General features: G+C 45.5%; 220 protein-coding genes, 1 tRNA gene, 2 pseudogenes and 1 other annotated feature (2 of these 224 running past the window's edge). Of the genes and pseudogenes, 37 read left to right on the forward strand and 186 right to left on the reverse strand.

The annotated features are described in order from the left end of the window. The 80 genes from sleB to C0638_RS23345 form a co-directional block, all read right to left on the reverse strand. Window positions 1-24, reverse strand: partial view of a spore cortex-lytic enzyme gene (gene sleB, locus C0638_RS22945; protein WP_040101546.1) — the 5' end (the start) only. Its footprint begins 828 nt before the window's first position; the window shows 24 of its 852 coding nt (coding positions 1-24); it begins with the start codon at window positions 22-24; its stop codon lies off the left edge, out of view. A gap of 224 nt (window positions 25-248) precedes the next feature. Further along, the gene (locus C0638_RS22950) at window positions 249-2,927 is read right to left on the reverse strand and encodes an FtsK/SpoIIIE family DNA translocase (protein WP_058710517.1); all 2,679 of its coding nucleotides are present in this window, start codon (window positions 2,925-2,927) and stop codon (window positions 249-251) included. A 103-nt stretch (window positions 2,928-3,030) separates the two neighbouring features. Then, a complete protein-coding gene (locus C0638_RS22955; RefSeq protein ID WP_013370739.1) occupies window positions 3,031-3,243 on the reverse strand; it encodes a YlzJ-like family protein in 213 nt (70 codons plus the stop codon). Beyond that, window positions 3,240-4,088, reverse strand: a complete 849-nt coding sequence (locus C0638_RS22960) for a ClpP family protease (RefSeq protein ID WP_058710518.1) — start codon at window positions 4,086-4,088, stop codon at window positions 3,240-3,242. The genes C0638_RS22955 and C0638_RS22960 overlap by 4 nt, the downstream gene beginning before the upstream one ends. A 229-nt stretch (window positions 4,089-4,317) precedes the next feature. Beyond that, on the reverse strand, window positions 4,318-5,997 hold the full coding sequence (locus C0638_RS22965; protein WP_013370737.1) for a ribonuclease J: 1,680 nt from the start codon (window positions 5,995-5,997) through the stop codon (window positions 4,318-4,320). Window positions 5,998-6,342: 345 nt separating this feature from the next. After that, window positions 6,343-7,224: a 4-hydroxy-tetrahydrodipicolinate synthase gene (gene dapA / locus C0638_RS22970; protein WP_013370736.1), complete on the reverse strand. Its 882-nt coding sequence runs from the start codon at window positions 7,222-7,224 to the stop codon at window positions 6,343-6,345. A 41-nt stretch (window positions 7,225-7,265) separates the two neighbouring features. After that, entirely contained in the window at window positions 7,266-8,483 is a 1,218-nt protein-coding gene (dapG, locus tag C0638_RS22975) for an aspartate kinase (RefSeq protein ID WP_058710519.1), read from the reverse strand. Window positions 8,484-8,518: 35 nt separating this feature from the next. After that, on the reverse strand, window positions 8,519-9,556 hold the full coding sequence (locus tag C0638_RS22980) for an aspartate-semialdehyde dehydrogenase (RefSeq protein WP_040101549.1): 1,038 nt from the start codon (window positions 9,554-9,556) through the stop codon (window positions 8,519-8,521). Between the two features lie 134 nt (window positions 9,557-9,690). Continuing rightward, the gene (locus C0638_RS22985) at window positions 9,691-10,284 is read right to left on the reverse strand and encodes a dipicolinate synthase subunit B (RefSeq protein WP_013370733.1); all 594 of its coding nucleotides are present in this window, start codon (window positions 10,282-10,284) and stop codon (window positions 9,691-9,693) included. After that, the gene (gene dpsA / locus C0638_RS22990) at window positions 10,281-11,180 is read right to left on the reverse strand and encodes a dipicolinate synthase subunit DpsA (RefSeq protein ID WP_040101550.1); all 900 of its coding nucleotides are present in this window, start codon (window positions 11,178-11,180) and stop codon (window positions 10,281-10,283) included. Before dpsA ends, C0638_RS22985 begins: the two co-directional genes overlap by 4 nt. Before the next feature lie 204 nt (window positions 11,181-11,384). Beyond that, a complete protein-coding gene (gene dut / locus C0638_RS22995) occupies window positions 11,385-11,831 on the reverse strand; it encodes a dUTP diphosphatase (RefSeq protein WP_058710520.1) in 447 nt (148 codons plus the stop codon). Beyond that, the gene (locus C0638_RS23000) at window positions 11,815-13,074 is read right to left on the reverse strand and encodes a M16 family metallopeptidase (RefSeq protein ID WP_058710521.1); all 1,260 of its coding nucleotides are present in this window, start codon (window positions 13,072-13,074) and stop codon (window positions 11,815-11,817) included. The genes dut and C0638_RS23000 overlap by 17 nt, the downstream gene beginning before the upstream one ends. 66 nt (window positions 13,075-13,140) lie before the next feature. After that, window positions 13,141-14,148, reverse strand: a complete 1,008-nt coding sequence (locus C0638_RS23005) for a polysaccharide deacetylase family protein (protein ID WP_058710522.1) — start codon at window positions 14,146-14,148, stop codon at window positions 13,141-13,143. Window positions 14,149-14,365: 217 nt separating this feature from the next. Continuing rightward, window positions 14,366-16,468 carry a polyribonucleotide nucleotidyltransferase gene (pnp, locus tag C0638_RS23010; protein ID WP_016820985.1) on the reverse strand — a complete coding sequence of 701 codons (2,103 nt, stop codon included), beginning with the start codon at window positions 16,466-16,468 and terminating at the stop codon, window positions 14,366-14,368. A 214-nt stretch (window positions 16,469-16,682) separates the two neighbouring features. Next, a complete protein-coding gene (gene rpsO / locus C0638_RS23015) occupies window positions 16,683-16,952 on the reverse strand; it encodes a 30S ribosomal protein S15 (RefSeq protein WP_007430074.1) in 270 nt (89 codons plus the stop codon). Window positions 16,953-17,084: 132 nt separating this feature from the next. Further along, window positions 17,085-18,023, reverse strand: a complete 939-nt coding sequence (locus C0638_RS23020) for a bifunctional riboflavin kinase/FAD synthetase (protein ID WP_058710523.1) — start codon at window positions 18,021-18,023, stop codon at window positions 17,085-17,087. 168 nt (window positions 18,024-18,191) lie between these two features. Then, window positions 18,192-19,130 carry a tRNA pseudouridine(55) synthase TruB gene (gene truB / locus C0638_RS23025; protein ID WP_013370725.1) on the reverse strand — a complete coding sequence of 313 codons (939 nt, stop codon included), beginning with the start codon at window positions 19,128-19,130 and terminating at the stop codon, window positions 18,192-18,194. Continuing rightward, window positions 19,127-20,104 carry a DHH family phosphoesterase gene (locus C0638_RS23030; protein WP_058710524.1) on the reverse strand — a complete coding sequence of 326 codons (978 nt, stop codon included), beginning with the start codon at window positions 20,102-20,104 and terminating at the stop codon, window positions 19,127-19,129. The genes truB and C0638_RS23030 overlap by 4 nt, the downstream gene beginning before the upstream one ends. A gap of 55 nt (window positions 20,105-20,159) precedes the next feature. After that, on the reverse strand, window positions 20,160-20,510 hold the full coding sequence (rbfA, locus tag C0638_RS23035) for a 30S ribosome-binding factor RbfA (protein ID WP_013370723.1): 351 nt from the start codon (window positions 20,508-20,510) through the stop codon (window positions 20,160-20,162). 20 nt (window positions 20,511-20,530) lie between these two features. Further along, window positions 20,531-23,059, reverse strand: a complete 2,529-nt coding sequence (gene infB / locus C0638_RS23040; protein WP_013370722.1) for a translation initiation factor IF-2 — start codon at window positions 23,057-23,059, stop codon at window positions 20,531-20,533. Beyond that, entirely contained in the window at window positions 23,052-23,375 is a 324-nt protein-coding gene (locus C0638_RS23045; RefSeq protein ID WP_007430068.1) for a L7Ae/L30e/S12e/Gadd45 family ribosomal protein, read from the reverse strand. The genes infB and C0638_RS23045 overlap by 8 nt, the downstream gene beginning before the upstream one ends. Beyond that, window positions 23,368-23,676, reverse strand: a complete 309-nt coding sequence (rnpM, locus tag C0638_RS23050) for an RNase P modulator RnpM (protein WP_007430067.1) — start codon at window positions 23,674-23,676, stop codon at window positions 23,368-23,370. The genes C0638_RS23045 and rnpM overlap by 8 nt, the downstream gene beginning before the upstream one ends. A 24-nt stretch (window positions 23,677-23,700) precedes the next feature. Next, window positions 23,701-24,798 (reverse strand): transcription termination factor NusA, encoded by a 1,098-nt coding sequence (nusA, locus tag C0638_RS23055; RefSeq protein ID WP_013370720.1) that lies wholly within the window; start codon window positions 24,796-24,798, stop codon window positions 23,701-23,703. 101 nt (window positions 24,799-24,899) lie between these two features. Next, the gene (gene rimP / locus C0638_RS23060) at window positions 24,900-25,361 is read right to left on the reverse strand and encodes a ribosome maturation factor RimP (RefSeq protein ID WP_013370719.1); all 462 of its coding nucleotides are present in this window, start codon (window positions 25,359-25,361) and stop codon (window positions 24,900-24,902) included. Between the two features lie 315 nt (window positions 25,362-25,676). Continuing rightward, window positions 25,677-29,993 (reverse strand): PolC-type DNA polymerase III, encoded by a 4,317-nt coding sequence (locus C0638_RS23065; protein ID WP_058710525.1) that lies wholly within the window; start codon window positions 29,991-29,993, stop codon window positions 25,677-25,679. A gap of 199 nt (window positions 29,994-30,192) precedes the next feature. After that, window positions 30,193-31,641, reverse strand: a complete 1,449-nt coding sequence (proS, locus tag C0638_RS23070) for a proline--tRNA ligase (RefSeq protein ID WP_013370716.1) — start codon at window positions 31,639-31,641, stop codon at window positions 30,193-30,195. A gap of 50 nt (window positions 31,642-31,691) precedes the next feature. After that, window positions 31,692-32,963, reverse strand: coding sequence for an RIP metalloprotease RseP (gene rseP / locus C0638_RS23075; protein WP_013370715.1), 1,272 nt, complete (start codon window positions 32,961-32,963; stop codon window positions 31,692-31,694). A 107-nt stretch (window positions 32,964-33,070) separates the two neighbouring features. Next, window positions 33,071-34,210 carry a 1-deoxy-D-xylulose-5-phosphate reductoisomerase gene (locus C0638_RS23080; protein ID WP_058710526.1) on the reverse strand — a complete coding sequence of 380 codons (1,140 nt, stop codon included), beginning with the start codon at window positions 34,208-34,210 and terminating at the stop codon, window positions 33,071-33,073. Between the two features lie 145 nt (window positions 34,211-34,355). Continuing rightward, on the reverse strand, window positions 34,356-35,147 hold the full coding sequence (locus tag C0638_RS23085) for a phosphatidate cytidylyltransferase (protein WP_025679732.1): 792 nt from the start codon (window positions 35,145-35,147) through the stop codon (window positions 34,356-34,358). A gap of 17 nt (window positions 35,148-35,164) precedes the next feature. Beyond that, window positions 35,165-35,932, reverse strand: a complete 768-nt coding sequence (locus C0638_RS23090; protein WP_013370712.1) for an undecaprenyl pyrophosphate synthase — start codon at window positions 35,930-35,932, stop codon at window positions 35,165-35,167. Between the two features lie 85 nt (window positions 35,933-36,017). Next, window positions 36,018-36,572, reverse strand: a complete 555-nt coding sequence (gene frr / locus C0638_RS23095; RefSeq protein WP_014599669.1) for a ribosome recycling factor — start codon at window positions 36,570-36,572, stop codon at window positions 36,018-36,020. After that, window positions 36,572-37,300, reverse strand: coding sequence for a UMP kinase (pyrH, locus tag C0638_RS23100; protein ID WP_013309918.1), 729 nt, complete (start codon window positions 37,298-37,300; stop codon window positions 36,572-36,574). Before pyrH ends, frr begins: the two co-directional genes overlap by 1 nt. Window positions 37,301-37,420: 120 nt before the next feature. Beyond that, the gene (gene tsf / locus C0638_RS23105; protein ID WP_013370709.1) at window positions 37,421-38,071 is read right to left on the reverse strand and encodes a translation elongation factor Ts; all 651 of its coding nucleotides are present in this window, start codon (window positions 38,069-38,071) and stop codon (window positions 37,421-37,423) included. 132 nt (window positions 38,072-38,203) lie between these two features. Continuing rightward, window positions 38,204-38,902: a 30S ribosomal protein S2 gene (gene rpsB, locus C0638_RS23110; RefSeq protein ID WP_013309916.1), complete on the reverse strand. Its 699-nt coding sequence runs from the start codon at window positions 38,900-38,902 to the stop codon at window positions 38,204-38,206. Window positions 38,903-39,657: 755 nt separating this feature from the next. Then, window positions 39,658-40,158, reverse strand: coding sequence for a hypothetical protein (locus tag C0638_RS23120; RefSeq protein WP_051507722.1), 501 nt, complete (start codon window positions 40,156-40,158; stop codon window positions 39,658-39,660). A gap of 326 nt (window positions 40,159-40,484) precedes the next feature. Next, complete coding sequence (locus tag C0638_RS23125) at window positions 40,485-41,132, reverse strand: endolytic transglycosylase MltG (protein WP_013370704.1); 648 nt, start codon at window positions 41,130-41,132, stop codon at window positions 40,485-40,487. Continuing rightward, complete coding sequence (locus C0638_RS23130; protein WP_013370703.1) at window positions 41,129-41,653, reverse strand: DUF6115 domain-containing protein; 525 nt, start codon at window positions 41,651-41,653, stop codon at window positions 41,129-41,131. The genes C0638_RS23125 and C0638_RS23130 overlap by 4 nt, the downstream gene beginning before the upstream one ends. Window positions 41,654-41,694: 41 nt before the next feature. Continuing rightward, the gene (locus tag C0638_RS23135; RefSeq protein WP_058710527.1) at window positions 41,695-42,015 is read right to left on the reverse strand and encodes a hypothetical protein; all 321 of its coding nucleotides are present in this window, start codon (window positions 42,013-42,015) and stop codon (window positions 41,695-41,697) included. Window positions 42,016-42,096: 81 nt separating this feature from the next. Beyond that, complete coding sequence (locus C0638_RS23140; protein ID WP_040101559.1) at window positions 42,097-43,506, reverse strand: flagellar assembly protein A; 1,410 nt, start codon at window positions 43,504-43,506, stop codon at window positions 42,097-42,099. 44 nt (window positions 43,507-43,550) lie between these two features. Beyond that, on the reverse strand, window positions 43,551-44,339 hold the full coding sequence (locus C0638_RS23145) for a FliA/WhiG family RNA polymerase sigma factor (protein ID WP_025677638.1): 789 nt from the start codon (window positions 44,337-44,339) through the stop codon (window positions 43,551-43,553). 14 nt (window positions 44,340-44,353) lie between these two features. Next, a complete protein-coding gene (locus C0638_RS23150; RefSeq protein WP_058710528.1) occupies window positions 44,354-44,767 on the reverse strand; it encodes a hypothetical protein in 414 nt (137 codons plus the stop codon). A 2-nt stretch (window positions 44,768-44,769) separates the two neighbouring features. Continuing rightward, window positions 44,770-45,267, reverse strand: a complete 498-nt coding sequence (locus C0638_RS23155) for a chemotaxis protein CheD (protein ID WP_013370698.1) — start codon at window positions 45,265-45,267, stop codon at window positions 44,770-44,772. Beyond that, window positions 45,260-45,886, reverse strand: a complete 627-nt coding sequence (locus C0638_RS23160; protein ID WP_013309909.1) for a chemotaxis protein CheC — start codon at window positions 45,884-45,886, stop codon at window positions 45,260-45,262. The genes C0638_RS23155 and C0638_RS23160 overlap by 8 nt, the downstream gene beginning before the upstream one ends. A gap of 3 nt (window positions 45,887-45,889) precedes the next feature. Next, window positions 45,890-46,351: a chemotaxis protein CheW gene (locus tag C0638_RS23165; protein ID WP_013370696.1), complete on the reverse strand. Its 462-nt coding sequence runs from the start codon at window positions 46,349-46,351 to the stop codon at window positions 45,890-45,892. Between the two features lie 62 nt (window positions 46,352-46,413). Then, complete coding sequence (locus tag C0638_RS23170; RefSeq protein WP_102163805.1) at window positions 46,414-48,510, reverse strand: chemotaxis protein CheA; 2,097 nt, start codon at window positions 48,508-48,510, stop codon at window positions 46,414-46,416. A 33-nt stretch (window positions 48,511-48,543) separates the two neighbouring features. Continuing rightward, a complete protein-coding gene (locus C0638_RS23175; RefSeq protein WP_102163807.1) occupies window positions 48,544-50,088 on the reverse strand; it encodes a chemotaxis protein CheB in 1,545 nt (514 codons plus the stop codon). A 31-nt stretch (window positions 50,089-50,119) separates the two neighbouring features. After that, window positions 50,120-51,007, reverse strand: a complete 888-nt coding sequence (locus C0638_RS23180; protein ID WP_102163810.1) for a MinD/ParA family protein — start codon at window positions 51,005-51,007, stop codon at window positions 50,120-50,122. Beyond that, entirely contained in the window at window positions 51,004-52,449 is a 1,446-nt protein-coding gene (gene flhF, locus C0638_RS23185; RefSeq protein WP_102163812.1) for a flagellar biosynthesis GTPase FlhF, read from the reverse strand. Before flhF ends, C0638_RS23180 begins: the two co-directional genes overlap by 4 nt. Next, complete coding sequence (flhA, locus tag C0638_RS23190) at window positions 52,446-54,479, reverse strand: flagellar biosynthesis protein FlhA (protein WP_040101567.1); 2,034 nt, start codon at window positions 54,477-54,479, stop codon at window positions 52,446-52,448. The genes flhF and flhA overlap by 4 nt, the downstream gene beginning before the upstream one ends. 23 nt (window positions 54,480-54,502) lie before the next feature. After that, window positions 54,503-55,615 carry a flagellar biosynthesis protein FlhB gene (flhB, locus tag C0638_RS23195; protein WP_019686992.1) on the reverse strand — a complete coding sequence of 371 codons (1,113 nt, stop codon included), beginning with the start codon at window positions 55,613-55,615 and terminating at the stop codon, window positions 54,503-54,505. Continuing rightward, entirely contained in the window at window positions 55,615-56,400 is a 786-nt protein-coding gene (fliR, locus tag C0638_RS23200) for a flagellar biosynthetic protein FliR (protein WP_014599665.1), read from the reverse strand. Before fliR ends, flhB begins: the two co-directional genes overlap by 1 nt. Before the next feature lie 10 nt (window positions 56,401-56,410). Further along, window positions 56,411-56,680 (reverse strand): flagellar biosynthesis protein FliQ, encoded by a 270-nt coding sequence (gene fliQ, locus C0638_RS23205; RefSeq protein ID WP_007430038.1) that lies wholly within the window; start codon window positions 56,678-56,680, stop codon window positions 56,411-56,413. 37 nt (window positions 56,681-56,717) lie between these two features. Then, window positions 56,718-57,473 carry a flagellar type III secretion system pore protein FliP gene (gene fliP, locus C0638_RS23210; protein ID WP_013309901.1) on the reverse strand — a complete coding sequence of 252 codons (756 nt, stop codon included), beginning with the start codon at window positions 57,471-57,473 and terminating at the stop codon, window positions 56,718-56,720. Further along, window positions 57,470-58,006, reverse strand: coding sequence for a flagellar biosynthetic protein FliO (locus C0638_RS23215; RefSeq protein ID WP_013370688.1), 537 nt, complete (start codon window positions 58,004-58,006; stop codon window positions 57,470-57,472). Before C0638_RS23215 ends, fliP begins: the two co-directional genes overlap by 4 nt. Window positions 58,007-58,018: 12 nt before the next feature. Then, a complete protein-coding gene (locus tag C0638_RS23220) occupies window positions 58,019-58,384 on the reverse strand; it encodes a response regulator (RefSeq protein ID WP_013370687.1) in 366 nt (121 codons plus the stop codon). 29 nt (window positions 58,385-58,413) lie between these two features. After that, on the reverse strand, window positions 58,414-59,727 hold the full coding sequence (gene fliY, locus C0638_RS23225; protein WP_040101569.1) for a flagellar motor switch phosphatase FliY: 1,314 nt from the start codon (window positions 59,725-59,727) through the stop codon (window positions 58,414-58,416). Further along, entirely contained in the window at window positions 59,717-60,715 is a 999-nt protein-coding gene (fliM, locus tag C0638_RS23230) for a flagellar motor switch protein FliM (protein ID WP_013370685.1), read from the reverse strand. The genes fliY and fliM overlap by 11 nt, the downstream gene beginning before the upstream one ends. A 43-nt stretch (window positions 60,716-60,758) precedes the next feature. Then, window positions 60,759-61,232, reverse strand: coding sequence for a flagellar basal body-associated FliL family protein (locus tag C0638_RS23235; protein WP_013370684.1), 474 nt, complete (start codon window positions 61,230-61,232; stop codon window positions 60,759-60,761). Next, window positions 61,229-61,453, reverse strand: a complete 225-nt coding sequence (locus C0638_RS23240; protein WP_013309896.1) for a flagellar FlbD family protein — start codon at window positions 61,451-61,453, stop codon at window positions 61,229-61,231. The genes C0638_RS23235 and C0638_RS23240 overlap by 4 nt, the downstream gene beginning before the upstream one ends. A gap of 60 nt (window positions 61,454-61,513) precedes the next feature. Further along, complete coding sequence (flgG, locus tag C0638_RS23245) at window positions 61,514-62,323, reverse strand: flagellar basal body rod protein FlgG (protein ID WP_040101570.1); 810 nt, start codon at window positions 62,321-62,323, stop codon at window positions 61,514-61,516. Between the two features lie 103 nt (window positions 62,324-62,426). After that, window positions 62,427-62,807, reverse strand: coding sequence for a TIGR02530 family flagellar biosynthesis protein (locus C0638_RS23250; RefSeq protein WP_025677627.1), 381 nt, complete (start codon window positions 62,805-62,807; stop codon window positions 62,427-62,429). Beyond that, window positions 62,804-63,337, reverse strand: a complete 534-nt coding sequence (locus tag C0638_RS23255; RefSeq protein WP_058710533.1) for a flagellar hook capping FlgD N-terminal domain-containing protein — start codon at window positions 63,335-63,337, stop codon at window positions 62,804-62,806. Before C0638_RS23255 ends, C0638_RS23250 begins: the two co-directional genes overlap by 4 nt. A 19-nt stretch (window positions 63,338-63,356) precedes the next feature. Continuing rightward, window positions 63,357-64,808, reverse strand: a complete 1,452-nt coding sequence (locus tag C0638_RS23260; RefSeq protein ID WP_058710534.1) for a flagellar hook-length control protein FliK — start codon at window positions 64,806-64,808, stop codon at window positions 63,357-63,359. A 27-nt stretch (window positions 64,809-64,835) separates the two neighbouring features. Then, the gene (locus C0638_RS23265) at window positions 64,836-65,837 is read right to left on the reverse strand and encodes a magnesium transporter MgtE N-terminal domain-containing protein (RefSeq protein WP_040101573.1); all 1,002 of its coding nucleotides are present in this window, start codon (window positions 65,835-65,837) and stop codon (window positions 64,836-64,838) included. A 47-nt stretch (window positions 65,838-65,884) separates the two neighbouring features. Beyond that, window positions 65,885-66,328, reverse strand: coding sequence for a flagellar export protein FliJ (fliJ, locus tag C0638_RS23270; RefSeq protein WP_013370677.1), 444 nt, complete (start codon window positions 66,326-66,328; stop codon window positions 65,885-65,887). A 10-nt stretch (window positions 66,329-66,338) separates the two neighbouring features. After that, the gene (fliI, locus tag C0638_RS23275) at window positions 66,339-67,658 is read right to left on the reverse strand and encodes a flagellar protein export ATPase FliI (RefSeq protein ID WP_016820950.1); all 1,320 of its coding nucleotides are present in this window, start codon (window positions 67,656-67,658) and stop codon (window positions 66,339-66,341) included. After that, a complete protein-coding gene (locus C0638_RS23280; RefSeq protein ID WP_058710535.1) occupies window positions 67,645-68,481 on the reverse strand; it encodes a FliH/SctL family protein in 837 nt (278 codons plus the stop codon). Before C0638_RS23280 ends, fliI begins: the two co-directional genes overlap by 14 nt. Then, window positions 68,474-69,427 carry a flagellar motor switch protein FliG gene (gene fliG / locus C0638_RS23285; RefSeq protein WP_080683058.1) on the reverse strand — a complete coding sequence of 318 codons (954 nt, stop codon included), beginning with the start codon at window positions 69,425-69,427 and terminating at the stop codon, window positions 68,474-68,476. The genes C0638_RS23280 and fliG overlap by 8 nt, the downstream gene beginning before the upstream one ends. A gap of 74 nt (window positions 69,428-69,501) precedes the next feature. Beyond that, complete coding sequence (gene fliF / locus C0638_RS23290; RefSeq protein ID WP_013370673.1) at window positions 69,502-71,085, reverse strand: flagellar basal-body MS-ring/collar protein FliF; 1,584 nt, start codon at window positions 71,083-71,085, stop codon at window positions 69,502-69,504. 37 nt (window positions 71,086-71,122) lie between these two features. Further along, window positions 71,123-71,437, reverse strand: coding sequence for a flagellar hook-basal body complex protein FliE (gene fliE, locus C0638_RS23295; protein WP_007430020.1), 315 nt, complete (start codon window positions 71,435-71,437; stop codon window positions 71,123-71,125). Between the two features lie 39 nt (window positions 71,438-71,476). Next, the gene (gene flgC / locus C0638_RS23300; protein ID WP_013370672.1) at window positions 71,477-71,929 is read right to left on the reverse strand and encodes a flagellar basal body rod protein FlgC; all 453 of its coding nucleotides are present in this window, start codon (window positions 71,927-71,929) and stop codon (window positions 71,477-71,479) included. Window positions 71,930-71,935: 6 nt separating this feature from the next. Then, window positions 71,936-72,343: a flagellar basal body rod protein FlgB gene (flgB, locus tag C0638_RS23305; protein WP_013370671.1), complete on the reverse strand. Its 408-nt coding sequence runs from the start codon at window positions 72,341-72,343 to the stop codon at window positions 71,936-71,938. Between the two features lie 407 nt (window positions 72,344-72,750). Beyond that, window positions 72,751-74,151, reverse strand: a complete 1,401-nt coding sequence (gene hslU / locus C0638_RS23310) for an ATP-dependent protease ATPase subunit HslU (RefSeq protein WP_017427922.1) — start codon at window positions 74,149-74,151, stop codon at window positions 72,751-72,753. 36 nt (window positions 74,152-74,187) lie between these two features. Then, window positions 74,188-74,730 carry an ATP-dependent protease subunit HslV gene (hslV, locus tag C0638_RS23315; protein ID WP_013370669.1) on the reverse strand — a complete coding sequence of 181 codons (543 nt, stop codon included), beginning with the start codon at window positions 74,728-74,730 and terminating at the stop codon, window positions 74,188-74,190. A 26-nt stretch (window positions 74,731-74,756) separates the two neighbouring features. Beyond that, on the reverse strand, window positions 74,757-76,097 hold the full coding sequence (gene trmFO, locus C0638_RS23320; protein ID WP_058710536.1) for an FADH(2)-oxidizing methylenetetrahydrofolate--tRNA-(uracil(54)-C(5))-methyltransferase TrmFO: 1,341 nt from the start codon (window positions 76,095-76,097) through the stop codon (window positions 74,757-74,759). A 27-nt stretch (window positions 76,098-76,124) separates the two neighbouring features. Next, on the reverse strand, window positions 76,125-78,227 hold the full coding sequence (gene topA / locus C0638_RS23325; protein WP_013370667.1) for a type I DNA topoisomerase: 2,103 nt from the start codon (window positions 78,225-78,227) through the stop codon (window positions 76,125-76,127). Between the two features lie 214 nt (window positions 78,228-78,441). Beyond that, a complete protein-coding gene (gene dprA, locus C0638_RS23330; RefSeq protein ID WP_058710537.1) occupies window positions 78,442-79,560 on the reverse strand; it encodes a DNA-processing protein DprA in 1,119 nt (372 codons plus the stop codon). 228 nt (window positions 79,561-79,788) lie between these two features. After that, the gene (gene sucD, locus C0638_RS23335) at window positions 79,789-80,718 is read right to left on the reverse strand and encodes a succinate--CoA ligase subunit alpha (RefSeq protein ID WP_013370665.1); all 930 of its coding nucleotides are present in this window, start codon (window positions 80,716-80,718) and stop codon (window positions 79,789-79,791) included. Between the two features lie 49 nt (window positions 80,719-80,767). Beyond that, window positions 80,768-81,928 (reverse strand): ADP-forming succinate--CoA ligase subunit beta, encoded by a 1,161-nt coding sequence (gene sucC, locus C0638_RS23340; RefSeq protein ID WP_025677605.1) that lies wholly within the window; start codon window positions 81,926-81,928, stop codon window positions 80,768-80,770. 338 nt (window positions 81,929-82,266) lie between these two features. Continuing rightward, window positions 82,267-82,737, reverse strand: a complete 471-nt coding sequence (locus C0638_RS23345) for a MarR family winged helix-turn-helix transcriptional regulator (RefSeq protein WP_013370663.1) — start codon at window positions 82,735-82,737, stop codon at window positions 82,267-82,269. A gap of 147 nt (window positions 82,738-82,884) precedes the next feature. On the opposite strand from C0638_RS23345, the gene C0638_RS23350 reads away from it, so the two are divergent. Then, window positions 82,885-83,313, forward strand: a complete 429-nt coding sequence (locus C0638_RS23350; protein ID WP_013370662.1) for an organic hydroperoxide resistance protein — start codon at window positions 82,885-82,887, stop codon at window positions 83,311-83,313. A 278-nt stretch (window positions 83,314-83,591) separates the two neighbouring features. Here C0638_RS23350 and C0638_RS23355 read toward each other — a convergent pair whose 3' ends face one another. The 31 genes and pseudogenes from C0638_RS23355 to C0638_RS23505 form a co-directional block, all read right to left on the reverse strand. Continuing rightward, window positions 83,592-85,211, reverse strand: coding sequence for a YifB family Mg chelatase-like AAA ATPase (locus C0638_RS23355; protein ID WP_058710538.1), 1,620 nt, complete (start codon window positions 85,209-85,211; stop codon window positions 83,592-83,594). 162 nt (window positions 85,212-85,373) lie between these two features. After that, window positions 85,374-85,610, reverse strand: coding sequence for an EscU/YscU/HrcU family type III secretion system export apparatus switch protein (locus tag C0638_RS23360; RefSeq protein ID WP_058710542.1), 237 nt, complete (start codon window positions 85,608-85,610; stop codon window positions 85,374-85,376). Next, on the reverse strand, window positions 85,588-85,701 hold the full coding sequence (locus C0638_RS26250; protein ID WP_155742211.1) for an ATP-binding protein: 114 nt from the start codon (window positions 85,699-85,701) through the stop codon (window positions 85,588-85,590). The genes C0638_RS23360 and C0638_RS26250 overlap by 23 nt, the downstream gene beginning before the upstream one ends. 1,046 nt (window positions 85,702-86,747) lie before the next feature. Further along, window positions 86,748-86,960, reverse strand: a pseudogene (locus C0638_RS26255) (ATP-binding protein); the annotation flags it as partial. Between the two features lie 211 nt (window positions 86,961-87,171). Continuing rightward, window positions 87,172-87,723 carry a nitroreductase family protein gene (locus tag C0638_RS23375; protein ID WP_040101582.1) on the reverse strand — a complete coding sequence of 184 codons (552 nt, stop codon included), beginning with the start codon at window positions 87,721-87,723 and terminating at the stop codon, window positions 87,172-87,174. Window positions 87,724-87,878: 155 nt separating this feature from the next. Then, complete coding sequence (locus tag C0638_RS23380; protein WP_013370656.1) at window positions 87,879-88,262, reverse strand: YraN family protein; 384 nt, start codon at window positions 88,260-88,262, stop codon at window positions 87,879-87,881. Beyond that, window positions 88,262-88,561: an EscU/YscU/HrcU family type III secretion system export apparatus switch protein gene (locus C0638_RS23385; protein WP_013370655.1), complete on the reverse strand. Its 300-nt coding sequence runs from the start codon at window positions 88,559-88,561 to the stop codon at window positions 88,262-88,264. The genes C0638_RS23380 and C0638_RS23385 overlap by 1 nt, the downstream gene beginning before the upstream one ends. Beyond that, window positions 88,558-90,684, reverse strand: coding sequence for a hypothetical protein (locus C0638_RS23390; RefSeq protein WP_058710926.1), 2,127 nt, complete (start codon window positions 90,682-90,684; stop codon window positions 88,558-88,560). Before C0638_RS23390 ends, C0638_RS23385 begins: the two co-directional genes overlap by 4 nt. Before the next feature lie 91 nt (window positions 90,685-90,775). Beyond that, window positions 90,776-91,462 carry a ribonuclease HII gene (locus C0638_RS23395; protein WP_167346968.1) on the reverse strand — a complete coding sequence of 229 codons (687 nt, stop codon included), beginning with the start codon at window positions 91,460-91,462 and terminating at the stop codon, window positions 90,776-90,778. Between the two features lie 168 nt (window positions 91,463-91,630). Next, window positions 91,631-92,491, reverse strand: coding sequence for a ribosome biogenesis GTPase YlqF (gene ylqF / locus C0638_RS23400; protein WP_058710943.1), 861 nt, complete (start codon window positions 92,489-92,491; stop codon window positions 91,631-91,633). An 87-nt stretch (window positions 92,492-92,578) separates the two neighbouring features. After that, window positions 92,579-93,205 (reverse strand): signal peptidase I, encoded by a 627-nt coding sequence (lepB, locus tag C0638_RS23405; protein WP_058710927.1) that lies wholly within the window; start codon window positions 93,203-93,205, stop codon window positions 92,579-92,581. A 101-nt stretch (window positions 93,206-93,306) separates the two neighbouring features. Beyond that, window positions 93,307-93,651 carry a 50S ribosomal protein L19 gene (gene rplS / locus C0638_RS23410; RefSeq protein ID WP_007429998.1) on the reverse strand — a complete coding sequence of 115 codons (345 nt, stop codon included), beginning with the start codon at window positions 93,649-93,651 and terminating at the stop codon, window positions 93,307-93,309. Between the two features lie 224 nt (window positions 93,652-93,875). After that, entirely contained in the window at window positions 93,876-94,694 is an 819-nt protein-coding gene (gene trmD, locus C0638_RS23415; RefSeq protein ID WP_058710928.1) for a tRNA (guanosine(37)-N1)-methyltransferase TrmD, read from the reverse strand. Next, window positions 94,694-95,209, reverse strand: coding sequence for a ribosome maturation factor RimM (rimM, locus tag C0638_RS23420; protein WP_013370649.1), 516 nt, complete (start codon window positions 95,207-95,209; stop codon window positions 94,694-94,696). Before rimM ends, trmD begins: the two co-directional genes overlap by 1 nt. A 97-nt stretch (window positions 95,210-95,306) precedes the next feature. Then, entirely contained in the window at window positions 95,307-95,537 is a 231-nt protein-coding gene (locus C0638_RS23425; RefSeq protein ID WP_013370648.1) for a KH domain-containing protein, read from the reverse strand. A 23-nt stretch (window positions 95,538-95,560) separates the two neighbouring features. Then, window positions 95,561-95,833 carry a 30S ribosomal protein S16 gene (rpsP, locus tag C0638_RS23430; protein WP_013370647.1) on the reverse strand — a complete coding sequence of 91 codons (273 nt, stop codon included), beginning with the start codon at window positions 95,831-95,833 and terminating at the stop codon, window positions 95,561-95,563. 69 nt (window positions 95,834-95,902) lie between these two features. Beyond that, entirely contained in the window at window positions 95,903-97,279 is a 1,377-nt protein-coding gene (ffh, locus tag C0638_RS23435; protein ID WP_025676852.1) for a signal recognition particle protein, read from the reverse strand. 51 nt (window positions 97,280-97,330) lie between these two features. Beyond that, on the reverse strand, window positions 97,331-97,699 hold the full coding sequence (gene ylxM, locus C0638_RS23440; protein ID WP_058710929.1) for a YlxM family DNA-binding protein: 369 nt from the start codon (window positions 97,697-97,699) through the stop codon (window positions 97,331-97,333). Between the two features lie 166 nt (window positions 97,700-97,865). Continuing rightward, window positions 97,866-98,516 (reverse strand): PAQR family membrane homeostasis protein TrhA, encoded by a 651-nt coding sequence (gene trhA / locus C0638_RS23445; protein WP_016819276.1) that lies wholly within the window; start codon window positions 98,514-98,516, stop codon window positions 97,866-97,868. 153 nt (window positions 98,517-98,669) lie between these two features. Beyond that, entirely contained in the window at window positions 98,670-99,677 is a 1,008-nt protein-coding gene (gene ftsY, locus C0638_RS23450) for a signal recognition particle-docking protein FtsY (protein WP_013370643.1), read from the reverse strand. Between the two features lie 38 nt (window positions 99,678-99,715). After that, on the reverse strand, window positions 99,716-103,285 hold the full coding sequence (smc, locus tag C0638_RS23455) for a chromosome segregation protein SMC (RefSeq protein ID WP_058710930.1): 3,570 nt from the start codon (window positions 103,283-103,285) through the stop codon (window positions 99,716-99,718). A gap of 255 nt (window positions 103,286-103,540) precedes the next feature. After that, a complete protein-coding gene (gene rnc / locus C0638_RS23460; protein ID WP_013309856.1) occupies window positions 103,541-104,239 on the reverse strand; it encodes a ribonuclease III in 699 nt (232 codons plus the stop codon). A 12-nt stretch (window positions 104,240-104,251) separates the two neighbouring features. Beyond that, complete coding sequence (fabF, locus tag C0638_RS23465; protein WP_013370641.1) at window positions 104,252-105,490, reverse strand: beta-ketoacyl-ACP synthase II; 1,239 nt, start codon at window positions 105,488-105,490, stop codon at window positions 104,252-104,254. A gap of 228 nt (window positions 105,491-105,718) precedes the next feature. Beyond that, on the reverse strand, window positions 105,719-105,952 hold the full coding sequence (locus C0638_RS23470; RefSeq protein WP_007429985.1) for an acyl carrier protein: 234 nt from the start codon (window positions 105,950-105,952) through the stop codon (window positions 105,719-105,721). A gap of 109 nt (window positions 105,953-106,061) precedes the next feature. Further along, window positions 106,062-106,811 (reverse strand): 3-oxoacyl-[acyl-carrier-protein] reductase, encoded by a 750-nt coding sequence (gene fabG, locus C0638_RS23475; protein ID WP_013370640.1) that lies wholly within the window; start codon window positions 106,809-106,811, stop codon window positions 106,062-106,064. Window positions 106,812-106,862: 51 nt separating this feature from the next. After that, window positions 106,863-107,804 (reverse strand): ACP S-malonyltransferase, encoded by a 942-nt coding sequence (gene fabD / locus C0638_RS23480; protein WP_025676844.1) that lies wholly within the window; start codon window positions 107,802-107,804, stop codon window positions 106,863-106,865. A gap of 81 nt (window positions 107,805-107,885) precedes the next feature. Beyond that, window positions 107,886-108,875 carry a beta-ketoacyl-ACP synthase III gene (locus C0638_RS23485; protein WP_013370638.1) on the reverse strand — a complete coding sequence of 330 codons (990 nt, stop codon included), beginning with the start codon at window positions 108,873-108,875 and terminating at the stop codon, window positions 107,886-107,888. An 8-nt stretch (window positions 108,876-108,883) separates the two neighbouring features. Continuing rightward, window positions 108,884-109,876 carry a phosphate acyltransferase PlsX gene (gene plsX / locus C0638_RS23490; protein WP_058710931.1) on the reverse strand — a complete coding sequence of 331 codons (993 nt, stop codon included), beginning with the start codon at window positions 109,874-109,876 and terminating at the stop codon, window positions 108,884-108,886. Continuing rightward, window positions 109,860-110,456, reverse strand: coding sequence for a transcription factor FapR (gene fapR, locus C0638_RS23495; RefSeq protein ID WP_014599659.1), 597 nt, complete (start codon window positions 110,454-110,456; stop codon window positions 109,860-109,862). Before fapR ends, plsX begins: the two co-directional genes overlap by 17 nt. Window positions 110,457-110,732: 276 nt before the next feature. Beyond that, window positions 110,733-110,906, reverse strand: a complete 174-nt coding sequence (gene rpmF / locus C0638_RS23500; protein ID WP_013370634.1) for a 50S ribosomal protein L32 — start codon at window positions 110,904-110,906, stop codon at window positions 110,733-110,735. A gap of 190 nt (window positions 110,907-111,096) precedes the next feature. Further along, window positions 111,097-111,618: a YceD family protein gene (locus C0638_RS23505; RefSeq protein WP_058710932.1), complete on the reverse strand. Its 522-nt coding sequence runs from the start codon at window positions 111,616-111,618 to the stop codon at window positions 111,097-111,099. A gap of 349 nt (window positions 111,619-111,967) precedes the next feature. Here C0638_RS23505 and C0638_RS23510 point away from each other — a divergent pair, with 349 nt between their 5' ends. After that, window positions 111,968-113,203, forward strand: coding sequence for a nucleotidyltransferase (locus C0638_RS23510; RefSeq protein WP_058710933.1), 1,236 nt, complete (start codon window positions 111,968-111,970; stop codon window positions 113,201-113,203). Here C0638_RS23510 and C0638_RS23515 read toward each other — a convergent pair. Continuing rightward, complete coding sequence (locus C0638_RS23515; RefSeq protein ID WP_058710934.1) at window positions 113,193-114,224, reverse strand: SepM family pheromone-processing serine protease; 1,032 nt, start codon at window positions 114,222-114,224, stop codon at window positions 113,193-113,195. The two genes, C0638_RS23510 and C0638_RS23515, sit on opposite strands and share 11 nt — an antisense overlap. A gap of 197 nt (window positions 114,225-114,421) precedes the next feature. Between C0638_RS23515 and C0638_RS23520 the strand changes: the two genes are divergently transcribed. Next, window positions 114,422-115,705 (forward strand): hypothetical protein, encoded by a 1,284-nt coding sequence (locus tag C0638_RS23520; protein ID WP_058710935.1) that lies wholly within the window; start codon window positions 114,422-114,424, stop codon window positions 115,703-115,705. On the opposite strand, the gene coaD is transcribed toward C0638_RS23520, so the two are convergent. The 8 genes from coaD to C0638_RS23565 form a co-directional block, all read right to left on the reverse strand. Then, a complete protein-coding gene (gene coaD / locus C0638_RS23525; protein ID WP_013370628.1) occupies window positions 115,668-116,189 on the reverse strand; it encodes a pantetheine-phosphate adenylyltransferase in 522 nt (173 codons plus the stop codon). The genes C0638_RS23520 and coaD overlap by 38 nt on opposite strands. Next, on the reverse strand, window positions 116,182-116,823 hold the full coding sequence (gene rsmD / locus C0638_RS23530) for a 16S rRNA (guanine(966)-N(2))-methyltransferase RsmD (protein WP_025679487.1): 642 nt from the start codon (window positions 116,821-116,823) through the stop codon (window positions 116,182-116,184). The genes coaD and rsmD overlap by 8 nt, the downstream gene beginning before the upstream one ends. A gap of 315 nt (window positions 116,824-117,138) precedes the next feature. After that, window positions 117,139-117,261, reverse strand: a complete 123-nt coding sequence (locus tag C0638_RS23540; RefSeq protein WP_013370626.1) for a cyclic lactone autoinducer peptide — start codon at window positions 117,259-117,261, stop codon at window positions 117,139-117,141. 5 nt (window positions 117,262-117,266) lie between these two features. Next, complete coding sequence (locus C0638_RS23545; protein ID WP_058710936.1) at window positions 117,267-117,782, reverse strand: accessory gene regulator ArgB-like protein; 516 nt, start codon at window positions 117,780-117,782, stop codon at window positions 117,267-117,269. After that, a complete protein-coding gene (locus tag C0638_RS23550) occupies window positions 117,775-118,407 on the reverse strand; it encodes a hypothetical protein (RefSeq protein WP_058710937.1) in 633 nt (210 codons plus the stop codon). Before C0638_RS23550 ends, C0638_RS23545 begins: the two co-directional genes overlap by 8 nt. 170 nt (window positions 118,408-118,577) lie before the next feature. Further along, window positions 118,578-119,696 (reverse strand): acyltransferase family protein, encoded by a 1,119-nt coding sequence (locus tag C0638_RS23555; RefSeq protein WP_058710938.1) that lies wholly within the window; start codon window positions 119,694-119,696, stop codon window positions 118,578-118,580. Window positions 119,697-119,856: 160 nt separating this feature from the next. After that, on the reverse strand, window positions 119,857-121,674 hold the full coding sequence (locus tag C0638_RS23560; RefSeq protein WP_013370622.1) for an APC family permease: 1,818 nt from the start codon (window positions 121,672-121,674) through the stop codon (window positions 119,857-119,859). Between the two features lie 193 nt (window positions 121,675-121,867). After that, window positions 121,868-122,704 (reverse strand): AraC family transcriptional regulator, encoded by an 837-nt coding sequence (locus tag C0638_RS23565; protein WP_013370621.1) that lies wholly within the window; start codon window positions 122,702-122,704, stop codon window positions 121,868-121,870. A gap of 137 nt (window positions 122,705-122,841) precedes the next feature. On the opposite strand from C0638_RS23565, the gene C0638_RS23570 reads away from it, so the two are divergent. The 3 genes from C0638_RS23570 to C0638_RS23580 all read left to right on the forward strand — a co-directional run bounded on the left by C0638_RS23570 (window position 122,842) and on the right by C0638_RS23580 (window position 127,001). After that, a complete protein-coding gene (locus C0638_RS23570; protein WP_058710939.1) occupies window positions 122,842-124,869 on the forward strand; it encodes a beta-galactosidase in 2,028 nt (675 codons plus the stop codon). 68 nt (window positions 124,870-124,937) lie between these two features. Further along, on the forward strand, window positions 124,938-126,164 hold the full coding sequence (locus tag C0638_RS23575) for an MFS transporter (protein WP_058710940.1): 1,227 nt from the start codon (window positions 124,938-124,940) through the stop codon (window positions 126,162-126,164). A 210-nt stretch (window positions 126,165-126,374) separates the two neighbouring features. Continuing rightward, on the forward strand, window positions 126,375-127,001 hold the full coding sequence (locus tag C0638_RS23580) for a BclA C-terminal domain-containing protein (RefSeq protein WP_058710941.1): 627 nt from the start codon (window positions 126,375-126,377) through the stop codon (window positions 126,999-127,001). A gap of 74 nt (window positions 127,002-127,075) precedes the next feature. On the opposite strand, the gene C0638_RS23585 is transcribed toward C0638_RS23580, so the two are convergent. After that, entirely contained in the window at window positions 127,076-127,906 is an 831-nt protein-coding gene (locus tag C0638_RS23585) for a DegV family protein (RefSeq protein ID WP_013370617.1), read from the reverse strand. A 430-nt stretch (window positions 127,907-128,336) separates the two neighbouring features. Between C0638_RS23585 and C0638_RS23590 the strand changes: the two genes are divergently transcribed. Continuing rightward, window positions 128,337-128,858 carry a hypothetical protein gene (locus C0638_RS23590; RefSeq protein WP_058710942.1) on the forward strand — a complete coding sequence of 174 codons (522 nt, stop codon included), beginning with the start codon at window positions 128,337-128,339 and terminating at the stop codon, window positions 128,856-128,858. An 88-nt stretch (window positions 128,859-128,946) separates the two neighbouring features. Here C0638_RS23590 and C0638_RS23595 read toward each other — a convergent pair whose 3' ends face one another. Beyond that, complete coding sequence (locus C0638_RS23595; protein ID WP_013370615.1) at window positions 128,947-129,528, reverse strand: NAD(P)H-dependent oxidoreductase; 582 nt, start codon at window positions 129,526-129,528, stop codon at window positions 128,947-128,949. 73 nt (window positions 129,529-129,601) lie between these two features. Further along, window positions 129,602-130,024 (reverse strand): MarR family winged helix-turn-helix transcriptional regulator, encoded by a 423-nt coding sequence (locus C0638_RS23600; RefSeq protein WP_014599652.1) that lies wholly within the window; start codon window positions 130,022-130,024, stop codon window positions 129,602-129,604. Window positions 130,025-130,162: 138 nt separating this feature from the next. Between C0638_RS23600 and C0638_RS23605 the strand changes: the two genes are divergently transcribed. After that, the gene (locus C0638_RS23605) at window positions 130,163-130,456 is read left to right on the forward strand and encodes a MazG-like family protein (RefSeq protein WP_013370613.1); all 294 of its coding nucleotides are present in this window, start codon (window positions 130,163-130,165) and stop codon (window positions 130,454-130,456) included. Window positions 130,457-130,538: 82 nt separating this feature from the next. On the opposite strand, the gene C0638_RS23610 is transcribed toward C0638_RS23605, so the two are convergent. Beyond that, on the reverse strand, window positions 130,539-131,690 hold the full coding sequence (locus C0638_RS23610) for an iron-containing alcohol dehydrogenase (RefSeq protein ID WP_058712531.1): 1,152 nt from the start codon (window positions 131,688-131,690) through the stop codon (window positions 130,539-130,541). Window positions 131,691-131,936: 246 nt separating this feature from the next. On the opposite strand from C0638_RS23610, the gene C0638_RS23615 reads away from it, so the two are divergent. The 4 genes and pseudogenes from C0638_RS23615 (at window position 131,937) to C0638_RS23630 (ending at window position 135,015) form a co-directional block, all read left to right on the forward strand. Then, entirely contained in the window at window positions 131,937-132,971 is a 1,035-nt protein-coding gene (locus C0638_RS23615; RefSeq protein WP_058712530.1) for a stalk domain-containing protein, read from the forward strand. A 267-nt stretch (window positions 132,972-133,238) separates the two neighbouring features. Continuing rightward, a pseudogene (locus tag C0638_RS23620) lies at window positions 133,239-133,765 on the forward strand (GNAT family N-acetyltransferase). 23 nt (window positions 133,766-133,788) lie between these two features. Beyond that, entirely contained in the window at window positions 133,789-134,163 is a 375-nt protein-coding gene (locus tag C0638_RS23625) for an iron chaperone (protein ID WP_058712528.1), read from the forward strand. Window positions 134,164-134,337: 174 nt separating this feature from the next. Then, window positions 134,338-135,015, forward strand: coding sequence for a tetratricopeptide repeat protein (locus tag C0638_RS23630; protein ID WP_013370608.1), 678 nt, complete (start codon window positions 134,338-134,340; stop codon window positions 135,013-135,015). 106 nt (window positions 135,016-135,121) lie between these two features. On the opposite strand, the gene C0638_RS23635 is transcribed toward C0638_RS23630, so the two are convergent. From C0638_RS23635 to C0638_RS23680, 10 genes are all read right to left on the reverse strand, one after another. Beyond that, window positions 135,122-135,760, reverse strand: a complete 639-nt coding sequence (locus tag C0638_RS23635; RefSeq protein ID WP_058712527.1) for an SGNH/GDSL hydrolase family protein — start codon at window positions 135,758-135,760, stop codon at window positions 135,122-135,124. A 68-nt stretch (window positions 135,761-135,828) separates the two neighbouring features. Next, the gene (locus tag C0638_RS23640; RefSeq protein WP_013370606.1) at window positions 135,829-136,251 is read right to left on the reverse strand and encodes a GNAT family N-acetyltransferase; all 423 of its coding nucleotides are present in this window, start codon (window positions 136,249-136,251) and stop codon (window positions 135,829-135,831) included. Window positions 136,252-136,292: 41 nt separating this feature from the next. Then, the gene (locus C0638_RS23645) at window positions 136,293-136,847 is read right to left on the reverse strand and encodes a nucleotidyltransferase family protein (protein ID WP_016819242.1); all 555 of its coding nucleotides are present in this window, start codon (window positions 136,845-136,847) and stop codon (window positions 136,293-136,295) included. Between the two features lie 21 nt (window positions 136,848-136,868). Beyond that, on the reverse strand, window positions 136,869-138,122 hold the full coding sequence (locus C0638_RS23650) for an MDR family MFS transporter (protein WP_058712526.1): 1,254 nt from the start codon (window positions 138,120-138,122) through the stop codon (window positions 136,869-136,871). A gap of 34 nt (window positions 138,123-138,156) precedes the next feature. Then, on the reverse strand, window positions 138,157-139,890 hold the full coding sequence (locus C0638_RS23655) for an ATP-binding protein (protein ID WP_058712525.1): 1,734 nt from the start codon (window positions 139,888-139,890) through the stop codon (window positions 138,157-138,159). A 49-nt stretch (window positions 139,891-139,939) separates the two neighbouring features. Further along, the gene (locus C0638_RS23660) at window positions 139,940-141,004 is read right to left on the reverse strand and encodes a cobalamin B12-binding domain-containing protein (protein WP_013370602.1); all 1,065 of its coding nucleotides are present in this window, start codon (window positions 141,002-141,004) and stop codon (window positions 139,940-139,942) included. 183 nt (window positions 141,005-141,187) lie between these two features. Further along, window positions 141,188-141,649: a MarR family winged helix-turn-helix transcriptional regulator gene (locus C0638_RS23665; protein WP_013309820.1), complete on the reverse strand. Its 462-nt coding sequence runs from the start codon at window positions 141,647-141,649 to the stop codon at window positions 141,188-141,190. A gap of 199 nt (window positions 141,650-141,848) precedes the next feature. Next, entirely contained in the window at window positions 141,849-142,298 is a 450-nt protein-coding gene (locus C0638_RS23670; protein WP_058712209.1) for a VanZ family protein, read from the reverse strand. After that, the gene (gene rpiA / locus C0638_RS23675) at window positions 142,298-142,966 is read right to left on the reverse strand and encodes a ribose-5-phosphate isomerase RpiA (RefSeq protein ID WP_058712210.1); all 669 of its coding nucleotides are present in this window, start codon (window positions 142,964-142,966) and stop codon (window positions 142,298-142,300) included. Before rpiA ends, C0638_RS23670 begins: the two co-directional genes overlap by 1 nt. A 60-nt stretch (window positions 142,967-143,026) precedes the next feature. After that, window positions 143,027-143,497 (reverse strand): GNAT family N-acetyltransferase, encoded by a 471-nt coding sequence (locus C0638_RS23680; RefSeq protein WP_058712211.1) that lies wholly within the window; start codon window positions 143,495-143,497, stop codon window positions 143,027-143,029. A 465-nt stretch (window positions 143,498-143,962) separates the two neighbouring features. Between C0638_RS23680 and C0638_RS23685 the strand changes: the two genes are divergently transcribed. The 3 genes from C0638_RS23685 to C0638_RS23695 all read left to right on the forward strand — a co-directional run bounded on the left by C0638_RS23685 (window position 143,963) and on the right by C0638_RS23695 (window position 150,689). Next, entirely contained in the window at window positions 143,963-145,732 is a 1,770-nt protein-coding gene (locus C0638_RS23685) for a methyl-accepting chemotaxis protein (RefSeq protein ID WP_044785562.1), read from the forward strand. A gap of 144 nt (window positions 145,733-145,876) precedes the next feature. Beyond that, window positions 145,877-149,572: a non-ribosomal peptide synthetase family protein gene (locus tag C0638_RS23690; RefSeq protein WP_058712212.1), complete on the forward strand. Its 3,696-nt coding sequence runs from the start codon at window positions 145,877-145,879 to the stop codon at window positions 149,570-149,572. A 118-nt stretch (window positions 149,573-149,690) separates the two neighbouring features. Continuing rightward, complete coding sequence (locus C0638_RS23695; protein ID WP_013370595.1) at window positions 149,691-150,689, forward strand: polysaccharide deacetylase family protein; 999 nt, start codon at window positions 149,691-149,693, stop codon at window positions 150,687-150,689. An 88-nt stretch (window positions 150,690-150,777) separates the two neighbouring features. On the opposite strand, the gene C0638_RS23700 is transcribed toward C0638_RS23695, so the two are convergent. Both C0638_RS23700 and C0638_RS23705 read right to left on the reverse strand, forming a co-directional pair. After that, window positions 150,778-151,398 (reverse strand): TraX family protein, encoded by a 621-nt coding sequence (locus C0638_RS23700; protein ID WP_013370594.1) that lies wholly within the window; start codon window positions 151,396-151,398, stop codon window positions 150,778-150,780. 22 nt (window positions 151,399-151,420) lie between these two features. Continuing rightward, window positions 151,421-152,131 (reverse strand): CBS domain-containing protein, encoded by a 711-nt coding sequence (locus C0638_RS23705; RefSeq protein ID WP_058712213.1) that lies wholly within the window; start codon window positions 152,129-152,131, stop codon window positions 151,421-151,423. A 184-nt stretch (window positions 152,132-152,315) separates the two neighbouring features. Here C0638_RS23705 and fsa point away from each other — a divergent pair, with 184 nt between their 5' ends. The 3 genes from fsa (at window position 152,316) to C0638_RS23720 (ending at window position 154,784) form a co-directional block, all read left to right on the forward strand. Then, entirely contained in the window at window positions 152,316-152,963 is a 648-nt protein-coding gene (fsa, locus tag C0638_RS23710) for a fructose-6-phosphate aldolase (protein ID WP_013370592.1), read from the forward strand. Window positions 152,964-153,127: 164 nt separating this feature from the next. Continuing rightward, window positions 153,128-153,583, forward strand: coding sequence for a MarR family winged helix-turn-helix transcriptional regulator (locus C0638_RS23715; protein WP_058712214.1), 456 nt, complete (start codon window positions 153,128-153,130; stop codon window positions 153,581-153,583). A gap of 1 nt (window position 153,584) precedes the next feature. After that, window positions 153,585-154,784: an MFS transporter gene (locus tag C0638_RS23720; RefSeq protein ID WP_058712215.1), complete on the forward strand. Its 1,200-nt coding sequence runs from the start codon at window positions 153,585-153,587 to the stop codon at window positions 154,782-154,784. Between the two features lie 104 nt (window positions 154,785-154,888). Here C0638_RS23720 and C0638_RS23725 read toward each other — a convergent pair whose 3' ends face one another. Next, a complete protein-coding gene (locus tag C0638_RS23725) occupies window positions 154,889-156,205 on the reverse strand; it encodes an MFS transporter (RefSeq protein ID WP_058712216.1) in 1,317 nt (438 codons plus the stop codon). Between the two features lie 92 nt (window positions 156,206-156,297). Beyond that, window positions 156,298-158,016, reverse strand: a complete 1,719-nt coding sequence (locus C0638_RS23730; RefSeq protein ID WP_102163813.1) for a methyl-accepting chemotaxis protein — start codon at window positions 158,014-158,016, stop codon at window positions 156,298-156,300. Between the two features lie 276 nt (window positions 158,017-158,292). Between C0638_RS23730 and C0638_RS23735 the strand changes: the two genes are divergently transcribed. Further along, window positions 158,293-159,246, forward strand: coding sequence for a serine hydrolase domain-containing protein (locus tag C0638_RS23735; protein WP_058712218.1), 954 nt, complete (start codon window positions 158,293-158,295; stop codon window positions 159,244-159,246). Between the two features lie 145 nt (window positions 159,247-159,391). On the opposite strand, the gene yicI is transcribed toward C0638_RS23735, so the two are convergent. After that, entirely contained in the window at window positions 159,392-161,716 is a 2,325-nt protein-coding gene (gene yicI / locus C0638_RS23740) for an alpha-xylosidase (protein WP_058712219.1), read from the reverse strand. Between the two features lie 181 nt (window positions 161,717-161,897). Between yicI and C0638_RS23745 the strand changes: the two genes are divergently transcribed. After that, window positions 161,898-162,818, forward strand: a complete 921-nt coding sequence (locus C0638_RS23745; RefSeq protein WP_058712220.1) for an AraC family transcriptional regulator — start codon at window positions 161,898-161,900, stop codon at window positions 162,816-162,818. Window positions 162,819-162,943: 125 nt separating this feature from the next. Here the strand turns inward: C0638_RS23745 and brnQ are convergent, their stop codons facing one another. After that, on the reverse strand, window positions 162,944-164,299 hold the full coding sequence (brnQ, locus tag C0638_RS23750; protein WP_058712221.1) for a branched-chain amino acid transport system II carrier protein: 1,356 nt from the start codon (window positions 164,297-164,299) through the stop codon (window positions 162,944-162,946). 556 nt (window positions 164,300-164,855) lie between these two features. On the opposite strand from brnQ, the gene C0638_RS23755 reads away from it, so the two are divergent. After that, entirely contained in the window at window positions 164,856-166,130 is a 1,275-nt protein-coding gene (locus C0638_RS23755; RefSeq protein WP_058712222.1) for an oligosaccharide MFS transporter, read from the forward strand. A 91-nt stretch (window positions 166,131-166,221) separates the two neighbouring features. On the opposite strand, the gene C0638_RS23760 is transcribed toward C0638_RS23755, so the two are convergent. Next, on the reverse strand, window positions 166,222-167,925 hold the full coding sequence (locus tag C0638_RS23760) for a methyl-accepting chemotaxis protein (protein ID WP_058712223.1): 1,704 nt from the start codon (window positions 167,923-167,925) through the stop codon (window positions 166,222-166,224). A 30-nt stretch (window positions 167,926-167,955) separates the two neighbouring features. Then, the gene (locus tag C0638_RS23765; RefSeq protein WP_058712224.1) at window positions 167,956-169,233 is read right to left on the reverse strand and encodes an ABC transporter substrate-binding protein; all 1,278 of its coding nucleotides are present in this window, start codon (window positions 169,231-169,233) and stop codon (window positions 167,956-167,958) included. A gap of 242 nt (window positions 169,234-169,475) precedes the next feature. Between C0638_RS23765 and C0638_RS23770 the strand changes: the two genes are divergently transcribed. Further along, window positions 169,476-170,324 carry a copper amine oxidase N-terminal domain-containing protein gene (locus C0638_RS23770; protein WP_058712240.1) on the forward strand — a complete coding sequence of 283 codons (849 nt, stop codon included), beginning with the start codon at window positions 169,476-169,478 and terminating at the stop codon, window positions 170,322-170,324. 135 nt (window positions 170,325-170,459) lie between these two features. On the opposite strand, the gene C0638_RS23775 is transcribed toward C0638_RS23770, so the two are convergent. The 5 genes from C0638_RS23775 to C0638_RS23795 form a co-directional block, all read right to left on the reverse strand. Next, the gene (locus C0638_RS23775) at window positions 170,460-170,801 is read right to left on the reverse strand and encodes a darcynin family protein (protein WP_058712225.1); all 342 of its coding nucleotides are present in this window, start codon (window positions 170,799-170,801) and stop codon (window positions 170,460-170,462) included. Window positions 170,802-170,882: 81 nt separating this feature from the next. After that, window positions 170,883-171,464: a Crp/Fnr family transcriptional regulator gene (locus C0638_RS23780; RefSeq protein ID WP_058712226.1), complete on the reverse strand. Its 582-nt coding sequence runs from the start codon at window positions 171,462-171,464 to the stop codon at window positions 170,883-170,885. A gap of 123 nt (window positions 171,465-171,587) precedes the next feature. Further along, the gene (locus tag C0638_RS23785) at window positions 171,588-173,429 is read right to left on the reverse strand and encodes an adenine deaminase (protein ID WP_058712227.1); all 1,842 of its coding nucleotides are present in this window, start codon (window positions 173,427-173,429) and stop codon (window positions 171,588-171,590) included. Window positions 173,430-173,533: 104 nt separating this feature from the next. Further along, window positions 173,534-175,894, reverse strand: a complete 2,361-nt coding sequence (helD, locus tag C0638_RS23790) for an RNA polymerase recycling motor HelD (protein WP_228392896.1) — start codon at window positions 175,892-175,894, stop codon at window positions 173,534-173,536. A 362-nt stretch (window positions 175,895-176,256) separates the two neighbouring features. Beyond that, a complete protein-coding gene (locus C0638_RS23795) occupies window positions 176,257-177,288 on the reverse strand; it encodes an FUSC family protein (protein ID WP_014599646.1) in 1,032 nt (343 codons plus the stop codon). Window positions 177,289-177,643: 355 nt separating this feature from the next. Between C0638_RS23795 and C0638_RS23800 the strand changes: the two genes are divergently transcribed. Next, the gene (locus C0638_RS23800) at window positions 177,644-178,813 is read left to right on the forward strand and encodes a glycosyltransferase family 4 protein (protein WP_025676878.1); all 1,170 of its coding nucleotides are present in this window, start codon (window positions 177,644-177,646) and stop codon (window positions 178,811-178,813) included. Window positions 178,814-178,846: 33 nt separating this feature from the next. Here C0638_RS23800 and C0638_RS23805 read toward each other — a convergent pair whose 3' ends face one another. The 5 genes from C0638_RS23805 to C0638_RS23825 form a co-directional block, all read right to left on the reverse strand. Then, on the reverse strand, window positions 178,847-179,479 hold the full coding sequence (locus C0638_RS23805; RefSeq protein ID WP_058712228.1) for a DUF2238 domain-containing protein: 633 nt from the start codon (window positions 179,477-179,479) through the stop codon (window positions 178,847-178,849). A gap of 27 nt (window positions 179,480-179,506) precedes the next feature. After that, window positions 179,507-179,710: a YwbE family protein gene (locus C0638_RS23810; protein WP_013370570.1), complete on the reverse strand. Its 204-nt coding sequence runs from the start codon at window positions 179,708-179,710 to the stop codon at window positions 179,507-179,509. A 69-nt stretch (window positions 179,711-179,779) separates the two neighbouring features. Further along, entirely contained in the window at window positions 179,780-180,520 is a 741-nt protein-coding gene (locus C0638_RS23815; RefSeq protein WP_058712229.1) for a DUF1361 domain-containing protein, read from the reverse strand. Between the two features lie 416 nt (window positions 180,521-180,936). Then, the gene (locus tag C0638_RS23820) at window positions 180,937-183,489 is read right to left on the reverse strand and encodes a beta-mannosidase (protein WP_014599645.1); all 2,553 of its coding nucleotides are present in this window, start codon (window positions 183,487-183,489) and stop codon (window positions 180,937-180,939) included. Window positions 183,490-183,697: 208 nt separating this feature from the next. Next, window positions 183,698-184,765, reverse strand: a complete 1,068-nt coding sequence (locus C0638_RS23825; protein ID WP_058712231.1) for a LacI family DNA-binding transcriptional regulator — start codon at window positions 184,763-184,765, stop codon at window positions 183,698-183,700. A gap of 279 nt (window positions 184,766-185,044) precedes the next feature. Between C0638_RS23825 and C0638_RS23830 the strand changes: the two genes are divergently transcribed. Next, window positions 185,045-186,736 carry an ABC transporter substrate-binding protein gene (locus C0638_RS23830; protein ID WP_058712232.1) on the forward strand — a complete coding sequence of 564 codons (1,692 nt, stop codon included), beginning with the start codon at window positions 185,045-185,047 and terminating at the stop codon, window positions 186,734-186,736. Between the two features lie 63 nt (window positions 186,737-186,799). On the opposite strand, the gene C0638_RS23835 is transcribed toward C0638_RS23830, so the two are convergent. From C0638_RS23835 to C0638_RS23845, 3 genes are read right to left on the reverse strand one after another with little or no spacing between them, the layout of a single operon-like run. After that, complete coding sequence (locus C0638_RS23835) at window positions 186,800-188,023, reverse strand: MFS transporter (protein WP_058712233.1); 1,224 nt, start codon at window positions 188,021-188,023, stop codon at window positions 186,800-186,802. Window positions 188,024-188,025: 2 nt separating this feature from the next. Next, window positions 188,026-188,586, reverse strand: a complete 561-nt coding sequence (locus tag C0638_RS23840; RefSeq protein ID WP_040101622.1) for a GNAT family N-acetyltransferase — start codon at window positions 188,584-188,586, stop codon at window positions 188,026-188,028. A 59-nt stretch (window positions 188,587-188,645) separates the two neighbouring features. After that, a complete protein-coding gene (locus C0638_RS23845; protein ID WP_233902255.1) occupies window positions 188,646-188,795 on the reverse strand; it encodes a DUF2500 domain-containing protein in 150 nt (49 codons plus the stop codon). A gap of 404 nt (window positions 188,796-189,199) precedes the next feature. Between C0638_RS23845 and nrdI the strand changes: the two genes are divergently transcribed. From nrdI to nrdF, 3 genes are all read left to right on the forward strand, one after another. Next, window positions 189,200-189,559 carry a class Ib ribonucleoside-diphosphate reductase assembly flavoprotein NrdI gene (gene nrdI, locus C0638_RS23850; RefSeq protein WP_013370560.1) on the forward strand — a complete coding sequence of 120 codons (360 nt, stop codon included), beginning with the start codon at window positions 189,200-189,202 and terminating at the stop codon, window positions 189,557-189,559. Beyond that, window positions 189,546-191,630 carry a class 1b ribonucleoside-diphosphate reductase subunit alpha gene (gene nrdE, locus C0638_RS23855; protein WP_058712234.1) on the forward strand — a complete coding sequence of 695 codons (2,085 nt, stop codon included), beginning with the start codon at window positions 189,546-189,548 and terminating at the stop codon, window positions 191,628-191,630. Before nrdI ends, nrdE begins: the two co-directional genes overlap by 14 nt. A gap of 217 nt (window positions 191,631-191,847) precedes the next feature. Then, window positions 191,848-192,813 (forward strand): class 1b ribonucleoside-diphosphate reductase subunit beta, encoded by a 966-nt coding sequence (nrdF, locus tag C0638_RS23860; protein ID WP_013370558.1) that lies wholly within the window; start codon window positions 191,848-191,850, stop codon window positions 192,811-192,813. Between the two features lie 175 nt (window positions 192,814-192,988). Here nrdF and C0638_RS23865 read toward each other — a convergent pair whose 3' ends face one another. The 11 genes from C0638_RS23865 to C0638_RS23915 form a co-directional block, all read right to left on the reverse strand. Then, a complete protein-coding gene (locus tag C0638_RS23865) occupies window positions 192,989-194,224 on the reverse strand; it encodes an MFS transporter (protein WP_058712235.1) in 1,236 nt (411 codons plus the stop codon). A 164-nt stretch (window positions 194,225-194,388) separates the two neighbouring features. Beyond that, the gene (locus tag C0638_RS23870) at window positions 194,389-194,862 is read right to left on the reverse strand and encodes a MarR family transcriptional regulator (RefSeq protein ID WP_013370556.1); all 474 of its coding nucleotides are present in this window, start codon (window positions 194,860-194,862) and stop codon (window positions 194,389-194,391) included. Between the two features lie 228 nt (window positions 194,863-195,090). Continuing rightward, complete coding sequence (locus tag C0638_RS23875) at window positions 195,091-195,516, reverse strand: VOC family protein (protein WP_013370555.1); 426 nt, start codon at window positions 195,514-195,516, stop codon at window positions 195,091-195,093. Between the two features lie 92 nt (window positions 195,517-195,608). Next, on the reverse strand, window positions 195,609-196,262 hold the full coding sequence (locus tag C0638_RS23880; protein ID WP_231124578.1) for a hypothetical protein: 654 nt from the start codon (window positions 196,260-196,262) through the stop codon (window positions 195,609-195,611). Window positions 196,263-196,284: 22 nt separating this feature from the next. After that, complete coding sequence (locus tag C0638_RS23885) at window positions 196,285-196,824, reverse strand: GrpB family protein (protein ID WP_058712237.1); 540 nt, start codon at window positions 196,822-196,824, stop codon at window positions 196,285-196,287. 86 nt (window positions 196,825-196,910) lie between these two features. Continuing rightward, window positions 196,911-199,019, reverse strand: a complete 2,109-nt coding sequence (locus C0638_RS23890; protein ID WP_058712238.1) for a class I SAM-dependent methyltransferase — start codon at window positions 199,017-199,019, stop codon at window positions 196,911-196,913. A 344-nt stretch (window positions 199,020-199,363) separates the two neighbouring features. After that, window positions 199,364-200,335, reverse strand: a complete 972-nt coding sequence (locus tag C0638_RS23895; RefSeq protein ID WP_013370551.1) for a glycoside hydrolase family 43 protein — start codon at window positions 200,333-200,335, stop codon at window positions 199,364-199,366. A 40-nt stretch (window positions 200,336-200,375) separates the two neighbouring features. Next, a complete protein-coding gene (locus C0638_RS23900) occupies window positions 200,376-201,761 on the reverse strand; it encodes an arabinan endo-1,5-alpha-L-arabinosidase (protein ID WP_058712239.1) in 1,386 nt (461 codons plus the stop codon). Window positions 201,762-201,847: 86 nt separating this feature from the next. Further along, on the reverse strand, window positions 201,848-202,690 hold the full coding sequence (locus C0638_RS23905) for a carbohydrate ABC transporter permease (protein WP_040101630.1): 843 nt from the start codon (window positions 202,688-202,690) through the stop codon (window positions 201,848-201,850). A gap of 27 nt (window positions 202,691-202,717) precedes the next feature. Further along, window positions 202,718-203,608 (reverse strand): carbohydrate ABC transporter permease, encoded by an 891-nt coding sequence (locus tag C0638_RS23910; protein WP_013370548.1) that lies wholly within the window; start codon window positions 203,606-203,608, stop codon window positions 202,718-202,720. Between the two features lie 93 nt (window positions 203,609-203,701). Next, window positions 203,702-205,045: an ABC transporter substrate-binding protein gene (locus tag C0638_RS23915; RefSeq protein ID WP_013370547.1), complete on the reverse strand. Its 1,344-nt coding sequence runs from the start codon at window positions 205,043-205,045 to the stop codon at window positions 203,702-203,704. A gap of 509 nt (window positions 205,046-205,554) precedes the next feature. Here C0638_RS23915 and C0638_RS23920 point away from each other — a divergent pair. Continuing rightward, window positions 205,555-206,484, forward strand: coding sequence for an ArsR/SmtB family transcription factor (locus C0638_RS23920; RefSeq protein WP_013370546.1), 930 nt, complete (start codon window positions 205,555-205,557; stop codon window positions 206,482-206,484). Between the two features lie 61 nt (window positions 206,485-206,545). On the opposite strand, the gene C0638_RS23925 is transcribed toward C0638_RS23920, so the two are convergent. Beyond that, window positions 206,546-207,247 carry a DUF1361 domain-containing protein gene (locus C0638_RS23925; RefSeq protein ID WP_040101631.1) on the reverse strand — a complete coding sequence of 234 codons (702 nt, stop codon included), beginning with the start codon at window positions 207,245-207,247 and terminating at the stop codon, window positions 206,546-206,548. 88 nt (window positions 207,248-207,335) lie between these two features. Next, on the reverse strand, window positions 207,336-207,944 hold the full coding sequence (locus tag C0638_RS23930; RefSeq protein WP_058711290.1) for a DUF1349 domain-containing protein: 609 nt from the start codon (window positions 207,942-207,944) through the stop codon (window positions 207,336-207,338). Window positions 207,945-208,133: 189 nt separating this feature from the next. After that, window positions 208,134-208,372, forward strand: a binding site (T-box leader). 42 nt (window positions 208,373-208,414) lie between these two features. On the opposite strand from C0638_RS23930, the gene C0638_RS23935 reads away from it, so the two are divergent. Next, window positions 208,415-209,599: an aminotransferase class I/II-fold pyridoxal phosphate-dependent enzyme gene (locus tag C0638_RS23935; RefSeq protein ID WP_058711291.1), complete on the forward strand. Its 1,185-nt coding sequence runs from the start codon at window positions 208,415-208,417 to the stop codon at window positions 209,597-209,599. Between the two features lie 51 nt (window positions 209,600-209,650). Here C0638_RS23935 and C0638_RS23940 read toward each other — a convergent pair whose 3' ends face one another. The 4 genes from C0638_RS23940 to C0638_RS23955 form a co-directional block, all read right to left on the reverse strand. Continuing rightward, window positions 209,651-210,034, reverse strand: a complete 384-nt coding sequence (locus C0638_RS23940; RefSeq protein WP_058711292.1) for an NUDIX domain-containing protein — start codon at window positions 210,032-210,034, stop codon at window positions 209,651-209,653. A gap of 84 nt (window positions 210,035-210,118) precedes the next feature. Further along, window positions 210,119-210,670 (reverse strand): O-acetyl-ADP-ribose deacetylase, encoded by a 552-nt coding sequence (locus C0638_RS23945; protein ID WP_102163815.1) that lies wholly within the window; start codon window positions 210,668-210,670, stop codon window positions 210,119-210,121. A 32-nt stretch (window positions 210,671-210,702) separates the two neighbouring features. Next, a complete protein-coding gene (locus C0638_RS23950; protein WP_058711294.1) occupies window positions 210,703-211,095 on the reverse strand; it encodes a hypothetical protein in 393 nt (130 codons plus the stop codon). 22 nt (window positions 211,096-211,117) lie between these two features. Beyond that, window positions 211,118-211,705, reverse strand: a complete 588-nt coding sequence (locus C0638_RS23955; RefSeq protein WP_058711295.1) for a TetR/AcrR family transcriptional regulator — start codon at window positions 211,703-211,705, stop codon at window positions 211,118-211,120. 195 nt (window positions 211,706-211,900) lie between these two features. Between C0638_RS23955 and C0638_RS23960 the strand changes: the two genes are divergently transcribed. Beyond that, entirely contained in the window at window positions 211,901-213,136 is a 1,236-nt protein-coding gene (locus tag C0638_RS23960; RefSeq protein WP_058711310.1) for an MFS transporter, read from the forward strand. 86 nt (window positions 213,137-213,222) lie between these two features. On the opposite strand, the gene C0638_RS23965 is transcribed toward C0638_RS23960, so the two are convergent. The 4 genes from C0638_RS23965 to fabF (C0638_RS23980) all read right to left on the reverse strand — a co-directional run bounded on the left by C0638_RS23965 (window position 213,223) and on the right by fabF (C0638_RS23980) (window position 216,928). After that, window positions 213,223-213,963 carry a zinc ribbon domain-containing protein gene (locus C0638_RS23965; RefSeq protein WP_058711296.1) on the reverse strand — a complete coding sequence of 247 codons (741 nt, stop codon included), beginning with the start codon at window positions 213,961-213,963 and terminating at the stop codon, window positions 213,223-213,225. A gap of 116 nt (window positions 213,964-214,079) precedes the next feature. Further along, the gene (locus tag C0638_RS23970) at window positions 214,080-215,024 is read right to left on the reverse strand and encodes a helix-turn-helix transcriptional regulator (protein WP_058711311.1); all 945 of its coding nucleotides are present in this window, start codon (window positions 215,022-215,024) and stop codon (window positions 214,080-214,082) included. Between the two features lie 20 nt (window positions 215,025-215,044). Continuing rightward, window positions 215,045-215,551: a GNAT family N-acetyltransferase gene (locus C0638_RS23975; protein ID WP_058711297.1), complete on the reverse strand. Its 507-nt coding sequence runs from the start codon at window positions 215,549-215,551 to the stop codon at window positions 215,045-215,047. Between the two features lie 138 nt (window positions 215,552-215,689). Continuing rightward, window positions 215,690-216,928, reverse strand: a complete 1,239-nt coding sequence (fabF, locus tag C0638_RS23980; RefSeq protein WP_013370534.1) for a beta-ketoacyl-ACP synthase II — start codon at window positions 216,926-216,928, stop codon at window positions 215,690-215,692. Window positions 216,929-217,091: 163 nt separating this feature from the next. Between fabF (C0638_RS23980) and C0638_RS23985 the strand changes: the two genes are divergently transcribed. The 4 genes from C0638_RS23985 (at window position 217,092) to C0638_RS24000 (ending at window position 222,233) form a co-directional block, all read left to right on the forward strand. Next, the gene (locus tag C0638_RS23985) at window positions 217,092-217,931 is read left to right on the forward strand and encodes a helix-turn-helix transcriptional regulator (protein ID WP_058711298.1); all 840 of its coding nucleotides are present in this window, start codon (window positions 217,092-217,094) and stop codon (window positions 217,929-217,931) included. Between the two features lie 135 nt (window positions 217,932-218,066). Then, entirely contained in the window at window positions 218,067-219,959 is a 1,893-nt protein-coding gene (locus C0638_RS23990; RefSeq protein WP_058711299.1) for a DEAD/DEAH box helicase, read from the forward strand. 2 nt (window positions 219,960-219,961) lie between these two features. Beyond that, window positions 219,962-220,912 (forward strand): YqhG family protein, encoded by a 951-nt coding sequence (locus tag C0638_RS23995; RefSeq protein WP_058711300.1) that lies wholly within the window; start codon window positions 219,962-219,964, stop codon window positions 220,910-220,912. A 259-nt stretch (window positions 220,913-221,171) separates the two neighbouring features. Next, window positions 221,172-222,233, forward strand: a complete 1,062-nt coding sequence (locus C0638_RS24000) for a hypothetical protein (protein WP_013370530.1) — start codon at window positions 221,172-221,174, stop codon at window positions 222,231-222,233. A gap of 103 nt (window positions 222,234-222,336) precedes the next feature. Here C0638_RS24000 and C0638_RS24005 read toward each other — a convergent pair whose 3' ends face one another. Further along, a complete protein-coding gene (locus C0638_RS24005; protein ID WP_040101644.1) occupies window positions 222,337-222,528 on the reverse strand; it encodes a YqzE family protein in 192 nt (63 codons plus the stop codon). 288 nt (window positions 222,529-222,816) lie between these two features. Here C0638_RS24005 and C0638_RS24010 point away from each other — a divergent pair, with 288 nt between their 5' ends. Further along, on the forward strand, window positions 222,817-223,560 hold the full coding sequence (locus tag C0638_RS24010) for an N-acetylmuramoyl-L-alanine amidase (RefSeq protein WP_058711301.1): 744 nt from the start codon (window positions 222,817-222,819) through the stop codon (window positions 223,558-223,560). Between the two features lie 28 nt (window positions 223,561-223,588). On the opposite strand, the gene C0638_RS24015 is transcribed toward C0638_RS24010, so the two are convergent. The 3 genes from C0638_RS24015 to C0638_RS24025 all read right to left on the reverse strand — a co-directional run bounded on the left by C0638_RS24015 (window position 223,589) and on the right by C0638_RS24025 (window position 225,409). Next, on the reverse strand, window positions 223,589-224,470 hold the full coding sequence (locus C0638_RS24015) for a divergent polysaccharide deacetylase family protein (RefSeq protein WP_058711302.1): 882 nt from the start codon (window positions 224,468-224,470) through the stop codon (window positions 223,589-223,591). Window positions 224,471-224,598: 128 nt separating this feature from the next. Beyond that, window positions 224,599-225,111, reverse strand: coding sequence for a peptide-methionine (S)-S-oxide reductase MsrA (msrA, locus tag C0638_RS24020; RefSeq protein ID WP_058711303.1), 513 nt, complete (start codon window positions 225,109-225,111; stop codon window positions 224,599-224,601). 213 nt (window positions 225,112-225,324) lie between these two features. Then, window positions 225,325-225,409: transfer RNA gene (locus C0638_RS24025), tRNA-Leu, on the reverse strand. 223 nt (window positions 225,410-225,632) lie between these two features. Here C0638_RS24025 and C0638_RS24030 point away from each other — a divergent pair. After that, on the forward strand, window positions 225,633-226,169 hold the full coding sequence (locus C0638_RS24030) for a YhjD family protein (protein WP_058711304.1): 537 nt from the start codon (window positions 225,633-225,635) through the stop codon (window positions 226,167-226,169). Window positions 226,170-226,310: 141 nt separating this feature from the next. On the opposite strand, the gene C0638_RS24035 is transcribed toward C0638_RS24030, so the two are convergent. The 5 genes from C0638_RS24035 to C0638_RS24055 form a co-directional block, all read right to left on the reverse strand. Then, window positions 226,311-226,640 (reverse strand): carboxymuconolactone decarboxylase family protein, encoded by a 330-nt coding sequence (locus tag C0638_RS24035; protein ID WP_013370522.1) that lies wholly within the window; start codon window positions 226,638-226,640, stop codon window positions 226,311-226,313. Between the two features lie 116 nt (window positions 226,641-226,756). Next, entirely contained in the window at window positions 226,757-226,978 is a 222-nt protein-coding gene (locus C0638_RS24040) for a hypothetical protein (RefSeq protein WP_014599639.1), read from the reverse strand. 140 nt (window positions 226,979-227,118) lie between these two features. Next, a complete protein-coding gene (locus C0638_RS24045; protein ID WP_013370520.1) occupies window positions 227,119-227,463 on the reverse strand; it encodes a hypothetical protein in 345 nt (114 codons plus the stop codon). 101 nt (window positions 227,464-227,564) lie between these two features. Beyond that, window positions 227,565-228,137, reverse strand: a complete 573-nt coding sequence (locus C0638_RS24050; protein WP_040101648.1) for a xanthine phosphoribosyltransferase — start codon at window positions 228,135-228,137, stop codon at window positions 227,565-227,567. Window positions 228,138-228,222: 85 nt separating this feature from the next. Continuing rightward, window positions 228,223-228,828, reverse strand: coding sequence for a DedA family protein (locus C0638_RS24055; protein WP_025676945.1), 606 nt, complete (start codon window positions 228,826-228,828; stop codon window positions 228,223-228,225). A gap of 141 nt (window positions 228,829-228,969) precedes the next feature. Between C0638_RS24055 and C0638_RS24060 the strand changes: the two genes are divergently transcribed. After that, entirely contained in the window at window positions 228,970-230,076 is a 1,107-nt protein-coding gene (locus tag C0638_RS24060; RefSeq protein WP_013370517.1) for a YkvI family membrane protein, read from the forward strand. Here C0638_RS24060 and C0638_RS24065 read toward each other — a convergent pair. Next, on the reverse strand, window positions 230,073-230,686 hold the 3' portion of the coding sequence (locus C0638_RS24065) for a glycosyltransferase family 4 protein (protein ID WP_058711305.1). It continues 511 nt past the right edge of the window; the window shows 614 of its 1,125 coding nt (coding positions 512-1,125); the start codon falls outside the window, past its right edge — the gene reads right to left on this strand; it ends in the stop codon at window positions 230,073-230,075. The genes C0638_RS24060 and C0638_RS24065 overlap by 4 nt on opposite strands.

Consider the following 230,686-nt stretch of genomic DNA (forward strand, 5'->3'; position numbering starts at 1 on the left):
AATCCAGACCATTGTCTTTTTCATATGCTGCGCTCTACCTTTCTTTTGTGGGATTAACAGGATGGCTACGTTTATTATGACAAGCTCCGCTAGAAGCTATTCACCCTTTTAATCTTCTTTTAGCAGGCAGTTCCAAACCTCAAAAAAACATCACAAAAAAACGCTATTTGCGTGCATGGAGTTGTCATACTTAACAACTCATCATGCGTACAAACAGCGTTTTAATGAAATGCTGTAAAAGATAATGCTCAGGAGCTAACTTTATTTTGCTGATATTGTTCCATTGATATAAGTACCTCACGGGGCTTACTTCCCTCGTAAGGACCGATGACACCGCGAGCTTCCATGGAGTCAATCAGTCGGGCAGCACGCGTATAACCGATCCGCATACGGCGCTGAAGGAGCGAAACGGAAGCTTGTTTAGCCTCTAAAATGATGTTGACAGCTTGATCATACAGCTCATCCAGCATTTCATCCGCATCAGTGGATACCTCTTCCACCTCCGGCACAAGCGTTTCATCATACTGCGCTTCACCCTGTTCACGTACATAGTTAACAATGTTTTCCACTTCCTGATCACTCATAAATGCTCCCTGAACACGGACTGGTTTGGAAGCACCCATCGGCATGAACAGCATGTCACCACGTCCGAGCAATTTCTCAGCACCACCCATATCCAGTATGGTGCGGGAATCCACCTGCGAAGAAACGCCGAAGGCAATACGTGAAGGAATATTGGCTTTAATAACCCCGGTAATTACGTCAACTGAAGGTCTTTGTGTTGCAATAATCAGATGGATGCCTGCTGCACGCGCCATTTGGGCAAGTCGCGCAATCGCATCCTCCACATCTCCTGCAGCAACCATCATCAAATCTGCCAGCTCGTCCACAATAACGACAATGTAAGGCAGAAATGCATCCGGGTTATCCTTCATCAAATTGTTGTAACCCTCAATATTACGGGTGCCTGATTTGGAAAACAGCTCATACCTTTTTTCCATTTCAACTACAATTTTCTTCAATGCCAGTGAGGCACGCTTTGGATCAGTCACGACCGGAGCCAATAAATGGGGAATTCCGTTATACACGTTCAACTCTACCATCTTGGGATCGACCATCAGAAATTTCACTTCATCCGGCTTCGCTTTATACAAAATACTCGTGATGATCCCATTGATACACACCGATTTACCCGAACCCGTAGCTCCAGCTACAAGCAGATGGGGCATCTTGGCTAAATTACCGACAATCGTTTGTCCTGCAATATCACGTCCAAATGCAATCGACAAATTGGAAACTGATTCCTGGAAAACTGTCGTCTCCATTACCTCACGCATGGTTACGATAGAAACTTCATTATTCGGAACTTCTATCCCTATGGCGGACTTGCCGGGAATAGGTGCCTCCATACGGATATCCTTTGCAGCAAGCGCAAGTGCAATGTCATCCGTCAGACTCACAATCCGGCTAACCTTCACGCCAATGTCTGGCTGGATTTCATAGCGTGTGACGGCTGGACCACGTACAACCTCCAGCACTTTCGCCCGAACACCGAAGCTCTCCAGCGTGGCCTCCAGCTTGCGTGCTGTTTGCATGTAATCCTTTTGTCCCATGCCTTTGCCTGCATTTTGCGGTTTGGCAAGCAAACGAAACGATGGGAGCTTGTACGGCTTAGGCGGTGGTGGAGCTGGAATAGCTACATTGGTCCCTTCAGCTTCTTCGCCTGTCACCCCGTTAGCAATCGTCTGAGCCAGTTCCTGAGCTTCTTCTGATGTCCCATGGATCGTTGCCGAATCATTTCTATTCATATCCGCATCAGCATCCATAAAATTACTATCCAGGTGTTCATCAATAATGGAATCGTTCCGCACTCCACCTGTCAGGGAGTCTTCAAGTTCAGCCTCTGATCTTTTTTCCTCATTTTTCACTTGTTCGAAGAAGTCCCTAATGATTGGCGATCTTTTTACCGGAATTGAGGCTTCCTGTTCAGCGTGTTCGATCACGTCAGACAGTTCTTCTCCCTGATTGCCATTTCTCCACTGAGGCTGCACGTCACCAGCCTCATATAGAAGATCATGATCATCTTCATCCGCATGGGCAGGTTGCTCTTCCTTGTCCGCCTTATCTGTATTTTTAAGGCCAAACAACTGAAAGAAAATGGGCTGCTTGCGTGCTGGAGGCTGCATTTCATCAAAGTCATCATCCATATCCTCCTCATAGGCAGGAATAGGCTCAGATTTGGGTTTTCTATTTCCGCTGCCCTTGCTTGATGCAGAAAGCGGAGTGGCTTTTCCAGTCCATTTTTTCCGCACGCTTCCCCCGGCTGTCAGCAGTTTGGTCTTTACAATCCGCACTAAATCCACATAAGACAGTTGAGTCATCAGCATAAAACAAATGACGAACATGACAATCATGATCAGCTTAGCTCCTGTGAGACCAAACAGCCACAACAGAACGGTAAGCTGTAATGCGCCAACGTAGCCCCCGCTAATATCCTTATTCAGCATGGAGGTATGGCCTTGCTGGTCAGGCGACAGCAACTGCTCACGCATATCTATATGTATCTGGGTCATCACTCCGCCCGGCTGAAGCGCGTTGATCGGTCCCAAACGCTGCTCCATAGATGAAATAGAACTCATAAGTGTAAAGGCAAATACCAACAACAGCAAACCCGTCTTCCGTGAGTTCCACTGGTTCGGCCACTTGCGGTGAATCATCACCATCAGACCATAATAAATGCCAATCAGGGGGATCACAAAATAGAATTTCCCCAGTACAAGCCCAAACATCTTGGATAGCGACCGACCAACCGCCGCTTCACCCGACAACGCAATGACCGCCAATGTAATCAGCACAATGCCGTAAATTTCATATTTTAAAACTCCGCCAAATATGGCTTTCTTTTTTCTTTTTCTTCTTCTGGACATACAAGGTCACCCCCCAGAAGAATATTATACCACGTCACTCGCTATCCGCACATATGTTCTTTTTCAGCAGCAAATGACCTATTTCTGTACTATTCGACAGCTTCTATGACCACTCGATGACCTGACCTGGTCCATAACGAGGATTGAGGTAGGCTTCCAACGGACAGTCCAACAGCCTTACTATGATCCCCCGACGACTTTCAAGCGGCTGTACCTGCATAAGCAGACCGTCTACCCGGACCTCTACAAGCTCCTCTCCTTCCTTCCACATCCCTTCCCACACCAATTCCATTGGCATTACAGTATATAATGTCATTGGGGTAGCTCCTTGCTGTGCTCACTTGAAGGGGTTCCTGTAGGGACGCCTGTAGCATTGGGTGAAAAAGGGGCATATGGAGACTGCTGTGGAGTCCCTGTCATCCCGTTTTGCTGACGGCGTGCCTCAATGATAGTATTCAACTGTTTTAGCGCCTCTCCTATACCACCAACCGCATCCATCAACCCGTATTTTACTGCATCGATTCCTCCAACCGCTGTACCAATGTCACGGTTTAATTCTCCAGTTTTGAACATCAGTTCCTTGAACCGCTCTTCTGTGATGCGGGAATGAGAAACGACGAAGCGGACGACACGCTCCTGCATTTTTTCCATATATTCAAAAGTCTGTGGGACTCCAATGACCAGGCCGCTCATACGAATAGGATGAATGGTCATCGTCGCACTCTCGGCAATGTAAGAATAAGTAGAAGATACGGCAATCGGCACACCGATACTATGCCCTCCACCTATGACTATGGTCACTGTTGGTTTACTCATGGAAGCGATCATCTCAGCAATAGCTAGACCTGCCTCTACATCACCGCCAACTGTATTTAGCAAAATCATTAATCCTTCGATACGTGGGTTTTGCTCTGCCGCTACCAACTGCGGAATAATGTGCTCATATTTTGTTGTTTTGTTTTGAGGCGGTAAGATGAGATGTCCTTCAATCTGACCGATAATCGTCATACAAAAAATATTGGACTCGCTTTCGGGCATGGAGGTTTGACCCAGCTGCTGTAAAGCCTCCATAGCAGGTAAAACGGGTCTTTGTCCAACTTCTGGTTGTTCTGGCGCTTCCGTTTCCTCGTTGCCAGAAGAGAAATTGCTGTAATGTTCCATATGGGTGATCTTCCTTTCGCTTTACGCATCTATGTGCCCCGTATTCACCCTATAGTATGGGATAGAAATGGAATATTTTATACCCAACTCCATGCCTTTCCTCAACCCCAAAATCAAAAAAAGCCTCTCTCCCCGCGGAAACCGTCCAATATTTCCTGCGGGGAGAGAGGCGACTGTGTGCCTGTGACTTAAGTTTTTAATTCAAGTTTTTGAACATATTTCAATTGAATCACACTTCCATTATAATTGGCAGAATCATCGGTCTGCGACGAGTTTGCTCATACAAGAAGCGACCCAGTGCATCCTTGACATTTGTCTTGAGGGAAGCCCATTCATTTACATTTTCACTCATGAGCTTATGCAGTGTACTTGAAACAATACGATTTGCTTCATCCAGCAAACCTTCTGATTCACGAACATACACGAAACCACGGGAAATGATATCCGGGCCCGACTTAATCGTGCCATCTTGCTTGCTCAGTGTGACAACCACTACCAAAATACCGTCCTGTGACAATAATTTGCGGTCGCGCAACACGATATTTCCTACATCTCCTACGCCTAGTCCATCAATCAGTACGTTACCTGCTGTAACTTTACCAGCTCTACGTGCTCCACCATTCTGAATTTCAATGACTTCACCGATATCCGTGATAAAGATATTTTCAGGCTCGATACCTACTCCTTCAGCAAGCAGAGCGTGACGACGCTGCATTCTGAACTCACCGTGAATTGGCAAGAAGAATTTTGGTTTCATCAGATTCAGCATCAGCTTGAGTTCTTCCTGGCTGCCGTGTCCAGAAACGTGGATACCAGGATTAGCTGCACTGTAGTATACATTGGCACCCAAACGGAACAGCTCATCAATAGTGCGTCCAACATATTTTTCATTACCTGGTACCGGAGTAGCTGCGATGATCACTGAGTCCCCTGGAAGGATATCTACCTTACGATGCGTAGAACGAGCCATTCTTGTCAAAGCAGACATTGGTTCACCCTGACTACCTGTGCAGAGAATAACTACGCGATCCGCTGACATTTTGCCAACTTCTTCAGGCTCAATCAGCATTCCATCTGGGATTTCCAAGTAGCCCAAATCAGAAGCAATACCTACGACATTAACCATGCTGCGACCAATAACCGTTACTTTACGTCCAGTTGCCTCAGCAGCATTAATGACCTGCTGAATGCGATGTACGTTCGAAGCAAAAGTGGCTACGACCACACGCTGTCTCGACTTGCGGAAAATATCTTCCAGCACAATGCCAACGCTCTTTTCCGAAGGTGTAAAGCCCGGTTTTTCGGCATTAGTACTGTCTGACAATAGAGCCAGTACGCCACGTGTGCCAATCTCAGCCATACGCTGCAAATCTGCATATTGTCCGTTCACCGGAGTATGATCAAATTTGAAGTCTCCTGTATGAACAACAGCGCCTTCAGGAGTATCAATGCAAACACCTACAGAATCAGGAATACTATGGTTGGTTTTGAAGAATGTTACTTTCAATGTGGAGCCCAGCTTGATTTCGGAATCAGCATTGATCAAAATGCGTTTGGTTTCACCAAGCAGATTCGCTTCCTTCAGCTTGTTTTCCACCAGTCCCAGCGTCAACTTGGTACCATATACAGGTACATTCAAATGTTTCAGCACGTAAGGCAAACCGCCGATATGGTCCTCGTGACCATGAGTCAACACAATGCCTCTTACTTTGTCGCGGTTCTCTGTAAGGTAGGAAATATCAGGAATAACGATATCGATGCCAAGCATGTCCTCTTCCGGAAATTTCAGACCGGAATCCACCACGACAATGTCGTTGCCGTATTGAACGACATACATATTTTTCCCGATTTCACCGACGCCGCCCAAAGCGAAAATCATCAATTTATCGTTGTTTGTTTTTTTAGACAAATGAATCTAAACCTCCTATGGTAGTTGGACGTCGTACCTTGATTTGTTATTTAATTTTCAAAAAAATACCGCACCCAGTCACTTGACCCCATTATACATGATTAAAATACGAAAAAACAAGTCATCCTGTTCGTTACGCTAGGTTTCCCATTGCCTTCTCAAACCATAAGTATGTGCCATTTTATCTACATGCCTGGTTAACAGCATAGCAAAAAGGACGTTCTATAAGAACGCCCTTCATATCGGAGACCTTGTCAGGGCAATAACCCAGTCGATATTATACCTACCGACTGCCCTTAACAAGGATACTCCTTGTATTCATCAACATCTTTCGTCTATTTCTTTTTAGCGGGTAAATAAATTCTTAATAAACTCTGCTTCATCCTCGGTAGGCGGGATAAGTGGCAACCGAACTGAACCTACCTTAATCCCCCGTAACTCCAATGCATACTTTACAGCCACCGGATTAGGCAAAGGATGAGGACAGCCGAACATGCCCTTAAAAATCGGGAACAACTGCTGATGCAGTTTTGCTGCCTCTTGAGCGTGTCCTCCTACAAAGGAATCCAGCATTCGCTTCATTTCTGCACCTACCACGTGACTTGCTACGCTGATAATGCCATAAGCACCTACAGCCATGGCAGGTAATCCAGATGCATCATCCCCGGAATAAACCAGAAAACCTTCTGGTGCTGCCGCTGCAATCTGTGTAACTTGTGCAAGTGATGCACATTCTTTGGTTCCTACAATGTTCGGAATTTGTGCAAGCCGCAGTGTCGTTTCAGCTGTCAGGCTGGCACCGGTACGGCTTGGAACATTATACAGTATCGCTGGAAGGGATGTGGAGTTTGCAATACTTTTGAAGTGCTGATACATCCCTTCCTGATTCGGTTTATTATAATATGGCACTACCAGCAGCACACCGTCTGCTCCCGCCTGCTCCGCAGCACGGGTGAGGTGGATGGAATGACGTGTGTTATTGCTTCCTGTCCCTGCAATAATTTTACATCGCCCAGCTGCTTTTTCTACAACAAATGCAAACAGCTTAATTTTTTCATCATCACTCAGGGTAGGAGACTCCCCTGTTGTTCCAGATACAACAAGTGACTCTGAATGCTGTTCTTCTATTAAATAATCAATCAACGAGGACAATGCAGTCCAGTCAATCTCTCCTTGCTGATCAAAAGGTGTCACCATTGCGGTAATCAATCTGCCGAAGTTCACCATGCTGCCTCCTTTTTTTGCAAGTCCGAGCACGGACAATGCGCCTATTGATGGAGTTCAAATTTATTATGCAATGCGCGTACAGCCTGCACCATATCTTCCTTTTTAACAAGTACCCAAATCGTGGTGTTGGAATCTGCCGATTGAAGGATCTGTACGTCTGATTCTGTCAATGCCTCCACAATTGTCGCCATAATACCTGGTACCCCGTTGATACCACCGCCTATGACCGAAACTTTAGCACACCCGGCCAGTATTTTAGGCTCTAGACCCAAACCGTTAAGTACTTCAACCGCTTTGCTTCCATCATTATCAAATACGGTATAAACCGCTCCTGATGGAGTTACATTAATGAAATCGACGCTGATTCCGTGTTCAGCCATAGATTTGAATACTTGTAATTGCAAGTGCTCCAAACCCGACTTTAATTCAACAGTAATTTGAGTAACATTGCCGACATACGCAATACCGGTCACGAAGCGGTCTACGATATCTGCCTGCACATCTTTAAAGCCTTCCGGATGGGTAACCAACGTCCCCTCTCCCTCGGAGAAGGTAGAGCGAACCCGTACCGGAATATTAGCCTGCATGGCTATTTCAACAGCACGAGGATGGATCACCTTTGCTCCCTGATGAGCCATATTACAAATTTCCGTATAGCTAACATGTGAAAGCGGCTTCGCATTTTCCACAATACGCGGATCAGCGGTCAATATACCATTCACATCTGTATAAATATCAACCATATCCGCATGTAGAGCAGCACCTAGTGCAGTAGCTGACGTATCGCTGCCTCCCCGACCAAGGGTAGTCATATCACCATCAGCTGTTTGTCCCTGAAAACCAGTCACAATGACCACTCTGCCTTGGTTCAGTTCTTCCACAATACGGTCTGGCTTGATATCCAAAATCCGAGCATTGCCGTATTGATCATCCGTAATAAAGCCTGCCTGTGCTCCAGTCAGCACTGTAGCAGGGATACCTTCCTTCTCCATCAGGCTGCACAATGTAGCAGCAGAAATGATTTCACCACAGCACAGCAGTAAATCCCGTTCGCGCTTCGGAAGACTGTCGCCGTTAGATGCCGCCCAATCCAGCAACGTGTCCGTGGCATAAGGCTCTCCTTTCCTCCCCATGGCCGACACAACAACAACCAATTGAAAATTTTGCTTCAGTTCCCGCTTCACATGTGCCAGCACAAGTTGACGCGCTTCAGGTGTGGATAGCGAGGTTCCCCCAAATTTTTGCACCAAAATACCCATTATTCTTCCCCCATATACTCCCGGCTTTAGGAACGTTACTCCGCTTTTGCAGCAATAATTTCCGCGATTTGCACCGCGTTCCATGCGGCTCCCTTGAGCAGATTGTCGGATACGACCCACAAGTTCAAACCACGGCTATTGCCCAAATCACGACGTACACGCCCTACGAATACGTCAGGTTTTCCTGCCGCTTCGGATGCCAGCGGATAAAGCTGGGCAGCAGGATCGTCTACCAGCGTTACTCCAGGTGCGGAAGCCAACAGATTACGAACTTCTTCTAGATCATAATCTTTTTTAAGCTCTACATAGACGGATTCCGAGTGACCGTATACAACAGGAATACGCACACACGTTGCTGTTACGTCTACAGAATCGTCACCCAGTATTTTTTTCGTTTCGCGTACCATTTTCATTTCTTCCAGTGTATAGCCATTATCCTGAAACTTATCGATTTGCGGAATAGCATTGAAAGCAATCTGATGTTTTACTGGCAAAGAACCTACCGGCAGCAGATCTGGCTGAACCTCATCACCGTTAAGAATGGCTGCGCTTTGACGATTCAATTCATCAATAGCACGGCTTCCAGCGCCCGATACGGCCTGGTATGTGGATACTATGATACGAGAAATGCCATATTGATCATATAATGGTTTCAAAGCAGCTACCATCTGGATGGTGGAGCAGTTCGGGTTGGCGATAATTCCCTGATGCTCGGCAATTTTATCGCTGTTCACCTCAGGTACTACAAGAGGAGCTGTCGGTTCCATTCGGAATGCGTTGGTGTTGTCAATGCAAACTGCCCCATGACGAACAGCATGCGGCGCCAGTTCCTTACTCACGTCTCCGCCTGCACTAAACAAAGCAATGTCGATTCCTTCAAAGCTGTCGGGAGTAGCAATCTCTACTGGAATCTGCTGACCTTTAAAGCTAATTAACGTGCCGGCAGAACGAGGCGAAGAAAGAAATTTGATTTTGTCCACAGGAAAATCTCGTTTTTCCAGCAGATTTACGATCTGTTCGCCTACAGCGCCTGTCGCTCCAACGACAGCTACATTAAACTTTCTATTGCTCATCTGGTGTATCTCCCCTTCTCGACTAAAAAACCATTTTTTATTCTGAAAGCATCCACCGCCAACAAGAAATTAGACTCGATGCATTATCGAATCATCTTCTAGGCGAGGGATGCTCAGCAGTTAACTATAGTACTTCATGGGGTCTTGCGTTCCACAATCATCGGCTGAATCTGTTTGCCCTGCAATGCTTCATAGGCAGCCTCTGGAATCAACTCCATATTGGCTACAAGCGAGTTCGGCTTTTTAACTGGATTATCCTGTCCGAACGGCACAAAAAAGATGTTTTTGGCTACTAGTAACTTGGCGATATTAGCAGCATTTAGACCAAGTCCATCATTAGTAGATATGGCTAAAAGAAGTGGACGACCATTGCGTAATTGCGCCTTGGCAGCCATTAAAACCGGACTATCTGTCATCGCATTCGCTAACTTACTCATCGAATTCCCCGTCAACGGTGCAATCACCAGCACATCGAGCATTTGGGAGGGTCCCAGTGGCTCAGCCTCCACAATTGTAGAAATGATATCATTCCCTGTTATATCTTTCAACTGTTTTTGCCAACTTTGCGAAGTACCGAAACGAGTATCCGTTGTTAGTACGGTATTGGATATAATCGGAACGACCTTCGCACCCTCATCTACGAAGCGCTGTATAACAGGCATTACCTCTTCAAACGTGCAATGTGAGCCTGTAATGGCATAACCTACTGTTTTCCCTTGCCAACTCATTGCGCATCCCCCCGATCAGGATTATCTTCCATTAACAACTGCACCAGCGTATTCGCTATAATGGTACCAGCAGTTTTGGGAGCAACAATACCGGGAAGACCGGGGGCAAGCATAGCCGTAATTCCACGCTTTTCCGCATACCGGAAATCACAACCGCCCGGGGCAGAAGCAAGATCTATAATCACGGTACTCAGTGGCAATTTAGACAGGATTTGCGCTGTGATAATCATAGAGGGTATCGTATTAAAAATCAAGTCAACTCCCTTTGTCTCATTCGCTAAATCCCTCGTCATAAAAGGCTTCCAACCCATTTCTACAGCTCTCGCTGCATCCTCTGCCCGCCGTACTCCAACCTTCACTTTGGCTCCCAATCCCTGTAGTGCCCTTGCCATGGTAAATCCAGTCCGTCCCATGCCTAAAACCATACAATCTGCACCATGAATCGTAAAATCAGTATGCTGAATTGCCATCATCAGTGCGCCTTCAGCCGTAGGTATAGAATTGTATATGGCCACATCATCTCTTTCCAGCAGCTCAACCAGCTTCAATTCATGTCTGGTACATATTTCTTTTAAGTACGCTCGCGCCATCCCTGTATATACAACGCAATGCGGTGGAAGAGCAGCAGCATGCTCATTCAGAAACTGGAGCTTCTGTGCTCCGAAAAGTGCATTTACGTTGCCTTCCTCATCGCATCCCACCACCGGTAGAATCAGTGCGTCTGACGATTCCAGCAGCTTGACAGACATGGGTTCTAGTGTGACTCCTTTGAGTGGTACTTCAAGCATGTCAAAGCCGACCACGGTGACGGTAGCATCCATGTCCACACATTTGCGGATTACCTCAAGCTGCCTCGCATCTCCACCCAAAACAACGATGCGCATTCCTGTTAGCATCCGGATCACTCCTTTCCGAGACACGATATGCTTTTAGTCTATGCAGATGCCCGGAGAGGGGTGAAAAAACACAAAAAAAGCCGCCCCTCTACGGGACGACTTTTATGTATATGCTTTACTCTTAAACGAGTAATATTGAAGTTTTTGCAAAATGACAATTGGATTACATTGTTGGATTACAGGTTTTGCAAGTAAATCGTAGACTCAGCGTCCTGTATGACCAAACCCACCAGCACCCCGCACTGTTTCAGACAAATGGTCTACTTGTTTCAGCTCGACCTCAGGCACAACCTGAAATACCATTTGTGCAATTCGCTCATTGCGCGTAATGGTGAACGGTTCATCGCCTAAATTGATAAGGAGCACCTTAATCTCCCCACGATAATCTGCATCAATCGTCCCAGGTGTGTTAAGACAAGTAATACCATGCTTGAGAGCCAGTCCACTACGCGGACGGATTTGTGCCTCTAATCCTGCTGGCATAGCTATTGCAAATCCAGTTGGAACGAGGCATCGTTTGCCAGGTTCCAGAACCAAATCCTCCTGCACTGCTGCATACAAGTCAAACCCAGATGCAAGCTCTGACATTTTGCGGGGTAGCTCAATATCTTCATTGCCCCCGAGTCTGTTAATTTCAACGTAAGTTAACAAAATAGTCCCTCCTCATATCCTTAACCGCTGAATCACTCGCTCCGACCATTGACAGAGCAAACGGCTCCGAAAACATCCGATCCAGCACTTTGTTCACATCATCAGCCGTCACTTGCTCGATGTGTTCGATCATTTGATCCAGCGTATAATGATGACCCAACATTAACTCATTTTTTCCAAGACGGTTCATCCGGCTACCAGTGCTCTCAAGGCTTAAAATCAGACTTCCTTTTAGCTGCTCCTTGCCTTTGCGAAGCTCATTAGCGTCCAAACCGTTGACAGCTACATCTCGCAACAACTCCAGTGTCAAATCGAGCACATCCTTTGTTTGCTTAGGAGCGGTACCTGCGTAGATCGTGAACATTCCACTATCTGCATGGGAGCTATGATAGGAATAGACCGAATAAGCCAGTCCGCGTTTTTCACGAATTTCTTGAAATAAACGTGAGCTCATGCCCCCGCCGATCGCGTTATTCAGCAAAACCATAGCATACTGGAGATCGTCGCCTATTGCAAATCCAGGCAGGGATAGACAAATGTGATTCTGCTCCGTTGCTTTCTCATGGTACAACAGCTGACCGTTAAACGCAGGTACTGTCAGTGGCGAAACGGTTCCGTGATTATCGAAATGCCCAAAATGTTGCTCCAGCAATTCTACAAGACGATCGTCAACATTACCAGCCACACTGATAACTGTATTATCAATTGTATAGTGCTCCTTCATATAATGGCTGAGATGTGAGCTATCCATAGCTAGCAGGTGATCTTCGGTTCCGAGAATCGGATAAGCCAGTGGGTGCTCACCATAGGCCGCGCGAGAAACAAGATCGTGCACCATATCATCAGGTGTGTCCTCGTACATGGAGATTTCCTCCAAAATCACATTTTTCTCTCTTGCTAGCTCTTCCTGATCCAATTTGGAATTAAAGAACATATCAGACAGTACATCGACTGCGATCGGTAGATGCTCATCTAGTACTTTTGCATAATAGCACGTATATTCCTTCGAAGTGAAAGCATTAACATTTCCTCCGATGGCGTCAAATTGCTCAGCGATTTCCTTAGCACTAAAACGCTCTGTTCCTTTGAAAAGCATGTGTTCAATAAAATGAGAAATACCGCTATTGTCCGATGTTTCGTTCCGGGAACCGGTTTTAACCCAGATGCCGAAAGAAACAGAACGCACGGTTGGAATTTTTTCGATGACCACTCTTAGGCCGTTTTTAAGTTGAATTCTTTCCACGCTTGGCCCTCCTAAACTGAATTGCATACTTAGCCATAATGTTCAATCCTAACAGAAAAAAGACATTCACTCAACCGGAGCTGGTAGCTGCCGATCAGGGGAAAGCGTCTGACTAACAGTTCCAAGTACAAGTCCTTTACTACGGATGGCATGAATCATGCCTTTGAGAGCAGCAGCAGACGAATCTGTTGGGTGCATCAATATCAGGGAGCCTGACTCAACATTGCTGTTAATTTTATGAACCACCGATTGCGGTGACGGATGTTTCCAATCTACGGTGTCCAATGTCCACAGCACAGTTTTGAGCCCATGTTCTGCTGCTATATCCACTGTTTGTTGATTAAAGTCACCCGATGGAGGGGCAAACCAATTATTTTTGACACCTAAAGTTTGTTGAAGAAGCTCTTCCGTCTTTTCGATTTCTTGTACGGCTCTAGCTCGGCTCAAACGACTCATATTAGGATGAGAGTAAGCATGATTCGAAAGCTCATGCCCTCTTCTTTGAATTTCCTTGGCGAGTTCAGGATTTTTCTTCAGCCAACTTCCATCAAGAAAAAATGTAGCCTTAACCTTCTCCTGATCCAATGTATCCAATATAGGCACGATAAACTCATTCCCCCATGCTACGTTGATCATGAAGGAAACCATTGGTTTTTCAGGATTGCCCCTGTAAATTGGGACATTACCCAGTTGATTTAAATGTATTTTGGGTGCCAATTGGCGATATACATATTGAATAGGCCGATTTGGAGCTGCAATGGCTTTGCGATAGGTAGCATCCAGATCGACCTCCAGTCCGTTATAACCTGGAATAGCCTTCCACACCCTGTCTATCTTAGCATCAACTGGTTCTCTTCGCTGACGCGTTGCTTCTGTCTTTAGTCGCTGCATAAGCGCATTATCAGGCAAAGCTACTACCGCCATCGTAGGTGTAGCTTCAAGCTCTTCGGCTCCTGTAGCGTCTCCATTGCGTAATTGACTAGCGTAGTCACGAACCCCGCTAAACTGCCCAATTACCAGTGTGATGGCTAAAGTAGCTACCACCCACACTGCTCGTTTCACCCTACTCATCATTCCTTCATCCTCCCGCTCGTTTGTCCACATTGTATGCGAGAAGGACAAGATCTATGACGTAGTAAGCTATAGAAGCCCACTTGGGTGCAGCTTGTGCATATGTATGAAAAAAGAGCCAGAAACGTAGCTCTGCCTCTTTCCAAAAGCTTAATTAATGCTATTCAAACCCCTTATTTTGTACAAACGTATAGACTCCCTGTGGTATGCGAACCACAACCTAGGACTTAGCAGGAGCTTCAGCCGTCAGTACTGCCTTACGGGACAAATTGACACGACCTTGCTGATCGATTTCAGTTACTTTCACTGTAATCGTATCACCAATAGCAATGACATCTTCAACTTTGGCTACACGCTCAGTAGACAGTTGAGAAATATGAACCAGACCATCTTTACCCGGTAAAATTTCAACAAATGCGCCGAATTTTTCAATTCGTTTGACTGTACCGATGTAAATCTCGCCGACCACGACTTCTTTTACGATACCTTCAATAATGGAACGCGCCTTCTCATTCATCTCTTGATTTGTAGAAGCGATGAACACACGACCATCTTGTTCAATATCGATTTTCACGCCGGTTTCTTCGATGATCTTGTTGATGATTTTACCACCAGCTCCAATAACATCACGGATTTTGTCCGGGTTAATGTGCATTGTCATAATTTTTGGAGCATACGGAGACAATTGCTCACGTGGTTTCTGGATCGCTTCCATCATTTTTCCAAGAATGAACAAACGTCCTTCTCTGGCTTGCTTGAGCGCATCCTGTAAAATATTGCGGTCAATACCGTCAATTTTAATATCCATTTGAATGGCAGTTACGCCTTCCGCAGTACCAGCAACTTTAAAGTCCATATCGCCCAGATGATCTTCCATACCCTGAATATCCGTCAGTACGGAAACATGATCTCCATCCTTGATCAATCCCATAGCTACGCCTGCAACTGGAGCTTTAATCGGTACACCTGCATCCATCATGGCCAGTGTGCTTGCACAAATACTAGCTTGTGAGGTCGATCCATTCGATTCCAGCACTTCGGAAACCAGACGGATCGTGTACGGAAATTCAGTTTCGGAAGGAATTACTTTGGAAAGCGCACGCTCACCAAGAGCACCATGTCCGATTTCACGACGACCCGGCGCGCGCAATGGACGAGCCTCACCTACGCTGAATGGAGGGAAATTGTAATGATGCATGAAGCGTTTGGTTTCTTCCAGATCAATACCGTCCAGAATTTGTACATCCCCTAGTGCACCAAGAGTACAAACGCTAAGCGCCTGCGTTTGCCCACGTGTAAACAAGCCTGAACCGTGCGTACGCGGCAAAATGCTAGTGTCGCTTTCAATTGGACGAATTTCGTCAAGCTTACGACCATCAGGGCGTACTTTATCATGCGTAATCAGACGACGGACTTCTTCCTTAACGATATCATAGAGAACTTCGCTCACATCACTCAAAAGCTCAGGTGTCTCTATGTATTGTGCTTCAAAATGGGCAACGGTCTCTTCATTAACTGCATCAATCGCCTCTTGACGGGCATGTTTTTCTGCAATTTTAACAGCTTCCACCAAACGATCAGCTGCATAAGCACGTACTTCACTGTTCACTTTTTCATCAACAGCATGCAGCTTAACCTGCATTTTTTCTTTACCTGCTACTTGCACCAATTGTTCAATAACTGCCACAATGTTCTTAATCTCATCATGTCCGAACATAATAGCTTCGAGCATAACTTCCTCTGGAATCTCATCGCCTTCTGCTTCTACCATCATAATGGCATCTTTTGTTCCAGCTACAACGAGATACAGATCGCTTGCGTTTTGCTGTGCAATATCTGGATTAATCACAAATTGTCCGTTTACACGACCTACAGCAACTCCGCCAATTGGACCGTTAAAAGGAACATCCGAAATACTGAGTGCTGCTGAGGTTCCAATCATGGCTGCAATTTCTGGTTCGCAATCCTGATCAACACTCATGACTAGGTTTAACACCTGCACATCATTGCGGAAACCTTCAGGAAACAATGGGCGAATTGGACGGTCTGTCAAACGACTGGATAAAATCGCCTTTTGACTCGGGCGTCCTTCACGCTTAATAAATCCGCCAGGAATTTTCCCCACAGCATACAATCTTTCCTCATAGTTCACGGTCAGCGGAAAAAAGTCCAAATCTTTCGGTTCACGGGAAGCGGTCACAGTACACAGCACAACTGTTTCTCCGTAACTCACCTTAACTGCCGCATTGGCTTGTTTTGCAAGACGTCCTGTTTCAAGCACCAGCTTTCTTCCGCCGAGTTGCATTTCTACGCGTTGCTCCATGGTATCCCTCCATTTCATTTCATTGTAAAAGTTCTATACACATCCAGTATTTCCTGCGCAGGTCTTATTCATAAGAAATTCACAGACAAAATAGGATATGTAATTCAAAAAAAGATTCCTCATTTCAAAAAAGAACCCGGCTGCTGTCCGCCGTCGCCTTAGCAGGGACAAGCGGTGAACAACCAGGCTTCTTTTCTCATTACATGTCTGAAAATTAACGACGCAGTCCGAGACGCTCGATCAACGCACTGTAACGTTTAACATCAGTCTTCTTCAGGTAAGCCAAAAGTTTACGACGCTGACCGACCATTTTCAACAACCCGCGGCGGGAGTGATGGTCTTTCTTGTGCGAACGAAAGTGACTTTGCAAGTTGACGATGTTTTCAGTAAGGATAGCGATTTGTACCTCAGGTGATCCTGTATCGGATTCATGAGTTTTGTACTCCTCGATCAATTGCTGTTTACGCTCTTGAGTCAATGCCATCCTGTTCACCTCCTTCATTATAATCGCCATTAGCCTCGTAACCGCCGGTGAAAGCGGACAACCAAGCTAAGGTTCATCGTTGTTTACACAACATAAGTCAGTATAACACAGCGCCTGTCTTATGTAAATAAATTAGCCCAACAGCTTTTTAGCCGTTTGTGCGTCATTGCCAATTTGTCTGATCAGTTCATCCACCGAAGAGAATTTGCGTTCAGGGCGGATGTAATGGTGAAGCTCAACGAGCACAGACTCCCCATAAATTTGTTGATTAAAATCAAAAAGATGTACCTCAAACGACGGATTCAGCACACCTTCATGAAAAGTAGGCTTAACCCCTACATTCATTACACCATTTATCCAATGATCACCTATAAGCGCCCGTACAGCATATACACCCTTAACCGGAATGACATAAGAATCATCCAGCTTGAGATTAGCTGTCGGAAAACCGATTGTGCGTCCGCGCTTCTCACCATCCATCACAGTACCCTGGATACGATAAGGGCGTCCCAACCAGCGCGAGGCATGTGCTAAATCCCCCGTCTGTAAAGCACGGCGAATGCCTGAGCTGCTTACCTTATCCCCATCCAGTTCGAACGGTGGTACAGTGTAGACAGACATCAGCTCTCCTCCCAGCTTCCGAAGCGTATCCTCATGCCCGGCTCCCCGGTGGCCAAACCTAAAATCAAAACCAACTACCGCCGTTAGAATTTGTAATGGAAGTAGCACGTCTGTTATAAAAGCCTCCGGGCTAACCTTGGAAAATTCTTCGTTAAAACTTAAAATATAAAGTACATCCACACCCATATCGGACAGAATAGTCTGCTTATCCGCAAGCGGTGTTAAATAACCTTCATAATCGCCTTTTTTCATGACTTCCTTCGGATGAGGGTGAAATGTCATGACAGATACTGGCACTTTCTGTTCACGAGCGAGCGCGACGGCCTTACGTATCACACTTGCATGTCCCAGATGAAGGCCGTCGAACTGGCCGATCGCCGTGACTTGTGGACGTCCCCATTGCTGCAATAGCTCATCACTCAAAGGATAAGATAACGATACGGTAATCATATTCATTCACCTGCATTTCACATCATTTGACTAACTTCGTCAAAAATTATAGCACAATTCAAGGTGAAAAACGTCTATCAGCATAATTTCACAGAAGCTAGGCCGCAGTCTAGGAGAAAATCTCTGGCGATTATAGAATGATTCAGCTCCGATGAAAATTTATAAATTCTACAAACTTAAAAAAACTTTAATTGGAGCGATCGCACCTGATTCATCCCGTCCATATATGCCTAAAAACGTTTTATCCTCTTTATATAATCGGAAAGGCTGGTTGTCTGTCACTGGTGGTGAAATCATACTCAGCGACAGGCGTTGGCCTTGCAGAGCCGCAGCTGCCTTGGATTCAGCCACTGTATGCTCAGGCATATAGTCAATTGCTTTATCGGTGGCGATAAGCCGCTCACCTAGGCTACCATCGGCTACATAGCGCTCAATTTCTTCAAATGTTAAACAATGTTCTGCAGAAATTCCCGCAGACATGGTTCGCTCGAGCTTAACCATTGTTGAAGGATATCCCAATTCACGGCCAATATCAACACATAGTGTACGGATGTAAGTACCTTTGGAGCATAAAGCACGAAAAGAAATATCCACATGCGCCCCCATCTTCGCAAATCCCGTCATTTCCAGCTCGTAAATGCTCACTTCACGACTTTTACGCTCCACGGTTTTGCCCTCTCGAGCCAGCTCGTATAGACGTTTTCCATCTACTTTGAGGGCAGAGTACATGGGTGGGACTTGGGAGATCGTACCAACGAAACGCTCCAAAACCGCTTTGGCTTCCATTTCGGTCACCTCAACCGGACGTTCGCTCTCTTCTGTTATTGTCCCAGTCAGGTCTTCGGTATCAGTGGCAATGCCTAAGCGCAGTGTAGCCCGGTATTCCTTGGGTCGCTCTTGCATGTACTCCACCACTCGGGTAGCGCGTCCCAGACACAAGGGCAGAACACCGGTTACCTGCGGATCTAGTGTCCCAGTATGTCCTATTCGCTTCATCCCCAATAAACGGCGAGCCTTGGCCACCACATCATGAGAGGTAAATCCAGCAGGTTTATAAACAGGTAGAACACCCTCCCAAGTTGCCTGTTCCTTCTTTATTGGGTTCATAGCTCAGACTTCACCCGCCCTACAACTGTCTCAATGATATCTTCCAGCTTACCCTCTAGTCGACAGCCAGCCGCACGTACATGTCCGCCGCCCCCAAATGATTGAGCCAGCGCAGCTACATCAACATTCCCTGCCGATCTCAAACTAGCCTTGGTCGCTTGATCATTAATAACTTTAAAGAAAATGCCGACTTCAACCCCACGAATATTTCTTGGATAATTCACGATGCCTTCCAAGTCCTCATTTACAGCACCACATTCCGTCATATCATCAGGTGTTACAACGACCCAAGCAACTTTACCGTCCTTCGACATCGTGAGCGTTTGCAATGCTTTGGTTAGTACTTTCATTTGGGGAAATGTCATTTCCTCGAGCAATTTTTCGGACAAAAATGGGCCATCTACACCATAAGCAAGTAGCTGTGATACCGTAGACATCACTTTCGGTGAAGTATTGGAGTAGCGGAAGCCTCCCGTATCTGTTAACAACCCTGTATATACAGCTGTTGCTACTTCGACGTCCCAAGTTACTGCAAACTTTTCCAATAAATCAAAAAGGATTTCCGCTGTTGCCGCAGCATCTGACTTAATCACATTAACCGTACCATAAGCATCGTTCGTTGGATGATGATCGATATTCAGAATAATGGCATCTTCCGTAAAAAACTGCTCTGTCAAACCAACACGACGGTAATCCGCACAATCTACACAAATGATCCGGTTGTATTTCCGTTCTGGCGGTTGTTGACTCATATCCATAATCTCATCGGCATGCCATAAAAAATCCATACGTTTAGGAATAGGTCCCTCATTCAGCATGGTAAATTTCTTCCCCAGACATGAGAGAAGCCAGCCCACCGTTACGGTGGAGCTGACTGCGTCTCCGTCCGGCTGTACATGCGATACGATCAGGTAATCATCATGCTCCAGAATAAATTCCTTCGCTTGTTGAAGCGCCTGTTCATAGGTATGCATTGCCGTCTCCTTTACATTCAGTTCATGGTTCTTCATACTGACAGAAATTTTTATCTCATTTCTCATCCTTGTCGATATCACTCAACAGCTTTTCAATTCGGCTGCCGTAAGCAATAGATTCGTCAATTTTGAAAATCAGCTCAGGAATATGGCGAAGCCGTATCCGTTTGCCAAGTTCAGAACGAAGATAACCGTTCGCTTTGTCCAGCGCCTTCAGAGAAGAAGTTTTTTGTTCTTCATCTCCAAGTACGCTCAAGTATACTTTCGCTTGGGACAAATCGTTTGTGACATCGACACCAGTCACCGTAATAAAACCGATACGTGGGTCTTTTAATTCGGTCTGTATGAGTAGGCTTAGTTCCTTCTTAATCTGCTCGCCAACTCGACCTGTACGTATTTTAGCCATGGGTGCTCACCTCTCTGCCGTTAGCGCTCCACTGTTTCCATGACGAACGCTTCAATAATGTCGGATTCCTTAACATCATTATAACCATCAAGGGTGATACCACATTCGTAACCTTGGGCAACTTCTTTTGCGTCGTCCTTAAAGCGTTTCAGTGAGTCGATTTTACCTTCAAAAATAACGATACCATCACGAATCAGACGTGCTTCTGCTGAACGAGTAATTTTGCCGGACGTCACCATGCAACCAGCAATCGTACCGACTTTAGTAACTTTAAACACGTTACGAACTTCAGCGTGACCGATCACATTTTCTTTATATTCAGGGTCCAGCATGCCTTTCATAGCCTGCTCGATTTCTTCAATAACATTGTAAATAACGCGATGCAGACGAATGTCCACTTTTTCAGCTTCCGCTGTAGATTTCGCCTGATTATCAGGACGAACGTTAAATCCAATAACAATAGCATTGGATGCCGCAGCCAAAATAATATCGGATTCGGTGATTGCACCTGCACCACTGTGAAGAATTTTGACGCGTACACCTTCAACTTCAATCTTGTTCAAGGAGCCTTTCAGCGCTTCGACAGAACCTTGTACGTCACCTTTAATAATGACGTTCAGATCCTTCATCTCGCCATCCTTGATGTGTTGGAACAGGTCATCCAGCGTTACGCGGGTATTACTGCCCAGATCAGATTGACGTTGCGTAATCGCACGTTTATCAGCGATAGCACGAGCTTTACGCTCATCCTCGAACACCATGAACGGATCGCCTGCAAGTGGAACTTCTGTCAGACCAGTAATTTCAACTGGAGTGGAAGGACCTGCTTCCTTAAGACGACGACCTTTATCGTTAACCATGGCACGTACACGTCCGAAGCAGTTACCTGCTACGAATGCATCGCCGACTTTCAGTGTCCCGTTTTGAACGAGAATACGGGCTACAGAACCGCGACCTTTATCCAGCTCAGCCTCAATAATAGTACCACGTGCCCGTTTATCTGGGTTCGCTTTGTACTCATTCACTTCAGCTACGAGCAGAATCATTTCGAGCAAATCTTCCAGGCCCATTCTTTGTTTAGCGGAAACATTGACAAAAATTGTATCGCCGCCCCACTCTTCGGGCACCAATTCATATTCTGTAAGTTCTTGCTTTACTTTGTCCGGGTTGGCATCCGGTTTGTCGATTTTGTTTACAGCTACGATTATTGGTAGACCTGCTGCTTTTGCATGGCTAATGGCTTCAACCGTTTGTGGCATAACACCGTCATCAGCTGCAACCACAATAATCGTCATATCTGTTACTTGAGCACCACGTGCACGCATAGCGGTAAAGGCTTCGTGACCTGGTGTATCCAAGAAAGTGATTTTTTTGCTGTTAATTTCAACTTGGTATGCACCAATGTGCTGTGTAATACCGCCAGCTTCACCACCTGTTACATTCGTGGAGCGAATGGCATCCAGCAAAGTTGTTTTACCATGATCGACGTGACCCATAATTGTTACAACCGGTGGACGTGTTCTCAAATCCGCTGGATCATCATTTTCTTCCACAGTTTCAAAACGATCTTCTTCCACTGGGATTTTCACTTCTACCTCGACGCCAAAGTCACCAGCAAGCAAGAGAATGGTATCCATATCCAGTTCTTGGTTGATGGTCGCCATTGTTCCGAGCATGATCAATTTTTTGATGACTTCTGAAGCATCCTTGTGAAGAAGCTTGGCTGTTTCGCCTACAGTCATCTCACCACGCACAATAATTTTCTTAGGCGTGTTGTCGATTTTCTCGCGACGCTCCTGTTGTTGACCTTTACCACGGTTGTTGAATTTACCACCACGATTGTTTCCACCACGGTTGTTGCCTCCACGACCACCGTTACCACCGCGTCCTCCGCCTTGACGGTTATCGTCAAAACGTCCTTGACCGGAACGGTTACCGCTGTTGTTGGAGTTGCCACCTGTACGGCTGCCACCACTGCGGTTGGAATTATTGCTTCCTGCCGAAGAAGAAGTTCTTACTGCCGCACCACCCTGGCTGCTTCCCTGAGGACGTGAACCTGTGTTATTGCTACCGGTACGCTGTTGTCCTCCCTGCTGTTGACCATTACTGCGGTTCTGAGTGCCTTGCTGGCCGCCTGGTCTACTAGAACCTTGTTGACTGCGGTTTTGACCGCCCTGCTGACTGCTTTGCGCTTTTGGAGCGCTGCTTCGGTTACTGTTTTGGTTGTTGTTTGTCCTATTCATACTTACCTGCTTTTCCTGTTGATTTTTGGTTTGCTCCGTTGAATGATTACTATTCTGGCTTGAACCGGTCTGATTCGAGCTTACTTGCGCCGTACCTGCTTCGCCTTGCTTGACCGCAGCATTGGATTTAATATTCTTAAAAAAATTTTCCACTTTACCTACGGCATCATGTTCCATGACGCTCATATGGTTGTTCACGGGAATATCCAGCCGTTTAAGAATGGTGATAATTTCTTTGCTGCTCATGTTCAACGATTTGGCGTATTCGTATACCCGCACTTTGTCTTTGCTTTCTTGTTTACTCAATATACTCCACCTCCGACATTATCCCCGCATGTTTCATGATCAATTTCGCGAATCCTTGATCCGTCACAGCCAGCACGACCCGTTCAGGTTTGCCGATGCTGCTTCCCAAGCTTTCCCGGTCAAATCCTATCAATAAGGGGATTTTGTACGTCCCGCATTTGTCGCGGAATTTCTTTTGAGTATTCATTGAAGCATCTTTCGCAAGAATGACCAGCTTGGCTTCTGAAGACCTGATCGCTTTATAAACGATCTCATCACCTGTTAGCAACTTGCCAGCTCTCATGGCAAGCCCCAATCCAGACAGCGCCTTATTCATCCTGCACGCTGCCTTGTGCCGCCAGGAATTCTTCCTCGACGGCAGCAAAATCACGACTTAGCTGCTCATAAATATCAGGATGGACCGAGTGCTTCAATGCTCGATCCAGTGCCTTGCTCTTTTGAGCCAACTTGAAGCAGGCGGCTTTGCCGCACAAGTAAGCGCCGCGTCCCGACTTTTTGCCAGTCAAGTCAATCAACACTTCGTCTTCAGGGGTTTTGACGACACGGATTAACTGCTTCTTTGGCATCATTTCATGACAGGCGACACATTTGCGCAAAGGTATCTTTCTCTGTTTCATGCATTAACCCCCCCTACACTCCGCTTAATCTACAGAAACGGAATCCTGATGCATTTCATCGGTGGATGTTCTCGGTCTGCCGAGTTCTTCCTCCGCCTGTGTTTCACTCTTAATATCAATTTTCCAGCCAGTAAGCTTAGCAGCAAGGCGAGCATTTTGCCCTTTGATACCAATAGCTAGAGAAAGCTGATAATCAGGTACTATAACGCGAGCCATTTTCTCTTCTTCAAACACCTGTACTTCAAGCACCTTGGACGGACTCAAAGCATTAGCCACGTATTCATCAACATTATCAGAATAGCGTACAATGTCGATTTTTTCGCCACGCAGCTCGTTTACAATGGTCTGCACCCGCGTTCCTCTTGGTCCCACACAAGAACCTACCGGATCAACCTCGGCGTTACGAGAATGAACAGCGATTTTAGAACGGAAGCCTGCTTCACGCGCTACGGAACGAATCTCTACAACACCGTCAAAAATTTCAGGCACTTCGAGTTCGAACAAACGCTTAAGCAGACCCGGATGTGATCGGGACAGCATAATTTGCGGTCCTTTGGTTGTGTTCTCCACCTTGGTAATATAAGCCTTAATCCGATCCAAATGGTTGAATTTCTCATTAGGCATTAGCTCACTCAAAGGAAGAACTGCTTCCACCTTGCCAAGATCAATATAAATATTACGTGGATCTTGGCGCTGTACAGTTCCTGTTACAATATCCTCTTCCTTGTCCACAAACTTGTTGTAGATCAGTCCCCGTTCCGCTTCGCGAATGCGCTGGGTCACGACCTGCTTCGCTGTTTGTGCAGCAATCCGTCCAAAATCACGTGGTGTGACTTCAATTTCAGCAACATCCTCCAACTGAAAATGTGGGTTAATCTCACGGGCTGCCGGCAACGAAATCTCGGTGCGAGGATCCAATACCTCCTCAACAATCAGCTTGCGGGCATATACCTTAATGACTCCCGAGTTGCGGTTCATATCAACACGCACGTTTTGTGCGGTATTGAAATTCCGTTTGTAGCTGGAGATCAGGGCTGCTTCAATGGCCTCAAACAGCACGTCCTTACTGATCCCCTTTTCTCTTTCCAACTCGTTCATTGCTTCAATAAAATCCATACTCATGGATTACTGCTCCCCCTTTCAAATGATGGCACCTGCGTACTGGTCGGCACACGAGGCAAAAAACATGTAGTACATGTCAAACAGCAACAATCAAATCTGAATTAAAATATGATCGCGAGCCTTGCACCAGCTACCTTGTCATAAGGTATGGTATGCTTCTTTTGTCCACTTTGGACGGTGAGTTCCCCATCTTCAAAAGAAAGCAAACGGCCTTCGAATTCCTTCAGACCGTTAATCGGCTCGTATGTAGTAACGAATACGTTTTTGCCTACCGCTTTAGTGACATCCTCCGCTTTTTTCAGCGGTCTCTCGGCGCCTGGTGAAGACACCTCCAGAAAATATGCTGTAGAAACAGGGTCATTTTCATCCAGCTTTTGACCCAAATATTCACTGATCATACTACAGTCGTCCAGATCAATTCCTCCGTCTTTATCTACAAAAACGCGAAGAAACCAATTGCTACCCTCTTTGACATACTCGACATCGACCAGTTCAAAACCATGCTCATCGAGGTAAGGTTGGGCCATTTCTTCTACTACTGATTTGATCTTTGGTGTGCTCAAAGATTATAACCTCCAAAAGTGAACTTTCCTGTGGTGAAAAAGAGATACCCTCTTGCCGTGGGCAATGCTTCTCCATCACCGGCATTTTCATTTTCATTTGATGTAATGTTCATTTTGGGCTCACTGCAAATAAACCGGCGTACCGGTTGCCTGCCCAAAAATAACCTTTTTTTCACGTTGTACCTGTATATCAAACAGTAAAGAGTGGGTTTCCCCACTCTTTTAGCAACGGTTTTATCTCCATGATTACCAAAAAAATTATAACATAACCGTAGTTATGTGACAAGTGCCAGAGCTTGACTACTATGGTTCAGATTAAAACAGAGACAGCTGATTACTCTCTGGCAGACCTCGAAAGCATCCCATCTGGGACAGCATTTCGACAATCGTTTTACTAGCCTTCGATTTCTGTTGAAAATCCTCAACGGACAAAAATTCACCTTGTTCACGGGCAGCTGCGATGTTACGTGCTGCATTATCTCCAATACCCTGAAGAGCTCCGAACGGAGGAATGAGCGAGTCCCCATCCACTTTGAAACGAGTAGCTTCGGAACGGTACAAATCAATGGATTTAAAACTAAACCCGCGAGCCGTCATTTCCAAAGCCATCTCTAGGATTGGAAGCATCCCTTTTTCTTTAGGTGGCGCCTGAAAACCAAGCTGCTCAATTTCGACAATCTTCCGTGCGATCGCATCATACCCCTGACAGCACAGGTCAATATCAAAATCGGCTGCACGTACTGAGAAGTAAGTTGCATAATACTCGATCGGATGATACAGCTTGAAATATGCTGTACGCACTGCTGAAATAACATAGGCTGCAGCATGCGCCTTCGGGAACATGTACTGGATTTTTAGACAGGAATCAATGTACCACTGTGGCACCTTGCATTTTTTCATTTCTTCAATCCATTCGGCACTAAGCCCTTTACCTTTACGTACGCTCTCCGTAATTTTAAAGGCCAGACCTGCATCCATCCCCGCCTTGTAAATCAAAAACAGCATGATATCATCCCGACAACCAATTACGGTCTTGATGTTACATGTATTATTTTTAATCAACTCTTGTGCGTTCCCTAGCCATACACCCGTCCCGTGAGACAAACCGGATATTTGCAGTAAATCGGCAAAAGAACTCGGCTGCGACTCTACCAGCATCTGGCGTACAAATTTTGTCCCCATCTCTGGTACACCATAGGTGGCGACAGGCGTGCGAATCTGCTGCGGTGTTACACCGAGTGCCTCTGTGGAGTTGAACATGCTCATCACCTTGGGATCATTCATTGGAATGGTCGTAGGGTCAACCCCGGTCAAATCCTGAAGCATTCTCATCATGGTCGGATCATCATGGCCCAGAATATCGAGCTTGAGTAAGTTCGCATCAAAAGCATGATAATCAAAATGCGTCGTTTTCCATTCCGAGCTCGTATCATCAGCCGGATACTGCACCGGTGTAATGTCCTCGACCTCAATATAATCGGGAACAACAACGATCCCGCCCGGATGCTGTCCGGTACTACGTTTTACACCCGTACAACCAGAAGCCAGCCTGTTCAGCTCGGCTCCACGCCATTTTTTATGATGTGCCTCTTCATATTTTTTGGCAAAACCAAACGCCGTTTTCTCAGCTACTGTACCAATGGTCCCTGCACGGAAAACACTTTTTTCACCAAACAGTACTTTCGTATAGTTATGGGCAACAGGTTGATATTCACCAGAGAAGTTCAAGTCAATATCGGGAACTTTATCTCCTTTAAAACCGAGGAACGTTTCAAAAGGTATATCCTGTCCCTCACCCTTGAGCTTGCCACCGCAATTCGGACAGTTTTTATCTGGCAAGTCAAAACCGCTCGGCACACTTCCATCCAAAAACCATTCGCTGTGTCTACATTCAGAATTACCGCAAATATAATGGGCGGGCAGTGGATTTACCTCAGAAATACCGAGAAAAGTAGCAACTACAGAAGAACCAACAGAACCCCGTGAACCTACCAAGTATCCATCCTGATTAGACTTTTTAACCAGACGTTCAGAAATGAGATAGTTAGCGGAGAAACCATATTTAATAATAGGTTCCAATTCTTTTTCAAGGCGAGCTACAACAACCTCAGGTAAGGGTTCACCATAAATGGATCGAGCGGTCTCATAGCATGTATTACGAATTTCCTCGTCTGCTCCGTCCAGCAATGGCGTAAAAAGCTTGTCGGGGAACAGTTCCAGTTCTTCAAAACGCTCTGCCAGCTCACTAGTGTTTTTCACAACGACTTCATACGCTTTTTCCTCACCCAAAAACTCGAACTCTGCCAGCATTTCATCCGTTGTCCGCAAATGAGCATCTGGCTTTCGGATGTCCTTTAGCGGGCTAAAACCAGTAATGCCATGAATAGTAATATCACGGTACAGCTTATCGCGAGTTTCCAAATAGTGAACATTGCCTGTAGCAATCACGGGCTTATCAAGGCGTTTTCCTATGTCACATACTTTGCGAATGGCCGTTTTTAGTGCATCAGGCCCGCTTACAAGCTGCTTTTCCACCAGATGCATATACATCGTCAAAGGTTGAATCTCCAGCACATCATAAAACTGTGCAATCTCCTCGGCTTCTTCCTCGGACTTGTTTAACACAGCCTCGAAGAATTCTCCTTTTTCACAGCCAGAAATAATAAGCAATCCGTCTCTCATCTCAGACAATTTCGATTTAGGAATACAAGGCACACGCTTGAAATATTCGGTATGAGACATGGAAACCAGCTTGTACAGATTTTTTTTACCAACCGGATTGAGAGCATAAATGCAGCAGTGGAAAGGACGAACAGTCGATAGATCCTTACCTACATAATCATTCAGACGATCGAGCATTTTTAATCCCTTAATTTGTTCCGCATCATTCAGCAAGCCATTCAGCACTTCAGTCAGTGCGACTGTATCGTCAATGGCACGGTGATGACTTTCTAGTGCCACTTTATATTTGCTCGTCAACGTATTCAGACGATGGTTTTTCATTGTTGGAAACAGTAAACGAGCCAGTTCGAGCGTATCCAGTACCGGATTGGTCATTTCGGGCAAACCCATCTTTCGAAGGGTGGCCTGGATAAAGCCGATATCAAACCGCGCATTATGGGCAACCAATACAGCATCGCCAGCAAAAGCTACGAACTCCTTCATAACAGGTTCCACATCCGGCGCATCCTTGACCATTTCATCGTTAATGTTGGTCAGTTGCTGAATGTTGTATGGTATACGTTCATGCGGATTGACAAAGGTTGCATAACGATCAATTTCCTTGCCCTCATGCATTTTAACAGCAGCAATCTCTATGATTTTATTTTGTGTAACTGATAGACCGGTGGTTTCAATATCAAAAACGACATAAGTCGCTGTTTTCAAATTTAATGGCTGTGCCTGCATTACAACCTCAACAGCATCATTAACCACATTGGCCTCAACACCGTAGATCATCTTAATGCCATTTTTCTTTGCAGCCTTAGCGGCATCAGGGTAGCATTGCACACCGCCATGATCGGTGACCGCAATCGCCTTGTGCCCCCATTTGGCGGCTGTTTTGACATATTGATCAATCGAGGCGACAGCATCCATTGCACTCATCTTTGTGTGCAGATGAAACTCAACCCGTTTTTCCGCTGCATTATCCTTACGTCCGGGTGGAGCCTGTACTTCAACTAGATCGGAAGGAATCATAACCAGCTCGGGAATTTGCATAAAACGGTCATATTCAACTCTTCCCCGCACTTTGACCCATTTACCGTTAGCCAACAGACTGAGAATTTTTAGATCTTCTTTAGTTTTAGCAAACATTTTCATTTGCAGGGAATCACTAAAGTCGGTCAAATAATACGTAAACAATGTACTGCCGTTGCGTAATTCTTTACTGTCCAAACCGAAGATTGTCCCTTGTAGGGTGACTTTCTTTTCTTCGTCCTGAATCTCTTGCATCGGAATAGCCGGTTCTTTGATGTCATAACCAAATTGAAGCCGTACGTCTCCTTCTTCTTCTTCCAAAGGCGGCATCTCGGATTCCATACTTTCCATCATCTGCTGAATAACTTCGCGTTCTTCTTGCATCTTCTTTTCCTGGAATTCCTGTAATGCCTCCTGGTTACTTTCACCCACCTGGACTTTAATGCGCATAGAGATCCCAAAATATTTATCGTAAAACTTAATAATAGCTTGATCTATCTGCTTTTTGCGCGCCAGTTCCAATGACATACTATCGCTCATTGTTAGTAATAATAGACCGTCTTCCCACTCATGCACAGCCCGGTTCATCCAACCGTTCACAGATGGAATTTCACGGTGCACCCACTCTAAAAAAAGCTTCCAGTATTCACCGATAATATCACCAGGTTGAACCTGCTCACTGTACTGAAAGCGGAATGTGATTTTAGCGATATGGCTCATTTTTTCCTGTACTTGAATACAGAACGTACGATACACCTGAGCGGGGACCAGTGTCTCTTTGGCAATAGTGATATTCCAATCCTTGTTGGTACGGCTAATCTCAACCTGATCAATCCAACCGTCCAAAAAATAAGGATCAACCACTCCCGCCGGCATTACAACCTGCTTCATCAGCAGCTCCAGCCGCTTTCTCTTTTCTTCAGCTCCGCCCATGGCTCTCCCCCCAATTTCCAATCTACCATTCTGAAAACATGAAAAGCTTCTGCGTCTAAAACATCTCCGACCGCAAAAGCTTTTCGTAGCCTTCTTCAACCCTCATCACAACGATATAGATAGTCCGGAATATTATCCAGTAACAGCTATTCCTGTTGGCGAAGAGAATGAAGTAAGTATAGGGTATTGCTCTTCTTTATTAGTACGCCCGTGCGAACACTACTGTATGCTTGGCTGGTTTGCCACAGCACAAACATGTGGTCTTTTGCTCAGTTGTTTTAAACGGTATGTTACGGCTTGTAGCGCCTGTCACTTCTTTAACTTTGTCTTCACATTCTTCAGATCCGCACCAACCAGCCAAAGTAAAGCCACGTTTTTCTTCCATGAGAGTCTTCATTTCATCCAACGTATCGACGGAATAGAAGTTTTCTTCCATGAAGTTCTTCGCACGGTCAAACATCTCTTGTTGTACCTGTGCGAGCATCGCGTGTACTTCTTCAAGCAGATTGTCCTGTTGTACAATTTTTTTCTCACCGCTGATACGGGATACAAGAACACAGACACCGTTTTCCATATCACGAGGGCCGATCTCCAGACGAACCGGTACACCGCGCATTTCATATTCATTAAATTTCCAGCCTGGACTTACATCACTGCGGTCATCCATTTTAACACGGACACCCGCTTGTTTCAACTCAGCAAACAATTCATCTGCACGAGCGATAACTGCATCACGTTTCTTAGGTGGTCCAATAGGAACCATAATAACCTGCGTAGGTGCCACTTTAGGAGGCAGTGCAAGACCACGGTCATCTCCATGGACCATAATTAATGCACCGATCAAACGTGTACTTGTTCCCCAAGATGTCGTATGCGCGAATTCCAGGTTGTTTTCACGACTCAAATATTTAATGTCAAATGCTACGGCAAAGTTAGTTCCCATATAGTGGGATGTTCCAGCTTGTACCGCACGTCCATCTCTCATCATCGCTTCCAGTGAAAATGTATCCTTCGCACCTGCGAACTTTTCAGAAGGTGTTTTCTGTCCAGTTATAACCGGAATAGCTAGAACTTCCTCAATGACCTCACGATAAACTTCCAGCATTTTCATCGTTTCTTCACGTGCTTCTTCTTCTGTTTCATGAGCTGTGTGACCTTCTTGCCACAAAAATTCACTTGTTCGCAAGAAAGGCAGCGTACGTTTTTCCCAACGCACCACATTAGCCCATTGGTTAATGAGCACAGGCAGATCACGATAGGATTGAATCCATTTGGAGTACATATGACCGATCATGGTTTCCGAAGTTGGACGGATTGCGAGACGCTCTTCCAGCTTTTCCCCACCAGCCTCAGTCACCCATGGCAGTTCAGGATTAAATCCCTCCACATGCTCTTTTTCTTTTTGGAAAAAGCTTTCTGGGATAAACATTGGAAAATAAGCATTGCGATGTCCCGTTTCTCTGAAACGTACGTCCATAGCTTCCTTAATGTGCTCCCAAATCTCAAAACCATCGGGACGGAATACAATACACCCGCGAACCGGCGAGTAATCCATCAGTTCTGCTTTTTTAATAACATCAATATACCATCGGGAAAAATCTTCGCTCTGCGGCGTGATTTCCTCGACAAACTGTTTATCGTTCGACATAGAAATGCATGTCCTCCCATACAGACCATTTTTATAATGTCCGTCTCTAATTAACCATTAATTAAGCGTAAAATATCGTTATACGTGACCGCAATCATAAGTAGGAATAGCATAGCAAAACCAACGAAATGGACCATTCCTTCCCTGCTCGGATCAACAGGACGTCCTCTTACCGCCTCAACCCCAAGGAAAACAAGTCTACTTCCATCCAAAGCCGGAATAGGCAATAGATTGAATATCCCCAGATAAAGACTCATGATCGCAGTCCAATATGTCAACTGCTCAATGCCTTGCTTAGCAATTTGTCCCGTTACTTCAAAAGTACGTACGGGGCCTCCCAGGTCATTGATAGAAAAACGTTGGATAAGCTGGCTAAATCCTTGAAAAATAATATCTGTCGTTCTGACCATGGATTGTCCGGCAAATTTGAATGTTTCCCCAACACCTGCTTGGCGCTTTGGAAGTTCAGGCACAATGCCCACCTTGCCACCCTTTTGTCCTTCCATTGCACGAGGTGTAATGGTAAGATCAAAGGTTTTATCATCACGGCGAACTGTCCACTTCATCGGCTTGTCTTGAGAATCTGCAATCAGTTTGATCATGTTTTCAACATTCGCACCAATTGCAACTCCGTTCACCGATTCAATGATATCTCCCTTATGCAAATCAGCTTCAGCAGCAGGCATACCCGCTGTAATTTCACTAATTTGAACATAAGTTGGGTTGTCCACTTGTATGCCGACCATCTGGATATGCAGACCAAACAGAATAAAGGCAAGAATAAAATTCATCAGTGGTCCAGCAAATATAGCCATCGCACGCTGTCCCACTGTTTTACTCCCATACTGTCGATCCTTCGGTGCAATTTGAATGGATTGTCCTTTGGTTACCATCATCGCTTGTGGGTGCACAGTATATTGCTGATCTTCGCCATCCACATCTAATTTTACAGTTAGCGCTTGTTCCAGATCAATATCCAACACTTCACCGCGCACAACATTCTTGCGGTTATCCAGTTGGTCCAAATAGATGGTCTTAACGACGCCATCTGTTACGCGTACAGCAATCGTTTGTCCGGTTTCAATTTCATTGACCTCCGGATCCTCTCCCGCCATGCGGGCAAAACCACCGAACGGCAGCAACCGTAGTGTAAATCGTGTCTCGTTTCTTTTATAAGAGAACAGTTTCGGACCGAAACCGATCGCAAACTCCCGTACCAGAATCCCGGCGCGTTTGGCAAAATAATAATGCCCCCATTCATGCACCGTCACTATGACGAAAAACATGAGCACCGTCATCAACACTATTTGAATCGTTTCCAATCGTTTCCGTCCCCCTTTCAATGAGATCAAGTTTGTCTTCCTAGATTATCATTATTCTCCGAACCCGCACAAGAGAATCACAATTCGTTCTTGACCCCAACATTAGCCTACAACCTCGCAGCTATACTACGAGTTTCGCGGTCACAGGTTTCAATCGCAGACAAATCAGGATCAGCCATATTGACATGCTGTTCGAGCACCTGTTCAATAATAGCTTCAATATGCAGAAAAGAAATTTCTCCACGCAAGAAACGGGCAACAGCAATCTCATTAGCAGCATTAAATGCGGTCGGTGCTGTACCACCCATTTTACCACATTCGAAGGCAAGCCTTAAACAAGGAAAACGATTAAAATCCATTTCCTTAAAGTGGAGTTTTCCCACTTCAGCCAGTGACAGAGGCTTTGCCGGAGACTTCATCCGCTCAGGATAAGTCAATGCATATTGAATGGGTACTCTCATGTCCGGGTTCCCAAGTTGAGCAACAATGCTTGTATCCTGAAACTCGACGTAGGAGTGAATAATGCTTTCCGGATGAAGCAGCACATGGATCTGCTCATAGCTAAGTCCGAACAGCCAATGTGCCTCAATGACTTCCAGCCCTTTGTTTACCATCGTTGCTGAATCAATTGTAATTTTGGCCCCCATTGACCAATTAGGATGCTTAAGTGCATCTTCCACGGTAACTTCGCGCAGCTGTTCTCTTGTCAATTCTCGAAAAGAACCGCCAGATGCTGTGAGGGTAATATGTGCCACATCTTTCATACGCTCACCATTCAAGCATTGGAAAATAGCTGAATGCTCACTGTCAATCGGCAGCAACGGCACTCCTTTCGCCCGAGCTCGCGCAGTGACCAGATGACCAGCAGTAACCAGTGTTTCCTTGTTGGCCAAACCGATCTGTTTTCCAGCCTCAATCGCGGCCAGCGTGGAGTGCAATCCGACACTGCCCATTACAGCCGTCACAACCATATCCGCCTCTGTGTTCGCGGCCAGCTCAACGAGTCCTTCATTTCCCCAGTGTAGTTCGATTCCAGAAGGCAGTAAAGGACGAATTTCATCTGCTAACTGCTGAGTACCAACAGACACTTTTTTAGGTTGATAGAGATGTGCTTGCTCAGCAAGTAACTTTACATTGGAGCCGCCTGCTAAAGCCTCAACAGTGAACTGATCTGGGTGCATGGACACCACATCCAGTGTTTGAGTTCCAATAGAGCCGGTTGAACCAAGTACCGTAATTCTTTTCATGATGCACCTTCCTATCCTGAAAATCACTTTAATCAGGAGCTCATTGTTTGTTACCCAGGCAACTATACAGCTGCTACCATCCTTCTAATAGCGCAGGAGGAACAACATAAAGGTTGATCCTGAGCATAAGTTGTAATTACCAGACTCATGGAAGCAGCATCAGCATATGTACAAATGGAAAAACGACAATCCAGCTGTCGCAGCGGTCTAGTATACCACCGTGTCCTGGCAGCAGATTACCAGAATCTTTAATGCCGTACACTCGTTTGTATGCAGATTGTACCAAATCGCCCAGTTGTCCCACAACAGCACATGACAAACCGATGCCGAAGGCTTTACCCCAGGGCAGCAGTCCACCTGATAATCCAGCGAATACCAGAGCTATAACCAAAGCTAAAACAACTCCGCCAATGGACCCTTCGACCGTTTTGTTTGGACTAATCGCAGGCCATAGCTTCGTCTTTCCTACCATTTTGCCTACAAAATATGCCCCTGCATCACTTGCCCAAATACAAGACAACAACAAAAAAGTCCATAACAGTCCATGTTCCATATGACGTGATTCTGCAATATACGAAAATCCAAATCCTATATATACAGTACCAAGAAATAGTATAGCTACCGTTTGAATTGGGATTTTATTTTTCGTTCCTACCGTGATCATCATAAACACTATCATTACCAACCAAAGCAAACTGGCAAAGGATAGCGGTGTGTGTAAACCCAGAGGTTGATATGGGAATACAAATGCTAATATGCTTACGTAGCCAAGCAGTGCCGTACCTCCAAAAGGAGATACCTGCGTCATTCGTGCGAACTCATAAAATCCGATTAGGGCCATCACCAATATAAGCAAATGGTAGGCCAAGCCGCCCCACAGGACCATTGCCAAAAAGAATATGCCTGCCAGAATACCGGTAATTAATCTCTGTCTCAACGGCTTTCATCCTCCATTTACTTCAGTCCGCCATACCGTCGTGATCTTTTCTGATATTCGATCACTGCTTCGTATAAATGCTCTTTTTTAAACTCGGGCCAATAAATATCAGTAAACCACAACTCACTATATGCAAGCTGCCAAAGCATAAAATTACTGAGTCTAAGTTCCCCGCTTGTTCGAATCAATAAATCAGGATCTGGCATACCAGTAGAAAGCAACGTGTTGCCAATTAGCTCAGATGTTATATCTTCCGGCTTCAGCTTTCCATCCTCAATTTGTCGGCCCAATGCTTGCATGCACTCTGTGATTTCCAACCGACTTCCATAATTTAATGCAAAATTAAGTACAAGTCCGGTATTATTTTCAGTACGTCGAGTCGCTTCAGTCAGCGCTTCAACGGTATGGGAAGGTAAATGTTCCTTATTCCCCATCATACGCACTTGCACATTTTTTTCAATCAGCTCATCCAGCTCAATTGCCAAAAATTCTTGAGGCAGTTTCATTAGAAAATCAACTTCGTCCTTTGGACGCGTCCAATTCTCAGTTGAAAAAGCAAATAAAGTTAAATACTTAATACCCAGTTCATCCGCTGCAATTGCTGTGCGTTTCACTGCCTTCATTCCATTTTGATGCCCTACAATCCGCGGCATTCCAATCCGTTTGGCCCATCTGCCGTTCCCATCCATGATGACAGCAACATGCTGCGGAATATTGTCTTTTGAAATGGCCGGTGTTTGCTGTTTTTGTTCCCCGTTCCACCAAGACCGAACCCGTTTGATCATTCCAGTTCCTCCAGCATTCTCTGAAAATGTGCCTCAGGCTTGAAAAGAGACAAACCCCACCGTAAGGGAGGGGCTGCCAATCTTTTTAAACTTCCATAATTTCTTTTTCTTTTGCAGCTAAAACTTTATCCACTTCAGCGATAAACTTATCAGTCGTCTTCTGGATATCTTCCTGATGCTTACGAGATTCGTCCTCGGAAATATCACTTTTCTCCATTTTTTTAATATCATCGTTTGCATCACGACGAATGTTACGAATAGCGATTTTCGCTTCTTCACCGCTCTTTTTCGTCAGCTTCACCAAATCAGTTCTGCGCTCCTCCGTTAAAGCAGGAATACTCAGACGAATGGTGTTACCATCATTCGAAGGTGTCAAACCCAAATCGGATTTTTGGATAGCGCGTTCGATATCAGCCAAAGAAGATTTGTCCCAAGGCTGAATCATCAAGGTCCGACTGTCAGGTGTATTGATATTCGCCAGCTGATTGACTGGAGTCATTGCGCCGTAATATTCAACCTGCACACGGTCCAGTAATGCTGGTGTTGCCCGTCCTGCACGCAAAGATGCAAGATCACGTTGCAATGCCTGGATTGCTTTTTGCATGCGCTCTTCAGCGCTCTTTTTCACAGATTGTGGCATTAATTTACACTCCCTTTGACGATCGTACCAATTTTTTCACCCAGTACGACACGTTTAATGTTACCTTGCTCTGTAATAGCAAAGACAATCAACGGAATATTGTTATCCATGCACAGCGAGGAAGCTGTAGAATCCATGACACCAAGATTTTTATTAAGCACATCCAAATACGTGAGCTGCTCATATTTTTCAGCTGTGCTATCTTTAAACGGATCGGCGGAGTACACACCATCTACTTTATTTTTAGCCATCAGAATTACTTCTGCTTCGATCTCTGCAGCACGCAAAGCAGCTGTAGTATCAGTCGAGAAGAACGGATTACCCGTACCTGCAGCAAAAATTACGACCCGACCTTTTTCCAGATGACGAATAGCTCTACGGCGAATGTAAGGTTCTGCAATCTGTTGCATTGCGATGGACGTTTGTACACGCGTAGGCACTTCAATCTGTTCCAAAGCATCCTGTAGAGCCAATGAGTTCATCACGGTTGCAAGCATACCCATGTAATCTGCCGTTGCCCGGTCAATCCCATTGGCACTTCCAGCAATACCACGCCAGATATTACCGCCTCCGCACACAATAGCAACTTCTACTCCTAGTTCCACCACGTCCTTAACTTGTTCAGCAATCGACGCAATTGTATCCGCATCAATACCGTAACCGTTAGGACCTGACAGCGACTCCCCACTAACTTTCAGAACAACACGTTTAAATACAGGTTTTTCCAAATGATCACCCTCCAATTTCATATATTATTTATGTAACAGGATAGGTGTCCTGTTGCAAGAAATGGAACACTGATGTGTTCCATTTCTGTTTATTCATATGCATTTACCGATCGTTGGTAATTATTGTTTCACTTGAGACATAACTTCTTCGTAGAAGTTGTCTTCTTTTTTCTCCAGACCTTCACCCAGTTCGAAACGAACAAAGCGGCGTACGGAGATGTTTTCACCAATCGTACTGATTTTCTCGTTGATCAGTGTGGAGATTGTTTTGTCTGGATCTTTAATGAAAGATTGCTCCAGCAAGCAGAATTCTTCGTAGAATTTACCGATGCGGCCTTCAACCATTTTTTCAACGATTTTTTCTGGTTTACCTTCGTTCAAAGCTTGTGCTTTCAGGATTTCTTTTTCTTTTTCAATCTCTTCCTGTGGCACTTCTTCGCGACGAACATAACGAGGGTTCGATGCAGCGATATGCATTGCAATGTCACGAACAAAATCTTTGAACTGGTCAGTTTTCGCTACGAAGTCTGTTTCGCAGTTTACTTCTACCAGCACGCCGATACGGCCGCCAGCATGGATGTAGGATTCAACAACGCCTTCAGTAGCAATACGGCCTGCTTTGTTGGCTGCAGCTGCAAGTCCTTTTTCACGCAGAACTTCAACCGCTTTTGTCAAATCACCATTTGCTTCTTCAAGCGCTTTTTTACAATCCAGCATTCCTGCGCCTGTTTTTTCACGAAGCTCTTTTACTGCGCTAGCATTAACTGCCATATTATTTCCCTCCAAATTTAATTTTCAGTTGTATATACGAGCTTTATTCCTTAAAAAAAGGGTAGTGAGAGGTTTTCCACCTACCAACCACCCTTTTCATTTAATTCGTATAGGTATTTCCGATCGGAAATATTATGCTGTAGTTTCTTCGCCTTGGTTAGCTTCCATAACTGCATCAGCCATTTTACCTGTCAGCAATTTAACAGCGCGGATCGCGTCGTCATTACCTGGGATAACATAGTCGATTTCGTCTGGATCGCAGTTTGTATCAACGATACCTACGATTGGGATACCCAATTTGCGAGCTTCAGCAACCGCGATACGTTCTTTGCGCGGATCAATGATGAACAGAGCACTTGGAAGGCCCTTCATGTTTTTGATACCACCCAAGAATTTTTCAAGACGATCTTTTTCTTTGCGAAGAATGATAACTTCTTTTTTAGGAAGAACAGCAAATGTACCATCTTCTTCCCAAGCTTCCAATTGTTTCAAACGATCAATACGTTTTTGAATGGTTTGGAAGTTAGTCAGTGTACCACCCAACCAGCGTTGGTTGATGTAGAATTGACCAGCGCGAGCTGCTTCTTCTTTAACGGAATCTTGTGCTTGTTTCTTCGTGCCTACGAACAGGATTGTACCATTCTCAGCTGCAATGCTTTTTACGAAGTTGTAAGCTTCCTCAACCTTTTTCACTGTCTTTTGCAAGTCAATGATGTAAATACCGTTTCTTTCAGTGAAGATATAACGATCCATTTTCGGGTTCCAGCGACGTGTTTGGTGACCAAAGTGAACCCCAGCTTCCAAAAGCTGTTTCATGGAGATTACTGCCATCTTCACGCACCTCCTAAGTTTGGTTTTTTTGTGTGTCCTCCGCCGACATCATTTTTTATAAAGACTTCCTATTGGAAGCACCCTCTATAAAATTAACCGACGTGCGTTTTTAACACCGTCAATTAATATACCATAACACTTGCAGCGTTGCAACCAGCTTTTCGACAATAGTCGAAACCGTGTGAAAAACGTCCGTACACTTCCATCTGCCTGGCTTCTTAGCAAAATGTTTGTGAAAATAAAGTGTTAGACTCTCGCACTGCATTGAACGGGCAGGATAGTTCCAATATGTGCCCTATTAGCCGCATCTGTGCTAGTCTTTTATATATAGACGACGCCATGCTGGGCGTACCAGCAAAAAGCCTTGACCGACTAACGGCCAAGGCTTTTTGCACACGAATAAAATCGTACCGATTCGCGATTAGTGACCCATCATCGCCGGGTCCGGGTTGTCCCCGTCGGCGGTACCTTCTTCCTACTGCTGCGGTTTACGCAAAAGGAGCGACAGTGCTACAGCCGCAGCCGTAAGGCACGCGGATAGGAAAAACGTATCGCCATAACCCGTAACGACAGCATTCAGCGGATTCGCGTCCGCTCCCGCATTTGCGGTGTGGGAAGTGATTTGCGACGGCAGATAACCCGTCAGACCCACGACCGCAACGAGAGAACAACTTGCTGAGCTGCTGTTGTCAATGGTGTGACTCGGCTCACCAGGCGGTGAGGTGCAGAGTTCAGAACATGCGTGTTGAGCGGCATCATGGAGAAGCCCATTCCGAGACCCATGGTGCAGATGCATAAGATAATAACTCAGAGCGAAGGATCCACAGATATATTGGACAAGATGAATAGAGAAATGGATAGGACGGCAAGACCGGCGAAGGCGAGCGGACGCGCGCCGATTTTGTCGAACAGCCGGCCGCTGATCGGGTTGCGCATAACGCATAAGGCATCAGGATCCAGCCGGTTTCAAGGACGGTGTAGTGCATGACGCCTTGCAGGTACAGCGGTACGATCAGCATTGCGCCGAACAACGCGAGCTGTACGATCCACGTCAAGATGATGCTGCGTGTAAAATCAGACGATTTGAACGCCTTCAGCTCCAGCAGCGGCTGCTTCTGTGCCAGTTCCACGAAGATGAAAAGGATGAGCGCAATGCCGCCGATGGTCAAGCCCGTGATCGTCGAAGCCTTGGACCAGCTGGTGCCGACTTCGCTTACACCATACGCCAGCATGGAGAAGGCGATTGGCGCGGGCACATGCCGATGACGTCCAGATTCGGCGCCTCATGACGGCCGGATTTCGGCAAATATTTATACCCGAGAATTAAGGCGATAATGCCCCCTCTCGGTAGAGCTGCATTGATCCGGATTGAGGGCAGTTTTAACAATACATCGTGGTGTAAGCCGCCATGAGATGACCTTAGAATCCTTCAGGGGTCTTTTTTTATATCCACTAGCTCTGAATTACAATAGGCTATGTTGTAAGCTATTATAGGGGGGGATCCCCGCTTTTGAACTAAACACTAAGAAAATTCTTTATTCGCATCGAAAAAAAATAAAAAGCCGTCCTCTTCCCGATTAGGTCAGTTGGACGGCTTCTTCGTTATTTTAGTAATAATAGAACTGAAATCCTCACCTTTAGCAAACTGATAGGTGCCTGTACGAATTTTGGTATTGATTTTTTTAGCCTTAGCTGCTGCCTCAAATGCACTAGCATCCGATACGACTCCAGCCCGTTCCAATCCAGATGCCACACTTCTTAAATTACTCCCCGATGCAATGCTATATTGCACTTGTGGGGTGGCAGGCTGCTTGGGAATATCGGGAGTGGTTATAGTGCCAGCTCTTTGAGTTTGTGGCTTGTTCGGACTTTGTGGTACCGACGTGCTAGTCGAAGGCTTAGAAGCAGCCGAGGATGTGCTGTTTGCAGGTACCTTTGGTGTTGAAGGCGTTTGAGCTGGTTTAGCCTTTTGAGGTGCAACGGGAGTCTTGTTGCCTTCCTTGATCAGCTTATTACGCCATTCCTCTTCTGTCATTTTCGGATCAGAACTGTCACTGATCTGAAGATTTAACTCGGCTGCTGCCTTCTCTAGTTGTTCTCGCGTCATGTTTTTCGGGTCTGTCGAAGATTGCTGCGACTGCCCCTGACCAATTATTGCCAGTTGCAACAACAATGCCCCCATTATAAGACCCGTACCCATGCCTAACATAAATGAGCGGTTTTTGATCATGTCACATCCTCCCGTTCCGCGAGTTGTAATATGAGCTGTACTTCGCCCCGCTGGATGCCTGATTGCTTGGCTATATAATCCACCGACTTGCCTTGCTCATGCATCGCGAACAACTCTTGATAACGATCTCGGATGGACTCTTGTTCCTGCTCAGTTTGAGGCTCTTGCAATGCCGTTTGCTCCTCCAAAGTTACGATAGAAGCTTCTGAATCTGAGATTGGCATAGAGACGGTAGCAAGCATTGCCTGACGCTCAAGCTCCACAATACGATTCCGAAGCTCAGTTACTTGCTCCTGTAATGCTGCCTGCTTAACCGCGTGCTCCTGCTTCATACCAGATACGAGTTCAATCAACTCGTCATTGTCGTTTTCAATATCGGCCATATATTGCTCCAATGTAGCCTCAACCTTTTGAACGACGGCCTCTTCTGTTCCCCGGCTTGGCTGGCGCTTTGGCATAAGCCAGGCGTAGACAACAGCTGCGGCTCCCAGCAGAACAATATAAATCCATGGTTGATCCACTGCCCATCGTCTCCTTTTATAACGCTTCTCCACCCATCGGATCAGAGCGAAAAATCAATATGATGTCCCTTATACGGATGCTCTGCCGGATGCTCCTTAGGCAGCTCAGTCTCATCTGAGCGGGAGCGACTCTGCTGGGAAGAATCTCTACTCTGCTCACCTGTTTGCCTCTCACCGACGAATGTTTCTGCAGACTGGTCTATGGCACCGCTTCGCTGACGCATGTTCTCCGTCTCCAGCGCAGTCTTTTGTCCAAGTAATGCCTGGTCATTCATCGGTCGCTGCTGAAACTCACTATGGTATTTCCCTGCTTCACTAGTGCGAGGTACAGCAATTTGCAATTCAACAGCCTTCAAGCTCATTGGACCACACCCTTTCCGATTGGGCATCCGTATCAGACTACCGAGAAATATAATAAATTGAATTATTATCAGTGTAATGAATTACATGTAGGAGGACATGCTGATATCTCCCTCATGGTAATAAAACGCCATTCTTTCCAAAGAATCTTTAATAAATTTTGTATATCTGCCGATAACTATCTTAGAGCCACCATAAATCACATTTTTCACTTCTACCCGGGCGCGGCTCGTATCTTCTAAAGTTCGTTCTATTTCAAGCATTCTGGACTTGGTTTCCAAAAGTTCCTGTTCATTAGATTTTTTAGTAGATGTCAGCTTGATTCGCATAGCCATTCTGTCAGGTGCAAGCTGTCCGGCAGCCGCTAGCTGATCCAATATCGTGAGAGCCTTGTTCGTTTTATCCTGGCTGTCTGTCTGTTGCTTCAACCGTGCACGGAGTTCTGTCAGTTCATCACGCAGTTCGGGAAGCACACCCACTTCAATATTGGTAGCTGTGGACATCGTATTACCGACGGTACGAGCCACTACCTTTTTACCAGCTTGTACACTGCCACCTACGATAAGCCCTTTTGTCCCTTCGCAGATTACATTATTACTCGCTTTGATCTGTGAATGCATGATGCTCTGTGATACAAGTACATCGGCTCCCGCGATCACGTTACCATCTTGTATAAACGAGCATTTCACATTTTGTGCGGCTTTCACGAATCCTTTATGGTATCCGATAATACCGCCGCTGATTTCCACTGAACCATCCGCCTCAATTTCAGCGCCTTCCACACCGCCAATGACACGAATGTCACCAGCCGCCCGAACGCGAAAACCTGTCAAGACATTCCCGCGAATGACGACGGTTCCAACAAAATCAATGTTACCGACGCTATAATCGACATCCCCGTTCACTTCATACACAGGGAAGACATTAAGCTTGCCCTTTTCAGTTGTAGTCACTAAACCATCAATAGCCGCATACATCGCAACGCCTTCCGGATGGATCACTACATTTTTGCCAACTTTAAAACGCGCCTCTTTACCTGGAAGAAAAGGAATTTCCTCTCCGGTTACAGCAATCCCTGGTACACCTGGCAGAGGATCCACCCGTTCGGCAATCAGTTGTCCACGTTTTACATTTCTTAAACGAGTTAATTCTTTATAATCCACCCGTCCATCCACAGTTTCAAGTGGCTTATGTGCATCTTCACCGGTCACAATATCGGCCAGATTTATTTTCCCATCTGTACCATGAATCGGCTGCTTCCCCTGAGCAATCAGTAATTTCCCGAAGAAATGATCTTCCGGATTTGCCGCAAATGTGCGAATTGCATCGGTAATTACACCGTAGGATATTTTTTGGTTGCTTAGAAAACGTTCTAATTCTTGCACAGAACAGGCAAAGCCTTCTTCACGTTTGGCAAACTCCAAGTAGGCGGATTGTTTGTCAGGTGAGACAACCACTTTTAAAAACTGATCCAAAGCATACTGCTTCTCCACATGGGTGCTCCTTCCGTCTAACTGTTACTGTAACCTCCCGTACGTTAATCTTTACGCATTAGCAAATCCCGTTGTTTGTCCAGTGTCGCTCTCAGACGTAATATTGCTTTGGAATGCAACTGAGAAATTCGCGAAGGAGAAAGTGACATGACCTCAGCAATTTCGCTGAGTGACAGATCCTCGTAATACAATAAAGAAACAACGATACGCTCTTTTTCAGTTAATTTATCAATGCCTTGTGCCAAGGCATCACGAAGTGTGAATTCATTGACCTTATGGTCCGGATTTTTCGCCTTTTCGTCCACCAACAGGGAAAGCCGTGTTTCCGACTCTTCTTCGCGGATCGGGTCCTCCAGTGAAACAATCGACATCACGGCGACCTCCTGGATCATACTTTGAAACTCTTTCTCGGAGACGTCCAAATAATGACTCATCTCTTCGTCGCTTACTGTGCGTAAATATCTTTGTTCTAGATGTTGGTAGGCGTCTTCGATTTTTTTCGCTTTTTCCCTAACTGAACGAGGAACCCAATCTCCTTGACGAAGGCCATCCAAAATTGCTCCACGAACACGCCAAGAAGCATAAGTCTCAAACTGCAAACCACGCTCATAATCAAATTTCTCTAAAGCATCAATCAAACCCATAACACCGTTGCTCGCCAGATCATCCTTGGATACATTTTTAGGTAAGCCTACTGCAAGACGGCCCGACACATACTCCACAATATGAAGATACTTTTCAATTAACTGTTTCTTCGCTTCCTTGTCACCGTGTTCTTTCCATTGCTCCCACAGGTCGGAATGGTTCAAATGAGCGGCTTTTCGCTCGTTCATCGGCTTCACCCTCCTTATTTGTCTGTCAGGTGACGAACGGCCTTGGCCAATTCTTCAGGGTCCTTGTTGGAAACCAGCTTGGGTGGGTTTAAAGGTGCAAAACCATTATTCCCCTCGCCCGTCTGCTCTGGTTTCGGTTTCAGCAATTCATTCAGGTTTTCATTTTCGTCTGGTGTCGTCAGGTCCAGATTTCCCCCTACGCCATCTACCTGAGAGCTTGCCCGGTCTTGGGCATTACCCAGATCTGGCCGCGCTACCACACCCAGTGTCCAGCGCAGCACAAATGCAAGTAGGAACCAAAAAACGAAGGCGATTAAGCCACGAATTAAGCTCGTGGTCAGCAGATTGCTGCCAACGGACAACACAAAAGTCAGAATAAATCCGACTACTCCAGACCAAAGATTAATGCGTAAGCTACCAAATAACATGTTTATAATTCCTTTACACCTTTTTGTACGCTTCGAATATTCAAAACGCCAGTTTCAGAGTTTAACTCAATCGTTCGTCCATAATTGCCACCCGTATCTTCCGCAATTAAAGGAATGCCCAGATCTACAAGCATTTCCTTGCACGATTCTACATTGCGCGGGCCAATCCGCATGGTGTCTCCGCTACCCGCAAAGGCAAACATTTGCGCTCCTCCTGCCATTTTGGCAATCAGTCTGCGCCGTTCAGCACCCAGTTTCAACATTCGCTCCAACAACTCTGGCAGTGCTGTATCTGCATATTTGGCAATATTTAACTGCCCTTCACGGGCAATATCCGAGGACGGTAACATCACATGTGCCATGCCTGCCAGTTTCAAATGAGGATCATAGAGGGTCAATCCGACGCAGGAGCCAAGTCCTGTCGTGCGAATCGAGTTCGGGTTGCTGGTAACATTTAAATCTGCCATGCCGACTTTAATGATGCTTTTATCCTCAATCATCGTTCATCGGGACTCCTAACGACCTAAAGATTTTCCCGAACGATTCTGGATCAGGAATCAGGAAAAATTGACCCTCAATCTGATTCTGCCCTTCCAGAAACGATGTGTCAATCAATAAAGCAGCATCCCCCATCTGCCCAAACTGCAGCAGTCCGTAGCTGAGAATGGCTCCTGCCATATCCAGTGCCAGCGCAGGGACTGTTGGATACATGGATAAACGTGTGAAATCCGCCAACGAAGAAAGGTAGGAGCCTGCTAAAATATTACCGATCTCCGACAGAGCTGAATGCTCCATTTCGTTAAAGCTATCCTCGTCATCCGAAGGAATATTCGCCAAACGGGAAAGTAAGCTTTTCGCCGCCTGAGGTTGCAATATGAAGAATAGATTACCAGGGGCTTCCCCTTCGACCCTAAAAAATATTGCAACAACAAGTTGTTCATTTCCGCCGACTTTGTCCGCAATTTCCTCAAAGGGCAGCATTTGCACTTTGGGTACACCCATATCGACTGGTTTATTGAGAAGCCGGGAGAGCGCTGTAGCAGCGTTCCCCGAGCCAATGTTGCCGACTTCTTTCAATACATCCAACTTGAAGTCTTCAAGATTTCCTAGATTTTCCATATATTAATCCTCTAGACCTTCCAGTTGGTTCATTTCGCTACGGTTCAAAACTTCGGACAAGTTCAGCATGATCAGCAGACGTTCTTCACCAATTTTAGCAACTCCGCGAAGGTATTTCGCCTTAACTCCGCCAACCACTTCCGGTGGTGTCTCAATGTTGTCAGTATTCAGGTCAATTACATCATTCGCTGAATCCACGATAAAGCCGACTTGCATTTCGCCCACAGCAACGATAATAATACGGGTTTGATCGGTATATTCAGCTTCAGGTAATCCAAAACGGCCACGAAGATCAATAACCGGAATAACCACGCCTCTCATGTTGAATACGCCTTTAACAAAATCGTAAGTTCTCGGAACGCGTGTAATCGGCACCATGCGTTCAATAGATTGGACTTTTTCTACTTCAACACCGTATTCTTCTTCACCAAGCTTAAATACGATAACTTTAATTTCTTCTCCCATGTCTAAAAACCCTCCTTATTGATGTCAGCAATCTCACATTTCTTTCATTTTTAATGAAGACATTATTTAATGAAAACATTCGGGTCAATGATCAAAGCAACCTGACCGTCACCCAGAATCGTAGCACCTGAAATTCCTTGGATGTTTGGAAGATACTTGCCCAGATTTTTAAGGACGATTTCACTTTGTCCCAAAAAGTCCTGTACGGAAAGAGCTGCCAGACGGTCTCCCTTACGGATGACCACGACCTCTGTCTCTTCTTCTTCATCTTCGTTGAAGTCCGGTACCTCAAACAGCTGACTCAAGGAGATAAGCGGGATATGAGAATCGCGGAAAGCAATCATCTTATTGCCATGCACAGAACGGATTTGCTTACGTTTGACGATCGCAGTTTCCACAATGGAAGATAAAGGAATCGCATATTTTTCAGAACCGATCTGTATCATCATGGCTGCAATAATGGATAGAGTCAGCGGCAATTGTACAGAGAAATTAGTGCCCTGGCCCAATGTGGAGTGAACCGTAACATTACCACCCAAAGCAGTGATTTTGGATTTAACAACATCCAGACCGACACCGCGTCCTGATACGTCTGAAATGACTGCAGCTGTACTAAAGCCTGGAGCAAACAATACTTGATAAGCTTCCTCGTCGGTCATTGAAGCTGCTTGTTCTGCTGTCAAAATCCCTTTGGAAATAGCACTATTTAGTACCTTTTCACGGTTAATCCCGTTCCCATCATCCTCAATCTCGATAAATACGTTATTACCGCTATGAAAAGCACGCAGTTGAACCGTTCCAGTTTCTGGTTTGCCAGCTGCAATCCGGTCGGCCACTGACTCGATGCCATGATCCACGGAGTTACGAAGCAAATGCACCAGAGGATCGCCAATTTCGTCGATAACAGTCCGATCCATTTCAGTCTCTGCTCCAGTAATAACCAATTCCAGTTTTTTATCCAGCGACTTGGCCAGATCGCGAACCATACGCGGGAAACGGTTGAAAACAGTATCTACAGGTACCATCCGCAATTTAAGAACAACATTTTGCAAATCACTGCTCACACGACTCATATGCTCAACCGTTTCTGTCAGTGCTGGATTGGAAGCCTCACTGGCTAACTGTTCTAAACGCACACGGTCAATGAGCAACTCGCTGAATAAATTCATAAGTACATCCAGACGTTCAATATCTACGCGAATCGTACGGTTGTGCGTAGGAGCAGCCGCCTTGGCTACTGGCGCTTTACCTGCGGCTGGCTTGGCGACAGAGGCCGCAGCTGGAGACTGCGGCTGGGATGGAGCAGGTGGCTGCACGGCAACAGGTGCTTCCTGTACCGCCGCTGTCTCAGCGAGTCCAGCATTAACTTCGCTCATTTGTTTAAGGGATTCCTGATCCAGTTGTACCACTGAGACAGTGTCAATTTCAGAAATACCCGCGATTTCCTTTTCCAGCTCCCCAACTTCTTTCTGCGTTATGTAATATAACGAGAAGCTTTGTTCGAATTTTTCCTGCTCGATATCCTGTACGGATGGATAGGCCTTTACAATTTCGCCAGAGTTTTCCAACGTGTTAAATACCATAAAGGCACGTGCTGCCTTCAGCTGGCTCTCTGAACTGATTGTTACCTGTATATAGTGAACACGATGCCCTTCTGAAATCGATTGCTCCAGTACAGAATACTGGAATTGGTCCAAAACCAATCCAGCACTATCGTTAGTGCCCGCTTTTGTAGAAGGAGACTCCTCAGTGGCGGCATTTGAGCCGGACTTTAGGAAATCCCCGCTCACGATGGATTGTAATGAAGATACAATAGAGGAGACATCCGCTTTTCCATCGCCTCCCTCTGTAATGTGCTGCACCATCGATTCCAGGGCATCCAAACCTTTAAATAAGGTATCGAATATAAATTCATGCATCGCCAGCTTGTTGTTACGTACCAGATCAAGAACGTTTTCCATTTGGTGAGTGAGCGATGCCAGGTCTTCAAACCCCATCGTAGCAGCCATTCCTTTGAGGGTATGGGCAGAACGGAAAATCACCTGAACGATGCCTAGATCGGTTGGGTTGCTTTCCAGTTGAAGCATATTTTCGTTAAGAGATTGCAGATGATCATTCGACTCATCAATAAACATGTTTAAATATTGGTTCATGTCCATTGTGAGACACCTCCTCCATGAGTTACACTCCGATTATTTCACAACTTGTACAAGCTTGGGGGCGATCTCCTGCATTGGCAGAAGGTGGCGCACACATTTTAATTCAACTGCTGAGCGGGGCATTCCGTACACTACACAAGTCTCCTCATTTTCAGCAAATGTGGATTGAACCCCAGCGTCATAAAGCTTTTTCATCATTTTAGCCCCGTCGCTCCCCATTCCAGTAAGCAATACTAGATGTCTTTCCAGCGAGGTTAACGAGAGCAGTGATTCGAACATCGTATCTACGGAAGGACGGTGACCATTGCGAGCCTCCTCCATCTTCAGTGACACAGTGTATTTCCCACCGGCTCCAGGCACAATTCTTAGCTGATATCCCCCTGGAGCGATGTAGGCTGTTCCCGTCTCCAGCGTCATCCCCTGCTCAGCCTCCACCACTCGTAGTGGACTCAACGTATTCAAACGTTGGGCTAGCGAACGAGTGAAGTTTGGCGGCATATGCTGAACGATAACGATTGGAGCTGGAAAATCCCCAGGAATGCGCTCCAACAGCGTCTTCAGCGCCCGTGGTCCGCCCGTAGAACATCCGACCGCCACCAGTTTTCGAAAGCTGGACGTGTGCACACCTTTTTTAAGTGACAATCCCTTTGGTGCGGCTGGAGCTGTAGGTGCTGTTACTGGAGGCGTTGTAGCCGCAGGAGTGGAAGATGCTGATGAAGTTACCGTCTTCCGTGATTCCGGCTTGACCAACCCTGCTTTATCCTTACCCTGCATCGATTTGCCAGCAGTCGGATCAGAGCTCTTCAGTTGTCCCGACGTTATTCCCGTACCCATGGACAAGTCTTCTTTCTTCTGCACATGAGGTGCTTGCACTGGTTTCCTTGGCTGAACAGCTGGCTTGTCTATGCGATCAGCTGTAGCAGCTGTTCCAGACAGCTGTTTTTTAGTTTCCTGCTTGACAGCTGTTGGGACGGACTTCCCAGCATCTTTCTTTGGCTGAGCCGATGCAGCAGGTGGAGAAGCAAGCGGAACAACAGGAGGCTTGTCTGCCGAAGCTTGACTTCCAGCTCGTTTCTCAGTCACAGCCTGTCCAGGTGGCTTTTCCATTGGCGTTTTTTTCGCTTGTTCCAATGCAGCTTTGCGTTCATTAGCTTCCTTGCGCTCCAAGCGGCTGCGTACTGCTTGCATAGCAGTATGCATCTGTTCGAGCAACGCCTTGCTCACCTGCTCAATATCTTGCGCATGAGCAATGGAAGGCTTTCTTATAAAATCAAAAGCCCCTGCCTCCAAAGCCATGATGGTCTCCTTCATGCCTTGTTCATTGATGCCTGACAGCATAATGACAGGTAGCGGATGGGCTGCCATAATCAGTGGCAACGCTTCAAGACCATTCATTTCAGGCATTTCGACATCCATGGTGACCAAATCAGGCTGCAATTCTTTCACTTTCTCTACAGCCTCTCTGCCATTGGCGGCTGTACCTACGATGTTGAACGACTCATCCCTTACAATTAGATCTGTAATAATTTTGCGCATAAAGGCCGAATCATCTACAACCAGCACCCGGTAAGCACACATGTTAAACACCCCTGTTTCCTCTCATCAAAAATCAATGCATAGAACGCCGCAACCATTTTTGCATAAATCCTTTAATTCCACTCAATGCACCTGATTGTGGAACCTGTGGCATTGCTGCAAAACGGTGTGCCAGATTCAGTACATCTCTTGAAGCCGTACATCCCGGAAAAGCAACCATAAAAGGTACTTGTCTTTTGACTGCCTGCATGACATGAGTATCATCACTGATATGTCCAAGCAGCGGGATTTCGATCTCCAAAAAACGTTTCGCAACAAGTGCGATCTTATCAGCAACTTGACGGGCCTCATTATCGTTATCGGCACGATTGACTATAATTTTGAATACCGTATCTTTCTGCAACCCGTTGACGACTTTAATTAGTGCATACGCATCTGTTAAGGACGTCGGTTCTGGGGTGGTTACTACCATACATTCGTCAGCTGAAGTGATGAATTTAAGGTTTTCCTTGGATAAACCCGCACCTGTATCAAAAAGAATATAATCCATGTCTGCTGCCATTTTTTCTACTTCTTCAGCAAAATAATTCAGATTCTCATCTGATAAGGCAAACAGTTCGCTTAAACCTGAACCTCCGGCGATATAAGGCAAACCACCTATACCCGTTTGAATAATTTCATCAATTGATTTTTCACGTTTTAACAGATGAAGAAGATTGTATTGTGAGTGGGCCCCCATCAACACATCAATATTAGCCATACCGATGTCAGCATCAAACACAAGTACCTTTCGACCAAGAGATTGCAGGGCCAAAGCAAAGTTCAGCGTAAAATTGGATTTGCCCACCCCGCCTTTACCACTGGTAATCGTTATAATTTTTGCGTGACGATTACGTGGGGGTAATCGATACTTATTCAAGGATGAAGCCATTTGTCTAAGTGATTGGGCTTGATCACTCATATGGAATCTCCGTTAGCTCCTGATGATCCTTTGGCTCCAAGCAGCATATTTGTCACCATTTCTGCATCGGGATGAAGCAGGTCGTCAGGAACATTTTGTCCATTAGTAATATAGGCCAACTGCATCGGAAACTGGTGCAAAAGATTAAACATTCCGCCACAACTGCCTGTCTCATCCATCTTGGTAAATACAACCTTACCAAGACCAAACTTACTGAAATGTCCAGTTATATTGAGCATATCCCTGCTTTTGGATGTCAGGCTGAGTACCAGATACGTCTCACTTTCATTAATAGGTGAAAGCAGACTTTGCAGTTCTGATACAAGCAGTTCATTACGATAATTTCGCCCTGCAGTATCCATGAGGATCAAGTCACAATGCTCCAGACGTTGAATAGCTCTTTGGACGTCACCGGGAGATTGCACAACTTCAAGCGGTACATTTAAAATCGTTGCATATGTACGCAGTTGCTCGACGGCTGAAATTCGGTACGTGTCAGAAGTAATAAATCCAACTTTGCGATGATGCTTGAACAACTGTTCCGCAGCCAACTTCGCAATGGTTGTCGTTTTTCCTACTCCGGTAGGGCCTGCAACATACACAATTTTGGTATCTTGGGAAATTCCTTTATCCAGTCTTGTCTGTATAAAACTGGTCACTTCCTCACGAAAGGCTTGTTCCCAATCAAAAGTTTCAGGTGCAAAAGGGTGCTCACTTCGACGGACATATACCTGTTCGATCCAATATTCCAGTAAATCACGTTCCACTTCCTGTTCCAACACATGCTCACAAATCTCTTGCAGCGCCTCCGGCCAAGTACTTTCCATCGAAGAGTTTCTGGAAAACCGAGTCATCATCGCTTTCATTTCCCGTAATTCATTAAGCAAAGCCTGATTTTCCTCAGCTCCACTCTTGTCTGGAACACTTGCTTCGATTGGCCGTTTATGCAGCTCACTGGATGATTTCAGGTTCGAAAGCAATACTTCTTGATCAAATGCCTGAGATATAGGCTCCAGGTTATTAGCAGACCTAGGCGACAAATGCTCAGTTGCTGATGCAGCTTGTTCTGTATTAACCGTTAATTCAGCTTGTCCTTCTTTGGAACTACCGGCTATCTGTTGTGTAACCCGTCGATAAGCTTCTGGAGCTGCTTGTCTGGGGACCACAGGGACTAATGGTTTTTCCGGCTTCTCAGGGGTGTTCATTAGAGGCGAAGAAGCCTGGGCAAGCTGGTGTGACGAGCGTTCAGCCCGCCGAGGCTTTGGAGGTTGCTGCTCCTCAACTGCAGCAACCACTTCAATTTTCTTTTTACTGAACATCCCCATAAAACCGCCGACCTTCACTTCCTTTGTACTTAAAATGACGGCATCTGTTCCTAAGTCACCCCTGATTTGCAGCATGGCTTCTGGCATGGTATCCACTACATATCGTTTCACCCTCATAAGTTCACCACCCCGACACTTTGAATTTCAACGTTCGGCTCCAGCTCACTGTACGACAGCACCGGGACATCCTGCATCGTCCGCTCCATCACTTGCCGCAAATACATACGTATTGTCGGTGACGTTAACACAATAGGCTGCTGTCCAGATTGAATGAGGCGGTTGATTTGCTCCATCATCCTTTGATACACCGTTTGCGTTGACACCGGATCAAGAGCCAAATAGCTACCTTGCTCCGACTGCTGCACGCTCTCAGCAATTTTCTTCTCCAATCCTGGTCCCACAGTAATAACGCGCAACGTTTCTCCCTGCTGTGCAAATTGCTGCGTAATCTGACGTGATAACGCTTGACGAACATATTCAGTCAGCACGTCTGGATCTTTTGTATAAGTACCATAGTCAGCCAGTGTCTCGAATATAGTCACCATATCGCGTATAGAGATTTTTTCTTTCAACAGCTTGGCCAACACTTTTTGTACGTCCCCAATCGCAAGCACAGAAGGAATAAGGTCGTCCACCAGCACTGGGTAATTCTCCTTGAGATTGTCAACCAGCGAACGTGTTTCCTGTCTGCCAAGCAACTCATGGGCATGTTTCTTGATCGTCTCTGTTAGATGAGTAGCTACAACTGAAGGTGGATCAACTACCGTATAACCTGACAGCTCAGCAACATCCTTGGTGTTCTCGTCAATCCAGAGTGCAGGCAATCCGAAAGCCGGTTCTGTCGTTTCAATCCCTGTAATAGAGTCGTCGTCGTATCCCGGACTCATAGCCAGATAATGATTCAACAACAGTTCTCCGCCGCCTACCGTATTGCCTTTAATTTTAATTACATATTCGTTAGGCTTGAGCTGAATGTTGTCCCGAATACGAATGACCGGCACAACCAACCCCAGCTCCAAGGCGCATTGACGGCGAATCATAATAATCCGATCCAGTAAATCACCGCCTTGCTGTGTATCCGCCAACGGAATCAACCCGTACCCAAATTCAAATTCAATCGGATCTACTTGAAGCAAGTTAATGACACTTTCCGGACTACGCACCTCTTCGATTTGTTGCTCCTCCTCCAGCTGTTCATCAGCAATTTGCTTGCGTTCCATATTGCCCTGCATTCTTCGGGCTGCAAAAAACAATAGAATCGCAAGTGGAAGAGTCGTAATGATATGAATAGGCGTGAAAAGGCCCAATAATGCAATGGTGGCAGCCACTATGTAGATCAATTTTGGATATGAAAAGAGCTGTCCGGTTAAATCTTCTGCCAAGTTGCCATCCGACGTAGCCCGCGTAACAATCAAGCCTGATGCGGTGGATATGAGCAGCGCGGGAATCTGGCTGACCAATCCATCACCGATCGTGAGAACAGAATACGTTGACAGCGCTTCTTGAAATCCTTTTCCCTGAACGGCCATACCGATAATAAAGCCGCCCACCAGGTTAATGATCAAAATGATAATACTGGCGATCGCATCGCCTTTAACGAATTTACTCGCACCATCCATAGCTCCGTAAAAATCCGCTTCCCGTTCGATTTTACTACGTCGTTCACGGGCTTGTTGCTCATTAATCAGACCTGCATTCAAATCAGCATCAATACTCATTTGTTTACCTGGCATCGCATCCAATGTAAACCGGGCGCCCACTTCTGCTACCCGCTCCGATCCTTTGGTGATAACAATGAATTGTACGACCACAAGAATGAGAAAGACAACAAAGCCGACGGCAATTTGGCCGCCTGCAATCCAGCTACCGAACGTAGCAACTACTTCGCCGGCATGACCCTCACCTAAAATAAGTTTGGTCGTAGAAATGTTGAGTGCCAAACGAAACAACGTTGTAATGAGCAGCAATGAAGGAAAGATAGAAAATTGTAAAGCTTCCTTCGTGTTCATTGATACGAGCAAAATCATTAAAGCAATAGAAATATTAATGACGAGTAGGACATCCAGCAGCCATGAAGGGATCGGGAGAATCATCATAAGAACGATACCGATGACGCCTGCAAGGACGGTTATATCTTTTATTTTCACGGGTCTCTTGGCCTCCGATCCCTTTATTTCACTTTACCTTTTAATTTATATACATACGCCAGCACTTCGGCAACGGCCTGAAAAAGATCAGCTGGTATCGCATCCCCGATTTCGGCTCTTTGAAACAGCGCCCGCGCCAGCGGCTTGTTTTCCATCGTTATAACGCCGTTTTGCTTGGCAATTTCCTTAATTCGGAGCGCGACATAATCTTGTCCTTTCGCAATAATCTGCGGCGCTTCCATCTCCGAACCGTCATATTTCAAAGCCACAGCAAAGTGCGTAGGGTTGGTGATGATGACATCTGCATTAGGAACCTCCTGCATCATGCGCTGCATAGCCATACGGCGCTGTCGCTCGCGAATTTTCCCTTTGATCAGCGGGTCACCCTCCATTTTCTTGTACTCATCCTTGATGTCCTGTTTGGACATTTTCAGATTTTTCTCATGCTCATAACGTTGATACATATAATCCAATATCGCTAAAATGAACAGCACCACACCAATTTTGAGTCCCAGTTCCATTGTTAATGAAGCCGTAAAACTCAACATCTGGTCGCCGGACATCTCAGCTAGTTTGGGTAGGTCAGCCTTTGTTTTCCAAAGTACGCTGTACACCAGATAACCAATTACAGTCATTTTTAAAACAGATTTCAGGAATTCAACCAATGACCTCATGGAAAAAATATTTTTAAAGCCTTTAATCGGATCAATCTTGCTAAACTTGGGTGTAATGCCCTCTCCGGTTAATAAAAAACCGATCTGCATGTAATTCGCTGCTATCCCGATGACAATGGCACCAACAAAAATAGGAGCCAGCATAATCAAAATTTGCACACCATACTCACCCATCATCAGCAGCGTTGTATTCGGTGTTACTTCCATAGACAGCCGATTCACAAAAATATCCCGAAACAAGCGGACCGCATGATCCTTAAAATACCCGCCGAAAATCATGAGGCAAAAAAACGTAACCAGCAAGACACCAGCAGCGGGCAACTCCATGCTCTTGGCAACCTGCCCTTTTTGTCTTGCATCCTGTTTCTTCTTGGGTGTAGCTTTTTCCGTTTTTTCCCCTGAGAACAACTGCAGGTTCATAGCATATTTAAATGACAAACTACGTTCCTCCAGACCAGACATTAAGGACGATTACCCATAATATCCAACAAGTTGCGCATGGATTCGAACATCACAGAAAACAATCTTTCGAATATAAAAGCAAAACTTGGCATGAGAAGCAATAACATGAACAATCCCACAATAATTTTAAGCGGCACACCAATGACAAAAATGTTAAATTGCGGTGCTGTTTTAGCTAAAAAGCCGAGTCCCACATCCGTTAAAAAGGTCGCTACTACAATGGGAGCAGCAATTTGAAAGGCCAACATAAATGATTCCGCAAAAGAACGCACCAGAAATTCAGTTACACTGCCACCATACAGCTTTATAAAAAAATCATTGGTCAGTGGTACCCAATCATAACTGTATAAAATAGCGTTTAGCAGATGATGATGCCCGTTTATGCTCAAAAAGAACAATACAGCTATGGCGAACTTGAAATTACCCGTAAGAGGCGTTGAAGCCCCTGTCATGGGATCAAATACACTGGCCATTCCGAACCCCACCTGTAGGTCTATAAATGAACCTGCGGTTTGGATCGCTGTCATGAACAAATATGCAGTAAACCCCAGCAACAACCCAATCAGCACCTCACGCCCTACTAACAGCACATACGCTACATCGGTCGGCACCTGTTGATGCGTACCATAAGTAAGATACACGACCAAAGCTAGAAATCCTGAAATTCCCACCTTAAAGATATTAGGTACCCCTCGGGTTGAAAAAATAGGCGCTACTACAAAAAACGAGGTAATCCGACAAAAAATCAGCAAAAAAACAGGAAAACTCTGCAACAATATGTTCATAACTTTCAGCCTAACCTATATATTTGTACAAATTGTCCAGAATGTTATACGTAAAGTCCACTAATGTGGTCAATATCCAGGGCCCGAACAAAAGCAATGCCAGCAATACGGCGACAATCTTCGGAACAAAGGCCAGTGTCTGCTCCTGAATTTGAGTTGTCGCTTGAAAAATACTGATGATCAAACCCACGACTAGCCCCAAAATCAGCATCGGAGCACTCACCTTGAGTACAATGTACACCGCTTGCCCAGCCAGGGAAATAATAAACTCCGAAGTCATTGCCGTCCTCCTTGATTGCTGTCCTTGCAGAAAGTATTCATGTATTAAAACTCAGAAGTAATGATTTGACGACCAAATACCAACCATCTACAAGTACGAAAAGTAGTATTTTAAAAGGAAGCGAGATCATTACCGGTGGTAGCATCATCATCCCCATAGCCATGAGTGTACTGGACACTACAATGTCTATAACTAAAAAGGGTATAAAAATCATAAAGCCCATCTGAAATGCTGTTTTCAACTCACTGATTGCATATGCCGGAACCATCACCGTTAGTGGAATATCTTGATAGTTTTTTGGTTTTTCCATCTTGGTGTATTTCATAAAGAGCAGTAGATCCTTCTCACGTGTATGAGAGAACATAAAAGTCTTAATCGGTACCGATGCCTTATCTAGTGCCTGAGACTGTGTTATATCCCCCTTGAGATACGGCTGAAGCGCAGTTTCGTTCATAGCTGAGAAGGTCGGCGCCATAATAAATAAGGTGAGAAACAAGGCCAGTCCAACAAGCACCTGATTAGGCGGCATCTGCTGAGTTCCCAGTGAAGTTCGCACAAAGCCAAGTACAATCACGATACGCGTAAAACTTGTCATAAGTACAAGCAACGCGGGCGCTACACTAATGACAGTAATAAGTAAAATAATAGACAGCGAGGTGGCACCGGGCTGTCCTTTGTCCGAATTGCCGACTTGAATATCAATGTTCGGAATCGGTTCCGCAGAGGCCGCCGTCACCGAAATGAAGCTGAACAAGACAAGCAGCAAACATGCTAGTATAATCTTTTTTCTCATGAATCTCCCGACCGATCTGTAGTATTCTCCTCATTGCGCAACTTTTCAAGTTTATCCTTGCGATTCGGCATCTGCCGAAGCTTGGATTCAAACATCTCATGAAAAGATGTTTCCTCTTCAGGTTGCTGCTGCTGTGCCGCGTTGTTCCGGCGAAGCTTATCCGCAATTTTAGCGAATAGCGGGGCAATTGGGCCGCGCTGCAGAGAAGCTTCCTGCTCCAGTGCGGCCAAAATTTGCTCCACTTCTTCAGGATCGGATACTTTGTCAACAAGCCGGATATCTTCTCCCACACCAATGAGGTACACACTGCTACCAACTTCAACAAGCTGAAGGGATTTATTGGGGCCAAGCCCCACGCCTCCCAGTATGCGAACGGAGCGGTTGCTGAACCAGCTCTGATTTCTTTTACTCAAAAACCGTATCAAGTACACGATCAGTACGATGATAAAGATCAGCACGAAAAGGACCCAAGCAATGTTTCCTATATTGCTGGATGTACTCAAAGCGTCAGAGGCACCCTGTTGTGTATCCATACTGGATGCGCCTTACACACCCAGTGTCTTGTTGATGGCTTCGATAACCCGATCCGATTGGAATGGCTTAACGATAAAATCTTTTGCGCCAGCTTGAATGGCATCAATTACCATAGCTTGCTGACCCATCGCGGAACACATGATAACCTTTGCATTCGGGTCAATTTGTTTGATTTCCTTCAGAGCGGCAATGCCGTCCATCTCAGGCATCGTGATATCCATCGTAATCAGGTCAGGACGAAGCTCCTTGAATTTTTCAATGGCCTGTGATCCATCCTGGGCCTCTCCTACTACTTCAAATCCATTTTTGGACAGGATGTCCCGAATCATCATTCTCATAAATGCAGCATCGTCCACGATCAAAATACGGTTTGCCATCTGAAATAAATCCTCCCTAAATTATGCTTTTATTGTAATTTTTGAATTCGGTCCCATTGGCTTACAATATCCGTTACACGCACGCCAAAGTTCTCGTCGATTACGACAACCTCGCCCTTGGCAATCAGTTTGTTGTTAACCATAATGTCCACCGGCTCCCCGGCAAGCTTGTCCAGTTCAATAATTGAACCTTGTGAAAGCTCCAGAATATCTTTAATTTGCTTTTGGGTCCTTCCTAATTCTACGGTGACTCTAAGGGGAATGTCCATCAATAAATTTAAATTGTTTTCATCCACTTGCGGAAATCCACCGGACTGCAAGTTAGAAAATTGTACAGGCTGCACATTTACATTACGTCCCGGCGGTACAGCCCCATAATGATGAGGTGTTCCATAAGGCACTTGCGGCGGCACACCTGCTGGCATTCCATATCCCGGCGTTCCATACCCTGGAGCGCCCTGCTGCCCATATCCCGGATCTTGAGGATACATTGGCGGTTGTTGCCCATAGCCTGCATCTTGCGGCGCCTGCGCGGCTGCAGGCGGCTGTTGGTAGGCTGGTGCAGACGGTGGCTGCGGAGTACTAGCTTGTGTCGGCGCTTCGGGAGCAGCTGTTGCAGCTGCCTGCTGTGCGGACGCTTGCGGTTGCTCGTCATCCTCTCCGCCATTCATTAAGATGCTCACCATCTTTTTGGCGAAATTAACAGGTAACAGTTGCATCAGTGTAGAGTCAATCAGATCTCCAATCAATAACCGGAAGGATACTGTAATCAGCGTCTCTTCATCTGGCAGGCTGGATACTCCATCACCGTGCAGAGGATCCAAAATATCAATCCCTGGTGGAGAGATATTAACAAAACGATTAAACATGGTAGACATAGAGGTCGCAGACGATCCCATCATCTGGTTCATCGCTTCCTGCACGGCACTGATGTGAATTTCATTCAATTCTTCATCTGCCGGATTTCCTCCACCACCAAGCATTAAATCCGCTATAACCTGCGCATCACGCTTTTTAATTACAAGCGAGTTAATGCCTTCAAATCCATCGACATAATTTACATGTACGGCTACGTGCGGCTTTGGAAATGCAGTTTCAAATTCAGAACGTGTAATAATTGAAACTTTAGGTGTCGTAATATCCACCTTTTGACCGAGCAGTGTGGAAAGAGCCGTAGCTGCGCTGCCGAACGTTATATTACCGATTTCCCCAAGAGCATCCTGCTCCAGAGAAGTCAGAAAATCGTCAACGGTCTTGCCTGCGGGAGTAGAATCCGTCCCCGCTTCAGACTGTTTCAGCAAGGCATCAATTTCCTCCTGGGACAAATAGTCTTTACTCGTCAATTTCTTCAACTCCTTCGTTGACAATTTCATCAATTTGTACGGCAACACGATCTCTTACCATGCCGGGACTTCCCATAAACTTCAACTTCTCGCCTACCCGGATGGATAGTCCTTCTTTGACTGGCTTGTTCAATGAAATGACATCCCCTACCGAAAGGCCCAAAAACTCAGCTACATTTATCCGGGATTCACCCAACTCCGCAATAATAGGAAGCTCTGCTTTGGTGACCCGTAATCTCAAGGCGTCTATCTCTTCAGGCGCCCTTGATTTCTTTTCGGATGTAAACCACTGGTGCGTGGACAGTCTGGCCATAATAGGTTCCAATACCACGTGCGGGATACAGAGGTTAATCATCCCTGTGGTATCACCAATTTTGGTGCTAAGCGAAATCAGAGCAATCGTCTCATTCGGCGAAACAATCTGCATGAACTGCGGATTTGTTTCCATAGCCTCTAGACGTGGTTCAATGTCCAGTACCGTTTTCCAAGCCTCTTGCAGGCTATCAAAGGTACGGCTGAAAATTCGCTCCATGATCGTCGTCTCGATTTCGGTCAACGCGGTAACCTTAGTTGGTGCCGAACCTGTTCCTCCGAGAAGCCTGTCCAGCATGGCATAAGCTACGTTCGGGTGAACCTCAAGCACCATTCGGCCTTCCAGTGGTTCAGCTTCAAAAATGTTTAGAATGGTCATTTTCGGAATGGAGCGAATGAATTCATCATATGGAAGCTGCTCCACCTGAACGACATTAATCTGGACAAAAGTACGAAGCTGTGCTGAAAAATAAGTGGTCAGATACCGTGCAAAGTTCTCGTGTATCCGTGTCAGACTTCGTATATGGTCCTTGGAAAACCTAAGCGCCCTCTTGAAATCATAAGCGCGAACTTTCTTTTGGGTTTCTTCCTTTTTGAGTTCTTCCGCATCCATTTCACCGGACGAGAGAGCTGCTAAAAGGGCATCAATTTCCCCTTGTGACAGTACATCCACCAATGTTATTCACCCCCTTACGTGTTCCTGACAAGATCACCTGGAATCAAATGGCTGCCAGCAAAAAGTCTGTAATTTTGGCGTTCCCCAGGTGACCTTCAGGGAGCGACTTATTGATGAGATCCGTCAGCTTGTCACTGAACTGATCCCGGCCTTTAGCCGTTCTGAGCTCATCAGGTTTGGTGTCTGCAAGTAATTGAATAACGATAGGCTTAATACTAATGTCCTTGATTTTTTCAAAAGCTTCTTTGGCTTTGGCATCGTTCAATTGAAAAGCAAGATTCATCTGCACAATGTAATCTGCGTCTGCCAAATTTGTTTTGATACCGGTAATTTCAGAGCTTACTTCCACCAATTCATCTGCTGACAATCTTGGAAGTTGTTCTGCTTGAGCGGCTTGCGCATTCGGTATGACTTCCGACTTCTTCCCGCTAAGCGCTGGTATAAGTACAAAGGCCGCGCCTGCAATCAAAGTAATCGCGAGTAAAATTGTAATGAGCCATGGCAGCATCTTCTTCATTCGTCTTCCTCCATTTGTTGCACTTTTATCGTGGCGGCATGCATGCCGATTTCACGGCTGTAACCCTTGATCAAGGAGACGACATCTGCCGCTTTTTCCAATACAATCAACCGTTTCCCCGTCACCAAAGTGACGTATGTATCCGGTGTTTCCTCCACAGTCTCAATGAGCAGCGCATTAAGCCACATAGGCGAGCCGTTCAGCCGCGTTAACGGGATCATCGTAACACCAACCTCCTGATAGGTGCGGAGGAGCCTCTACTCCTCCGCGTTTAAATGAGATTATCGTTTCAAGTTTACAACTTCCTGAAGCACTTCATCCGAAGTCGTAATGATACGTGAGTTCGCTTGGAATCCACGCTGAGCTACGATCATTTCGGTAAATTCGCCTGTCAAGTCAACGTTGGACATTTCCAGCTGACCCGCGATGATAGCTCCACGCCCCTCTGAGTTGGCTGCTCCAGGCTCAAGTTCATCAATGTTGGAGTTGACCGTTGTACGATACAGGCTGCCTCCAATTTTCTCCAAGCCTTCCGGGTTAGTAACTCTGGCTATACCAATTTGCGTGCCATTATCTACTGTACCATCATCTAATTGCTGTACAATCGTGCCGTCCTGCGAGATGGAGAACGATGTAACGTTGTCAGCAAGTGTGATTGGGTCGCCACCTGCATCCCCTACAAAAAATCCATCGGAAGTCACCAGATTTCGGTTTGCGTCTACGTGAAAATCACCCGCACGAGTCAGATAAGGGACTTCCTGTGCATCATTCATTTTGATCAGGAAAAAACCGTCACCGTTAATCCGCAAATCCGTTGGATTATTGGTAGTCATTGCACTACCTGGGAGATGCATCGTATCAATCGAGCTGACGGACACCCCTAGACCTACCTGCTTGGCATTTTGACCTGCAGTTGTCGTAGCATCAGGTGCACTTGCGCCCGAGCTGGTTTGGCTCAAAATATCCTTGAACATCACTCGGCTGGACTTGAAGCCTGTAGTATTTACGTTTGCAATGTTGTTACCGATAACGTCCAGCTTTGTTTGAAAGCCCTTCATGCCCGATACACCTGAATACATTGATCTCAACATTGAGTATAAATCCTCCTCTGATTGGTTGCTTAGTTGACCGCATCAGTCGATCCGCGGCTTTTTCATGGCTTTCCTATTCGGGCCAGCCACTTCGTATATTTTTTTATGAAATAATTACAGCACTATCTATCTGCGTAAATACGTTATCCTCCATGGACTTCTTATCCATCGCGGTAACAACTGTTCGATTAGGCACACTAACAATCAAAGCCATATCCTGCATTAAAATCAAAGATTCTTTAGCCCCTTTGGCAGCAGCCTTATCCACAGCAGAGTTAATTTTCGCCATTTGGTCACTTCTCAACTCTATTCCTCGCTGCTCCAGTCGCTTGGCTGCATGGTTGCTGAGCTTGAGCACCTGTTCCTGCAACACCTGACCAAATGGTTTGGTGTCCTTTGTTACCGAATTTAATCGGTTTTGAGAAATCGCTGCCGGGGGAACGTTGGTAGGAAAAAGGCGTCCGACCGTTATCCTGTCATTCATGAGTTCTCACCGCTTCCAGTAGAGGAAGAAGATGAAGTATCTGACGTCTCTGTAACAGGAGCCGTTGTATTAGCCCGGCTTACTGATGTTACATCTTTTAATGCCACCTCAGCCGCTCCCATTTTGGCATACTGCACACCGTCGCGAATAACGATGGAATCTACGATTCCACTTTTCACCGTACCTGCGCCTGTCTCACCTGTAATGGAATCTTTTTTCCCCGGCTCAATCCAACTGACTTCTTTTCCTATTAAACCAGAAGCTGTACCCAAAGACTGTCCCAATGCATTCAACTGCGTAGAAATGTTCATCAGTTGTTCCACCGAGGAAAACTGTGCCATTTGGGCGATAAATTCTTTATCCTCCAAAGGCTGCATTGGATCCTGATTTTGTAGTTGAGTGATCAAGATTTTTAAAAATTGATCTTTACCCATCGTTTTAGTATCCTTGGCACTTGCTGTTTTGACATTATTCACATTGTAATTCGGCCAGACGTTACTGGTGGATACATTGTTGTCTGTAGTCGTCATTGTGTTCTCACCTCCATCATTACGCTTGTGCTGTAAAGGAGCCTGTCCGATTCATGTCATCTGCGCGTTGTTCTGCTGTCCAGTTACGAAGCTCTTCTGTCATTTCAGCTACCTTCACAGCATCCTCGCTCTCTTCTCTACCTCGAGCTTTAGAACGTTGGTTGGATTGCTGCTGATTAGCCCCAGATCCACGTCCATCCTGATACATATGGGAGGATAGCGACTCATTGTGCGTAACTTCTACTTTATCCACTTGAATACCTTGGCTCTGAAGACTCGTGCGCAACTGCGACATTTGCTGTTCCAGCAAATCCTTCGCTCCGCTATGCTCAGTCATGAACTGGGCAACCAGATGACCATTTTGCATCGTTAGCTTAACCTCCAGCTGGCCCAGATGATCTGGACGAAGCATGATGGTCGCTTCTGTCAAACCAGTGTGCTTTACAATATCAAGTTTCTGTACTACAAACTCAGTCATCTCCTTGGCAAATTGCCGTACATGTACGATTGGTTGAGCTGGAGCCGAAGGTGTTGTTCCCTGCGCTTGTACTGAAAGCTGCCCCGCAGTCGTGATCACTGGAGTCTGATTATCAGTTGATGCCGGATCCGCTTGCTCAGCTGCATCTACGAATGTACCTGCTTCATCCGTTACAGTAGGTTTAACTGCGGACTGAACGAGAAGATTCGTTGATGAACGCTGTCCTTCTGAGCCTTGCTGGCTAGTTTCACCCTGACTTGCTTGCTGCTGAGGAGTAACCTGTTTGTTTGTAGATGCTGCAGTTAACGTCTGAGCGCCATTTGCTCGTTGTGCAGAAGGCTGGGCCGCTTGTGAATCTCCACTATCAGCAAGTTCCACAGCTTTCAATACTCCATGCCACTGCTCATCGGAAATAGCTCCCGTCCCAGCCGTTGCGCTTTGCAGCGATTGTAGTAACTGTGTCACCTTAGTCTTTTGGTCTCCCGAAGCCTGTTCTGCTACATTGGCAAGTTGTGACAAAGCGTCCTGCAATGCAAACCGAAGAGTTGCCGGATTAGCTGCCAAAGCTGTCAAGCCTGTAGCCTCTGCCGTTTCCCCACCATCTGCCTGTTGATTTGTTCCATTGCCTTGCAAAAACTGTTGTACTTGCTGAATCCACGATTGCAGAGTTGCAAGCAGCGCAGGATCGGCAACTACCTGATCATCCAATTTCTCGAGATTTTGCAGCAAAGGAGCTAATGTTTCAACCAGCGGCTCGGTTGGAGTTTCCGCAGATTCTCCGTTTGCAATAAGTGGTAGTACCATAACTAATGGAGAACCATTTGCATCTGTTCCTGCTGAGCCCGTTTGCCCGCCTGTCATCATTTGCGTCAGTGTTTGATTAAAGGCACCCGTGGTTGCTCCAGCAGCCGTGGCTGTACTTGTTGTTGATGCTGTCGTACTGTTAGCTGTTTGACTAGAGCTAAGAGATACACTTTGAGAAATAAGGGTCATATATTTTTCACCTCCCTTCAATTCAAACTACTTGCTACCCATCAATTTATTCAAAATTTTCGCGGTCTGACCTGCATCCTTGGCAGACATATATTGCAGTAAAGAAGCACGTGTCGAATCATCTACTGTATTTAATATGTTTAATGCCTTATCCGGACTGATTTTGTAAGTTTGTAAAATAAGTTCGGCACCACTTTTCTTGTCCATGGAAGCAAATGTGCTACTGATTTGAGTGCTTTGCAGACTTTTACTCGTCGTTCCGGCTGTAGCACCTTGATCTTTTTTCAGACGAGACTGCAACGCAGCTACCGATAAATCCGTAGATGGCGTTACGTTTTTCAGAGCCATCGTAATATCTGCTGCTTTTTTAGCATCCATCTTTTGCAAAATCTTCGCACTGTTGGCAGGGTCCATATAGCTTAAGAGCTGTACGGTCTCTTCCGTGGTCAGATTCTCCATGATCGGTGCAGCTTTACTTGCCGTCATTCCTTCATACATGCTGGCAAGTTCTCTGGTCTGTTTTACATAAGGATCTTCATTTGTTGTTCCGTCTGTAGTTTGCGTACCTGCTTGTCCCTGCTGCCCGACCTGTCCCTGTTGACCCGTCTGCGACTGTTGTTCCTGTTGCGTTTGCAGTGTATTGACCTGATTTTGAAGTTCAGTAACCTTTTTATCTTGTGTCGTCTTAGCAGCGGTAGCCTTTTTAAGTTCTTCCGTCTGCTTAGCTAAATCCGCTTTTAACTGTTGAATGGTTGCTTCAGAACTTTCAGACTGTGCCTTCTGATCTGCCTCTTTTGTCTGGGTTGCCTTATCCTTCGGTTCGGGAATCCAATTTTTAACAATTGGTATTTTGTTCCCTAATGAGATCATTTCGCTTCTGAAGTCCATATTGAACAGTGTAAGCAAGACCCCGACCAGAACGATTGTGAAAACAATCGGAATCAGGAAAAACATAAACCGCTCAAATCCCCCGCCTGATTCTTTTCCTAAATCCATATCCAGTTCATTTTCTGCTAACTTCTGTGCCATCGTCTTCCTCCTCAGGCAGCTGATATGCGTATCCTATGACGTTCCGCTTACCGGGCTTTCATGGCAAATCGCACGGAAGCCATTTCATCCAGCTCATTCTGCTCGCGCAGGAGCATTTCCTGTTGGAATTTCACGTTGGCCTTCTCTCTTGCTTTCAGCCAAACTTGTTCATCCAGCATTTTATCGGTCAAAACGGTTTGTTTGCTTTGCACATTTTGCTGCGCATATTGAACATCCCTATGCTTGCGTGTAATACATTGGTCCAGATGATTGACATAAGCTTGTAATTCCTGAATGCTAGAGAGTGGCGCGCAATCTTCGGCAGCCTTTTGAATGGCTGATATGACCCGATTCCTTTCGCCTATAAGCTGTGTTAATGTCTGCTCCTCAACCTGCAATTGTCCAACAGCACTGGAAAGCAGCCATTCGGCCTGTGACTTTTCGTTCGTTTTCAAGTCTACAACTTTTTGAAAGGAATACTGAAATCTCATCGTTCAACCTTCATCTCCTCGTAAATTCAGAAATCAAACGTTCTCGTACTTCGTCCAGCTCAGCCTTTTCATCGGTTCTTTGTCTTGTAAAATCCCATATATCCCGTATGCGCTCCATAGATTCGTCAATTTCTGCATTCGAACCCTGTTGATAAGCCCCAATGTTAATCAGGTCCTCTGAATCTTTGTAAATGGCCATCAAGCGCTTAATGTTTTCGGCAGCGTCTATCTGATCTCGTGGTGCAATGTCCTTCATGACCCGGCTAATACTTGCTAACACATCAATTGCGGGAAAATGTCCTTTGTTCGCAATCCCACGGTTCAAGACAATGTGTCCATCCAATATCCCGCGCACCGCATCCGCGATGGGCTCGTTCATGTCGTCACCATCAACCAGCACTGTATAAAAAGCAGTTATGGAGCCAGTAGGACCTGTCCCTGCGCGTTCCAGAAGCTTAGGCAGACTAGCAAACACAGATGGAGTGTACCCTCTCATTGCTGGTGGCTCACCCACCGCTAGACCGACTTCACGCTGGGCCATCGCATATCGGGTAACTGAATCCATCATTAACATGACATTCAACCCGCGATCCCGAAAATATTCCGCTATCGTCGTTGCAATAAGTGCACCCTTAATGCGGATCAACGCAGGTTGGTCGGAAGTTGCCACAATGACTACAGAGCGTTCTAGTCCCTCAGGACCCAAATCCCGTTCAATAAAGTCCAGCACCTCGCGTCCACGTTCTCCGATCAAGGCAATTACGTTCACATCTGCTTCCGTATTACGGGCAATCATACCCATCAAAGTACTCTTACCTACACCCGAACCCGCAAAAATACCAACCCGTTGTCCTTTGCCAATCGTAAGCAACCCGTCAATTGCACGTACTCCGATACTTATGGGTTCCTGCACACGCGGACGATTCAGCGGATTGGACGGTATATTGAAGGTTGAATATCTCGCCATTCGCGAGGGAATCAGTGATCCGTCCAAAGGCTGACCCAAACCATCCAGCACTTTGCCTAACAGCTCCGAACCAACCTGCACATTCAGTGGCTTCCCTGTTCCTACGACATCACAACCAGGACCAATGGATTGTAGTTCTCCAAGTGGCATCAGAAGCACTTTATTGTCTCTGAAGCCAACAACCTCTGCCTGCAATGGCTTTGCCGCTTTGCCTGGATAAATATAACAAACATCCCCGATACTCGCGTCCGGACCTTCCGATTCAACCATCAAGCCGATAACCTGTGTAACCTTGCCATTCACCCGAACGGGGTCCAGCTGTCGCAAATGATCCATGTAGCGCTGCGCATTAAGCCCCTTCATGTCTTCGCTCCTCATTTTCATGTGCCAGACGCAGTAGTTCCTTTTTAATCTCAGCTAATTGCGTATCGATCCGGGCGTCCACGCTTCCAAAGGAAGAACGGATGACGCAACCGCGATCCTTTACGGTACCATCAGGAATAATTTGCAGTTCTGCCTGCGAATCGACAGTTAATGACAATTCTTCCCGCGCACCTTGCACAAATGCGAAATGCTGAGGCGACACACACAATGTAATGATTCCTTTTTCTCGCTTACGAGCCAAATTTTTGCGAATTAACTCAATTGTATATTCCGGTTCAAGACTAAGCTGTTTTTCAATGACCTTCTCGGCAATCGCACTACTCAGTTCAACCAGAAAAGGCTCTGCTTCCTGAATCAGTTGTTCCTTAATCTCATAGGCCTGACGCAGAATATCTTGTGCTTCTTCCATCATCTGCTCCGATTTCGTCTGAAGCTCAGCCTCAGCCAACTTCTGGCCTTCTTCATATCCTTGTTGAAATCCATCTGCTTTTATCGACTGAATCAACTGATCGTCATGCTCGCGTCGTTCCTGCCACCAATCTTCAATCTGCTGCTGTGCTTCCTGAAGTATTCGTTCCGCTTCTTCAGCCGCCTCGCGTACCTGACGTTCGGCAAAGTCCTTAGCATCATTCAACATTTCATCTCGGAGCCGTTCTGCCTCATAATCTCGCTGAGGCTCTGGCTCCGTATATTCAGTTGTGATTTCTTCATCCGTCGTTTCTGGCACGTACGTATGTGCCACATCAATCGTTTTCAAAGCCTCTACAGGCACATATTGGAAAGATTTAATCAAGTTAGACAATGATGTCATCTCCTCCGCCGCGTGCGATTATAATCTCACCGGCCTCTTCCAATCTGCGGATCGTTGAAACGATACGTGTTTGTGCTTCTTCCACATCACGCAGCCGCACCGGTCCCATGTACTCCATTTCCTCTTTGAAGGTTTCTGCCATACGTTTCGACATATTTCGGAAAATCACATCGCGTACTTCTTCACTGGACACTTTAAGTGCCAATTGCAAGTCTGCATTGTCGATATCGCGGATAATGCGTTGAATGGACCGGTTGTCCACATTGACAATATCCTCGAATACGAACATTCTTTTCTTGATTTCCTCAGCCAGTTCAGGGTCTTGAATTTCAAGCGAGTCGAGAATTGTACGCTCGGTTCCGCGGTCTACGCCATTCAAAATCTGAACGATAGACTCGATACCACCTGCATTCGTGTAATCCTGCGTTGCAGTTGCCGAGAGCTTTTGCTCCAATACTCTCTCCACTTGAGAGATGACCTCCGGAGATGTACTGTCCATGACAGCAACACGCCGGGCCACATCTGCCTGCTTTTCCTGTGGTAAGGACGATAGAATTGCCGCCGCTTGCTCGAACTGCAAGTATGAAAGCACGAGAGCAATAGTTTGCGGATTCTCATTTTGTATAAAATTCAATATTTGGTTCGGATCAGCCTTACGAGCAAAATCGAAAGGTCTCACCTGTAATGTCGCTGTCAAACGGTTAATGACCTCAACTGCTTTTTGCGATCCAAGCGCTTTTTCCAATATTTCTTTAGCGTAATTAATACCGCCTTGGGAAATGTACTCCTGAGCCAGACAAATTTGATGAAACTCGGCCATAATGGAGTCCTTTTCAATGGCATCGACCTTCCGTACATTGGCAATTTCCAATGTAAGTTGCTCGATCTCTTCATCGCGCAAATGCTTGAATATTTGAGCAGATACTTCTGGCCCCATTGTGATCAAAAGAATAGCTGCTTTCTGTCTTCCCGTTAAACCTTGACTGCTTGCCTTTGCCAATGAACTCACCTCTATTCGTCAGCCAGCCATGTACGAAGCAGATTGACGAATTCGTCGGGTTTCTTTTTCGCCAGACTTTCAAGCTGTTTACGCACTTGACTTTCATTTGTCACACTTTCCATGGTAATGGACGGGAATTCCGTCGGCGTTGGCATAAGTTGCAATTCTTCATCCAACTCTTCTTCCTGATTACGACGACTGCGTACGATGAAGAAGATTACACCCGCCAACAGTGCCAGAACTGCAGCTCCGATGCCCCACATCCACGGGTTGGAAGCTGAGAAGAATGTATTGGTACTCGTAGGCGCCGGAGCAGCTTGCGAGAACACTGAAACCTTTTTAGCCAAATCAGCGTCTGTAAAAGTAGTACCGGAATTCGCCAGCGATGCTCTTACAATATTAACCAAGATATTTTGAATTGCTGTCTGAGTTGCAGTATCCAACGTTTGCTGACCTGTTGGTGGTTCAACTGCTACATTAATGGTTAAATCTTTTACAGTGTATGGACTTTGGATAATATCCCTTGCAATTCGGTTAACTTCGTAGTTAATCGTACTTGAGCTCTTATCCGAGCTGGTATTGCCGGAATTGGCTCCTCCAGGGTAACCCGGGACATCCTGCGTTCCTGTCCCTGCAACTCCTCCGGTTTGTCCACTACTGCCCGTATAACTTTCCTGGATTTGTTGGGCACTAATTTCAATACCCTTCATTTTCGTTTGGTCAACAGGTGTGACCATTTGTTCCTTTGATGTTACTTTGTCGAAATTTAGCTGGGACATAACCAGCACGTTTACCTTGTCGTCTCCAACAATTTTCGACAAAAATTGTTGAACATTATTCCTTACATCGCTCTCAAACTTCTTCTGTAGAGCCATGTTTTCCTGAACACCACTTGTGAGTCCACCTTGGCCGCCCTTGGCCGTTGGAATCAACTCATATTCCTTATTCGTGATCGTAATATTTTCTACTGGCAAATTCGGTACAGCCGTTTTTACCAGGTTAAAATATCCGTCGATCGCTTGTTGATTGGGGGTAAAGCCAGGTTCGAATTCCATTTGAACCGAAGCAGATGCTTTGTCCTTTTCTTCAAGTCCGGCAAAGATATTTTCCTTTGGCATATTAATGACAGCTTTGGAGCTTTGGACACCATCCATCCGTTCCAACAGTTGCTGTACTTCGCCGTTCAATGCGTTATTGTACTTCACATTGAACTCGTTCTCCGTCATACCTATGGCCGAGGAGGACTGGTCAAAGGCGCTCATGCCGATTGACCCTTTCTGTATCAGGCCTTGAGACCCAACATCTACCTTCGCCTTATCTGCATTTGCGGTTGGAACTGAAATTTGTGTCCCACCAGCATTAAGCTGATACGGTATACCCGCAGAATCGAGATATTTAATGACCCCAGCTGCATCATTTGCATTTAGATCCTGGAAGGCCACTTCATACTCAGTTTTGGTAAACTGCATCGTTAGCACTACAATGGCGATAATGATGAATGCTAATGTCGAAACAAGTAATATCTTCTGTTTTTTGCTGAAATTATTCCAATATCCGGAAATCTTATCCCGGTATTGGGCGATTCTCTCGTTCACTCCGTCACCCCATCCGAAACTTTGCTAAACCCTCACTTTACATCTGTGTACGCATGATCTCCTGATAGGCTTCGATCGCTTTGTTTCGGACCTGTGTAGTAAGCTGCAGGGAAAGCAGCGCTTGTTGTGAAGTGATCATGACCTGATCTACATCAACTTTGCCTGCCATGAATTGGTCGGACATCTGGTGTGTAGCGGCTTCCTGCTGCCCTACTTCATTGAGAGCATCCTTTAGGAAGGAGCCAAAATCCTTCAAGGATTCGGAAGGCGTCGCTTTCGTCAACTCATTGTTAGGCGATTGAATCTGCTGTATTACCGGTGTCTGTACGTTAAACATGGCGTTCTGAATCATGTTTTACTCTCCCTATTAAGTAGTTAGTAGTCCTGGAACTTAGCGACCGATTTCAAGCGCTTTGGAAACCATCGCCTTTGAAGCATTCAGAGCTGTTACATTGGCTTCGTATGAGCGTGTTGCGGAAATCATGTCGACCATTTCTTTCATTATGTCTACATTAGGCATATATACATAGCCATCTTTATCAGCGTCCGGATGACCCGGATTGTACACTGGTTTCAAAGGTGACTGATCTTCCTGAATTTGCGAAACTTTAACGCCAGCGGCGCTTGTACTACTTCCTTCCATTTGAGCCTTCAAAACATCGGCAAAGCCAGATTGGTTAGGCTCCAAAACAACCGTTTTTCTCCGATATGGAATTGCTTGTCCATTCTCCACCTTCGCCCGAGTTGTCTCTGCGTTGGCAATGTTGCTCGATATAACGTCCATCCGCAACCGTTGGGCCGTAAGAGCAGATGCACTAATATCAAAGCCGTTGTTAATCTTCACCTCGTCCTATCTCCCTTCTACCGCTGTTCTCATCATTTTGATGCGCTCATTAATTTCTTGGATGTAGGTATTATATCTTAGTTGATTTTCAGCCATAAGACTCATTTCTCTGTCTATATCTACGTTGTTCATGTTGTTATTCATGACTGAGTACCCATCTTTGATGACCGTGGCATCAGGAATGGAGTTCACAGGTCCTATTTGAAAATGTCTTGAATTGGTTACTTTTCCACGCAATGGCGTAACATCACCGTCCATTTGCTGCTGAAGCAGTTCTTCAAATGAAACCTCCGAACGCTTGAAATACGGGGTATCCGCATTGGAAATATTATCAGCCATCACACGTTGTCTCGTATTGGCCGCCTGTACACCTGCCTGAAGCTTTTGAAAGCTTACATCACCCAGCAGATTCATTTAGCTCCTCCCTCCAGCGTCTACTCCAAAGTAAGATTCAATAAAACAAGATTTTTCACTTTTTTTCGACAATAAAATTTCATAATTATACATTTCTTTTAGGTCTTAAGTAGAAAATCTTAACTTTCTGTCATATATTCTAAGTTTCGTAGAGTTGGGACCTAATTACAATAAGAAAAAAGCCCTATCTTTTTTAAAAAAGAGGGCTTTAGATGCATAAAATGTTAAATTTTTCAGGTTTTTTTCAAGAAAAAGAATGTTTTCTTAGCACTTTACACCTGTAAAAGATTATACGTCCTACTTTTGGAATAGACAGAAAAATCATCAACTTAACCTGTGTCTAGGACTAAACGACGGTGCAAGATAGTGTTATTCTGGACCACACACCCTATTTTTAGACACCCTGTTCATAAAATATACTGACTAAGGTCCCTGTTTTGGGCAATATCTCCCAGCTTCTCACGCACATATTCCGGGGTGATGATCATACGATCCAATGTAAGCTCTGGGGCTTCAAATGACAGATCCTCCAGCAGCTTCTCTAAGATGGTATGCAAACGCCGTGCGCCGATATTTTCGGTGTTGCGATTAACGGACTCGGCAATACTAGCGATCTCACGGATCGCTTCCGCAGAAAATTCGACTTCTATTTCCTCGGTGCGGAGCAACTCGGTGTATTGCTTGGTCAGCGCATTTTTAGGCTCCGTCAATATCGACACAAACTCATCCAAGGTCAGACTACTTAGCTCCACACGGATTGGAAAACGACCTTGAAGCTCTGGGATCAGGTCTGACGGTTTAGCCACATGAAAAGCCCCAGCGGCAATAAACAGAATGTAGTCTGTTCTTACCGGGCCGTATTTGGTCATAATGGTAGAGCCCTCGACAATAGGTAAAATATCGCGTTGGACTCCTTCTCTCGACACATCAGGGCCACTTCCCTTGCCTTGGCTGGCAATCTTATCTATTTCATCAATAAAAATAATACCGGATTGCTCAGCACGCTTCACAGACTCCTGAATCACATCATCCATATCGATCAACTTGGCTGCTTCATCTTGAATCAGTACCTTGCGGGCTTCCTTGATTGGTAGCTTGCGCTTCTTCGTCCGCTTAGGAAGGAAACTTCCGAACATCTCCTGCATATTCATACCCATTTGTTCATTCCCTTGCCCAGCAAACATATCGAGCATATTGGGTGCGGTATCCTCCACATCAATCTCTATGACATCATCCTCAAGTTTACCGGACAACAGATCAAATTTAACCTTGCGTCGCTTCTCTGCTAAGGTTCCGTCCTGTTGTGGTGGTTCTTCTTCTACCGAAGTCCCTGTGTTATTGCCAAAAAGCATTTCAAAAGGATTACGTTGCGATTTATTTGACTTTTCTGCAGGTACAAGGATATTGACAATCCGTTCATTTGCCATGTCCTCCGCTTTGTCTTTCACATTCTCTGTTCGTTCCGACTTGACGATACGGATAGAGGTTTCCATTAGATCCCGCACCATGGATTCTACATCACGACCGACGTAACCCACTTCTGTAAATTTGGTGGCCTCTACCTTGACAAAAGGAGCTCCCACGAGCCGTGCAAGTCTACGTGCAATTTCAGTTTTACCCACACCTGTCGGTCCGATCATCAAAATATTTTTAGGCACAATTTCATCCCGAATATCATCCGGCAGTTTACTACGCCGATAACGATTACGCAAGGCAACAGCAACTGATTTTTTAGCTTCCTTTTGTCCGACAATATACTTATCCAGCTCGGATACCACTTGTCTGGGCGTCAACGATTGATTATTCATTTTGCACTCCTCCACCCTTGAATACTCAGAGCCGACTTACAATTCTTCCACGATAATCTGACTGTTCGTATACACACATATTTCCGAAGCAACCTCTAACGCTTCCCGTGCCATGTCCTTTGCTTCCATACCAGAGCCATGACGTTTGAAAGCACGGGCAGCTGCCAATGCAAAATTACCACCTGAGCCAATGGCCAACACATCATCGTCAGGTTCAATAATTTCTCCGCCTCCAGAAATGAGCAGCATCCCGGATGAGTCCATCACAATCATCAGCGCTTCCAGCTTGCGTAGTACACGATCCTGCCGCCAGTCTTTGGCCAGTTCTACAGCAGCCCTTTGAAGATTGCCGTGATGTTCCTCCAGCTTATTTTCAAACTTTTCAAACAATGTGATAGCATCGGCCACCGAACCCGCAAATCCCGCAACGACCTGCCCACGATACAATCTGCGCACTTTTTTAGCCGTTTGCTTCATCACAACACTGTTGCCGAACGTTACCTGCCCATCACCCGCAATAGCTCCTTTGCCATTATGGCGTACAGCACAGATGGTGGTAGCATGAAAGGACATATCCATAACGCGCTCCTCCTTTTCCTTCATCCTTATGCCTGTACTTCTGTTGACATAACTCCCGTTTGGTTGATATAACCGCGCAAACTTTCCAACGCGCGATTAGCGAGAGCTTCATTTTTTTCCTTTTTGTTACGAATGCGTGTCTCCAGCTTTGGAAGCAAACCAAAGTTTGCATTCATCGGTTGGAAATGTTTGAAATCAGCAGTTGTAATATATCGTGCCATGCTGCCTAGTGTCGTTTCCGCAGGAAATACGAACATTTCCTGCCCACGTGCTGCTCGTGCCGCATTTATACCAGCCAGCAGACCTGAGGCCGCCGACTCTACATAACCCTCTACACCAGTCATTTGTCCGGCAAAGAACAGATTACTTCTTCCCTTGAACTGATAAGTTGGGTGAAGCTGCTGTGGAGAATTAATGAAGGTATTGCGATGCATCACGCCATAACGTACAAACTCTGCCTCTTCAAGTCCCGGAATCATTGAAAATACACGCTTTTGCTCCCCCCATTTGAGGTGAGTCTGGAAACCAACCAAATTATATAGCGTACCTGCAGCGTTGTCTTGTCGAAGCTGAACAACTGCATAGGGTAGTTCTCCTGTATGTGGATTTACGAGGCCTACAGGTTTCATCGGTCCAAACAATGCCGTTTGTTTCCCACGTTGCATCATTACTTCGATAGGCATACATCCTTCGAAGTAGATTTCTTTTTCGAACTCCTTGACTTGTGCCACCTCAGCAGTAATCAAAGCCTCATAGAAAGCATCAAATTCCGCTTCGTTCATCGGACAATTTAAGTAAGCTGCTTCTCCTTTATCATAACGGGAAGCCAGATAGACCTTGCTCATATCGATGGAGTCCTTCTCTACAATCGGAGCTGCCGCATCGTAGAAATAAAAATACTCCTCTCCCATCAGTGTTTTGATCTGTTCTGACAAAGCTGGAGAAGTTAATGGTCCCGTTGCAACGACCACGATACCGTCCTGCGGGAGTTCCTGGAGTTCTTCATTAACGACCTCGATCAAAGGATGTTGATGAAGCGTATCTGTAATATGACCGGAAAATCCATCACGATCCACTGCCAATGCCCCACCAGCCGGAACAGCATGGCGATCTGCCGCACTCAGAACCAAAGAGTTTAGTATTCTCATCTCTTCCTTCAGTACGCCTACTGCATTCGTCAGACCGTTCGCGCGCAAGGAATTACTACATACTAATTCGGCAAATTTATCCGTATGATGCGCGGGTGTTTTTACAACCGGTCTCATTTCATATAACTTAACTGGCACTTCACGGCTTGCAATTTGCCAGGCAGCTTCGCTGCCCGCCAAACCTGCTCCGATGACCGTTACCTTTTGTAGTTCACTCACTTTTAAATCCCCCTGCTATCTTTGTTCTTAAGAAGTCTCTACACTCTCATCGCTCTCTTCCAGCATTTCGCTGTGATCGCAGACGGTACAGTTGAGCTTCGTTCCCTGTTTAGTACGTTTTTCGACCATTAGGCCACTGCAACTTGGACAAGGCTTAATGGACGGTTTATCCCAGGATACAAAATCACATTCTGGGTAGCGATCACATCCGTAAAAGACACGTCCTTTTTTACTTCGTCGTTCGACGACATGTCCCTCACCGCATGTAGGACAATTCATCCCGATATCCTTGACAATTGGCTTGGTGTTACGGCAATCCGGGAAAGCAGAGCAGGCCAGAAATTTACCAAAGCGGCCCAGCTTATACACCATGGGGCTGCCACACTTGTCACAGATGACGTCGGATACTTCATCCTTAATTTCAATTTCTTTCATTTCTTCTTCAGCCACTTCGAGACGCTTCTCGAATGACTCGTAAAAGTCACTCAACACCTTGACCCAATCACCTTCGCCTTCTTCGACGTGGTCAAGATCACCTTCCATATTGGCTGTAAATTCTACATTCAGAATCTCTGGAAAAAATTCTTCCATCTGCTCGATGACCAACTCTCCCAGCTCGGTAGGGAAGAATTTCTTCTCCTCAATAGCGACGTAACCGCGCTTCTGAATGGTTTCCAGCGTCGGTGCATACGTACTCGGGCGTCCTATACCCAATTCCTCCAGCGTCTTCACCAGTCGTGCTTCCGTATAGCGAGGAGGCGGTTGTGTAAAATGCTGCTTTGGTTCAACCGATTCCTTTTTCAGCTTATCGCCGGGTTGGAGTGGCGGCAACAGCTTATCTTCTTCGGTTTTACCGTCGTCATTCCCCTCCACATACACTTTCATGAAGCCTGGAAAGCGAACCTTTGAACCGGCTGCTCGGAATATCGCCTCGCCTGCTTCAATATCAACGGACAAAGTATCCATAATAGCGGAAGCCATCTGACTCGCCATAAAACGTTCCCATATCAGTTTGTACAATCGGAACTGATCTCTACTCATAAAAGGCTTAACAGTTTCCGGATCACGCAAGGCGGAGGTTGGACGAATCGCTTCATGCGCATCCTGAGCATTAGCCGACTTTTTTGAATACTGACGAGGACTTTCAGGCACAAAATCTTCGCCATATTTTTGAACGATGACCTCTTTCGCTTCCTCTTGAGCCGAAGTGGCGATCCGTGTGGAATCCGTACGCATATACGTAATCAGACCCACAGTCCCTTCTTTTCCTAAATCCACACCCTCATACAGCTGCTGCGCTACAGACATCGTTTTAGATGCCCGGAAGTTGAGCTTTCGAGCCGCCTCTTGCTGCAAGGAACTTGTTGTGAATGGAGGAGACGGATTGCGTAAACGCTCCTTCTCTTTCACATCGCGCACCTTGTAAGACGATTTTCCGATAGCTTCTAACACTTCTTGTACATCCGCTTCGCTAGAGAGCTCTTTCTTTTCGCCGTGTAGCTTATGGAATTTCGCTTCAAAAGTGCTGTCTTTAATAGCTAGTTTAGCTGTGATCGTCCAGTATTCTTCCGGTACAAACTCATTGATCTCGTTTTCCCGGTCCAGAATAATTTTCACTGCAACCGACTGTACACGCCCAGCAGACAGACCCTTCTTTACCTTTTTCCAGAGCAATGGACTTATTTTATAACCGACAAGCCGATCCAATATCCGTCGTGCCTGCTGCGCATTGACCAAATCCATGTTGATCTTGCGGGGGGTTTTAAAAGCATCTTTGACAGCCTGCTTCGTTATTTCATTAAACACTACACGACAATCCGCCGTATCGTCCAGTTCCAGCGCATGCGCCAGATGCCAAGCAATAGCCTCGCCTTCGCGATCCGGGTCAGCCGCCAGATATACTTTTTTTACTTTTTTTCGGGCATCCTTTAACTCTTTTAGTATTGAGCCTTTACCTCGAATGGTAATATATTTGGGATTAAAATCATTTTCAACCTCTACACCGATCTGGCTCTTAGGTAAATCCCTGATATGACCCATGGAAGCCTTGACGATATATTTGCTGCCTAAGTATTTGCCGATCGTCTTCGCCTTGGAAGGCGATTCCACGATGACGAGTGAATCCGCCATAGGCTCTTCCTCCTCTCATTACACACATGAATATGATAGACTTCCTGAAATGTGGTGAGCTATAGTTCGTTAATACGAGCTATAAATTCAACACATTTCAGAAAGTGGGGAAGGAGTAGGAATCCGCGATGCGAATAAACGCTAATTTCCCTCCACCTATGTTTAAAATTGAATTTTACGCATTTACTAACTAAGGATTTGACAAAAACAACGACTAAATAAGCTTGTATTTTGTGCCCGCTAGCTGAGCGATCCTTTTTTTTATGATTAACGATAACAGAACTGCGTGTAAAAGTCCAAAATCCCATGCCGTAGCATCAAGCAGTTCATCCAGTGTCATGGTTCCTTGTTCCAGCAGCAGCACTACGCGCTTTTCCTCAGAAGTCTCACTTTCTGATGCTTTGGAGACTTTCTTAAGATTAAGACTCTGTTCTCTATTGTATGAAGAAACCTGCCTTGTACGCAAATCTGCTTCATACTCCTCAATAATATCCGAAGCTTCAGTGACCGTTTTGGCTCCTTGCTTAATCAAGTTCAGTGTGCCTTTACTCTTCGGTGACGTAATGGGTCCAGGAACAGCAAACACATCTCGATTTGCCTCCAGCGCAGCATCCGCTGTAATCAAGGAACCGCTTCTAGCGTCTGCTTCTACAACGAGCGTCCCCTTCGTTAACCCGGCAATAATGCGATTACGTTGTGGAAACATCCCGGGATGAGACCTTGTACCTGGAGGATACTCCGATACGATTAGACCTTTACTAGCCATCTCTGCAAACAAAGAGGCATTTTGGGGAGGATAAATTTGGTCAATTGCTGTTCCAAGTACACCAATCGTGTTACCTCCCTGGCGCAGGGCTGTTTCGTGACAAATGCTGTCAATCCCTCTCGCCAATCCACTAACCACTGTAATCCCTGCATTACATAATTCCTCTGTTAGTATCTCCGCTGCTCTACGACCATACGCAGTAGGAACGCGAGTTCCTACCATGGCTACAGAACATGTGTGCAAAAGTGATTTATCCCCTTTTGTATACATCACCCAAGGAGGGTCAACTGTTTCCTTCATTAATAAGGGGTAATCTTCGTCCACATAAGTTACCGTACCAATATCACTGGATTGAATTCGCTGATATCGTTCATGCACCCATTCTTCATCGTAACACTCTGCCGCAATGCGTGCCTGTGTGGGACTTAAGCCTATCTCAATCCACTTTTGTTCGCTAAAATGCAGTAGCTCTTGCAATCGATAATCACTCGACCAAATACGCTGAATAGTTCTTCTTCCGATTCCCTCTAACTCATGTAGACCTAATAAAAGCCATCTTTCTTCCAAACTGTGGTTCCCCCATTCATGGAAGAGTGAACCCTTCCTTATTTTGTGGCACAACGGATCATTTTGCAAGCGTTTCCCTGATAAGCCTGTCTCAACACAAAAAAAAGCAACCTTTTCATCCCCTGTTTCAGAAGATAAAAAGGTTGCTTACCTTTCTTTCATTATACACTAGCCAGCAGCAAATTTCGATGTTGATTTACAGCCTGTATATTAATGAAGAAACACGATTTAATGTGTTGTACACAAGTTCAAAATACCACGTGCTTCCAACACACTTACCAGTGTCGAGCCCATTTCGGAAGGAGTCGGTGCCACCTTGATCCCGCAGGCTTCAAGCGTTGCAATCTTCTCTTTTGCCGTTCCTTTTCCGCCAGAAATAATGGCGCCTGCATGCCCCATCCGTTTGCCTGGAGGCGCAGTCACACCACCGATAAAACCAACGACTGGCTTCGTCATATTATCCCTGATCCACTCGGCAGCCTCTTCCTCGGCTGTACCACCGATTTCTCCGATCATAATGACAGCGTGAGTGTTGGGGTCCTCATTGAAGCGATGTAAAATATCGATGAATTCTGAACCTTTAACCGGGTCACCGCCAATACCAACCGCTGAAGATTGACCTATACCTCGAGTGGTTAACTGATGCACTGCCTCATAGGTCAAAGTACCACTACGTGACACAACGCCTACATGACCTGGCAGATGAATGTAACCTGGCATGATACCAATCTTACACTCTCCTGGCGTAATAACGCCCGGACAGTTAGGGCCAATCAAAACGGTCTTTTTACCTTCCATAAAACGTTTGACCTTGATCATATCAAGTACTGGAATCCCCTCTGTGATACAAATCACGAGGTCCAGTTCCGCATCCACAGCCTCCAAAATGGAATCCGCTGCGAAAGCCGGCGGCACGTAAATGACGCTAGCAGTTGCGCCCGTAGCTTCCTTGGCTTCGCTTACTGTGTTAAACACTGGCAGTTTGACCTGTTGTCCGTTTTCCAGTGTAATTTCTACCTCGGTGCCTCCCTTACCTGGAGAGGTGCCACCTACCATCTGTGTACCGTAATCAAGTGCACCTTTGGCATGGAACAACGCCGTTTTTCCCGTAATCCCCTGTGTAATCACCTTTGTATGCTTATCGACCAAAATACTCACGATCTTCACATCCCCTATCGTTTATTCGGCATATCGGAATGCAAACAGGCTATTGAACAAGTTCAACGATTTTTTGGGCACCATCGGCCATGGAATCGGCTGCCACAATATTCAAACCGGATTCCGCTAAAATCTGTTTGCCGAGCTCAACATTTGTCCCTTCAAGACGGACAACAAGCGGACGTGTCAGCCCCAACTGTCTGGCAGCCTCAACGACGCCGTTTGCAATGATGTCGCACTGCATAATCCCGCCGAAAATGTTGACGAAAATACCTTCTACCTTCGGATCGGACAAAATGATTTTGAACGCTTCGGTTACTTTTTCCGTCGTTGCACCGCCACCAACGTCCAGGAAATTGGCCGGATCACCACCGTAATATTTGATAATATCCATCGTGGCCATTGCCAACCCCGCACCATTGACCATACAGCCAATATTTCCGTCCAGAGCGATATAGCTTAGATCATATTTAGATGCCTCAATTTCCTTCTCATCTTCTTCATCCAAATCACGTAATTCCAAAATATCCTTGTGACGGAACAACGCATTAGAATCGAAATTCAATTTGGCATCCAGCGCCAGTACATTCCCATCACCCGTAACGACTAGGGGATTAATTTCTGCAATCGAACAGTCCTTGTCCACAAAAGCTTCGTAAAGCGCCAGCATAAACTTGACCGCTTTATTCACCAGCTCATTGGGAATATTAATCTCATACGCCAGCTTACGAGCTTGATGCACCTGAAGCCCAATGGCTGGATCAACAACTGCTTTAAAAATCTTCTCCGGAGTAGCCGCAGCCACCTCTTCGATTTCCGTACCGCCTTCTTCGGAGGCCATCAATACGATGCGTCCAGTCGCGCGATCCACGACAACGCCTACGTAATATTCTTTGCGAATATCACAGCCTTCCTCAATCAAAAGACGTTTGACCTCTTTACCTTCAGGTCCGGTCTGATGTGTCACTAGCACCTTACCCAAAATTTCAGAAGCAATAGTCCGCACCTCATCCAAGCCTTTGGCAACTTTTACGCCACCCGCTTTACCGCGTCCACCAGCATGAATTTGTGCTTTTACGACCGTAACAGCGCTTCCAAGCGATTCTGCCGCAGCAACGGCTTCTTCCACCGTGTAGGCAACCTTGCCGTTCGGTACAGCCACTCCGTACTGCTTTAATACTTCTTTACCCTGATATTCATGGATATTCATTCTGGAATCCTCCTATCAACATGACTGCAACAAGGGCGGTTCACAAGGAAATCTATACTAAACCTACATCATTGTAACATGTTTTTAAAACGCTTTCCTTATAATTCAACCTCATGAATTACAGTATTTTGATATCATTATCATTCCCAAAATCGAATGTTTGGATATTATTGGATTTTGCTTTTTAATACAAATTCACACAAAAAAGCACCTCCACAAAATGGGATTACCTAATCCTCATGAGAGGCACTTTATTTCATTAGACTTTAAATAGCATTTTTTCTTTCAGTTAAGAACAACTCATTCCGTAAATTCACAAGAGCAACCGAAAGTACCTGTTATGATTTTTCAATTTGTACATTCGCTTGATGAACACGATCGAGCAGATCATTAAACTGAAGCAGAAGTGACCCAAATTGATCATGAGTCATACTTGTTTTTTCCTGTATGCATCCTGGTACAGACAGGGCTTTATCCCGCAACGCTCTTCCCTCTGTCGTTAAAGAAATCAGCACCTTACGCTCATCTTGAGTGGAACGCTTCCGATCGATCAGCCCGGCATTCTGCAACCTCTTTAATAGTGGAGTTAGTGTGCCGGAATCCAAATATAACGCCTCACCCAATTCCTTCACTGTACACTCTTCACGCTCCCAGAGCACGATAAGTACCAAATATTGCGAGTACGTTACACCAAGCTTTTCTAGATAAGGCTGGTACAGCTTTGTAATCTCTCTGGAGCATGCATATATGGCAAAGCATAACTGATTATCAAGTTTCAACGCCGCGTGTTCATTGGAATTGTTTTCCATGCTGTCTAGTCACCTACTTTCGTCATTATTTTAGCACATTATATAGCAAAGTACATTCTAATTGCATAAAATACTTTACAAAAAATAATTATTTTGATAAATTAAATTGTGTAAAATACAAATTGAGCGAGAGGCAGTGATTGGATTATGATGACCATTCAACAAAAAATGTATGAAACAACAGTAAAAGCAGTTGGTGGACGTAACGGTTATATCGAGTCTTCTTCCCCTGAACTTCGTTTAGATATTGATACTCCAAAAGAGATGGGTGGCGCCGGCGGTACAGGTACGAATCCAGAGCAGCTATTCGCAGCAGGCTATTCTGCTTGCTTTGACAGTGCTTTAAATATGGTCGCTCGCATGCAACGTGTTAAACATGAAGGTACCGAAGTCACAGCTACGGTCCATTTTGGCAAAGTCGAAGACGGCGGCTTCGGAATCGGAGTAAACCTCGACGTTCTGGTCAAAGGCGTTGATCATGAAACTGCGGTAAAACTGGTGGAAGGCGCACATGAACAATGTCCATACTCCCGCGCTACCCGCGGTAATATTGAAGTGAAGCTGAACGTTTTGTAACATAGAGTTAGAATGAATTTCACAACAAGCCCCTCAACCATATTGGTCGAGGGGCTTGTTGTTTTTCCATCAAGTAACATGGGAGATGATGCATAATCGTATATACGAAATTGATATACTCATAGTATAATCACTATTGTCATAATCTTTTTTGCTTCTCCAGGTCTTTTTGCCTGGAGCTTTTTTTTGTCCTTATTTCCGTTTTCTCTCGTATACATACCCTTTGGAAAAACTTTTTCATAAAAATGATGTACTGTATCTGCTATTTTATTGCCTTTTTACATTTCGGGAAAATTGGAATTTGCTCTATCCATCTGGCGGTATTGAATAGCTTCAGCCACATGTGAAGTCGTAATTTTCTCTGACTCCTGTAAGTCTGCAATGGTGCGGGACAGCTTGAGAATTCGATCATACGCACGCATGCTTAAACCAAGTGCATCCATCGTCTGGTCAAGCAACTCCGCTGCATTTTGTTCTAAAACCGCATATTTACGCAGCATCTGACCGGACAGCTCACTATTCCATGAAAAAGGAAGCTTGCTGTATCTGCGGATTTGTATTGCTCGAGCAGCCAACACCTGCTTTCTCATATCAGCAGACGACAGTGATTCTTTTTCCTCCCGCCAATCCTTCGGTTGTGAGACCTCAAGCTGAAGATCAATTCGATCCAGCAATGGACCGGAAATACGTGAGCGGTATCGAGCTACTGCTGCAGGTGAACAGGTACAGCGCTGATGTTCCGTGTTATTACCGAAAAAGCCACAGTGACACGGATTCAAAGAAGCTGCAAGTAAAAAATGCGCCGGATACTTAAACACTGCACGTGAACGACTGATTGTAACATGGTGGTCTTCCAGAGGCTGCCGCAGCACTTCTAGTACATGACGGCTAAACTCAGGCAGCTCATCGAGAAATAAAATCCCTCGGTGTGCAAGACTGATTTCTCCTGGTTTGGGTATGCCTCCTCCGCCCACCAATCCAGCAGCAGAGATCGTATGATGAGGCGCACGGAAGGGACGAACATGCATAAGATGAGTCGATGAGTCCTTCCATTTTCCTGCTGCACTGTATACCTTGGTCACTTCTAGCGACTCCTTTTCAGTCAAAGGCGGCAGGATAGAGGGCAACCTGCGGATGAGCATCGTTTTTCCAGCACCCGGCGGTCCCATAAGAAGAATATTATGCATTCCTGCTGCAGCGATAACTAACGCACGTTTGGCGTGTAGCTGACCCAATACATCGCTGTAATCCTCCATATTACTGATTAGCGCTTCTTGCTCACACAACGGTATATGCTCTGCTCGGGGTAAATGGTCATAGGAATGGATTATGACTTGTTCACTAGCAGTACAATTTTGATTGGTCACTTGGCCGTCCGGGGTGGCTTGTGCATGATCATTAACCGGGATAAGATCCACCAGATGGCGTATAGCGTAAATACGTATATCCGCAATTAGACGAGCCTCGCTTGCGTTTTCTTGAGGAAGCAGCACGGAATCGAATCCTTCTCGCTTGGCCAGATCAACCATAGACAACACCCCATTTACAGGACGAATGCTGCCATCCAGTGCCAGCTCGCCAATAAACAGCGTTCGTTCCCCTACTGGTAAGACAACCTGTCCACTGGTTGTCAGCAAGCCTAAAGCGATAGCAAGATCGAAAGATGAGCCTTCCTTACGCAAATCTGCAGGAGCTAAGTTAATCGTGACACGCTGGGACGGATATTTGAAACCGCAGTTTTTGATTGCTGCTCTCACACGTTCTACTGCCTCTCGAATCGCTGAATCCGGCAATCCGATAATCGCGGTCTGAGGCAAGCCATTGGACAAATCAGTCTCAACTTCGATCAGAACGCCATCTATCCCATATAGACAAGCTCCATGTAATTTTCCATACATATCAAAAAAGCACCTCTCCTCATATTGAAATGTCCCTCTATGGGAATCATTGCCTATATGAAAAAAGGTGCTTCCAAATTTTCATTTATTGCATATATAATATTCTAAATTTAGCTCTCAACCCTAATTTCAAATCCTCAACTAAGCTTATCTGACGACAGATTATTTGTCAATTAAGGTATAGCTTATCGACTGCTGGAGTACGTGGTCTTGATTCCGGGGCTCGCCCAAATCAAGCTTGGACAGCACTTCAACTAGCGCAGCATCCTCCTGAACAGGAACACCATGTTCTTTGGCTTTTTCTAAAATGCTATCCGCAATGCGGCCGCTCCCCTTGGCAACGACGATCGGCGCTTCGCTCTCACCAGGCGTATATTTAAGGGCGACCGCCTTCTTCATGGAAGGAGAAGAAGGTTCCAAGGGCTCTCCTGCGGATGAGCATCGTTTTTCCAACACCCGGCGGTCCCATAAGAAGGATATTATGATACATTGTCACGCATTGAAAAACCAAGTAATATCAAGGATTTGGCGATACTAAACAGTTTTTCTTTCGGCGGGAGATTGCTTTTTTCTTTTAGGCTCTATTAAACACATATGTGATTTTCTTATAATTTCATAAATACTATCAATTTAAAATTTATCAGGAACGATGTATTGTCGAGTTTACTTTCCACGATGATGTAACTCTAAAAAGAAGACAAGTAAGCCGTCTCCCTTTGGGTCGGCGCGAAGAGAAGAAACCGAAGGCTAGGTAAGTCTGATGAGAAATTGAAGGATCAAAAAAAATCCTGAGATGTCAGGACTTTTTTTGATCTGAGCGCTGCCCGAATTCGACATTTTATTTCCGCGTAGTGGCGGGAGTTTTCAGTTTTCACCCGTGAGAAGTGCGTTTGGCAGGTCTGAACGATTAGAAAACCACGACTGAAAGTCGTATATTGAGGGGACTACCCCAGCCAGTATTCCCACGTACAATTACTATACCGTCGTCATGCGGAACGACGTTATGGATCGTCATGGTAGCAGCTCCTTGAAACGGCTTAACTTGACCGCCAAAAATACCAATTTCCGTGATCGAGACAAGTACCCTACTTGAGGAATTAACAAACCCAGCCAGGTTCAAGCGACTTTGGAACAAATTCGGACCTACATTGTTGAGACTAAAAATGAATGCGGTACCTGCTTTAGTTCTTAGGCGACGCGTAGGTTTCAGAATTTTTCTAGAAGAATTTACTTTTCCCATTCGAATCAACTTCCCTTCTTTTTTGATAATATAGAATATGCTAGTTTTTATAGAATCGAAACAGACAAACGGATTGGAAAAAGTGACTATCTTTATCACTAGGCAATAAAAAAAGCCCCGCGATGTCAGGGCTATGGTCTAAAACTTGATTGAAGTGAGCGAACGAAAAACGACAGAGAGCTGCTCGGATTGCCACGCTACAAATGAAGATCAAGGAACTCCGTGAGAACGAATAGAATTACCGAGAGCTGCACGATTAGAGAAGATCCGCTGACCGTAAATTTGACGCTTTTATGGATCAGCAGAATATTATGCATTCTTGCTGCAGCGATAACTAACGCACGTTTGGCGTGTAGCTGACCCAATACATCGCTGTAATCCTCCATTATTACTGATCAGCGCTTCTTGCTCTTGCAACGGTATATGCTCTGCTTGGGATAATGGTCATAGGAATGGATTATGACTTGTTCATTGGCAGTACAATTTTGATTGGTCGCTTGGCCGTCCGGTCAGAACGCCATCTATCCATATAGACAAGCTCCATGTAATTTTCCATACATATCAAAAAAGCACCTCTCCTCATATTGAAATGTCCCTCTCGGGAATCATTGCCTATATGAAAAAGGGTGCTTCCAAATCTTCATTTATTGCAAATATAATGTTCTAAATTAGCTCTCAACCCTAATTTCAAATCCTCAACTAAGCTTATCTGCCGACAGATTATTTGTCAATTAAGGTTAGCTTATCGGCTACTGGAGTACGTGGTCTTGATTCCGGGATAACTTCAGGATAGCCTGCATATATCATTCCAATTACCTTCTCACCTGGTTGAATTCCCAAGCAATCACGGAATTTAGGCGAATACAGAAATGGTTTTGTCACCCAAAACGTTCCGATCCCTTTGCTCCATGCAGCAAGCATAAAGTTTTGAACAAGCGCACTGACTGCTGCAAAATCCTCATCCCAAACCGCTTGACGCGGATCTTCTTCCATCACCACTAAAAGCTGAATCGGGTTGTGCAGAATTCCACTCTCAAACTTGTTGTCTTTACCAATATCGGCTGCAATGGCTTTTGCAAGCTTTTTCCGTCCCTCACCAGCAAACAACAGAAAACGCCACGGCTCACGCATTTTATGATTAGGAGCCCATACAGCGACGTTCAGTAGTTCTTTAATCGTATCTACCGGGATAGAGTCAGGTTTAAATCGTTTAATCGTCCGGCGTTCCTGAATTACATCTATGACATGTTCACTAAAGGTATGCTTTGTCACGTAAATCCTCCTTCACAGGTACAACGACTAGATATTCATTATAGAATGAAAATGATAACTATTCTCAATAAAATATACCTGCAGCTTTCCTTTCTGTCAACCTGTACATATGAATTCAGTCCTGTGTTCCAACATCCAAAGAAGTTCTTACTTTTTTAAAAGGCATCTATAAAATGGTCCGTAACAACAGCCGTTTCAGCAGATAATCGTACAGAAATCATATCAAAACGGATTGGAGATTCTCCCATTCCGTTCATATGCAAGTATACTGCGGCTGTTTGGCGAACCTGGGTTATTTTACGTGCAGTAACTGATTCGGCTGGTGTTCCATATTTAGAGCTGCTTCGGCTACGTACTTCAATAAATACGAGTATGTGCTCCTGCTTGGCAATCAGATCTATTTCTCCACTACGGCATCGCCAATTGCGCTCCAAGATACGATAACCCAAGTTTTCTAAAAACAAAGCCGCGGCTTCTTCGCCCATCGCTCCTTTGGCTTTCCGCTGGTCCTTGCCTCTAGTCTTCATTTCATTTCCCATCACCAGTCATCCCTTGGAGCAAGCCGATCCATTTGATATATATAGGTTAGCACCTCTGCTACCAACTGATAGAGTTCAGCAGGGATTTGCTCGTCCAAATCAAGTTTGGACAGCACTTCAACCAGCGCAGCATCCTCCTGAACAGGAACACCATGTTCTTTGGCTTTTTCCAAAATGCTATCCGCAATGCGGCCGCTCCCCTTGGCAACGACGATCGGCGCTTCGCTCTCACCAGGTGTATATTTAAGGGCGACCGCCTTCTTCATGGAAGGAGAAGGAGATTCCAAGGGCTCTTTCATATTTTAAGATCGACTCCTTTGTACGGCTGAGGCACATAGCTTTGTACCTCTGAAGAGGCGGGGCTGCTCTGTTCAGCCCTTGTGGGCATAGGCTCGGTACGCAGTGTTAGAAGTTGGTAGCCTAGCGACTCCAGCGCGGTACGAATGGACTCACGCCCACTCGTTAATAGCGAAGCCGCCCATTCCTGATCATTATGAAGCTTGAGACTTACAATCCGATCTACAACCTGCACATCCACCAGCGTCGGACCAAGTCCCTTCATGTCCAAATCAAACCAAAGTCGACAGTTGGAGGCATCCAGCTCTCCGCGCTTGCCACGGCGGGACTGAATCTGGATTGTAGCTGTTTCGCGACCGTCCGGTCCAATAAACGGTATAAACATGTGCACTTGTGCAAAAGGCGCCGTTCGGTCTGTATTTAGCAGCAGCTGCTGGCCTGTCAGGTGCTGTACAACCTGCTGAGCCGCCTCTTTCAAAGCGGGCGGCAGGTCGTCGCTGCTCATTAACTGGAGCAGCGCTCCTTTAACGGTGTCTGCGGCCGCTGACACGGAGTTGTCTGAGGTAGCCGCTAAACCTGGCAGCGTCTGCGACACTCCCTCAGGCGGCTCCGTACGTGCCGCCGCCCCTTGCGCGAGCTGCGCAGTCGAGCGGTGTACCTGCTGCTCGTGCTCTGCACCGAGCAGCTTCAGCACACGGCCTACCCACGGATCCTCCGTGGGGCTGAGCTGCATGCTGGGCGCCGCAGACTGTGAAGCAGTGGCATCCGCAGTCCGCGAAGCGCCAGCCGCTGGCTGCGTTACCTCTGCTGAGGACTGATCTGGCGCAGCCGTGCTCAGTTCGGGTGGCACTGCTGCACGCAGCTCTTGCAGCAGGAGGCGCAGCCGCTGAAGCGGCGCCTCTAGTACAGCAGCGTTGCCCGCCGCGGAGGGCGGCGCAGAGCCAGCGGCTTGCTGTGCGGAAGGACGGTCTGCCATGACTGCGTTTAAGGCAGACTTCGTCCCCGTAGGCTCTGCCGTGGCCGGAGTTGGAGCACCATCGGCATCCTTAAGCTGCGTACCTGCCGCAGTAGCTTGCTGTTGTTGCTCCGCTTTGACGCGGGAGCCGTTTAATGCATCAGCAGCGCCCGATTCAGGCGCATTGGCACCAGCATCCAATACCAATGTCGCTCCTCGCCCGCTAACTGCTTGCGGTTCTTCTGAAGCAGTCCCGTTGGATGCAAATGCAGTAGATCCCGCCGAAGTATCCGAATCTGTAGCCAAAACACTCGCTTCGCTTACTGTAGCAGCGAGATTGGCTGCCTGAGTCCCTTTTAACAATTCCTTGCCGCCTGTGACTTGTTGTCCTGTTTCTGCCTGTTTTGTAGTAGCAGAGGCAGAAGCATCCTTGGACAATGTTAAAGCTTGGCCTTCCTGTCCATCTGCAATCACCACAGAAGAAGTGCCTGTTGGACTAACTGACGTTCGGTCAGTGCTTTTTATTGCGGTTGCTTCCCCTACTGAACGGTCAGTAGGCGTTCCCTGTCCTTGCTGCTTTAACACCGCTTCAAGTTCTTGCTCCAACGATGACAACAAATCATTTAAAGGAGGCCCAAACATCGTTTGACGCAATCCATTTATGCTTTCGGCCGTTAATGGAAGTCCCCGCTGAAAGGCAACTGCCGCTGCCTGCACAAACGTTCCCAATTGTACATTGCCGCTTTGCTTCGACAAGGCTTCTTGCAAAGAAGCCGCATTTTCCGATGTCAACGGCACACCATTCTTTTGCATTGCCTGTATGAGCTCCCTGTTTTGAGCTGTATCCGGCAGTCCCACCGATTTCAATACGTCTGTCAGCGCTACGGTTTGCTGTGGCATATTGGCAGCATCATTCAGAGGCTTAAGCACAGTCATTCCGCTGGAAGAAGCCGGTTGTACCTGAAACGTTGCAGTCTGTCCAGGTTGAAGAGGGGTCTCCAGCTTTGCCCTGACTTGAGAACCCTGTATTTGCAATACAGCCTCGTCACCGTCCTCAGACACCTTTAATACGACTCCTCTTACGACCTGGCCTGGCTGCATATCAAGTTTTTTTGCCTCTCCCGCCTTCACATCTCCAAGTAATCCCCGGAATACAGATCCGATGTTCATACCGCCCCTCCTCTCACTCTGCCCCTATTCAAAAGGGTCTGTAATATTAGATATACTTTATATCGGTATTGTCCTGATTCATAATAAGTATCTACAGATCAAACAACGTCGGTTGCTCAGTCAACAAATTGCCTAAAAAGCTGCGTCTATGCATTTCTGTAGGTCCTAGCGCCAAAATTTGTTCTCTATGCAACTTGGTAGCATAACCTTTATGTATACCAATCCCATATTCCGGATATTTCGCATCCCATTCACCTTTGCATAGCCGATCACGAGTCACCTTGGCGATGATAGAAGCTGCCGCAATAGACTGACTGTTCGCATCTCCCTTAATGATGGATAGCTGAGGAATAGGTACATCTACCTTTTCTGCATCCACAAGTAAATAATCAGGAGACACATGTAAAGCCTCAACAGCCTTTTTCATAGCTAAACGAGCCGCTTGTTTAATATTGATTTCATCAATCATCCGCGCGTCTACATGACCAACTCCTACAGCAATTGCCTTCTCCATAATCAGTTCGTAGTAGGCTTCTCTTTTCTTGTCCGTCAATTTTTTGGAATCGTCTACCCCCTCCAATAACTCACCAACTGGTAAAATGACTGCTGCCGCCACAACATCTCCAAACAGACATCCACGCCCTACCTCGTCAATACCTGCAATCCGCTCACAAGATTGTTCCCAGCATTTTTTTTCATAGTGTAGCATGTCCTTTACTGCGTTCTCTTTAGCGTCCATATTCAATACCTGCCCATCTTTACGTAGTTTAAGCTTCATCATGCCGTAGCTCTAACAATTGAATTCAGCTTACCACAGACCTCTACTGTTCAAAACCCTTTTCTATCTACCTTTACATACCAAAAAACCTTCCTCCTCTCCGGAGAGATGGGGAAGGTTCTTCCTTGCCACAAAATGCAATGTTCTGTATCAGATGTACCAGCTCTATCAATATGGTGCTTCTAAACTGAATCGTCCCAGCTTCCCTGCACGTAGCTCACGCAAAATAATTTTTGACGCCTTTTCGAGATCTACACGTCCACCACTAACAATACAGCCACGCTTACGTCCGATAGCCTCCATAACGCTCACAACATCATCTGGATTTTCTGTATCCTCAGGGCGTTCGGTAAGCTCAAAGCGCTCTGCCATGGCATCCCAATAATATTGGACAAGATATTTTGTCGCGAAAAAGGCAATGTCCTCTACATTTAAAATTTCTTCCTTGATCGCGCCTGTAACTGCTAGACGATAGCCGACGTTCTGATCCTCAAATTTAGGCCACAAAATACCTGGTGTATCCAGCAACTCAATTTCTCCGGTCTTGATCCACTGTTGTGCCTTCGTTACTCCGGGGCGATCACCCGTAGCTGCAATATTACGTCCTGCCATTCGGTTGATCAATGTCGATTTGCCGACATTCGGAATACCGACAATCAAAGCACGTATAGGACGCGGATTCATTCCCTTCGAAATCTGCCGGTCTATTTTTTCCTTAAGCAACTGCTTGGCCTGAATCGGAATTTCTTTGAGCCCCGTCCCTGTCGTGGCATCCACCGGAAAGGCTACATGCCCCTGTTCCTTAAAGTAGGCAATCCATTGCTGTGATACTACAGGGTCCGCCAAATCTGCCTTGTTCAAAATAATCATTCGCGGCTTGCCTTGCAAAATATCATCAATCATTGGATTTCGGCTGGAAAGCGGCAACCGAGCATCAATCAGCTCAATAACCAAATCAATCAGCTTTAATTTTGCTTCAATTTGGCGGCGCGCTCTGGTCATGTGACCAGGAAACCATTGAATCGTCACCGTCATCACCCCATTGAGCGTAACTCCTACTTTCACCCTTAGGGTCATAGTTAGGATTACGGCAGCTATGCTGCTTATTAGTTATTTCTAGTGGTTAATCCACTGCATATCCTTCACAGGCCAAAAAATGACATCAGCCCGGCCCACGACTTCCTTCAAATCAATATATCCAATCATCCGACTGTCTGTACTATTGGAACGGTTATCGCCCATAACAAAAATATGCCCTTCTGGCACTTTTCCATCCTTAAACTTTTCATTTGGAAAATTGGTAAACTTGTTGTAAAGTTCTCCATTTTGATGTGCTTCTTCCAAAGGAGCCTTGAGATAAGGTTCTTGAATCGGCTTACCATTTACTGTAATCGTGTCACCTTCTACCTTGACCGTATCACCCGCAACGGCAATGACGCGCTTGATGAAGTCTCTTTTTTCTTCCGGGACATGGAACACGATCACTTCACCCGGTTTAGGAGCACGAAAATCATACAAAATCTCATTTACAATGACGCGTTCTCCGGTATGAAAGTTAGGCTGCATTGACGGGCCATCCACAATAAAAGGCTTAAAGAGAAGCCAGCGGATTAAAAAGACAAGCACTAACGCAATAATGATGGCCTTGAGCCACTCAAAAATCTCATTTTTTGGTTTACGCTTGGGCGTACCATCCTGATCAGTTGGCTGCTGCACAGCTCCTTGTCCTACTTCTTGCTCCATAGCTCACTGTCCTTTCTTTACGGTCAATAATCCACAGTTCCCTATGTACGTAGAAAAAACGAAAGGAGCTTGTAACCAAGCCCCTTTCGTTATTCGTTGTATTAACGACGAATTTCTTTAATTCTCGCTGCTTTACCGCGCAGTTCACGAAGATAATAAAGCTTCGCACGACGCACTTTACCACGGCGAGCCACTTCGATTTTATCGATTTTTGGGGAATGAAGCGGGAAAGTTCTTTCCACACCTACACCGTAAGAAATTTTACGAACTGTAAAAGTCTCACTGATTCCACCACCACGGCGTTTAATTACTACACCTTCAAACAACTGGATACGCTCACGAGTTCCCTCGATAACTTTCACGTGCACTTTCAAAGTGTCACCAGGACGAAAGTTAGGCAGATCTTTACGCAGTTGTTCTTCAGTAATCGCTTGGACGATATTCATCTATGACTCCCTCCTTCCGTACAGGTGTTCATGTTTCTTCTGGAAACTCTTCCGTTTCCTTCATCATCCACAGAGGACCACCGTATTACACACAACAGATGTATTGTATCATGGAGGTTACCGCATTGCAACAACAAAAAGGGATTTGACCAAACATTATTTAATTGACTTCATTATAAAACAGGTCCCTGCCTGCTTTCAAATCCACTCATGTTAATAGTGCTTTATCGCTTGTCCCTCGAACTGTCCGATTGGTGCTGCTCCTCAATCCACGCGCGCTCCTTGCTTGTCAGTTCAGCCTGTTCCAGCAAGTCCGGTCGACGTTCCATCGTACGACGTAACGCCTCTTGTCGTCTCCAAGAGTCAATATTGACATGATGCCCTGATAAGAGTACATCCGGCACTTTCCAGCCACGAAACTCAGCAGGCCGAGTATAATGTGGGTATTCCAACAGTCCTGTACTAAACGAATCTGTTACCGCACTCGTTTCATTACCCAACACTCCTGGTAACAACCGTGTCACACTATCAATGACGACCATGGATGGTAGCTCGCCACCAGTCAATACATAATCTCCGATCGAAAGCTCATCCGTCACCAGATGCTCTCGAATACGCTCATCATAACCCTCATAATGTCCACATATAAAAATAAGATGGTCCTCTTTGGCAAGCTCTTCCGCTTTTTTTTGCGTAAAAGTCTCTCCTTGTGGACACATCAAAATAATACGCGGAGTTTTTATGTCTGCGTTATGTTCGGCATCTTCATCTCCAATACCTTCAACGGCAGCTTCAAATGTTGATTGCTCTGATTTATCCAACAGCGCTTCCACGGCAGCAAAAATAGGGTCTGGCTTCAAAACCATGCCGCCTCCACCACCATAGGGCGTATCATCCACTTGCCCATGCTTGTTGCCGGCATACTGGCGAAAATTAACCGCTTGCAGTGATACAATCCCCTTATCCCTTGCTTTTCCCAGAATGCTTGCATTAAAAACGCCATCAAACATCTCTGGAAACAGGGTCAGTACATCCACCCGCATTACAGCAGACCTTCCATTAATCGTACTGTAACCCGTTTTTCGCGCACGTTTACATCCAAAATAACATCCTCTATATACGGCAATAGCAGTTCCTTACCTTTAGGCATTTGGACTACCCATACATCATTCGCTCCCGGTGTCAAAATTTCTTTTACCTCACCGAGCTTAGTTCCGTCTTCCGTTACTACTTCCATACCGACTACTTCATGAAAGTAAAACTCGTTTTCTTCCAATTCTCCTAACCGTTCAGCAGAGACCTTTAACAAAGTACCTTTATATTTCTCAACATCATTGATGTTGTGATATTCCTTAAATTTTACGACAACCATATTTTTTTGAAAACGAGCTGTTTCTACAGTTACGGGAATCGGTGCTTTGCCATCTGCTGGAACAATCAATAGCTCGCTGCCTTTGGCAAAACGATCCTCAAGAAAATCAGTTGTCGTTAATATTTTTAGCTCACCGCGAATTCCATGTGTATTCACAATTTTCCCGACATTAAACATTTGCTGCATCGTGTTCCTCCTGCATATAATCGGCTCCGCTCCATATCATCTTCATCATGTACGAAAAAGGGTTAGGACATACATCCTAACCCCCTTTCGTATATCTTTAAGATATGATGTCTACGGTAACCCGTTTATCCATCTTAACGGCTGCTGATGCAACCACAGTGCGAAGCGCCTTGGCGATACGTCCCTGCTTGCCAATGATCTTGCCCACATCCTCAGGATGTACACTAAGTTCATACACTACAAGTCGATCCTTCTCCAAGGTCTTCACGGTCACATCATCCGGATGATCGACTAAAGCCTTAGCAATGATTATCACTAATTCTTCCATGGTTGACCCTCCGTATCAGCACCTTATTTCTGTGTTTTAAGCTCATGAAACTTTTTCAACACGCCCGCTTTGCTAAGCAAGTTGCGAACAGTGTCGGATGCTTGTGCACCATCTTGCAACCATTTCAGCGCTTTATCTTCATCAATTTTTACAACCGCTGGTACTGTAATAGGGTTGTAGTAACCGATTTCTTCGATAAAACGACCGTCACGCGGGGAACGGGAATCAGATACCACGACGCGATAGAAAGGAGCTTTATGTGCACCCATACGTTTCAGACGAATACGAACTGCCACGAAAATTCACCTCCTTCAAAAAGTAGACTGTATATTGCTATCCTATAACTCCAAAGGCCTATCGACCTTTTAGCGGAAAGGAAACTTCATACCTTTGCCCATACTCTTCAGCTGTTTCAGAGCCTTGTTTTTGCCACCCTTAGGACCCATCATATCTGAGAACTGCTTCATCATACGGCGCATTTCGTCAAATTGCTTAATGAGACGATTTACCTCAGCCAGCGATGTTCCACTGCCTACAGCAATCCGCTTGCGACGACTATGATTAATCATGTCTGGGTTTTGCTTTTCCTGTGTAGTCATCGAATGAACGATAGCCTCAATCCGGCCCATCTGTTTGTCATCCACTTTGATGTCTTTCATTTGCTTCATGTTGCCCATACCAGGAATCATATCGAGAATCTGGTCGATTGGGCCAAGCTTCTTAACCTGATCCATTTGCTCCAGAAAATCCTCGAAAGTAAACTCGGCATTGCGCATTTTCCGTTCCATTTCCTTCGCCTTATCCGCGTCGATATTGGACTGCGCTTTTTCAATCAGGGACAGCATGTCACCCATGCCTAAAATCCGTGAAGCCATCCGCTCAGGGTGAAATGGCTCCATTGCATCCAGCTTTTCACCCAATGTAGCAAACTTGATCGGGCATCCTGTCACAGCTTTAACCGACAAGGCCGCGCCCCCACGAGTGTCGCCGTCCAGCTTTGTCAGTACAACTCCCGTTAACTCAAGGCTATTGTTAAAGTGCTCCGCAACGTTAACTGCATCCTGTCCTGTCATGCTATCTACAACCAGCAGAACTTCATCCGGCTTGACATTAGTATGAATCTGGCGCAACTCTTCCATCAGTTCTTCATCAACATGAAGACGACCGGCAGTATCTATAATAACGTAGTCATTACCATTATCCTTAGCATGCTGCAAACCCTGTTTTGCGATTTCCACCGGGCTTGTCTGATCTCCCAATGTAAATACAGGTGCGTTAATCTGCTCACCGAGAATCTGAAGCTGCTTGATCGCGGCAGGTCTGTAAATATCACCAGCTACAAGCAATGGACGATGGTTTTGCTTTTGCAACAACTTCGCTAGTTTACCTGACGTCGTCGTCTTACCTGCGCCCTGGAGACCCACCATCATAATGACTGTAGGCGGTTTGTTTGCTTTGGCAAGCTTGGCCTGACTGCCACCCATCAACTCAGTCAATTCCTTGTTTACAATGTCGATGATGACCATGCCTGGCGTAAAGCTGTCCATCACTTCCTTACCAACGGATTTCTCCTTTACCTTGGCAATAAAGTCCTTTACAACCTTGAAGTTAACGTCCGCTTCAAGCAAAGCCAATCGCACTTCACGCATCGCCTGAGCTACATCATCCTCAGACACTTTTCCTTTGCCGCGCAGTTTACTGAATACATTTTGCAAGCGAGTCGATAATCCTTCAAATGCCATACTTTCGCACCTCCTTGTCTACCAGGGTTGTTAGTTCTTCATTTATATATCCTACAATTCCTGCAGGCGATTTACAATTTGTTGGACATGTTGCAATGTATCCTTATCGGGCTTACTAACTTTACCGAATGCATCATATAATGTCGCATTCAGTTCCTCTAAATCTTGGATTCTACGTTCATGCTTACTTAGCAATCCAAGCTTTTCCTCATACATTTCTAATACCTGTTCAGCACGTTTAATATGTTCATAGACTGCCTGACGGCTAATTTGAAATTCCGATGCAATTTCCCCTAAAGAAAAATCATCATGGAAGTAATATTTTAAAAACATCTGTTGCTTCTCTGTAAGTAGAGGTTCATAGAAGTCAAACAGTCGGTTAATCCGGTTTGTCTTTTCCAGCCGATTCTCCTGACTCATCGTGTATACCTCCATCGTCAAGGAAAAACACTTTACAGTTCTTTTCAACGTTCCTTATCATACATAAAAGAAAAGAAGATGTCAAGCGTTATCCCTTGTCATACAAAAAAAAGCCGATCCACTGCCCTTAAACGGGAGAATAGATCGACTTTTTTGCCCCTCTCACTCAAACCCTTACCGGAGTAAGATACAACAGAATAGCTAGAAAATGAAGTATGCTGCCTGCTAAAACAAACAGATGCCAGATCGCATGGTGATACGGAAATGCTCGCCACACATAAAAAATTGTGCCCAGCGTATACATAAGACCACCCACGAACAATAGCGTCATCCCTCCGGCGGGAACAATGGCCATCAGCGGATTCCAGGCAATTGTAATGAGCCAGCCCATTATAATGTAAAACACAGTAGACATAAACAGGAAGCGTTTGGTGAAGAACGCCTTGAACAGTACACCAAACAAAGCGATCCCCCAAATCACCCCAAATAGCGTCCATCCCAGAGTACCTCGCAAAGCAACGAGCATAAAAGGGGTGTAGCTACCTGCAATGAACAGGTAAATACAAGAATGATCGAATATTTCGAACAAATCCTTCAATTTTCCTTCACGCAGGCTATGAAGCAACGTGGAATTGGTATACAGCAACAGCATTGTAATCCCGTAAATTGTAAAGCTTACGACATGCCAAGCAGTTCCTTTCATGCTAGCAAAAACAATGAGTAGCACAAGCGCTGCTACACTTAAAACGGCTCCAATACCATGTGTAATCGCGTTAGCTACTTCTTCCCGGCGGGAATAAGTATAGGTGTTTGCCATCGTTTTTCACCCGGCTTCCTGAGTAATATTTTTATACAAGAAATTTATCCGGCATCGTCAAACCTTTTGCTTTCATTATACAATTGGGCGGACTTACGCGGCAACAGGAGCACTGCTTAGTCCCAGACTTATAAGCAAGTCTAATCAAACGGATTAGTTCTGCTCTTCCTCGCCAGCTTCGACAGCCTCTTCTTGGATCAAACCGGCGAACAATGCATGAACAAATTGTTCTGAATCAAACGGTTGAAGATCATTCACTTTTTCACCTAAGCCCACCAGCTTAACAGGCAAATTCAATTCCTGACGGATAGCAACAACAATCCCGCCCTTTGCTGTTCCATCCAATTTTGTCAGTACCAGACCGGTTACGCCGCTCTTCTCACCAAACAGCTTGGCTTGGTTAAGTGCATTTTGTCCAGTCGTCGCATCAAGTACCAACAACACTTCATGAGGAGCGTCTGGAATTTCACGCTGGATAACGCGGAAAATCTTGTTCAATTCTTCCATTAGATTGCTTTTATTTTGAAGACGTCCTGCTGTATCGCATAACAAAACATCTACTTGACGCTGCTTGGCAGCCTGTACGGCATCAAACATAACCGCAGCTGGATCAGAACCAGATTGCTGTTTGATGACCTCTACACCTGCCCGTTGGCCCCAAACCTCCAACTGTTCAATCGCGCCCGCCCGGAATGTATCTCCAGCAGCCAACAATACTTTTTTGCCCTCTTGTTTAAAACGATGAGCCAACTTGCCAATGGTCGTTGTTTTTCCGACTCCATTGACGCCTACGAATAGAATGACCGTAATCCCGTCTGGATTCATTTTGAGCTGACTATTGTCATTCCCCCGCAGCAACTCAGACAGCTTTTCCGACAGTACAGGCTGTAACTCGGACGCATCCTCGATTTTGCGTTTTTTCACTTCTCCCCGCAAGTCTTCAATGAGGTTCATAACGGTATTGACGCCTACGTCCGCTCCGATCAGAATTTCTTCCAGTTCCTCGTAAAATTCCTCATCAATTTTTTTACGGCGAATCATCAGGTCCGTTACTTTTTCGACGAAACCTTTACGTGTTTTTTCTAAACCGTCTTTGAACTGCTTTGTGACCGATTCCGTTTTACTTGCGATGCTTTCCTTCAATTTTCTAAAGAAACTCATGGATTCCCTCCGTTGATCTGAAAGTATGTTATTTGATGTCAGGCAATCTCAGCTTCATCGTTGTCCAGCTTGACAGATACGAGTTTAGAAACCCCGCCTTCTTCCATCGTAACCCCGTACAGCACATCGGATTCTTCCATGGTGCCTTTACGGTGTGTAACTACGATAAACTGTGTCTGCTCTGAGAATTCCCGTAAATACTGAGCAAAACGCACCACATTTGCTTCGTCTAATGCTGCCTCTACTTCATCGAGTACACAGAATGGAACAGGTTTAACGTGTAAAATGGCAAATAATAAAGCCATTGCTGTTAGAGCCCGTTCACCGCCTGACAACAACTGTAAGTTTTGAAGTTTTTTGCCTGGAGGCTGAGCTACAATGTCAATGCCCGTCTCCAGCAAACGTTCCGGATCAAGCAACACAAGGTCTGCACGTCCGCCTCCGAACAGCTTGGAGAAAACCGTTCCAAATTCGCGACGAATCGCATCGAACGTGGTCTTGAAGCGCTTGGACATTTCATCATCCATTTCACGAATAACCTGATAGAGCGTTGTCTTGGCCTCTACCAAATCAGACTTTTGCTCATCAAGAAACGTATAGCGCTCATGTACACGCTGGTATTCCTCAATAGCACCCAGATTGACCTCACCCAGCGCAGATATCCCGCGTTTGAGCCTTTCCACCTCACTCTGCGTACCTTCAATATCTTCCGGTATAGGGTAACGCTGCTTGGCCAGCTCATAGCTGAGTTCATAATCATCACTTAATTTTTTCAAAACATTTTCCAGTTCCACATCAAGTCGGTTTACTCCAATTTCTGTTTGGCGAAGCAGTTCCTCCACCGACTTAAGCTGAATTCGCTGTTCTTTTGTGTCATTCTCAGCAGCTTCCAGTTTTTTGGACAAGCTGCTGCGTGCAGCCCGTTTGAATTCCAATTGCTCTGCAGCTTCTTCCTTTTTCAAACGGTATTGATTGAGATTCTCAATTTGTTTCACGGTCTCCTGCTCATTGGTAAGCAAATCCGCTTCGATGGAAGCAAGCAAGGTCTTGTTTTGTCTTGAATCCTTACCAAGGGTATCATAATCCCCACGCAATCTGCGAATCTGCTCTTCCAATGAAAAGCGCTCTTGGTCCAGCTTGCCTTCTCTTACCTTGAGATTGGTGAGCTCTCCTTGCAACTGCTCTTTGGCTGATTCATTCGCTTTACGCGCAAATTCGGCAGCGTGAATGGCTTGATGCGTTTTCTTCTCTTCTTCCTCCAGCGCAGCCAACTTTACCAGTGCTTCTGCACGGGAAGCTTCCAACTCCTTGATTTCCTGGTCAAAGCCTTTTTTCTCCTGGCCAGACGCAGCTACCTGCTCCAGAACATGACGAAGTTCATGCTCAAGTTGTTTGAGCTCCATTGCCATCTGCTGCTCTTCGGTCCGCTTCACATCGCCGCCCTGGCGCAATTCATCCAGACGGGTCTGTGTCTCCTCCAACTGTCGTTTGGTATCTATTGCACTCTGGCGCAACCTGGCAATTTGCTGTTCCGTGTCTAGAATGTCTTGATCCAACTGATCCAGCTGACGTTTACGGCCCAGCAGATTAGCATTTTTCTTGAACTGGCTCCCCCCAGTCATGGAACCACCTGCATTGACAACATCGCCTTCCAGCGTGACAACACGATATCTATATTGACAACGGGCCGCAATACGATTGGCATCTTCCAGCGTACGGGCAATGACCACATTCCCCAAGAGACTGCCTACGATTCCGGCATATCGATCATCGTACTGAACAAGATCTGCACCGATCCCGACAAAGCCTTCTGCGCTTTCCACAATTTGACGTTCTCCAGCACCAATCTGACGCGGGCGGATAACGTCCATAGGCAAGAATGTCGCTCTGCCCAATTGACGTTGCTTTAGAAAACTGATCGCCTGTCTGGATACCGATTCATTTTCCATCACAATATGCTGAACTGAAGCGCCCAAAGCGGTTTCCATCGCCTGCTCTAAATGCTCAGGTACCCGAATCAGCTCCGCTACTGCTCCATGCACACCGTGCAAAGTTCCTTTGCGTGAAGCCTTTAACACCTCTTTAACTCCGAGCATGAAGCCGTCAAAGTCATCCTGCATTTCTTTCATCGTATCTCGCCGTGAAATTTGAGCCTCACGTTTTTGTTCCCATTTACGAACCGTGCCCTGGTTTTCTTCCAGTAGTTTTTGCAGGGCCTGGTACTGTTCACTTCCCTGAATATAGCCACTGCGCAAACTGCTAATTTCCTGTCCCAGCTTCTGAATCGTCGCTTCCAACCCTTTTTTGCGCTGTTCAAGTTCGACTTTTTGGGCTTCCCATTTGCCGGATTCATCACTGACGCGATTCACTCGGCGTTCCAACGCTTCCTTCTGTTGGTCGGTATAACGAATTTCGTTACGCGCCTGCGCCATCTGATTCATCAGCTCCAGCAGACCACCCTTTAGGCTTTCTTCCTGCTCCTGGCTGATTCCACCTGTGACGCCAATCAGTTTGGCCTCTTCATCAGACAGACGCGCACGCAACTCGTCCAGCTCTACATTCAGCGCTGACAGCTTTTCGTTCAGCTGATCCAGTTCGCTTTTGCGTTCGGAATGCCGTGATTCACTTGTGCTGAGGGATAAGATCAATTGTTCCCGATTGGCCTCCAAATTGCGTGTGCGCTCTTTGAGCAATTCACCGTATCCTTCACTTTTTTCCGTAGCTTCACTGTATTGCAGCAGATCCTTTTGCAGACGTTCTACTTGCTCTTCCAGCTGCCGTAATTCATTACGATCGTTTTCCAGCATTGCATCATGGCGGGACACTACTGTAGACAACTGAAGCTGCTCTTGCTGCAACAAAGCTAGTTTGGAAGTCGCATCGCTCCACGAAGTATGAATTTGTTCAATTTGATGGACGTACATCGAAATTTCTTTTGATTTTAATTCACTGCGCAGCTCTTTAAAATGAATCGCCTTTTCAGACTGCTCCTTAAGAGGTCCAATCTGATCCTCTAGTTCACTGACCAAATCGTGAATGCGCAGCAAATTTTGCTCTGTTTCATCCAGCTTGCGAACTGCATCTTTTTTACGTGATTTATATTTTACGATACCCGAGGCTTCCTCAAAAATACCCCGTCGATCCTCAGATCGGGTACTCAAAATTTCTTCAATACGTCCTTGCCCAATAATCGAATAAGCTTCTTTACCAATCCCTGTATCCATAAACAGCTCAGTAATATCCCGAAGTCTGCATGATTGACGATTAATGAAATATTCACTATCCCCACTCCGATGCACACGTCGCGTTACCGTCACTTCACCAAAATCCAGAGGCAATGCCTGATCTTCATTATCTAGCGTAAGTGATACTTCACCGTAATTAACAGCCTTACGAGCATCACTACCTGCAAAAATAATGTCCTCCATCTTGCCGCCACGCAGTGATTTGGCACTCTGTTCGCCCAACACCCAACGAATTCCGTCGGAAATATTACTTTTTCCACTCCCATTGGGTCCGACGACTGCCGTAATGCCGCGGACAAATTCCATTTCCGTTTTATCTGCAAACGATTTGAAGCCCGCCAGCTCAATGCGCTTTAAAAACATGCTCAATCTCACCTCTAACATTCAAATATGCTTGTACAACTTCATTGACCTGATTGATTGAATTATCCTTATTGTAGCATAAGACTAATTTGAAAAAAGCACAGTATCGACGTTCACCTTACAGCAGTAAAGCCACGAAAAAAGAGCAAAACGCAGTCCATTCGCCATTATGGGCCGGGACTCCCCGCGGACTGCCCTTTGCTCTTACTTTGTGTCCTCTGCTTGCGTCACCCGTTCGGGCCGCTCAGGTACCGATTACGATTCCGCCAGCTTCAAACGGTTTAAAGCAACTGCCGCCGCTTGCTGCTCAGCTTCCTTTTTGGAGCGTCCTGTACCTGCCCCCAGCCGTTCGCTGTCCATATATACCTCGGCTACAAACTCGCGTTCATGGGCAGGTCCGCGTTCCTCGACAATCTTGTATTCAAGCATCCCCATGTTATGATGCTGCGTCAGTTCCTGAAGCTCTGTTTTGAAATCACTCATCTGAAGCTTACCGTTTAATACAATTTGAGGAAAAATATAACGTTCTAGAAACGACCGGACGGCTTCCAGACCCTGATCCAAATAAAGCGCGCCTACGAACGCCTCGAACACATCAGCCAACAGAGCAGGACGAGTACGTCCGCCTGTCAGCTCTTCACCTTTTCCAAGCAATACATACTGCCCAAACTCAAGCCCGACAGCAAACTTCACCAAAGAAGGCTCACAGACAATAGCTGCACGCAACTTGGTTAGTTCGCCTTCGGGCCGGTTAGGGTACTGATTGTACAATTGCTCAGACACCGTCAGTTCCAGAACAGCGTCACCCAGAAATTCCAGACGCTCATTATCTGCATGCTGACTGAACCGATGTTCGTTTACGTAGGAAGCGTGCGTAAAAGCCTGCTTCAGAAGCTGCCGATTGTTGAATTGAATATGAAGTTTCTGCTGTAATTGCTTCAAGTCTCCACTCAACGAACTGACCCCTTACGCTTCATATTTTTTTAGAATAACCGTAGCATTGTGACCGCCAAAACCAAAGGAATTGGACATAACCACATTCAGTTCCGCTTTTCTCGGCTTATTAGGTACATAATCAAGATCACAAGCCGGGTCTTGATTATCCAAATTAATTGTTGGCGGAATTGTCTGATGTTGGAGCGCAAGACCACAAATTACGGCTTCAACGCCTCCCGCTGCACCCAGAAGATGCCCTGTCATCGACTTGGTTGAACTGATCGCTACCTTATAGGCATGCTCTCCAAGCGTTTTCTTAACTGCTTCCGTCTCCGATTTGTCACCAACCGGCGTAGATGTACCATGTGCATTGATATAATCGATATCTTCAGGATTCAATCCAGCATCACGGATCGCCATTCTAATGCAGCGTGCTGCTCCCTCTGGATCAGGCTCCGTCATATGATGGGCATCGCCTGAAAGACCATAGCCAATCACTTCGCCGTAAATATGTGCACCACGCTTCAAAGCATGATCCAACGATTCCAGAATCAGTACACCAGAGCCTTCGCCCATAACAAATCCGTCCCGTTCGGTATCAAATGGACGACTTGCCTTTTCCGGCTCATCGTTACGTGTGGACATCGCTCGCATGGAGCAAAATCCAGCAATACCAATCGGACGAATCGTTGCTTCGGCACCGCCGCAAATCATAGCGTCAGCGTCACCGCGCTGAATCATGCGGAAGGAATCACCGATAGCATGACTACCTGTGGCACAAGCCGTAACTGGCGATGTATTGGGACCCTTAGCACCGAGTGAGATCGAAACTTGACCGGAACCCATATTAGCAATCATCATCGGAATGAAGAAAGGGCTTACGCGTTTAGGTCCCTTTTCGATCAGTGCATTATGCTGATCTTCCCAAGTGCCCAATCCGCCAATACCAGAACCAACAGATACACCAACACGCTCAGCATCCACATTCTCTCCGATTACGAGTTTGCTGTCCTCAAGCGCCAATTTACTAGCAGCAACCGCGAACTGCACAAAGCGGTCCATTTTACGCGCATCCTTACGATCGATATAATCCTCTGGATTAAAATCTTTAATGGAAGCGGCTATTTTCGTAGTGTATTCACTTGTATCAAAAGCTTCGATTTTACTGATACCAGATTTTCCAGCCATCAGATTATCCCATAGTGTGTTCAAATCCTGTCCCAGCGAAGTGATTACACCCATTCCTGTTATGACAACACGTTGTTTCAAAGATAATCACCTCTATGTCTACTGCAAATTGTATTTTTAGTTCGCACACGCTTGTGTACAAAAATAATATAGAATCAACTAAAGTTAGTAATGCCGCATTAGACTCAGCCCTTGACGAAGTGAAGCTGAGATGAAGTCAAAAACACGCGACAATTCCGTCTTTAGTTCAATCTGTATAATTAGGAGAAAGTCCCGCCTGTAACAGAACGGGACTTTTGATGACATGAATTAGGTATGAGATTGTATGTACTTCACAACTTCACCTACAGTTGTAATTTTCTCTGCATCTTCATCAGAGATTTCCATATCAAACTCATCTTCCAATTCCATAACCAATTCAACTACATCGAGAGAATCAGCGCCTAAATCATCTTTAAAAGATGCTTCAAGTGTAACTTCGGCTTCGTCGGCTCCCAAACGGTCAACGACAATGCGTTTTACGCGCTCCAATACATCGGACATCCGGCTCACCTCCTCCTTATGGTATTATACGAAAATTACAATTAAAATGCCATAGAAGAGAGTTTTCATTAACTACTCTCCATCGGGGCATGCGGATTGGCAACAAGAACTACATATACATGCCGCCATCCACATGCAAAGTCTGGCCCGTCATATATGAGGAAGCATCCGAGGCCAAGAATAGCACCACATCTGCAATTTCCTCAGGCCGTCCAAGACGGGCCAGCGGAATACCGCTAAGCATATTGTCACGCAAATCATCAGCCAGCACCTGCGTCATTTCAGTATCAATGAATCCAGGAGCCACACAGTTCACTGTAATTCCTCTTGAGGCAAGCTCTCTAGCAGAGGATTTAGTAAGACCAATCACTCCCGCTTTAGCAGCGACATAGTTGGCTTGTCCTGCGTTACCAAGTACACCAACAACGGAAGAGATATTGATAATTCGTCCAGAACGCTGCTTCATCATTGGGCGTGTGGCCGCCTTGAGACAATTAAACACACCCTTAAGATTCGTTTCGATCACCTGATCGAATTCCTCTTCTTTCATCCGCATGATTAAATTATCTCTTGTTATGCCAGCATTATTCACCAGGATATCAATCTTGCCCCAAGCGCCAATTACATCCTTGATCAACTGATCAGCTTCTTCAGCACGTCCCACATTAGCCTGAACTGTAATAGCTTCTACACCTTTGGCACGAATCAGCTCTGCTACCTCAGTCGCAGCCGCTTCGCTACCAGCATAATTTACTGCGACATTAGCCCCTGCTTCAGCCAGCGCCAGTGCGATACTACGGCCAATTCCGCGCGACGCTCCCGTAACCAGCGCTGTTTTTCCACTCAATGGCTTAGACATCATAGTCCTCCCTTGCAAGTATTTAACCCGTAAAGGCAATCATTAATACTTTTAGCGGGCTTCCAGGGCTTCTGTTATAGAAGCAAACGACTCCAGGCTACTCATGTTATACAGCTTAACCGTTTTGTCAATCTTTTTAACCAGTCCGGTCAAAACACTTCCCGGTCCAAACTCAACAAAGGTGTCCACACCTTGTTCCAGTAACCATGCTACGCTGTCTTCCCATAGTACCGGAGAATAGACCTGTTCCACCAACAGTTGGCGAATTTCACTTCCCTCACGTACAGGTTTTGCTGTCACATTGGTCACAACCGGAATCTGGGCTTCAGCAAATTTCACAGTCTCCAATTTACCGGAGAGCTTGTCCGCCGCTTCCTTCATCAATGACGAATGAAAAGGTCCGCTGACCTCCAAAGTAATAGCACGCTTACCGCCTGCTTCCTTCACACGTTCAGCGACGGCAGCTACACCCGCCTTTGTACCGGATACAACAATCTGTCCGGGACAGTTGATGTTGGCCAATTCAACCAGTTGGCCAGACTCCGTAATATCACGGCACAATGCTGCCAATGCTTCACGATCAGCTCCCAGCACAGCAGCCATCCCGCCTTGTCCATCAGGAATGGCCTGCTCCATAAACTGACCACGTGCACGAACAGTCTCAACTGCATCCTCAAATGTGAGAACACCGGAAGCCACTAGCGCACTGTATTCTCCTAGACTGTGCCCAGCCACATAATCAGGGCGGATGCCCTTTTCCTTGAACGCTTCATACAACGCAATGCTCGCCGTTAACAGTGCAGGCTGCGTATTGGATGTTTGCTTCAAGGCTGTGTCAGGCCCTTCAAATATCAGTGTGCTTAGCGCGAAACCCAAACGTTCGTCCGCTTTACGGAATACTTCTGTTGCAGCTGGAACTGCTTCATAAGCATCTTTAGCCATACCTACAGCTTGTGAACCCTGACCGGGAAATATAAATGCCGTTTTGCCCATCGTGCATGCACCTCTCTGTATCCAATGCTTCTTCTGTAAAACACCAGACAAATTCAATATTATATCAAAACTGCCACTTAATTACCAGATAAGAACCGACGCACCCCAGGTCAAACCGCCGCCAAAGCCCACCATTAGTATACGGTCGCCTTCCTTCATGCGGCCTTCCTCAGCTGCTTCCACAAGAGCGAGAGGAATAGATGCTGCGGATGTATTCGCATATTTATTAACATTAATAACTACCTTTTCCTCTGGCAAATCCAAACGTTGCATTGCGGATTGGATGATTCGGATATTGGCTTGATGCGGAACGAACAGATCGATGTCGTCTTTGGACATCCCAGCTTTCTCCAACACATCAACCGTTGCTGTTCCCATAACGCGAACCGCGAACTTGAACACTTCGCGTCCGTTCATGTAAATATAGTGCTGTTTATTTTCCAGTGTATCCGCACTCGCAGGCAAACGTGAGCCCCCAGCTTCCAACTTGAGCAAGGTGCCTCCAGCGCCTTCAGCCCCCAGATCAAAGGATTGGAATCCTCTACCTTCAGGTACTTCACCAATCACTACAGCTCCTGCTCCATCTCCGAAAAGAACGCAGGTGTTGCGGTCAGTATAATCTGTAATCCGGGAAAGGCAGTCTGCACCAATAATTAACGCATTGTTATAAATACCTGTCTTAATGAAACTCGTTGCCGTAGCCAGCCCGTACACAAAACCCGAGCATGCAGCAGACAAATCGAAAGCCGCTGCGCCTTTGGCCCCCAACTTGTCCTGAAGAATGCAAGCAGTTGACGGAAATGCCATATCTGGTGTAACCGTAGCTACTATAATCAGGTCCAGATCTTGTGCCGTCATACCCGCAGACTCCAACGCCTTAACTGCTGCTTCATAAGCCAAATCAGATGTAGCCTGCTCTGGAGCAGCAATATGGCGCTCCTGAATCCCTGTACGGCTAACAATCCACTCATCACTTGTTTCAACGATTTCTTCCAAATCTTTATTGGTCAGAATTTTCTCAGGTACGTATTTCCCTGTTCCGATAACACCAACCGGCCGTAATTTATTCATATCGTCACTCACTTCCTGCTGATTTCCTTGGATATACTTTCCACCAACCGGTTTTGCAAGGCCGTACGAGCCTGCCTTACCGCATTTTTGACGGCAATGCCATCAGACGAACCATGACTTTTTAAGACGAGTCCGCTCAACCCCAACAAAGGAGCCCCGCCGTGCTCTTTATAATCCAGTTTCCCCTTCAGACCCCGAAGTTCAGGCATAATCAAGGCCGCTGCAAGCTTGGTCTTTAAAGATTTGGTAAACTGCTTTTTAAGGAGAGAAAATATCGCTCCGGCTGTTCCCTCTAGCGATTTTAGCATAATGTTTCCGGCGAATCCGTCACACACCAATACATCACAATTTCCGGTTAACACATCTCGGGATTCAACATTCCCCACAAAATTGACAGGTAACTGCTCAATAAGTGGAAATGCCAATTTTGTCAGTTCATTGCCTTTTCCTGCTTCAGTCCCAACATTCAGCAGACCCACTCTTGGAGAAGCCAATCCGTGAACCTTCTGACGGTACAAGCTCCCCATCAGTGCATACTGGGCAAGATGTTCAGGCTTGGCATCCATATTGGCCCCCAAGTCCAGCGCCAGTATACCTTGATCATCAATCGTCGGTATCATCGGCGCGAGAGCCGGACGTTCAATGCCCTCCATTCTTCCAACCACTAGCAATCCTGTAGTCATCAGAGCGCCTGTATTACCTGCGGATATCATGGCATCCGCTTCACCTTCTCTAACCATTCGACCCGCTACGACCATTGAGGCATCCTTTTTACGCCGCACTGCCTTTACAGGCTCGTCCTGCGCATCTATCGTTTCGGACGCATGGCGAATGGTGAGGTTCGTCGGCAGCGCCCTGCCGTTCAAAACCGATTCAATCCGTTCCCGGTCACCAACCAGCGTAATGTCTGTATCCTTCCATTCCACCGCCGCAGATAACGCGCCCTCTACTGTCGCCTCAGGAGCATTATCTCCCCCCATGGCATCAATGGCGATCCGCATGCTGACTTCCTCCTTCGCTATACTCTTCCTCCGTGGAGCGATAAATGACAAAGTTGCCTTGGAACACCATTTCTTCTCCTACGTAGGCAAACACTTCCACTTTGGCCTTTCCTTTTTGTTCTGGATTTGAGCGTACATATGCCTTGGCAATACATTTTTCACCCAAATGAACCGGACGAACAAAGCGAATATCCGCTGAAGCGGTCAATGCTATCTCATCGTTAATTACGGCAACGGCCAATGAATTGGCCTGCGCAAACACATAATGTCCTCGTGCAATGCCTGTGCGTGAAAAAGTATGTTCCTCTTTAATTTCAAAAATCGAAATACCACTTCGATCCAACTGGAGATCAACGATGTCCCCAATTACTTCATGTAAAGGCAAGGAACGAACCTGATCGTAGGAGCGCTCAGCCATCAGCTTTAGCCGCTCCCGCAATTCCGGGATCCCCAGTTCCATCCGGTCCAACCGAATGGTCTGAATGCTTACCTTCAGCTGTCTTGTCAATTCCTGATCCGTCACGAACGGATTATCATCAATTAATTGAGTCAGCCGTTGCTGTCTCTGTCTCTTCGGCAAACGTTCGATATCAGTGACGCCTCCTTTCCCTACAGTAAACTGCCGTTCAGCCGACAGTTCAGGTTACTTTACGTTCTAACGGCTAAACTTCAAGCCGGTTTGTCTTCTTGTATGTATAAAGGAACCTCTTAGGACCTTCTTTCTTAGAACCTGGTACTAAAACAGTATATAGCATGCTGACGCAAAAAGAAAGCATGCTGATAAAAAAAGTAGCGCCTCACTGTAGTGAAGCGCTACTTTCTCTGCGAATATTCCAAAGAATCCGCTTATCGGACATTATTGAGAGATGATCTCTCTAGCTTTGTACGTTCCGCAAACTTTGCACACATGGTGAGCAAGTTTCAATTCGCCACATTCGGAGCATTTCACCATACCTGGTACTTCCAGTTTAAAGTGAGTACGACGTTTGTCGCGACGAGTTTTGGATGTTCTCCGTTGAGGTACTGCCATTATTCCCACCTCCTTAAACAGATCAACCCCGCATAACGGGTATGACTTCTTATCTCATTCAAGACCGAAAGAAAATGCCAGAAGACAATGATCTTACAGCCGGTGAATCAAGCATGCAACATCCACGTATCGGTTCAATAACTTCCCGGCACAAGCGGATGATGATTTTTTTCAGAATTGAACTCAATTCTCATTTAAAAAAATCCTTAAGCCCTGCCAGACGCGGATCAATCTTTTCCGTATCACCATCGTTACTGTTATCGGAGCCAAGGCTCCAGTCTTGTCCGGCCGCTGGCGCGATGCCCTGACAATCCTCACTGCATACAGGCGCAAACGGCACATGCAGTACAAACAGTTCTTCACAATACGGTGCAATGTCGAAGGAATCCTCCGTCACTGCGATAAAATCGCCATCTTCATCCTCCTCTTCAACACTTGAAGATGAGGTTTGCTTAAACCGTTCACGGAATTCAATTTTCAAATCCTCGTGCATCGGGCTCAAACAGCGTGAGCAAAGCATGTCCAGACCTGCGGTCAACGTGCCTTCCACACTCATCGAGCCTTGGCCCAGACTAACGGCGACCAAGTCGGTCTCCAGCGGGGAAACGGCTGTAACATCAGCACGATCATCCACCAATTCACTCACATTAAGAGATTCACGGATAGGAAAGGGACCGTCACTTGTTGCTACTTTGCGAAAAAATAGTTGCATCACTATCACTCCAAACAAACAAAAATTATTATAACGACTGATCGAGTCGTTTGTCAACACCTTTCACTTTACACCACTTACAAATCCATTGGTTTTCCAATGGTTCGGTAAGATCTATGCGGATGAAAAAATGTGTTGTATTCATCATGTACCTGTGAGTATTCGTACCCCCGCCACTCTTCGTGTACAATAATGCGAGTATAAAGCTTTTTGCTCTAGGTCTCAATGGTCTTGTTGAAGTGCATGATGAAATACCAGATAGCTGCCCTGAAAACATGCATTCGCTGGTAGTAAACCACTCAAAATAGTTATCAAATAAGCTACTAAAGAAAGGAGCCGACATACAGTTTTGAAAACACTCGGTATCATTGTAGAGTATAATCCCCTGCATAACGGACATGTCCATCACTGGAAGGAGTCTCTTCGTATCACTGGTGCACAGCGCACGGTGGCTGTGATGAGTGGTCCCTTCCTTCAACGGGGCGAACCCGCGATTACAGACAAATGGTCGCGCACCGAAATGGCACTCGCCATGGGCGTAGACCTGGTTCTGGAGCTGCCTGTAGCCTATGCTGTCCAGCCCGCAGAATGGTTTGCCCGCGGCGCGGTGACCTTGCTGTGCGCGACGGGCATCGTCGATGCGCTTTGCTTCGGCAGCGAGAGCGGAGACATCGCCCCGCTGCACACGCTGGCCCGTGTGCTGGCGGCAGAGCCGGCCGAACTCAAGGCCGGCATCGCCCAGCGCCTGAGCAAGGGCGCGAGCTATCCCGCCGCCTACGCGGGAGCCGCAGCCGCGCTGGCGGCCGAAGGAGCGGACGGCGCTGCGCTCGCCGCTCTCATGCAGCAGCCCAACAATACGCTGGGGCTGCATTACTTGATTGCGCTGGAACGACTGGGCAGCACGATCAAGCCCTTCACGGTAGCCCGCACGGGATCGGGCTACCACGAAGCCGTGGCTCCTGCGGACGGAGTCATCGCCAGCGCCACGGCCATCCGCCGTCTGCTGCTGGACGGCGGGCCGGAGGCCGCATCGCCGTACGTACCTGCGGCGACCCTGGAGATTTTGCAGCGCGAGTGGCAAGAAGAACGCGCCCCGCTGCATTGGGAAGCGTTCTGCCAGCCACTGCTGAACGCCCTGATCACGCGGAGCCCGCAGCAGCTGGCAGAGCTGCACGAGGTCACCGAAGGACTGGAGCACCGTCTGCAGCAATCGCTGTACACGCTGCCCCAGCCCTCTGTGGAGGCTCTGTTTGCCGCTGTCAAGACAAAACGCTATACTCGTACGAAGCTTCAGCGAATGTGTACACATATTTTGCTGAATCATGCCAAAGCCGATATGACTCCCGCTGAGCTGGCGAAAGGTCCCGGCTATATCCGCGTGCTCGGCTTTAACAGGGCTGGACGCAAGCTGCTGGCGCAAATGAAAGACACAGCCGCCCTGCCAGTATGGGTCAAGCCGTCTGCCGGGTCACATGCCCATCTGGACTGGGATACTGCCGCCGCCGCCATACATGCAGCCGGGATGCCGCGTCCCGCCATCCGTCACATGTATGCTGATTACTTACGGCCCCCCGTTATGGTTTAATAGGCAGCTTTTCCATATAATTCAGCGCATCGCCAAGCTTGCGAACCGGGACAAGCTTCATCTGGGTTCCGATTTGCTCTGCTTTGGCTTTAGCCTCTTTATAATTATCCGCCGGGACGAAAAACAATTCCGCGCCCTGACGGTCAGCAGCGACAATTTTATACTTGGCACCACCAATCGCTCCAACCTGACCGTCCTTATCAATAGTACCCGTACCGGCTACACGATATCCCTTACTTAAGTCACCTGGTGTCAGCTGGTTATAGATTTCCATAGTAAACATCAAACCTGCTGAAGGACCACCGACATCCGTGGATGTAAAATGAATCGTTTTACGTCCATCCTTCGGCTCTACCTTCTGTACCGTGGCAATACTGACGCCAAACCCGGAACGTTCTTTTCCCGTCTCACTGTCCGTGATGGTTGTTAATGGAGCTTGCACTGCCAGCAACTTTCCATCGCGCTTTAGCTCCACTTTAGCCAGCGTTCCCGGTTTCTCATCCTCCAAGGCCTTCCGAATGGAATGATTATCAGTTACCCTCGTACCGTTCAACTCTAATATTTCATCTCCGGGCTCAAACACGCTGTTCGGTCCCGGAACCTTAAATACATATACATAATCCGGCACAATGCGATAGGGAACATGAGCACGGGTATAGGCAGCCTCCATCGCGGAAGATTGGGAATCCCCCATATACCATACCTGCTCTGCTGCATATTCATCTTCACTTCTGCCATGCAGACGATCCTCTTTGCGCTGAATCTCCGAGTTGCTGTCCAGCTTGGACATAGCTAGCATGATGACATTGGCATATCTCGCCGATACCGTCGTCATCATAAAACTCCCCCGTTCGCTGCTATCCCCTTCCTGTACTTTAACCATCGGTTTGATCTCGTTTGCCCCACCTGGTCCATAGATCAGATAAGGGGTTGGCATATAAACCAGCACATAGACCATTGCAGCCAGTATTAAGACATAACCGGTTGTAAAAAAGGCTCTTTTCCGGTTAATTTGCATCATTGCTTCTCCCCCTTGCAGCCTAACTTCTCCTATCTTACCCAAGTGCCTTTGCACCACCTGTTCTCAAGCCTTCCAAAAAAGCATACATTGTTTACGACAACGTGTACGAGCAACCTCTACCCAGACAATGAACGTGAATAAACGCTGGAGACAGCATCCGACTCTCCTTAGTATATTTATGAGAGGTGAACTCTTTGATGCAAAAGGAAGCCCGCCCTGCTCCTTATTGGACAACCTTGCTGCTTGGCCTCGGAGCCATTTTGCTTGTAGTGGCTATTGTCGCCTCACCAGAAGAAGTATTTCAAGCCTCTACCCAGGGGCTTAAGTTATGGTGGAGCATTATTTTCCCGGCCATGCTGCCCTTTTTGATGCTATCTGAAATGCTCATCGCCTTTGGTCTGGTACATGGTCTAGGTGTTCTGCTGGAGCCGTTCATGCGATTTTGGTTTCGGCTGCCAGGACGAAGCGGCTGGGTGTTGGCCCTCGGCCTAACTGCGGGATTCCCAGCTGCTGCGGAAGCGGTACGCCAATGGGCACAGCAGGAGGATATGACCCCGCTTCAGCTTCGACGTCTTACGGCTATCGCTCATTTCTGCAATCCGATTACGATCCTGCTCGTCATTGGCACAGGACTGCTGCACAATGCTGCTGTAGGCGGGCTGTTACTTGCCGTTCACTGGATTTCTGGGCTGCTGGCAGGCTGGATCACAGCCAGATTACCTGAATCGTCCAGAAAATCGAAAAAACGGGAAACGCCAGCTGCCATCCGGCGCGCTTCTGTTTCCCGCCCTACCACCTCCCTGATCCGATCCGCATGGGAAGCTACCCGCTCTGCCAAAGAACGGGACGGTCGCAGTTTTGGAAAACTGTTAGGCGAAACCGTATCCCATGCTGTACAGACGCTGATGGTGACAGGTGGATTCATTATTTTCTTTTCCGTACTGATTCGGCTGCTAACCCTATACTCAGGTCAAGTGACGCTTTCTATGGTGTGGCCTGCCTGGATGGAAATCCATCTGGGTTCCTATGAAATCAGCCGTCTGCCCAACGATCTCCGTACACAAGCAGCGCTGATCAGCGCTGTGTTAGGCTGGGGCGGCTTGTGCGGCTGGCTTCAAATTACCGCCGTCACCAGACCTTCCGACAAGGGCATCACCTTCACCTTATCACGAGTGCTCCATGGGATCATTGCTTTTGGACTGACCTTGGCGGCATGGACTCCGCTTAGCCACATTGTCAGTAATACAATTCCTGCTTACATCAGTCGCAGTTCTGTATCTTCTTTTTCGGAAAGTGTAAATGACTCTGGTGTACAATCTGTCATGGTCGGAGCCAGCAGTTTATTAACACAAATAGAAGGAACATCCATGTACCCCTGGCAACTGACCGTACTGTCCGTCGTACTTCTAAGTACGATTATACTTGCTCTGCTCGCCGTTTCCTTTATGACTTCATGGTGGAGCCACCGCGATTCGCGCTAACCTTTGCACGCAGTGCGTCTTCCACCTCTGGTGACACCAGATCTACGACCTTGCCATCAAAATGCGCAATTTCCTTCACCATACTGGAACTCAGATATGAATAAGCCGGATTGGTCATCATAAAGATCGTTTCCGCATCCGGGTTCAGCTTATGATTTGTAGAGGCCAATTGCAGCTCATATTCAAAATCGGTCACTGACCGGATTCCTCTGACAATAACCTGAGCCCCTTTTTGACGTACATAATTAGCTGTCAAATCACGAAAGCTGTCCACTTCAACGTTCGGAATATCGCGAGTTACCGTCCGCAGCAGCTCCATTCGCTCCTCAAGTGAAAACAGCGGATTTTTACTAATATTGTTAAGAACCGCGACAATCAGTAAATCAAACTGTCGGGCCGCTCTTTGAATAATATCCTGATGCCCCATCGTCACGGGATCAAAGGTTCCCGGATATACGGCAACACGTGGTTTGTGCTCAATCATGATGGTCCTCCCCGTCTGATTCGGTGATGCCGAATTTGCCCCCTTCGGCTTCTGTATGTTCTTCGGCGTCTGACAAAGCATCATCTGCAAAGTGATAAATGGATAACGCCGTTTCACCATAGACCGCTTTTCTAACCTGTTCAAACGGTCCGAAACTTATCGGATACTCATGTCCCGATTCATACTCCAGTACGATGATTGCACCTGAACGAAGCAAGTCCAACTCTGCCATGCGGCTCATCAATTCATCCCCGTGCTTGAGACGATAAGGCGGGTCCAGAAAAACAGCATCAAAAAGAGCTCCACGTTTTGCCAGCGCCTTGAGCGCTCGTCCGGCATCATTGCGGAACACTTCTGCCTTTCCTTCCAATCCAGTTTTTCGCAAATTTTCTTTAATGACATCAATGCTTTTGGATTCCATATCAATAAAAACTGCCTTGTCCATTCCCCGACTAAGCGCCTCTATCCCCAGGCCGCCACTGCCAGCAAACAAATCAAGCGCGACTCCTCCATCAAAATAAGGACCTATCATGCTAAATAGCGCTTCCTTGACCTTATCCGTGGTCGGTCGCGTCCCGGTGCCGGGAACTGCCTTTAACGGCCTTCCTTTGGCACTACCCGATACCACTCTCACGCTGAAACTCACCTATTTTCTATATGTGTTCATAACCATATAAAGATTATGACGTTATCGTACCACATGCACCGCCGTTTGAAAAACTTAGTGATGAAGCAGGTATAAAAAACCATCTCCTGGGCATCCTTAGGATATCGGCATTCAACCAATGTCGTAGACAACCGCGGAGAAGACTTACGTTTCCCCATAAGCTCTTCGTCCGGTTTCTCCTCTCCCATTCGGGCGCTCTTTCGTAGAGCGCCTGTTTTTTTACATAAAAAGAAGCTGCTTTAAAGCAGCTTTATGTATTATTTTTTCTAATCTGCATTTTGCTTATTTCAGCAGTTCTTCGGGTGTATCCCCTTGATAAACATACACATAACTTGCCACCGATACAGCAAATGTCGCAAACATAGACAACGATGTGGCTAACCCGTATACTACTTTTTTCATCATTCCACTCACCTCCTTCCCCGAATCAATGTTAGGCTTTGAAGCAAAAAAGCAACAGCCACTACAGAAGAACCAATAACAAAATTTGTACATACAAGCAAGGAGGATAACAATCGCAAGAGGGGATAAAACCGGACTGGAATGCGCGACTGCTTTTCAATTCTGGACGGGGCAAAGCATAAAACAAGAATGAGCGCGATTCCGTTAAACAGGTTTGTCAACCCATTATTTAAGGAAATGCAAGATATGTATGTAAAAGCTACAGAGGTCACCAACACACATGCCATACCCGTTTTCAAGTGAATACCACCAGATACTTGGCGCAGCAAAGCAAAAGCAACGAGAATCGTTGCAGCTTCTACCATCCGCCCCGTGAAGAATGAGGCGAATAGTGTCAACAAGATGATCATAGACGCATTCAGAATGAGAGCGAGTGCGTATTTAAGCACTGGGACGGAGGCCGGATGATCAGGCACAATACGTTTAATCTGGTTAGCAATTTTGAAGGCCATCGTTTCAATCATCTCGGTATTCCTTTCCGACTGCATAGTAGATAAAAAATCCCGATACCAGTGCAAAAAATATCATACTCAACCATACTTCGCTATAGTAAAGCACAATAGAGGTTGAAATGAGAGACAGAATGATCAAGGTAATAACAATGCCATATTCCTCTTTGAACTTAAGCTTTTTGAAATTTGGGGAAAAGCCGATCTCTTTTCGATACAATATAAATGAAATAAGTAGTCCTGTTGCTGCGCTAACCACTTGTAACAGATAGCCCTTCAAGGACCCGTTCTGCAGCTCAGAAATCGGCAGGTTACCGAACATAGCCTTCAGGAGTACCGATTGAATAACGGCATATGCAAAATAACCGGTAACTGTCATAATACCTGACCAAACAATCGGGATCTTCACCACCGTAGCAAGTAAAAAAATAAAAAGCAGCATATTAATGACAGGTACCAAATATGAAAGTGAAAATTCCTCTCGGAGCAAATAACTTTGCAGGTTCATAATCAGGTTTACAAAAATAGCCTGCCATAGATAGGGAGTCATTCTAACTTTAAAGATACTTAAAATTAGCGCAAAAACAGCTACTCCTTCCAGTGTAGAGAAAAATAAAAAGCCGAGTGGCTCCAAAAGCATACGTGCATCTCCTTTACAATTCCAACAAACCTCATCGGTGTATTCAAAAACTTGGATGTACATCGAATATAAAGGGCTGGGAGCTACTTTTCAAGGGGTCTTTTCAATAATTTCGTAGATTTATTCAAGCACTTCAACCAAATGTTATCTGATGCTGCTTCAAGTTGCAACTAGGCAACACTTTCTTTGACCGAATCTTCCTGCTTGCGTACAGATTTTATACGTGATATAAGCTTTTTCCCCAATCGGATGCCGGGCTGTTCTATCCATATGTAGGTAAACCAGGAAAGTCCAGCGGTGATTAGCAACGTCATGATGAACATAAGTGTGAGGCTGACCAAAGGAGCAAACGGTAATTTAATCTGTATGATTAGCCCCAGGACCAGCATATGCGTCAAATACATGCTATAGCTGAGGCGGCCGATCCATGACCACACCTGATTAAGCAGCCACATCGGCTGCCAATGATACAAAGCATACGCTCCCAGCAACAACCCGACACCTAAGAGATAATCCGCCATACCTCCAAAAAACGCAAACAGCACAGTACCAAGCAGCAAGCCGCCACTGAGCGCGTCTACACTTTTCCAATGACGCTCGTCTTTCCAAATGAAAAACAACAATATACCCAGTCCAAAGACAGGCAACTGATTCGGAAACCATAAATACAAATAGTGCCCCCATAAAGAGTGATCACTAATTAGTGGATATTGAGCAAACACCGTATTTAGCCCAAAGCTTGCCACAAGCACCATCATGACAAACCAAGTCGCATGGCGAACCGATCGAGTCAACTTAAATAAGAGAGGGATAAACAGATAAAACATGCATTCCACCGCAATAGACCATTCCACACCGATAATGCTGTTGATCCAATACGGATTGAGACCGTTCAAAAACAGAACATGGGCTGCAATATTAGTGGCAGTAACCCCCTCCTGATCCCCAAGCCAAAATCGTGGACCCGTCCCATTCACAGCTAAATAGATTCCTAGCATCACGTAATACAAGGGTGCAATCCGAAAAAAACGACGCAACAGGTAGGCCGCCATTCCTTCTCTCTTGTCACTCGAACGCCTGCTTAGGGATAAAAACAGCGTAAAAGCGCTGGCCATATAAAATAAAGCGACTCCTTTGGCTCCTATGCTCAAGCCTTTTTGCAACCAACCGTTTAATCCGTCCACATGCTGACTGACATGCACAAGTAACACTCCCATAATCGCCAGCGCCCTTAGCGTATCTACAAATTGCAACTTATCTTGTTCCATCTTCCCCTTGTCTTCGGGCATCGTATCCCTCCATAACAAATTCAAATGATACATTTTGTATCTATAATACACAAAATGTATCACTCAAGTAAATATCCCCATTATGTAAAAAAACACCCTCTGACCACACCAAGATGCGGTCAAAAAGTGTTGATTTTATCATGCTATAATCAGCTGTTCTCTATTTGTTTAAATGAAAAGGTACGGTCGTTACGATGACATCTTTGTAGTTAATCAAATAGGCTCTCATCAGCAAACTGGTCTGATTATGCAGTATATTTTCCCACCAGTGTTTAGTGATAAATTGTGGAATGAGAACTGTAATATGATCCTCGTCTGCTTTTTTCCACTCTACTGTATCAATGAACTTGCGAAGCGGATTAATGATACTGCGATAACGCGATCTCAGCACTACTAAACGTATACCCACATCCCACTCTTCCCACTTCTGTTCCATTTTTTGAATCGCTTCATCGTCCACACCTACATATACGGCAACCACATTGTCCGACAGAGTTTTGGCATAGCTGATGGTATTCATGACGACTCGTGTAATGCCTGCCACCGGAATAATAATCGTGTTGCCTTTGACCATAGGTTTGTCCTTTGTGATATCAATGCGCAGCTGTTCAGCCGTATTTTTGTAATGCTTATTAATCTTCATAAAGAAATATAATACCAAAGGCAGGAAGATAAAGACTACCCATACCTGGCTAAACTTAGTAAAGATAAAGATAAGCGTAATTGACAGCGTGGTTAGCATCCCGACCGTATTAATAGCCAATTTGACGACCCAGCCAGCTGGTTTGAGCCGAATCCACCGAATCATCATACCAAGCTGTGACAAGGTAAACGGAATAAATACCCCTACGGCATAAAGCGGGATGAGGTTTTCTGTGTTGCCACCAAAAACGATGACCAGCAATGCCGAGAAGATACTCAGAAACAGGATGCCGTTAGAATAGCCGAGTCGATCTCCACGAACCATGAACATATGCGGCATGTATTTGTCTTTCGCGAGCATAAAAGCGAGCAACGGAAAAGCTGAATAAGCTGTGTTGGCCGCCAAAAACAAGATAAGTGCCGTCACGCCTTGAATGATGTAATACATCACACCGCGCCCAAAAGTAGCATTCGCAATTTGCGAAATCACTGTTTCTTGCGGATTAGGACGAACACCGTACCAATAAGCCAGCAAACTAATTCCGATAAACATACAGCCGAGAATCAAGCCCATCATCATCAATGTAGTTGCCGCATTTTTGGCAGCAGGCTTGCGGAAGTTCGGAATGGCATTTGAGACAGCTTCTACACCGGTTAGCGCCGAACAGCCCGAGCTAAATGCTTTTAGTAAGAGAAACAGACTGACGTTAGATACCGTAGCTCCAAATTGCGGCGCCGCCGCATGGGCTCCTCCTGCCAGATAGTGAATGATACCACTAATAATCAGAACAAAAATGGCAACAACAAATAAGTAAATCGGTATAGCCAGCACCGAGGCAGATTCCGTCACCCCGCGCAAGTTCATAATAGTCAAAAAGATAATCATCACTAAAGCAATTGCGATTCGATGATCATGTAACGATGGGAACGCCGATGTAATGGCATCTGTACCTGCCGATGAGCTAACAGCTACCGTTAGAATATAATCGACCAGCAGAGAGCCGCCTGCAATCAGACTCGGACTCTTTCCTAAATTGTCCTGTGCAACAATGTAGGCTCCCCCACCACCAGGATAGGAAAAAATGGTCTGTCTATACGATAGGATCAGAATGATAAGCAAACCCAATACCGCAATGGATATAGGGATAGAATACCATAGGGCAGCAAAGCCCGCTGTAATTAAAACCAGCAGAATCTGCTCCGTTCCGTAAGCTACAGAGGACAATGCATCTGAGGACAGAATGGCCAGTGCCTTGAGCTTATTCAGTTTCTCATCTTCAAGGGCCGTCGATTTTCGCGGACGACCGATTAATAACCTTTTGACTTTACTTAGCATTTCGTTGACTCCTTCTTTGGATGAGGGTTTTGCAAAAGAAATATGAATCGGATATTTATTATGTCACCTGCACATCAGATTGATGAAACAAATGAACTATTATTTTATACTCCCTCATCCAGAAAAAAACAATAAGGAATGCTCCCTAAAAAGAGCATTCCCGAGTAAGAAAGAGTATTTCGATAAAATACCCTTATGTATACAGTATTTTGAACCTTTCCGGCGTAATTCCTTCCGCCCGGCGGAAAGTTGCCACAAAATGACTGACATCCCGGAAGCCTACGCGCTCAGAAATCTCCTTTACCGTTAATTGCGGATACTCTGTCATCATCTCCTTAGCCTTCCGCAACCGAATTACAATCAGATAAGCATACGAAGTCACACCGAACGCTTGCTTAAACAATGTATTTAAATGACGAGCGCTGACATTCATCATAACGGCCATATCCCTTAAACCCACATCTGGGCTGGCATAATTTTGCTCCATAAAGGTCAGTACAGGGGTTAAACGTTCCACATTGTGAGATAAGGAAGGCATCGAGCTATGTTGTCCATGTTTACGCAGCAGAGTCAGAAAACGGTACATATTGGCCGAAGCATCTAATCCAGACAAATCACGTTCACTAACCATGGAGTGTAGCATGTTTTCCCCAAAGCTGTGCAGCTCGCTATCCGGGTCCCAATGGTACCCTCGCGTATGCTTCAATTCGAGTGCAGTCAATACAGCCGCGGCGATGGGTCCGTCAAATGTAATGTATAACGTTCGCCATACCTTGGTCGCCCGTCTGTATGCATGGGCTTCACCAGGCAGTAGCAGAACCCCGGACTGCTCACCCAAACGGAAGGTTCCCCCTTTATATGTAAACATCCCCTCACCTGACACCGTCTGAATCCAGTGAAAGCAAGGATAGCCCTCTGGACGGGAAACATCCTCCTGTCTGCTATTAAATCCGATACTTTCAATAAAAAGGGGTAAAGAGTGCTCACGAGTAGTCAGGAAAAATCGCAAATGATGGGGAGTCAAAATCATAATAAGCACCTCCGGCGTATGCGGTATCTATTTCTCATGTAGATCCATATTGTTATATACATGTTCATTTTATTATATTTAAAAGCATTTATTTGTATTATAAGATAGGATTATTCTTATATACAGAGGTGATTGGCATGATAAGCAGCAAACTTCCTAAAGTATTTTACGGTGGGGATTACAATCCTGAGCAATGGGATGAGGCCACGCATCAGGAGGATTTACGGATGTTCAGACAGGCAGGAATTGATATCGCCACACTCAACGTTTTCTCATGGGCTAAAATTCAGTCTGACGAAATCACATATCATTTTGAGTGGCTGGATCAGTTGATTGATAATCTTTATGAAAGCGATATCTTCGTTTGTCTAGCTACTAGTACGGCAGCGCATCCTGCTTGGATGGCTACCCGTTATCCCGACATTCTTCGGGTCGATGCTGACGGGCGTAAGCGAAAATTCGGAGGACGACATAACTCTTGTCCGAACAGTCCAACCTATCGAATATACGCAGAGCAGATGGCTGACCGACTTGCAGAGCGATACAAAGACCATCCCGCAATCCTCGTGTGGCACGTATCCAATGAGTATGGCGGGGATTGCTATTGTGACAATTGTGCCGCAGCGTTCCGGGTATGGCTCAAACAAAAATACGAATCACTAGAAGAGCTAAACCGGGTGTGGAATACTTCCTTCTGGGGTCACACCTTCTATGATTGGGATGAAATTGTACCTCCAAATAATCTGAGTGAGCATTGGGGAGAAAATCACTCCACATTTCAGGGCATATCCCTTGATTATGCGCGCTTCAATTCAGACAGTATGCTGGATTGCTACCTGCTGGAATATAACGCGATTAAAAAACATATTCCCGATGCCGTGGTAACAACCAATCTGATGGGCTTTTTTAAGCAACTGGATTATTTTAAGTGGGCTAAGCACATGGATATAGTATCTTGGGACAGCTATCCCGGGGCTAATACCCCGATAAGCTATACGGCGATGGCGCACGACCTGATGCGCGGCTTGAAGGATGGGCAGCCCTTTATGCTGATGGAGCAAACACCGAGCCAACAGAATTGGCAGGCGTATAATTCACTTAAACGGCCTGGCGTTATGCGTTTATGGAGTTATCAGGCTGTAGCACATGGCGCGGATACGGTCATGTTTTTCCAGCTTCGCCGCTCGATCGGTGCTTGCGAGAAATTCCACGGGGCCGTAATTGAGCATGCCGGGCATGAGAACACACGTGTATTTCGCGAGGTGGCACAGCTTGGCAATGAGCTTGGCGCTTTAGGCAACACGCTGCTTGACGCGACTGTTCATGCCAAAGTAGCTATTTTGTTTGATTGGGACAATTGGTGGGCTTTGGAAAAGTCAAGCGGCCCTTCTGTCGCCTTGAAATACTTGGATCAGGTGCATAAGTATTATGCTACCCTCTTCCGGCGTAACGTACAGGTAGACCTGATTTCTGTGGATACAGATTTCCAAAAATATGATCTCATTATCGCGCCTGTACTCTACATGGTCAAGCCGGGTACTGCTGAGAAACTGGAACAATTCACAGAGCGTGGCGGCACCTTCTTAACGACCTTTTTCAGTGGCATTGTAAATGAAAACGATCTGGTTACAACCGGAGGATATCCTGGTAAACTGCGTAATTTACTCGGGATCTGGGTGGAGGAAATTGATGCGCTTCTGCCTGAATCACACAACCGCATTATATTGAAAGAAAAAGTGGGCGTATTAGAAGGTGAATATAAGTGTGAGTTGCTCTGCGACTTGCTGCATAGCGAAGGAGCCGAGGTGCTGGCGGAATACGGCGATGATTTCTATCAGGGCATGCCAGTACTGACACGCAATCGCTTTGGTCAAGGTGAAGCGTGGTATGTCGCTACTGACCCTGAGGAACCTTTCCTTGATGGTCTGCTGGGCTACATTTGTGAGCAAAAAGGGATTTCATCCCTGCTGCGTGCTCCTGCGGGCATAGAAGCCACTATGCGGTCCAAAGATGGAAAGTCTTATCTATTTGTTCTCAACCATAATGCCCAGACACAGCAATATCATCTGGATGACCAAAAAGGAAAAGAGCTGATCAGCGGAAAATTCCTGGAAGGAGATATTTCTATTGAAGGCTATGGCTTTCAAGTGCTGGAGCTATCCTAATCAATTCAATCTGACTTATACCACTCACTTTACTGCATAAAGGTAATTTAGTACCAAAGGAGTTAATCATGAAACGACTACTATGGATCGGCAGCTTGTCTTATTTTTTAATTGGTCTAGCACATGTGGTTGTAGGCTCCCTACTGCCCGTGTTGCTAGAGCATTACGGTAGAACCTATACGGATGGCGGAAGCCTGATTTTCGCTCAATTTTCCGGCTTTCTGGCTGGAGTTCTACTGTCACCGTGGCTTGCCCGGACGTTCGGCAAACGCCGAAGTCTGGTATTTGCCCTACTCCTGCTGTGTGCGGCTGAAGTGCTGTATTCACTTCTGCCGCCCTGGGGCTGGCTATATGCCGTCGGGGCAGTAGCCGGATTTGGCTTTGGGATGGTAGAAGCACTCATTGGTACTATTGTTATTGGAGGTATTACTCAAGGAACGGGCGCGGCTATGAGCCGTCTGGAAGTCTTTTTCGGGATCGGCGCCTTGGCTATGCCCGCTATCGCTAGCCAATTCATTGCTCTAGGTTGGTGGCGACTGGCATTTCCCATCATCTCCTTGTTTGCAGCCGTAGCCACTATAGCTTGGCTGCGTGGGTCCTTCGGCACACTGGACGCTCTATTGGACGAACAGGAACACCGAGGTGACAACCATAAGCGTTCCACTAATTCACTGGAGTCACCTACCGTAAAGGCTTCTAATAGCAGCCCTATAGGCAATTGGAAGCTACTTGCATTATTTATCGTTTTTTTCTTTATCTACGTAGGAACTGAGATGAGCCTGGCCAATTTCCTGCCCTCCATGTTTATCGAGCGACTCGGTCTCACACAAGCAGAAGCAGCACTCAGTGTCACCTGCTTTTGGTTGGCAATGGCCTTCGGACGGTTATTTACAGGCTACATTGCCGATCGATACGGCTACGGTGTCTTTGTCGCTCTGAGCTCACTGGCAGCGACCCTGCTGCTGTGTGTGTTCCCGTTGATCCAAGGCACTGCTGGTGCCTTTGTCCTTATCGTACTGCTGGGACTCGGCATGTCCGGCATCTTTTCCATCGCTCTTGTTTTTGCCAGCAAAATGATGCCAGGCACAGAAGAATCGACTACGAGCCTGCTTATCGGTGCAGGCGGAGTCGGAGGTGCCCTGCTGCCCTTATGGCTTGGAAACAGTATGGATCGTGGAGGAGCAGTTGCTTCAGCTTGGTTACTGGCGGGATTTGCTTGTATCCTGTGCCTGCTTGGCGGTATCCTGTACGCCCTATATGTACGCAAAAAGCGGCTTCAAACCGCTTCATCATGATATTAACCTACTACTGGCACCCCAAGTGTATCCTTAGATGACAACCAAGGATACATTTGGAGGTACTTTTTACATACTAGACGAATGTACCTTGTACAGAAGCCTGTTTTTAGTCAAAATAGATTGTTTCCTATGAAACACAGGACAGATATCCATGCCTCCTCTAGATGAATGGAGTACTATACAACAAACCATATGGAGGTGTTTGTATTGGGTCGTCCTGAATTGAACCGAAAAAAAGGCCGTAAAAAAGATGTTTTTGTCCGTGCCTGGTTTGATAAGCTAGAAAAAAAGTTTGAGGAAATGCCCCCCAAAAAAAGAGGCCGCTCGAAACGGAAATCGTTTGGTAAAGACATCATTGTCAAAAAGCAAGTTGTACGTGTGAATATTAATCAAGATGCTGAAGGGAATTCCAGAACCACAGGTGATTTAGCGCAGTTCGGTTACATTTATAATGTGAGGCCCCAACTCGTTTCGATTGAAGGGGAGGTTATTTTCGATACGAACGGCATACTTACACCTGGGATTGCTCACCTTCCAGGGACTACACAAATTGCTGTAGCCGATGCAGGGAAGTATGAAGTCCGCTTTTCGGTGTCGGGAGTAGAGCCCAACCAATTCGCCATCTTTATTAATGGCGCACCGGCTGAGGGAACCGTGTACGGCTCAGGAGCCGGGACACAGCAGAACACCGGGCAAGCCATCCTTGCTTTGGCATGCGGTGATGTCCTTACTCTGCGTAACCATAGCTCTACTGCTGCTGTTACCCTGCAAACACAGGCCGGAGGAACTCAAGCCAGCGTAAATGCCTCTGTTCTCATTAGAAAATTGGGATAGGCTTAGACTCATGCAAAGCCCCAATATACTAAAAAGGGTTTATCCATCGCACGAGGATAAACCCTGAATACTTTTTAAAAGGCGATAATGATCCCTTTGTCATTGGCATACATTGAACTAATTCCCCTGGTGGGCACAATATGAATATCTTTAAATTGATAACGGTTCTTCAAGGTATTCATTAACTTTTGTGCCAGTCCGGGATTATTGCAATGAGTAATAACGATGCTTTCTCCTTCGGTACTCCGACCACTTTTTTCAATGGTATCTGCCAACTTTTCAATGATTTGATTCTGACCACGGGCTTGAGTAAATAATGCGATGTTTCCGTCACCGTCTGAACCTAAAATAGGCCTGATATGCAAGAATGAAAGTATCTTTCCAGTAATTTTATTCATTCGTCCGTTCTTGACCAAATTATCCAAATTCTCTAACACAAAATAGGTTTTCATCTTGCTGATAAAGCTCTCCAAAGAAGAGATAATCTCGCTTTTATGATATCCTTCGTCAATCAGCTTGCGTAATTTTAGAGCTAACAAGAGTTGTCCAGCCGATGCGCTTTTCGAATCGAATACATGAACATCTGCCCCTTCTTCTTCCGCCATATCCTTTGCGACCAATGCACTGGAATACGAGCTGGACAGGTTGCTGGATAATGTAATGGCAAAAGAAGTATGCGCGCCTTGAAAGGCTTCCTTATATAGCATAGGTGACGGTGAAGCGGAACCAATCTTGGTTGTACAGGCTTTCATTTCTTCCATAAACTGAGGCAAGTCCAATGTATCATCATCTATGAAGCATTTTTCACCCAATGTCATGTTTAATGGAATCGTAGTTACTTGCATCTTTTCTTTAAGCTCTGTCGTTAAGTCGCAGCAACTATCTGCTATGATTTTATATCTCACCCAGTACACCCTCACATTATGTTATTTTTCACTAGAATCCGCATTCATCATATTCAAAGAAAGCTCAATTAACCACATCAGGCATTTCTATTTCTATTGCCACATCGCCTTTTTCCTTACTCCCGTAAGCGCTGCCGTAATTCTTGTTCTGGATACATGCAGATGATCTCGGTGTAAGGGGAAATTAATTCCATTATCTCGACGTTAAACTAAATATGGATACTATGTACTATAAAGAATTGCCAACAATAATAACAATGAAATATTTGTGAATTATTATCCTCCCCCTTCACCTCCAGAGATCTCTCAGGCCGAGAACAAAAAATACTTTAATCTCATTCATTGACTCGATACAATAAATAGTATATTCCAGTATTTGCGATAAAATAAACCATGCTAATCTCTGTGATAGTGAAGGAGTCTTCAAACTATGCTTAAGCTAATCCCCAAAAAAAGCTTCATTATATGTATTGTTATCCTGATCGCTTTAATGGCATATTTCACAAAAGATCTAAGGACGGAGATGTCGGTAAAATCAACGGATCTATCGGAATTGTCAATAAACAATATTCCACTAAGCAAGAATATTGCGAAGATTGATTTGACTGCTTATAAAAAGAACCCCGATTTTAACGATAAACACACAAAAGATGCCGATCACAGATATTTTGAAAATTTCTTAATTGTCTATAGTTCTAGTGGAGAGATTATGAAACTGCAAACCTTGTCCGAGAGCGAATTTTCTAGCATCAGTGGCCACAAACTTCAGAAACTTGAGGATGTGAAAAATAAATTGGGCAACCATTTCGTGGATCAAAGCTACGACTCTGCCCAAAGCCTAAACGCCATAGTATATTATGACAAAATAAATCGTACGAAGGCTAGTTTTGTATATCCCCATAATAACAAGCAGGATCAGATCGTTGTCTGGACTATATTGGAAAAGTACTAGCATTTGTAAGAAAAGGCCAACCCGTAAATGCTGGTTGACCTTATCGTTTAAAGAATGTCCTACGCTTTTGAACGAATATGAACTAACTTTACAGCACCGTTTTAACCGTGTCTTGTACTTGTTTCAACAATCCTTTGTAACCATCTTCATCAAGGTAGCCGATACTTCCAAGCAGCAAGTGACCGACCGATTCAATTCCAACAAAATCAAAAATACCCGTATCTGATGTGAGCTTCAATCCTGCGGTCATACCAATTTCATCGTAGATCGCGTTGGGCGTACCATGTGTATTCACGATAAACCCTTTTTTACCTGTAAGCAGCTTATTAATCCCTTCTGCACCAGCCGTATATGCAAAGCCGTAGGCAAATACACGATCAACGTAACCTTTCAGGATCGCAGGAAGACCTGTCCACCAAATGGGTGAAATAAACGTAATCGTATCAGACTGCGAGATATATTCCTGCTCTACTTTGATATCAGCCGGCGTTTGTCCAGCTCTCATCGCAGCCGTATCCTCAGGTTTTAATACCGGTTGAAAATCAAGAGCGTACAGATCGCGTACAACGACTTCGTCACCTTTTTCCTTCAAGGTAGTTACAACCGTTTCCAGTATCGCGTGGTTAAAGCTTTCAGCGTTAGAGTGAGCATAGATGATAAGATGTTTCATTTTCATGACCTCCAGATATTTTATTGTTATTTTGGCATTTGCATAGATATCTATACATTTACTCAAAAAAAATTTAAAACCTGTTTTTTATATGCTCCAACAGATATTCCAGTTGTTTTTTTTCCTCGTCTTTGAGACCACCATAAATAGTTTCTTTTAATTTATTAGAGATCGCCTCAAATATAGGCTCCAGCTCTTTCCCCTTTTCGGTAAGATAGATCAGAGTAACTCGGCTATCCTCCCTTTCTTTTTTCCTTTCCACATACCCCAATTTTACTAGCTTGTCGATTAAAACAGTGACTGTGGGCTGTTGACGAGCAATTTTTTGCGTCAATTCCTTAATCGAAAGTCCATCCGTTTGATACAGGAACATCAGTATTCCACCATGGGTAGGTACGATTCCTTCAACTCCATAGGATTCGAGCTCAGATACAATTAATTTATTGATCGAGTCCCTAATGGTTCCTACAAGTGCAGCTGCATTATTTTTTAACATACAAGTATTATTACATAGACATCTATATATATCAAGTACTTAGTCAGTCTGATCTAATTTTAACGTATGAAATGCTTCAAAGAACTAGATCTAAGTCTGTTATAATAAGATTTTAAAAAATAGTTAGGAGGTTGTTAAATGGAGCAGCTTTTAAAGAAAATCCAATACTTGAGCACCCACGAAAAGAAGACATTAGAGCAGATGGTTCTTAAACTATCCGAAGAAGTAGGAGAAACCTCTCAAGCCATGCTGTCTTATATGAATGCAAACGGAAGCGAATATAAGCAATTGAATATTTCCGATGTCAAAGAGGAATGTGCAGACGTGATTCTGGTTGCCCTTTCTTTATTTTATAAGCTAAGCAACAACGAGGGGGAGCTTCAGGAGTTCTTAAGTAAAAAAGTGGACAAATGGGAATCTGTAATGACTTAGGCCAAAAGGGCCGTTCCCAGTATTCTTGATCAGTTCCTGGGACAGCCCTCAAAGTATATAACAAAAATAATAACAGTATTATTTATAGAATTTTCTTAAACATTTCGATAACTTGTTCTTTGCTAGGTATGAACGGATTGCCCGGAGCGCAAGCATCCTTCATGGAGTTTTCGGCAAGCAAATCTAAATCCACCTCGTTTACACCTAGTTCAGAAAGTTTGGCAGGAATCCCTACTTCCTTCGACAGGTCCTTGATTCTTTGAATTACATAGTCTGCGCATTCTTTATCCGTTTTCCCCTTATCTTCATAACCGATGACCTTAGCAATGGCACGAAACTTCTCTGGTACATGCTTGGCATTCTCCTCCTCCACAATCGGCAGCAGCATGGCATTGCAAACCCCATGAGGCAAATCGTATACCCCGCCTAGCTGATGAGCCATAGCATGGACATAACCCAATCCGGCATTATTAAATGCAAGTCCTCCCAAGAAAATAGCGAAAACCATTTGTTCACGTGCTTCTATATCATGACCGTCGCTCACCGTGCGGGCCAAATTGTTAAAAATAAGTTCTACTGCTGCCAACGCAGTCGCATTTGTAACAGGGTAGGAGCCCGGAGTAACCAAAGCTTCAATGGCATGGGTCAAAGCATCTAGTCCGGTAGCTGCCGTTAATGCGGCGGGTTTGTCTACCATCAGTTCAGGATCGTTGACTGAAATCGTAGCTACGCTATTCTTGTCAACCATAACCATTTTGACTTTGCGCTCTTCGTCCGTAATGACATAATTGATTGTAATTTCTGCGGATGTTCCTGCCGTTGTATTAATAGCGATAATCGGCAGCGATTTATGCTTGGATTGATGAACGCCCTCATACTCAGTTATATGTCCCCCGTTGGTAGCAATAATGCCGATTCCCTTGGCCGTATCCTGTGGGGATCCTCCGCCAATGGAAATTAAAAAGTCACAGCCGTTTTCTTGTAGAAATTGGACGCCATCATGTACATTTTTACAGGTCGGGTTGGGCTTGACCTCATCATATACCGCATAGTCCAAGCCTATATCATCCAGCAAGGATGTGACCTTGCCGGCAATTCCACTCTTCATCAGAAACTTATCCGTCACGACCAGTGCTTTGTTTAAATGTAGTTCTTTTATATAGGGTCCAATTTCATGCAAACAGCCTTTTCCCATCAGATTGATAGATGGTACAAAAAATACATGTGCGCTCATAAAAATCTGCCTCCTAAGGATTCACTTTTGATCCCTCGCTAAATACAGAACTACTCTAAAGTGAAATATTTCACAATTGTAATTCTATCTTTATTTGATTTTGATGTCAATATAAAAACAAAGATATTGCTTTGGTTTATTTTTGTTTATTTTGTTTTTTGAATCACTCCAATAATTGGTACACAACTAATCGGAGGCAGTATCGTACAACTTAGAGGAACACATTAACAACGAGGTGATGACAGCATGACAATCAACAAGAAAGTATGGCTGGCTCTGCTGGCAGTACCACTGCTTCAAGCAACCCCATCTTACGCCAAGCCGGCACCGCTAACTCCAGTAACAACCGTTTATGTGGATGACCGCCCGCTTGAGCTTACTGCTCAACCGCTACTGCTAGACGGGACAACGCTCGTTCCCATGCGGCAGTTGTTTGAAGCGCAAGGAGCTGTGCTTTCCTGGAACGGATCCAGCAAAACCGTAACAGCAACCAAAAACGACACGACGCTGACCTATCGCATTGGAGAAGTCACCTCCACCCTCAACGGCAAAACACTATCCCTGAACGTTCCCGGACAGATTGTTGAGGGCAACACAATGATTCCACTGCGTTTTGTGAGTGAAGCACTTGGGAGCACAGTGAAGTGGGACGCACTAACCCGTACGATCCGGATTGCCTCCACTGATGATTTTTTCACAACGGTACTTTCCGGAGTCAACCTGCGTAGCAAACCGGATTCATCAGAAACTTCCCCTTCCCTGCGGCTTATTCCAACCGGTGAAAAGGTTCATGTCATCCGCGAGGTCAATGCCCTCTGGCTGGAAGTACGCACTAAAAACAACCTGACCGGGTACATATCGGCAAAACCAAAATACAGTGACTATACCAGCACTTCCCTAGCAGAACGGCAGGGAGATGAACTGATCGCCTACGGGCAGAAATTCCTTGGCACCCCTTATGAATTCGGCGCAGCAACCAGACAGACATCGACCTTTGATTGTTCCTCTTTTGTCGGGGAAGTGTTCCGGCATACGCTCTCTGTCGACCTCCCCCGTGTCTCTTACGATCAGGCCAAAGATGGCCAAGAGGTCGGGCTGAACGAGCTGCGCAAAGGTGACCTGCTGTTCTTCAGTGCGCGGGGGCTGGAGATCGGCCATGTGGCGATCTATGCAGGGAACAACAAATTGCTGCATACTTTCTCCAAAGAACGCGGCGTTCATTTTGACACGTTTGACGGTAAATGGAAGAAACGTTTCGTAACAGCTCGCAGGGTGTTTTAGGACAAGCAGATACCCCATAACCGTAGGCTGCTCCATTACCACATTCATTATCTTCTGATTGCCTTTTGCCGGACGCCTCCCTTGCGGTTTGCGTTCAGGCGGCAAAAGAATTCATTCGTTCCCATTGTTCAACACGTAATTCGATACTCTTCTTTAACGTTTTCTTTCAAAATCTTGAATCTTTCCCATCAGATCTGCTTAAATAGGTTTAATAGATTTTTTAGAAAACACGAATATATACGCTAATTATAGACAGGAGGAATCGTTATGCAATTTGAGACAGATCGGCTCATCATTCGTGATATTTGCAGATCCGATTGGGGAAGTATACATACCTACACGTCATTGAAGTTACTAGGCACACAGCATGGGGACCCAATACAGAAGAAGATACAAAGGAGTATATAGAACAAGTTCTAGTCTCACAGCTGGAAAAGCCACGACAAGACTACGAACTAGCCGTATGTCTGAAAGACACTGGAATTCTGATCGGCGGTGTTGGTATTCATGTCAAAGATACTAATGCAGAAATGGGTTATATTTTAAACCCAGATTATCAAGGTAAGGGTTATGCAACAGAAGCGGCACAAGCCCTGCTAGGATTTGGATTTAGCACACTTGATGTCCATCGTATTTATGCAACATGTCGTCCAGAAAATAAAGCTTCTGAGAAGGTTATGCAACAGATCGGAATGCAACGTGAAGGTATAATGCGAGAACATTGGTACTACAAAGGCGAGTTTCATGATTCATATTTGTACTCTATTCTTGCTGAGGAATATTACAGGACATAATTTTTATTTTAGGAGGGAACAACATGGAAGTTTTTGCAGAATATTTAGCGCATATTGATAACCCACAACATCGGGCCCGAACGGAAGAGGTTTTGGCTTGGGTAACCAAGAATTTTCCAAATTTATTGCCAAAAATTGCGTGGAATCAGCCTATGTTTATGGATCACGGCACATTTATTATTGGCTTTAGCGTAGCCAAACATCATTTAGCCGTTGCCCCTGAAAAGGCAGGGATTAATCATTTTTCTGAGTTAATTGTGCAGGCTGGCTATCATCACACCAAGCAGTTGATACGTATCCAGTGGGATAGTCCAGTTGATTTCTCATTACTTGAGAAAATAATCGAGTTTAATATTTTGGATAAGGCCGACTGTTCAACCTTTTGGCGGGAATGCTGAGACATCTCATGCTCCTCTTTTTCCCCATCGATATATCAAAAGCATGTACAAGTCCCCCACCAATTCTGAAAGCTATCATCCTTCGAAATCTCATGATGCTAATGCCCCTTAAAGTAACCTATGCTATAATGTGGAAAGTATGGATAGTTACATGTACAGGAGGATTGGAGCAGAATGATTGGGAAATTTTTGATTTTCTCTCTACTATGGAGTTTGCTCGGTAATCCGTTTTTGGCAATGCTCGTACTCCTAATTGTGATCTATATATTGGATCGCAGCTTTGTCGGTGTATTGCCCAGCATCAGCAAACCGTGGAAAAGAAGACGCAATGCAGCACGATTGCGTCAACAGATTGTGTTAAACACCAACGATGTGGCTGCCAAGTTTGATTTGGCTCGGATTTGGATCGAAAGCAAGAAATACTCGCAGGCTTTGGAGCTACTATTGGAAATTCAATCCCGATATGAAGATTCAGCAGATTATTGGAACGCGCGGGGTACGGCTGAGGTACACACAACCCACCTGGAGGATGGAGAACAGCATTTACTCAAGGCACTGGACATTAACCCACGGGTGCAATACGGTGAACCCTATTTGCATTTAGCCGCAGCTTTCAAGGAACGGGACGTAAATAAGTCACTACACTATCTACAGCATTTTCAGGAGATTCAGTCTTCTTCCAGCGAGGGCTATTATCTGACAGGCCTGATGTACCGTATGCTGGGACGCAAGGATGAAGCCATCACTGCATTTAACCAGTCTATTGCTGTCTATCGTTCTCTGCCCAAATACCGCAAACGAAGTGAGCGCAAGTGGGCTGCACGCAGTCTATTCCGTAAAATAATCAGCTAAATCACACGCTGAAACGCAAAAAAGAGGTTCAAGATGAACAGTTAATCTGCCATGATGAACCTCTTTCTTTATTATACTTTTTCCGATCCAAAGCATCCTCTCACGGTCATCGTAACGGCGCATAACCAAGCCGATTCAGCTCTTCCGCAATCACGCGATAACCACGGCTGTTCGGATGTATCCGGTCCAGCGAAAGCAGTGCCCGTTCATTGCCTTCGAATATGGGATAAATGTTCGCTACCCGATAATTCGGCCCGCCCAATGTATAGAGAAACGAGTTGTATTGGCGCACATATACTCCCGCCTCCCTTACTCCTGGAAAAGGATTATATAACCCCACCATTCGGATGATAAATGGCTCACGCTGACCGGACTTTATTTGATACAGGGCATGTACAATTTGGCGTACATATTCTTTGGTATGATTCAGCGCTTGCGGAATGGAAGAACCCGACGCGCCTGGGCTTCCAGCAAGTGTACTGATATATGGACGCAGATCATTCCCGCCGATCGTCACCGTTATGAGTTCAGCCCGGCTGATTGCCGACCGAAAAAGCGGATTGTTGCGGACCATGGACAGCAGCTCCTGCGATGTCAATCCGTTGATTCCCAGATTCTCGTAACTGACTGGCGTACGGAGATGTCTTTCCGCCATTCGCCGATAGACAGGTACAAAGCCGCCACTCAGCAACGTCCCTGCACCTGTCGTTAAAGAATCTCCAATCGCTGTGTAGTGATACGCCAATGAAACCCACCTCCCTCCGACATAACATATATTATGTAGAAAAAAGGAAGTGGGACACGGAGATTCGCTTATTCTTCGTCTATTTCATATATACAATGGAATTGCCCACCATCTGGCAAATCCTCCGATCCATATACGGCAAAACCCACGTTGCGGAAGAAATCTGCCCCCTCCGCATCTGTGTCCACCGTAAGTCGCTTCGGGCTACGCTCCTTAATAAGCGTAAGCAACATCCCTCTGCCGTAGCCTCTATGACGATTTTCAGGTAATACAGCCAGATGATGGAGCACGATCGTTCCATCTTCCCGCTCCTCAAAACCGACAACACCTACAATAAGTCCTTCATCTTCCACACCGAACAACTTCCATTCATCCGAGGCTTGATAAGCACGCAAAGCCGCCTCTCCGCGTTCAGGATGATCAAGCACAGCATAGGTAAGAAGCTCCAGCACCTCCTCACGATCTGAATCTGGTTTTATATTTTTAAACATCGTTAGTCGTCTCTCCTTATAATCTGAAATGAGGTTATACTTTAGTTTTCCACAATAAGCAACGGCCAATTATCTAGCCACTGTTTTTCAAATACACGCTGACGAAAAGCCGTAGTGTGACGGAACAGGGGGCTTTGGCGTACCCGCATATCCAGCAGATCTTCCAACCCATGCGGACAAATAACCTCCATTTGATCCTTGGCATTCAATCGAATGGCTACAGCTGTTGCCGTCTCTGGCCAGCGGCTCATCGCATCCTCTATCGAGGAATACGGAGCCTCCCCGTTGCGAATATGCATCCGAGCTTGATTTTTGACAGACCAGTTGCGTCCTGCCTGTTTACGATTCAAGGACTGCTCCAGAAACTCATCTCGTTCCTCTAGCGTATTTTTAGGGTCAAAATAAATAACATCGATATCGTTTAGAGGTGTAGCCGTTGTATAGCCATGAAGCTTGTCCCAAACCCGGTTTCGTACATAGCCCGCGGCTATACAGCCTTGCGGAAGCTTCAGCTCTCGCACATAACGCAAGTCTTCCAAGACCTGTGGATCATTCATATATTGTATAATTCGTAGCACATCTTCTTCCGACTTCATCCTGTACTCAGCTCCCTTTTTTTATGATGATAGTTGCTGCACAGACTCCCCACCTTGAGCCGCGAACCGGGCTGTACGCTGCGCCAAACGGCGGCGTGCGACCAGCAGGAACGGAATACCGATCACAACCGACAGTGCAACCGGAACAAACACGGCAAGCGGTGCTGTTTGACCATAGATATCCAGCAACCAGCCACCAAATAAAGGAGCCAGTACACTACCCAAATTATTAAAGCCGATCGTACCGAAGTAGGTCCCTTTATATTGAGCATCAGCAATTTGATCAATCAGTACGTCCAGCATCGTGAATAATAACACTTCGCCTACTGTAAACAATACCATATCCAGTATAAACATCCAGCCTGAGTTTAGCATACCGCACAGCAGCAAGCTGACTGCAATACATATATTCCCTGCTATTAAGGAATTCACTGGAGAAAAGCGGCTTGCCAGTCGTACCAGTGGATACTGAAAAGCCAATACGCAAACCGCGTTGACCGTTAGCATGTATGTAAACCACTGGGTACCTTCCTCGAAGGACAACGATAAAAATTGAGGCATTGTCGAATTGGAATGAGCATAGCCCATTACGCAGAATACGGTTCCCAACAAAATCGGCATAAATACGGGATCTCTGCTGGCTGTTCGGAACGCCTCGCCCATCCGCAGCGGAGCCTCTCCTGCGGTTGTGCCTACATGCAGATCTGCTGCATACCGAGTAAATTGGATCAACAGCAGCACCCCGTACAGAGCATACACACCAGCGGCTACCATAAACGGCGTACCTGTAGATGCCGATCCCAACATCAAACCAAGCAGCGGTCCTGCCACCACACCAACATTAATCGCCGCATATCTCATGTTATAGACGAGCAATCTTTTCTCCTTGGGGGTTACATCTGATAATAGCGCCCGCGAAGTTGGCTCGAACAAGGATCTGCATAGTCCATTCAGAGCATTAATGACAAAAAAAGCCCAAGCCACTTCTGCCAACGCAAAAGCGACGAATACAAGCGCCCAACTCGCAATGGATACCAGCATCACCTTACGCCGTCCGATCCGATCTGAAATATATCCACCGTAAAAGCTGGCAAAAATGCCGACCAGTGAGCTGACCGATACGATCACCCCCGTATGAAAGGGGGAGACCCCCAGACGGGTGGTCAGATAAATAGACAAAAATGGGATGCTCATCGAGGTCGCCATCCGACCAAAAATCGTACCTGCTATAATTGTCCAGGCCAGCGGGTGAATGGAACGCAGCTGTTCTTTCATATATATATCTTAGGTCCTCCTTCTAGGTACAAGTCTAACAAGGGGGAATCAGTCTAGACTGGTGAATATAACGTTCCAGCTCTAAGCACGTTGCCTGATAGACAGACTGGAGCGCAGACAACTTCACTTGCGTATTCTCAAGTCGGTTCTCCCGTGCAAGCTGTTCAATATCAGACAGCAACTTGGACAAACGCCCGACCCCTAGACTCACGCTGCCTGATTTCAACTCATGAGCAGCCTCTACTACTTTTGTGGCTTCGCCCGCAGCAACCAATTCTTTTAACTTGTTGATTTTGGCAGGTGTATCACTAGTATACATTTCAACCAATGACTCGAGTAATCCCGTGCTACCATCCTCATCCAGCAACATAATTTCCCGAATAACATCCTCATCCAAAATAGGCTCGGATTCCGGAATGGGTAGCCATTTGACGAGCTTTTCTGAGAGATTTTCAATCGTCACCGGCTTCGTCAAGTAATCGTTCACTCCAACCTCCCACCCACGAGCCTGGTCTTCCTCGGACACATTTCCGGTCAAAGAAATGATCGTTACGGGCGGCTGTTGGTTTTCTACTTCCCACTGGCGGATCGCTTTCGTCGCATCGTGACCATTTAGCAGAGGCATATGGTGATCCATTAGAATGCAGGCGTAGGATCGTTCGGAGGCCGCTCTTACTGCGGCTTTCCCATCCTCGGCAAAGTCAATATGCTGGAATCCCAGGTGGTTAAGCTGTAATTGCACCACTTGACGATTCACCCGATTATCCTCAGCCACCAAAATAGCTTGAGAAAGACTATGCTCACGAAGCAATTCGCTACGTGCCGTCAATTCACCATTTTCATGTTTCTCTATTTTATCTGCCTGTCCTGATGCCTTCCTGAAAGGAATTTCAAACCAAAATGTGGAGCCTTGGCCTTCTTCGCTGACGACCCCAATCTCTCCTTGCATAAGTTTCACAAACGAGCTGCATATCCACAGCCCCAGTCCCGTTCCTCCATATTGAGAGGCGCCGCCCTCACCAGCTTGCACATAAGGCTGAAACAGCTTGCCCTGATCCTCCGGTGAAATCCCGATGCCCGAATCCTGTACTTCAAAACGAACACGTTGGGAATCTTTTGTTTCCTCAACCAATTTTGTCCGAACAACAAGTATCCCTTCGCTTGTAAATTTATTCGCATTGTTCAACAGATTAAGCAAGATCTGCATGATCCTTGCCGAATCTCCTTCGAGATGCTCTGCCACGCCAGGATCAGTCTCTATACTCAACTGGTTGCCCATCTGATAAATTTGCGGCTCCAACAACTGGGCAACATGGCTCATAATCGCTTGAACTCTGACATTTCCGATCTCCAATTCCATCTGTCCTGCTTCTACTTTGGATATATCGAGCAGATTATTAATCATGTTTAGCAGCAGAGAGGCCGACTCACGTATCACACCGATGGCCTGCCGCTGATCTGGAGACAGTTTGGATGAAGCTAACATTTCGATCATCCCCAGAATTCCGTTCATTGGCGTTCTAAATTCATGACTAACCACGGCGAGAAAAGTGCTCTTCAGGTCATTAGCCCGTATCGCTTCTTCCTTTGTCCGCTTTAATTCCGCATTGCTTTTGGCAAGCTGACGCTGCAGATTGACCAGCTCGTTGTTCATTGCTGAAAATTCATTCAGCAGCTTTTCTTCCTCAGCTTTGCTTTTCAGAACCTCATCCGTTAATTGTTCGACCGTTCTCCGCAGGACAGCCATTTCTGCTGTCGGTTCCTTCATATTAAAAGGCCCCCTTTACAAAATGACTTACGGGTTGCCAACACTAACATTATCTCTTGAGCGAAAGTATGTCCTCTGCTACCTCCAGCGCTTCCTCCGCACCTGGTGCATATCCATCCGCCCCAACTTCCTGCCATAAGTGTGAATCAAGATTAAAGGGCAAGCCACCGACCATAATTTTCACATGACTAGTAGTTGTATTTTGACGGATAACAGTAATCAACTTTTTCACCAGATGGACATGGTAAGCCATGGTAGCTGAGATAGCTACCACATCTGCGTTGTAACTCACAATGGCCTGAAGCAGGCTCCGATCAGGTACATTAGCACCTAAATAGTACGTATCCCAACCATCCATCTCGAATATATCAGCCAGCATACGCAGACCTATTTCATGCTGCTCGCTGCCTACACATGCTGCTACAAGGCTGCGTCCCTTATTTCCAGTACCTATCCATCTGGGATACAGGCTGGAAATAATAAACTGAGTCGCAGCAGTACAAAAATGTTCTTGGCCAACCGTAATTTTGCCTTCATGCCACAGACGACCTATTTCATATTGCGAAATTTGAAAAATATATTTATAAGTATGTTGAATAGACGTACCTTCATCAAGCAAATGAACGATCCAATCCAAAGCCTGTCTGCGATTACCTAAAAGTAAATATTCCAAATATTGAGCCACATCTGCAGCATAGGGATTATCATCTGTAATAAAAGAGGCGTACTCCTCCTTCTTCCCAATTTGCTGTATCCCCAATTCCAGATGCATCAGTACCGTCGTTTTATCCGTGTGATGAAAGTGCTCTACCAACGTCTCCCGAATTAATTGAAAATTGATAATCAAATCTTCTTGGGTTATGCCGAAACCTTCTAGAAGTCTCTTTAACCAGGAAACATAATACGTAAATAAAATAGGACTGTTCACGATTACACTTTCTGCTAAATAGTTCAAACTATATATGGAGTCCTGTTTTGTCTTTATTTTACCGTTGTCCCCAAAGCGCTCCAAAAGATCTGGCTGTAATTCGTATTGTTTATGGGTAACTAGTTCAGCCAAGCCTCCTGCTTGCATTAATAGCGACTCACCTGCGGTATATTGCTGTATACTCATGTACAGCTCCTTCCCCGACAAGGTATTTGTATATGAAACAGGTTCTAGGGATGACCTCAGATCGAGACTATTAGACAATTATACCTGATTTGCGTACCTACTGCTCCAAAATTAGACAAAAAAATAAAATACCGAAAAGTCGGTATTTTATCTCAAAGCTGAATTAACCAGAATATGCAACACTTATGATCCGTTACTCTTCTGTCCCTCAGCTGTTAGTCCAAGCTTTTTTAGCAGATGAATAGCCTGCTCCTTCTCTTCCACGGATAAGCCATCCACAGTCTCCATAATAACACGATGATGCTGTGGAAATATTTGCTCAAAAAAATGACGTCCATCGTCAGTCAATTCTGCATAAATTACACGCCGATCATCTTGTGACGCACGGCGAGTAAGCAGGTTTTTTTTCTGAAGTTTATCCACCACATACGTAATATTCCCACTGGAGATCAGTACCTTTTCTCCAATTTTCTGCAAAGGCTGCGGTCCGCGATAATACAGCAGGTCAAGCACACCAAATTCAGTTGTATTTAATCCATGACTATGAATGTCCCGATTCGTGCGAGATGTGACCGAATTATAGGCACGTGCCAGAACAACGAACAAATTAAGCGCTAAGTCCTGATCATCTGGTTTTACAGACATATTAACAGCCTCCGTTACTCATATCTTTATTCCAAGATATCTTAATTGCGTACTTTTGTCAAGTTTAAGCGCTTCCCTTCCTGCTCTTACGCTCTGTTATTGTAGGAATTACCATCTATTATGCGAAAATTGCTGTTCATTATGTAAAAAAAACCTGCCCTCGACCAGTCATTAAACACTGGTATCGAGAGCAGGGCGATTATGATTCAATTCTTAATTTCTTACGTAAAAATACATAGGCAACACGTCCGCATAATACTCCAAGCACATTCAGTATGATGTCATCCACATCCATCGTACCTGCGCCCAGCAGCATTTGGTTTACTTCGAGAATGACCAATGCGGCCACCACCACTAACAGCAGCCTGCCTACCTTGCGCATAGACACCCAAATGATCGGCAAAAGAACACCGAAGGGAATGAACACACCAATATTCCCAAGCAAATTAACACCCCATACCCGAAAAGGGGACGAATGCATTGCCCGCCAGTATCGCCCGATCGTATCCAATGGAACCATATTATATGAATACGGAGGTCCTGGCCGTAATGTACGACCAAAACCGAGAAACATCCAATATAATAGAAGCCCTGTATATAATATCAATAACACGAATGCCAAATTATAAAACAGACGGTTACCAGACATTATTTATTCCGTACGTCAATTTGTCCATTAGCTCGTGCGATAATGACTTGGTCCGCCATGTTAATGAACAGTCCATTATCGACTACACCCGGAATTTGATTCAAGCGAATTTCCAGCTCCTGCGGGTTCTCGATCGTACCATAGCGACAATCGGCAATATAATTACCGTTATCCGTAAGGAAGCGCTCGCCGTCTTTCATACGCCATTCCGCTTTACAGCCTGTCTGCCGCAGAGCCTCCAACGTCCATTCACTGGCAAAAGGTACCACCTCGACCGGCAAAGGGAATGCGCCAAGTACCTTCACATCCTTGGACTCATCCACAATAATGATTAATCGGTCGGTATTGCTTTCCACAATTTTCTCTCTCAGCAGAGCACCGCCTCCACCTTTTACCAAAACCAGTTGCTCATTCACCTCATCCGCACCGTCAATGGTAACGTCAAGTCTTCCAATCTGATCAAATGGAATGATGGGAATCCCCAGCTCCCTGGCCTGATCCTCCGAGGCTTGGGATGTAGCTACAGCCTGTATATGTAATCCTTGTGCCACACGCTCTCCGATTTTTTGAATAGCCCAATAGGCTGTCGAGCCTGTACCAAGTCCTACTTTCATGCCATCCTGAATCGCTTCTACTGCTTTCTCAGCCGCTTTTTGCTTCAAATTCATTATCATCTCTCCCGCTATATAGGCTAGTGTTGATCAACATCTATTTTATATGAGAACGCTTTACAAAGACAGAGACAGCTTTTTACCATAACAAAGACTATTTTCATCATGTTCATACTCCCCAAAGCGTTCGATAGGTTCGTATCCCTGCTTGGTATACAAAGCAATCGCTTCAGGTTGAGCCGCTCCGGTCTCTAGTTTAATCCTTATAATCCCCCGTTTACTGGCTTCGTCCTCCAGGAAAGATAATAAGCTAACTGCAATTCCTTGTCGGCGATAAGAGGAATCGACATAAAATCGCTTAAGCTCCATCTCTTCCGCATCTATAGGCCTAAGCCCTCCGCAAGCAACCGGCTTTTCATCTACATACACAACAGCGAAAACCATATTTTTAACTTTCGGATTGGAAAAATCAACCAAGTAAATTTGGTCGGCAGGATACCTTTCCAGCAGGTCTTCATCCAGCCTATGAATCAAATCATGCAGATCAGCATGATCGCTCTCAACCTTTAAAATCGTAAGCTTGGACACTCTTCTCTTCCCTCTTCTCTATGCATAGATACATGGACTCATTTCGCAAACAATTCACGTAAACCGCGATAAATCAAGCATTTGCGGCTTCAAATATGAAAAATGTCCCAAATTCATAAGTGCATTTGACTCTATTATAAAGTATGATGGTTTCTGTTGAATAGTTGCTTATGGAGTGAAATGAACTTGAATTTCAAGCGTGAGCATAAATTGGGAAATACTGAAATACACATAGTGTTTACTTATTAAAAATTAATTTTTTATTGGGTTAGGTATTCATTTCAAGAGCTTTTTGTACGACATATATATAGGGATATCTTACTGGTCCGAAAAAGACTTAAGACCTATTAAAAAAAATCAAGGGTCATTATCTCTATTTATTATGTTTGTAAGGGGGACTTGATTATCTCATTCGATAAGCGGTTCAACACCATATACAAAAATACTACCAGGGAGTGGAACATTTTGAAAAAGTGGAGTAGCTTATCATTCTTCACCAAAAACTTATTATTATCCTTCTTCAATATCGTATTGATCGGGCTAGTCCTTATTGTGTCTAGCTATTTGATCCAACGTACGATTTTGATTGACCAGTTGCATGGGCAAGTGGAAAAAATCACATTGAAGTGGGCGCAGGGCATTAATTCCGATGAAGTATCCCAAGCGGTTCAAGAAAAAAATTATGATGGACCCATTCAAACCAAACTCCGTACCTATCTTGATAACATCATGGCCACGAACCCGAATATCTCTCACGCCTATATTTTCGGAACAGAGCTGGAAAATGGGAATCAGACATCCATTGTCGCTATGCCAACAGATCTGAGAGAATCATTTGAAAAAGAAAAGATGGGTGTCGGCGCTATGTACGAGCAACCCAATGTTGTGGCTGTAGGTGTTACGAGTATGCTGGATTCCGGCAAACCTACATTCACCAGCTTCTATGATGACTCTTTTGGCACATGGACGACTTTGATGACGCCGATCAAAGATCCTAGTGGCAAAATCTTTGCTTATTTTGCGGTCGATGCTGATGCTGGGGCTGTACCTGCCGGATTGACCAAGCTGCTCATTAGCGGCGCTACCATTTTGGTGATATTCCTACTGATCTGCCTGGCGCTTCAATATTGGGTAGTAAAACGCACACTGTCTCCGATTAAGCAACTGATGTACGGTATCAGTGAAGTAAGCAGAGGAAACCTGGATGTTCAAATTCATACTGGCCAGGATGATTTGGGACTCGTGAATCAGAACTTTAACGATATGGTAAGCCATATTAACAGCATAATGACCAAAGTGAAGCAGACTACTGATGAAGTCAATGAATCTGCGAAAGAATTACTCGCAATCTGCGAGCAAAACGGAATCAATTCCAACATCATCAACCAAAATATCAATGAAATTACGGATAATATCCGTTCACAGGAAAAAGCGACAGGCGATAGTGCACGAGCTATGGCTGAAATGGCATCAGTTATCCAAAATATTGCTACCAGTTCTTCCAATGTGGCCGAAGAAGCCAATTCGGTAGAGAAGCGTTCCAATGAAGGTAACGAGATTGTAGATAAGGTATCATCCCAAATGCATTTGATTACCGATTCAGTAACGAATACTTCCCGTATCATCAAGTTGCTGGACAGCCGTTCACAGGAAATTGGCAATATCATTAGCACCATTTCAGGTATTTCTAGCCAAACGAACCTGCTCGCCCTGAACGCTTCTATAGAAGCTGCGCGTGTCGGTGAAGAAGGTAAAGGCTTTGCCGTTGTGGCCAATGAAGTACGCAAGCTGGCAGAACAATCTGCGGAGGCAACTAAACAAATTACTTCTTTGATTGAAGAAATTCAAAGTGAAATCGGACAAGCTGTGAATTCGATGGAGCAAGGGAACGTTGAAGTTCAAAACGGTATCGTCGTTGCTGGACAAGCAGGCGAGTTGTTCAACGATATTCTTCAAGCAACTAAAAATCTAGCATGGCAAATCCAAGAAGTATCCAGTGCTACGGAGCAAATATCTGCGGGGACACAGGAAATGACCGCGACAGCAGACGATCTTTCCTCCACCGTAACCAAAACAGCCAATAACAGTGTTCACATTATGCAAACGGTAGAGGAACAAAAAGCTTCTTTGGATTCTATCATCGAGTCATCCCATAAGCTGACGTCCATGTCTGAAGAGCTTCAAGAAATTACATCTTATTTCAAAATTGCAGACACAAACCGTACCAAATCATAATATCCATTTATCGATTTCAATGTATATTTCATAAGTAAGTCGTTCGGTAATGCCTCCCTCCTGTTCATCCATTTGAAGGGATCGGAGGCATTTACTAAATTTACAACTTATATTGAAACACCAAACATTCAGGAGGTTAGCGTAATGGCTTCATTACTACAAAACAGCACACAGACAGCTCCATCCCCATTCCTAGTTCCCTTGGATTTTGCACGTATACAGCGCAAGTATACATCCTCTACTTATCAAGTAGAGTTAGGAACATCCATCTCGGACCAACTGAATCAACAAAAAGTTGCGGAAGACAAACAGGCTGTGCTCTTATCAGCGTATACTGCATGGTTATATCGTCTATCCGCAGAGGAAGAAGTTTCTTTCTCTACTTTTATGCCTCAATCCGGTCTGCTTACAGCATCGTTGACAGTTGAAAAGGAAACGACTTTTCATGAACTGGCAAGCTTATTTCAGGAGATGCTCCGTGAGCCTCATGCATTCCTGGCAGAACCGCAAGCCGATACTTCATTTTCAACAACACTACCTACAGACAGCGGTGTAGAATCCCGTATTATGGACTGGGCTGTCAGTGAGAGCAATGGCACTTATCAAATACAGATTCGATATGATCAATCACTCTTGCTGGAAACAACGGTGGTCCGCTACGCTGAATACTTTGTAACCCTTCTGCGTGGTGCACTCAACAACAGCCATGCACTTGTGAATTCCATTGACATATTATCGGACGCAGATCGAGCTGCTCACGAAGCTTTAAATAATACAGTCGTAAAATATCCTGAGCATCAGACGATTCACGGAATGTTTGAAGAAGCGGCTTCCCAATACCCTGATCGTCCAGCTATTGCTTCCCATACAGGTGAGTATACGTACCGTGAATTGAACGAGCGTGCTAACCAAGTCGCACGTGTTTTGTTATCCAAAGGTCTCACCAAAGGTGAATTCGTGACCATCTTCATGGAACGAAGCTTGGAGACCGTTATTTCCCTGCTCGGCATACTGAAAGCCGGAGGGGTCTACGTTCCCGTTGATCCCGCTCACCCCGCTGACCGGAGTAGCTACATTGTCGAGGACACGCGTTCTCCTTTTGTCTTAACAACTTCCGCACTCACCCAACAAGCGGCTGAACTATGCGGGTCAATTGAAACCGTAAAAGAAATATTAGCTATTGATGGACCACTGGCAGGTTATGCAGCAAGCAATCCAAACGTTGATGTTAGTTCAGATGATCTAGCTTATGTCATCTATACCTCCGGTTCTACAGGCAAACCAAAAGGTGCCCTGATCGCTCACCGCGGTGTCGTTAACCTAGGAGCTGTCGTGCAACGCGATTGTGACATTACGCCTCAGGATGTATTGACCCAATTCGCCACCTATAGCTTCGATGCTTCGGTGTGGGATACGATTGGAGCCTTGTTTTACGGTGCAAAATTGTACTTGCTGTCTTCCGAAGAGCGCGTATCTGTTGAAGAATTCGCTGAAGCCATCGAACGTACGGGCACAACGATTATTACTATTTTGCCAACCGTATTCTTTAATCAGCTATCTACGTACCTGTCAGACGAAGGTTATCGTAAACTCGCAAATGTTCGAATTGTTACTGTAGCAGGCGAAGCGCTGTATGGCTCACAAGTTCGGGCGTTCCAAAGCAAATTCGGTACAGATACCGACATCGTAAACGTATACGGACCTACCGAATGCACCGTAGCGACGACGACCCATCGAGTCCGTGGTGCCGTACCTGAGCATGTCGTTAATATCCCGATCGGCAAGCCGATTTACAATTACAAAGTGTACATCGTTAACGACGATAACAAGCTCTGCCCTGTCAATATTCCGGGCGAAGTATGCATTGCTACGCCTGCGTTGGCCCAAGGCTATCTCCACCAGCCGGAGCGTACAGCCCAATCGTTCGTGGACAATCCATTTGTCCCGGGTGAGAAAATGTACCGTTCGGGGGATATCGCCAAGCTGCTGCCAGACGGTACGATTGAATACGTAAGCCGGAAGGATTCGCAGCTCAAAATTCGGGGGAACCGGATTGAAATAGGAGAAATTGAAGACCATTTCTCCAAACATCCAGGTGTTCAGGACGTAGCTGTCGTTGCCGTCAAGGATCACACAGATCAGAATATGTTAGTTGGCTATTTCACCACTTCGGACGGACAGACCATTCCACAGGACGTTATTCAGTCTTATATTGGAGGCAAGCTGCCTTCCTATTTTGTACCGACCCATGTTGTTCATCTGGAAGCCATGCCTATTTCACCAACTGGCAAGATCGATCGTAAAAAGTTGGCCCTGCGGCCACTTCCTGAAGTGCCTGATGTTACGTCTGGTGGGGAGCCTCTCCGCGAAGGAACCGAAACACTCATTGCCGAAGCATGGACACAAGTGCTTGGTAAAAATAACATTGGCGCGACCGACGATTTCTTCCTGATCGGAGGCGATTCGCTTCGTGTCATTCATGTGCTGGCTATTCTGAAGCCGCGTCATGGCTCGCTGCGTATTGGTGACTTCTTCCGCTACAAAACTGTTCGTGAGCTTGCTGAATATGTAGAGCAATTAGGTACAGAACAAGCGCCTCAGCGCAAGTCACTCGCGATTTCTCAGGAAAAAACAGATTTGAATGAACATCCTATTGAGTTGCCTGGCACTTCAGATTTAGCTGAAATCCGCGACTTGCGCGTGATTTTGTTGACCGGAGCCACGGGATATCTGGGTTCACACATTCTGTATGACCTGCTCCACCGGACAGAAGCCAAAGTATACGCAATGGTACGCCCTTCTCAGGACGGTCCATCTGGCTTTGAGCGTATTCAATCCGTATTGACAGGATATTTTGGTCAAGATATCTCCAGCTTGATGGAAGGACGGGTGAAGGCTGTCTATGGGGATCTAGAGCAAGCTGATCTTGGTCTCTCTTCTGTCGACCGCCATATGCTAGAGCACCACATCGACGGTATCATTCACAGCGCCGCTGACGTTCGCCATTTTGGTGATTCGGCAACCTTCGATCGCACGAATGTGACCGGAACATTGGAACTGCTAAAAATCGCTCAAGCTAAACCAGGAGTCTCCTTCCATCACGTTTCCACTATGGGAATACCAGAGGATCTTGCAAACGAAGGAAAATGGGAATCAACATTAGAACTCTCTGCCTTCCCAGATGAACTGCACGTGGACAACCTGTACACGAACAGTAAACTTGCGGCAGAGAAGCTATTATTCCAAGCAGCTCAAGCAGGTACGCCTGTCTCGATCTACCGTGCCGGTAATTTGACCGCCCATTCGGCCAACGGACGCTTCCAGCGTAATATCGACAGCAATGCTTATTATCGTATGATGAAAGCGATGCTGCTGCTGGGCAAAGCTCCACAAGCCGATTGGCATACAGACTTTACACCGATTGATTACGCCAGCCGTGCTATTGTAGAACTGTCCGTCAAGCAAAAAAGTGCGAACCGCATTTTCCACATCTGTAATCCGAACCCACTGCCATATGATGAATTGATCGCTATGGTAAACCAACTCGGTTACGCAGTAGAAACCCTGCCTTTTGACGATTACAGCGCTTGGCTGCTGAATCCGTCTTCTGGCATTCAGGAAGATGCACTTCACCTTGCTATGGGACAACTCGAAGGTGATGGCGCCAAGGATTCGGCCTACCGTTACGGCTGCTCTGTAACCACAGCTCTGCTGGAACAAGCTGGCGTCCAGTGTCCGGTAACCGACCTGGAGTTTATTCGCAATATGATCGAGCATGCTGTCGAGATCGGTTACTTCCCGGCCTCATCTTCGGTATCTGCACAAGCAACACAGAGGTAACAAAGTTGTGATATTTCCCCCGCGTGTTTTCGGTATGATAGACTAGATTTTGCTAGTTTCATATTTAGTATAAACCTCTATACTTTCAGAATTTTTTGCATGCGGGGGATGTCATTCAATGAAACACACTTTTTTAAAAAGAACATTGCTAATCATAAGCTTGGTAGCTATTCTAGGGATTTTGGTGTATGAAGCACGTAGCATTTATCACACACCTGTAGTCAAAGGAACTCATCGTACACGCACTGCTAATGCAGATCGACTGGTACGCCATTTATTTTCACTGACGCCAACACCAGATAGGGTATATTACCAAAACAAAGTCATTGTCCTGATGTATCATGAAGTGACCAAGACTCCACCTGATCCCGGTGCTCTCAAGCTTAGTAATTTAACGAAACAGTTGGACGAAATGAAAGCAAATGGCTTTCATTGGATCACCATGAAAGAGTATACAGATTTTATTTTACATAAAGGCAAAGTTCCCGATAATGCGGTTCTTATGACATTTGACGATGGCTATGAATCTTTTTATACGGACACTTTTCCCGTGTTGAAGAAGTATCATGTTCCGGCTACCAATTTTCTCATTACATCCACAATCAGCAATCCTAAACATATTGGTATACCTAAGCTGACATGGAATCAAATTCATCAGATGCATGCAGAGGGCATTGATTTTTACAGTCATACCAATGACGAGCATTCGTACGGATACTCCAACACCACGCGCACCAAACAAAAACCGCTTCTGATGGGTCCGGTGTATTCGAAAAAGCTGGGGCGAATGGAAACCGAGGAGGAGTTCAAACAGCGGATTTATACCGATTTGGACATGGCTGATAAGAAGCTCTTCAAACATCTACACAATGATCAGAATGTACTGGCCTTCCCTTATGGTGGGTATACCAAGGAGACATTGGAAATTTGCCGCTCCTTGGGAATTGACGTTACGTTCACGGTGAAACGAGGAATTAACTCGCCAGGACAAACGAATGGCTATCGCGTCAATGCAGGTGGAATACACAATATTCCCGAAGTATTGGTACAATATATGAAAGAAGGGGCTCCCCTTCGCCCACTTCCTTTTGCCCAAGGTCCGAATGAGGCATCCTGAACACCATAGTTTATTTAAGAATAAAAAGAACCTTTACAATCATTTTATGTCAGGATTGTAAAGGTTCTTTTATTGTATGGTTTCAAGTTTAGGGCCAGATGCGAATTAGCGCAATCACAGCTAGATGTGCCGGATAAAAGCTGCGCCACAACCAACGCGGTACCCGACGATAAAATCCGCTCTCCCCAGTGGCAAAACATACAATCAGAATGCTGGACAGCAGACTAAAGTGCTGAATATTCGCATGGTGTACCATATCATACACAACATTCAAAACAAAATGGGCAGCAATCATCATATATGAACGGGTGTATCGATAAATGAGAACAAGCAGCAGACCATAAGCTCCGTAATCCATCTGGCTGAGCTCCATAAATAGCGCTGTGAGGACGTACAGACCCGTTACAGCCACCCAATGCTTCATGCGAGATGCAGCAGCCAGCGCGAGCAACGACGTCAGTAGCGTCCAGATCACATTGGGTCTGTGTACATCAAAGGCCAGCATATAGGGCACCTGGGAGATCAAGGCTAGTCCGAGCAGGCGAAGCATGTAGCTCCGCATATTTCGGGTACGGGTATATCCCATATAGAGAGCGTACGCGTAGATTGGAAAAGCAAGCCTGCCGGCAATTCTCCAAGCCGGATCTGTCGGAAAAAACACAAGTCCGACATGGTCAATCAGCATCGTCAGCATGGCCAACCAGTACATATAAGGCCCCCTTATTCATGTTTTACGTCTTTTCTTCCGTCAAATTCAGAATGGCGTTCATAATATCCGTTTTCGTAACCCGCCCTACCAACCCCTGAATTGGAGCCGAGGAGGTACATGGCTCGTCCAAAACAGGAAGACAATTAATCTGATGCCGAATCAATCTCGATATTGCTTCCAATAAAGAATCTCCTGGAGCAAGCGTCGTCATTTGGGCCCGGCGAGTCATAGCCATGGTCACCGGGACAGTGTGAAAATCAGTATGTCCCAGCATGACCTTCAGCAAATCTTTGCGGGTAACAATACCAATGAGCTCCTGCTCCTCCCCTGTAACCATCAGCGTGCCTGTATTTTGCTGAAACAGCATCAATACCGCATCATAGGCGGTAGCATCACCTGATATCAAAATCGGATCACTGAGTATATCTGCCACCGTCAGCTTTTTGAGCATACTGCCGATATGGCTATCATATTTTGGATAACGCCCTGGCAAGTAGCCCACCTTTGGTTTGGCATCTACTAGCCCGAGCATAACGAGCAAAGCAAGGTCAGAACGCAAAGTCGGCCGCGATAGTCCCAGCTCTTCAGCGATTTTATCCCCTGTAACAGGCGCCAGGCGCTGGACAATATCTACAATTTCCCGCTGTCTTTCTGACAGTTGAATAATGATTACCTCCTTATGGAATGGGGTAGTATACATTATAAATGAGCACAGATCAGTAAATTTCAGCATGTTTCGACAATTCATCAAATTTTAATCATAGACCGCTTGTTTTCAAATTTAAAATGTGTCACAATTAAGAATGTAATACATACTAATTATAAGTTTAACGTGTGCAATATGCTACATTTAAATGTGCTAATGTGCGCCATATGATATGTATTATGTACTATATAAACCTGAGGAGGAAAATCAAATGAAATTTTTCTTGGATACTGGTAACATTGAAGAAATCAAACGTATTGAACGTTTGGGTCTGGTTGATGGTGTAACAACGAACCCTTCCCTGATCGCTAAGGAAGGTCGAGTGTTCAAGGAAGTCATTCAGGAGATTTGCAGTATCGTTGAAGGTCCCGTAAGTGCTGAGGTCATTGGCCTCAAGGCTGAAGATATGCTCGCAGAAGCTTATGACATCGCAAAGTGGGCACCTAACGTGGTGATCAAGCTTCCTATGACGGAAGACGGCTTGTATGCTTGTAACGAGCTGACCAAGAACGGAATCAAAACGAATGTAACACTGATTTTCTCCGCAGCTCAAGGTTTGATGGCAGCCAAAGCTGGCGCTACTTTTATCAGCCCGTTCGTAGGACGTCTGGATGATATCGCCGTTGACGGCATGAAGCTGATTCGTGATCTGAGACAAATTTTGGACATTCATGGTCTGAAATCCGAAATCATCGCGGCTTCCATCCGTAACATTAAGCATGTAGAAGATGCTGCTCTGTCTGGTGCACATATCGCCACCATTCCAGGTTCCTTGCTTCCTTCCCTGTGGAAACATCCGCTGACAGACAGCGGTATCGAACGCTTCCTTAAGGATTGGGAAACTGTACCTAAAGCTTAATTCGCCAGTCATGGCAAACTATATTGTACTAATACCCCAACAGCCCGTTTTTACGGGCTGTTTTTTGCACTTCTTTTGACAAAACAACTTGTTGTCCATATAATTGTTATAACAACTAATTAATTTCAAAGTATCCCTGTACGGAAAATAGAAAGGAGTGCCCTATGAACAATTTGCCTCCCGATTGCTCTATTGGGATGTTGCTCGGGATCACTCATCGTAAAATGAGTCAACAGCTCTTACATCGTCTTAAACCTTATGATATTTCCCCAGAGCAATGGTCGGTTCTATACCAAATCTATCAGGCCGAGGGTTTAAATCAGAAAGAAATTGCTGCTAAGGCCGTAAAGGATCAGCCCACTACGACTCGTATTATTGATTTGTTGAACAAGAAGGGCTGGGTACGACGTGTGAATAGCCCGCAGGACCGCCGGGCCTATTTGCTTCATTTGACTGAAGCTGGTCGACAGCTTGTGGAGGAGACCCTTCCCGTCGAACGGGATGCCAACCACGATTTTGTAAAAGGAATTTCCTCTGCCGATCTAAAGCAATTCCGCCACATTCTTTTACAAATTCATACCAACATGACTGAATCAGAACAACAAGGAGAGAACGATTAATATGCAACAAGGCAAGCAACCTCTTTGGACCAAGGAATTTATCGTTCTTACGGTTTCCAATTTATTTTTGTTTCTGGAACTACAGATGATTGTATCTTCCATTCCTTCCTATGTGAAAAATGCGTTCCACGCTACCTCCGTGCAGGTCAGTCTTGTTACGACTTTGTTCGCATTAAGTGCAATTGTCGCAAGACTTTTTTCTGCCCGTATGCTGGAAAAAGGACATCGCAGCGCCCTGATCTTCGTTGGACTGCTGTTTGCATTAGCAGGAACGCTGGGATATAGTGTTTCACCGACAATTGCGGTGCTCCTACTCATGCGTATGCTGTTTGGGATTGGCTTTGGTATGAGCAGCACTGCCTTTCCAACAATGGTCACTGACGTCATCCCTACCAAACGTCTTGGTGAAGGAATGGGATTTTTTAGTCTGTCCACAAGTTTAGCGATGTCTATTGGGCCAACTATCGGTATTTCGATGCTGCAATACGGCAGTTTTAACCTGCTTGCCTATTCGACATCCGCTGTCATTGTTGTCATTTTCCCTCTAGCTTACTGGCTCATTCGCACACTGCCTAAGGGGCACGTCGAACCACCTATGGTTCCTTTGGAAGAAGGGCGCAAACCAGCATTTAACCGTAAATTGTGGATCCCCGCCTTATTGAACATGTTGATGTCTATCACATATGGCGGGTTGCTCGGTTTTATGGCGCTTTATGGAGATGAAGCTAATCTTGCGCACCCGGCTTACTTTTTCCTGTTTAATGCGGTATCTGTACTGATCGTGCGCCCCTTCTCGGGTCGTATATATGATAAAAAAGGGGCAAAGGCGCTGCTCATCCCCGGTTCCCTGTTTCTCATTGGCGGTCTGATCCTGCTTTCCTACGCACACAGTGACGCCTTTATGTATCTGTCTGCTCTTTGCTACGGTATCGGGTTTGGTGTTATGCAGCCAACGCTGCAAACCTGGATGATTCAGGTTGTGTCACCTAAACAGAGAGGCATGGCAAACGGTATGTTTCTCAATTCCCTCGATTTCGGGGTCGCAGCCGGAGCGCTTATACTTGGCGTTATCGCCAAAGCCAGTGATTATGCATGGATGTATCGTCTTTCGTCGCTGTTTGTTGTGTTGTTCTTGCTGATTTATGTCATTCAGATCATCGCAAGCCGCAAGCCTAAAAGAAATGTCCCTCTGGAGGGATAAAACTATTCTTTAGAATGAGTATCCATCTATACTCGCTCAAATATCAAAAACACCCGTTACCATGGCTTTATTCCATGGAAAACGGGTGCTTTTTCATTTGCAATTTATTTATATTTCGCAGGGGTTTTGTGTCTAAGCTTAGAAGAAAGAGGCTTTTCTCGAGAAATGTATGTCATTCCCTCACTCTTATTGCTGCGATCACTGGATTTGTCCCCTGCTGGTTCATCCTGTTCTGGCTTGACCGCAAATAGCATCAGCAGAGCCGCAATTCCCCCCACTGCGGCCATGACGCCAAAAAGCAGACCATGCCCACTGCTGCCTATCAGCAAAGATACAACCGGCGGACCTAAAGATACTCCGACAAAGCGCATACTGCTGTACAAGGAAGTGATAGTTCCGCGCTCCTCTTTTTCAATTCCCTTGGTAATCAGTGCATCCAAACAAGGGAGTGCGAGCCCAATACCGCCGCCCCCTAGCGTAAACAGGCCAATCACCGCATAAATATGTTGAAAAAATCCGAGAATGGCAAAGCTAATCGTCAATATGGCCAAACCTCCGAAACCGATCCATTTCATACGTTTTTTGTGCTTGCCAATAACTTTGCCACCTAAATAAGAGCACAGACAGAGGGAAATAAGCGGTATAGCCAGCACAAAGCCCTTCCAGACGCCATGGAGGTTGTAGCGACTTTCCAGTATGTCGGATAAGTAGAACAAGACGCCAAAAATGACAAACATGCAAATACCGCCCATAGCAAAAATAGCGTAGAGCCAGCGTCCCTTTTCGGCAAGCACCTGCTTCACATTCCCCACAAATTCTCGAAACATAATCGGTTGATTTTTACGCTTGGGCACATGGATCAGCCAAATGACCAAAATAAGCGAAATCAGACAGAGACCCGGAATCACTGCCAATGGCAAAAACCATAGCACAGCGCCCAACGCAGCACCGAGAATCGGACTTAATACTTTACCGAATGTGTTGTAGGTCTCGACTACCCCCAGGTTCTTGCTGGCTTCATCCTCGTTCTCGTACAGATCGCCCACAAGCGGAATAACTATAGGAAAAGCACCTGCCGCTCCTGCGCCCTGAAGTAGTCGACCTGCAATAATGGTCCAGTATGCTGCCAGGTCATGAAGCAACCATGCTCCCACCGCAGAAATTCCCCCTCCGATCACAGTCAGAATCAGACAGGGAACAATCACTGCTTTACGGCCAAATCGGTCGGATAGATAACCCGCAATCGGTATCAGTAAAATGGCCACCACCGCATACACTGTAATCAACATGCTAATCCGAAAGGAGCTTACATGTAGCTTACGTCCGATTTCCGGTAAAACCGGAATCAGCATGGAATTACCCAGCGTCATCATCAGCGGGATGGAACCTAATGCAACCAGATTCCCTTTATTTTGTTGCATCCCGTTACCACCTTTGCAAAAGTAATAACACACAGCTGTCCAGATTCGTTCAACAGATGTTATTGTGTTTACATTGGTGGGAATTTATACGGCTATACTTTAAAACCACCGACCCTTGCGTTTAGCAATTGCGACATATCCGCCACAGTATGAATGGACGATGCAATTTCCTCCATGGAAGCCAGTTGCTCTTCAGCCGCCGCACTGACGCTTTGGGTTCCTCCTGCCGTCTGCTCCGCTACTTCACGGATGCGTTCCGCGGCCTTCACCATTCGCTCAGATCCACCGGACATTTGTTCTACAGACCGGTTTACACTGTGAATCTGCTCGCTGACTTGTTGAATGGAACTTCCAATCTGACGAAATGCAGTTTCAGCGGATTGCATGACCTTTACGCCAGATTGCACTTCAACTGTTCCAGACTGCATGGTTGAAGCGACATGCCCAACATGCTCCTGAATATTTTGCACAAACTGTGTGATTTCTGCTGCTGAAACCGATACTTGCTCGGACAATCTTCTTACCTCAGAGGCCACAACAGCAAATCCTTTGCCCTGTTCTCCCGCTCTTGCCGCTTCAATGGACGCATTAAGCGCCAGCATTCCAGTCTGTTTGGCAAATCCGGTAATAACAGATCCGATCATGCCAATCTGCTCCGCCTGTTCACTAAGTGAACGTACAGCACGTGCAGAGCTGTCTACACTTTCGCTTACCTTCTCCATCTGACGCATAGCCTTACCAATCGATTGTTCCCCTGCTTCTGCATCTTTAGCAGCTGTATCAGACAATTCATATACCTGCTCGCTTGTGGCAGCAATCCGTTCAAGCTCGTTGGCAAGCTCTTTTATGGTATCTGTAGTTTGTGTAATATCATCGACCTGATGCTCCATACCAGTCGCAAGCTCTTCCATTACACCGGAGGTATGACGATTGGCCTGATTCATTTCCTCAGTACTCACGTTAACACGCTCTGCGGTTACAGTTAATGTACGAGCCGTATCCTGAGCATCCACAATGATATTGCGGAATCCTTCAATAAGCTTGTTGTAGGAGCTCGCAATCATACCGATTTCGTCTTTGGACGTAATATCCAGTCTACTTCGCAAATCTCCTCCACCTTGAGACATTTGCAACAACTGCTCATTCATATGGTGTAATGGACGAATAGAACGAATCAAAACGATAGATTGAACAATACTGTAAATAATTACCAAAAGTCCTACAATGCTCGTAATTAAGGTTGTGTTCGTCATCGTTTGGTGCGCCTGCTGTATTTTCACCGTTACCATATCTTCTTGCGCTTTGACAAATGCTACCACCTTGGTATCAAGTTGCTTGCGCAAAACCCGTTCGTTTTCAAAATCATCGAGCAATTCAGAAAATGGCGGGAAGGCATCATCTCTTGTACTCTTATACCCCGCTGTGGTCAGTAGAGTATGAACTTGATTCATATAGGTATTAATCCCTGTTTTGAGATCAGTCATCTTCTTCTTTGTATCCTCATTGCCTGTATTGAGCAGAGCTTCTGTCTCCTGTAACAACTTTGCAACTTCACTTTGCTTGTTTCCGATCTCGTTCCCATACTGTTCGTCACGAGTCAACAAATATGCCCGCTCATCATTGGATATCCCGTTTAACAAAAATTGCAGAGACTTGGAGTTATACGCAATCGTCTCTTCACGGTTCATAATATCTTTGTACTCGTTCTCACTATGTATACTTAAAATGTAATTGGTCAGCAGCATGGCAGCAATCACACTTGGGATCAGTATCGCGCTGAGAATCATTTTGGCCTTAATTGTTAAGTTCATGAATTGGTCCCCCAGTTGTTTCAAAATAAAATGTTCAACTTACTATATATCGTTTTATTGAGCTGTTTTTTTAAATGAAACCGAAAAAGTGTATAGATTTTCAAATATATTTGTGTCTTTTTAGTGAACATATATATATTTATTAATATCAAAAAACAAAAAAATTCAAATTAGGGAAAAAGATAAGAACCATTATTCGTTTATACTTGTCGGACTCGGATGGTTAAAAATGATATACTATGTAATGGTATGTTATAAGCCTCAAGGAGGATCTGCATGAAAAGTCTGGAGCTCAAACCACTTATTCACGTTCTTAACGAGTTGGAAACCCGTAGCTGTCTTATTGAGCAACAGGGACATACGATCATGGATTACTACCGTGAGCCTCAATTCGCCAACGAACTCTATAAAATAAATTCCTGTACCAAAAGTGTGATTTCTGCATTAGTTAGTATTGCTATGGATCAACGACTGGTACCCAAACCAGAGACACCGATCCTCGAATTTTTCCCCCAGTTAGCCAAAGACAGTGACCCTCGAAAGCGTGATATTACGATTGAACACCTGCTGACGATGTCTGCTGGCTTTAATTGGACGGAATTTGGGGGACAAAATTCTTTTCCTACCATGAGCAAAACGTCCGATTGGGTACAATTTGTGCTTTCACAGCCATTATCGGATATACCAGGTACGCGAATGGAGTACAGCTCTGGCTGTTCTCAACTTTTGGCCACCTTGCTGCGTTCTGCCTCTGGACAAGCCGTTGCTGAATTTGCCGAGGAGCAATTATTCCAGCCACTTGGTATCGATAACTATCAGTGGGAAACCGATCCGCAAGGCACTCACACCGGGGGCTTTGGGCTGCATCTCAGACCGCTGGACATGCTCAAATTCGGGCGACTTTATCTGAACGAAGGAAGCTGGGAAGGACGGCAGATCATCCAGACAGAGACCGTCCGATATTCGACCCGTCCATTTCTTCCAGCCTCCAAACCACAAAAAGCATATTACGGCTTTCACTGGTGGGCTTCTTCCTTTTCAGATGAGAGAGAGACAGGAATGGAAACAGACTATTTTTACGCACTCGGCTTTGGTGGGCAATATACTATCGTGGTCCCCTCTTATGACTTGGTAATTGTCCTCACAGCTGATAAATTTAAAAAGAAACGGACTCCTGTGGATATTTTCCGGCAGTACCTTGTACCACTACTACTTCAGCAAAATGCATAGGGTATGATATCAATGCTAAAGTTGAAGATATTCTTTATCGGAATCCCACATCAAAAAGGGCTTGCCTGTTTTTATCAGGCAAGCCCTTTTTTTTGCAATATAATCGCTACATTATAATCTATCCATCCACGGATGAACTCCTAACCTATGCCAAGTGAATAGTGAGCTCTTGCTGTCCGCTGGAGGCTGGTGTAATGATTAACCCCTGTTCTCCCGCCAGACTGCTGCCTTCCTTCACTTGAACAGCCTCATGGATACCGCGCAGTACTAACGACCACGGTTTAACGGCACCTTCGGCCTTCACCGTAATGACAGAATCCTTGCGGCTGGCAGTAACCGTTAGCTCTTCTTCACCTGATGTATTCACGACGACCGTGCGGGCCTGTTGCCCCTCACCTAGTTCAAACAAATGAAGCGCTACTTGATCTGCATAATCATAATCCGGACGACGATCCTCATGACCGATGGCCAACAATGTGTTTGGCTTCACGAGCACAGGCAAAGTTGTAAAATCATGATGCTCGTTGACCCAACGACCGCCAGATACGATTTCATTCGTTAGCAAATTCGTCCATTGACCCTCTGGTACATAATACTGTACATTGCCTTCTTTATTAAAGATCGGGGCTACCAAAATGGAATCCCCCAGCATGTATTGTAGATCCAGCGTGGCACAGGTAGGGTCCTGCGGGAATTCCAAAACCATAGCCCGCATCATCGGCAGTCCCTTCACCGAGGATTCCACAGCAGCTGCATACAGGTGTGGCATCAGCGAGCATTTGAGTTTGGTAAAGCTGCGCACTACGTCGACTGACTCTTCGTCAAACAGCCAAGGAACACGGTATGACACATTTCCGTGTAGACGACTATGGGAGGATAACAGTCCAAACTGTACCCACCGTTTGTATAAGTCCGGCGCAGCCGTTAGTTCAAAGCCGCTAATATCATGGCTCCAAAAGCCAAAACCACTCAAGCCAAGCGATAATCCGCCCCGCAAGGATTCCGCCATCGACTCATACGTGGACGAGCAGTCTCCGCCCCAGTGAACTGGGAACTGTTGTCCCCCGGCTGTGGCAGAACGTGCAAATAATGCGGCTTCATTTTTGCCCAGCTTTTCCTCCAGCACATCAAACACAGCTTTGTTGTACAATTGCGTATAGTAATTATGCATTTTCATTGGATCAGAGCCATCATGATAAACTACATCTGTTGGAATACGCTCACCAAAGTCGGTTTTGAAGCAATCCACGCCTTGATCGATCAGCACCTTCAGCTTATCCTGGTACCACGCGACAGCAGCCGGATTCGTGAAGTCAACCAGCCCCATTCCCGCCTGCCACATGTCCCACTGCCACACACTGCCATCGGCTGTTTTGACCAGATAGCCATTCTCCATCCCTTCATCGAACAATATGGACTTTTCTGCAATATACGGATTGATCCATGCGCAAATTTTGAGACCCTTAGCTTTCAATCTCTGCAGCATGCCTTCCGGATCTGGAAACATATCTTGATCCCACTGGAAATCGCACCATTGGTATTCCTTCATCCAGAAGCAGTCAAAATGGAACACTGAGAGTGGCAGATCCCGTTCAGCCATCCCGTCCACAAAATGGTTTACTGTCGCTTCATCATAATCAGTCGTGAACGAAGTGGTCAGCCACAAACCAAAGGTCCAGGCTGGTGGCAATGCAGGCTTGCCTGTCAGCTTAGTATAATTGTCTAGTACCTCCTTAGGATTTGCTCCACCAATAATAAAATACTCTAACGATTCGCCAGAAACGCTAAACTGTACCTTCGAAACATTTTCCGACGCAATCTCATAGGATACTTTTTCCGGATGATTCACGAATACACCGTACCCTTTGTTGGATAAATAAAATGGAATGTTTTTGTACGCCTGTTCACTGCTGGTCCCGCCATCTTCATTCCAAATATCAACGACCTGACCATTTTTCACAAACGGAGTGAAACGCTCTCCAAGACCGTATACGTACTCTCCCATGCCCAACTCCAGCTGCTCCCGGAAAAAAGGCTGACCCTGTGGGTCCGTAATAAAGCCCGGTCCCCGATGCCCACTGCCTGTGACTTTACGATCCTTGACATAAAAGCCTACGTCCCAGCTCTTTCCACGACCGACTCGCACACTCAAATCACCGCTTTTCAGCACCGCTACGTCCTCACCCACCGTAATATCCACCTCTGTCGGCAAGGTGTGAATTTCAAAATCTGGTCCATGATGCACCCGTCCCTTATGGTGGTTCAGACGCACTCGAATAACATTCGGCATGGGAGAGCTGTAGGTCGCTTTCAGTAACGCTCCGTTCAGCGTATCCCCTTTGTGCTCGATTCGGTGGGTTGCTGCATATACCGTCATGGAAGCATCGTCCGTCACGATATCACGGATGTCAGCAGGATTTTGTATTTCATAGCCCTTGCGAACCAACCAATAGCCATCAGTAAATTTCATCTGTCTCTTCCTCCGTCTCAACTTTTATATTCCTTGATCCCAAATCGCTTATTGGATTTTTTCGAAATCCTTACTATAATAATATTGATTTATGTAAGGGTTTACTTCTTCTATTTTGACGTTTAGTATCAATATTTTGATGTTTTCTATATAAATCAGTGCGCCGAAAGGAATCAGTGAAATGCAAAGGGAAATGTTACGAGAAAATCGTATTCACGGCAATCCCATGTATCCAGTCAGCGTATATCCTAGTGTAGAGCAATTGAACGGAAATCGTATATTGGAGTCCCATTGGCATGAGGAAATGGAGTTTATCGTAGTAGAACAGGGGAGTGCTGTATTTCAGACGGATATGGTCTATACGGAGGTTAGCGAAGGTGAAGCCCTTTTTGTAAACAGTGGCGAGCTTCACGCCGGTTATTTACAAAAAAGTCCTCGCTGTGTATTTTCTGCGGTGGTGTTTCACCCGGACATGCTGCACAGCCGCACGCAAGATACAGTTCAGACCCAGTTTATTGAACCGTTTATCCATAAAAAGCTCGTCCCTCCCCCTCACATTCGCGGTGTACAGTCTTGGGAGCAGGAGCTATTGACCGCGTTGAAACGTATTATCACCAGCCATGAACAGAATGCGCCTGCCCGTGAGCTGACCACCAAAGCACAACTCTATAGCATAATCGCCTGCCTGTTCCCGCATATGACTCCGGCTAACGGAGAAGACGTGGTTATGGCGAGTCAACGCAACAAGGTCGAACGGATCAAAAAAGCACTGGCGTACATCAACAGTCATGCGCATGAGCCCATTCGTTTGCGAGAGATCTCAGATGAGGTTGGGATGAGCGAGGGACATTTCTGTCGTTTCTTCAAGCAGATGGTGCAGAAAAGTCCGGTTGAATATATCAACTATCAGCGGATTCAGAAGGCTTGCAGGTTGCTAGAGCAAAGTGACCGCAAAGTAGTTGATATTGCGCTGGATGTGGGATTTGAAAATCTAAGCTATTTTATTGCAACCTTTAAAAAATGGAACGGCCTGACTCCTTCGCTATACCGCAAGCAGCACGAAGCAGATCAGGCGCTTGCTGTCCCTGCTATAACAGACTAAAAAGCATGATTTTGATTTGAATCGCAGCCAGTAAAGTTACAAAAAAGAAAGAACGAGCGGAAGATCCAGTTCTCCGTTCGTTCTTTCTTTTTTGTTATACATGTCCAATTCACCGAATAAGCAAATCATTTATTTTTTGGCTTCATAAGTATAAGGACAATTTTTCTTCGTTTAATATAGTAGAATATATAACCTCCTACTCCTCCTAAAACAGAGGGAATTAACCAGCCTAATCCTACATCATATAACGGAAGAATTTGAGTGAAAAAGTCATTAATTACTTTGATTTTTATTCCAGCAGCATTCAAGCCGTCAAATAGACTAACAATGAAGGTTAATATTAAACTGCCTTGATATACTTCTGATTTTCCTTTAAACACGGAATGTAAAAATGTTAAAAATATTAGAGAAATCGCAATAGGATATATTGCAATTAACACTGGCGTTGAAACCTTAATGAGCTGTGTTAAACCTATATTGGCTACAATGGTACTAAATATGGATAACATGAGAGCAATTCTTTTATAAGAAACTTTCGGAAACAAGGTATGAAAAAAGGAAGAACAGGACGTAATAAGCCCTACGCTTGTCGTTAAACACGCTACTGTAATCATTAAGCCTAATAAAATGGAGCCGTAAGATCCAAAATAATAGGATGAAACCTTGGCTAACACCTCAGCACCATTTTCTAAAACACCCAGTTTTTCAACGCTAGAAGCTCCCATGTAGGCAAGAGACGTATAGATAAATGCTAAGAGGACAACCGCAATGGTTATCGATTTGGCACAAATAATCATAAGCTCTTTTTTGGCAGTAACTCCTCTTTCCTTAATTGCATTCACAATGATAATTCCAAAAATAAAGGCTACAAGTGCATCCAATGTTAAATAACCTTCTTGAAAACCTTTGAAAAAGACGTGCGAAGTATAGCCTTCAGCAGGTGCTTGGAAGGCTCCTATGGGGTGAATAAGAGCTACAACCACCAGGATTCCAATGAATGTCAATTTAATGGGGGTTAAAAACTTTCCGATCACATCAATAATTTTTGTAGGGTTAAGTGATAACAAGCATGCAACTCCAAAAAAAAGAAATGTAAATACAAAAAGTGCGACAGGATGATCTGTATGGTTTGAAAAGAAAGGTTTTACTCCAATTTCAAACGACACACTACCGGTTCTTGGAATTGCATATAAAGGGCCAATGGCTAGATAAAGGATCGTTGTAAAGACAATCCCGAATACAGGATGTACCCGACTCGCTAAAGTTTGTAAATTGCTTTTGCCTGAAAAAACAAAGGCAGTGATGGCTAGTAACGGTAAACCAACTCCGGTAACCAAGAAACCCGCATTGGCTATCCATACATTCTTTCCAGCCATTTGACCAAGCATAGGTGGGAAGATTAGATTCCCTGCACCAAAAAATAAGGCAAATAGCATCGATCCTATAATAATAATAAAGGACGAAGAAACACTTTTTGACATAATAAATCCTCCAACCATGAAATCACAACAATTTGTTATCATTCATTTTCTTTTTATTTTGTATAGGACATGTGAATAGGGCATAGCAGCACCAAGTAGGGATAGCCATTCGCTAACCCTTCCCGATCGGTGTAAGAACATTATCCAAGATGTGAGTTTCGATAACTCATCATTACACAATACTCTATATACGTTCACGGTTTCAAGTAACTTTGTACTTGCAAAAGAACCACTTCATCCCCTTGCTCTAACAATTTATTATGCTATCAGTATGACCATGTCAGCCAGACCTTAGAACACTTCTGCTTCGTGCCATGTTTCTCCTCCTACTAAATGAGCCTAATGAACTATGAACAATTTTACACGTAGGACTTAATTCTTACAAGATAATAAAAGCTCTGTATAACCCATCTAGAATTGATTGCAATAAGCACAGGAAATCTTGGGAAAATGCCCTATGGATTCAATTGAATCATCCTTACAATTAATAGTACAGAAAATTCTTAATGACGTTGTCAACACATTGAGCGGCTACAATTTGAAGGGGTGCTTAAACATGAGGAATTTGGCAAAACGCAACTATTGGTCTTTGAGCGTTTTTAACTTCGCTTATCTGTTTACATGGTCTGCCGCCATGTCTTTTTTTGTCATTTGGCTAGGACAAAGCCTGGAGATTTCAGAAACCTACACAGGGTTTTTATACGCGGCTAACTCTATCGTCGCCTTGATCATGCAACCCCTGTTTGGGTACTTATCCGACAAGCTGGGCTTGAGAAAACATCTGCTGTACATACTCTTTACGATCCTTTTGCTCGTCGGACCCTTTTTTATCTATGTGTACGGTCCATTGCTTCAAACGCAGTTCGTCATTGGTGCCATTGTCGGTGCACTATTTATCGGTCTGGTGTTTAATGCAGGTAACGGTGTCGTCGATTCCTATATGGACAAAGTGTCCCGCAAATACGGCTTTGAATACGGACGAGTTCGTATGTGGGGCTCCCTCGGGTGGGCGGCCGCTACTTTTGTTGCGGGGCGGGTCATCAACATCAATGTAAATCTGACCTTCTGGATTGCCTCCGTATCTGCTGTTGTTGCCATGATCTGCATCTTCCTGACCAAAGTCGAAATTTCTGGACAGGAGCAGCAGAAAACTGAATCGTTGAAGCTCATTGACGTACTACATCTCGTACGCACCACAAAGTTCTGGTTTCTTATGCTATTCATGGTTGGCGTGACCCAAATTTATGAGGTATATGACCAGCAATTTGCCACCTATTTCGTATCTCAGTTCAGTTCCAAAGCAGAAGGAAATCAATTCCTTGGCGATTTAAGTGCTGTACAGGTATTCCTGGAATTTGTGTTCCTGTTTGTTACCCCATGGTTTGTGAACAAAACGACTGCTAAATGGGCATTGATTATTGCAGGAACGATCATGTCGTTGCGTATTATCGGTTCTTCGCTGCCGTTCGGTTCCATATGGGTGGCTGCGATGAAGATGATTCACTCCCTGGAAAAACCGCTGATTCTGGTAGCCATCTTCAAGTACATTACCGTCAACTTTGACCAGCGCTTATCGTCCACCATGTACCTGCTGTATTTGTTTATGGGCTCCCTGGTAGTATCTGTTTTCTCACCTATTGTCGGACATATGTATGAAGTTCTGAATTTCCCAATCACTTATGTTATTTTGGGTTCCATTGCAGGTCTGTTCACCATCATTTCCTGCTTTACGCTAACAGCTGACAAGAAGAATGGAGAACGGTATCTAGAGGAACGCCGCAAACAAGATCTGAAAAAAGCTGCTAAAAAAGCTGAAGCAATTCATTCGTAATTATACGCAAATTAAATCAGACACAAGAGTTGAATACAACAGCGGTAGTCTAGGACTTGTTTTTCTCGTCCAAGGCTACCGCTAACTTATTTTAAATTTTGAATACAGACACCGTTTGATTCATCTCTTCCGCCCGCTTGGCAAGCATGTTAGCACCTGCGGACACTTCCTCCATGGAGGCAGTAGTTTCCTCGACTACGCTTGCGACTGTTTGAGTAGAGTCGGCTGCACGTTCGGAGATTTCGGCAATTTTCTTCATAGATTCCACCATAGAAATGGTTCCTTCATTTACGGATCTTGCTTCTACAGCCGCCGTGTCTACCTCACCACTCACCTCTTCCACGGCACCGACAATTTCAGAAAAGACGTTACCAACACCTTCGACAAGCATCATACCTTCATTTAGAGATTGAACACCTTCATTCATCGAAATCACAACTTCGTCTGTTCTTAATGCGATTTCGTTGACCAGAGAGGAAATCTTGCCCGTTGCTTCACTTGCTTGTGCCGACAAATTACGTACTTCATAAGCGACAACCGCAAATCCTTTTCCCTGCTCTCCCGCTCGTGCAGCTTCTATACTCGCGTTGAGTGAAAGCAAGTTGGTGCGGGCAGATATATCACTAATCATAGCTGTGATCTGTCTAATCTCCGCAGATTTTTCGCCTAGAATATTTACCACTTCAGCGGATTGAGTTACCTTGGTATGCACATCTCTTATTTGAGAGACGGTGGAAGACATTTGGGTTTTCCCGTTGTTTGCTTTTTCTTGTGCTTGGGTTGTGAGGTTCGCCACATTCACAAAGCGATTGGTTATGCTCTCTACACTTTTAGAAACGCCTACCGTGTAATTCAGCGTTTCAGCTATATCTGCAAGCTGTGTCTGAGAACCCTCCGCAACCTGAGTGGCACTTATAGCTATCTGCTCGGTAGCAATGCTTGTCTGTTCTGCACTGGCCGTTAACTGTTCAGCCGTAGAGGCAACCAGCAAGGAATTATCCACAACTTCCTTTAAAAGGTTACGCAGCGAATCGCACATTTCATTAAAATCGGATGCCAGCTCCCCAACCTCATCTTTGGATCGGACCCTAAGGGGTTCCACTTGCAGGTCCCCTCTCGTTACCAGCTTTATCTGTTCTGCTATTTTTAATATGGGCTTAGTGAAAGATTGAGCCAATAAAAAAGAACCGATAATTCCAAGGATCGTACATATGATAGTCAAAGAAATCATCAAAAGTCTACCTGAATGGTAAGATTGACTCGATTGATTAGCTGCCTCAGTGGCATACTGCTCATTAAGCAGCTTCAGTTTATTTACATCGTCTAATGCTGCCTTATAAATAGAAGAATTTCCATGAATGATCATGTAGGCCATCACTTTGTCGTTTTCTTCCATGGCCGCAGAAACCACCTTTAGATGGCGAAGGTACATTGCCCACTGACCATAAAAGTTGGTGAACAGTTCTTTTTCCTCTGTCGTAGAGGCCAAACTTTGATATTTATTTACACTCTTATCCATTGAAGCTGTAGCTTTGGCTAGTTCTTCTTGATAAGTGCTGCGAGCAGCTGCATCCTCTTCGAGTATCATTCGAACGGTGAGTCTATCGATTTCTGTAATCTGCTTATCCATACCTTGAAGAAGAATAACCGCAGGTAACGACCTGTTATTTACCTTATCAGAAGCCTCCCCCATTTCCGACATCTTAATGACGCCTATAACACTTGAAAGGGATAGTACGATTACCAGTATGAGCGCTGCACTAATTATTTTTTTCTTTAACGTTAATTTAAACACCCTTATCTTCCTCCCGTGACTGGTCTCGTATCATCCCTGCTGAGCTTTCCAGTATATGCGTATTTGGCGTAACAGCTCAGCCTTATCTATCTTTCCACTGATATAGCTTTGGATAGATGCTCCTGTGATGGCCCCATGATCAGGTGGAAGGGTTGCCATAAACGGCAGCGTCTTTCCGCTCGACATATATGACTTGATCGATTTACTCAAGGGATCGGAAGGCACTAAGTCAATATTCTTAAAGGCTGGTATAACATTAGCCTTGTTAACCAAAAGTTCCTGTCCCGACTTTTCGTATACCAGCCAGTTTAAAAATTTCTTTGCTTCCTCTTGCTGCTGCGGCGTAGTAGCTGTGGAGTCAATGAATACATACTTTGTCACACCAACTGTGATCTTTGAATTGTTGGGATCATCTGTATTATCGTTTAGCGGAAGAGGCAAGAACCCGTATTCCTCATTTGCCGTATCATTGCTCTTTATTCCATTCCAAGCCCAGTTGCCCATAAACCAAAGCCCTACCTTGCCCTCTCCCAAAGCTTTGGATCCATCCTCATACGTACTGTCCAAAGGCGCGTGTTTATTGATGTTGTTATCCTTGAGCAGATCTAAAGTTTGTACCCATCCAGACATTACATTGTTTTGGGACATATCGATGGAGTTGTTCTGCATACCTTTAACAAACTCTGGAAAACCTCCAGGTTGAACAGAATAAGCCAGAGCCAGAAGATGAGAGCCAAGAGACCAGTCCATTGGTGAAAGCATGACTGGTGCTACTCCCGACTTCTGAATTTTAGCCATTAATGAATTCAGGCTGCTTCTACTGTTGACCGAAGAAGGATCAAAAGAACCCCCTGTTGCCTTGTCCAATACTTTCTTGTTATAGATTAATCCGTAGCCTTCCACTGCAAATGGGAATCCCAGCACAGCATCGTTTTTCTTAACTGCATCAAGTCCATTTTCTATCGTATCGGCTACCCACTTCTCTTTACTTAAGTCAACGGCTTTATCCAGGAATGTCTGCGTGTCACCCGGGTCAAGCATCGACATCGTTGCTGGGCTTCCTGAGCCGTACATCGACATCAGCTTTTGATATGCAGACGTTCCCTCTGGAGCGGTTATAATTTCTAAAGATACTTCAGGGTGCTCTTGATTGTATTGCTTTGCGACTTCTTCTAATTGGGTTTTTATTTCAGATTTAGAATTCAAAAATGTAATCTTGGTCGTCTGCTGTGATACTGGTGATGCTGAACAACCTATAAACATCATTAAACATGCTAGAGAAATCGCAACTTTTAGCTGTTTTCTCATTAACTTTCCCCCTAAGGATTTACTTTGTAAATTTTATGAACAATATTCAATGTTATCGACATAATTCCCCAGGAAGATTAGAATTTTTTGGGTGGTAAATATCGGAATTCAATTGAATAGTACAAACTGGTTGTTACGTCAAGTTGATGAACAGGAAAACGCAACAAATTTTATCCAGTCGCGTCTTAATATGGGGGAAAGTTACTGTGCAACAAATTAATCAAAAAAAGGAGCAATCTTTTATGAACAAGGCATTCTTTGGCGCTTTTCTTGCTATCTTTTTATGTATTTCATCGTCCACTGCTTATGCAGCACAAAATCAAATCAAAATTGACGGTGTGGCTATAGCAACCGATGCAAAGCCACAAATGAAGAACAAACGTACAATGGTGCCTCTACGTGTTATTAGCGAAAGTTTGGGGGCTAGCGTCGAATGGTCCGATTCCGAGATTATTCTCGCTAAAAGCGATATGAAAGTAAAATTAGCAGTAAACAAAAGCACAGCGGAGAAAAACGGTCAAAAGATACCGCTTGATGTAAAACCATACTTGAAAAATAACAACATATATGTTCCACTTCGTTTTATTGCAGAGACATTTGGCTGTAATGTCAATTACAGCAACTTTGCAGTGACTATTAATACTGAACCATTGTTCATCAACGGTGTACAAGTAAAGGCACTTCAACAGGAATACCATATGATTATGGGCGGCGTAGTTCAGCAAATTCATGGCAATGCATATAACAAAGCCATTTATAATATTTTTGCAAAAAACAAAGGCGAAAAAGTCGAAGCACCTGAAAACTATTCTTGGAGACTCACTATTGACACACCTGGGTCTTATTATAAAAATGCACAATACGATTTTTTAGACCAAAAGGGGAAAAGCTTAGCTCGTTTTGATGTGTATTCTTTAATCCAGTCCTTTCCATCCGAAGTTTTAATCGGGTATCCCAAGTTTTTGATTCATGACGTATCCAAAGATGAGTGGTACTTGTTTAGCGATAGCGCAGCAAAATCTATTAATCAGTTAATTAATAATGCTACAAATAATGGATTTCTGAAGGTTATAAGTAATACAGTTGCATAAAGTGGTTTTTCTGATTATCATTTTCAAAAGATAAAAGGCGAATTCCCAGCTGAATAAAACAGCATGGGAACTCGCCTTGTTTAAAACCTGTACAAGCTCAACTCCTACTTTTACATAGTAAAGGAGTACGGGGAGTTATTTGTCCATCTGTAGCATTTCGGACTCATAGGACTGAAATGCATTTTCCATCCCCATTACTACATCTTTAATCTTCATATATCCTCTGGTATACGGCTCCGAATCACGAATTTCTTCCCACATATAGTGATATTGCTTCATATCCTCTGTTTCGCATACAACGAAATCCGTATAGTCCCTTCCGGGCAGTGCTTCTGCATCGAAAAAACGAACCTGAACATGTTCGCTGTACTTCTGAATACGAGCCTGCAAGGCCCCCGCATGTTTGCGGCGTTCTTCCCGAGGAAGAGCCAACCAAGAAGGGTAGAACTCCAATAATACAATCATCATATAACGCATATGCCTATCTCCTTTTTAGTGAAGCTTGAATGGATTTATCGTTATTGTACGCTGCTTGTCGCTAAGCCACATTAACATAGGTTAATGCAAATCGCTGCGCAGCAAACGACTAAGTGAAACAGGAGATACACCTATGTACGAAGCTATATGGTATTGTGCAACTCGTTTGTCCAACCCGGGGTACTTGAGAAGAAAGGCATCATAACGCTCCCTAGCAGAAAGATATAACAATTCGCGTTCCCGTTCCTCTTTGCGAATGTACAGTCTTTCTACGCTTTTACGCACGAATCTTTCCCACATATGGCTTGTATCCATAAGCTCCTTCAGTACATGATGTGGAATTTCAATAACAACCGAATCTTCCATGGCCTCAATCGTAAAAGTGGATGGTTTACCTTGAACCATAGCGCCATAAGAGGTTACATAATCATCTTCTGGTGAAAAACCAACATTATATTCTCTGCCATCTGCCAAAGTATAGAACAAACGGAATAATCCCTCCGAACAAAAATAAGCGTGTTCCACAGGTTCCCCTGTTTCAATAAGATATGTTCCTTGCTGAACATGCCTTACACGGGTTTGCTCTACAAATCTGTTCCAATCATGATCTATAATTGAGCCTTGATGAGCCATTTTTTTTAATGAACGATAATATAATTGCATCTCTTCCCCCCCACAAAACGCTGTGTAAGAAAATCAAAGATATCTTCTGGACTATATAAGAAAACAGGGGTTATCCCTCAGGTCTGAGTAGACCTGCAGGACAACCCCCAGCGATGTGTTCTATCAGGCTTCCGTAGCATCCTCTTCCACGAAAAGAGACACCTTCCGTATACCGTCGGCTCCGATCACGACTAGTCCCTGATCCGACAAGCGAATTTCAGGGATAACGACCAATGCGAGCAGCGACAGTGTCATCAGCGCGTTGTTCAGCATGCAGCCGGCTTGCTGAAGTGCCCGGCTGATGCCTTCGGACTGCGCAGCCACCTCTGCAAACGGAGCTGGGGACATCAATCCGGCAATCGGGAGCGGGAAGCGCGTCTCACCCGAGGCGGATACGACCACCACGCCGCCACGTAGTGCAACGGCCTGCTTTGCCGCCTGGGTCATGAGCTCGTCATCATTGCCGATGACGAGCAGGTTGTGGCTATCATGCGCTACGGTCATGGCAATTGCGGCCGGCTCGGTGAAGCCTACGCCTGTCACAAGTGCCACCGCGTGGCTGCCACTGGCATGATGTCGCTCGAAAACAGCGATTTTGCACAAATCCTGTGCAGGATCTGATGCAACTTCGCCATGACGCACCGGAACGGTCATCCGTACTTCCTTCGTATCCACATGATTTTCCGTGACACGAATTACCCGTACAGGTACATTCCCTTCCTGCACTGGAGCCGCAATACGGAAATCTGCGGCACTCAGCTCTCGACCCAAATGGACCGTGTCCATTACTTCCGCAGGATAAACGAAGCCGTCCCAGTCGGCGACCATTTGACCGTACTCGGCCACCAGTTGACCCGCTGCAATGGTAGCCGTCACATTCACTTCGGCCAATCGGCCATCAAGCAAGATAATATCGGCAATCGCACCAGGAATGATCGAGCCGATGTCCCGTGCTACGCCGAAGCGCTCTGCCGTATTCAGCGTTGCCATTTGAAAGGCAGTCACTGGCTTAACGCCCTGCGCAATGGCATGACGGACAACGAAATCCATCTGTCCTTCATGGAGCAAGGATTCGGCGCTGCGATCATCCGTCACCAGCATCATACGGCGCGTGTCGAGACCCATTTCCGTGCTGGCACGGATCGTCTCGGCCACATCATGCCATGCGGAGCCTTGCCGCATCTTGGCATACATGCCGAGCCGGATACGCTCGGCTACATCTTCGGGCGTGACACATTCGTGATCGCCCGTAATTCCTGCGGCTGCATAGACCGGCAGCCGCCAATCATCGGAGGCCCATGTAAAATGGCCATCCGCCACTTTGCCAGCGCGCAGCGTGGCCTGAATTTCCCCGATCATCACGTCGTCGCCATAGACGACGCCAGGGAAATTCATAACTTCGCCCAGCCCGATCATATCCGGGCCCCAGCTTAGAGCCTCTGCGACTTCCGCCGGACCGAAAGAGGCACCTGTTGTTTCCAGCTCTGGGCCTGTGGAAGGCACGCACGAAGCTACCTGCATGTAAGCAGCCAGCGGTGTCGTGCGTGCTTCGTCCAGCATCAGACGAAGCCCTTTTAGACCCAGCACATTAGAAATTTCATGTGGGTCAAAAAAACCGCCCGTCACGCCCAGCGGCAGTACTGCCTTCGCGAACTCAGTTACGGTGAGCTGTGTACTTTCGATATGACAATGTCCGTCCAGCAAACCCGGTGCCATATAGCGGCCTTCCGCTTCAATGATTACGGTGTCTTCTCCAATCGTATGGCTAACGTCTCTACCGACATATGCGATACGAGAGCCTTGCACAGCAATAGACATGCCCGGTAACAATTCGCCCGATACCACATTGACCAGCGTTCCTCCGCGGATCACCAGCGATGCCTTGCGCTCCCCTCTAGCTGTAGCTATCAACTCGGGTACACAGTCCGCCAGCGGCGGGCGTTGAAATACTCTCTTCATGTCCATTACGTTTGTAACCTCCGTTTATGCTTCTTACCTGTTTGGCTTATTTGCTTATGTTACTGGAATACGCTCAACAATGCCAGCCGCCCCTAAAGAACATGGTCACTTTATTCCACTTTACGGATATACGTCTCCGATTCCTGCGAACTCACGAATGGCGTAATCTCCCCTATGCTATATATATGCAGCAAATGCATCGCTCGCGTACAGGCCGTGTAGAACAATTTACGCTCACTCTCACGCTGGTATTCTTGGACTGATCCGTCATAAATGAGAACCGCATCAAACTCCACGCCTTTCGCCAGGTAGGCCGGAATGATATGAATCCCCTTTTCAAAAGCAGGGGTTGTTTTCTTAATTAATTTTGGCTTTACTGGCAGTTGTCCTTCCAGTGCTTCGTAGGCTGCCGCGCTTTCATCAGCATTTTTACAGATCACTGCGATGGATTCATAACCCTCTGCCAGCAATTTTGTAACATTCCCGGCAATCAGTTGGTGTAGCTTTTCACGCGAGTTCACCTCGGTTACCAGAGGCTTCTCACCCTTACGGTTAAACGGAACAATATGCTCTCCCCCTGCTACCATCCCCCGGGTAAACTCTACAATCTCCTGTGTTGAGCGATAGCTGCGTGTCAGGGAAATCATCTCGGTCTGGTCTGCTCCATACAGGTCATACAATGGTTCTGCATCCTGAAGCACCGAAGCATGGGCATAGATGGCCTGATTAAAATCGCCGAGTGCCGTCATTTTAGCCTGCGGAAATAATCGTTTAAAGAAAGCCAGCTGGAATGGTGAATAGTCCTGTGCCTCATCAATAAACACATGACGGATGTTACTATTGGAACGGAAGCCCAGCATCAGCTCACGCAAATATAAAAAGGGCGTCACATCCTCATACGCTAATTCTCCAGCCTGAATTCGTTTCAGAGTTTGCCGACTAATTTCACTCCAGTTGACGGGTAGCTCTGCATGATTCGACAGTTGGCTTAATAACGTCTCGTTCATAAACAACTCGCTGTATAGACGGGTTGTATCCACGAAGCGGAGTGCCTTAATCCACTTGCGCAAGGGCTTTAAGCGGTCACTGACCACCATACGTGCCAATATTTCTCTTTCACGTGTAAAGTCGTCGAAGGTATCGCCTTTATTCTTGGATTTACGGCGCATGCGGTTATATGCACGCTGATAATCCTCCGGCTCCATCAGATCCATCTGCTGGTCCACCCAAGGAGCGGAGCATTCTTCCTTACCAAAGCGGGCCAGCTCTTTGAGCATCCAATCGCGTAGCAGTTCCAATCGGTTCGCCAGCCGCACAGCCGAGTCGAATTCATAAAACTTGCTTGCCATTTGCTCTACTGAAATCACCTCACGTCCCTGAAAACGAACAGGTTTAAAACGCATTCCCTCCTGTTCCAGATGCGCCTTGTAGCCTGTAATCACATGTAAGAACGTCTTGGATGACTTAAAACGGATACCTTCCATCCTAGCTTCATACCCAGGCTGTGACGACGCTGATAGCACATATTCCAGCTGCTCAAAAGGATCTTCTAACTGAAACTCCCGGCCCAAACGCCGTTCCAAATATTCCTGAAACGTGGCCTGAAGCATATTTTCCTCACCCAATTCAGGCAATACCGTCGAAACATAACTGTTAAACATGGGGTTTGGCGAAAATAACACGACCTGATCCGCTCGCAAGCGATCCCGATACTTATACAGCAAATACGCTACTCTCTGAAGCGCTGCAGAGGTTTTGCCGCTTCCTGCCGCTCCCTGAACAATAAGCATGCGGCTTCGGTCATCACGGATGATGCGATTCTGCTCCTTTTGAATGGTAGCGACAATACTTTTCATTTGAGCATCCGAGCTCCGGCTTAATACGGCTTGAAGGAGTTCGTCTCCAATGGTGACGCCTGTATCGAACATAAAGCGAATCTGTCCGTCACGGATTGAGAATTGGCGTTTGAGCGTCAGTTCTCCTTCCATCTCTCCTGCTGGGGTCTTATAAGAAGCGGGACCTGGCATGTTATCGTAATAAAGATTCGAAATAGGCGCACGCCAGTCGTAGATCAGAAATTCCTCATCCTGATTATCCAGCAGGGAGGCAATGCCCAGATAAATACGCTCCGCAGTCTGCCCTTCCTCAGCAAAATCAATGCGTGCAAAATAGGGTGAGTCCAGCAACTTTTTCAAACGACCTAGCGCCTCAGTGGAATGCTTGTGTCTTCGTTCCCGCTCAGACAAAATCTCAGACTGCTGACGCAAACTGGTGGACGTCTCACCCACATCATCCGCCTCACTGAAATTGATCGTTACCTCATCCCAGAAGTCTTTACGCATATCGACGACATCGCCGCGCACAGAACCAACCTCTGTCTCCAGCTTCCGAATACGTCCGCTAATGACTGCGGTCACATCTTCTACTCTTCGTTGTTCCTCATTCCATTGCTGCTCAGTAGTCACTGACATCGCTCCTGTTCCGTTTCCTCCTGCTCCGCGCAGGGCTCCCTTGCGTACAAACTATGCTCTATTATGGACCCGGGCATACTCATCGCATCCCCCTGATCCGGGAAAATTGACTATTCCTTTGAAGCATGCTATAATGTAACAAGAAGTGTGTTAACAACTTATGCAATACGGTTTTACGATGTAAAACATAGCATCCTCTATTGTAGCAAGTTCAGTCCCTGTTCGCAACCAGTGGGCTTTTTTTTGTATTTTCTGGCAATCTTCCATTAGCCTGTTCCTACATCCTTGAATTCATTACATAAAAAAGCGACCGTCCATCTGATTGATGAATGCGGTCGCCTTTTCTTTTTTTTCGAAATTGCCTATCGACTCTCTTCCACAGGATGAATATGATCGGCCAGTCTGCTTAATCGCTCCAGCTGATGACCATAGTCGTACATCGTCGCAGCTACGATGGAAAGTCGCAGCATTCCCTCCTCACAATGGTCAAAACGTGTAATGGCATGCTTCATAAAATCGCCGTTGGCCTGCTGAAACAATTCACTTTCATCCTCATTTGGTTTCAGTTTATTTTCGAATTTCAGCAGAGCGTGCTCGTGGAAACGAATCAGCCGCTCCAGATGATCGTCAAAAAACGCATCTGTTCCCTTTGGACGTAAAGACTGGAAGTAGTGCCTTTCAACCGCATCCAACACCTCGTATCCTTTGTGCAAACTTTCGAGCATTTGTTTGTATACGACCATTTGTCTGGTCTGACTAAACTTGGTGCGCTTGAGCTTTTTCTGCTCCTCTTCGAACAAATGATATTTGTCCGAGAGTGATTTAATAGCTCCCTGCAAATTTCCCTTTTCCTCTCTAAAGACAGACTCCTTAATCTCATCGGAAATGGCGGTTCGCAGCAGCAAGGACATGCTATTAAATACATTTTGAATCTGATTGATAAACTGCCTTTTCGGTTTGGGAGGAAAAACAGTAATGTTGATGACAAAAGCAGACACAATCCCGATCAGAGTCAGCGCAAAGCGGGTTACTGCAAATTTCCAGTCCCCTGAAGCTTCCATGACAGAAACAACGGTCACGAGTGTCAATCCAACCGTATCAGCCATGTTTATTTTCAGACATATCATAAGTACCAATACACATACCAGTCCGACCGCAATCGGCTCATTCGAAAATACCATTCCGCCCAGCAACGCCATGACTGCACCTAATGTGCTTGTTTGGAGTTGATCCAGAAAATAACGCCACGACCTATATATCGACGGTTGCATGGCAAAAATAGCGGCTATCGCTGCCCCCACAGGCGAATGGGTGTTCAAAAGCGTGCTCAGAAAAAGGGCGAGCGTCACTGCGATTCCCGTTTTTAACACCCGTGCTCCAAAAGCCAAAGCCATCCCTCCTGCTTACCCTTCAAATTTATTCATACCGAATTACTATAATGAAATTTCAAGACAAAGTCCATGTTTTATTATTACCCAAAACCATCGGAGATCAGGAATATTTATGAAATGTATAGTTCCTGCTAGGATACATATCAACAGAATTTCCCTATCTGCATCAACATCGCAGAAGGATCTCACCGTGCCATGGATTAGTAAAATCTGAGAAGAGCGCCCGTCCGCAGGGCAACTTTTACAAAACCCGGCAAGCCCGTAAACAAAATCATGACACAATAAAAGCCGGAGCCTCCAAGCGGACTCCCCTGGAACGTCATAGGATAAATGAGAATGGCGGAGGAGGAATGAAGGCATGCTTCGAGTCGCATTATTTACAGACACGTATACGCCTGATGTCAATGGCGCTGCTCTGACACTGGAACGATGGATTGGCTATTTGGAGACACACGGGGTATCTACGCTTGTCTTCGCACCGGAGGCAGACCATCATCTGTCCTCGGGGCCGGGCGTGGAGCGATTTCGAAGTATTCCCTTTTTATTGTACCGGGAATGTAGACTAGCGATCCCTAACGCCAAACAAATCAACGAGCGCCTGTCAGCCTTTTCCCCGCATCTAATTCATGTCGCTACTCCGTTTAATCTTGGCCTGTATGGAACAAGCTACGCTGCCAAACACCATATTCCACTTGTCGCCTCCTATCACACCCACTTTGATAAATACCTCGAATATTACAAGCTTCGCTGGCTTGAACCTGCGTTATGGAAATACATGCTCTGGTTTCACAGACATTGTGAAAGGGTATATGTCCCCTCTCGGTCAACCATGGAATTGTTACGCAATAAAGGAATGGGACAGCTCGAAATCTGGGGTAGAGGAATTGATACCGACCGCTTCCAGCCCACAGTGAATCGCGAAGCGATATGGGAAAAATGGGGCGTTCGTGCAGACGCATTTGTGATTTTGTATGTGGGCAGACTTGCACCGGAAAAGGGAATAGATACGTTACTGGATTCCTATCTCCAGTTACCCGACGACGTCCGCGCAGCCTCAGTGCTGGTCATTGCAGGAGATGGCCCATTGTTTAAGTTCAAAACTGCAGCAGATATCGAGGTGCCAGAGCACGCAGTTCACTGGCTTGGTTTTGTAAAAGGACCGGAATTAGCTGAACTGTACGCTGCAGCCGATGTATTCCTCTTTCCCTCCACTACGGAAACCTTCGGTAACGTCGTTTTGGAGGCTATGGCCTCCGGCACACCCGTGATCGGCGCCAATGAAGGCGGGGTCAAAGATAATGTAATCCATGGGAAAACGGGGTTACTGTGTCCAGCTGGAGATGCCGCTGCCTTTGCCAAAGCTGTACACCTGTTGTACGAGGATATCCCACTTCGCGACTTTCTGTCCAAAACCGGTAGAGCATACAGCCTGGAGCAGACGTGGGACCGTATTTTTGAGCGGCTACTGGACAGCTACATGGATGCAGCGACCCTGCATCTCGACAGCCGCCCTGTGACGCGAATATAGCCTTCAAAAACATCGGACTTTCAAGAAACCCTGCTATACCTTTAGCTGTTTGAGCAGCTTGTTATGTACCCCGCTTAACAAAATCACCGCTGTCAGGGCACCGATGAACGCAAGGAGCATATCCCATTGAGTATCCCATACATCTCCCTGTGTCCCCAAAAAGGCTTCTGCCGCCGTACCGGTTGCCTTGGCTACGGCAAACTCAATCAGTTCGTACACAGCACTGATCGCAAGACACACACTAACCGTTAGAAAAGTGAGCAAGCTCCCGCTTCCCAAAGCCGTCTTACGCAGCAGCACTTCCCTGACAATGAGTGCAGGCACAAAACCTTGCGCAAAATGCCCAAGTCGATCATAATAATTGCGCTCCAGCCCAAACGTATCCCGAATCCAGTTGAACAGAGGCATTTCGGCATAGGTATAGTGCCCCCCGACAATCAGGATGAGTGCGTGTAGCCAGATTAGGGTGTATACCAGATTGGTAAACCGAAATCGACGGTAAAGAGCCGCCAGCAGTATAGCTCCTAAAACAGCTGGGAGAACTTCCAGTACCCATGTAAAATAATCCGCCGGACGAACCAAGGACCAAATGAGAGCAAGCACCAGCAGTACAAGTAAAATAAGCGGATAACGATCATTTTTAGACCATGCCGTTGCCTGATTCATACATTATTCCTCCTAAGCCCAAAGCTCTTATCCTTCATTCATTACAATATGTTTGACACGTCCAACCTGTCCGTCTACCAAACGCACTTTAATTCCATGCGGATGACGTGGGGAATTGGTCAATATATCCTTCACCGTTCCTCGCGTTAGCTTACCCGTGGGCTGATCCTTTTTAAGCACAATATCCACCTGAAGACCAGCGCGGATATCAGATCGGTTCTGTCCATTCATTGTAGCTATTCCTCCTTTGCTTTTACATTTTATCTTATGATGATATTTAGCCACTCAGCCCCATCGTAATCACCAGCGATGCCATTCGTCCCTGCGGCTATTCCCCATCCAGGCCACACACATCATGGATATATAGCTAACGAGCAAAATAACGAAGACCATCCCGCTAAACTCCACAAAATGAGTGCGTTGCAAGGAATCCGCCCATATGGAGAATACTTGTGTGTACAACTGGGACGGTGCAGATACAATATCCCATGAGTTTCCTCGAAAGAAACGGCCAATATAAATACCTAGGCTACTTAGCAGGAGTACCGCCAGCATAAACAACCAGCTGACAAGCCCGCCCCGTGCACGTTGCACCAACTGTCGTACAGATTCAAGTGATACAACTCCCATGGTGAGACCAAGCACAGCTACCAGCAGCATCCCTAATGCATGATTCCAAAAGTACGGATTGCCCCAAAAACGCTGCTCCCCGAGAAATGGATACCTGGCAAATACATGCAGCAAATCTGTGATCAAATAAGGCGTATTGGGATAAAAGAAAAGCCATCCAGCCCCTATGACCCAGAGCAAAAATGTCCTTGTTCCCCTTCTCCACGAGCAATGAATGACATCTAGCAAAAGCGTCAACAGCATAGGAATCCAGGCCAGCATCATATTCCACCAAATAAAAAGATAAGGGCGGCCCCCTGAGGGCAGTCGCACGTTAATGATCCACAATGTACTAATTACGGAGCATAAGACCAGTGCAATAAAAATATAAAGTTTAACTGGATAATTTAACGATCTTAAACGGTCATACATATGTTTCTTTCCCTCCTTGTAACCGTCCATCCTTCTTGACGTTCCAATTTACACCTATTCTGGACAGTGTACACCACAATGGCTTCAAGCTCAATGGAAGCGCTCCACTCTGCATAAAATGAAGATAAAAAAGCATCTATTCTCCCGGGGTTGACCTCATATTCCTGGGAGACAGATGCTTACTGTATTTCAGACTTCATTTCACAGGTAAAGCGATATACGAATGCATATCTTCTGATCAAAAGGAGCCCTCCAATAGGCTCAATCTTAGGCAGCATTTCCCGGGTAATGCTGTAATTCAGCTCCCCCTGCTCAAACCCTACTCACGGATTTCTCTACATGCTCTCAGCCGGCCGGATGAAGAGGAACTTCATTGTCCATCATCTACTTCAAGGCGGATGAGCTTTAACTGTCCTCTAACCTTGTATCCAATTGATCAATGATTGCACCGTCAATGCACCTGGCGCAGCTACCTCAAATGCGGAGGCACCGTTACGCAAGGCCAGAAATTCCACGGTTTTAGGAACACCGGGAGCCAGATCCAGATGGTTGTCACTGAAAATCCCCTCCTGCTCTGCGGTCAGCCACACATGTCTGGCAAGTACATCCGAACAAAGCGTGAACCTACTGCCTCCACTTCCCGGTATCTCCGTCACTTCAATTTTCGCCTGCGGTAAATCCATCTCTTTCGTACCTGCAAAATAAATTTCGCTGGCGGCCACCTGCTCACCGTTTTGTATCAGACGTGCGACCAGCATATGCTCCGTACGATCCAGGCCATTCAGCCATTTGTCAGTAGGCAGTATATGTACGATCCCTGCGCCGCCTGCTTGCTGTTCTACCTTAATGTTCTCTTCACGAATAGCCTGACTGCCACGGATATGCAAAAGTGTCAGCCGCAGCGTACCCGCTATCGGCTCTAGCGTATCGTTAACCAGATGCAGCTCTTTACTCCCCTGTTCCGTATCTACTGCACTCAACAGCACATCGGCAAAGCTGCGTTTAGCCGTATATTGAAGCGCCTTCCAACGACCAAAATAGTCCATACTTGACCAGGAAGCAACGGGCCAGCAGTCATTCATCTGCCAGTATAATGTCCCCATGCAATAAGGCTTGTGACGACGATGGGCCTCAATGGCCATTTTCATCGCCTCTGCCTGTAAAACCTGGCTCATGAGCAGAAAACATGGAAAATCCTTGGGTTGCCGCATGTACCGTCCCATGTATTCTTGAATCAGGCGATTGCCCGAGCCGTTCTTCTGATGTGCCAGCATCACCTCAGATTCCAGTTCCAAATCCTTCTCTTCCGCATAAGCGCGAACAGACTTGTATTCAGGAAAGGACTGAAAACCATACTCACTCATAAAACGGCCCACATGTACGTGATAATTTTCAAACGGCTCAGACGCATGCCATACTCCCCAATAATGGATGTCTCCCGCTGTGGAGGACGGATGAGCATGCTGGTTTCGATCTCCGGTCAGATCAATTAGCGGTGAGGAGGGCCAATATGCCGTCTGCGGAGTCCAGGCATTTACCGCCTCCGGTAAAATCCGGTGGAAAAGCGTTTCATAATCTTCCCATAGACGCTCCCGTTGCTCAGGCGTGTAGGCCTTTTTCCAGCCCCAGCCTGCATTTTCTTCATAATGCGCCCATGCGGAATCAATCTCATTATTGCCGCACCATAACGCAATGCAAGGATGATGGCGCAAACGCTTGATGTTATCTTCGGCTTCCTGCGCTACATTGTCCAAAAAAGCCTGATCGCCCGGATACATGCTGCATGCGAACATAAAATCTTGCCATACGAGCAAGCCGTATTCATCACAAAGGTCATAAAATACGTCTTCTTCATAAATACCGCCACCCCACACCCGCAACATATTCATATGGGAGGCGGCCGCACTGGCAATTTCATGCCGGTATCGTTCCAACGTAACTTCGGCAGCAAAGCTGTCATTCGGAATATGGTTGGCTCCCTTTACAAACACGGGGATTCCATTCAGCTCAAAATAGAAGCTCTCCCCTGCCGTATCCCGCTCACGTATAAGACGGATCGAACGAAGTCCCGTTTTCACTGATTTTTCCGCAATTACTGCTTCCTGTGCTTGCTCCTTCAATTCGGCTACAAACGTATACTGATGCGGCTCCCCCAGCCCACGACACCACCACAGCTTCGGCTCCTTCATATCTAGCTCCAGCTCTACTGTTTGCTTTCCCTTCAGAAGACGAACCGGCTTGGACCACACCCTGCCATCAGCAGAAATACACAACTCGGCATCTCTAATCTCATTTGCACTTTCAATCTCTACCATTGCTGTGAGTTCAGCCCTCTCGGTACTCACTTTGTCCTGTCGAATAAACAAGTCTCTTACGACCAAACCAGACCAAGCTTCAATTCGGACCTCTCTCCAGATCCCGCTCGTCACCAGCCTCGGTCCCCAATCCCAACCATAGTGATAGGGAGCCTTACGAGCGAAAACGCTTACTTTTTTATCAGACAAGCCACCTATCTCGGACTGATCATTCGGTGCGGGGAGTCCATAGCCCAACCTTTCCAGCTTAGGCACATCTTCCGTAATCGGAGAGCGAAAATGGATTTCAAGCCGATTTTTCCCTTGCTGAACAAATGCCTTCACATCCTGTCTCCATACCCGAAACATATTATTGGCCGATATGACAGTTTGACCATTCACTCTTACATCTGCGTAGGTGTCCAGACCTTCCAACACCAGCTCTACACATCGACATTGAAGCTGATTTGCATCTATCTCAAAATAGGCTTCGTATATCCAATCCTGCTTATCAATCCACTGTACCTCCATCTCGTTCATACCGATAAAAGGATCAAGAATTTTGCCATGTCGCAAAAGATCGGTATGCACACAACCCGGTACTTTCGCACTGAGCCACTCATCACTATGTGCTTCCCTAAACCTCCAGCCATCCAACCCTATCACATTAATCATCGTCGCAAGCCTCCCTATAAGGATGATTGGGAACATCTGGATCACTCATTAACATAACAAAAATAACATTAAGCTAACAAATCAGTCAATTGTTTTTTTGGAACAATCGGTAAAACACAAAATAAAAGTCGCCCTCTACCCCTAAACAGGCTAAAAGCGACTTCCCTCGTCTTCACTGTGGATCAAATTCATCCCACATATCCGGACATCAACTATATTTGATTGTGCTAAAGGGACGATCACGATCATCATTTTCCCGGCTGAGCCGTGGCGCGTGAACTTCCCGTACGAGTAAATCAGCGTGTAGCAATTTTTTTTCCACAGGTGAGTTTGGGTTCATGATGCGCCATAATAATTGGTCTACCGCCCGCATCCCCAACAGTTCCTTATCCACTCTCACCGTGGCATAAATCGGCATTTGATCATTCGTATCGTCAAACCCAGTTACCCCGCATCGCCTCGGCACGTCAATCCCCTTTCCTTTCAGCACTTCCACGACTTGCGAAGCAGTCACATCATTAGCGCAAACAAAAACCTCTGGCAACTCATCCTCGGGCAACTTGTCCATTTCCTCAGCAAGCGCCTGCGCTCCCCCATAAATAAGGGCTTTGTTTTGCCGTAATTCTACTCCGCTCATTTCCAGTGTGGACCGAAAAGCTTCCCAACGTTCATAGAAACTGTGAGCATCGTCAATATGACCCACAAATTGAAAGTGATCATACCCCTTGCATAGCAAATCCTTCATTAATTCATTCATGCATGTGCGATTATCCGTAAACACCGCATCACTTAAAAATGCAGAATCCCAATGATCCACCATGACAACCGGAATACCCATTCGATAAATGTTCAGCAATAACGTAGTTGAAATCGTTCCTACAGTGATAATCCCTTTAATGGCCTCTGGGTTCAGTAAAGAAAACATATCGTCCGTTGAAGGCTCCGTTAGCGTGATCATATCCAATCCCTTGCGGTTCAGACGTTCGGAAATCCCTTCAAATACAGGTCCCCAGTACCTGGACTCCCGATTCTGGTGCCGAATATTCGGAAATAACACCAGCACCGTACCCGACCATTCTCTGGCATCTGTGTCCCGAGGCTCTACCCCAGTCATTTTGGGATGACTGCGAAAATAGCCCATCTGGGCAGCAAGCTTAACCAGCAGCGCCCTTGTCTCTTCACTTACACCGGGTTTGCCTGACAGTGCACGCGAAACAGCAAACTTTGAAACGCCCGCCGCATCCGCAATTTCCTGTAATGTTACTTTTCCACGCATCTCCTCACCCAACCCTATTCGAAATCTTTTTCTACCTTAGTCTTCTAAATATACAGGTATGCCTATAAACTGGTACCATCGTAGCATACTTTGTTTTAGATCATCAAACGATGGATTTGCACAAATCCACACCTTTCATTTAAATATGTTTGCTTAATAAAAAACAAAACACATAACAAATAAACATAAATAACTTGACATAAGGTTCTTTATTTCCTACAATTTACTATTGAAAGCACTTACATTGTGTAAATCATACTTATTAAGGGGGATTTGCAGATGTTCACGAACAGGTCGGTACAACAATGCTCTATCCTGCTCCTGGCTTTGCTGCTGCTTGTTACAACGGGCTGCGCGAATGGCAAAGGCGGTACGGCAGAAAAGGAAGACCCCGATGACACCAGTCCTATTACATTTACGTTCTTTGGCGGTGACTCAAGCTCCAACTGGAACAACATGAAGGACGCTGTCGGGCAGGAAATAACCAAGAAAACGGGTGTTACACTCAATGCCGAACATGCTGTCAACGGTCGAGGCGAGGAAAAGTTTGCTTTAATGGCTGCTAGCGGAGAGTACCCTGATCTCGTGTACCCCAAAGGAGACATTGGCAAGCTGGTCGATGCCGGGGCACTCATTGACTTAACCGACCTGATTGATAAATACGGTCCTAACATTAAGAAAGTGTATGGAGATTATTTTAACCGTATTAAATATAGTAGTGAAGATCCCGCCATTTACACCATTCCGACCAATCTGGGCGTAGATCACATCGCGTTTGATGCACAAGCAGGCTTCGAAATCCAGCATCAGGCCCTTAAGAAGCTCGGATACCCCAAAATTCGCACCGTTCAAGATTTTGAAAAAGCACTTAAAGATTATGTCGCCAAATACCCTACTACTAATGGCCAGCCTACCATTCCCTTATCGCTCGATGCCGAGGACTGGAAAATGCAGATTACTGTGACAAACCCGGCAGTTACGGCTACAGGTGGACCAGACGATGGCGAATATTATATTGATCCTAAAACACACAAAGCCACTCTTCACTACAAACGCCCAGAAGAGCGAGAGTATTTCCGTTGGTTAAACCATATGTACAATGAAGGTCTGTTGGATAAGGATACTTTTGTACAAAAAAGCGATCAGTACAAATCCAAAATCGCCGCAGGTCGTGTCATTGGACTGATTGATCAGGAATGGAACTACCAAGATGCCGAAAATGCGCTCAAGGCAGCAGGTAAGGATGAATACACCTACTCCCACTTTCCAGTCACTTTAAATGAGCAATACGAAGATCATTCCCTCCAGCCCATTGGTTTCGATACTGCGTCCGGGATCGGCATCACAACTTCATGCAAAAACCCGGTGCGAGCGATCAAGTTTCTGGACTTCCTGGCCTCGGACGAAGGACAAATTTTGCGTAATTGGGGAATTGAAGGCCAGCATTACAATGTAGAGAATGGCAAACGAGTCATTCCTGCGGCTGTGCAAGAACGCAAAAACAAAGATAATGCTTCTTTTAGCAGAGAGTCAGGTATCGGTTTGTATTGGATATGGGGACCACATTACGGCGATAGCGTTAAAGACCCTACTGGCAACTATTACACAACCAATTATCCGGAGATGATTACCGAAAATTATAGTCAAGCGGAAAAAGAATCCCTTCAGGCATATAAAGCCCGGACATGGAAAGACTTATTCCCGAACGAAAAGGATTTTCCGGTAAAAGAGTGGGGAGCCGCCTACAACATGCCTGTTCCGACCAATACAAATTACAATGTTATTTATCAAAAGTCGCAGGACATTGTACGCAAACGGATTCCTGAGGCCGTACTCGCCAAGCCAGATCAATTCGATGCCGTGTATGACCGCATGCTCCAAGAGCTGGATCAGGCGGGTGTACCAAAGGCTGAAGAAATCTTCACTAGCCTGATCCAAAATCGTCTGAAGCTATGGTACGGGGAGAAGTAGAGTCTGATTGCTAATGAAGGTGCATAGGGGCTGACAGCTAGAACCTGTTTAGCCCTTTTTGCACTAAACATTCTGCTTAGTTGTTTTTTCTTTCCAGGAACTATTTTTCCTTGACCCCCGACGGACATAAAGCAACAAAAAGATTGGGATCAATGCAATCCCGCCACACAGCATCCAAGATATCTGGATAGGTGTTTGATGTGAAGCAAGATTGGTAAAATTACGGCTTACGATGCCTGTCACGATTAAACCTATGCACATGCCTAGTTGGGAAATGGCAGAATCCAGAGATAGCAGTGTTGAACGATACTCATTAGATATTCTTTTGTTCAGAAATATTTGTTTGGCAACCGGATACATCCCTCGCCCAATTTCATAGATAAAAAAGGTAAGCAGTACAGGATAAAACGTGTTGAAAGCACCCGCTAAAATGAGCCATATCCCAATCATCCCGCAAGCATACATGAGTATATGTACATCACTATAACGGGCGCCTAGCTTTCGAACCAGATAGCTTCCCAAAGTCATACATAGTGAATAACCTGCCTTGATCAATCCCATAATCCAAATCCCTTGTTCAGAAAGACCGACCAGACGTGGCTGTTGAAATGTATTCCCCGCCGAGTTTGAAAAGCTGATAAATAAACCAATGATAAACACAATCCAGATCGACTTATTTTCAAAACCGATACGGACACTTTCCCCGATAATCGTTTTAATGTGAGTAGTTGATGCTTTTCGATGGGTAATATTCTTCTCATCCATATAAAAGCAGCATAGAAATATACATAGGATAATAGATACAATGCTGGCTGCCCAGGGAAGTGAATAGTTAAAAGCTGCGAGGAAGGCCCCCAACAGACCGCAAATAAATCCCGAAATGTACTGTATACTGTTAGAGGTTGTAAAAAGAACTTCCATCGGCTTATCGCTGTTTTCCACAACCCAGGATTCCAACGAGCCTGATTGCAAGCATATTGCCAGACCCCCAAAGACTTGTGCGAACACAAGCAGCCACATGTGATCTACCCAAACGAACAACACACTGTAGACTAGAAAACAACAAAGCCCCAGAACAACAGAAATTTTCCTTCCATACTTGTCTGCAATAGCTCCTGTTGGTATTTCAAACAGAAAAATACTTACAAAGAATACAACCAGCAAGAAATTCGCACTTTGCAGAGAAAGTGCTTTAGCTAATAGAAATAGAATAAGCGTAGTTCCCGTGATTTCACTCATAAAAAATTGCAGAAAGCTGACGGAGTAAAATAGCTTATGTGGCCTCACTTTCAGGATTCCTTTGTTTTCTCTACAGCCTCATACTCACTTCGCAACATTCCCATCTGAATAATGTCATAGTACTGTCCTTCCCTGAATAGCTTTTCCCGTAGCCGCCCTTCCTCCTTGAAGCCACATGCCAGATAGCAACGATATGCACGTTCATTGAACGCATACACCTCCAGTTCCAGCCGATGCAGGTTCAGCGAATGAAACGCAAATTTTTGTATCAGCCGGATTGCTTCCCGCCCATAGCCCTTGCCCAGGTCACCGTCACGCCCGATTACAATCCCAAGGGTGGCATGCCGATTCACCCAGTTGATTTTGAATAAATCGAGTTGTCCAATATAGTCCAATGTGTCTTTATGAGCAATGATAAAGCCCTTGATCTCAGAGTTGCCGTCAATCATCATCTGTACAAACGATTCACTATTAGCCAGTGAATGCGGATAGATAAATACGTCGCTTAAACCATGTGTGATTTCCGGGTCATTGACCCATCTTCGGATATCAGGTATATCCTCCTGACGGTACTCTCTTAAAACAATTCGTGCTCCAATGATATGTGGCATCGTCAGCTTCCTCCCTATATGTATTTGTTCTGGTAATACGCTAACACCTCGCCATCTCTTTACGCTCCCATTAATCTCACAAACTCCAGAAAACGTGTACCTTTATAATGAACCTCCCCGCGATCTCCGATCACAATCATTCCGAAGTCCCTATCCTTCACCTCCAGCTCCTTACGTTCACCCCCTCCATAAAACCACTTTCCATCCACTTCATCCTTTCTACAGTAAAATGTAAATTTTACATTCTATTGCCCATTGACAAATCGTACATCTCCAGCCTCAAAAACTCCAATACTTTTTTAACATACTTACGAAAAAAAAGTTCTTTCGCTCTTTTCCGCACCCTGCTTGGACTTACACCGGATCTAGGTCCTCTGAGCCTCTCTAGACCGATTGACAAAACTATATATAGATATAAAATAGAGAATGTACTCTAAATATAGTGTAAAAAACGTATTTATGCCCGATATCTTGAAGATAAAGGTATGAAAATACATGTAAATATAGAGTCAAAAATCTTAAATGGCGCAGCCAGCAAGGGATTACAGCTATAATGGGTCTCTTGGCAATGCCGTTTTCTTTTTTTCGTTAATTGTTAAGGAGGTTGCACACCATGCTGATTGCTTATGATTCCAAGACCGGCAATGTAAAAAGATTTATAAACAAGCTCAAGCTTCCGGCTGTTCAGATTGAGGAACAAATGACTATAGAAGAACCTTACGTACTCATTACATATACAACCGGGTTTGGACAGATACCTGAGAGGGTATCTTCATTTTTGAAAAAAAATGCACAAAACCTTGTTGGTGTAGCTGCAAGCGGCAACCGTAACTGGGGTGACAAATTTGCCAAAAGTGCGGATTTGATTGCTGACCATTATAATGTCCCCGTGATTAGCAAATTTGAATTATCTGGAACGTTCGGAGATGTAGAGCGTTTTAAACAGGAGGTGAGCCGAGTTGCGGCATATTGAATTGAACAACATGTTGATGAAACGCGATACAGACGGCTTTTTCCAATTGGAAAAGGACCAAGAGGCCGTAGCAGAATTTATGAAGGAAGTTCAAGAACGGAGTTTGAAGTTTGCTGACACAGCTGCTCAAGTGCTGTATATGATTGAGAATGATTATTACGAAAATTTCTATAACAGCTATACGGCTGATGAAATCAACGATATTTTCCATATCACTCATAGCTATAATTTTAAATTTCCTTCTTATATGGCAGCATCCAAGTTTTATACCGATTATGCAATGAAGAGTAATGACCGTAAAGTCTACCTGGAACACTACCCTGACCGGGTGGCTGCTGTCGCCCTGCATTTGGGACGCGGCAACGCCGATACGGCCCGCCTGTTGTCCCGCTCGATGATGGAGCAACGTCTCCAGCCAGCTACACCAACTTTCCTGAACGCTGGCAAAAGCCGCCGTGGGGAATTGGTGTCCTGTTTCCTGCTCGAAATGGACGACTCTTTGAACTCAATCAACTATGTACTGAACACTTGCATGCAATTGTCCAAAATTGGCGGCGGTGTGGCGGTTAACCTGTCGAAGCTGCGGTCACGCGGTGAGGCGATTAAAGGTGTAGAAGGCGCAGCAAAAGGCATTATGCCTGTGCTGAAGCTGATGGAAGATGGTTTCTCCTACGCGGATCAAATGGGTCAACGTAAAGGCTCTGGCGCTGCCTATTACAACATTTTCGGATGGGACGTGCTGGAGTTCCTAGATAGTAAAAAAATTAATGCTGATGAAAGAGTACGTCTCAAGACACTTTCGATCGGATTGCTGGTGCCAAACCGCTTCTACAAGCTGGCTCAAGATAATGAACCTCTGCATGTATTTGCACCTTATAGTGTGTTCAAGGCTTATGGAACGCATTTGGACGACATGGATCTGGATGAAATGTACGACACACTGCTCGCCGACGATCGAGTAAAGAAAAAAGTAGCGATGAGTGCACGTGATATGCTGACGAAAATTGCCATGATTCAGTTGGAGTCTGGCTATCCATATATTATGAATAAGAGTAACGCAAATCATGCGCATGCTCTTAAAAACGTGGGCCAAATCAAAATGTCAAACCTGTGCACGGAAATCTTCCAGCTACAGGAAACTTCTGAGATTGCCGATTATGGACAACAGGATATTATTCGCCGGGATGTAAGCTGTAACCTGGCTTCCCTGAACATTGTAAATGTGATGGAGCACGGCAAAATCCGCGAGTCCGTTCACGAGGGTATGATTGCTCTCACTTCGGTCAGCGATATGACCCAAGTGGCTAATGCACCAGGTGTTGCGAAAGCGAACCGTGAAATGCATTCCGTTGGTCTGGGTGTCATGAATCTGCACGGCTACCTTGCCAAGAACAAGATTGCATATGAAAGCAATGAAGCGAAGGATTTTGTCCGTACCTTCTTCATGACGATGAACTATCATTCCATCGAAAAGAGTATGGAAATCGCAAAAGCAGCCGGACAAAGCTTCTATGGATTTGAGGAATCGGATTATGCGACAGGTGTATATTTTGACCGATATCTGAACACAGATTATCGTCCGACAACGGCACGTGTGCAAGAACTGTTCAAGGATATTTATATTCCGACTCAAGCAGACTGGGACACACTTAAAGCAGACGTCATGAAGAACGGTCTGTATCACGCCTACCGTATGGCGATTGCTCCCACTGCCAGCATTTCGTATATTCAAAATGCAACGTCCAGCGTTATGCCGATTGTCGAACAGATTGAAACTCGTACCTATGCGAATTCAACAACTTACTATCCAATGCCGTATTTGCAAAAGGATAATGTATTCTTTTACAAATCCGCTTATCAAATGGATCAATTCAAAGTGCTTGATCTGATTGCTGAAATCCAGCCTCACGTGGACCAAGGAATTTCGACTGTGCTTCATGTGAACAGTGACGTGACTACGCGTCAGTTAGCACGTTGCTATCTGTACGCCGCACATAAAGGACTTAAATCGTTATACTACACACGTACCAAAAAACTGTCTGTGGAAGAGTGCCTCACTTGCTCCATCTAATGCATACATGGTAACAAGCTATAGAATAAAATGAGATTTTGAATAGATATGAATGCTTGGCATTAGAAGCTGTATCCAGCGCGTGGTTCAGGCCTTTACAGGATTGAACAAGACCCTCGCGGATACAGCTTCCGTATGTCAAGCATACGATGACTCTCCGGTAACCTCTCATGTGTGTTTCCAGGGAATCTCGCAAGCTGAAGGGAGAATGCTAACAATGACAGGTATACAAGCTGTAAACTGGAACCGCTCGGACGATGATTTCACACTGATGTTCTGGAACCAGAATATTATGCAATTTTGGACGGATGATGAAATTCCGCTGTCTGACGATAAAATGTCCTGGGTAACCCTTAGTGATATTGAAAAAGAAGCCTACATGAAGGTGCTGGGTGGCTTGACCCTGCTGGACACCATTCAAGGCGGCGTGGGAATGCCGCAAATTATGGAGCATGTGGACGGACTGCAACGCAAAGCGGTATTAAGCTTTATGGCGATGATGGAGCAAATTCATGCCAAGTCGTACAGTAGCATCTTTACAACCCTGGCTTCCACGGAAGAAATTGACGGTGTATTCCGCTGGGTGGAAGAAAATCCGCATCTCCAAACGAAAGCTGAAACCATTCGTCAGTATTATATGAACATTCACACACCGAAAGACCTGTATCTCGCGATGGCTGCGTCGGTGCTATTAGAAAGCTATTTGTTTTATAGCGGCTTCTTCTACCCTCTCTATCTGGCGGGTCAGGGCAAGCTGACATGCAGCGGGGAAATTATCGATCTGATCCTGCGGGACGAAAGTATACACGGTGTCTACGTAGGTGTACTGGCACAGGAGATTTATGCGGAACTGGACGAGGAAGAACAACGCGATCTCTACCAGACGCTGGTAGGCTTGCTGCGCTACTTGCACAATAACGAAGAACAGTATACCGAGCAAATTTATGCCCCTATTGGACTTGTAGACGATGTTAAAGTCTTCTTGCGCTACAACGCCAACAAGGCCATGATGAACCTGGGCTTTGATCCACTTTTTGAAGAAGAAGAAGTCAATCCCATTGTATTCAACGGCATCAGCACCCACACCAAGCAGCACGATTTCTTTTCTAAAAAAGGAAACGGCTATGTGCGGGCGATGAATGTAGAGCCGCTAACAGATGATGATTTTAACTTTGGCGTATAAGTACACATACGTAAAATGAATTTAGCAAGGCGATACTATAAAGAGCCATCCACATGCGGATGGCTCAGACTGTAAACAAATAGGGTTTCAGAACTTATTCCTAAGTTCTGAAACCCTATTATTTTCTTAAAACTACCTGCTATGCAGGTGGTTACGGAAAGCTTCGAGCGGTAGTTTACATATTTGCATGCGTTCTCTTATATAAAACTGGTATGGCCACCGCTATAAGAATCATACCCATAAAAGCGGGTGCGGCATGACCAAATGATACATAGATTTGACCTCCAATGATAGGTCCAATCATTCTTGCTAAAGCTTGAATAGATTGACTACCTCCTTGAATCCTTCCTTGTTCACTAGAATTGACAGACTTGGAGAGCATTCCATTAAATGAAGGTCCAAAGATCGAATCGCCAAAACCAAATATAAACATTCCAGCGATAATAAGTGGATAGAATGAGAACAAAGCAGATAGCGCAATGAGACCATAGCCTATAATCTCCGAGACCATTCCCAGAATTACTATCTGTTTATCACTAAGTTTTATCAAGAGCTTTGGCATGATGAAACCTTGTGAAATGATATCTTGGAATCCCATAATCGAGAACATAAGTCCGATTAATGTAGGCTTCCAACCGAAGGTATCCATTGTAAATTGTGAAAAAACTGCCTGTAAAGATCCGTTGGGTATCCAGAGTAAGAACGCTGAGACAAGTAGCCTTTTCAAGTTTTTCATGGAAAGTACGTTTGCAAGCTGTGTATATGGATTCAGTTTTACAAAGGTGATCTCTTTCAGTCTATGTTTCTTGTCAAGGCTCTCCGGCATAAAAAAGAATCCATAAACAACATTCAATAAAGTGATTATTGCTCCAAAATACATGGGTACAGAATAACCAAACTTGGCAAGTAATCCGCCTAGGGTTGGGCCAATGACCGTGCCGACACCTACAACCGCACTCACCCATCCAAAGTATTTAGTTCTCTGTTCTGGAGGAATGATATCTGCAAAATATGCGAAGATCGTGCTTATGCTCCCACCTGTTATACCTTCCATGATGCGCCCAGCAAATAGTACCCATACAGCTCCTCCTATACCAAAAACTAAGTACCCGATTACGGAACCCAAAAGGCATATTAAGAGCAATGGACGACGACCATATTTGTCGCTCAAAGCTCCAAGTACGGGAGCCGCAAAAAACACGCAAAATGCATAAACAGAGGTCAGCAGCGTAACAACTAAGGCTTGTTCTTCTGGACTGCTTGTATAAGGCTGCACTAAGAATGGGACGACAGGTGTTATGATACTGAAGCCTATTCCGCAAAGAAACACAGAGATAAGGCCGAATATTAAAGCGTGTTTATCTACGGTTTGTTCTGTGGTCTGTTGATTATGTGATCTAAATTTGAACACTTCAATTCTCCCCTCAAAAGTTGCGATTTTCCTTCCCGGGAAACAAAATTATCGTATCATATTTTTCCTTCCCAGGAAATAAAAAAAAAAAAAAAACAATAAAAAAAGCAGTCCGTTCTCAATAGAGCCCGGCTGCCTGTGGTTTGATTTTCATTATTCAAATTTTATTTCGACTTAATATCGTTACCCTTTTTCTTTATTTCTGCATCCAAATGCCTGCTATACTTATCTATGAAGCTAAGCATACTGTCAAATTGCTCATCAGTTACCTGCTCAAATACGGCTTTATCCCGCTCTTGAAACTCTTTGTGCAGTTCCTCATGGATTTTATAGATTACTTTCCCTTGCTCAGTAAGCCTAAAATAGATTTCTTTTTTGTTATCCGGCTTCTGGTAGCTTTCGATAAGGCCTTTTTTTATGAGCTTCTTAGTTATTTTACTTATGGCACCGCTAGTCATATAAAGGGACTCCGCAAGTGTTGTCACGTTGGAATCTACATTTTTTTCAATATATTCCATGCAATGTACTTCAGAAGACTTATAACCTTTAAGACTGTCTTCCATCTTATCCTTATTGAGCCAAACCATCTTGTTATATAAGTCCCTGAAACCCATTATGACCTGTTCTTCTTTGTTCATGGACTGTCCTCCCACCCGTTGGTGCATTAACAACATAATATAATATATTTTTATTTCCATTTCAACAATAATAAAAATAATTATTTTAGGAATTAAGCTATACGTGAAAAAAGAGATCCAAACACTCCCCATACCTTTATGTATGTATATTTATTTTTCAGACGAAGGACATGCACGCAAAAAAACGGCCAGATCGCTATAGTAGCGGATCGGGCCGTTTTCTATTTACTACGATCGAGCTTCTGTGAACATTTGAAAGGTGACACCAAACTTGTCTGTTACATTCCCATAAGCTGGACTAAAATGAGTTTCCTGCAAAGGCATTCCCACCTGTCCTCCTTGCTGTAAAGCATCAAACATTTTTTTAGCTTGCTCCACACTATCGGTTGTAATACAGATACTCACTTGATTCCCGCTGCTAAACGGTGAGCCGGGAAAGGTATCAGAAAACATGAGCTCTGTCTCACCTACTTTAAGGGTAGCATGTCCCACACGTTCCTTGACCTCTGCGGGAATGGGAAAATCGGGGTTTTCCGGCATTTCCCCAAAGGTTTGAATAAAAAGCAGTTGGGCATCCAATGCCTCTTCATAAAATTCGATTGCTTCTCGTGCATTTCCATCCAGCGTGATGTAAGGAATCAAACGTTTGGACATCTTCAACACAGCTCCTTTAATTCGAGGTGATTAACCCAGCCATTTCTCCTGTATTATATACAAAACTTGTCAAGAAAAACAAATCTGCATTCTTAGCTTTCATGCACCTGAATGCCAAGCTGTTTTAGCTCCTTTACCACTTCCGTAACGTTACGCTGTGGATGAAGCGCAGAGATCATCTGGGCAGTGATCGGAACGCCGTTGAAAATCTGGCTTACCACCCCTAGAGAAATCGGCAGCTCATAGTAACTTTCAGCCCAATCCTGATATTCCTCCGGTGTAACTATAATTTTCCCCAGCAAAAAGGATGAGCCATCGTCATATCCCTCAGGAAAGTTCGTGTTGCCCATACGCCACTCCTTATCTCCCGCTTCCCTCCACATACAAAAGGTAACGTCCTCTTTCTCTAGCGCTTCATCTTCCAAAAGCTCCATCATATCATCAGGCACACCGTCGTACATGCCCGGCCAGACCTCATATTCGTCTCTTGCATGAGGACTTACAGGGGATTCGTGGTCAAAACCCTTCAACAACACACCTCCACGTGTCCATAGCATATGAATCGTATCTCCAGCGCCGTTGTTCACCTCACCCAGACACACATCACCAGACCATTCAGACTGCATACGATACGTGCGTAACCAATCTTCTGGAGACAATATAATATCCAGCGCTGACAGCAGCATCATTCTCTCTTTTAAACCATTCGGCGTTACCTGTGCATCAAGCATCATATTCTTCATCATACCTCCACCTTGTCCATGCGTACTAAAATTCCATTTGTCTCTGCTTTTGTGTTTCAAGCTTCGCTTGCTCAACGATCTGCCGAATGAAAGGTCCCTTGGCTTCGGTATACGCTGCGCGGTCATGTTTGAATTGATGCGCCAAATCTTTTTTTAGAGTCTCATGCGCTCGCAGGCTCTCAGGATGCGCTTTCAAGTAATCTCTGAACAATAAATGGTTTTCCCAATGTTCTCCTTTATACTTGTAAATATGCAAATGATGGGTCCCAGCTCCCCATTCTCCACGGCGAAAGAAAGCTCGCTCTGGAAAATCCGGCTTATGTACATATTCATATTCAATACCTAGTAAACGCTCTCGCTGTTCGGATTGAATAATCGCCAAATCTTCTACTCCAACCATAATGTCGATAATAGCCTTGGCTCCCAAACCAGGAACGGATGTACTGCCAATATGCTCTACGCCGACACATACGTCTCCGAGGGCCTCTATCATTTTTGCTCGTTCTCGTGTATACTCTGCTACCCACTGCGGATTATATTCGGATATCACTACCTGCTTGGACATGAACGCACCTCCATTGGTTTTCTAAAAAAATGCCTTCCCAGTGCGCTTGGCACACCTCAGAAGGCATTCTCTTGTTCAAATTAAAATCATTTAGTTGCTTCATCCCTATGATTTGGCTTCTCAATCACGATCAGACAGGTACTGTCTGGCAAAGGAACCAGCTGTCCCTGCTCATCCATGAATTCAACACGACTGGACAACGCTTCGGCATAGCCCTCCTGCAAATAGTGGCGACTCACCCGGATAATCGCTTGTGAACCAAGTGTGTTACGAATACATTCTTCATACTGTGACGGAGTAAAATAACCAAACTGCTCCTGCACTTCATGCACATAGGCTTCCGCTCCCCATGTATAGGTATATAGAAATTCCATTGCATCATTTACCGGCAAAACAGCCTCATGCTCACCTATACGCTCTATTTCAATGGGGCGACCCGCAAAATCCTGCGCATACCGCATCAGCCATTCCATTCCGTCCGGCTCCAAAAATCGAATGCGTCTGCGCTGCTCTACTGGTTCGGTCATAATACCGTCACGAATGATAATGCGTCCGCCGGGTGCAAGTACACGATAGGCGCTTTGCAAAGCAGCCTCCACTGTTTGTGAATTGAACCTTTTTCCATCTCGTTCGATGTAGGAATACAGCTCGTGAAGAATCGAAGAGAAAATAACCGTGTCCATGCTCTCCGTTTCCACAAATTCTTCCAGTCGAAGCGCATCACCTTTGATGACATCCCAACGACGGTGCTCCAATTGCTTTTTGCGTTTAAGAGCCTCAATCACATTCACAGAAATATCAAGACCCAACGGCTTGGAGTCTGGTCTTTCCTGCTCGATCAGATCCAGCAGTACGCCCCCGCCGGGTCCGATATCCAGTATACGGGTTCCAGTAACGTAATCCAGAATGACCCTTTTGAAATCTGCGGTCTGGTTCATATCTGTAAGGTACGTCTCCTCATTGTGAAAGCGATCATAAGCATCACGCCGTAATCCGAACAGATCAAACAGCAGCAGAACTGCTTTGTCATACAGAGGCGTCTTTTCTGCCTCAATACAAAAGTCGATCAATTTTTCAGCAGCTGATGAAAATACAAAATTAAAAAACACGGTACTTGGCAGCTCCTCCTTATGCTCCACGATTACACTCAAATGAGGATTATGCTTCCGTTTTCCTTTTGTGATATCCTGCCAAGACAGTGCGCTTAAATATTTTTCTATCATTCGTTTTTTGTATACGTTAATTTTCTTAACACCACGATAGTCATAATACATCGTATTCATAAGTGATTCAAAACTGATATGCCGTACCGTTGCAGGCTGTTCCTGCCCTGTGCCATCCCTCAATGTGAGTAAAAATACCTTAACCAGTTCTTGAAGTGAAAAATCCTGCAAAGCTGATTCTACATACCAAAGTGTACGATTCTCCAGCGGAGCCAGCGCCTTCTCTACATTCAGCTCCCACTCCAGCTCGGCGTAAGCCTGCTCAAACGGCTCACCTTCATGAATCGAAACCGACCGCAATCTCTCCAGTCGCTCCTTTACACTCCAGACTACAGGTGCGTTATCCCAGGCAATCCAGCCGATTAGCTGCTCCACTTCACCGCGTACTTGTTCCCATAATGCAGGATCTACACCGGCGATAATGCATTCGTTTAGTGCTCGTAATACAAGCTCCAATTCCTCCGAGCTCAGCCAGCCCTTACGAGTGATTTCGAGCAGCAGTCGATTTTCTGCAAAGGGTATTTCTCCCCGTATATACTGTCCGATCAATCCATGCGTCTCAATCAAAATTCGGGTCATGCTGTTGCGCGGGTAGGCAGGGGACTCTGCTTGAGCCTGTCTGACATACAGTTGGGAGGAGCCAATATTATGTACAAATAAATTAATGCCCTCATGCTGCCAGCGTAGCCGTTCGCGGACTGTGCCTCCTTTGGCTGTCTCAGACCATACCAATACATCCTCTAGTAGCTCTTTAACCCAGAATGACAATGGAAGTCCGTCCAAAATAAGCAACGTGCGCTCCACGTAGTCCAGCACAGGATTGGCATCCTTTAACTCACCTATGGATCGAATGCGCTCCAAATTTACAATACGCTCCTCAGCCGAAACAAGCAGCTTTAGCCAAGTCGGTGTATCCCAGGCCAGATCACTTTCTTTCCTGTAATTAGCAATGGCTTTTAACGATTGTAACATTTTTCTCACCTCGTGTGATTCGGATTCGGTATGCACAGGAGACTTTGGAAAATATCTTGTATACCCTACACTTTACCATACATTTGTAGCTTCCATCTCGTGGAAAATATTAAACATTTGTATCAATTAATCGCTTGACATGTTCTAGGCTTCACATAACCTGATTTAAAGTTCCCATAGTTTCCGAGACGTCTCTCCCTCCCAAAAGCAAAAAGATACCTTCCAGCCTAAGGCCGAAGATATCTCATTGCTATTGTTAGACGCAGCAAAATCATTTTCCTGCGATGTTTTATAAAGTTATAGCGTCGCTGTGTGACACGTCAATCGTCTAGCATATATTCTGCTTAGTTATTAACGGAAACGCCATCTGGCACTGGAATACCAAAATTAGGTGTTCCATCCTCATTCCAGTTCAACGGCTGAACACGTGTATGACGATTCGGATCATACAGCGGGTCACCTGTAATTTCCTTGTAATTGCGGGCGTGATATACGATAACGTCACTACCATCCTCAGCAACAGTAAAACTGTTGTGACCAGGTCCGAATTGACCTGTCTCCTCATTCGTGCAGAATACCGGCGCAGGAGACTTTGCCCACGATTTCGGGTCAAGTAAGTTTGCATTCTCGTCTGCCGTTAGCAGGCCCATGCAATAATTGTGGTCCGTAGCACTAGCTGAATAGCTGATAAAAATTCGGCCGTTCCGTTTCAGAACCGCTGCACCTTCATTCACCTTAAAACCGATGACTTCCCAGTCATATTCTGGTGTAGAGATCATAACCTGCTCACCGCGCAGCGTCCACGGATTGCTCATTTCTGAAATATACAGATTGGAGTTGCCTACGATGTCCGGGTCTTTCTGAGCCCATACATAATATAGAACGCCATTGTGCTGGAAGGTTGTCGCATCGAGAGCAAACGTCTCCCAGCGAGTTTTGATCTGTCCCTTTTCCACCCATTCGCCTTCCAGAGGATTAGCTGAATCATTTTCCAGCACGAACATCCGATGGTCGAACAGACCTTCCTTCGTTTCTGTGGTACGAGCTGCTGCAAAATAAATGTACCATTTGTCGTTAATATAATGAATTTCCGGTGCCCAAATGTTCGCGCTTAACGGACCCGTTTCATATTTATGCCACACTGCCACTGGCTCTGCTGTATTCAAACCTTGAATAGTACGTGCCCGCCGAACCTCAATGCGGTCATACTCTGGCACAGATCCGGTAAAATAATAGTACCCATCACTATGCTTGTAAATCCAAGGGTCTGCACGTTGCTCAATGACCGGATTATTAAAGGATACAGTTTGATTCATGGTTTTTCTCTCCTCTATGTGTAATATGTAGTTCATAGGATTAATCGCTGATACGTTTTCCCCAGATGGAAATTCCTTTTTCATTCATACCCGTAAAAATTAGAGTATGGCGACCAAGCTCCCAGTCCCATGAAGGAAGCAATAGCAATTCCTCCTTTGACTCTTCGGACGAATTTCTCCAATTCATTGTTAGAGTACGTCTGCCATCAAAACTCCAGTGACCTTCCAGAGAACCACTGGTTGCCCGCCCTCCATCTTCCAGACGAAGCGGTTCAGCTTCCACCTGACCGTCTACTTCTTGCCTGATCACGATGCGCTCCCAGTTGCCGGATAATAATCTTTTGGGTATATCCTGCTCCTTTTCGCCCGCATACCGCTCCGGCGATACGATAGGCCAGCCATCAGCCGTCCACAATATTTTGCGCACATGCAAGTAAGGCCAGCTCTTATCCGTTTCTCCCCGCGCATGATGAACAATATAGTAATCGTCTCCGTCCTTCAGCACGGAATTATGACCTGGCGCAACCCAGCCTTCTCCTTCACTGAAACGATAACCGCCCAGTACCTTGGTCCCAATCTCATATTGAGGAAAATAACTGGTATCTGCCATATCATGTCCATTCATATCTACGTACGGGCCTGTGATGGAATCCGAGCGGGCTACGCGAACATTGTAGTCCTCGAACAAAGAATCATACGAGACGAACAAGTAGTATTTACGGAACACAGGATTGTACACAATGTACGGACCTTCCACAGCCCCGTCCTCGGTTGCCCGATCTCTGGCAGCGATATTTTTACCATAACCAGATTCTTTGAGCTTTCCAGTCTGCGGATCAAGCGGTGTAATATAAATCCCGCCGAAAAAAGATCCGTACACCATCCATGGATTACCATCAGCATCCAATACCGGATTAGCATCAATTGCATTCAGCTTGTCATGCTCATCCGTTTTAACAACCAGTCCCTCATCCTTCCAAGGACCTTCTGGGGAATGGGATGTCTGTAACCCAATGGCTGATCGTGTGCTGCCAAATGTAGAGGCAGAATAATACATTCGATAGGTATCGCCCATCTTTATGACGTCCGGGGCCCACAGATTCGTTGCTGATGACCATGCCCCCGCTTCCTTTGGAATGCCAGGTAAAGCATATTGAACCCAGTTCCAGTGAATCAGGTCGGTCGATTTGCGCACCATGACACCCGGCCTCAGTTCTCCACCTGTCTTTACATCCGTCGAATAGACATAATATCCCTGATCTGTTTTGATAATTGCTGGGTCATGAGCATTGTTAATAGTCCAGCGCTGTTCATCGTCTATCGTGCTTTGATCATACAAGTGATCAGGAGGCGGAGCCTGCGGATATACAGGGTCCGGAGTGTTATCCCCACAGCCGGATAGGCCCAGCATTAGCAGCATAACCATAACTGTTATTCTCCTCCTTCCTTTGCTCAATACATATGGTGACTGCGTTCCATCATTCATCCAAATCGTCCAAGTGCGAGTGTCAATTAACCCTTGACACCTGAAATGGCAACCGACTCAATAATTTGTTTCTGGAAGATTAGGAATATAATCAACACAGGTAACAAGGCTATAATGGAAGCTGCCATAATAAGCGGATAGTCTGTCTGAATGGCGTAAGTCGCATTAAAATTCGCGATAACCAGCTGCAATGTCTGCGTTTCTGGTGAGTTCAAGTAAATAATCGGTGCCAAGTAATCGTTCCAAATCCCCATAAACCATAAGATCAGCTGTGCCGCAACTGCCGGCTTAATGAGTGGGAACGTAATCGACGAATAAAGTCGGAAATAAGAGCTTCCGTCAATTTTAGCAGCTTCGATAATAGCATCTGGTACACTCAGCAAATACTGCCGCAGGAAAAAGATCATAACTACATTACCGAACAAGCCGGGAACGATCAGAGGCAACAGCGTATCTATCCAGCCAAGTTTGGAGAACATCATAAACTGTGGAATCATAACTGTTGGGTAAGGAATCATCATGGATGCGATGAGTGCCAAAAACAGTTTATTTTTATGAGGGAATCTCAGCTTTGCGAATGCAAAAGCGGCCACACTAGATGTGAAGGTACCCACAACCGTGACACTTACAGCCACAATCACGCTGTTCTTGATCCCGCTTAACAGAGGACCTGCTTCCCAAATTTCCTTGTACTTACCGAACTGAAACACCTCTGGTATCCATACTGGTGGAAGTGCAAAGACATCCTGCTTTTCTTTTACCGAAGTGGACAACATCCAAAGCAACGGCGCGATCATCGCAATCGCTCCAAGCGCCAGTACAATAAAGATAATGATATTGGTAACTTTCGTTTTTTGACTATGGGACATAATCAGCCTCACTCCTTTCCGCGAAAATCAATCCCCATCAAAGGATGATTTTTCATTCATTTTAAATTGAATCAAAGTTACGATAAAAATGAAGATGCCGAGAATCATAGCCATCGCGGAGGCATATCCCATTTGCAGGTTTTTAAATGCCTTATCCCAAATATAGAAGACAATTGAGGCGGATGAATATTCCGGACCCCCTGTAGGTGTCATAATGTTCATTTCAGTAAAGATTTGCGAACCACCAATAATGTTGGTAACGACCAGGAAAAAGGTTACTGGTTTCACCATTGGCCATGTAATATTGCGGAACATTTGGAATCCGCTAGCCCCGTCCAGCTCTGCTGCTTCATAATAAGAGCGAGATACACTTTGCAGTGCAGCCAGATACAGCAACATTGTATATCCGAGACCTTTCCATACAGTCATGAGAATCAAGGCCGGTTTGACTGTATCCTTATCCATCAGCCAGTTAGGTCCTTTAATACCGAACAGTTCAAGGAATTGGTTCACCAAACCATAATCTCCGTTGTAAGCCCAGTTCCACATAATAGAAACAGCAGCCAACGAAGAAATGACCGGAATATAATAAATCACACGAAATGTCGTCGTACCTGGAATCTTGCGATTCAACCCCAGTGCCAGCAGTAAAGCTAGTACAAGACCGATTGGAATACCCAACATTAAAAAAAGAGTATTGTACATCGATTTGTAAAAGAGTTCATCGCTAAATAAATCCTTAAAATTGTCGAACCCAATAAAGTTCATTTGTCCTAATCCGTCCCAATCTGTAAAAGAGCCGTATAACGAATAGACAAACGGGAACAACGTAAAGATTAGCAGACCGAGAATAGGCGGAAGAATAAATAAGTATCCATATATCTTCTCTTTGCGGTAGAGATTAGATTTGGTTATCACAGGGCTCACCTCTGTTTCTGATTTGGAATGAAGATGATGTTAGCAGCATGATATTCAGCCACTAACATCATCCTTTTTTCCTCTATTTACGCATTATTTCTGTGATTTTTTCTCTTGCTCCACCGCTTTATCCAGCAGTTTCTGCATCTTCGGTTGTTCTTGTTTCACATAATCTGCTGCCGTAATTTTGCCATCCAGCACAGGTTGAATATCTGTGAAGAAAATATCGTACCATTCTGCGTTATACGTATAGTTACCTGGTAATGAGCGTCCATAGTCATTTACGATATCAATAAATTCCTGTTTGTTGTTAGGCTTTGTTTTCGTGTCTTTGGCCCATTCATCAGCCATATCCAGCAGATTCGGAATTTGTACCTTGGCATCTACGAGTTGCTTCATGCCTTCTTTGGAAGTAGTCAGATAGTTAACCAGTTCTACAGCTTCATCCGGGTATTTTGTTTTAGAGGAAACACCGATACCCAGAGAACCAATCCATGTTGCCGGTTTGCCAGTCGATCCAGTTGGGAAAGGCAACAAATCATATTCGAATGGCAGTTTTTCAAATGTACTCATATCCCAAGGACCTACTGGGAAGAAAGCCATTTCGCCCTTCATCCAGCGTTGATATGTGTCCAATGTTTGTGATTGTTCAATACCAGGTGTAATTTTATATTTGTTTTGCATATCAGCAAAGAACTGAAGCGCTTCCGCAAATTTCGGATCATCAATTGTTACTTTGGTTTTGCTCTCATCCAGCCAATCAGCACCATTACTCCATACAAAGGCTTGCAATGCCCACTGAACGTTAAAGCCTGTTCCGTATTGATCTGGCTTGCCGTCACCGTTGGTATCTTTGGTCAGCTCTTGGTTAACCTTAATGAACTCATCCCATGTATATGGCTTGTCTTTGTCAGGCAATGGAACACCTGCTTTTTCAAACATGGTTTTGTTATAACCCAAAGCGAATGGACCCAAGTCCTTCGGCATACCGTAAATATTTCCCTGACCGGCCATTTTACCGTCATAGCGATACAAATCTACACCGTATTTCCAGATGTTATCCAGATTTATATCCTTGCTCTTATCAATATAAGGTGTTAGATCCTTCAACACCCCACTGTTAACATAAGCTTTCAAATCCCCAGGGGCAAAATAAAAGATATCTGGAAGATTATTACCTGTAATTGCAGCTCTAAGCTTTGTAGCATATTGATCTGCTGCCGTCACAACCATTTTAACCTTCACACCAGGATGTTCTTCTTCAAATTTTTTGATAACATCCTTATAAGCCTTCTGCTCATCCGTTCCTCCACGGAACATGAAAGTCAATTCCTTGCTTCCATCGCTACTGGAACTTCCTCCACTACAGCCTGCCAGTGCAGCAACCATTAACAACAGAACAACCATTGTTAGCGCAAAACCTTTTTTCTTTGTCAACGCGACCCCTCCTAAAATTAAAATGAAACCGCATACATTAAGTGTTAAATTAACTTCATACCACTCGGCCTGATCTTTAACTGTGCGGTACACAACCCGTTGTTGATTGCCGCTGTGATTATCATCCCTCTCATGTACCGTATAATTAACATTTACCTTTATCAATAATGAATTCGTTTACAAATAAAATATAGCACGCCATTCTACGGTTCGTCAATGCATTTTTCAATCTTTTTAAATAATTATAAAACATAGATTGGAGTAACTTAAAAAGTAAAATTAAATCGCATTTAAGTATTTTTATTAATAAAATCTAATTAAAAAAACTTAAATACGATTTTTTTATAAAAAATGCTTTATTTTAGAACGCGATTTCCTCTCTTCTTCTTTTAGTAAAAAAAATTTACAGAAAAGCAGTTTACTTCTTTATGATTTTATTTTAACATAAATCAAAGTAAAAATATAAACGCTTACATCACACTTTTTATAGATAAGGATGGGCTATAGCTATGATTTATATTAAGGACTTAATGTCAGGGTTAGATATTTTCAAAGCATTGGGCTCGGAAATCCGCATTCAAATTCTTGAATTACTTGCTGTTCAAGGACAAAGTATGAATGATATTGCGAGCAAGCTGAATTTAAGTAACGGCACCATTACGATGCATATTCGCAAACTGGAAGAATGCGGACTTGTGGAAATCAATACCGTAAGCGGTAAACACGGGACCCGAAAAATGTGTTATTTAAATAAGGAAAAGCTAATGGTAGATCTGCGCAGCAGAGAACAAAAAAATGTGTATGAGGTAGAAATTCGCATCGGTCATTATAGTAACTACCAGGCAGTTCCTACTTGTGGATTAGTGACCAAAGACAGCATTATCGGCGATTTTGATGACCCACGCTATTTTGCAGATCCCGCGCGACTGGACTCTGAAATGATCTGGATGGCAGAAGGTTTTCTGGAATACCGCATTCCTAACTACTTGAAAGCGAATCAATCCTTTACCGAAATTCAATTTTCCGCGGAGCTGGGGTCAGAAGCACCGTGTTATTGTGAGGACTATCCGTCTGATATTTGTTTTCATGTAAATGGTATTGCCATCGGTCACTGGACGAGCCCAGGCGATTTTGGAGCTGTTCCGGGGGTCCTCAATCCCGACTGGTGGCCTCCACACTTGAATCAGTACGGCATGCTGAAGTTAATTCGCATCAATCAACATGGAAGCTTCATTGACGGGTGTCGTATATCAGAAGTCACAATAGACGATATCGGACTTGATTACAAAAGCGATATTACACTGCGTTTATCCGTATCCGATCAATCGCAAAACAAAGGAGGGCTCACTATTTTTGGTAAAAGATTCGGAAATTTCAGCCAAGATTTGCTTGTGCGCGTGCTTTATGATGTACACGAAGAAGATAACTCCAACTCCTAACTCGTCACAGATAAAAAGGCCGAAGTCTGTATTCATTGAATACAGGTCCTCGGCCTCAATCCTAATCCTCACGTAAAGAGATATAGATAAATAGATAAAAGATGACCGCCATCCCAAACACCAGCCAGCTAAAAGACAGTAAATGAAGCTTCTCCCCTGCATTTACTGCCCAGCTCCAAAGATCCGCAAAAAGCACCAGCGGTTGCAGCAACACATCCCAACTATTCCAGCGTGCAAATCTGCCTATATATACACCTATGCTGGCCAACCACAACATCACAAAGACTACAACCCATGCGAGCCACTCTGAACAAATCTTCCTCAACATACGGTGGATCATTAATACACAAAGAGATGTAAGAAAAAGACCAATTCCAGCGGCTGAAAAGAACGTAAATAAGATTAGCCAAAATTGAGTGTTCAACCAAAAACGCGTACCAGGGTTCACATCGTAAAAACGGAATGCATGTAGTAACTCGGTCACTAGATAAAGAGCATTCGGCAGAAAGAACAACCATACCCATGCGGCGAAAAATAAAAGAATATTTCTCACTTTTGCATTTCGTAATTTGGATAAAGCCACCATTAACAATGAAATAAACACCGGAACCCAAGCCAGGAATATGTCCCAGTACAGAAATTGATATATCCTCGTCCCGCTTGTGGACTGTAAATACATAATGAGTCCGAAACAGCCCAATGTAGCTACAAGCATCACCCCCAACAAACCAGGCAGCTTGTAACCCTTCCTTCTTAACAGCAAACTTCCATCTACCTCCTGCCTAAAAACACGTATTTAAGTCTTTTTAACTTTCTCTTATAGCGCTTTCATATATAGAGAGGGCTTTTATTTATTCCACGTTTCGTATATCCTCGAACACATGGTTTGTTATTGTCAAAGCGTCAAAGGTAACATTACACCCCTCCCCTACTGGAGATTGTGCGACAACCCCAACTTTTAGCTGGCTGGGAACATTCATCCCAAAATATCTGGCCAGTTTCCAATGGTGACCATCCGATGAATAGTGAAAGGCAAAGCAATTTCCAGCTCGTGTTACTCGCAAATACGGATTAGAAGCATCCATCGCCCCCGATATACAATCATCGGATGTATCCCGTGTAACCACACTTAGGATCGAGGGGGTATTCTCAAAGTATTCAAAGCACACTTTTGCCCAATGAGTATCATCAGCCATCACCATCAAGCATCCTGAGTCATAGGGCTGCTTCATATCGACACGAACCCTCGTCCATATTGTAAAATCTCCTTGAAGGGTGGTATGCAAAAAAGGAGCGGACGATTTGATAACGGCGCCGGACGGATCTCTAAAAAAATCTGCCTGTGAAGGTGCAGATACTTGTAAAGCCTTGAATTCATCGAAGCTCCATACAGTCGGTTCGTTGATCCAGCCCCATCCTTGAGGCAAAACCTTGTCGTTAAAGTCTTCAAATACGTTCATATGGATACCATCCCTCTCTAGCCAATATAGTCTTAACACAGTGAATTTTGGGGTACAATTCCCCTTGATACCACTATATACGTTATCTTCCAGTCGTCAATGATGATGCCCCTGTCTTTACAATTTATAAAAAAAGACTTGCCATTCTGAAATGTTGTGCTTATAATTACACCTAAATTGATACGGCAACAAATTTCAATGACGAGAACGAGTAAGCTATACAGCGGATTTGCAGAGAGTTGGGGCAGGTGAAAGCCAACATTCCGAGGGTAGCTGAACGCCATCTCTGAGAAGCGGGCTGAACCTGAAGTAAGCTCTGCCGCCTTTCCAGCGTTAACCGGAACACGTATTGATGGATACGTGAACAGAGTGTCATTTCCTATGGAATGAAACTAGGGTGGTAACACGGGTATAAACTCGTCCCTTTTACAGGGGCGGGTTTTTTTGTTTTTCAATAAGGAGGAATCAACATGACAAATGTATCGACAGCAGTATCTATAACTGATTTTTTGACTCCGGCTGTACGGGAAATGCCGCCTTCAGGTATCCGTCGGTTTTTTGAATATAGTGCAGGCAGAAAAGATATCGTATCGCTTGGTGTTGGTGAACCGGATTTTGTAACTCCTCAACATGTGAGAAAGGCCTGTATCACAGCACTGGAAAATGGTAAAACCTCATACACACCCAATGCAGGTCTCCCTGAGCTTCGTGAGGAAATTGCCGGATATCTGGAGAGCAGCTTCAGCACATCCTATAACCCGGCAGATGAAATCATGGTCACTGTTGGCAGTAGTGAAGCGTTGGATTTGGCGCTACGCGCCCTCATCACAACACACGATGAAATACTCATACCAGCTCCCTGTTATATTTCGTATTCGCCTATTACGTTTTTGAACGGAGGACATACCGTAACGGTTGAAACGTCTGCTGACCAGCAGTTTAAGCTGACAGCTGAGGCGCTCAAATCCAAGCTGACTCCACGATCCAAAGTGCTTATTCTCTGTTATCCGAACAACCCGACTGGCGGGGTGATGACCTATGAGGATTGGCTACCCATTGCCCGTCTGGTTGAGGAGCATAATCTGATCGTCATATCGGACGAAATTTATGCTGAATTGACCTATGGACAGCAGCATGTAAGTTTCGCTTCTCTGCCAGGAATGAAAGAACGCACCCTGCTCATCAGCGGCTTTTCCAAAGCATTTGCCATGACAGGGTGGAGGGTCGGCTATGTATGCGGTCCGAAAGAGTTGATTTCAGCCATGCTGAAAATCCATCAATATACAGCCATGTGCGCGCCTATTATCGGGCAAATTGCCGCTATTGAATCCCTGCGCAACGGGCTGGAGGAAAAAGATCGTATGATGGAGTCCTACAATCAACGTAGAAAATGGTTCGTTGCTGCCCTCTGTCAGACAGGACTTCCATGTCATGAACCGGGCGGTGCCTTCTATGCTTTTCCCTCCATTATGCACACAGGGTTAAGCTCAGAACAGTTTGCCAAACGACTGTTGGAAGAACAAGGAGTTATAACGGTCCCGGGTTCCGCATTCGGCCCAGGCGGCGAAGGTTTTATCCGCTGCTCGTATGCGTCATCGCGTGAACAGCTGGAAACGGCTCTGGAACGCATCAGCGTATTCCTGAAACGCCTGTAAACCGATTTTCCATCGCATGAACTGAACATGAGCATGGGGTGAACATTTACTTCAGCAGCTTCTGAATAAGCTTTTTCTGGTGTGGTGGCATTTAAAAATAAGATCCACGCGGTTCGGCAACTGGCCAAACTGGGCTTGCGCCAATGAGGTGATCTCTACCTCCAGCCCAGTTTCTTCCCGGACTTCGCGCCGTAAGGCGGTTTCCGGCTGCTCTAGCTCCAGCCAGCCGCCGGGAATTCCCCACGGTTGCTTCCGGTATACGTGCTTTAATAGCAGCACTTCCCCGGCATCGTTCGTGAAAATGTCCAGCACAGCAACTAAAAATTTATGTTGTGCCCGGTACACCAATGCATTTTTCAATCGAGTGAACGGCGTATGCTTATACATGAATACAAGCCAATCCCGCGGAATCTTATTTATCAGCTTAACCAGCATAACACACCTCCAGTTGAGCACTCTTACATCAATTCATTCGTTGGATTAAGTTAAATGAGGAGCTTAAGTATGTATACTAAAAATTTAACCTATAGGTGACTGTAGCTTACGGCTATATAACTGAGCATTTTCCGCATCAAAACAAACAAAAATAATCTCATTCAACCCAACATGTTCCTGTACAAAACGTGTCACTTCCTGTATAGCAATCTCGGCCGCCTTTTCTTTCGGGAATCGGTAGATGCCTGTGCTGATATTGGGAAAAGCAATGCTGCGTGCATTCAATTCTAAAGCTAATTGCAGTGTATGACGGTAGCATGTCGCCAATAGCTCTTCTTCCTGATGGTCTCCACCATTCCACACAGGGCCGACAGTATGAACAACATATTGGGCTTCCAGCTTGCCAGCCGTCGTATAAACTGCGCCTCCTACCGGACATCCCCCTTGCTTGTTTCTGATTCGGACACAATCTTCCAATATAGCCGGACCGCCAGCTCTATGAATTGCACCATCTACACCACCGCCACCCAGCAAGCTTGTATTTGCAGCGTTGACAATAATATCCGCCTTACAACAGGTAATATCCCCTTGCACCACACGTATGATCACGTTAAATCGTTCAATTTGGGTATCCATTGGTCCTCCTTCTCTTCTAAAAACCAGCTTTGTTATATAATCATCTTATAGTCTCTACAAGCGATTTCTAAAACATCGTCATAGGTTTTCAACAGAAAGTGTTTTAGATTCTTCCCCCGTGCACTAGCTATTGTAGCTAATAATGGCGTATCTGTAAGCTCATCAAAACTGCTACCTTGCGTATACTTCTGCTCAGGCATGTCTAAAGCCACATCCAGTTTAATCATATTAAAATAGTAGATTCCTGTAAATATAAGCTCATAGGGTACAAAATCGTCTACTGCTTCTGACGCCAACCCCCCATTAATTTCTCCCTTCAAAACCAGCTCTTTCTTCGCATAATTCATATGAACCTGATCCAAATAGACCGCATCCCGTCCATGCAATTCGCCAAGCGGCGTTTGAATAGCTTTTATGTGTGGCATCCAGGTGTTCTCCAGTCCTAAGTTATTTTCCATCCAGCAACATAAGTGCGGTCGCAACCGCATGATCCACAAAAGAACGCTCTGGGCGTGACTTCATCATCACGGTTATCCCGATTAGCAAAGAGACCAACGTGTGTGCCAAAGCTCGTGCATCTATAGTCACCTCAAGCTCCTCAGATTGAATACCACGTTCGAGGGTCTCCTGAAAGACAGCAGAGAGATACATCTGATGTTCTCTGGTTAAAATTTCAAACCTCTCATCATGAGGGGCTAGTTCTACCATTGTATTGATGCAAAAGCATCCCTTATTGGACCCCTCCTCGTACTCTTCTGCCACCACTCCTCCAAAAAAATTGTAAAATGCTTCTTTTACAGCTGAACTATTTTGCAGTTTAGCCCTTACACAAGCTGCATGAGATTGCGTATATTTACGCAGCGCAGCTTCGAATAATTGCTTTTTATCCCCAAAGGCAGCATATATGCTGGGGCGTTGTATTCCCATACGCGAGGTTAAATCGCTTAAAGATGTGGCCTCAAAACCCTTTTCCCAAAAAACTTGCATCGCTGCATCCAACGCTTGATCTTCATCAAATTCTCGTGGTCGAACCATACTTTCCCCCTTCTTTTCGTATCGTTCAGTATATTAAGATTGTATGATCTCCAGAAGCGGCTGTCAAATATATACGGGTTAAACTCTTGACAAATCTTATGGATGAGAGTTACATTGACCTAAAATCATTACATACCAATCAGTATATTATACTGATCAGTATGCAAATCACAGAAAGCGACGTGGTATGTGAAAATGAAGACGTCAGAAGAAAACGCTCTCCCCCTCTCCCATCAAACGATAGCAAACACTGCCGAAATAGCCCCCGTTCCGGTTCTGTCCCGGTCTGTGGCACTCTTGTTTGCTATAGCCTGCGGGCTGGCTGTCGCTAACATTTACTATGCACAGCCATTACTGGATGCGCTGGCGCACGAGTTTGGCATTACACACTCATCAGTCGGTATCGTTATTACCGTCACGCAAATTTGTTATGCGTTAGGACTGCTGCTGCTCGTCCCGCTTGGCGATCTCTTGAACAGACGGCGATTGATTACAGGACAAATGCTGCTATCTGTGCTGGCATTAATCCTGGTTAGCTTTGCCCCTACCCGTACAATACTGCTTATGGGAATGGCAATGGTTGGACTGCTGGCTGTCGTGACTCAAACACTCGTGGCATTCGCCTCGACCTTGGCTAATCCGACTGAACGCGGGCAGGTCGTAGGGCTGGTAACCAGCGGAGTCGTTATCGGCATTTTACTCGCACGAACCGTTGCTGGTGTATTAACTGATCTGGCAGGCTGGCGTTCAGTTTACCTTATTTCTGCTGTACTTACGCTGTTTATGGCTGTGGCTCTATTGCGAGTGCTCCCCAAGAACGAACCCACAAGCGCCACACTTTCCTATGCGCAGCTACTTCGCTCGGTTATCACACTGTTCGTCCAAGAACGAATTCTGCGTATTCGTGCTGTCCTTGCGCTGCTCATTTTCACAGCGTTCAGCATACTGTGGACTTCGCTTGTATTACCTCTCAGTGCCCCCCCATTTTCTCTTTCACACACTGCAATTGGGGCCTTCGGCTTGGCTGGAGTCGCCGGAGCATTAGCAGCAGCACAAGCAGGACGGCTTGCCGATCAAGGCTTGGGACAACGAACGACAGGTATCGCACTAGTTGTATTGCTGCTGTCCTGGCTACCTATAGGCTACACCGAGCATTCTCTATTCGCTTTAACTCTTGGTGTCATTCTTTTGGACTTGGCCGTACAGGCTGTACATGTCACAAACCAGAGCTTGATTTTTAACGTTCGCCCTGAAGCACGGAGCCGACTTACCGCAGGCTACATGATATTTTATTCCATCGGTAGCGCCACTGGAGCCATTACCTCCACTCACATGTATACCTATGCTGGGTGGAATGGAGTTTGTCTATTGGGGGCTGGTGTCAGTGCTCTAGCTCTCATTTTTTGGGCGGTGACTCGACGTTCAACTTGATAGTAAACCCATATGGTTTGGATCAACGAAAAACCGCCTGGGCCTCAATAACGGCCTAGGCGGTTCTCTTCTATCACTGTAGATCATCACTTAATTGCAATATAAATCAAAACGGGTTCATCTGGATTGCCATATACTTCAAAATCACCTGTGTAGGTCCGCTCCCCTTGTCCCGTGGCAGCCCATGCCCAAATTGTCTGCCATACACGGAAGACAGAAGAAGGTTCATGGGTTGCCTGAAAAATAGCATAGCGTGCAGCCGGAATTACAAGTTCTTCAAGCTCGTCAGGAGTTTGGAAGTCCTCAGCCGCTTCCTTTCCAATAAAAAATGTATACTCGCCCAGAGCTCCATTTTCATAGTCAGTATAGCAACCATAGACGGAAGCAAGTCCTTCATGACCCCTGATCCGACCTGCCACATTCTCACCTACAAAACGTTCCCACATGCTTGGAATGATCCCGTGGGGCGTTTGTTCCTTCTGATTATTGGTACGTGCTTTTAGACCAATTAAATGGATTTCACCTCGGTACTCCTCCCGAATGGGTCCATCAAATTGAAGCTCTGTATTCTCTGAAGACCGCCACCTCTTCAAATTCGGTAGGTAATTACGCAGCATCAAAGTCGCTTCTTCTGCCTGCATTCCCTCTTCTACCAGAAACGGCACACACTGCTGAATCATTTCCTCCATCGTCAATTCAGGCTGTACAAACGCACCTTCTTTGTAACAATACTTGCAATACTCATCTGTTTTATGATGTTGTGCATCTGTTCCATATTGATCCTCATGCTCCAGCGGCATCCCGCAGCTTTGACAAGCTTTATCCATTCTCGTAAATCCCCTTTCGCTAACTCATATCTGGTATGCCACCAGTATAACGAAACAAACCTGACAACTATGAGTCAGGTTCGTTTTACTTTAATCTAAGATTTACTCTATAATTCCTAGCCTTCTTCATAATTAGACGCAATACGCAACGCCATCTTATGAATCTTGTCTCGCAAATGAGCCGGTTCTTTGACAACCACATCCGGCCCGAGGCTTAAAATGAACCCGTACACCCACGCATCCTCGGGAAACGGGACCGAAACTGTGTAAATTCCTTCCTCCTGCTCGTTCAATGCTTCCACACCAAACCAGTCCTCCCCCAGATGTCTTGAGTTGCGGTTAAATTGTAGCGTAAACGGTTGTACATCTCTGGATGCCGTCATCCGTCCCTCATTCCACGGCAGCACTTCATCAGAAAGATCCCTGCGGGTGAAAGCCGTCTCTGTAACTACAGGCTCACTCATACGAGAAAGCTTGAACAACCGAAACTGCCCCCTGTCGGGACAATACGCATACACAAACCATTGTTGCCCTTTCAGCACAAGCGTATGTGGTTCCACATTCCGCTTCGTTCGGGTTCCTTCCGCATTTCGATAGATAAAAGCAACCGTACGCGCTTGACTCATTGCCTCTTTTACCTTTATTAATTTAGCTTCCTGGACAGACTGATTTCCCCATCCCGAATGATCGACGATAAACTGTGTGGTACGGACACTAAATTGCTCTTTTTCAGACTCTGGCATAATGCTTTCAAATTTATGAAGTAACCGGGATACGTTGGGACCGCCCAACGACGAGGACAAACTCTGTAGGCCCATCACAATGTCCTTGATATCATGATCCGTCAGCATACTGCGATCCAGACGATATCCTTCCATCAGGCCAATCCCCCCACCTGCTCCCTGAAAAGTTACTACTGGGATACCAGCCAGACTAATCGCTTCAATATCTCTATAAATCGTCCGAATTGAAACCTCATACAAATCAGCGAGTTCCTTTGCTTGTATTCTATTTCTTTTCAGCAGCAAAATGACGATAGAAAGCAATCGATCGATTTTCATTTTTTCAAAACCTTTCACCCTTAATAAAAATAAGCCAGGAGTTCCTCATCATATCCCTGACCGTGATATTCCAAAGCGTTCTTTTCAATACCATAAGTTTTGAATCCCAATTTTCTATAAAGCTCAACAGCTGCTTGATTGGCAGCCACCACACTCAAATTGATTTGTTTCAATCCTTCCACTTTTCTACCTCGACTGATAACTTCCAATAAAAGTTTCTTAGCGATCCCCTGGCCTCGGTAAATCGGTGGTACATACACTCCCCAAATCGTTCCTTTATGCCGTGTCTTAATTTTGTGTTCTCTTCTAAACCCGGTCATGCCAGCCAGCTGATGATCCTTTGTAAATGCACCAAGTATGTAATGATCTCTCTTATTTTGTATTTGCTTCACTATATCAAATAACGAAACTTGTACAGCTTCCTCATAGGAGGTTCCAAAAGCTTCGGGATTCATTTTTAGGGCTTCCAGTCTTAAACTCCAATACGCTTCAGCGTCTGCTGGCTCTATGTTCCTGATGATAATCATGGCTTCATCCCTCCAAATGTTTTCCTCCATCTTACTCTATCTATTATTTAAATTAAATCTATGATGCCTAAATTAAAATAGCCTCAGATGCTAGATCCAGCCGGATATAGCATCTGAGGCTTCAATACTCATTACATATTATGACTCATAGCGTTTCAGCACAATGACCGCATTATGACCACCGAAGCCGAAAGAATTAGATAACCCAATATTTAGCGAAGCCTTGCGCGCTTCGTGAGGCACATAATCCAGATCACAAACAGGGTCTGGATTGTCCAGATGCATCGTTGGCGGAATGATACCTTCTCGAAGGCTTTGAACAAGCGCAATCGCTTCGACACCGCCTGCGGCTCCTAGCATATGACCTAGCATGGACTTATTCGCGGTTACCGGAATCTGATAGGCATAGTCACCAAACAGCTTGTGAATCGCCAAGGTTTCAGCGATATCCCCTACAGCCGTACTCGTTGCGTGAGCACTGATCACGTCCACTTCTTCAGGGGAGATTCGAGCCGAATGAAGGGCCGCTTTCATTGCTAGATAAGCTCCGGTTCCTTCAGGATGCGGTGCAACCATATGATAGGCATCCGAACTCGCTCCATAACCGATGACCTCACCATAGATTTCTGCACCACGCCGGGTAGCGTGCTCCAGCGACTCCAGCACCAAGATGCCTGCTCCTTCGCTCATGACAAAACCGTCCCGATTCTTGTCAAACGGCCGACTTGCTGTGGAAGGCTCCTCGTTACGTGTCGACAAGGCAGTTGCATTAGCGAAACTTGCCAAAGCCAATCGAGACACCGCCGCTTCAGCTCCACCGGCAAAAATGACATCCGCATCTCCTGTACGAATGGTTCGAAATGCCTCTCCAATTGCAGTGTTCCCAATTGAACAAGCCGTTACAGGTGAAAGCGTAGGACCCATTGCTCCAAACGCGATACTAATTTGGGCAGCAGCCATATTCGAGATCATCATAGGTACCAGCGTCGGGCTAACTCTGCCTGGACCACGATGTAGCAGCACGTCCACATTGTCTACCAACGTATCCAAACCGCCGACTCCTGATCCCACATATACACCTACACGCTCCAGATCAGTGCGATCTAGTTCCAGGCCAGAATCCTTGAGCGCTTGCTCTGCCGCATATAATGCAAACTGAGTAAATCGATCCATTCGTCTGGCATCCTTACGCCCCCACTGTTTTTCTGCATCAAAATCCTGTACCAGTCCAGCAATTTGTGCTTTTAAATCGGACACATCAAATGAATTAATTTTACGTATACCTGAATGGCCCTCCAGCAAATTGTTCCATAGCGTGTCTACTTCATTGCCCAATGGCGAAACGACACCCATACCTGTTATCACTACTCTTTGCATAAGCTATTCATTCCTCCTGCTCGATGGCTTACTTATAATCCTCATTTTACCCCCGTCTTATCCTATTACAAGTGTTTGTTTATCCTGGTATAATGAACACTACTATAGTAAGCGCCTGATTTAATTACCTCAGATACACTCATTGAATGGAGAGAAAATACCTATGAAAACGGAAGCACGTCTGGAAGCACTATCTGTTTTTCTGAAAACAAAAAGGGCCCGCCTACACCCGCATATGGTTGGTCTTCCCCCAGGGTCACGTCGCAGAACACCAGGTTTGCGCAGAGAAGAAGTCGCTCAACTAGCAGGTGTCAGTACAACCTGGTATACCTGGCTGGAGCAGGGTCGGGATATTAAAGTATCCGCCTCCGTGTTGGATGCTATTGCTGCTGCCTTGCAGTTGAACACAGATGAGCGTAAATATTTGTACGATTTAGCGCTGGAAGCCGGGTCTCATAACCTTCCTGCTCCTGCAGAGCAGGCGATCATATCTCCATCTCTGCAAAAGATCGTACAAGAGTTGCACTACTGTCCTGCTATTATTTCAGATCGGCGCTGCCATATTGTCGGCTGGAACGAAGCTGCTGCTCATGTTTTTATGGATTTTGCCGAGCTACCACATAAGCAACGCAATATGATCGAACTGCTATTTACCAAAAAGGAGTTTAAAAGTCTGGCCGTGAATTGGGAGCACTTTGTAAAGGGGTTTCTTGCCATTTTTCGCGCTTATTACGGGCAATACGTGACAGACCCCTGGTATGCTCAATTTATACAAAATATGAGCGAGGCCTACCCAGAGTTTAACGAGCTTTGGAATCAGAGTGAGGTAAGCTCCGCTCCCGAAGTGCTCATTGAATTTCGTCATGCCAAGGCTGGCAAAATGTTATTTGACCTGACTTCCCTTCAGGTACAAGGCAGTGTCGATCTCCGTTGCAGCATTTACACCCCTAATGGGCAAACTTCTACGGAAAGTAAACTCCAAAAGTTAATGGAAGGCAACTAAAGGATTTCATCCCTCCTGTTATGAAGATATCTTTTTCCGTCCATACTACATCTACGATCTGTGCAAAATAGATGCCATATATGTGACAGAGCCGATAGCTTCAACTGTGCTACTACCAGGAGGGAGGGAATCATCATGAAAGCCAAACCGACAAGTTCCCAGCACACACAAAACCAAGCACCATTGCCTGTTCCGGTACAATTTGACCGCAGCTGGCAGGACGAGCTGGACCAACGCCTGCACAAGGGAGGCCCCTGGGGAGATTGGGATCTGTATCAGCTGGCCATCGAGGCGGAAAAGGCCAAGCTGGTGCCGAGCTTTGATGAGCTTCAATGTCTTCAGCATTTGCAAGACCTCACTCCTCTGCCCCATCAACTCGATACCGCTCGGAAGGTACTGTTTGAGATGTCTGGACGTGCCATTCTTGCCGATGAAGTCGGCCTAGGCAAAACAATTGAAGCTGGAATGATCCTTAAGGAATATCTGGTTCGCGGGCTGGCTTCCAAAGTGCTTATTCTTGTACCCGCTTCTTTGGTCCTGCAATGGGTGCGTGAGCTGAATAGCAAATTCGGCATTCCCGCAGTCGCCCAGAAAAAAGCGTATTCTTGGTCTTCCGAGGTCGTCGTAGCCTCTATGGATACGGCCAAAAGAGAGCCACATAGTAACATCCTGCTAGATACCGATTATGACCTGCTCATTATTGACGAGGCTCATAAGCTGAAGAATAAAAAAACATCCAACTACCAGTTCATTATGAAGTTGCGTAAAAAATATTGTTTGCTCCTGACAGCTACACCTGTACAGAACGATCTATCTGAGCTGTTTAATCTGATCACGTTACTCAAGCCCGGTCAATTAGGAAGACAAGGCGATTTTTCAGCAAACTTTGTTGTAGATAAGCGTCTGCCCAAAAATGAAGATCAGCTCAAGGATGAGCTGTCTAAAGTCATGATCCGCAATCGTCGTGGAGAAGGGCCAGTTCAATTCACTAAACGAAATGTTTCCAACATTCACTTGGAGCTCTCGCCAGAAGAGCAAGCGCTGTACGATGGGGTGACCTCTTTTGTCAAAGAGCAATATCAAGCGAATGGCGGAAATTTAAGCAGCATGCTGTCTCTCGTTACCCTTCAACGGGAAGTGTGCAGTAGCCGGGACGCTGTGTTCGTCACGCTGGTCAATTTGTCCAAAAAGATGGCTCCAGACTCTCCTCTACGTGATCGTGTCTGGGACTTGGTCGCACACATTAAAGCGATCAAGGCCAATTCCAAAGCTGAAAAAGCGCTTGAGCTTATCCGGAAGATGAACGAAAAAGTGATTATTTTTACAGAATATCGGGCCACACAGGAGTATTTGCTAAACTATTTCCGTGATCGCGGACTGTCTGCTGTTCCTTACCGAGGGGGTATGAACCGAGGCCGCAAGGATTGGATGATGGATCTGTTCCGTGGTCGCATTCAGGTTATGATTGCCACTGAAGCAGGTGGTGAAGGTATTAACCTGCAATTTTGTCACCACATGATTAACTTCGATTTACCGTGGAACCCCATGCGCGTGGAACAGCGGATTGGACGGGTGCATCGACTTGGACAGAAGCATGATGTGAATATCTTCAACCTGTCCACTACCGGAACGATTGAGGAGCATATCCTGCACCTGCTGCATGAAAAGATTAATATGTTCGAAATGGTCATTGGCGGATTGGACGTTATTCTGGAAAAGTTCGAGAAAAAAGAATCCATTGAAAAAAGTTTATATAAAATCATGCTTGAGTCCAGCAGTGATGATGAAATTCGCAGAAAAATGCAGAAGTTAGGCCACTCGCTGGATTCCATCAAACAAGAAATAGAACAAATCCGCACAGACCCGTCAGTCACTCCAAATGTAGCAACCGATAAGTCAACTGGAACAAAGCAGCCTAAGGGACGGCTAGCAGGAGTAAGCTCAAGTGTCACCGAGGATTTGTTAGGCTTAGCAGGTGATGCAGCTTCTCCAACCAAAGCTCGGCGCAGTGTGAAAGGAGGTCGCTAGCCTTGACTATGAATGCACAGCAAGTCCAGCGTTTTGTCCACACCTATCTGGAAGCTACCGGGTGCAGCATCATTGAGAGGTCTCCCCACCATGTAACTGTCAAGCTGTCTCCGGAGGCAGATAAAGCCTTGACAAATCGTCCCTACTATTGGGGATACGTAGACCGTACTGGCGTTCCAGCGCAGACGATGTCCTTCACATTCATCTTTGATGGGGAAGCCTATCGGACAGAGCAGGAACGTTTAGCGGATCAGACGCCACCAGCTCCTGTAGCTGGCAACGCAGCACAAGATCAGGTCATGGGGCGTTACTTCGGTCATGTACCGACGTTACCGCAATTAGGGCCTGGTCGCATTATGCAGGAGGAGCTTCGATACGGAAGCCGTCGGCTGCATCAAATTTTTGAAGCCGCTCGGGATGGAGGAAAATATGTTTATTTGTTCGAGCAGCCTGATGCCCGTCAATTGTCTGCCCGTTCTCCTGTAGTCTATGAAGCTTGGCTCAGCGTCTGCTACAAGATTGAGTTTGCCTGCGATCTGAAGCGTGAGGAACTTCAGTGGCTAGGGATTTCACTCAAAAGCGGCATTATTGTAACCAATTTTGGCGCTATGCTCGAAACTCGGCAGCTCAGCCCACTACTGGCAGGCAATATGCATGTACAGCCAGCACTGCTATCTGTCCCTGAGGCTTCCACCTCGCTTGAAAACTATCTCACCGAACAGCTCCGACAGCAAGATTATGATTGGGCTGAGCAGGCGAAGGAACGATTACGCGAGGAACTAGAGGTCATAGACCACTACTACGATGACCTAATCAAGGAACAGAAAGAGGAAGAGGATAAAAAAGAATCCGTATTAGAGCAGCATCAAGCCCGTCGTAAAGAAATGGTATGGCAATATGAGCCAAAGGTACTCGTATCCGCCATTAACTGCGGAATATTTCATCTGCGGTAACTGATATCTCACGCTCCTTCGCAGGTTGGTTGCAGACATGTCGTCAAGTTGTAACATCTTGCTTCAGCCTACATCAGTTTCCGCTGCTGCAAACACAAGCGTAGTCTAGCCTGTCTCCTATGTATCGACAGCAAAAAGCGAACCTGGATACGACATTTGCGCCGACAGGGTGCAGCAGTCTTTTCATCGGACAGGCTGTATGCTAGTTAAAAAAAGAATGCCTCCGTCGGCAAGTCATCCGACAGAAAGGTGGATTCCATTGAAGAAAAATCATTCCGGGCATTATAGCGTAGGTATGATCGCAGCTGTACTGATCGGCCTGTCCGCAGTCTGTCCGTTCGCTTCCATTCATGCGGCTCCCTCAGCCGTTCAAGAAAGCAATTTAAGCTCAGCACCCAACTACAACGAAAGCTCGTGGGTTCCTCCAATGGAATCCATGAGTCCTGCTACTCCTTCTGCCTCCCCGGGTGACGTTTCATCAAAGCTTCCTGCTCAGCAACAAGGGGTGCCTGAAGACGTGAAACGGACAGCAGCCGACACCGTACAATCCCTATCGTCGCAACCCCCTTTTGCTTCGTGGAAAGACGCCGAGCTCAGCTACCATCCGCTTGGACCTGGAACCCATAGCTGGCTTGTTCAAGTGAACCATGCAGGAGAATACATTGGCTACCTGATTATCGGATCTGACCCAGACGGCGCTTATCAACTCAATGAATACGGGAATGGTCCAGGCGGACCATATAGTATGGATATACTTCGCCAATCCCTCAAGTTGCTCACAGAAACCGAATTTTCTTCTATCGACAAGCTGCAAATTACACCTATGTATGAGGAACCACTTTTAGCCTATTGGCTGGTGCGTTCCTCTACGGGTAGCCAAATATGTATTGATGCTGTTACTGGCGATCCGCTACCTGTAGAAGTAGCAGATGGGGGCTGGAAACATAAGCTTCAGAACAACGCGATCTCTTCACCTACACCCTTTTCGAAAACGCAGGCACAAACAGTTACTATCTCGTCCGATCCTTTCAATCCCTATGATGATCTGGGTTGGCTTCAAGCTAAGCAAAAACTTTCCATTTATGACACAGGTCAATTTATGGACGCGCTAAGTAATTCACCACGTATGATTTTTTCTGCCACAAGTATCAATTTTGCCTTTGGGGGACCCTTATCCATTAGCGGGTTTCAAGCTTGGATATCTCCAGATCATCCGTCCGAACCCATTTTATATGCATTAACCTACCACGATGGACTTTCCCGATTTGTGCCACTAAAACAGCTGTTGCCTCATGGTCAATTTTACCGTTTGGAATCCTAGTAATTTCAGGAACAACAAAAATCATTCGAAATTATCCCCTATAACAACATAAAAAGAGACCTCAAATGGCATACCCCTGCCTCTTGTGGTCTCTTTGGCGTGTTTAACGTTGCTCTTTTCGCCCTCTGCGTGTGGATTTTATCCACATTTTCAGAGCGAGAGGCAACATGCCAAACCATTTGCTCACCCATGGCTCCTTGGCTTGTTTTTGGCTACGTCGAACCTCACGCGGCGTTTCCATATAACGTACAATCCGCTGTGTAATATACGTCACCAGTTCGTCACTCTTCGCCATCCTCCATGACCTCCTCCATCTGCACCTATCATTTCCAATCACTGTGCCTTGGAAATATCAAATTACACGTTAGGTTCAGATACCACTAGCTTGCACAGTTTTCAGCTACTCTAATCCCTGCGGAATAACTATGCATGGTTTCCCTTAAATGGAACATACTATCTTCAATATAACAGTTCCCCCAAGGTTTATTTTTATATTTGAAGGCAGCTACGCTGCTTAAGGTTTGATGTCTGTTATGCATAGTTTCCAGGTAAACAATCAATTCGTCCATTGGAGGAATAGAACGTGTTGAATAAAAAGTTAAACAAGATATGGCTGATCGGGCTGGGGTTCCTTTGTAGCGCTGTATTTGCCCCATTTGCTTATGCAACTACTCAGCCTGGCGAGAAAAGCACCGACACAAACAAGCATACAGAGACCCCGTTTAATCGCTCCTATCACGCTTTTGCCAAGCCCGTGGTCCTGATAGATGTAGGTCATGGCGGTGTGGATGGTGGAACAAATCACAAAGGACTTCTGGAAAAAGATATCAATCTCGCCATTGCTCAAAAACTGTACTTGATCTTACGTTCCCAGAGTTACCCTGCTGTCTTGAATCGGGACAAGGACTACGCACTGAGTGATGATAACCGTTGGTTGCAGTCCAAATCCCGGCATCTTAAAGACCTCGCCCAACGTAAAAGCTTAACAGAACAACTGCCCACTGCTGTGGTTGTAAGCCTGCATGTCAATTGGGCCAAACGTGCCGAAAAACGTGGACCCATTGTACTGTATCAAGATGAAGGCAGCAGCTATATGTTAGCTGAGCAGATCCAGCGTTCATTAAACCGCTTATTTTGCATGAATAGACAAACCATGTACGGAAAACCCTTTTATCTTCTGAATAAAATTCAACATCCCGCTGTAATAGTCGAAACGGGGTTTATCAGCAACGAACAAGACAGAGCCCTACTTTCTGGGGATCGCGGCCAAAAAAGGATTGCTGAAGCTATTGCCGAAGGCATTATTGCCCATCTGACGGCGTGGTAGTATTCGTGGCTGGATCTCCTGTCCACCCCTATACATCACGCACTAGATCGCTAATGCCTACAAACTGAGCATGTTCCTTTAATTTAGGAACCGATGAATGAAGCCCTGAGGAGGTATACATGCCGGACACGCCAACATGTCCAATCGTTACACAGGTGTTGTGCTCTGCCAACCATTCAACCACTTTGCTAAGTTGCCGATTCACATGAGCGAGTGTATGAACATCATCCAAAAAAACATCATTTCGCACCGGTGGCATTCCCTTTTTAGCGGCAAGTTCAGGCACCACTGACCAATAATTAGTTCGGCTATCAACAAAAAATAGTCCATGTTCCTTACAAACATCAAGAACGATGGACATAATGCGCTTGTCTGAGGTGACCTTGGAGCCCATATGGTTGTTCATTCCTATGGCATAAGGAACATCCTTGATTGCTGCGGTCACCTTGGCGCGTACTTCTTCATCCGTCATATTAGCCTTGATTGCTCCAGGTCCAAGCCATTCAGGCTTGCCCTGCTTGGGCTCCATTGGAAGATGGACGATAACATCATGACCACGATTATGCGCTTCCATAGCGTCCTGTTTGGTTGTTGGCAGGAAGGGCATTACAGCAACGGTGATTTTGACAGGTAAATTTAAAATCTCCTTGGTACCTTTCATGTTGTTTCCTAGATCATCAATAATGACAGCAACCCTCTTTTGCTGCTGGTTCTGTTGGTCTATTGCTTCGGCAACAGCAGTTTTACAGACTATAAATAACATACAGACTGAAATACAAAGCACTACGATGATTTGCATTCTAGATCTTGCATGGTGTACAAGCGCATAAGACGAATTCTTCCGGTTGCGTGATGCCTTTAAAGCCTTTTTTATTATATTTCTCATGTGCAGCTTCCGTCGTGTACTCATTTGCGGGTCAGCCTCCTTCTCTGTCCCTTCATTGTGTGAGTAAAACCGTTTAAATATGTATAAGGCAGATCTGAGATATAATCTCTGATCTGCCTTGAAGTGCGCATAATAACGTATATTAAAGCTGCTTACCAGTTTTTATCGATAAATTCATCACGACCGGATTGGGCTCGATCTTCCTTATAATGCTTCACATTCTTCTTGTGATAATCCTGATGATAATCCTCTGCCGGATAAAAAATTGCAGCTGGAAGAATCTCCGTTACAATTGGCTTATCAAAGCGTCCGCTTTGTACCAACTGTTCCTGGGATTGTTGTGCAAGCTCTCGTTGCTGCTCCGTATGATAAAAAATTGCAGGCTTATATTGTGTGCCTCGGTCCTGAAATTGACCTTCTCCGTCGGTAGGATCTGTTTGCGGCCAATACAATTCAAGTAGCTTTTCATAAGGAAACAGCTCAGGATCAAACGTAATCTGCACCACCTCATAGTGCCCGGTTGTTCCTGTTTTAACCTGTTCGTAGGTCGGATCGGAAATCGTCCCTCCAGTATAGCCTGAGACAATACTATGAATGCCTGGCTGCTCCTCGAACGGAGTCACCATACACCAGAAGCATCCGCCTGCAAAAGTTGCTTTCTCCATCTTTCATCCAACCTTTCAATAGCTTCATCATCAAATGCGTTATTTTCTATCATATCTTAAAAATTAAACTTATAAAAGAATTGCTTATGAACTTGAATAAAGTTCAAGCCCTCGTATTGGAATCATTGCTGGAAGTCTGTAATAATTCCGAAACATAAGAAAAGGTTTATAAAATTGCTACAATAGCAATTCTATAAACCTTTTCTAAATGGATGCGGTCGAGAGGACTCGAACCTCCACGGGGGGTTAGCCCACACGGACCTGAACCGTGCGCGTCTGCCAATTCCGCCACGACCGCATATATATTTGATCGTCTATCTCGAAAGAATCAATCTTTCTTAGCGACAAGATAGATCATACCATGCTCAAATAAAGTTGTCAAATCTTTTGTTTTTCTTTATTTCTTCTTGATAAAAAAGGAATAATACGATAATATAAGAACATAAGTTCTTAGGAACAAAAGTTCCTTTACTTCCATGACTATGAATTATCATCACATTTCCCTAAGGCGGTGAATGGTAATGATCTCTTCAGATACTACTCAGCATTCATGCTCTCTTGTGAAAAGTTATCTGCTCCTTACCTTTATTCAAAAAGTATTTGAGCGTGACAGCCTAATTCTTGAAGAAAGCGGCGTTCTGAAAACCCCTGATCTTTATGTTGAAATGGTTAACGCAGGAATAGATCGTACCGGAATCCTGCTATCTGAAATTAAACATGAATTTAAGAAGTATCACGTTCGTGTTCTAGACATACAACAAAACCACTCCGGCGTTCACGCCACCTATATATATAAAGGCGTTAAAGAGCAGTTCAGTATGCCTATGTCCGCATTCCGCAAAGAAATGTATGAACGAATGCGAGCTTATTTGGGGCTCCCTACCTCTATGCCTCATACGGCGTCTCTACCTTTACCAGAGAAATATCGCCCCGAATTACCCAATAATTCAACCCCCAAACCCCTACGCGTTGTTGGGCGAAGTTGGATTGCATCCTCTTCTGCCTATAAGCATAAATCCCCTCGCCCTGTTGCTTTTGCTGCAAGCAAAAGAGCATAATCCCCGCACTACATGCAAAAAGAAGCTTCCGCAGGCACTAACTGTGCTCGGAAGCTTCTTTCCATAAACATCACTATCATTTGTTCAGATCAATCTATTTCCCCTATTTCGAGTATGAGTTATCTGTATGGATGATTCGTTTTAATGTAGCGCCTTCTGTACACGTGTAACCCCTTGACTTAGAGCATGTCCTCCACCAACTGCAGCAGCTACAGCAACGGCTTCCATAATCTCCTGATCACTGGCTCCTTTGGAACGCGCCTCATTCACATGATAAAACGTGCACACCTCATTGTTGGCAAATAAGCCAATTCCTAGCGCAATCAGTTGCTTGGTTTTTTCATCTAAACTGCCGGCTTGAAAGCATTCTCCGGTAAAGCGATGATAGGCATGAACTACCTCGGGCAACTTATCTTCCAAATGGCTGATTTGATCCTTGTATGCATGTACTTTTTCGTCCATAACCGTCATTAACACAGCACGCCCTCTCTGTTGAGTTTTGCTTCATTACTGTGTCCGGTTTAGAGTTTCTGTATGCCTAATGAAGCACCCAGTTTTTTTATCCAATCCCCATTAGAACTCGTTTCTTAATCCAGTTCTATCGGATTGTGACGCGGCTCGCTGAACGGCTGGTATGTATAGCTGCGATCCAACTTGACCACACGTCGATTCTGGCGGCGAATAAGCACCTGTTCATCATCCCATGCCAGTACAATGCCAACCACATCGTTGGACTCCAATCCATCGCGTACGACGCGTACCTTTTCACCAGAAAGTCGATAAGCATCCAATTCTTCATCCATTATCATCCATGTCCCCTCCTTGTCCATTTTTTTCAACACAACGGCCATAATTTTATATACATGAAAAAAGTTTAAAAAGAGACCTAAACGAATCATTTAGGTCTCTTCCGTTTACTACTTATATGGATTGCCAACAGAGCAACAAATTATCCCGACTGATTTACACTGTGATCATGTTCTTTTGTATCGTTCTTCTCGTACCAGAAGTCCAGCACTTGTGCAGACAACACTCGCTGTTCTACATACTCCACTTGGTGAGCAGTAAATTCTTCTTTCCAAGAGAAAGACAATTCTTCGCATAGGTTAACCAATGTCAACAACTCAGACCAGGCCACATAGCGTTTATACCAAAAAAACTGAGGATGTTCAATCATATAGGGATACAAATCGTCGAATTCCGTATGCTTACAATCCAAGGCGCGTTCAAAATGCACTTTAGCCGCTGCCAGTTTTTCCAGAAAAAACTGTTCGGTCAATTGTTCATTCCCCATGTTGCTGCCTCCTCTCCCAAACCTTATATATATTATAAGCGAAATTGATGCTCATGCAAAGGTTATTATTAGAAATAAGGATCCGGAGTTTCGAATTGTTACTATTCAGCAAACTCTATCTTACCGTCAGCCAACGACGAAATTTTAACCAATGATTCTACACGGATGCCCTGCTCACGGATGGTTCTCGCTCCAGCCTGAAACATTTTTTCAACCGCAACTCCGAATCCAATCAACTCCGCTCCAGAGCGTTGAATAATTTTAACCATGCCTCGAGCCGCATCGCCATTAGCGATAATATCATCAATGAACAACACACGATCATGCTCATGAATAAATTGACGAGACAGCATAATATCTGTGACAATACCTTTTGTAAACGAAGGTACACGCTCACACAGCGCATCTGGATCAGCTAATAAAGTCTTTTTACGACGAGCAAATACCAACGGTACACCCAACTCCAACGCTGTCGCAAACCCGATGGCAATGCCTGAGGATTCCACGGTCACTACTCTGGTGATTTTGTCTTCCCGGAAACGGGCTGCGAACTCTCGTCCCATTTCCATTGTCAGCTCTGGATCAACCTGATGATTAAGCAATCCATCCAGCTTTAGCACCTGATCTGACGCAATCACGCCTTCATTTAAAATTCGTTTCTTTAATACTTCCATTCCATGACCTCCCACGGCATTCCTATGCGGTAAAAGTACCATACTTCACCCGCCGCTTTCAAGCTATAGCCTACTTTCCATGCGTTCATGTGATATTTTTTTTACGTTTGTTCCAGAACCATGCGATGATTCCTCCCAAAACGATTAAAAGAATAACGATCAAACCTACCCGGTGCGTCACCTTCTCCATCAGCTTAGCCACCTGTTCCCAGTGCATGCCCACCGCATGTCCGATCCCCAAAAATGTACCGCACCACAGCAAAGCTCCTGCCGATGCATAGCCGATATAGCGAAAAACACCTAGACGGGTTGTGCCTGCCAGATAGGATGATACATGTCTCAAGCCGGGGACAAAATACCCGAACAAAATTCCCCAGGTACCATAGCGCCCGAACCAATTTTCGGAAGAGGCAATCCTGGAGGGCGTAAGTCTCACCCATTTACCGTATCGGTGCAATAGTGGCTTGCCCAGCAGGCGACCCAATGTGTAGCTAAGCATCATGCCTGTCATACTACCGAAAAATGTGACTGCCAGCGCGGCAATAAAGTTGTAGTGTCCTTGAGACACGAGCCCGCCAAAGGCGATCATTAGCACTTCGTCGGGTATCGGCATACCAGCTACTCCAAGGGCAAGCAAGCCGAACATCGCCAAATATCCGTATTCCAGTATCCATGCAAGGATTTGACCCATAAATTACGCTCCCGTCAAGCTATTCATTAAATTCAGTATAATTATTTTCAGTCTCATCCAGTCATGTCCCATTTCAGTTGAACATAGTTTGTATTATATGCTCGCTGCAGCGTTATTCAAGCAAGCAAGGGGGGACTGGGAATGAAACGTAATATTCATGTTTTTCAGATTGCTTTTACATACATTGGTACAATCGTCGGTGCCGGGTTCGCTACCGGACAAGAAATATTACAATTTTTTACGCAATATGGACGTTGGGCTACAATCACCATTATGCTGTCCACACTTGTATTTGTATGGTTGGGTACGAAAATGATGCTGATTGCTCATGATATTTCAGCCCGCTCCTACGAGGATCTGAACAAGCACCTTTTTGGTGCCAATGCCGGAAAATGGATCAGCATATTCACACTTATTGTGCTGATTGGCGTGAACAGCGTTATGCTCGCAGGAGCTGGCTCTGTTTTTGTGGAGCACCTTCACCTGCACTACCAAACAGGACTGCTCATTACACTAATTGGAACTTACTTGCTGCTGAATAAAGGTATTAAAGCGATTTTGCATATGAACACCATTGTTGTCCCGCTGATGATCACCATATCTCTTTTGCTCGTTCACAGCACCCTTTCCATGCCCAATCCACAAAGCTTTATCACAAATACAACAGACCACAGTGCGCTACGAACATGGATCTCTCCACTCCTGTACACGTCCTTCAATCTGGCTATGGCTCAGGCCGTGCTTGTCCCTCTAGGCAGTCAAACTTTCTCCCGCAAAACCATCCGCTGGGGCGGTGTATTGGGCGGAATTGGTGTTGGCTTTATGCTGATGGCTGCACATTTTGTCATGTCAGCGCAAATGCCAGGCATTCAGCAATTTGAAATCCCTATGGGAAGCATCGCTTACCGTCTAGGCGCCCTTGTTGAAATCATATACATTCTACTCATTTTCATGGAGATCTTCAGTACCTTTGTAGCCGACATTTATGGAGTCAGTCTACAAATTCGTCAGCATGTCCAAATTTCGCCCAAGCTCATTACATTATTCATTATGCTCACCTGTTTTTTAATCAGTCAGTTCGGCTTCAGCTCACTGTTATCTGTTCTTTATCCTATTTTCGGAATGCTCAGTCTAATGTGGGTTAGTAAACTGATCTTAGCAGGACGCGGAAGACCTTTCCGCTCCTCACGTCCTCGTTCCAGCTTTCGACATTCTGATTCCAAACCAGGTGATACCCGTCATGGTTAGTGTGGAAATTTCAAATACATTTTCTTCAGCTCGTTAACAGCACGACTTAAAGAATAGCTTGATTTAGCCTTGTCGCAGGCAGATCTAGCCAGTTCATAACGATAGGCAGGGTCAGCGATGACCTTTTCTAATGCGTCTGCCAGTGCCTTCGGATTATCGGGTGGCACGAGCAGACCATTTACCCCATCCTCAATCTGCTCCGGTATTCCCCCTACTTCTGTACCTACCAATGCCAGACAGCTCAACGCCGCTTCTGCAAATACGGAGCCAAAGGCTTCCGCCCGCGAAGGCAATACGAATACATCAAAGAAAGGCATAAACTCTTCAGGATGAAGAGTATATCCATAAAAAATCGTCTCATGGTATATATCCAGCTGTCGCGCCATCTCTTCCAGCTCAGGTCGAATCGGACCATCTCCAATGATATGGAGTACAAATTCCTGATTTCTTTTTTTCAGCTCAGCGCAAGCCTGTAATAGAATATCAAGCCCTTTGGCGGGAACAAGTCGGCAAACGGTTATGAGCTGTGTCACTTCATTTTCGTGAGGAATGGGCTTAAACCGTTTCTCATCATATCCATTTGGAATAACCACAACATCTTGCGGATGCT

It is taken from the genome of Paenibacillus sp. lzh-N1 (genome assembly GCF_002872435.1).
In the GTDB taxonomy this organism is placed as follows: Bacteria; Bacillota; Bacilli; order Paenibacillales; family Paenibacillaceae; genus Paenibacillus; species Paenibacillus polymyxa_C.

Bases quoted from the DNA above. Each gene is read 5' to 3' on its own strand.
- C0638_RS22950 (WP_058710517.1), bottom strand. From the start codon at position 2,927: ATGTCCAGAAGAAGAAAAAGAAAAAAGAAAGCCATATTTGGCGGAGTT.
- C0638_RS22955 (WP_013370739.1), bottom strand. From the start codon at position 3,243: ATGACATTATATACTGTAATGCCAATGGAATTGGTGTGGGAAGGGATG.
- C0638_RS22960 (WP_058710518.1), bottom strand. From the start codon at position 4,088: ATGGAACATTACAGCAATTTCTCTTCTGGCAACGAGGAAACGGAAGCG.
- dapA (WP_013370736.1), bottom strand. From the start codon at position 7,224: ATGGTGAACTTCGGCAGATTGATTACCGCAATGGTGACACCTTTTGAT.
- dapG (WP_058710519.1), bottom strand. From the start codon at position 8,483: ATGGGTATTTTGGTGCAAAAATTTGGGGGAACCTCGCTATCCACACCT.
- C0638_RS22980 (WP_040101549.1), bottom strand. From the start codon at position 9,556: ATGAGCAATAGAAAGTTTAATGTAGCTGTCGTTGGAGCGACAGGCGCT.
- C0638_RS22985 (WP_013370733.1), bottom strand. From the start codon at position 10,284: ATGAGTTGGCAAGGGAAAACAGTAGGTTATGCCATTACAGGCTCACAT.
- dpsA (WP_040101550.1), bottom strand. From the start codon at position 11,180: ATGCTAACAGGAATGCGCATCGTTGTTTTGGGTGGAGATGCGAGGCAG.
- C0638_RS23005 (WP_058710522.1), bottom strand. From the start codon at position 14,148: ATGATGAGTAGGGTGAAACGAGCAGTGTGGGTGGTAGCTACTTTAGCC.
- pnp (WP_016820985.1), bottom strand. From the start codon at position 16,468: ATGGAGCAACGCGTAGAAATGCAACTCGGCGGAAGAAAGCTGGTGCTT.
- rpsO (WP_007430074.1), bottom strand. From the start codon at position 16,952: ATGGCATTGACTCAAGAGCGTAAACAGCAATTGATCGAGGAGTACAAA.
- C0638_RS23020 (WP_058710523.1), bottom strand. From the start codon at position 18,023: ATGATTACCGTATCGTTATCTTATCCTTTGAGTGATGAGCTATTGCAG.
- truB (WP_013370725.1), bottom strand. From the start codon at position 19,130: ATGAACCCAATAAAGAAGGAACAGGCAACTTGGGAGGGTGTTCTACCT.
- C0638_RS23030 (WP_058710524.1), bottom strand. From the start codon at position 20,104: ATGCATACCTATGAACAGGCGCTTCAACAAGCGAAGGAATTTATTCTG.
- rbfA (WP_013370723.1), bottom strand. From the start codon at position 20,510: ATGGCTAAAATACGTACAGGTCGAGTTGGCGAGCAGATTAAGAAGGAA.
- C0638_RS23045 (WP_007430068.1), bottom strand. From the start codon at position 23,375: ATGAATAAGGCGCTGTCTGGATTGGGGCTTGCCATGAGAGCTGGCAAG.
- rnpM (WP_007430067.1), bottom strand. From the start codon at position 23,676: ATGAAACAGAGAAAGATACCTTTGCGCAAATGTGTCGCCTGTCATGAA.
- nusA (WP_013370720.1), bottom strand. From the start codon at position 24,798: ATGAGTATGGATTTTATTGAAGCAATGAACGAGTTGGAAAGAGAAAAG.
- C0638_RS23065 (WP_058710525.1), bottom strand. From the start codon at position 29,993: ATGGGCGGAGCTGAAGAAAAGAGAAAGCGGCTGGAGCTGCTGATGAAG.
- proS (WP_013370716.1), bottom strand. From the start codon at position 31,641: ATGTCGAACGATAAACAGTTTGTCGAGGAAATCACGCCGCAGAGCGAA.
- C0638_RS23080 (WP_058710526.1), bottom strand. From the start codon at position 34,210: ATGAAAAGAATTACGGTACTTGGTTCAACCGGCTCTATTGGAACTCAA.
- C0638_RS23090 (WP_013370712.1), bottom strand. From the start codon at position 35,932: ATGATCAAACGGGTTCGGTCTTGGTGGAACGGGGAACAAAAACAGCAA.
- frr (WP_014599669.1), bottom strand. From the start codon at position 36,572: ATGCCACAATCTGTGAAAAAGAGCGCTGAAGAGCGCATGCAAAAAGCA.
- tsf (WP_013370709.1), bottom strand. From the start codon at position 38,071: ATGGCAGTTAATGCTAGCGCAGTAAAAGAGCTTCGTGAAAAAACAGGC.
- rpsB (WP_013309916.1), bottom strand. From the start codon at position 38,902: ATGGCAGTAATCTCCATGAAACAGCTTTTGGAAGCTGGGGTTCACTTT.
- C0638_RS23125 (WP_013370704.1), bottom strand. From the start codon at position 41,132: ATGATCAAAAACCGCTCATTTATGTTAGGCATGGGTACGGGTCTTATA.
- C0638_RS23135 (WP_058710527.1), bottom strand. From the start codon at position 42,015: ATGAGCTTGAAGGCTGTTGAATTGCAAATTGCTGTACCTCGCACTAGT.
- C0638_RS23145 (WP_025677638.1), bottom strand. From the start codon at position 44,339: ATGAACGAGCGAAAAGCCGCTCATTTGAACCATTCCGACCTGTGGGAG.
- C0638_RS23150 (WP_058710528.1), bottom strand. From the start codon at position 44,767: ATGTTATTTGGTAGCTTACGCATTAATCTTTGGTCTGGAGTAGTCGGA.
- C0638_RS23155 (WP_013370698.1), bottom strand. From the start codon at position 45,267: ATGATTGAGGATAAAAGCATCATTAAAGTCGGCATGGCAGATTTAAAT.
- C0638_RS23160 (WP_013309909.1), bottom strand. From the start codon at position 45,886: ATGGAAAATCTAGGAAATCTTGAAGACTTCAAGTTGGATGTATTGAAA.
- C0638_RS23165 (WP_013370696.1), bottom strand. From the start codon at position 46,351: ATGGGAGAAGAAATTAAAGTTATCGTATTTAAGCTTGGTGAAGAAGAA.
- C0638_RS23170 (WP_102163805.1), bottom strand. From the start codon at position 48,510: ATGGACATGAACCAATATTTAAACATGTTTATTGATGAGTCGAATGAT.
- C0638_RS23175 (WP_102163807.1), bottom strand. From the start codon at position 50,088: ATGTGTGCTTACCGGGTGCTGGTTGTAGATGATTCGGCCTTTATGCGC.
- C0638_RS23180 (WP_102163810.1), bottom strand. From the start codon at position 51,007: ATGAGTGATCAAGCCCAATCACTTAGACAAATGGCTTCATCCTTGAAT.
- flhF (WP_102163812.1), bottom strand. From the start codon at position 52,449: ATGAGGGTGAAACGATATGTAGTGGATACCATGCCAGAAGCCATGCTG.
- flhB (WP_019686992.1), bottom strand. From the start codon at position 55,615: ATGTCTGGTCTGGAGGAACGTAGTTTGTCATTTAAATATGCTATGAAC.
- fliR (WP_014599665.1), bottom strand. From the start codon at position 56,400: ATGAACATATTGTTGCAGAGTTTTCCTGTTTTTTTGCTGATTTTTTGT.
- fliQ (WP_007430038.1), bottom strand. From the start codon at position 56,680: ATGACTTCGGAGTTTATTATTTCCCTGGCTGGGCAAGCGGTGTACATT.
- fliP (WP_013309901.1), bottom strand. From the start codon at position 57,473: ATGAGAAAAAAGATTATACTAGCATGTTTGCTGCTTGTCTTGTTCAGC.
- C0638_RS23215 (WP_013370688.1), bottom strand. From the start codon at position 58,006: ATGGATACACAACAGGGTGCCTCTGACGCTTTGAGTACATCCAGCAAT.
- C0638_RS23220 (WP_013370687.1), bottom strand. From the start codon at position 58,384: ATGGCAAACCGTATTTTGATCGTGGACGATGCTGCATTTATGAGAATG.
- C0638_RS23235 (WP_013370684.1), bottom strand. From the start codon at position 61,232: ATGAAGAAGATGCTGCCATGGCTCATTACAATTTTACTCGCGATTACT.
- C0638_RS23240 (WP_013309896.1), bottom strand. From the start codon at position 61,453: ATGATCCCGTTAACGCGGCTGAACGGCTCGCCTATGTGGCTTAATGCG.
- flgG (WP_040101570.1), bottom strand. From the start codon at position 62,323: ATGTTGAGATCAATGTATTCAGGTGTATCGGGCATGAAGGGCTTTCAA.
- C0638_RS23250 (WP_025677627.1), bottom strand. From the start codon at position 62,807: ATGAATGACAGGATAACGGTCGGACGCCTTTTTCCTACCAACGTTCCC.
- C0638_RS23255 (WP_058710533.1), bottom strand. From the start codon at position 63,337: ATGACGACTACAGACAACAATGTATCCACCAGTAACGTCTGGCCGAAT.
- C0638_RS23260 (WP_058710534.1), bottom strand. From the start codon at position 64,808: ATGACCCTTATTTCTCAAAGTGTATCTCTTAGCTCTAGTCAAACAGCT.
- C0638_RS23265 (WP_040101573.1), bottom strand. From the start codon at position 65,837: ATGGCACAGAAGTTAGCAGAAAATGAACTGGATATGGATTTAGGAAAA.
- fliJ (WP_013370677.1), bottom strand. From the start codon at position 66,328: ATGAGATTTCAGTATTCCTTTCAAAAAGTTGTAGACTTGAAAACGAAC.
- fliI (WP_016820950.1), bottom strand. From the start codon at position 67,658: ATGAAGGGGCTTAATGCGCAGCGCTACATGGATCATTTGCGACAGCTG.
- fliG (WP_080683058.1), bottom strand. From the start codon at position 69,427: ATGGGGCCAGAAGTATCTGCTCAAATATTCAAGCATTTGCGCGATGAA.
- fliE (WP_007430020.1), bottom strand. From the start codon at position 71,437: ATGATTCAGAACGCCATGTTTAACGTACAGACACCGGTAATACAGCAG.
- flgB (WP_013370671.1), bottom strand. From the start codon at position 72,343: ATGAATCTGCTGGGTGATGTAAGCTTTCAAAAGCTTCAGGCAGGTGTA.
- hslU (WP_017427922.1), bottom strand. From the start codon at position 74,151: ATGAATAATCAATCGTTGACGCCCAGACAAGTGGTATCCGAGCTGGAT.
- hslV (WP_013370669.1), bottom strand. From the start codon at position 74,730: ATGGATATGTCCTTTCATGCTACCACCATCTGTGCTGTACGCCATAAT.
- topA (WP_013370667.1), bottom strand. From the start codon at position 78,227: ATGGCGGATTCACTCGTCATCGTGGAATCGCCTTCCAAGGCGAAGACG.
- sucC (WP_025677605.1), bottom strand. From the start codon at position 81,928: ATGAATATCCATGAATATCAGGGTAAAGAAGTATTAAAGCAGTACGGA.
- C0638_RS23345 (WP_013370663.1), bottom strand. From the start codon at position 82,737: ATGGAAAACAATTCCAATGAACACGCGGCGTTGAAACTTGATAATCAG.
- C0638_RS23350 (WP_013370662.1), top strand. From the start codon at position 82,885: ATGATGACCATTCAACAAAAAATGTATGAAACAACAGTAAAAGCAGTT.
- C0638_RS23355 (WP_058710538.1), bottom strand. From the start codon at position 85,211: ATGTATGGAAAATTACATGGAGCTTGTCTATATGGGATAGATGGCGTT.
- C0638_RS23360 (WP_058710542.1), bottom strand. From the start codon at position 85,610: ATGAAGAAGGCGGTCGCCCTTAAATATACGCCTGGTGAGAGCGAAGCG.
- C0638_RS26250 (WP_155742211.1), bottom strand. From the start codon at position 85,701: ATGTATCATAATATCCTTCTTATGGGACCGCCGGGTGTTGGAAAAACG.
- C0638_RS23380 (WP_013370656.1), bottom strand. From the start codon at position 88,262: ATGGGAAATGAAATGAAGACTAGAGGCAAGGACCAGCGGAAAGCCAAA.
- C0638_RS23385 (WP_013370655.1), bottom strand. From the start codon at position 88,561: ATGAAAGAGCCCTTGGAATCTCCTTCTCCTTCCATGAAGAAGGCGGTC.
- C0638_RS23390 (WP_058710926.1), bottom strand. From the start codon at position 90,684: ATGAACATCGGATCTGTATTCCGGGGATTACTTGGAGATGTGAAGGCG.
- C0638_RS23395 (WP_167346968.1), bottom strand. From the start codon at position 91,462: ATGAAGCTTAAACTACGTAAAGATGGGCAGGTATTGAATATGGACGCT.
- lepB (WP_058710927.1), bottom strand. From the start codon at position 93,205: ATGGAGCAAGAAGTAGGACAAGGAGCTGTGCAGCAGCCAACTGATCAG.
- rplS (WP_007429998.1), bottom strand. From the start codon at position 93,651: ATGAATATCGTCCAAGCGATTACTGAAGAACAACTGCGTAAAGATCTG.
- trmD (WP_058710928.1), bottom strand. From the start codon at position 94,694: ATGCGGGTGGATGTACTGACCCTGTTTCCAGAGATGTTTGATGGCGTT.
- rimM (WP_013370649.1), bottom strand. From the start codon at position 95,209: ATGCAGCAAATGTTTAATGTCGGGAAAATTGTGAATACACATGGAATT.
- C0638_RS23425 (WP_013370648.1), bottom strand. From the start codon at position 95,537: ATGGAAGAATTAGTGATAATCATTGCTAAGGCTTTAGTCGATCATCCG.
- ffh (WP_025676852.1), bottom strand. From the start codon at position 97,279: ATGGCATTTGAAGGATTATCGACTCGCTTGCAAAATGTATTCAGTAAA.
- ylxM (WP_058710929.1), bottom strand. From the start codon at position 97,699: ATGAGTCAGGAGAATCGGCTGGAAAAGACAAACCGGATTAACCGACTG.
- trhA (WP_016819276.1), bottom strand. From the start codon at position 98,516: ATGGCAAACACCTATACTTATTCCCGCCGGGAAGAAGTAGCTAACGCG.
- ftsY (WP_013370643.1), bottom strand. From the start codon at position 99,677: ATGAGTTTCTTTAGAAAATTGAAGGAAAGCATCGCAAGTAAAACGGAA.
- smc (WP_058710930.1), bottom strand. From the start codon at position 103,285: ATGTTTTTAAAGCGCATTGAGCTGGCGGGCTTCAAATCGTTTGCAGAT.
- C0638_RS23470 (WP_007429985.1), bottom strand. From the start codon at position 105,952: ATGTCCGATGTATTGGAGCGCGTAAAACGCATTGTCGTTGACCGTTTG.
- fabG (WP_013370640.1), bottom strand. From the start codon at position 106,811: ATGTCTAAGCCATTGAGTGGAAAAACAGCGCTGGTTACGGGAGCGTCG.
- fabD (WP_025676844.1), bottom strand. From the start codon at position 107,804: ATGGGCAAAACGGCATTTATATTTCCCGGTCAGGGTTCACAAGCTGTA.
- C0638_RS23485 (WP_013370638.1), bottom strand. From the start codon at position 108,875: ATGAATAAATTACGGCCGGTTGGTGTTATCGGAACAGGGAAATACGTA.
- plsX (WP_058710931.1), bottom strand. From the start codon at position 109,876: ATGCGGATCGCCATTGATGCCATGGGGGGAGATAATGCTCCTGAGGCG.
- rpmF (WP_013370634.1), bottom strand. From the start codon at position 110,906: ATGGCAGTACCTCAACGGAGAACATCCAAAACTCGTCGCGACAAACGT.
- C0638_RS23505 (WP_058710932.1), bottom strand. From the start codon at position 111,618: ATGCAACTATTTTTTCGCAAAGTAGCAACAAGTGACGGTCCCTTTCCT.
- C0638_RS23515 (WP_058710934.1), bottom strand. From the start codon at position 114,224: ATGATGCAAATTAACCGGAAAAGAGCCTTTTTTACAACCGGTTATGTC.
- C0638_RS23520 (WP_058710935.1), top strand. From the start codon at position 114,422: ATGCAAAAGGAAGCCCGCCCTGCTCCTTATTGGACAACCTTGCTGCTT.
- coaD (WP_013370628.1), bottom strand. From the start codon at position 116,189: ATGATTGAGCACAAACCACGTGTTGCCGTATATCCGGGAACCTTTGAT.
- C0638_RS23540 (WP_013370626.1), bottom strand. From the start codon at position 117,261: ATGATGAAAAAAGTAGTATACGGGTTAGCCACATCGTTGTCTATGTTT.
- C0638_RS23545 (WP_058710936.1), bottom strand. From the start codon at position 117,782: ATGATTGAAACGATGGCCTTCAAAATTGCTAACCAGATTAAACGTATT.
- C0638_RS23550 (WP_058710937.1), bottom strand. From the start codon at position 118,407: ATGCTTTTGGAGCCACTCGGCTTTTTATTTTTCTCTACACTGGAAGGA.
- C0638_RS23555 (WP_058710938.1), bottom strand. From the start codon at position 119,696: ATGCCCGAAGACAAGGGGAAGATGGAACAAGATAAGTTGCAATTTGTA.
- C0638_RS23560 (WP_013370622.1), bottom strand. From the start codon at position 121,674: ATGCTAAGTAAAGTCAAAAGGTTATTAATCGGTCGTCCGCGAAAATCG.
- C0638_RS23565 (WP_013370621.1), bottom strand. From the start codon at position 122,704: ATGATTTTGACTCCCCATCATTTGCGATTTTTCCTGACTACTCGTGAG.
- C0638_RS23570 (WP_058710939.1), top strand. From the start codon at position 122,842: ATGATAAGCAGCAAACTTCCTAAAGTATTTTACGGTGGGGATTACAAT.
- C0638_RS23575 (WP_058710940.1), top strand. From the start codon at position 124,938: ATGAAACGACTACTATGGATCGGCAGCTTGTCTTATTTTTTAATTGGT.
- C0638_RS23590 (WP_058710942.1), top strand. From the start codon at position 128,337: ATGCTTAAGCTAATCCCCAAAAAAAGCTTCATTATATGTATTGTTATC.
- C0638_RS23595 (WP_013370615.1), bottom strand. From the start codon at position 129,528: ATGAAACATCTTATCATCTATGCTCACTCTAACGCTGAAAGCTTTAAC.
- C0638_RS23600 (WP_014599652.1), bottom strand. From the start codon at position 130,024: ATGTTAAAAAATAATGCAGCTGCACTTGTAGGAACCATTAGGGACTCG.
- C0638_RS23605 (WP_013370613.1), top strand. From the start codon at position 130,163: ATGGAGCAGCTTTTAAAGAAAATCCAATACTTGAGCACCCACGAAAAG.
- C0638_RS23610 (WP_058712531.1), bottom strand. From the start codon at position 131,690: ATGAGCGCACATGTATTTTTTGTACCATCTATCAATCTGATGGGAAAA.
- C0638_RS23615 (WP_058712530.1), top strand. From the start codon at position 131,937: ATGACAATCAACAAGAAAGTATGGCTGGCTCTGCTGGCAGTACCACTG.
- C0638_RS23625 (WP_058712528.1), top strand. From the start codon at position 133,789: ATGGAAGTTTTTGCAGAATATTTAGCGCATATTGATAACCCACAACAT.
- C0638_RS23630 (WP_013370608.1), top strand. From the start codon at position 134,338: ATGATTGGGAAATTTTTGATTTTCTCTCTACTATGGAGTTTGCTCGGT.
- C0638_RS23640 (WP_013370606.1), bottom strand. From the start codon at position 136,251: ATGTTTAAAAATATAAAACCAGATTCAGATCGTGAGGAGGTGCTGGAG.
- C0638_RS23645 (WP_016819242.1), bottom strand. From the start codon at position 136,847: ATGAAGTCGGAAGAAGATGTGCTACGAATTATACAATATATGAATGAT.
- C0638_RS23650 (WP_058712526.1), bottom strand. From the start codon at position 138,122: ATGAAAGAACAGCTGCGTTCCATTCACCCGCTGGCCTGGACAATTATA.
- C0638_RS23655 (WP_058712525.1), bottom strand. From the start codon at position 139,890: ATGAAGGAACCGACAGCAGAAATGGCTGTCCTGCGGAGAACGGTCGAA.
- C0638_RS23660 (WP_013370602.1), bottom strand. From the start codon at position 141,004: ATGAGTATACAGCAATATACCGCAGGTGAGTCGCTATTAATGCAAGCA.
- C0638_RS23665 (WP_013309820.1), bottom strand. From the start codon at position 141,649: ATGTCTGTAAAACCAGATGATCAGGACTTAGCGCTTAATTTGTTCGTT.
- C0638_RS23670 (WP_058712209.1), bottom strand. From the start codon at position 142,298: ATGTCTGGTAACCGTCTGTTTTATAATTTGGCATTCGTGTTATTGATA.
- rpiA (WP_058712210.1), bottom strand. From the start codon at position 142,966: ATGAATTTGAAGCAAAAAGCGGCTGAGAAAGCAGTAGAAGCGATTCAG.
- C0638_RS23690 (WP_058712212.1), top strand. From the start codon at position 145,877: ATGGCTTCATTACTACAAAACAGCACACAGACAGCTCCATCCCCATTC.
- C0638_RS23695 (WP_013370595.1), top strand. From the start codon at position 149,691: ATGAAACACACTTTTTTAAAAAGAACATTGCTAATCATAAGCTTGGTA.
- C0638_RS23700 (WP_013370594.1), bottom strand. From the start codon at position 151,398: ATGTACTGGTTGGCCATGCTGACGATGCTGATTGACCATGTCGGACTT.
- C0638_RS23705 (WP_058712213.1), bottom strand. From the start codon at position 152,131: ATGCTGAAATTTACTGATCTGTGCTCATTTATAATGTATACTACCCCA.
- fsa (WP_013370592.1), top strand. From the start codon at position 152,316: ATGAAATTTTTCTTGGATACTGGTAACATTGAAGAAATCAAACGTATT.
- C0638_RS23715 (WP_058712214.1), top strand. From the start codon at position 153,128: ATGAACAATTTGCCTCCCGATTGCTCTATTGGGATGTTGCTCGGGATC.
- C0638_RS23720 (WP_058712215.1), top strand. From the start codon at position 153,585: ATGCAACAAGGCAAGCAACCTCTTTGGACCAAGGAATTTATCGTTCTT.
- C0638_RS23725 (WP_058712216.1), bottom strand. From the start codon at position 156,205: ATGCAACAAAATAAAGGGAATCTGGTTGCATTAGGTTCCATCCCGCTG.
- C0638_RS23730 (WP_102163813.1), bottom strand. From the start codon at position 158,016: ATGAACTTAACAATTAAGGCCAAAATGATTCTCAGCGCGATACTGATC.
- C0638_RS23735 (WP_058712218.1), top strand. From the start codon at position 158,293: ATGAAAAGTCTGGAGCTCAAACCACTTATTCACGTTCTTAACGAGTTG.
- yicI (WP_058712219.1), bottom strand. From the start codon at position 161,716: ATGAAATTTACTGATGGCTATTGGTTGGTTCGCAAGGGCTATGAAATA.
- C0638_RS23745 (WP_058712220.1), top strand. From the start codon at position 161,898: ATGCAAAGGGAAATGTTACGAGAAAATCGTATTCACGGCAATCCCATG.
- brnQ (WP_058712221.1), bottom strand. From the start codon at position 164,299: ATGTCAAAAAGTGTTTCTTCGTCCTTTATTATTATTATAGGATCGATG.
- C0638_RS23755 (WP_058712222.1), top strand. From the start codon at position 164,856: ATGAGGAATTTGGCAAAACGCAACTATTGGTCTTTGAGCGTTTTTAAC.
- C0638_RS23765 (WP_058712224.1), bottom strand. From the start codon at position 169,233: ATGAGAAAACAGCTAAAAGTTGCGATTTCTCTAGCATGTTTAATGATG.
- C0638_RS23770 (WP_058712240.1), top strand. From the start codon at position 169,476: ATGAACAAGGCATTCTTTGGCGCTTTTCTTGCTATCTTTTTATGTATT.
- C0638_RS23775 (WP_058712225.1), bottom strand. From the start codon at position 170,801: ATGCGTTATATGATGATTGTATTATTGGAGTTCTACCCTTCTTGGTTG.
- C0638_RS23780 (WP_058712226.1), bottom strand. From the start codon at position 171,464: ATGCAATTATATTATCGTTCATTAAAAAAAATGGCTCATCAAGGCTCA.
- C0638_RS23785 (WP_058712227.1), bottom strand. From the start codon at position 173,429: ATGGACATGAAGAGAGTATTTCAACGCCCGCCGCTGGCGGACTGTGTA.
- helD (WP_228392896.1), bottom strand. From the start codon at position 175,894: ATGTCAGTGACTACTGAGCAGCAATGGAATGAGGAACAACGAAGAGTA.
- C0638_RS23795 (WP_014599646.1), bottom strand. From the start codon at position 177,288: ATGGCTTTGGCTTTTGGAGCACGGGTGTTAAAAACGGGAATCGCAGTG.
- C0638_RS23800 (WP_025676878.1), top strand. From the start codon at position 177,644: ATGCTTCGAGTCGCATTATTTACAGACACGTATACGCCTGATGTCAAT.
- C0638_RS23805 (WP_058712228.1), bottom strand. From the start codon at position 179,479: ATGAATCAGGCAACGGCATGGTCTAAAAATGATCGTTATCCGCTTATT.
- C0638_RS23810 (WP_013370570.1), bottom strand. From the start codon at position 179,710: ATGAATGGACAGAACCGATCTGATATCCGCGCTGGTCTTCAGGTGGAT.
- C0638_RS23815 (WP_058712229.1), bottom strand. From the start codon at position 180,520: ATGTATGACCGTTTAAGATCGTTAAATTATCCAGTTAAACTTTATATT.
- C0638_RS23820 (WP_014599645.1), bottom strand. From the start codon at position 183,489: ATGATTAATGTGATAGGGTTGGATGGCTGGAGGTTTAGGGAAGCACAT.
- C0638_RS23825 (WP_058712231.1), bottom strand. From the start codon at position 184,765: ATGCGTGGAAAAGTAACATTACAGGAAATTGCGGATGCGGCGGGCGTT.
- C0638_RS23830 (WP_058712232.1), top strand. From the start codon at position 185,045: ATGTTCACGAACAGGTCGGTACAACAATGCTCTATCCTGCTCCTGGCT.
- C0638_RS23840 (WP_040101622.1), bottom strand. From the start codon at position 188,586: ATGCCACATATCATTGGAGCACGAATTGTTTTAAGAGAGTACCGTCAG.
- nrdI (WP_013370560.1), top strand. From the start codon at position 189,200: ATGCTGATTGCTTATGATTCCAAGACCGGCAATGTAAAAAGATTTATA.
- nrdF (WP_013370558.1), top strand. From the start codon at position 191,848: ATGACAGGTATACAAGCTGTAAACTGGAACCGCTCGGACGATGATTTC.
- C0638_RS23870 (WP_013370556.1), bottom strand. From the start codon at position 194,862: ATGAACAAAGAAGAACAGGTCATAATGGGTTTCAGGGACTTATATAAC.
- C0638_RS23875 (WP_013370555.1), bottom strand. From the start codon at position 195,516: ATGTCCAAACGTTTGATTCCTTACATCACGCTGGATGGAAATGCACGA.
- C0638_RS23880 (WP_231124578.1), bottom strand. From the start codon at position 196,262: ATGATGAAGAATATGATGCTTGATGCACAGGTAACGCCGAATGGTTTA.
- C0638_RS23885 (WP_058712237.1), bottom strand. From the start codon at position 196,824: ATGTCCAAGCAGGTAGTGATATCCGAATATAATCCGCAGTGGGTAGCA.
- C0638_RS23890 (WP_058712238.1), bottom strand. From the start codon at position 199,019: ATGTTACAATCGTTAAAAGCCATTGCTAATTACAGGAAAGAAAGTGAT.
- C0638_RS23895 (WP_013370551.1), bottom strand. From the start codon at position 200,335: ATGAATCAAACTGTATCCTTTAATAATCCGGTCATTGAGCAACGTGCA.
- C0638_RS23900 (WP_058712239.1), bottom strand. From the start codon at position 201,761: ATGGTTATGCTGCTAATGCTGGGCCTATCCGGCTGTGGGGATAACACT.
- C0638_RS23905 (WP_040101630.1), bottom strand. From the start codon at position 202,690: ATGTCCCATAGTCAAAAAACGAAAGTTACCAATATCATTATCTTTATT.
- C0638_RS23920 (WP_013370546.1), top strand. From the start codon at position 205,555: ATGATTTATATTAAGGACTTAATGTCAGGGTTAGATATTTTCAAAGCA.
- C0638_RS23930 (WP_058711290.1), bottom strand. From the start codon at position 207,944: ATGAACGTATTTGAAGACTTTAACGACAAGGTTTTGCCTCAAGGATGG.
- C0638_RS23935 (WP_058711291.1), top strand. From the start codon at position 208,415: ATGACAAATGTATCGACAGCAGTATCTATAACTGATTTTTTGACTCCG.
- C0638_RS23940 (WP_058711292.1), bottom strand. From the start codon at position 210,034: ATGCTGGTTAAGCTGATAAATAAGATTCCGCGGGATTGGCTTGTATTC.
- C0638_RS23945 (WP_102163815.1), bottom strand. From the start codon at position 210,670: ATGGATACCCAAATTGAACGATTTAACGTGATCATACGTGTGGTGCAA.
- C0638_RS23950 (WP_058711294.1), bottom strand. From the start codon at position 211,095: ATGCCACACATAAAAGCTATTCAAACGCCGCTTGGCGAATTGCATGGA.
- C0638_RS23955 (WP_058711295.1), bottom strand. From the start codon at position 211,705: ATGGTTCGACCACGAGAATTTGATGAAGATCAAGCGTTGGATGCAGCG.
- C0638_RS23960 (WP_058711310.1), top strand. From the start codon at position 211,901: ATGAAGACGTCAGAAGAAAACGCTCTCCCCCTCTCCCATCAAACGATA.
- C0638_RS23965 (WP_058711296.1), bottom strand. From the start codon at position 213,963: ATGGATAAAGCTTGTCAAAGCTGCGGGATGCCGCTGGAGCATGAGGAT.
- C0638_RS23970 (WP_058711311.1), bottom strand. From the start codon at position 215,024: ATGAAAATCGATCGATTGCTTTCTATCGTCATTTTGCTGCTGAAAAGA.
- C0638_RS23975 (WP_058711297.1), bottom strand. From the start codon at position 215,551: ATGATTATCATCAGGAACATAGAGCCAGCAGACGCTGAAGCGTATTGG.
- fabF (WP_013370534.1), bottom strand. From the start codon at position 216,928: ATGCAAAGAGTAGTGATAACAGGTATGGGTGTCGTTTCGCCATTGGGC.
- C0638_RS23985 (WP_058711298.1), top strand. From the start codon at position 217,092: ATGAAAACGGAAGCACGTCTGGAAGCACTATCTGTTTTTCTGAAAACA.
- C0638_RS23990 (WP_058711299.1), top strand. From the start codon at position 218,067: ATGAAAGCCAAACCGACAAGTTCCCAGCACACACAAAACCAAGCACCA.
- C0638_RS24005 (WP_040101644.1), bottom strand. From the start codon at position 222,528: ATGGCGAAGAGTGACGAACTGGTGACGTATATTACACAGCGGATTGTA.
- C0638_RS24015 (WP_058711302.1), bottom strand. From the start codon at position 224,470: ATGAGTACACGACGGAAGCTGCACATGAGAAATATAATAAAAAAGGCT.
- msrA (WP_058711303.1), bottom strand. From the start codon at position 225,111: ATGGAGAAAGCAACTTTTGCAGGCGGATGCTTCTGGTGTATGGTGACT.
- C0638_RS24030 (WP_058711304.1), top strand. From the start codon at position 225,633: ATGATCTCTTCAGATACTACTCAGCATTCATGCTCTCTTGTGAAAAGT.
- C0638_RS24035 (WP_013370522.1), bottom strand. From the start codon at position 226,640: ATGACGGTTATGGACGAAAAAGTACATGCATACAAGGATCAAATCAGC.
- C0638_RS24040 (WP_014599639.1), bottom strand. From the start codon at position 226,978: ATGATAATGGATGAAGAATTGGATGCTTATCGACTTTCTGGTGAAAAG.
- C0638_RS24045 (WP_013370520.1), bottom strand. From the start codon at position 227,463: ATGGGGAATGAACAATTGACCGAACAGTTTTTTCTGGAAAAACTGGCA.
- C0638_RS24050 (WP_040101648.1), bottom strand. From the start codon at position 228,137: ATGGAAGTATTAAAGAAACGAATTTTAAATGAAGGCGTGATTGCGTCA.
- C0638_RS24055 (WP_025676945.1), bottom strand. From the start codon at position 228,828: ATGGGTCAAATCCTTGCATGGATACTGGAATACGGATATTTGGCGATG.
- C0638_RS24060 (WP_013370517.1), top strand. From the start codon at position 228,970: ATGAAACGTAATATTCATGTTTTTCAGATTGCTTTTACATACATTGGT.